Annotated in this window: 216 protein-coding genes, 5 tRNA genes, 3 pseudogenes and 1 CRISPR repeat array (2 of these 225 only partly in view); of the genes and pseudogenes, 79 read left to right on the top strand and 145 right to left on the bottom strand. The window is 61.1% G+C overall.

The features are described 5' to 3' along the window. The 11 genes from JLC71_RS06935 to JLC71_RS06985 form a co-directional block, all read right to left on the bottom strand. Positions 1-511: the start of a tyrosine-type recombinase/integrase gene (locus JLC71_RS06935; RefSeq protein WP_200918017.1), read on the bottom strand. It extends 803 nt beyond the left edge of the window; only the first 511 of its 1,314 coding nucleotides appear in the window; the start codon lies at positions 509-511; its stop codon lies beyond the left edge, outside the window. Positions 512-671: 160 nt separating this feature from the next. Further along, positions 672-746 (bottom strand) — tRNA-Arg (locus JLC71_RS06940). Between the two features lie 223 nt (positions 747-969). Beyond that, on the bottom strand, positions 970-1,887 hold the full coding sequence (gene gspK, locus JLC71_RS06945; protein ID WP_200918018.1) for a type II secretion system minor pseudopilin GspK: 918 nt from the start codon (positions 1,885-1,887) through the stop codon (positions 970-972). Next, complete coding sequence (gene gspJ / locus JLC71_RS06950; RefSeq protein ID WP_200918019.1) at positions 1,884-2,477, bottom strand: type II secretion system minor pseudopilin GspJ; 594 nt, start codon at positions 2,475-2,477, stop codon at positions 1,884-1,886. Before gspJ ends, gspK begins: the two co-directional genes overlap by 4 nt. Then, the gene (gene gspI / locus JLC71_RS06955; RefSeq protein ID WP_200918020.1) at positions 2,464-2,832 is read right to left on the bottom strand and encodes a type II secretion system minor pseudopilin GspI; all 369 of its coding nucleotides are present in this window, start codon (positions 2,830-2,832) and stop codon (positions 2,464-2,466) included. The genes gspJ and gspI overlap by 14 nt, the downstream gene beginning before the upstream one ends. After that, positions 2,825-3,310 carry a GspH/FimT family pseudopilin gene (locus tag JLC71_RS06960; protein WP_200918289.1) on the bottom strand — a complete coding sequence of 162 codons (486 nt, stop codon included), beginning with the start codon at positions 3,308-3,310 and terminating at the stop codon, positions 2,825-2,827. Before JLC71_RS06960 ends, gspI begins: the two co-directional genes overlap by 8 nt. Before the next feature lie 9 nt (positions 3,311-3,319). Next, on the bottom strand, positions 3,320-3,757 hold the full coding sequence (gene gspG, locus JLC71_RS06965) for a type II secretion system major pseudopilin GspG (protein ID WP_200918021.1): 438 nt from the start codon (positions 3,755-3,757) through the stop codon (positions 3,320-3,322). 25 nt (positions 3,758-3,782) lie between these two features. Next, entirely contained in the window at positions 3,783-4,982 is a 1,200-nt protein-coding gene (gspF, locus tag JLC71_RS06970; RefSeq protein WP_200918022.1) for a type II secretion system inner membrane protein GspF, read from the bottom strand. Beyond that, a complete protein-coding gene (locus tag JLC71_RS06975) occupies positions 4,979-5,509 on the bottom strand; it encodes a hypothetical protein (protein ID WP_200918023.1) in 531 nt (176 codons plus the stop codon). The genes gspF and JLC71_RS06975 overlap by 4 nt, the downstream gene beginning before the upstream one ends. Positions 5,510-5,534: 25 nt before the next feature. Then, a complete protein-coding gene (gene purU, locus JLC71_RS06980; RefSeq protein WP_200918024.1) occupies positions 5,535-6,386 on the bottom strand; it encodes a formyltetrahydrofolate deformylase in 852 nt (283 codons plus the stop codon). A gap of 115 nt (positions 6,387-6,501) precedes the next feature. After that, positions 6,502-6,855 carry a hypothetical protein gene (locus JLC71_RS06985; RefSeq protein ID WP_200918025.1) on the bottom strand — a complete coding sequence of 118 codons (354 nt, stop codon included), beginning with the start codon at positions 6,853-6,855 and terminating at the stop codon, positions 6,502-6,504. A 91-nt stretch (positions 6,856-6,946) separates the two neighbouring features. On the opposite strand from JLC71_RS06985, the gene trmL reads away from it, so the two are divergent. Further along, on the top strand, positions 6,947-7,411 hold the full coding sequence (trmL, locus tag JLC71_RS06990; RefSeq protein ID WP_200918026.1) for a tRNA (uridine(34)/cytosine(34)/5-carboxymethylaminomethyluridine(34)-2'-O)-methyltransferase TrmL: 465 nt from the start codon (positions 6,947-6,949) through the stop codon (positions 7,409-7,411). Positions 7,412-7,558: 147 nt separating this feature from the next. Here the strand turns inward: trmL and JLC71_RS06995 are convergent, their stop codons facing one another. The 4 genes from JLC71_RS06995 to JLC71_RS07010 all read right to left on the bottom strand — a co-directional run bounded on the left by JLC71_RS06995 (position 7,559) and on the right by JLC71_RS07010 (position 10,319). Then, positions 7,559-7,948, bottom strand: coding sequence for a group II truncated hemoglobin (locus JLC71_RS06995; RefSeq protein WP_200918027.1), 390 nt, complete (start codon positions 7,946-7,948; stop codon positions 7,559-7,561). Positions 7,949-7,959: 11 nt separating this feature from the next. Then, a complete protein-coding gene (gene purT, locus JLC71_RS07000; protein ID WP_200918028.1) occupies positions 7,960-9,156 on the bottom strand; it encodes a formate-dependent phosphoribosylglycinamide formyltransferase in 1,197 nt (398 codons plus the stop codon). Positions 9,157-9,297: 141 nt separating this feature from the next. After that, positions 9,298-9,495, bottom strand: coding sequence for a DUF3460 family protein (locus tag JLC71_RS07005; protein ID WP_200918029.1), 198 nt, complete (start codon positions 9,493-9,495; stop codon positions 9,298-9,300). 41 nt (positions 9,496-9,536) lie between these two features. After that, positions 9,537-10,319 (bottom strand): inositol monophosphatase family protein, encoded by a 783-nt coding sequence (locus tag JLC71_RS07010; protein WP_200918030.1) that lies wholly within the window; start codon positions 10,317-10,319, stop codon positions 9,537-9,539. Positions 10,320-10,563: 244 nt separating this feature from the next. On the opposite strand from JLC71_RS07010, the gene bfr (JLC71_RS07015) reads away from it, so the two are divergent. Then, on the top strand, positions 10,564-11,034 hold the full coding sequence (gene bfr / locus JLC71_RS07015; protein WP_200918031.1) for a bacterioferritin: 471 nt from the start codon (positions 10,564-10,566) through the stop codon (positions 11,032-11,034). A 21-nt stretch (positions 11,035-11,055) separates the two neighbouring features. Further along, complete coding sequence (gene bfr, locus JLC71_RS07020) at positions 11,056-11,526, top strand: bacterioferritin (RefSeq protein WP_200918032.1); 471 nt, start codon at positions 11,056-11,058, stop codon at positions 11,524-11,526. Positions 11,527-11,599: 73 nt separating this feature from the next. Here bfr (JLC71_RS07020) and JLC71_RS07025 read toward each other — a convergent pair whose 3' ends face one another. The 18 genes from JLC71_RS07025 to ndk all read right to left on the bottom strand — a co-directional run bounded on the left by JLC71_RS07025 (position 11,600) and on the right by ndk (position 27,684). Beyond that, the gene (locus tag JLC71_RS07025) at positions 11,600-11,818 is read right to left on the bottom strand and encodes a bacterioferritin-associated ferredoxin (protein WP_200918033.1); all 219 of its coding nucleotides are present in this window, start codon (positions 11,816-11,818) and stop codon (positions 11,600-11,602) included. Positions 11,819-11,938: 120 nt separating this feature from the next. Beyond that, positions 11,939-12,166, bottom strand: coding sequence for a DUF2061 domain-containing protein (locus JLC71_RS07030; RefSeq protein ID WP_200918034.1), 228 nt, complete (start codon positions 12,164-12,166; stop codon positions 11,939-11,941). A 159-nt stretch (positions 12,167-12,325) separates the two neighbouring features. Further along, on the bottom strand, positions 12,326-13,621 hold the full coding sequence (locus JLC71_RS07035) for an adenylosuccinate synthase (protein ID WP_200918035.1): 1,296 nt from the start codon (positions 13,619-13,621) through the stop codon (positions 12,326-12,328). A gap of 80 nt (positions 13,622-13,701) precedes the next feature. Further along, positions 13,702-14,856: an ATP phosphoribosyltransferase regulatory subunit gene (locus JLC71_RS07040; RefSeq protein ID WP_200918036.1), complete on the bottom strand. Its 1,155-nt coding sequence runs from the start codon at positions 14,854-14,856 to the stop codon at positions 13,702-13,704. A gap of 68 nt (positions 14,857-14,924) precedes the next feature. Further along, positions 14,925-15,110 carry a DUF2065 domain-containing protein gene (locus JLC71_RS07045; RefSeq protein WP_200918037.1) on the bottom strand — a complete coding sequence of 62 codons (186 nt, stop codon included), beginning with the start codon at positions 15,108-15,110 and terminating at the stop codon, positions 14,925-14,927. Then, positions 15,107-15,982: a protease modulator HflC gene (gene hflC / locus JLC71_RS07050; protein WP_200918038.1), complete on the bottom strand. Its 876-nt coding sequence runs from the start codon at positions 15,980-15,982 to the stop codon at positions 15,107-15,109. The genes JLC71_RS07045 and hflC overlap by 4 nt, the downstream gene beginning before the upstream one ends. Positions 15,983-15,994: 12 nt before the next feature. Continuing rightward, positions 15,995-17,176 (bottom strand): FtsH protease activity modulator HflK, encoded by a 1,182-nt coding sequence (gene hflK / locus JLC71_RS07055; protein WP_200918039.1) that lies wholly within the window; start codon positions 17,174-17,176, stop codon positions 15,995-15,997. Positions 17,177-17,181: 5 nt separating this feature from the next. Then, the gene (hflX, locus tag JLC71_RS07060) at positions 17,182-18,285 is read right to left on the bottom strand and encodes a GTPase HflX (RefSeq protein ID WP_200918040.1); all 1,104 of its coding nucleotides are present in this window, start codon (positions 18,283-18,285) and stop codon (positions 17,182-17,184) included. A 95-nt stretch (positions 18,286-18,380) separates the two neighbouring features. Beyond that, a complete protein-coding gene (gene hfq / locus JLC71_RS07065; protein ID WP_200918041.1) occupies positions 18,381-18,644 on the bottom strand; it encodes an RNA chaperone Hfq in 264 nt (87 codons plus the stop codon). Positions 18,645-18,741: 97 nt separating this feature from the next. Then, entirely contained in the window at positions 18,742-20,103 is a 1,362-nt protein-coding gene (gene der, locus JLC71_RS07070; protein WP_200918042.1) for a ribosome biogenesis GTPase Der, read from the bottom strand. 4 nt (positions 20,104-20,107) lie between these two features. Then, positions 20,108-21,238: an outer membrane protein assembly factor BamB gene (gene bamB / locus JLC71_RS07075; RefSeq protein WP_200918043.1), complete on the bottom strand. Its 1,131-nt coding sequence runs from the start codon at positions 21,236-21,238 to the stop codon at positions 20,108-20,110. A gap of 7 nt (positions 21,239-21,245) precedes the next feature. Next, on the bottom strand, positions 21,246-21,875 hold the full coding sequence (locus tag JLC71_RS07080) for a YfgM family protein (RefSeq protein ID WP_200918044.1): 630 nt from the start codon (positions 21,873-21,875) through the stop codon (positions 21,246-21,248). A 45-nt stretch (positions 21,876-21,920) separates the two neighbouring features. Beyond that, positions 21,921-23,192 (bottom strand): histidine--tRNA ligase, encoded by a 1,272-nt coding sequence (gene hisS / locus JLC71_RS07085; protein WP_200918045.1) that lies wholly within the window; start codon positions 23,190-23,192, stop codon positions 21,921-21,923. Positions 23,193-23,212: 20 nt separating this feature from the next. Then, positions 23,213-24,490, bottom strand: a complete 1,278-nt coding sequence (gene ispG / locus JLC71_RS07090) for a flavodoxin-dependent (E)-4-hydroxy-3-methylbut-2-enyl-diphosphate synthase (RefSeq protein ID WP_200918046.1) — start codon at positions 24,488-24,490, stop codon at positions 23,213-23,215. Positions 24,491-24,496: 6 nt separating this feature from the next. Beyond that, the gene (locus JLC71_RS07095) at positions 24,497-25,354 is read right to left on the bottom strand and encodes a RodZ domain-containing protein (RefSeq protein WP_374757622.1); all 858 of its coding nucleotides are present in this window, start codon (positions 25,352-25,354) and stop codon (positions 24,497-24,499) included. A 3-nt stretch (positions 25,355-25,357) separates the two neighbouring features. Next, positions 25,358-26,110: a type IV pilus biogenesis/stability protein PilW gene (pilW, locus tag JLC71_RS07100; protein ID WP_200918048.1), complete on the bottom strand. Its 753-nt coding sequence runs from the start codon at positions 26,108-26,110 to the stop codon at positions 25,358-25,360. A gap of 12 nt (positions 26,111-26,122) precedes the next feature. Then, positions 26,123-27,247: a dual-specificity RNA methyltransferase RlmN gene (gene rlmN, locus JLC71_RS07105; protein WP_200918049.1), complete on the bottom strand. Its 1,125-nt coding sequence runs from the start codon at positions 27,245-27,247 to the stop codon at positions 26,123-26,125. An 11-nt stretch (positions 27,248-27,258) separates the two neighbouring features. Next, the gene (gene ndk / locus JLC71_RS07110; protein ID WP_200918050.1) at positions 27,259-27,684 is read right to left on the bottom strand and encodes a nucleoside-diphosphate kinase; all 426 of its coding nucleotides are present in this window, start codon (positions 27,682-27,684) and stop codon (positions 27,259-27,261) included. 177 nt (positions 27,685-27,861) lie between these two features. Between ndk and JLC71_RS16625 the strand changes: the two genes are divergently transcribed. After that, on the top strand, positions 27,862-28,599 hold the full coding sequence (locus tag JLC71_RS16625; RefSeq protein WP_200918051.1) for an SPOR domain-containing protein: 738 nt from the start codon (positions 27,862-27,864) through the stop codon (positions 28,597-28,599). A 25-nt stretch (positions 28,600-28,624) separates the two neighbouring features. On the opposite strand, the gene JLC71_RS07120 is transcribed toward JLC71_RS16625, so the two are convergent. The 3 genes from JLC71_RS07120 to JLC71_RS07130 form a co-directional block, all read right to left on the bottom strand. Then, entirely contained in the window at positions 28,625-29,773 is a 1,149-nt protein-coding gene (locus JLC71_RS07120; RefSeq protein ID WP_200918052.1) for an NAD(P)/FAD-dependent oxidoreductase, read from the bottom strand. Positions 29,774-29,842: 69 nt separating this feature from the next. After that, positions 29,843-30,778, bottom strand: coding sequence for a hydrogen peroxide-inducible genes activator (locus JLC71_RS07125; RefSeq protein ID WP_200918053.1), 936 nt, complete (start codon positions 30,776-30,778; stop codon positions 29,843-29,845). Then, positions 30,775-31,524: a disulfide bond formation protein B gene (locus JLC71_RS07130; protein WP_200918054.1), complete on the bottom strand. Its 750-nt coding sequence runs from the start codon at positions 31,522-31,524 to the stop codon at positions 30,775-30,777. The genes JLC71_RS07125 and JLC71_RS07130 overlap by 4 nt, the downstream gene beginning before the upstream one ends. On the opposite strand from JLC71_RS07130, the gene guaB reads away from it, so the two are divergent. From guaB to JLC71_RS07145, 3 genes are all read left to right on the top strand, one after another. Beyond that, positions 31,468-32,937, top strand: a complete 1,470-nt coding sequence (guaB, locus tag JLC71_RS07135) for an IMP dehydrogenase (RefSeq protein ID WP_200918055.1) — start codon at positions 31,468-31,470, stop codon at positions 32,935-32,937. The genes JLC71_RS07130 and guaB overlap by 57 nt on opposite strands. A 187-nt stretch (positions 32,938-33,124) precedes the next feature. Then, positions 33,125-34,408, top strand: coding sequence for a tyrosine-type recombinase/integrase (locus JLC71_RS07140; protein WP_200918056.1), 1,284 nt, complete (start codon positions 33,125-33,127; stop codon positions 34,406-34,408). 539 nt (positions 34,409-34,947) lie between these two features. Further along, positions 34,948-35,193, top strand: a complete 246-nt coding sequence (locus JLC71_RS07145; RefSeq protein ID WP_200918057.1) for a hypothetical protein — start codon at positions 34,948-34,950, stop codon at positions 35,191-35,193. Between the two features lie 28 nt (positions 35,194-35,221). Here the strand turns inward: JLC71_RS07145 and JLC71_RS07150 are convergent, their stop codons facing one another. Continuing rightward, entirely contained in the window at positions 35,222-35,524 is a 303-nt protein-coding gene (locus JLC71_RS07150) for an addiction module antidote protein (RefSeq protein ID WP_236251013.1), read from the bottom strand. 8 nt (positions 35,525-35,532) lie between these two features. Further along, complete coding sequence (locus JLC71_RS07155; RefSeq protein WP_200918058.1) at positions 35,533-35,823, bottom strand: type II toxin-antitoxin system RelE/ParE family toxin; 291 nt, start codon at positions 35,821-35,823, stop codon at positions 35,533-35,535. A gap of 275 nt (positions 35,824-36,098) precedes the next feature. Here JLC71_RS07155 and JLC71_RS07160 point away from each other — a divergent pair, with 275 nt between their 5' ends. From JLC71_RS07160 to JLC71_RS07195, 9 genes are all read left to right on the top strand, one after another. Further along, a complete protein-coding gene (locus JLC71_RS07160; RefSeq protein ID WP_200918059.1) occupies positions 36,099-37,283 on the top strand; it encodes a hypothetical protein in 1,185 nt (394 codons plus the stop codon). A gap of 56 nt (positions 37,284-37,339) precedes the next feature. Beyond that, positions 37,340-37,546 (top strand): helix-turn-helix domain-containing protein, encoded by a 207-nt coding sequence (locus JLC71_RS07165; RefSeq protein ID WP_200918060.1) that lies wholly within the window; start codon positions 37,340-37,342, stop codon positions 37,544-37,546. Next, positions 37,543-37,770 carry a helix-turn-helix transcriptional regulator gene (locus JLC71_RS07170; RefSeq protein ID WP_200918061.1) on the top strand — a complete coding sequence of 76 codons (228 nt, stop codon included), beginning with the start codon at positions 37,543-37,545 and terminating at the stop codon, positions 37,768-37,770. The genes JLC71_RS07165 and JLC71_RS07170 overlap by 4 nt, the downstream gene beginning before the upstream one ends. Continuing rightward, positions 37,767-37,982 (top strand): hypothetical protein, encoded by a 216-nt coding sequence (locus JLC71_RS07175; protein WP_200918062.1) that lies wholly within the window; start codon positions 37,767-37,769, stop codon positions 37,980-37,982. Before JLC71_RS07170 ends, JLC71_RS07175 begins: the two co-directional genes overlap by 4 nt. Further along, positions 37,979-38,500, top strand: coding sequence for a hypothetical protein (locus JLC71_RS07180; RefSeq protein WP_200918063.1), 522 nt, complete (start codon positions 37,979-37,981; stop codon positions 38,498-38,500). Before JLC71_RS07175 ends, JLC71_RS07180 begins: the two co-directional genes overlap by 4 nt. Continuing rightward, complete coding sequence (locus JLC71_RS07185; protein WP_200918064.1) at positions 38,487-38,726, top strand: hypothetical protein; 240 nt, start codon at positions 38,487-38,489, stop codon at positions 38,724-38,726. The genes JLC71_RS07180 and JLC71_RS07185 overlap by 14 nt, the downstream gene beginning before the upstream one ends. Next, positions 38,719-38,853, top strand: coding sequence for a hypothetical protein (locus JLC71_RS16590; RefSeq protein WP_255517415.1), 135 nt, complete (start codon positions 38,719-38,721; stop codon positions 38,851-38,853). Before JLC71_RS07185 ends, JLC71_RS16590 begins: the two co-directional genes overlap by 8 nt. A gap of 86 nt (positions 38,854-38,939) precedes the next feature. After that, the gene (locus tag JLC71_RS07190; RefSeq protein ID WP_200918065.1) at positions 38,940-39,953 is read left to right on the top strand and encodes a DUF7146 domain-containing protein; all 1,014 of its coding nucleotides are present in this window, start codon (positions 38,940-38,942) and stop codon (positions 39,951-39,953) included. Beyond that, the gene (locus JLC71_RS07195) at positions 39,950-41,839 is read left to right on the top strand and encodes a DUF927 domain-containing protein (RefSeq protein WP_200918066.1); all 1,890 of its coding nucleotides are present in this window, start codon (positions 39,950-39,952) and stop codon (positions 41,837-41,839) included. Before JLC71_RS07190 ends, JLC71_RS07195 begins: the two co-directional genes overlap by 4 nt. A 277-nt stretch (positions 41,840-42,116) precedes the next feature. Here the strand turns inward: JLC71_RS07195 and JLC71_RS07200 are convergent, their stop codons facing one another. Both JLC71_RS07200 and JLC71_RS07205 read right to left on the bottom strand, forming a co-directional pair. Continuing rightward, positions 42,117-42,413 carry a hypothetical protein gene (locus JLC71_RS07200; protein WP_200918067.1) on the bottom strand — a complete coding sequence of 99 codons (297 nt, stop codon included), beginning with the start codon at positions 42,411-42,413 and terminating at the stop codon, positions 42,117-42,119. A 719-nt stretch (positions 42,414-43,132) separates the two neighbouring features. Further along, a complete protein-coding gene (locus tag JLC71_RS07205; RefSeq protein ID WP_491523249.1) occupies positions 43,133-44,077 on the bottom strand; it encodes an integron integrase in 945 nt (314 codons plus the stop codon). Between the two features lie 2,740 nt (positions 44,078-46,817). Here JLC71_RS07205 and JLC71_RS07210 point away from each other — a divergent pair. After that, complete coding sequence (locus JLC71_RS07210) at positions 46,818-47,360, top strand: hypothetical protein (RefSeq protein ID WP_200918068.1); 543 nt, start codon at positions 46,818-46,820, stop codon at positions 47,358-47,360. A gap of 411 nt (positions 47,361-47,771) precedes the next feature. On the opposite strand, the gene JLC71_RS07215 is transcribed toward JLC71_RS07210, so the two are convergent. From JLC71_RS07215 to JLC71_RS07235, 5 genes are all read right to left on the bottom strand, one after another. Further along, a complete protein-coding gene (locus JLC71_RS07215) occupies positions 47,772-48,089 on the bottom strand; it encodes a hypothetical protein (protein WP_200918069.1) in 318 nt (105 codons plus the stop codon). 489 nt (positions 48,090-48,578) lie between these two features. Continuing rightward, positions 48,579-50,423 carry a glycosyl hydrolase family 8 gene (locus JLC71_RS16630; protein ID WP_305066885.1) on the bottom strand — a complete coding sequence of 615 codons (1,845 nt, stop codon included), beginning with the start codon at positions 50,421-50,423 and terminating at the stop codon, positions 48,579-48,581. A 338-nt stretch (positions 50,424-50,761) separates the two neighbouring features. Beyond that, positions 50,762-51,190, bottom strand: a complete 429-nt coding sequence (arsC, locus tag JLC71_RS07225) for a glutaredoxin-dependent arsenate reductase (protein WP_200918070.1) — start codon at positions 51,188-51,190, stop codon at positions 50,762-50,764. Positions 51,191-51,212: 22 nt separating this feature from the next. Beyond that, a complete protein-coding gene (arsB, locus tag JLC71_RS07230) occupies positions 51,213-52,286 on the bottom strand; it encodes an ACR3 family arsenite efflux transporter (RefSeq protein WP_200918071.1) in 1,074 nt (357 codons plus the stop codon). A gap of 52 nt (positions 52,287-52,338) precedes the next feature. Further along, the gene (locus tag JLC71_RS07235) at positions 52,339-52,668 is read right to left on the bottom strand and encodes an ArsR/SmtB family transcription factor (protein ID WP_200918072.1); all 330 of its coding nucleotides are present in this window, start codon (positions 52,666-52,668) and stop codon (positions 52,339-52,341) included. Positions 52,669-52,906: 238 nt separating this feature from the next. Here JLC71_RS07235 and JLC71_RS07240 point away from each other — a divergent pair, with 238 nt between their 5' ends. Beyond that, positions 52,907-53,407, top strand: a complete 501-nt coding sequence (locus JLC71_RS07240) for a GNAT family N-acetyltransferase (RefSeq protein ID WP_200918073.1) — start codon at positions 52,907-52,909, stop codon at positions 53,405-53,407. A gap of 323 nt (positions 53,408-53,730) precedes the next feature. Here the strand turns inward: JLC71_RS07240 and mxcL are convergent, their stop codons facing one another. Further along, entirely contained in the window at positions 53,731-55,011 is a 1,281-nt protein-coding gene (gene mxcL / locus JLC71_RS07245) for a myxochelin B biosynthesis transaminase MxcL (protein ID WP_200918074.1), read from the bottom strand. A gap of 96 nt (positions 55,012-55,107) precedes the next feature. Further along, positions 55,108-56,319: a myxochelin export MFS transporter MxcK gene (gene mxcK, locus JLC71_RS07250; protein ID WP_200918075.1), complete on the bottom strand. Its 1,212-nt coding sequence runs from the start codon at positions 56,317-56,319 to the stop codon at positions 55,108-55,110. Between the two features lie 352 nt (positions 56,320-56,671). Between mxcK and dhbC the strand changes: the two genes are divergently transcribed. The 6 genes from dhbC (at position 56,672) to JLC71_RS07280 (ending at position 66,705) form a co-directional block, all read left to right on the top strand. After that, positions 56,672-57,898, top strand: a complete 1,227-nt coding sequence (gene dhbC, locus JLC71_RS07255; RefSeq protein ID WP_200918076.1) for an isochorismate synthase DhbC — start codon at positions 56,672-56,674, stop codon at positions 57,896-57,898. Continuing rightward, positions 57,895-59,547, top strand: a complete 1,653-nt coding sequence (locus JLC71_RS07260; protein WP_200918077.1) for a (2,3-dihydroxybenzoyl)adenylate synthase — start codon at positions 57,895-57,897, stop codon at positions 59,545-59,547. Before dhbC ends, JLC71_RS07260 begins: the two co-directional genes overlap by 4 nt. A gap of 34 nt (positions 59,548-59,581) precedes the next feature. Beyond that, a complete protein-coding gene (locus tag JLC71_RS07265) occupies positions 59,582-60,460 on the top strand; it encodes an isochorismatase family protein (RefSeq protein WP_200918078.1) in 879 nt (292 codons plus the stop codon). Next, entirely contained in the window at positions 60,453-64,733 is a 4,281-nt protein-coding gene (locus JLC71_RS07270) for a non-ribosomal peptide synthetase (protein WP_200918079.1), read from the top strand. The genes JLC71_RS07265 and JLC71_RS07270 overlap by 8 nt, the downstream gene beginning before the upstream one ends. Before the next feature lie 186 nt (positions 64,734-64,919). Then, positions 64,920-65,573 carry a hypothetical protein gene (locus JLC71_RS07275; protein ID WP_200918080.1) on the top strand — a complete coding sequence of 218 codons (654 nt, stop codon included), beginning with the start codon at positions 64,920-64,922 and terminating at the stop codon, positions 65,571-65,573. Positions 65,574-65,751: 178 nt separating this feature from the next. Further along, positions 65,752-66,705 (top strand): polysaccharide deacetylase family protein, encoded by a 954-nt coding sequence (locus tag JLC71_RS07280; RefSeq protein ID WP_200918081.1) that lies wholly within the window; start codon positions 65,752-65,754, stop codon positions 66,703-66,705. Between the two features lie 12 nt (positions 66,706-66,717). Here JLC71_RS07280 and JLC71_RS07285 read toward each other — a convergent pair whose 3' ends face one another. After that, positions 66,718-67,482, bottom strand: coding sequence for a 2,3-dihydro-2,3-dihydroxybenzoate dehydrogenase (locus JLC71_RS07285; RefSeq protein WP_200918082.1), 765 nt, complete (start codon positions 67,480-67,482; stop codon positions 66,718-66,720). Between the two features lie 138 nt (positions 67,483-67,620). Between JLC71_RS07285 and JLC71_RS07290 the strand changes: the two genes are divergently transcribed. From JLC71_RS07290 to JLC71_RS07310, 5 genes are read left to right on the top strand one after another with little or no spacing between them, the layout of a single operon-like run. After that, on the top strand, positions 67,621-68,256 hold the full coding sequence (locus JLC71_RS07290) for a 4'-phosphopantetheinyl transferase family protein (RefSeq protein WP_200918083.1): 636 nt from the start codon (positions 67,621-67,623) through the stop codon (positions 68,254-68,256). Between the two features lie 57 nt (positions 68,257-68,313). Then, the gene (locus tag JLC71_RS07295; RefSeq protein ID WP_200918084.1) at positions 68,314-70,104 is read left to right on the top strand and encodes a monovalent cation:proton antiporter-2 (CPA2) family protein; all 1,791 of its coding nucleotides are present in this window, start codon (positions 68,314-68,316) and stop codon (positions 70,102-70,104) included. Next, on the top strand, positions 70,101-71,510 hold the full coding sequence (gene mdtD, locus JLC71_RS07300; RefSeq protein ID WP_200918085.1) for a multidrug transporter subunit MdtD: 1,410 nt from the start codon (positions 70,101-70,103) through the stop codon (positions 71,508-71,510). Before JLC71_RS07295 ends, mdtD begins: the two co-directional genes overlap by 4 nt. Before the next feature lie 49 nt (positions 71,511-71,559). After that, positions 71,560-71,853 carry a hypothetical protein gene (locus JLC71_RS07305; protein ID WP_200918086.1) on the top strand — a complete coding sequence of 98 codons (294 nt, stop codon included), beginning with the start codon at positions 71,560-71,562 and terminating at the stop codon, positions 71,851-71,853. A 24-nt stretch (positions 71,854-71,877) separates the two neighbouring features. Next, positions 71,878-72,156 carry a hypothetical protein gene (locus JLC71_RS07310; protein WP_200918087.1) on the top strand — a complete coding sequence of 93 codons (279 nt, stop codon included), beginning with the start codon at positions 71,878-71,880 and terminating at the stop codon, positions 72,154-72,156. A 274-nt stretch (positions 72,157-72,430) separates the two neighbouring features. On the opposite strand, the gene JLC71_RS07315 is transcribed toward JLC71_RS07310, so the two are convergent. Together JLC71_RS07315 and JLC71_RS07320 are read right to left on the bottom strand one after the other, a co-directional pair. After that, a complete protein-coding gene (locus JLC71_RS07315) occupies positions 72,431-73,381 on the bottom strand; it encodes a D-2-hydroxyacid dehydrogenase (RefSeq protein ID WP_200918088.1) in 951 nt (316 codons plus the stop codon). Positions 73,382-73,394: 13 nt separating this feature from the next. Then, on the bottom strand, positions 73,395-74,273 hold the full coding sequence (locus tag JLC71_RS07320) for an ArgP/LysG family DNA-binding transcriptional regulator (RefSeq protein WP_200918089.1): 879 nt from the start codon (positions 74,271-74,273) through the stop codon (positions 73,395-73,397). Positions 74,274-74,388: 115 nt separating this feature from the next. Between JLC71_RS07320 and lysA the strand changes: the two genes are divergently transcribed. The 3 genes from lysA (at position 74,389) to JLC71_RS07335 (ending at position 77,493) form a co-directional block, all read left to right on the top strand. Then, entirely contained in the window at positions 74,389-75,624 is a 1,236-nt protein-coding gene (gene lysA / locus JLC71_RS07325) for a diaminopimelate decarboxylase (protein WP_200918090.1), read from the top strand. A gap of 106 nt (positions 75,625-75,730) precedes the next feature. Beyond that, complete coding sequence (gene gltS / locus JLC71_RS07330) at positions 75,731-76,933, top strand: sodium/glutamate symporter (RefSeq protein WP_200918091.1); 1,203 nt, start codon at positions 75,731-75,733, stop codon at positions 76,931-76,933. 5 nt (positions 76,934-76,938) lie between these two features. Next, a complete protein-coding gene (locus tag JLC71_RS07335; RefSeq protein WP_200918092.1) occupies positions 76,939-77,493 on the top strand; it encodes a DJ-1 family glyoxalase III in 555 nt (184 codons plus the stop codon). Between the two features lie 4 nt (positions 77,494-77,497). On the opposite strand, the gene JLC71_RS07340 is transcribed toward JLC71_RS07335, so the two are convergent. From JLC71_RS07340 to JLC71_RS07365, 6 genes are all read right to left on the bottom strand, one after another. Continuing rightward, entirely contained in the window at positions 77,498-78,376 is an 879-nt protein-coding gene (locus JLC71_RS07340; protein ID WP_200918093.1) for a hypothetical protein, read from the bottom strand. A 114-nt stretch (positions 78,377-78,490) separates the two neighbouring features. Then, a complete protein-coding gene (locus tag JLC71_RS07345) occupies positions 78,491-79,309 on the bottom strand; it encodes a CheR family methyltransferase (RefSeq protein WP_200918094.1) in 819 nt (272 codons plus the stop codon). 8 nt (positions 79,310-79,317) lie between these two features. Next, positions 79,318-79,683 carry a DnaJ family domain-containing protein gene (locus JLC71_RS07350; protein ID WP_200918095.1) on the bottom strand — a complete coding sequence of 122 codons (366 nt, stop codon included), beginning with the start codon at positions 79,681-79,683 and terminating at the stop codon, positions 79,318-79,320. A gap of 9 nt (positions 79,684-79,692) precedes the next feature. Next, complete coding sequence (ubiD, locus tag JLC71_RS07355) at positions 79,693-81,216, bottom strand: 4-hydroxy-3-polyprenylbenzoate decarboxylase (protein ID WP_200918096.1); 1,524 nt, start codon at positions 81,214-81,216, stop codon at positions 79,693-79,695. Between the two features lie 88 nt (positions 81,217-81,304). Then, the gene (locus tag JLC71_RS07360) at positions 81,305-82,207 is read right to left on the bottom strand and encodes a D-hexose-6-phosphate mutarotase (RefSeq protein WP_200918097.1); all 903 of its coding nucleotides are present in this window, start codon (positions 82,205-82,207) and stop codon (positions 81,305-81,307) included. 101 nt (positions 82,208-82,308) lie between these two features. Continuing rightward, on the bottom strand, positions 82,309-82,728 hold the full coding sequence (locus JLC71_RS07365) for a MaoC family dehydratase (protein WP_200918098.1): 420 nt from the start codon (positions 82,726-82,728) through the stop codon (positions 82,309-82,311). A 59-nt stretch (positions 82,729-82,787) separates the two neighbouring features. On the opposite strand from JLC71_RS07365, the pseudogene JLC71_RS16435 reads away from it, so the two are divergent. After that, positions 82,788-83,516 (top strand): annotated as a pseudogene (locus tag JLC71_RS16435) (electron transfer flavoprotein subunit beta/FixA family protein); the annotation flags it as partial. A 159-nt stretch (positions 83,517-83,675) separates the two neighbouring features. Continuing rightward, entirely contained in the window at positions 83,676-84,506 is an 831-nt protein-coding gene (locus tag JLC71_RS16440) for an electron transfer flavoprotein subunit alpha/FixB family protein (protein WP_374757625.1), read from the top strand. Here JLC71_RS16440 and JLC71_RS07375 read toward each other — a convergent pair. Continuing rightward, the gene (locus JLC71_RS07375; RefSeq protein ID WP_200918100.1) at positions 84,479-85,288 is read right to left on the bottom strand and encodes a dienelactone hydrolase family protein; all 810 of its coding nucleotides are present in this window, start codon (positions 85,286-85,288) and stop codon (positions 84,479-84,481) included. The genes JLC71_RS16440 and JLC71_RS07375 overlap by 28 nt on opposite strands. 241 nt (positions 85,289-85,529) lie before the next feature. On the opposite strand from JLC71_RS07375, the gene JLC71_RS07380 reads away from it, so the two are divergent. Then, positions 85,530-86,318 carry an enoyl-CoA hydratase-related protein gene (locus JLC71_RS07380; RefSeq protein WP_200918101.1) on the top strand — a complete coding sequence of 263 codons (789 nt, stop codon included), beginning with the start codon at positions 85,530-85,532 and terminating at the stop codon, positions 86,316-86,318. 96 nt (positions 86,319-86,414) lie between these two features. Here the strand turns inward: JLC71_RS07380 and JLC71_RS07385 are convergent, their stop codons facing one another. The 9 genes from JLC71_RS07385 to JLC71_RS07425 all read right to left on the bottom strand — a co-directional run bounded on the left by JLC71_RS07385 (position 86,415) and on the right by JLC71_RS07425 (position 95,270). Beyond that, positions 86,415-88,256, bottom strand: coding sequence for a peptidylprolyl isomerase (locus JLC71_RS07385; protein WP_200918102.1), 1,842 nt, complete (start codon positions 88,254-88,256; stop codon positions 86,415-86,417). A 149-nt stretch (positions 88,257-88,405) separates the two neighbouring features. Further along, positions 88,406-88,482 (bottom strand) — tRNA-Asp (locus JLC71_RS07390). A gap of 85 nt (positions 88,483-88,567) precedes the next feature. Beyond that, positions 88,568-88,644, bottom strand: a tRNA-Val gene (locus tag JLC71_RS07395). Positions 88,645-88,682: 38 nt separating this feature from the next. Then, positions 88,683-88,955 carry an HU family DNA-binding protein gene (locus tag JLC71_RS07400; RefSeq protein ID WP_200918292.1) on the bottom strand — a complete coding sequence of 91 codons (273 nt, stop codon included), beginning with the start codon at positions 88,953-88,955 and terminating at the stop codon, positions 88,683-88,685. Between the two features lie 86 nt (positions 88,956-89,041). Beyond that, positions 89,042-91,471, bottom strand: coding sequence for an endopeptidase La (lon, locus tag JLC71_RS07405; protein WP_200918103.1), 2,430 nt, complete (start codon positions 91,469-91,471; stop codon positions 89,042-89,044). 122 nt (positions 91,472-91,593) lie between these two features. Then, positions 91,594-92,877: an ATP-dependent protease ATP-binding subunit ClpX gene (gene clpX, locus JLC71_RS07410; RefSeq protein ID WP_200918104.1), complete on the bottom strand. Its 1,284-nt coding sequence runs from the start codon at positions 92,875-92,877 to the stop codon at positions 91,594-91,596. 105 nt (positions 92,878-92,982) lie between these two features. Beyond that, complete coding sequence (gene clpP, locus JLC71_RS07415; protein ID WP_203536981.1) at positions 92,983-93,609, bottom strand: ATP-dependent Clp endopeptidase proteolytic subunit ClpP; 627 nt, start codon at positions 93,607-93,609, stop codon at positions 92,983-92,985. Positions 93,610-93,741: 132 nt separating this feature from the next. Continuing rightward, positions 93,742-95,049: a trigger factor gene (tig, locus tag JLC71_RS07420; RefSeq protein ID WP_200918105.1), complete on the bottom strand. Its 1,308-nt coding sequence runs from the start codon at positions 95,047-95,049 to the stop codon at positions 93,742-93,744. 136 nt (positions 95,050-95,185) lie between these two features. Then, a tRNA-Leu gene (locus tag JLC71_RS07425) sits at positions 95,186-95,270 on the bottom strand. A gap of 173 nt (positions 95,271-95,443) precedes the next feature. Here JLC71_RS07425 and gspL point away from each other — a divergent pair. The 4 genes from gspL to JLC71_RS07445 all read left to right on the top strand — a co-directional run bounded on the left by gspL (position 95,444) and on the right by JLC71_RS07445 (position 98,116). Beyond that, positions 95,444-96,502, top strand: a complete 1,059-nt coding sequence (gspL, locus tag JLC71_RS07430; protein WP_200918106.1) for a type II secretion system protein GspL — start codon at positions 95,444-95,446, stop codon at positions 96,500-96,502. Positions 96,503-96,507: 5 nt separating this feature from the next. Next, on the top strand, positions 96,508-96,981 hold the full coding sequence (locus tag JLC71_RS07435; protein ID WP_200918107.1) for a type II secretion system protein M: 474 nt from the start codon (positions 96,508-96,510) through the stop codon (positions 96,979-96,981). Continuing rightward, on the top strand, positions 96,978-97,712 hold the full coding sequence (gene gspN / locus JLC71_RS07440) for a type II secretion system protein N (RefSeq protein ID WP_200918108.1): 735 nt from the start codon (positions 96,978-96,980) through the stop codon (positions 97,710-97,712). Before JLC71_RS07435 ends, gspN begins: the two co-directional genes overlap by 4 nt. A 65-nt stretch (positions 97,713-97,777) precedes the next feature. Beyond that, positions 97,778-98,116, top strand: a complete 339-nt coding sequence (locus tag JLC71_RS07445; RefSeq protein WP_200918109.1) for a P-II family nitrogen regulator — start codon at positions 97,778-97,780, stop codon at positions 98,114-98,116. Between the two features lie 91 nt (positions 98,117-98,207). On the opposite strand, the gene JLC71_RS07450 is transcribed toward JLC71_RS07445, so the two are convergent. The 5 genes from JLC71_RS07450 to JLC71_RS07470 all read right to left on the bottom strand — a co-directional run bounded on the left by JLC71_RS07450 (position 98,208) and on the right by JLC71_RS07470 (position 105,651). Then, positions 98,208-100,373, bottom strand: a complete 2,166-nt coding sequence (locus JLC71_RS07450; RefSeq protein ID WP_200918110.1) for a primosomal protein N' — start codon at positions 100,371-100,373, stop codon at positions 98,208-98,210. A gap of 318 nt (positions 100,374-100,691) precedes the next feature. Then, positions 100,692-101,756: a uroporphyrinogen decarboxylase gene (hemE, locus tag JLC71_RS07455; protein ID WP_200918111.1), complete on the bottom strand. Its 1,065-nt coding sequence runs from the start codon at positions 101,754-101,756 to the stop codon at positions 100,692-100,694. 18 nt (positions 101,757-101,774) lie between these two features. Further along, on the bottom strand, positions 101,775-103,496 hold the full coding sequence (locus tag JLC71_RS07460) for an ABC transporter ATP-binding protein/permease (RefSeq protein ID WP_200918112.1): 1,722 nt from the start codon (positions 103,494-103,496) through the stop codon (positions 101,775-101,777). A gap of 77 nt (positions 103,497-103,573) precedes the next feature. Beyond that, the gene (locus tag JLC71_RS07465) at positions 103,574-103,966 is read right to left on the bottom strand and encodes a hypothetical protein (RefSeq protein ID WP_200918113.1); all 393 of its coding nucleotides are present in this window, start codon (positions 103,964-103,966) and stop codon (positions 103,574-103,576) included. Continuing rightward, positions 103,966-105,651, bottom strand: a complete 1,686-nt coding sequence (locus JLC71_RS07470; protein WP_200918114.1) for a glutamine--tRNA ligase/YqeY domain fusion protein — start codon at positions 105,649-105,651, stop codon at positions 103,966-103,968. Before JLC71_RS07470 ends, JLC71_RS07465 begins: the two co-directional genes overlap by 1 nt. Positions 105,652-105,852: 201 nt before the next feature. Between JLC71_RS07470 and JLC71_RS07475 the strand changes: the two genes are divergently transcribed. Further along, on the top strand, positions 105,853-106,422 hold the full coding sequence (locus JLC71_RS07475; protein WP_200918115.1) for a Yip1 family protein: 570 nt from the start codon (positions 105,853-105,855) through the stop codon (positions 106,420-106,422). Positions 106,423-106,521: 99 nt separating this feature from the next. On the opposite strand, the gene JLC71_RS07480 is transcribed toward JLC71_RS07475, so the two are convergent. Together JLC71_RS07480 and upp are read right to left on the bottom strand one after the other, a co-directional pair. Beyond that, positions 106,522-107,763 (bottom strand): uracil-xanthine permease family protein, encoded by a 1,242-nt coding sequence (locus tag JLC71_RS07480; RefSeq protein ID WP_200918116.1) that lies wholly within the window; start codon positions 107,761-107,763, stop codon positions 106,522-106,524. Between the two features lie 99 nt (positions 107,764-107,862). Then, on the bottom strand, positions 107,863-108,489 hold the full coding sequence (gene upp / locus JLC71_RS07485) for a uracil phosphoribosyltransferase (RefSeq protein ID WP_200918117.1): 627 nt from the start codon (positions 108,487-108,489) through the stop codon (positions 107,863-107,865). Positions 108,490-109,005: 516 nt separating this feature from the next. On the opposite strand from upp, the gene JLC71_RS07490 reads away from it, so the two are divergent. Next, entirely contained in the window at positions 109,006-110,034 is a 1,029-nt protein-coding gene (locus JLC71_RS07490) for a tetratricopeptide repeat protein (protein WP_200918118.1), read from the top strand. Positions 110,035-110,048: 14 nt separating this feature from the next. Continuing rightward, positions 110,049-111,179, top strand: a complete 1,131-nt coding sequence (locus JLC71_RS07495; RefSeq protein WP_200918119.1) for a L,D-transpeptidase family protein — start codon at positions 110,049-110,051, stop codon at positions 111,177-111,179. A gap of 55 nt (positions 111,180-111,234) precedes the next feature. On the opposite strand, the gene fabG is transcribed toward JLC71_RS07495, so the two are convergent. Beyond that, on the bottom strand, positions 111,235-111,975 hold the full coding sequence (gene fabG, locus JLC71_RS07500) for a 3-oxoacyl-ACP reductase FabG (RefSeq protein ID WP_200918120.1): 741 nt from the start codon (positions 111,973-111,975) through the stop codon (positions 111,235-111,237). Positions 111,976-112,138: 163 nt separating this feature from the next. Next, positions 112,139-112,426 (bottom strand): annotated as a pseudogene (locus JLC71_RS07505) (DUF3579 domain-containing protein); the annotation flags it as partial. Positions 112,427-112,639: 213 nt separating this feature from the next. Between JLC71_RS07505 and argF the strand changes: the two are divergent. From argF to JLC71_RS07545, 8 genes are all read left to right on the top strand, one after another. Next, entirely contained in the window at positions 112,640-113,554 is a 915-nt protein-coding gene (argF, locus tag JLC71_RS07510) for an ornithine carbamoyltransferase (protein WP_200918121.1), read from the top strand. A 7-nt stretch (positions 113,555-113,561) separates the two neighbouring features. Beyond that, positions 113,562-114,188, top strand: a complete 627-nt coding sequence (gene leuE, locus JLC71_RS07515) for a leucine efflux protein LeuE (RefSeq protein WP_236251014.1) — start codon at positions 113,562-113,564, stop codon at positions 114,186-114,188. Positions 114,189-114,269: 81 nt separating this feature from the next. After that, complete coding sequence (locus JLC71_RS07520; RefSeq protein WP_200918122.1) at positions 114,270-115,487, top strand: argininosuccinate synthase; 1,218 nt, start codon at positions 114,270-114,272, stop codon at positions 115,485-115,487. Between the two features lie 123 nt (positions 115,488-115,610). Next, positions 115,611-115,811: a DUF2788 domain-containing protein gene (locus JLC71_RS07525; protein WP_200918296.1), complete on the top strand. Its 201-nt coding sequence runs from the start codon at positions 115,611-115,613 to the stop codon at positions 115,809-115,811. A gap of 28 nt (positions 115,812-115,839) precedes the next feature. After that, positions 115,840-116,151: a pyrimidine/purine nucleoside phosphorylase gene (gene ppnP, locus JLC71_RS07530; protein WP_200918123.1), complete on the top strand. Its 312-nt coding sequence runs from the start codon at positions 115,840-115,842 to the stop codon at positions 116,149-116,151. A gap of 73 nt (positions 116,152-116,224) precedes the next feature. Continuing rightward, on the top strand, positions 116,225-116,719 hold the full coding sequence (locus JLC71_RS07535) for a YajQ family cyclic di-GMP-binding protein (RefSeq protein ID WP_200918124.1): 495 nt from the start codon (positions 116,225-116,227) through the stop codon (positions 116,717-116,719). Between the two features lie 11 nt (positions 116,720-116,730). After that, on the top strand, positions 116,731-118,608 hold the full coding sequence (locus JLC71_RS07540) for a diguanylate cyclase (protein WP_200918125.1): 1,878 nt from the start codon (positions 116,731-116,733) through the stop codon (positions 118,606-118,608). A 64-nt stretch (positions 118,609-118,672) separates the two neighbouring features. Then, positions 118,673-118,834, top strand: a complete 162-nt coding sequence (locus tag JLC71_RS07545) for a DUF3149 domain-containing protein (protein ID WP_200918126.1) — start codon at positions 118,673-118,675, stop codon at positions 118,832-118,834. 130 nt (positions 118,835-118,964) lie between these two features. Here the strand turns inward: JLC71_RS07545 and JLC71_RS07550 are convergent, their stop codons facing one another. The 17 genes from JLC71_RS07550 to JLC71_RS07630 form a co-directional block, all read right to left on the bottom strand. Beyond that, positions 118,965-120,599: an ArnT family glycosyltransferase gene (locus JLC71_RS07550; RefSeq protein WP_200918127.1), complete on the bottom strand. Its 1,635-nt coding sequence runs from the start codon at positions 120,597-120,599 to the stop codon at positions 118,965-118,967. 94 nt (positions 120,600-120,693) lie between these two features. Next, positions 120,694-120,951, bottom strand: a complete 258-nt coding sequence (locus JLC71_RS07555; RefSeq protein WP_200918128.1) for a type B 50S ribosomal protein L31 — start codon at positions 120,949-120,951, stop codon at positions 120,694-120,696. Between the two features lie 87 nt (positions 120,952-121,038). After that, positions 121,039-122,295, bottom strand: a complete 1,257-nt coding sequence (rho, locus tag JLC71_RS07560; protein WP_200918129.1) for a transcription termination factor Rho — start codon at positions 122,293-122,295, stop codon at positions 121,039-121,041. Between the two features lie 189 nt (positions 122,296-122,484). Then, entirely contained in the window at positions 122,485-122,811 is a 327-nt protein-coding gene (trxA, locus tag JLC71_RS07565; protein ID WP_200918130.1) for a thioredoxin TrxA, read from the bottom strand. Positions 122,812-122,960: 149 nt separating this feature from the next. After that, positions 122,961-124,322 (bottom strand): DNA repair protein RadA, encoded by a 1,362-nt coding sequence (gene radA, locus JLC71_RS07570; RefSeq protein ID WP_200918131.1) that lies wholly within the window; start codon positions 124,320-124,322, stop codon positions 122,961-122,963. A gap of 97 nt (positions 124,323-124,419) precedes the next feature. Further along, a complete protein-coding gene (gene flgL, locus JLC71_RS07575; RefSeq protein WP_200918132.1) occupies positions 124,420-125,754 on the bottom strand; it encodes a flagellar hook-associated protein FlgL in 1,335 nt (444 codons plus the stop codon). Positions 125,755-125,769: 15 nt separating this feature from the next. Beyond that, positions 125,770-127,722, bottom strand: coding sequence for a flagellar hook-associated protein FlgK (flgK, locus tag JLC71_RS07580; RefSeq protein ID WP_200918133.1), 1,953 nt, complete (start codon positions 127,720-127,722; stop codon positions 125,770-125,772). Positions 127,723-127,758: 36 nt separating this feature from the next. Then, on the bottom strand, positions 127,759-128,652 hold the full coding sequence (gene flgJ / locus JLC71_RS07585; RefSeq protein ID WP_200918134.1) for a flagellar assembly peptidoglycan hydrolase FlgJ: 894 nt from the start codon (positions 128,650-128,652) through the stop codon (positions 127,759-127,761). A 112-nt stretch (positions 128,653-128,764) separates the two neighbouring features. Next, positions 128,765-129,865: a flagellar basal body P-ring protein FlgI gene (locus tag JLC71_RS07590; RefSeq protein ID WP_200918135.1), complete on the bottom strand. Its 1,101-nt coding sequence runs from the start codon at positions 129,863-129,865 to the stop codon at positions 128,765-128,767. Between the two features lie 10 nt (positions 129,866-129,875). Next, positions 129,876-130,547, bottom strand: coding sequence for a flagellar basal body L-ring protein FlgH (locus tag JLC71_RS07595; protein ID WP_236251015.1), 672 nt, complete (start codon positions 130,545-130,547; stop codon positions 129,876-129,878). Between the two features lie 13 nt (positions 130,548-130,560). After that, entirely contained in the window at positions 130,561-131,346 is a 786-nt protein-coding gene (flgG, locus tag JLC71_RS07600) for a flagellar basal-body rod protein FlgG (protein ID WP_200918136.1), read from the bottom strand. 31 nt (positions 131,347-131,377) lie between these two features. Beyond that, the gene (gene flgF, locus JLC71_RS07605) at positions 131,378-132,118 is read right to left on the bottom strand and encodes a flagellar basal-body rod protein FlgF (protein ID WP_200918137.1); all 741 of its coding nucleotides are present in this window, start codon (positions 132,116-132,118) and stop codon (positions 131,378-131,380) included. A gap of 63 nt (positions 132,119-132,181) precedes the next feature. Further along, positions 132,182-133,480, bottom strand: coding sequence for a flagellar hook protein FlgE (gene flgE, locus JLC71_RS07610; RefSeq protein ID WP_200918138.1), 1,299 nt, complete (start codon positions 133,478-133,480; stop codon positions 132,182-132,184). Between the two features lie 47 nt (positions 133,481-133,527). Next, positions 133,528-134,199, bottom strand: a complete 672-nt coding sequence (locus tag JLC71_RS07615) for a flagellar hook assembly protein FlgD (protein WP_200918139.1) — start codon at positions 134,197-134,199, stop codon at positions 133,528-133,530. A gap of 18 nt (positions 134,200-134,217) precedes the next feature. Continuing rightward, positions 134,218-134,631, bottom strand: coding sequence for a flagellar basal body rod protein FlgC (gene flgC / locus JLC71_RS07620; RefSeq protein ID WP_200918140.1), 414 nt, complete (start codon positions 134,629-134,631; stop codon positions 134,218-134,220). Between the two features lie 8 nt (positions 134,632-134,639). Next, entirely contained in the window at positions 134,640-135,044 is a 405-nt protein-coding gene (gene flgB / locus JLC71_RS07625; RefSeq protein WP_200918141.1) for a flagellar basal body rod protein FlgB, read from the bottom strand. A 155-nt stretch (positions 135,045-135,199) separates the two neighbouring features. Continuing rightward, entirely contained in the window at positions 135,200-135,529 is a 330-nt protein-coding gene (locus JLC71_RS07630; RefSeq protein WP_200918142.1) for a DUF2325 domain-containing protein, read from the bottom strand. 154 nt (positions 135,530-135,683) lie between these two features. On the opposite strand from JLC71_RS07630, the gene JLC71_RS07635 reads away from it, so the two are divergent. Together JLC71_RS07635 and JLC71_RS07640 are read left to right on the top strand one after the other, a co-directional pair. Further along, positions 135,684-137,276 (top strand): mechanosensitive ion channel family protein, encoded by a 1,593-nt coding sequence (locus JLC71_RS07635; protein WP_200918143.1) that lies wholly within the window; start codon positions 135,684-135,686, stop codon positions 137,274-137,276. A 10-nt stretch (positions 137,277-137,286) separates the two neighbouring features. Then, complete coding sequence (locus JLC71_RS07640) at positions 137,287-137,595, top strand: helix-hairpin-helix domain-containing protein (protein WP_200918144.1); 309 nt, start codon at positions 137,287-137,289, stop codon at positions 137,593-137,595. Positions 137,596-137,713: 118 nt separating this feature from the next. Here the strand turns inward: JLC71_RS07640 and JLC71_RS07645 are convergent, their stop codons facing one another. The 4 genes from JLC71_RS07645 to JLC71_RS07660 form a co-directional block, all read right to left on the bottom strand. Further along, positions 137,714-138,688, bottom strand: coding sequence for an NAD(P)H-quinone oxidoreductase (locus JLC71_RS07645; RefSeq protein ID WP_236251016.1), 975 nt, complete (start codon positions 138,686-138,688; stop codon positions 137,714-137,716). A 20-nt stretch (positions 138,689-138,708) separates the two neighbouring features. Continuing rightward, the gene (gene zapE / locus JLC71_RS07650) at positions 138,709-139,860 is read right to left on the bottom strand and encodes a cell division protein ZapE (RefSeq protein ID WP_200918145.1); all 1,152 of its coding nucleotides are present in this window, start codon (positions 139,858-139,860) and stop codon (positions 138,709-138,711) included. Positions 139,861-140,017: 157 nt separating this feature from the next. Beyond that, positions 140,018-140,623: a peroxiredoxin gene (locus JLC71_RS07655; RefSeq protein WP_200918146.1), complete on the bottom strand. Its 606-nt coding sequence runs from the start codon at positions 140,621-140,623 to the stop codon at positions 140,018-140,020. Between the two features lie 135 nt (positions 140,624-140,758). Beyond that, on the bottom strand, positions 140,759-141,733 hold the full coding sequence (locus tag JLC71_RS07660) for an HAD family hydrolase (RefSeq protein WP_200918147.1): 975 nt from the start codon (positions 141,731-141,733) through the stop codon (positions 140,759-140,761). Positions 141,734-141,925: 192 nt separating this feature from the next. Between JLC71_RS07660 and JLC71_RS07665 the strand changes: the two genes are divergently transcribed. Next, positions 141,926-143,938, top strand: coding sequence for an NADPH-dependent 2,4-dienoyl-CoA reductase (locus JLC71_RS07665; protein ID WP_200918148.1), 2,013 nt, complete (start codon positions 141,926-141,928; stop codon positions 143,936-143,938). Between the two features lie 88 nt (positions 143,939-144,026). On the opposite strand, the gene JLC71_RS07670 is transcribed toward JLC71_RS07665, so the two are convergent. The 7 genes from JLC71_RS07670 to JLC71_RS07700 all read right to left on the bottom strand — a co-directional run bounded on the left by JLC71_RS07670 (position 144,027) and on the right by JLC71_RS07700 (position 151,533). Then, on the bottom strand, positions 144,027-145,499 hold the full coding sequence (locus JLC71_RS07670; RefSeq protein ID WP_200918149.1) for a DegQ family serine endoprotease: 1,473 nt from the start codon (positions 145,497-145,499) through the stop codon (positions 144,027-144,029). Between the two features lie 108 nt (positions 145,500-145,607). After that, on the bottom strand, positions 145,608-146,198 hold the full coding sequence (locus tag JLC71_RS07675) for an SAM-dependent methyltransferase (RefSeq protein ID WP_200918150.1): 591 nt from the start codon (positions 146,196-146,198) through the stop codon (positions 145,608-145,610). Positions 146,199-146,502: 304 nt separating this feature from the next. Then, a complete protein-coding gene (locus JLC71_RS07680; protein WP_200918151.1) occupies positions 146,503-147,198 on the bottom strand; it encodes a hypothetical protein in 696 nt (231 codons plus the stop codon). A gap of 178 nt (positions 147,199-147,376) precedes the next feature. Further along, positions 147,377-148,681, bottom strand: a complete 1,305-nt coding sequence (locus JLC71_RS07685; RefSeq protein WP_200918152.1) for an ATP-binding protein — start codon at positions 148,679-148,681, stop codon at positions 147,377-147,379. After that, positions 148,678-149,352, bottom strand: coding sequence for a response regulator (locus JLC71_RS07690; RefSeq protein ID WP_200918153.1), 675 nt, complete (start codon positions 149,350-149,352; stop codon positions 148,678-148,680). Before JLC71_RS07690 ends, JLC71_RS07685 begins: the two co-directional genes overlap by 4 nt. Before the next feature lie 42 nt (positions 149,353-149,394). Next, entirely contained in the window at positions 149,395-150,492 is a 1,098-nt protein-coding gene (locus JLC71_RS07695; protein WP_200918154.1) for a TonB family protein, read from the bottom strand. A 36-nt stretch (positions 150,493-150,528) separates the two neighbouring features. After that, positions 150,529-151,533, bottom strand: coding sequence for a serine/threonine protein kinase (locus JLC71_RS07700; protein ID WP_200918155.1), 1,005 nt, complete (start codon positions 151,531-151,533; stop codon positions 150,529-150,531). A 129-nt stretch (positions 151,534-151,662) separates the two neighbouring features. Between JLC71_RS07700 and clcB the strand changes: the two genes are divergently transcribed. The 11 genes from clcB to JLC71_RS07755 all read left to right on the top strand — a co-directional run bounded on the left by clcB (position 151,663) and on the right by JLC71_RS07755 (position 159,646). Continuing rightward, entirely contained in the window at positions 151,663-152,958 is a 1,296-nt protein-coding gene (gene clcB / locus JLC71_RS07705) for a voltage-gated ClC-type chloride channel ClcB (RefSeq protein ID WP_200918156.1), read from the top strand. A gap of 85 nt (positions 152,959-153,043) precedes the next feature. Beyond that, positions 153,044-153,889 carry a 23S rRNA (adenine(2030)-N(6))-methyltransferase RlmJ gene (locus JLC71_RS07710; protein WP_200918157.1) on the top strand — a complete coding sequence of 282 codons (846 nt, stop codon included), beginning with the start codon at positions 153,044-153,046 and terminating at the stop codon, positions 153,887-153,889. An 87-nt stretch (positions 153,890-153,976) separates the two neighbouring features. After that, positions 153,977-154,732, top strand: a complete 756-nt coding sequence (gene modA / locus JLC71_RS07715; RefSeq protein ID WP_200918158.1) for a molybdate ABC transporter substrate-binding protein — start codon at positions 153,977-153,979, stop codon at positions 154,730-154,732. After that, positions 154,729-155,118 (top strand): TOBE domain-containing protein, encoded by a 390-nt coding sequence (locus JLC71_RS07720; protein ID WP_200918159.1) that lies wholly within the window; start codon positions 154,729-154,731, stop codon positions 155,116-155,118. Before modA ends, JLC71_RS07720 begins: the two co-directional genes overlap by 4 nt. Then, positions 155,115-155,801: a molybdate ABC transporter permease subunit gene (gene modB, locus JLC71_RS07725; protein ID WP_236251017.1), complete on the top strand. Its 687-nt coding sequence runs from the start codon at positions 155,115-155,117 to the stop codon at positions 155,799-155,801. Before JLC71_RS07720 ends, modB begins: the two co-directional genes overlap by 4 nt. Continuing rightward, entirely contained in the window at positions 155,795-156,658 is an 864-nt protein-coding gene (locus tag JLC71_RS07730) for a sulfate/molybdate ABC transporter ATP-binding protein (RefSeq protein WP_200918160.1), read from the top strand. Before modB ends, JLC71_RS07730 begins: the two co-directional genes overlap by 7 nt. Before the next feature lie 19 nt (positions 156,659-156,677). Beyond that, complete coding sequence (locus JLC71_RS07735) at positions 156,678-157,040, top strand: nucleotide pyrophosphohydrolase (RefSeq protein WP_200918161.1); 363 nt, start codon at positions 156,678-156,680, stop codon at positions 157,038-157,040. Beyond that, the gene (gene bioD, locus JLC71_RS07740; protein ID WP_200918162.1) at positions 157,037-157,711 is read left to right on the top strand and encodes a dethiobiotin synthase; all 675 of its coding nucleotides are present in this window, start codon (positions 157,037-157,039) and stop codon (positions 157,709-157,711) included. The genes JLC71_RS07735 and bioD overlap by 4 nt, the downstream gene beginning before the upstream one ends. Positions 157,712-157,784: 73 nt before the next feature. Beyond that, a complete protein-coding gene (locus JLC71_RS07745) occupies positions 157,785-158,360 on the top strand; it encodes an SCO family protein (protein WP_200918163.1) in 576 nt (191 codons plus the stop codon). 6 nt (positions 158,361-158,366) lie between these two features. Beyond that, positions 158,367-159,116 carry a flagellar brake protein gene (locus JLC71_RS07750; protein ID WP_200918164.1) on the top strand — a complete coding sequence of 250 codons (750 nt, stop codon included), beginning with the start codon at positions 158,367-158,369 and terminating at the stop codon, positions 159,114-159,116. A 110-nt stretch (positions 159,117-159,226) separates the two neighbouring features. Continuing rightward, positions 159,227-159,646: a DUF3597 domain-containing protein gene (locus tag JLC71_RS07755; RefSeq protein ID WP_200918165.1), complete on the top strand. Its 420-nt coding sequence runs from the start codon at positions 159,227-159,229 to the stop codon at positions 159,644-159,646. A 169-nt stretch (positions 159,647-159,815) separates the two neighbouring features. Here the strand turns inward: JLC71_RS07755 and JLC71_RS07760 are convergent, their stop codons facing one another. Continuing rightward, positions 159,816-160,751 (bottom strand): NAD-dependent epimerase/dehydratase family protein, encoded by a 936-nt coding sequence (locus tag JLC71_RS07760; protein WP_200918166.1) that lies wholly within the window; start codon positions 160,749-160,751, stop codon positions 159,816-159,818. 22 nt (positions 160,752-160,773) lie between these two features. Here JLC71_RS07760 and JLC71_RS07765 point away from each other — a divergent pair, with 22 nt between their 5' ends. Continuing rightward, complete coding sequence (locus tag JLC71_RS07765; protein ID WP_200918167.1) at positions 160,774-161,802, top strand: CDP-6-deoxy-delta-3,4-glucoseen reductase; 1,029 nt, start codon at positions 160,774-160,776, stop codon at positions 161,800-161,802. Positions 161,803-161,870: 68 nt separating this feature from the next. On the opposite strand, the gene JLC71_RS07770 is transcribed toward JLC71_RS07765, so the two are convergent. Genes JLC71_RS07770 through JLC71_RS07780 form a run of 3 tightly spaced genes read right to left on the bottom strand, consistent with a single transcriptional unit; the run spans position 161,871 to position 164,371 of the window. After that, positions 161,871-162,770, bottom strand: coding sequence for a metal ABC transporter substrate-binding protein (locus JLC71_RS07770; protein ID WP_200918168.1), 900 nt, complete (start codon positions 162,768-162,770; stop codon positions 161,871-161,873). 21 nt (positions 162,771-162,791) lie between these two features. Next, the gene (locus JLC71_RS07775; protein WP_200918169.1) at positions 162,792-163,658 is read right to left on the bottom strand and encodes a metal ABC transporter permease; all 867 of its coding nucleotides are present in this window, start codon (positions 163,656-163,658) and stop codon (positions 162,792-162,794) included. After that, a complete protein-coding gene (locus JLC71_RS07780) occupies positions 163,655-164,371 on the bottom strand; it encodes a metal ABC transporter ATP-binding protein (RefSeq protein WP_200918170.1) in 717 nt (238 codons plus the stop codon). The genes JLC71_RS07775 and JLC71_RS07780 overlap by 4 nt, the downstream gene beginning before the upstream one ends. A 307-nt stretch (positions 164,372-164,678) precedes the next feature. On the opposite strand from JLC71_RS07780, the gene JLC71_RS07785 reads away from it, so the two are divergent. Beyond that, positions 164,679-164,754, top strand: a tRNA-Thr gene (locus JLC71_RS07785). A 259-nt stretch (positions 164,755-165,013) separates the two neighbouring features. Here JLC71_RS07785 and JLC71_RS07790 read toward each other — a convergent pair. The 5 genes from JLC71_RS07790 to JLC71_RS07810 all read right to left on the bottom strand — a co-directional run bounded on the left by JLC71_RS07790 (position 165,014) and on the right by JLC71_RS07810 (position 169,162). After that, positions 165,014-166,483 (bottom strand): YfjI family protein, encoded by a 1,470-nt coding sequence (locus JLC71_RS07790; RefSeq protein WP_200918171.1) that lies wholly within the window; start codon positions 166,481-166,483, stop codon positions 165,014-165,016. Beyond that, a complete protein-coding gene (locus JLC71_RS07795) occupies positions 166,480-166,695 on the bottom strand; it encodes a helix-turn-helix transcriptional regulator (protein WP_236251018.1) in 216 nt (71 codons plus the stop codon). The genes JLC71_RS07790 and JLC71_RS07795 overlap by 4 nt, the downstream gene beginning before the upstream one ends. 32 nt (positions 166,696-166,727) lie before the next feature. After that, positions 166,728-167,387 carry a hypothetical protein gene (locus tag JLC71_RS07800; protein WP_200918173.1) on the bottom strand — a complete coding sequence of 220 codons (660 nt, stop codon included), beginning with the start codon at positions 167,385-167,387 and terminating at the stop codon, positions 166,728-166,730. A 618-nt stretch (positions 167,388-168,005) separates the two neighbouring features. Then, a complete protein-coding gene (locus JLC71_RS07805; protein WP_200914866.1) occupies positions 168,006-168,872 on the bottom strand; it encodes an IS3 family transposase in 867 nt (288 codons plus the stop codon). Beyond that, positions 168,869-169,162, bottom strand: coding sequence for a transposase (locus JLC71_RS07810; protein ID WP_200918174.1), 294 nt, complete (start codon positions 169,160-169,162; stop codon positions 168,869-168,871). Before JLC71_RS07810 ends, JLC71_RS07805 begins: the two co-directional genes overlap by 4 nt. 9 nt (positions 169,163-169,171) lie before the next feature. On the opposite strand from JLC71_RS07810, the gene JLC71_RS07815 reads away from it, so the two are divergent. Both JLC71_RS07815 and JLC71_RS07820 read left to right on the top strand, forming a co-directional pair. Next, positions 169,172-169,912: a toxin-antitoxin system YwqK family antitoxin gene (locus tag JLC71_RS07815; protein WP_200918175.1), complete on the top strand. Its 741-nt coding sequence runs from the start codon at positions 169,172-169,174 to the stop codon at positions 169,910-169,912. Between the two features lie 73 nt (positions 169,913-169,985). Beyond that, positions 169,986-170,153, top strand: coding sequence for a hypothetical protein (locus JLC71_RS07820; RefSeq protein ID WP_200918176.1), 168 nt, complete (start codon positions 169,986-169,988; stop codon positions 170,151-170,153). Between the two features lie 319 nt (positions 170,154-170,472). On the opposite strand, the gene mads4 is transcribed toward JLC71_RS07820, so the two are convergent. The 11 genes from mads4 to yjjJ form a co-directional block, all read right to left on the bottom strand. Further along, positions 170,473-171,096, bottom strand: a complete 624-nt coding sequence (gene mads4, locus JLC71_RS07825; RefSeq protein ID WP_200918177.1) for a methylation-associated defense system protein MAD4 — start codon at positions 171,094-171,096, stop codon at positions 170,473-170,475. Continuing rightward, positions 171,093-172,367, bottom strand: a complete 1,275-nt coding sequence (locus JLC71_RS07830) for an AAA family ATPase (protein WP_200918178.1) — start codon at positions 172,365-172,367, stop codon at positions 171,093-171,095. Before JLC71_RS07830 ends, mads4 begins: the two co-directional genes overlap by 4 nt. Next, the gene (locus tag JLC71_RS07835) at positions 172,364-177,376 is read right to left on the bottom strand and encodes a DEAD/DEAH box helicase (protein ID WP_200918179.1); all 5,013 of its coding nucleotides are present in this window, start codon (positions 177,374-177,376) and stop codon (positions 172,364-172,366) included. The genes JLC71_RS07830 and JLC71_RS07835 overlap by 4 nt, the downstream gene beginning before the upstream one ends. A gap of 426 nt (positions 177,377-177,802) precedes the next feature. Next, a complete protein-coding gene (locus tag JLC71_RS07840; RefSeq protein WP_200918180.1) occupies positions 177,803-178,705 on the bottom strand; it encodes a plasmid partitioning protein RepB C-terminal domain-containing protein in 903 nt (300 codons plus the stop codon). Then, positions 178,705-179,598, bottom strand: a complete 894-nt coding sequence (locus JLC71_RS07845; RefSeq protein WP_200918181.1) for a plasmid partitioning protein RepB C-terminal domain-containing protein — start codon at positions 179,596-179,598, stop codon at positions 178,705-178,707. Before JLC71_RS07845 ends, JLC71_RS07840 begins: the two co-directional genes overlap by 1 nt. Continuing rightward, positions 179,595-181,232: a recombinase family protein gene (locus tag JLC71_RS07850; RefSeq protein WP_374757623.1), complete on the bottom strand. Its 1,638-nt coding sequence runs from the start codon at positions 181,230-181,232 to the stop codon at positions 179,595-179,597. Before JLC71_RS07850 ends, JLC71_RS07845 begins: the two co-directional genes overlap by 4 nt. Positions 181,233-181,323: 91 nt before the next feature. Then, on the bottom strand, positions 181,324-183,153 hold the full coding sequence (locus JLC71_RS07855; protein WP_200918183.1) for a DEAD/DEAH box helicase: 1,830 nt from the start codon (positions 183,151-183,153) through the stop codon (positions 181,324-181,326). A gap of 135 nt (positions 183,154-183,288) precedes the next feature. After that, positions 183,289-183,468 (bottom strand): zinc-ribbon domain-containing protein, encoded by a 180-nt coding sequence (locus tag JLC71_RS16710; RefSeq protein WP_200918300.1) that lies wholly within the window; start codon positions 183,466-183,468, stop codon positions 183,289-183,291. A 12-nt stretch (positions 183,469-183,480) separates the two neighbouring features. Further along, the gene (locus JLC71_RS07865; RefSeq protein ID WP_200914866.1) at positions 183,481-184,347 is read right to left on the bottom strand and encodes an IS3 family transposase; all 867 of its coding nucleotides are present in this window, start codon (positions 184,345-184,347) and stop codon (positions 183,481-183,483) included. Next, a complete protein-coding gene (locus JLC71_RS07870; RefSeq protein ID WP_200914865.1) occupies positions 184,344-184,637 on the bottom strand; it encodes a transposase in 294 nt (97 codons plus the stop codon). The genes JLC71_RS07865 and JLC71_RS07870 overlap by 4 nt, the downstream gene beginning before the upstream one ends. A gap of 182 nt (positions 184,638-184,819) precedes the next feature. Next, entirely contained in the window at positions 184,820-186,124 is a 1,305-nt protein-coding gene (yjjJ, locus tag JLC71_RS07875) for a type II toxin-antitoxin system HipA family toxin YjjJ (protein ID WP_200918184.1), read from the bottom strand. A 926-nt stretch (positions 186,125-187,050) separates the two neighbouring features. On the opposite strand from yjjJ, the pseudogene JLC71_RS07880 reads away from it, so the two are divergent. After that, positions 187,051-187,835 (top strand): annotated as a pseudogene (locus JLC71_RS07880) (IS5 family transposase). A 17-nt stretch (positions 187,836-187,852) separates the two neighbouring features. Next, positions 187,853-194,729: direct repeats of the CRISPR family, unit length 29 nt; unit sequence CGGTTCATCCCCGCGGTCGCGGGGAACGG. A gap of 113 nt (positions 194,730-194,842) precedes the next feature. Here JLC71_RS07880 and cas2e read toward each other — a convergent pair. From cas2e to cas3, 8 genes are all read right to left on the bottom strand, one after another. Further along, positions 194,843-195,133 carry a type I-E CRISPR-associated endoribonuclease Cas2e gene (gene cas2e / locus JLC71_RS07885; protein ID WP_255517426.1) on the bottom strand — a complete coding sequence of 97 codons (291 nt, stop codon included), beginning with the start codon at positions 195,131-195,133 and terminating at the stop codon, positions 194,843-194,845. Beyond that, entirely contained in the window at positions 195,114-196,025 is a 912-nt protein-coding gene (cas1e, locus tag JLC71_RS07890; protein WP_236251019.1) for a type I-E CRISPR-associated endonuclease Cas1e, read from the bottom strand. The genes cas2e and cas1e overlap by 20 nt, the downstream gene beginning before the upstream one ends. Then, entirely contained in the window at positions 196,025-196,690 is a 666-nt protein-coding gene (gene cas6e / locus JLC71_RS07895; RefSeq protein WP_200918186.1) for a type I-E CRISPR-associated protein Cas6/Cse3/CasE, read from the bottom strand. Before cas6e ends, cas1e begins: the two co-directional genes overlap by 1 nt. Next, complete coding sequence (cas5e, locus tag JLC71_RS07900) at positions 196,687-197,433, bottom strand: type I-E CRISPR-associated protein Cas5/CasD (protein ID WP_200918187.1); 747 nt, start codon at positions 197,431-197,433, stop codon at positions 196,687-196,689. The genes cas6e and cas5e overlap by 4 nt, the downstream gene beginning before the upstream one ends. 4 nt (positions 197,434-197,437) lie before the next feature. Next, entirely contained in the window at positions 197,438-198,472 is a 1,035-nt protein-coding gene (cas7e, locus tag JLC71_RS07905) for a type I-E CRISPR-associated protein Cas7/Cse4/CasC (protein ID WP_200918188.1), read from the bottom strand. A gap of 69 nt (positions 198,473-198,541) precedes the next feature. Further along, positions 198,542-199,126, bottom strand: coding sequence for a type I-E CRISPR-associated protein Cse2/CasB (gene casB / locus JLC71_RS07910; protein ID WP_200918189.1), 585 nt, complete (start codon positions 199,124-199,126; stop codon positions 198,542-198,544). Further along, positions 199,123-200,724, bottom strand: a complete 1,602-nt coding sequence (casA, locus tag JLC71_RS07915; RefSeq protein ID WP_200918190.1) for a type I-E CRISPR-associated protein Cse1/CasA — start codon at positions 200,722-200,724, stop codon at positions 199,123-199,125. The genes casB and casA overlap by 4 nt, the downstream gene beginning before the upstream one ends. A 145-nt stretch (positions 200,725-200,869) precedes the next feature. Continuing rightward, positions 200,870-203,605: a CRISPR-associated helicase Cas3' gene (cas3, locus tag JLC71_RS07920; RefSeq protein ID WP_200918191.1), complete on the bottom strand. Its 2,736-nt coding sequence runs from the start codon at positions 203,603-203,605 to the stop codon at positions 200,870-200,872. Positions 203,606-203,869: 264 nt separating this feature from the next. Between cas3 and JLC71_RS07925 the strand changes: the two genes are divergently transcribed. From JLC71_RS07925 to tssE, 4 genes are read left to right on the top strand one after another with little or no spacing between them, the layout of a single operon-like run. Next, entirely contained in the window at positions 203,870-204,877 is a 1,008-nt protein-coding gene (locus tag JLC71_RS07925; protein WP_200918192.1) for an IS481 family transposase, read from the top strand. Continuing rightward, positions 204,870-205,985 (top strand): type VI secretion system baseplate subunit TssK, encoded by a 1,116-nt coding sequence (gene tssK / locus JLC71_RS07930; RefSeq protein WP_236251033.1) that lies wholly within the window; start codon positions 204,870-204,872, stop codon positions 205,983-205,985. The genes JLC71_RS07925 and tssK overlap by 8 nt, the downstream gene beginning before the upstream one ends. A 25-nt stretch (positions 205,986-206,010) precedes the next feature. Further along, positions 206,011-206,703 (top strand): type IVB secretion system protein IcmH/DotU, encoded by a 693-nt coding sequence (gene icmH, locus JLC71_RS07935; protein WP_200918193.1) that lies wholly within the window; start codon positions 206,011-206,013, stop codon positions 206,701-206,703. Positions 206,704-206,717: 14 nt separating this feature from the next. After that, positions 206,718-207,185, top strand: coding sequence for a type VI secretion system baseplate subunit TssE (gene tssE, locus JLC71_RS07940; protein WP_236251020.1), 468 nt, complete (start codon positions 206,718-206,720; stop codon positions 207,183-207,185). Here the strand turns inward: tssE and fliJ are convergent. The 11 genes from fliJ to JLC71_RS07995 all read right to left on the bottom strand — a co-directional run bounded on the left by fliJ (position 207,182) and on the right by JLC71_RS07995 (position 218,295). Next, positions 207,182-207,607, bottom strand: a complete 426-nt coding sequence (gene fliJ, locus JLC71_RS07945; RefSeq protein ID WP_200918195.1) for a flagellar export protein FliJ — start codon at positions 207,605-207,607, stop codon at positions 207,182-207,184. The genes tssE and fliJ overlap by 4 nt on opposite strands. A gap of 14 nt (positions 207,608-207,621) precedes the next feature. Next, a complete protein-coding gene (fliI, locus tag JLC71_RS07950; RefSeq protein ID WP_236251021.1) occupies positions 207,622-209,019 on the bottom strand; it encodes a flagellar protein export ATPase FliI in 1,398 nt (465 codons plus the stop codon). Next, the gene (locus tag JLC71_RS07955; RefSeq protein WP_200918197.1) at positions 209,012-209,788 is read right to left on the bottom strand and encodes a FliH/SctL family protein; all 777 of its coding nucleotides are present in this window, start codon (positions 209,786-209,788) and stop codon (positions 209,012-209,014) included. Before JLC71_RS07955 ends, fliI begins: the two co-directional genes overlap by 8 nt. Positions 209,789-209,791: 3 nt before the next feature. Continuing rightward, positions 209,792-210,748 carry a flagellar motor switch protein FliG gene (gene fliG, locus JLC71_RS07960; protein WP_374757626.1) on the bottom strand — a complete coding sequence of 319 codons (957 nt, stop codon included), beginning with the start codon at positions 210,746-210,748 and terminating at the stop codon, positions 209,792-209,794. Between the two features lie 39 nt (positions 210,749-210,787). Then, positions 210,788-212,497 carry a flagellar basal-body MS-ring/collar protein FliF gene (fliF, locus tag JLC71_RS07965; protein WP_200918199.1) on the bottom strand — a complete coding sequence of 570 codons (1,710 nt, stop codon included), beginning with the start codon at positions 212,495-212,497 and terminating at the stop codon, positions 210,788-210,790. Positions 212,498-212,584: 87 nt separating this feature from the next. Next, positions 212,585-212,905 carry a flagellar hook-basal body complex protein FliE gene (gene fliE / locus JLC71_RS07970; protein ID WP_200918200.1) on the bottom strand — a complete coding sequence of 107 codons (321 nt, stop codon included), beginning with the start codon at positions 212,903-212,905 and terminating at the stop codon, positions 212,585-212,587. A 74-nt stretch (positions 212,906-212,979) separates the two neighbouring features. Further along, complete coding sequence (locus tag JLC71_RS07975; protein ID WP_200918201.1) at positions 212,980-214,314, bottom strand: sigma-54-dependent transcriptional regulator; 1,335 nt, start codon at positions 214,312-214,314, stop codon at positions 212,980-212,982. A gap of 21 nt (positions 214,315-214,335) precedes the next feature. Beyond that, positions 214,336-214,956, bottom strand: coding sequence for a chemotaxis protein CheB (locus JLC71_RS07980; protein WP_200918202.1), 621 nt, complete (start codon positions 214,954-214,956; stop codon positions 214,336-214,338). 39 nt (positions 214,957-214,995) lie between these two features. Further along, the gene (locus JLC71_RS07985) at positions 214,996-216,690 is read right to left on the bottom strand and encodes a PP2C family protein-serine/threonine phosphatase (protein ID WP_200918203.1); all 1,695 of its coding nucleotides are present in this window, start codon (positions 216,688-216,690) and stop codon (positions 214,996-214,998) included. Positions 216,691-216,713: 23 nt separating this feature from the next. Then, complete coding sequence (locus JLC71_RS07990; protein ID WP_200918204.1) at positions 216,714-217,019, bottom strand: STAS domain-containing protein; 306 nt, start codon at positions 217,017-217,019, stop codon at positions 216,714-216,716. 88 nt (positions 217,020-217,107) lie between these two features. Then, positions 217,108-218,295: a sensor histidine kinase gene (locus JLC71_RS07995; protein WP_200918205.1), complete on the bottom strand. Its 1,188-nt coding sequence runs from the start codon at positions 218,293-218,295 to the stop codon at positions 217,108-217,110. 210 nt (positions 218,296-218,505) lie between these two features. Here JLC71_RS07995 and JLC71_RS08000 point away from each other — a divergent pair, with 210 nt between their 5' ends. The 6 genes from JLC71_RS08000 to JLC71_RS08025 all read left to right on the top strand — a co-directional run bounded on the left by JLC71_RS08000 (position 218,506) and on the right by JLC71_RS08025 (position 224,833). After that, positions 218,506-219,456, top strand: coding sequence for a chemotaxis protein (locus tag JLC71_RS08000; protein ID WP_200918206.1), 951 nt, complete (start codon positions 218,506-218,508; stop codon positions 219,454-219,456). A 41-nt stretch (positions 219,457-219,497) separates the two neighbouring features. Beyond that, on the top strand, positions 219,498-220,421 hold the full coding sequence (locus JLC71_RS08005; RefSeq protein ID WP_200918303.1) for a chemotaxis protein: 924 nt from the start codon (positions 219,498-219,500) through the stop codon (positions 220,419-220,421). Between the two features lie 42 nt (positions 220,422-220,463). After that, positions 220,464-220,853 carry a chemotaxis response regulator CheY gene (gene cheY / locus JLC71_RS08010; protein WP_200918207.1) on the top strand — a complete coding sequence of 130 codons (390 nt, stop codon included), beginning with the start codon at positions 220,464-220,466 and terminating at the stop codon, positions 220,851-220,853. 42 nt (positions 220,854-220,895) lie between these two features. After that, positions 220,896-221,666, top strand: coding sequence for a protein phosphatase CheZ (cheZ, locus tag JLC71_RS08015; protein ID WP_200918208.1), 771 nt, complete (start codon positions 220,896-220,898; stop codon positions 221,664-221,666). Between the two features lie 33 nt (positions 221,667-221,699). Further along, the gene (locus tag JLC71_RS08020) at positions 221,700-223,544 is read left to right on the top strand and encodes a chemotaxis protein CheA (RefSeq protein ID WP_200914858.1); all 1,845 of its coding nucleotides are present in this window, start codon (positions 221,700-221,702) and stop codon (positions 223,542-223,544) included. A gap of 68 nt (positions 223,545-223,612) precedes the next feature. Continuing rightward, on the top strand, positions 223,613-224,833 hold the full coding sequence (locus JLC71_RS08025) for an EAL and HDOD domain-containing protein (RefSeq protein WP_200914859.1): 1,221 nt from the start codon (positions 223,613-223,615) through the stop codon (positions 224,831-224,833). A gap of 78 nt (positions 224,834-224,911) precedes the next feature. Here the strand turns inward: JLC71_RS08025 and JLC71_RS08030 are convergent, their stop codons facing one another. The 3 genes from JLC71_RS08030 to JLC71_RS08040 all read right to left on the bottom strand — a co-directional run. After that, complete coding sequence (locus JLC71_RS08030; protein WP_200914860.1) at positions 224,912-225,529, bottom strand: hypothetical protein; 618 nt, start codon at positions 225,527-225,529, stop codon at positions 224,912-224,914. Between the two features lie 128 nt (positions 225,530-225,657). Further along, positions 225,658-226,053 (bottom strand): peptide-methionine (R)-S-oxide reductase MsrB, encoded by a 396-nt coding sequence (gene msrB / locus JLC71_RS08035; RefSeq protein WP_200914861.1) that lies wholly within the window; start codon positions 226,051-226,053, stop codon positions 225,658-225,660. Between the two features lie 25 nt (positions 226,054-226,078). Further along, positions 226,079-227,204, bottom strand: partial view of an HPP family protein gene (locus tag JLC71_RS08040; RefSeq protein WP_200914862.1) — the 3' portion only. Its footprint extends 32 nt past the window's final position; only the last 1,126 of its 1,158 coding nucleotides appear in the window; its start codon lies off the right edge, out of view; its stop codon occupies positions 226,079-226,081.

Consider the following 227,204-nt stretch of genomic DNA (forward strand, 5'->3'; position numbering starts at 1 on the left):
CCGCCACTTCCAGCGTGCCGTTCTCCTCGATCTTGCGTAGTGGAGCAAGTAGATCGCGGGTTTTCAAGTTGGTCACGGGCTGTCTGCCAATGGCGGGGAATACGTAGGCTTCCAGCCGAGCGAGAATGTTCCGCGCGTGAGCGGCGGACCATTTGGCGGCATTCTTGGCATGCCATTCCCTGCTGATGGCCTCGAAGCTGCTTGTGCGGTCGTACTCGGCATCCAATTTGGCTTGCCGTTTGTTCTCGATGGGGTCGACGCCAACAGCAAGCAGGCCCCGGGCCTCCTCGCGCTTGGCACGCGCTTCTGCCAACGATAGCGCCGGATAGTCCCCGAACGCAGTCAGCCCGGATTTGCCGTTGGGCTTGGTGAACTTGAAGCGCCACGACTTGGTACCGCTGGCCTTGATTAGCAGGAACAACCCACCACCATCAAACAGTGAATAGTCCTTGTCGCGAGACTTAGCGTTGCGGCAGTCGGTGTCGCTCAGGGGCTTGATTTTGCGCGCCATAGGTATACAACCTAAAATCGAATCAATGTATCCCTAAACGTATACCAAAAATCACTGGATGTACATGGACGCTCTTGGATGACCCAGGAAACAAAAAACCCCTGAAAGCTAGGTTCTATGGGGTTTTCTGGACGGCACTGGACGCTTCTGGAACTATAGTTGGTACCCCCGACAGGAATCGAACCTGTAACTGGCCCTTAGGAGGGGCCCGTTATATCCATTTAACTACAGGGGCAGAGTAGGCATCCCGGAATACGTGGCAGCAACGGGCGGCATGTTCCGGCAAGCCGAGCATTATAGCGGTAAGCGGGTCTTGGCGGAAACCGTGCACGTTAAAGAAGGCCTGCGCCCCAGCCAGAGTCGCCGACTGATACGCCAAGCGTGAGGGGCCGATCTGCGACGCGCTCACCATACGATCCAGCCCTGCTTTCAAGGCAGGCGCCGTTATCGCGCGGGAATCAACGCCGCCGCATCCACACGATCCGCGGCAGTTCGATACCGTTGCGTTCAAGCAAGGCCGCGTAGCGGACGGTGACGCGGCCGAACTGTGCATCGACGTCGTTGATGAAATAGCGGCTTTGTATCGTCAGCGTTTCACCGCGCACATTGCTGCGAATGCGCTCGGGCACCGCTTGGGCGAATTCGGCGACGGTAGAAAAGTATCGTCCCGAGCGCTTTGATACCACCGCTTGGGCATCGGACAAGGTCATATCCGGTATCAGCGCCGCGAGGACTTCGGGCGGTGCGAAGTTGACGTTGACCGACGTCGCCTGCGGCAAGACGGTCACAAAGGGCGTCAAGCGCGCAATGGTATCGGCATCCAAGCCCCGGATTCGCGTCAGCGAGCCAAGATCGACCAGCGGCTGATTGCCGGCGCGGTAAGGCTGCGGCAGGGCCAAGTAGTCGGCATCCTCGGCGCCATCGGGTGTGCGGACGGCACTATCGGCATCGATCCAGTCGACCAGGGCGTCGACCAGTTTCGGTGAGACCCCGGCAAATTCAAACAGGCGGCGGCAGGCGGCAATTTCGGTTTCGTTGGCAACGCCATTGGCCACCAGATTATTGAGGTTGAAACGCCCCTGCTGCTCAAGCAAGCGCCCCCCCACCTTGCCCTGCTCGACCGGGATCGCCGGGATGGGGATATTCCACGGCTCGAGCAAATGATCGATCTGGTTGTTGCGCGCATCGTCGCGCAGGGTGAACCGGGCCAGTTGCACCCCCGAATAGGCAATGGCGCGCGATTGCCCCTGGTCGAGCTGGTTTTCCAGCTGGTGGAACCACAGCTGCTGGCGCCAGGCGATCCATGCCGCCAGCGCAGCGACCAAGGCGGCGGTAATCACCGCGGTAATCAGGGCGATGCCGGCCTGCTTTCTCATGGCAGCGCGAACACCCGCTCGATCGGTGCACTACCGTTGCGCGCCAGCGTGATCTTTACCGCGCGCGGCAGTGTCGCGGCGGCCGGGGTGCTGGCGCCCGCCGGCCAGCGCGGCTGCCAGGCATTGCTGCCGTCGAGGAAGGTCGGCACAAACTGAGCAATATCGTTGAGCAGCGGTAAAACCATCGGCTGCTCGGTTGGTGCCGGGTCAAGCGAATCCCACAGCAACAGCTCCAGCTTGCCGTCCTGCAAGCGATACGCCACGCGCTGCGGGTCTCGATCGCGAGCAAAGCGGATGAATTCAAGCGCAGGTTTGGTTCGCGCCAGATCGTCACTGCGGCCAATGAACGCCGGCTGCGCCTGGCCGCTGCCATCGCGCCACGGCCGATTTACCGATTGACCAACGTCGTCGCCGAGACGGTCAAACACCAGTGACAGATCACGCCACGATTGCGCCTCGGCGTCGAGGCGCAATTTGGTCGTCGCCACCGCATCCAGCCCGCGCCACGCCACCAGCGCGATCACGCTGAAAATCGCCAGCGCCACCAGCAGCTCAAGCAGGGTAAAACCGGTACGGTCAGCGCGGCGCATTAGCTAAATAGCCCACCAACGTGGCGACCGCGTGCGTTTGATCGCCATCGGCATACACTTTGATCTCCACCCGGCGGAAGCTGCGATTGGGCGAGACGCCGTCTTCCTCTTGCCAGACGAACTCGCGGCCGACCATCGTCGAGCGACCCTCACGCCGGCCGGGCTCGGGAAACTCGGCGCGCGCGGTGATCTCGGCCAGGCGGTTTTGCGCCACCCAGCCGGCCAGGGTGCGCGTTGCCAGGTCGCCGGCGGTATCGGTGCTCGCCGAGACCGCGCGCAAGGCGGCGGCCATGGCGATCGCCAATACCGCCAGCGCCACCAGGACTTCGACCAGCGTAAAGCCCCGTTCACGCATCGCCCTGCTCCGGCATGCTCGCCCTGACTCGCCCCATTGCATCGCCATCGAGCTGCCAGCGCACGCTGCCAAGCTGCAAATCCAGATGAAACGGTGCGTTCACGCCCGACGGTTCAAACACGATGCGCTCGCCGATCCGCCGCTCGCGCAGATTGATCGTCTGCGCGACGAGCTTGGTGCCCTCGGGCAGTTCACGCGCGCGCAGCACTTCGTCGGCGGCGATCGCTTGCCAGGCATTCTGATCGTCGAGCAACCAGAACTGGTAACCGTGACCATCACTCGACCACGCCATCGTCCGCCCCGAATTGATCGCCGCATCGCGGGCATTTTCCAGTAGCAACGCCAGACGCGCCGATTCGCGCGACAGCGTGGTCGCGTCCGAATCACCCAAGCGCACCACCGCCAGACCGAGAATCAGGCCGACAATCGCCAGCGCGACGAGAATCTCAACAAGGGTAAAGCCGAGCCGGCGACGCATCGAAGCGGATTACAGCTGCCAGGAGCCGACATCGGCGTCGTAGCCTTCGCCGCCCTGGGTGCCGTCGGCACCGTAGCTCATCACGTCGATCTCGCCCTTCAGGCCCGGGTTCAGATAAAGATAATCACCGCCCCAAGGGTCTTTGGGCAGCTTCTCAAGATAACCGCCGGTTTTCCAGTTCATCGGTACCGGCGGCTGGCTCGGCTTCTCGGTCAGCGCCTTCAGCCCTTGCTCGGTCGTCGGGTAACGGCCGTTATCGAGTTTGTAGAGCTTGAGCGCCTGCACCACGCTGCGGATGTCCTGCTTGGCCGCGACCACGCGCGCCTCGTTCGGCCTATCCATGATTTTCGGCACGATCAGCGCGCCGAGAATCGCCAGAATGGTGATCACGACGAGGATTTCGATCAGGGTAAAACCGCGTTGGGCGCGGCCTTGGACGTGTTGCATCATCTGCTCCGTTATTGGAATGGCTTTATTTGATGAGTTGATTCATTTCGAACACCGGCATCAGGATCGCCAGCACGATCAGCAGCACCACGCCGCCCATGATCAGCACCATGATCGGCCCCAGTAGGCTGGTGAAGGTCGCAACGCGATTTTCCAGCTCCTGGCTTTGCTGCTGCGCCGCCTTGTCGAGCATGTGCTCAAGCCGGCCGGTGGCCTCGCCGCTGCCGATCAGATGGATCAGCACCGGCGGAAACAATCTGGATTCGGCCAGCGCCCGCGATAGCGTCATCCCTTCGCGCACCTGCGCCGCGGCGGTCAATACCGCGTCGCGCAGCGGCAGGTTGGCGAGCACGCCGGCGGCGGCGTTCATTGCCCGCAGCAGCGGCACGCCGCTGCTGACCAGAATCGCCAGCGTCGATGCCAGCCGCGCGGTATTGCCGGCCCGCTCGAATCGGCCGAACAGCGGCAGGCGCAACTTCCAGCGATGAAAAGCACGGCGGATGGCCGGCTGCTGCAGTGCACGCCACGCAGCAAAACCGGCGCCGGCCAAGGCGATCAGCAATACCAGCCCCCAGTCGCGTACCACCGCGCTGGTCCAGAGCAGCGCCCGGGTCAGAAACGGCAGCGTCTGCTTGGCGCTCTGGAACACCGTCACCATCTGCGGCACCACCCAGGTCAGCAGGCCGACGATGACCAGCACCGACACCACCATCACCACCAGCGGATAAATGAACGCCAGCATCACCTTCGACGCCAGCGCCGCGCGGCTTTCGAGGTAATCGGCCAGCCGCTGCATCACCGCCGCCGCCTTGCCCGACTCCTCGCCGGCCGCCACGATGGTGCGATACAGCTCCGGGAACGCGCCGGGATGGCTCGCCAAGGCTTGCGACAGCGATACCCCGGCGAGGATCTCGCTGCGTATCGCCGCAACCAGCTCCTTTTCGCGCTCGCCCTCGCTCTGCTCGCCCAGCACAACCAGCGCTTCATCCAGCGTCAGGCCGGCATCGAGCAAGGTCGAGAGCTGCCGCGTCAGCAGCGCCAGACGGGCGGTGCCGAGGCTGCGGTGTCGCCGCGCCTTGGCGCTGGTCGAGCCTTCGACCAGCTCGCTGACCCACAGGCCGCGCTCACGCAGAGACAGCCGCGCCTGCCGGGCGCCGTCTGCCTCGACCGCGCCACGAACTTCCTTGCCATCGGCACCGACTGCGCGGTAACGGAACGTGCTCATTCTGGCGTCCCTGTCGGTGCGGGCAACCATCCTAGCGAGGTCGCAATGTTGACCGCCAAGCCGTACAGCAGCAAGGCCACCGGTAGATAGGCAAGCAGGCCCGCAGCGATCAACGCCGGCCGGTGCACCGTCGCGACCGCCACCGCGCGCACCAGCACCACCAAGCCGTACAGGGTCAGCAGCACCGTCGCAACCAAGCCGGCATCGTCGGGCAGCATCGCCACCACGGGTTGCAGCAGCTGCGGCGTTGCCGCCAGCACGATCAAGGGAAACAGCGTGCCTTCAAACGGCCGGCGGTCCAGAATCCGCAACCAGCCCATCAGCCACAGCGTCGACAAGATGCAGCTGATGAGATCGAGGATGCCAAAGAACAGCAGCCTTTGTGGCAGCGATGCCTTGAACTTGCCGGCACCGAGCGCTGCGGCCAGCGACAGCAAGGCCAGCCACACCAGCGGCTGCCAGACCGGGTAGCGATAATGTGACAGCGGCCCGACTTTCAGCCGGGCCACGTCCAGGGCGTCACGCACCAGCTGTTGCATCGAAGCCGGGCGCTCAGGCAAAGATCACGGTCTTGTTCGAATACACCAGCACCCGGTGTTCGAGATGCCATTTCACCGCACGCGCCAGTACCATTTTTTCCAGATCGCGGCCCTTGCGGATCAATTCTTCGACATCGTCGCGGTGCGAGATGCGGATCACGTCCTGCTCGATGATCGGGCCGTCGTCGAGCACTTCGGTCACGTAATGGCTGGTCGCGCCGATCAGCTTCACGCCACGGGCAAAGGCGCGGTGATACGGCTTGGCACCGTCGAACGCCGGCAGGAAGCTGTGGTGAATATTAATCACCCGTTGCGGGTAGGCGCCGGTGAAGTCGTGGCTGAGCACTTGCATGTAACGCGCCAGCACGATCAGGTCGATGCCATGCGCTTCGAGCAAGGCCTTTTGCGCCGCCTCGGCCTCGGCCTTGTTGTCCTTGCTCACCGGAATCACGTGGTAGGCGATGCCGTAGAACTCGGCCAGCGCGCGGCAATCGTCGTGATTGGAAATGATCAATGGAATATCGCAGTGCAACTCGCCGCTCTTGTGCCGGTACAGCAGGTCGACCAGGCAGTGATCGTACTTGGAGACGAAGATCGCCATCTTCGGCCGCTCGGCCGACAGCGCCACGGTCCACTGCATCTGGAAACGGTCGGCGATCGGCTGGAACGCCGGGGTGAACGCGCCCATATCAAGGGTGAAATCGGTCAGATCCCACTCCACGCGCATCAGGAACAGGTTTTCCGAATTGTCCTGGTGCTGGTCGACGTGAACGATATTGGCGTTGTAGGTATAGAGAAAGTTGGCGATCGCGGCGGACAGACCTTTGCGGTCCGGGCAACTGATCAGCAATGTAGCGGTATTCATTGGTATTCCGGGCTAGATAAGCTGTTGCCGATTCTAGCAGCTCGCTACCCCGCTTGGCAGAATCGACAAGGGCGCAAGGCTAGCCGAATGACGTGTCAGCCCGGTTACAATGGCGCTAACCCGGCGCGGTTTGTCTACGCCGGCGGTGTGTATCCACCAGCAGCATCGCCTCAATGAAGAGTGATTGAAACGGCTGGCTATAGCCATGCGCCGGGATCTCGCTCTCCCAGCGATGGCCGCCACGTGCGGCAGGGTCGATGACAAAGCGCAGCGGATAACCAAACATCGCGGCATAGATCGCGGCGCCGACGCCGGCGGTGCGTGCCGGGTTGAAGCGGCGCCCGCCTGCGCCCGCGAACTCGTGATCGATGGCGCGAAAGACCACCGCCATCGTTTGCGCCGGAGACAAACCGTCAAGCATGGCCATTCTTGCTGCCGAAAGCAGAATTTCTTCGGGAATCAGTACCATACGGATTGCCCTCCAGACGCTGTGTGCAGCTGCAGCATAGGCAATCAAGCTTACAATCAGCGTCAAATCAATCACCACTTATCGGTTAACCATGTTCGACATTGTCCTGTTCCAGCCCGAAATTCCGCCCAACACCGGCAACGTCATCCGCCTCGCCGCCAATACCGGCAGTACCCTGCACCTCGTCAAGCCGCTCGGTTTTGCGCTTGATGACACCAAACTCAAACGTGCCGGGCTCGATTACCACGAGTACGCCGAGCTGCGCGTGCACGACGACTGGGATGCACTCGTCACCGCTCTGCCCGGTCGGCGCTTTTTTGCGATGACGACCAAGGGCAGCAGCCGCTTCGATACGCTCAGCTTCCAGCCGGGCGACGTGTTCGTATTCGGCCCGGAAACCCGCGGCCTGCCCGACGACGTATTGGCCCGCTTCGATGCCGACCACCGCATCCGCCTGCCGATGCTCACCGGCCAGCGCAGCCTGAATCTCTCCAACGCGGTCGCCGTGACCGTGTTCGAGGCGTGGCGGCAGAGCGGCTATCAGGGTGGCGCCTGATGCCCGAGCGTCGGTTTAGCGGATTGCGGTAACTGACCACGCAAGGTGCATTGGCCGCACCGCTCTCCCCGTAATCCCCGTCGATGCATTTTGCGAATCGCAATGAAAAACGGCCCCCAAAGGCCGTTTTGATCGGTTCGACTGCGTTCACTGATTCCGCATGAAATCGGCGGTCTTATAGAACGCCTCTTCCAGATGCTCGCGCAGCGCGGCGTCCATCGGCGTGTCGTTCATCGCCTGGAACATGCACATCAGCCACTGATCACGCTCGGATTCGCCAATCGCAAACGGCATGTGCCGGCCGCGCAAGCGCGGGTGACCGTATTTTTCGATGAAACGTTGCGGCCCGCCGAGCCAGCCGGAGAGAAAGTCGAAGAATTTCTCCCGGATCAAGGCGGTGTCGGGCGCGTGCATCGCGTGGATACCGGCCGCACGCGGATCGCTCGCCATGATGTCGTAAAAACGATCGACCAATTGCCGCAACACCGCATCGCCGCCGAGCAATTGATACGGCGTCATTTGCTGAACTTCGCTCATCCCTTCCCTCTTCAAACCTTGACCGGTTTGACCCGGCTCGCCGCCAGCTTGGCCAGCTCGCGCGCCTGATCGGTATCCGCCGCCGTCGCAACGGCCACGCCCATGCGGCGGCGCTCGAACGCTTCGGGCTTGCCGAAGAGCCGCACATCGGCGCCCGGTACCGCCAGCGCGTCGGCAACGCCGTCGAAAGCGATGCCAACCTCGTTCATGCCGCCATAGATCACCGCGCTCGCCGCCGGCTCGCGCAAGCTGGCGTCAAGCGGCAGCTTCAGAATCGCCCGTGCGTGCAGTTCGAACTCCGAGTAGCGCTGGCTCGCCAGGGTGACCAGGCCGGTATCGTGCGGACGCGGGCTGACTTCGGAAAACCACACCATATCGCCCTTGACGAACAGCTCGACGCCGAACAGCCCACGACCGCCGAGATCGTCGGTCACCGCCTTGGCGATCTCGCGCGCCCGCTGTAGCGCCAGCGGGCTCATCGCCTGCGGCTGCCAGCTCTCGACGTAATCGCCCTTGACCTGCACATGGCCGATTGGCGCGCAGAACTGCGTTTCAATCCCGCCCGACGCAGCTTGCGCGCGCACCGTCAGCAGGGTGATTTCGTAATCGAAATCGATAAACCCTTCGACGATGACCTTACCGGCGTCAACCCGACCTCCGCTGGCGGCGTAATCCCACGCCGCCTGCACATCCTCCGGCCCCTTCAGCGTCGACTGCCCCTTGCCCGACGACGACATCACCGGCTTCACCAGGCACGGATATCCAATCTCGGCGACGGCAGCGGCCATCTCCTCGAAGTTCGCGGCAAAACGGTATGGCGATGTAGCCAGCCCCAGCGTCTCGGCGGCAAGGCGACGAATGCCTTCCCGGTTCATGGTCAGATTGGTTGCGCGCGCGGTCGGGATCACTTCGGCAAGGCCGTCGGCCTCGATACGCAACAATTCTTCGGTCGCAATCGCCTCGATTTCCGGCACGATCAAATGCGGGCGCTCGGCTTCGACCAGCGCACGCAGCGCCTTGGCATCGGCCATATTGATCACATGGCTGCGATGCGCCACCTGCATACCCGGCGCATCGGCATAGCGATCGACACCGATCACTTCAACGCCGAATCGCTGCAAGGCGATGATGACTTCTTTGCCGAGTTCGCCGCAGCCGAGCAACATGATCTTGATGGCCGACGGGGATAAAGGGGTGCCAAGACGCATGAAAAAACTTCCTGGAAAATTGAACACGAGACCGTCGCGATGGTAGCACGCAGACCCATCGAGCCTGCCAGCACGACCTTGCCGAAAAGCAAACAGGCCGGAATATACCGGCCTGTTTGCTTGAGCTGATCTTGCCGAGGATTACTCGGTCAGATACGGATACGGCTTTTGCGGTACACCCGACTCGATGGCGCGCTCACGCTCATCAAGGTTGATCGGCGCCTTGTCCCACAGCAGCGCACGGCCTTCGACCTGGCCTTGGGCCACGTCCGGATTGTCCTGCAGGTAACCCTGCATGAACTGGGTGAACTCGGAAACGTACTGGGTGTTCTTGAACATGATCGGCTTATCCGCGCTGCGATATCGTGTATTTGTACCGATTATACCGGCAATGCCGCCAGCTCGGGGAGTACGGCGGCATGCAGCGTGGCATTGGCCGCAGCAAGTACGCAACCTTCGCTATGACGATGCAGCGGCCGGCCTTGCCAATCGGTCATTTTGCCGCCGGCAGCATTGATGACCGGTGCCAGCGCGGCAAAATCGTGCAGCTTCAAACCTTCCTCAATCACCAGCTGCAACCAGCCACTGGCCAGCTGCGCATACAGATAACCATCGCCACCGTAGATCTGATAGCGACTGCGCTTGGCCAGAGATTCGAACGTCGGCCGGGCACGCGGCAGATATTCGGGGCCAGTGGTTGCAATAATCGCCCCGGCCAGCACGCCAACATCACTGCTGCTGACGGCCACGCCGTTCAGCGTGGTCGGCACACCGACGCCACCGATCCAGCGGTCGCCGGAGATCGGCTGATTGATCACCCCCAGCACCGGCTCACCGCGATACATCAAGCCGATTAGGGTCACGAATAGCGGGCGGCCAACGGTGAATGATTTGGTGCCATCCACCGGATCAAGCACCCAGACCCAATCGGCGTCGGCGTTCTGCTCACCGAACTCCTCGCCGATGATGCCGTCCTGCGGGCGATGCACTTCGATCAGCGCACGCATGACCTGCTCGGCCTCACGGTCGGCCTGCGTCACCGGGCTATCGTCATCCTTGTCGATAATGGTGAAGTTGCTGCGGTAATAGCGGCGGATGACCTCGGCACTGGCGTCGGCAAGTTGTTGTGCCAAGGCAAGCTGATCGGCGGACGGCATGGGCATCGTTGGGCTCTCATCATCTGGACGTCCGGCAGACTACCACGCAGCCTGCCAGCGCTCTACCCTGACACTGTGACGGCAGGCTCCAGTCAATGCCGATCAATTTCACTAATGAGAATTATTATCTATCAAGCAATAAGATCGTAATGAGATTCAATATATTCAGATATACGTGCGAACAAATAATTAGGAATTGCATCAAACCCGGATAAAATAAACTCAATAAATTAGGACACGGAGAATCACGATGCAAGGCGATAAAAAAATCATCAAGGCACTCAACGGTGTGCTCGGCAACGAGCTAATCGCGATCAACCAGTTTTTCCTGCATGCGCGCATGTACCGCAACTGGGGCTACAAGCAGCTGAATGATCGGGTCTATCACGAGTCGATCCACGCGATGAAGCGCGCCGACACGCTGATCGAACGCATCCTGTTTCTCGAAGGTCTGCCCAATCTGCAGCAGCTCGGCAAGCTGCTGATCGGCGAAACCGTGCCGGAAATGCTCGACTGCGACCAAAAGCTCGTCACCGGTCATCTGAAAACGCTGCGCGACACCATCGCGCTCTGTGAAGAAGCCCAGGATTACGTCACCCGCGATCAGCTTGAAGAACTGCTCGAAGACGAAGAAGAATACCTCGACTGGCTGGAAACCCAAGCCGAACTGCGTACCTCGCTGGGATTGCAAAACTACCTGCAATCGCAGGTTGGCGAATAAGCACACGAACGGAGAATCACCATGCAAGGCAATACCAAGGTCATCGCGGCGCTGAACGAGCTGCTCGCCGCCGAACTCACCTCGATCGACCAGTACTTCGTTCACAGCCAGATGTACGACAACTGGGGCTACACCAAGCTGTTTACGCGGATCGACCACGAACGCGGCGATGAAATCGGCCACGCCACCAAATTGATCGCCCGCATTCTTTTCCTTGGCGGCACGCCCAATGTGGCCGCACGCACCGCGCTACGCATCGGCGCCGACGTGCCGGCGATGCTGAACAATGACCTGATCACCGAATTTGAAGTCGCAAATGCACTGAAACAAGTCATCGCGCTGTGCGAGTCGGTACAGGACTACGTCACCCGCGGCATGCTGGTGCAACTGCTTGACGACACCGAGCAGGATCATGCTCACTGGCTCGAACAGCAACTGGGCCTGATCGAAGCACTGGGTTTGCCCAACTATCTGCAGCTGCAAGCTTCCTGATTCTTGCCGCGTCAACGCAACGGGGCGCCCGATGGGCGCCCCGTTTGCATTCGTAATCTTGCCTGTGATCCGGTCAGGCGGCGGCCAAGCCGTCAAATGCGGGCACCGCATGCTCTTCGCGGGCATGCTGATGGATCGCCTCTTTCAATACATGCTTGGCACAGCTGGCACATTTGCCGCAACAGGTCGCCACTTGCGTTTCCTGCTTCAGTTCGACAAACGTTCGCACCCCTCGCGAGACTGCGCGATGGATGTCTTTATCGGTGACGCTATTACAAACGCAAACGTACATACGAGGCCGGGCTCAAACAATGATAAGCATTCTCATTATCTTATCAATCACCCGTACTTGCCAAGCCCTTCGCCCACATCCGATGGTGCACACCGACAAACGGCTTGATGGATGCCACGATCAGCAACGATGCCCGTGCAAACCGGCAAGGCCCGCCTCCTCCGCCAGCTGGTCGCGCTGACCGCGAATCCGCTCCCAGATTTTCTCATGGAAGTAATAAGCTACCGTGTTCACCATGGGCTCGACCAGCGCCAACAGGCTGGCGACCCCCAAGCTCCCCGTCAGCAGGTAAGCCACAGCAAAGGCAACCGTGAAGTGGGTCGCTGCAAAAGTTGCGGTCTTGATCATGGTCTTATTCCGGCATTAACCAATACGTTAATGATACTCATTATCATTTTTGCGTGGGCGAAAATATTCCTACCCTGCTGATAGGGCTTCGCTATCCCGCCACCCATTCAGCCATAAAAAAAGCCCTGCAACAGCAGGGCTTTTTTCTTCGGGCGGCAATCAACCGTTGAACGGATGACGCAACACGATGGTTTCTTCGCGGTCCGGACCGGTCGAAATCATGTCGACCGGTGCTTCGCAGATTACCTCGATGCGCTTGAGATAAGCCTGGGCATTTGCCGGCAGATCCTCGAAACGCTTGATGCCTACCGTCGAATCCGTCCAGCCCGGCATTTCTTCATAAACCGGCTCGCAGCGGGCAATATTCTCGGCGCCGATCGGCAGGATGTCGACCAGCTTGCCATCGAGTTTGTAACCGGTGCAGAGATTAATCGTCTCGATGCCGTCCATGACATCGAGCTTGGTCACGCACAAGCCCGAAACACCATTGATCTGGATCGAACGCTTCAGTGCTGCAGCATCGAACCAACCACAACGACGCGGACGACCGGTCACCGAGCCGAACTCGTTGCCACGCTGGGCCAGGCCGGCGCCGACCGCATCGAACAATTCGGTCGGGAACGGGCCGGAACCGACACGGGTAGTGTAGGCCTTCACGATGCCAAGCACGTATTGCAGCATTTGCGGCGCCACGCCGGCACCCGGCGATGCCGCGCCGGCAACACAGTTCGACGAGGTCACGAACGGATAGGTACCGTGGTCGATATCGAGCAAAGTACCTTGTGCGCCTTCGAACAACAGCGGTGCGCCCGACTTGTTCAAGTCGTACAGGTCGCGCGAGACATCGGCCATCATCGGCTTGATGCGTTCGGCATAGGCCAGCGTGTCGTCGTACACGCGCTGGAAGTCGACCGTTTCGGCCTTGTAGTAATGCTCGAGCGCAAAGTTGTACCAATCGAGGTTTTCCAGCAACTTGGCAGCAAAACGCTCCGGGTAGTACAGATCTTGCAAGCGGATCGAACGACGCGCGACCTTGTCTTCATAGGCCGGGCCGATACCGCGGCCGGTGGTACCGATCTTCTTGTCGCCCTTGGCCGCTTCACGCGCCTGGTCGATGGCAATGTGGTACGGCAGGATCAGCGGACACGCTTCGGAAATTTTCAGGCGCTTCAATACGTCGACGCCGGCGGCTTCGAGTTCGTCGATCTCCTTCAGCAGCGCTTCCGGCGAGATCACCACGCCGTTGCCGATGAAGCAGGCTTTGCCCGGATGCAGGATGCCCGACGGAATCAGCCGCAGCACGGTCTTCTTGCCGCCGACCCACAGCGTGTGGCCAGCGTTGTGACCGCCTTGGAAACGCACAACGCCTTGTGCCTGGTCCGTCAGCCAGTCAACGATCTTGCCTTTGCCCTCATCGCCCCACTGGGTGCCGATCACGACCACATTTCTGCTCATGCCTAACCTCGATCAAATCAAATGGAATTACAAACGGAGCGCGCAGCGGGCGGCCGCGCAGACCGGAAAGAGTTGTTTCTTTAAGCCTTGTTGCCAAGGGCAACGACTTGCCAGCCGCCGTTATCACTGACGAGCTGACGATCCACGCGAATTTCGTCGGGCACCACGCCCAGATCGACCACGACCGTTTCACCGGCAACTCGCAGCGCACGAATCGCAGCGATCAGCTGCGGGTCGTCACCAGCCGGCGCCAGAATACCGGGTGCGGCATCCGGAAAAGGCAGGCGCGTCAGTGCGCGCACATCAAGACTGAAGCCGGTCGCAGCACGCGCCCGGCCGAATTTTTCACCGACGCGGTCATAACGGCCACCGCGCGCCAGCGCATTGGCAAAGCCCTGGGTGTAGGCGGCAAAAACCAGACCGGTGTGATAGTCGCTGCTTTTGACCTCGGCAAGGTCAAAACGCACGGTAATCTGCCGTGCCGACAAGGCCGAGGCCAGCGCCTGCAGTGCATCCAGCGCCTCGGCAACGCCGGCAACGGCCGGCAACAGCGCGCGTGCGCGCTCCAGCGTTTCGGCTCCGCCATAGAGCGAGGGCAGTACGCACAGACCCTGTGCCAGAGCTTGCGGCAAATCGGCTGTGAGCGCCTTCAGCGTCGGCACATCCTTTTGCTGCAGCGCAATGAAAGCTTCATTGCGCGACGTGCCGTGCAGTTCGGCTGCATCCGCCAGCGCATGGAACAGCCCGATATGGCCGATATCCAGACGAATGTCGCTCAAGCCGGCCATACCCAGGCAGGCAAACAACAGCTCGATGATTTCCACATCGGCGGCCACGTCGGCGCTGCCATAGATTTCGGCACCAATCTGCCGAGGCTCGCGGGTCGACTGGATGCCGTCCGGGCGGGTATTGACCACAGAACCGGCGTAGCACAGCCGGGTCACGCCCTTGCGGTTCAGAATATGCGCATCGATCCGTGCCACTTGCGGCGTAATGTCCGCACGCAACCCCATTTGCCGACCGGTCAGCTCGTCGACAAGCTTGAAAGTCTTGAGGTTCAGCGCCGGATCATCAAGCAGGAACAGAGACTCTACATACTCGACCAAAGGCGGCATGACCAGTTCATAGCCATAACGGCCAAACAGATCGAGCATGCCGCGGCGCATGGTTTCAATCTGGCGCGCTTCGCGCGGCAAGACATCGGAAATGTATTCCGGAAGAATCCAGTTTCTCATGGTTCCAATCAAACCAAAGGCCCGCCGGCGAAGCCGGTCGGGCGCCTATTCATTCATCAACAGTCTCGTCAGCGCGCCGCCAATGCGAGCAGCGTGCCTCCAAGCAACGATACCAGACCAAACGCGCGAATGTGCCGGTCTGACAGACCGGCAATCCGCAACATATTACGTTTCCAGAGCGCTGGCATCGCAAACGGCAGCACACCTTCGATCACCATGACCAGGGCGAGCGCCAATGCCAGCGTTTCGATCACTTCGCGCCGCTCCGCGGATTCTTCATGTACTTGAAGAAATCCGAACTCGGATCAACCACCAGCACATCGCTCTTCTTGCTAAAGCTTTGCTTGTAGGCGTCGAGGCTCTTGTAGAACGAGTAGAACTCCGGATTTTTGCCATAAGCAGCCGAGTAGATCGCCGCAGCCTTGCCGTCACCGATACCCTTGAGCTGCTGGGCTTGGTTGTACGCATCGGCCATGATCACTTCGCGTTGTTTGTCGGCATCGGCCTTGATCTTTTCCGCATCAGCCGAACCTTCGGCGCGCAGCTGACTTGCCACCGCCTTGCGCTCGGACTGCATCCGTTCGTACACCGACGCCAGCGTGCTGTCCTCGAGCTCAACGCGTTTCACGCGCACATCAACCACACGCACACCAATCCGTGCGGCATCGGTATCGGCCACTTTTCGCACGTAAGCCATAACTTCTTCGCGCCGGCCGGAAATTACGTCCTGCACCGTGCGCTTACCGAACTCGTCGCGCAGCATATTGTTGACGGTATTGCGCAAACGCTCGACCGCCTTGCGCTCATCAAGGCCGACGGCTTTGTAGTAGCGCTCGACATCGACGATTTGCCACTTGATGTAACTGTCGACCTTGACGTTCATCTTCTCGATGGTTTGCACCCGCGCAGGCTGGCTTTCATCGATGGTCTGAATGCGCTTGTCGAAGTAGCGAACGTCTTGCAGCAGTGGAATCTTGAAATGGATGCCCGGCTCGCTGATGACCCGTTTGGCCTCGGAGAACTGGAAAACCACAGCAAACTGGCGCTGGTCAACGGTAAAGAAAGTCGTGCTCAGGATAAAGAGCGCGACCAGGATCAGCGCCAGGGTAGGCAATATACGGTTCATGTTCTTTCCTCCTTATCGACCGTAACGCTCGCCGCGATCATTCGCGCGCGGTGCAGTAACCGGGGCCTGTGCGGCTTCGGCAACCGGCTTGGCGGCCTCGGGCGATGCCGGATTGGCCGCGGAGGAGGAGGAGGAAGACATCTGCATCAGCTTGTCGAGTGGCAAGTAGAGCAAATTGCTGCCCGACTTTTGATCAACCAGAACCTTGGTGGTGTTCTGATATATCTGCTGCATTGCATCCAGATACATCCGTTCACGCGTGACTTGCGGCGCCTTGGCATATTCGCTGGCAACCTGACCAAAGCGCGCGGCATCACCCTCGGCACGCGCAACGACCTGTTGCTTGTAACCTTCGGCTTCCTGCACCAGACGCGAAGCCATACCGCTGGCCTTGGGCACGACATCATTGGAATAAGCCGTGCCTTCGTTGATCAGCCGGGCCCTGTCCTGGCGCGCCTTAACCGCATCGGAGAACGCGGCCTGCACCTGCTCGGGCGGCTGTACATCGGAAATGTTGACCCGCGCCACCGCGATACCGGTTCCGTAGCGGTCAAGCAGCTCCTGCATCAATTCCTTGGTGTCTTCGCCAATCTTGCCGCGCCCTTCGTTCAGCACGTAATCGACCTTGTTCTTGCCGACGACTTCGCGAATGGCCGTCTCGGCGATCTGTTTGACCAGATCCTTGCCGTCCTTGTCGGTGCGACGGTTGTTGAAGACAAAATCTTTGGCCGACTTGAGCGTGTACTGAACCTCAAGCTGCACATCGATAATATTCTGGTCGCCGGTCAGCATCACGGCTTCATCACCCGACTTGCCTTCCGCCCGGGCCCCGACATCAAGGCTGCGAATTTCGGTCACATTGACCTGTTCGCGGCTCTCGATCGGCCACGGCAGGCGCCAGTGCAAGCCCGATTTCTCCACCGTTTCGACGTAACGGCCAAAGCGCATGATGACGGCATTTTCCCGTTCATCCACAGTATAGAAACCAGACGCACCCCAAAGCACGAGTAGCACGGCAATGATTGCACCGATACCAGTCATGCCACCGCGGCCACTTAGCTGTGGTTGCGGCCCTTGACCGTTGCCCCCGCCGAAGAAGCGGGAAAGCTTGCTCGTCAGGTTACGGATCATTTCTTCGAGGTCAGGCGGGCCATCCTTGCGGCGGTCGCCCCATTGCGGGTCGTTTTGGCTCATTATCGTTAGTTATCCTCGGTGGGTTGGCTCATCAAATCGACCAAAGCAGAACGGAGTAGGTCCAAGCCATCCCCACGCCTGGCACTCAGGCGTACGGCTTGAATTTTACCATACTCGTCCAGCAGGACGGCTGGCTCGCCGTCCTTCAGATCGATCTTGTTCCAGACCATCAATTGCGGAATCTGTTCCGCACCAATTTCCTGCAAAACCACATTGACGGCTTCGATTTGTGCTTCGCGCAATGGATGATTGATATCCACGACGTGCAGCAACAGGTCGGCTTCGATCGTCTCTTCCAGAGTAGCTCGAAACGAGGCAACCAGCGTATGCGGCAGATTGCGAATGAAGCCCACCGTATCCGACAGGATCACCGAGTGCTCGGCATCCAGGAACAGTTTGCGGGAAGTCGTATCCAGCGTTGCAAACAACTGATCCGCCGCGTAGAGATTCGCCTTGGTCAGTGCATTGAAAAGCGTGGATTTTCCGGCATTGGTATAGCCGACGATAGACACCGTGAACTGGCCACGCCGCGTACGCGCGCGCCGCTGTGTGGCTCGCTGCTTTTGCACCGTGGCCAACTGCTCTTTCAAGCGTTTGACGCGGATACCGATCAAACGGCGGTCGGTTTCGAGCTGGGTTTCACCCGGGCCGCGTAGACCGATACCGCCTTTCTGCCGCTCAAGGTGTGTCCAGCCGCGGATCAGCCGCGTCTGGATATGCGCCAGCTGCGCCAGCTCGACCTGCAACTTGCCTTCAGCGGTACGAGCACGCTGGGCAAAAATATCCAGAATCAGCGTGGTGCGATCCAGTACCCGGCACTGCAAAACTCGCTCGAGATTGCGCTCTTGTGCCGGAGAAAGCTGATGATTGAAAATCACCAGCGGCGCTTCGAGCGCGCGCACGGCTTCGGCAATCTCCTCGGCCTTGCCCTTCCCTGCAAAAAACGCAGCATCGGGCCTGGAGCGCTTGCCTTCGATGATAACCAGCGGTGCAACACCGGCGCTTTCGACCAACTGGACGAATTCGTCGACGCCATCGCGATAGTCTGGCTCGCCAAAATCGAGGCAAACCAAGACGGCCGAGTCGCCGCCCTTGTGACGTTCAAACATGCCTATCTTTTTTCATGGCCGAACAACACCGGCCCAAACAAATGAAAACCCCGAAAGGCAGACGCCTGTCGGGGCTGAAGCTACCGGGAACGCGATCAGACTTCGCCAACAGGCGCAGCAACGGCGGCTTGCGGATTGTCATGCGGAATCGTCACCGGGCGCGACGGCACCACAGTGGAAATGGCGTGCTTGTAAACCATTTGAGTCACGTTATTGCGAAGCAATACAACGTACTGGTCAAACGACTCAATCTGGCCTTGCAGCTTGATGCCGTTAACGAGGTAGATATAAACGGGAACGTGCTCTTTGCGCAGGATATTCAGGAACGGGTCTTGCAGCATTTGCCCCTTGGCACTCATTGTTGTTCTCCGATGTGTTTGTTATTGGGCGAATAGATTTCGTCTTACGCTTATAGTACAGAACTTACCCAATCGCCACCATGTTGCTCCGCAACAATCAGAACTTGCTTCTGGGCTTTGGCTTCGCCCCTGGCTTCTTGGTTTTATCGTCGTAAGGATTGGCGCTGCGCTTGAATTGCACGCGTAGCGGCGTGCCTTGCAACTTGAATACCTTCATGAAGCTGCGCTCCAGATAACGCCAGTAAGAGTCTGGCACTTGCTCAAGCGCATTGCCATGCACAATCACCACCGGCGGATTGGAACCACCCTGGTGGGCGTAACGCATCTTCGGGCGGATTTTGCCGGAAAGAGGCGGCTGTTGGCGTTCAAGCATCAGCTGCAATGCATTGGTCAGCTTCGGCGTCGGGATCTTGATCATTGCCGCGGTGTAAGCTTGGTCGATCGACTTGAACAGCTCACCGATGCCCTGCCCGCCCAAGGCCGAGATGTAATGAAACTTGGCAAAATCAAGGAAGGCCAGCTTGCGGTCGATTTCACGCTTGATACGATCGCGCTGTTCCTGATTAGCCGCTTCCCATTTATTCACGGCCACCACCAGAGCCCGACCGGTTTCCAAGACGAAGCTGGCGACACGGGCATCCTGATCGGAGACCTCTTGCATCGCATCCAGCACCAACACCACGACGTTGGCATCTTCGATCGCCTGCATGGTCTTGATGACCGAGAATTTCTCGACCATCTCGGTGACCTTGCCGCGCTTGCGCACGCCAGCAGTATCGATGATCGTGTAAGGCGCGCCGTTACGCTCGAAATCGATGTACACCGAATCGCGCGTCGTACCCGGTTCGTCGAACGCAATCACCCGCTCTTCACCCAGCACCGCGTTGACCAGCGTGCTTTTCCCGACGTTCGGGCGGCCAACAACGGCAAATTTCGGATGCTTCGCTTCTTCCTCTTCAACCGGAACTTCGAAACCTTCGAGAATTTCGTTGATCAGGTCGCGTACGCCTTCACCGTGACTACCCGAAATGGCCACCGGATCACCAAGGCCAAGCTCGTAGAAGTCAGCGGTGACGACCGCACGCTGCATCCCTTCGACCTTGTTGACCGCGACCCAGACCGGACGATCGATCTGGCGCAGCCGCTGCGCAATGATCTTGTCCTGCGGGGTGATGCCGACACGGCCATCGACGATAAAGACAATGGCATCGGCTTCGTCGACAGCTTGCAACGTCTGCCGCGCCATTTCGAACATGATGCCCTCATCAACCACGGGTTCAAAACCACCGGTATCGACGACAAAATACGGTTTTTCACCGACGCGCCCATGGCCGTAATGACGGTCACGGGTCAAACCCGGCTGATCGGCGACGAGCGCATCGCGCGTCTTGGTCAGTCGGTTAAAAAGCGTGGACTTGCCAACATTTGGCCGGCCCACCAGGGCAATCGTCGGTTTCATTGGATTACTTCACACCAAGTGCAAATACGTCGCCATTTTGCGACTGCACAATCAATTTATTGTCAAAAACAACCGGCTCGGCCGCAATACGGTCGCCCGTGGTCGGCAGTTGGCCAACCAGGCTGCCGTCTTCAGGCTTGAGCAGGTGCACATAGCCCTGATAATCCGCCACGGCGACATAGTCGCCGAGGATGGCCGGCGAACCGACCTGACGTGCGACCAGCTTGTCCTGCTTCCACAAGCTGCGGCCCGTGCTGCGATCGTAAGCGAGCACATTGCCATCGGCATCGCTCACCGCCAGCACGCGATTGTTGCCCGCCACACCAGCGTAACTCGATACTTCGCGTGACCAGACCGGCGTACCGTTCAGAACGTTGAAGCACGACACCCGGCCCTGATAGGCAGCGGCGCAGACCATATTGCCGTTGATCTCAGGGGCGGAGACAACGTCGGCAATCCGTTCCAGCTCGGTTGCGCCCTTGGGCTGCGCGACCGGGGTATCCCACAGCACTCGACCATCCTGCGCACCCAGCGCCACCAGACGACCGCCGGCAAGGCCGGCCACGGCAATGCCGCCGCGCAAGGTGAGCGGCGCGTAGTTACGCAGGATCAGCGCCGGCAGTTGCCGCTGGAACTGCCATTTGAGCGCGCCATCGGCAGCAGACAGCCCGCTGATTTTTCCGTCGACAGTCCGCACCAGCACGATGCCATCGGCAATCGCCGGTGGCGAAATGATTTCGCTACTGACCTGCGCATGCCACTGCGCCTTGCCATCGTAGCTGTAGGTATAAACTTCACCCTTGAGCGTACCGACCGCGATCAGACCTTCGGCGGCACCGACACCGCCGGCAAGCGGTTTGTCGAGCTTGACCTGCCACTGCGTCGCGCCACTGGCCAGACTCAGTGCCGTCAGCCGATCGGGTTCACCAGCGACGACGACCTTGTCACCGGCCAGCGCAGGCAGGAAGCGAAACGTCGTTTTGCCACCGGCCGATGCACGCCACAACTGCGTCAGGCCAGCCTCGTTATTGACCACCGGCAGAGGCGACGGCGTCGGCGCATTGCTGATCGAACCGCAAGCGGCCAACAGCGCCAGCAACGGCAGCGACACGAGCAAACGGGTGGAGGACTTCATGTGCATCTCAAACCTTCCCGAGCGCTTCGAGTTTAATTTCGACGAACTTCAGATTCGGCGCGTCCTTAGGGAGCTTGGATTGCGCATCGCGGTAGGCATCACGCGCGCCGGCGGTGTCACCTTTTTCCACCAGCACATCACCCCGCGCTTCGGCGAACAATGCGGTAAACGCGTCATCTTCGCGTGCTTGCAGGGTTGCAAGGGCAACATCGTACTGGCCCGCATCCAGCTGCAATGCAGCCAGGCGCAGACGCGCGACATCGCGCAAGGATGCTTCCTTGGCATTCGCCACGGCCCACTTCAGCTGCGTTTCTGCGGCAGCCGGATTGCTGGCGTTGACCTCGGCCTTGGCAGCCAGCAAGGCAGCGCGCGGCGCTTGGGCGGACGAGCCGTACTGCTGCTCGATCGTCTTGGCGGTCGCTGCGACTTTGCCCGGCTCCGCCTGTAATTGCGTCTCGGCCAAGCCATACAACTCGCCGGCCTTGTGAGCTTGCGAGGTCTGATAGTGGCCCCAGGCGAACCAGGCCCCCCAAGCGACCAGCCCGGCAATCACCGCACCGGTCAGCCACTTGCCCCAGTCATTCCACCAGGCTTTGAATTCGGCAATCTGTTCTTGTTCTTGCAGGTCAAACGCCATTACGGTCCCCGTGCAGTATTCTGTTGTTCAGTTGAATGTGGGCGATTATGCCGCAGCGCTCAGGCGCGCGACCAGTTCGTTCTGTGCGACGACCTGTTGCTCGCCACCGCCGTCGCCGGTCAAACGCTTGAGATTAGCGGTCGCCGTCACCGCTTCTTCGTCCCCGATCACCACGGCAAAGTTCGCGCCGCTGGCATCGGCTTTCTTGAATTGCGATTTGAAACTGCCACCACCGGCATGCAGCACGACCTTGAGGCCCGCCGCGCGCAACTCGCTCGCCAGCGTAAAGGCAGAGCGGCCCGCAGCGTCACCCTGATGCACCAGATACACATCCGGCACCGCCCGTGGAATGGCAACGCCCTGCGTTTCCAGCAACAGGATCAGCCGCTCGATCCCCATGGCGAAACCCACACCCGGGCAAGGCTTACCGCCGAGCTGCTCCACCAGACCATCGTAACGGCCACCGGCCGCGACCGTGGCCTGCGAGCCCAGTTGATCCGTGGTCCACTCGAACACCGAGCGGTTGTAATAGTCCAGACCGCGAACCAGGCGATGGTTGAGCTTGTAGCCGATGCCGGCAGCGTCAAGCAGAGCACGCAAACCGGCGAAGTGGGCGCGCGACTCCTCGCCGAGGAATTCGGCCAGCTTCGGCGCGTTCTCGGCCATCTCCTGCAAGGCCGGATTCTTGGTGTCGAGCACGCGCAGCGGATTGGTATACAGGCGGCGCTTGCCATCTTCATCGAGGATATCGACGTGCTGTTCCAGATAGGCAATCAGCGCCTGGCGGTGCGCAGCGCGTTCAGCCGCGTCACCCAGCGTATTGATTTCCAGCTGCAAACCGGTGAGGCCAAGACGGCGCCACAGATCGGCCAGCATCACGATCAATTCGGCATCGACCTCGGGGCCATGAAAGCCGAAAGCCTCGACACCAACCTGATGGAACTGGCGATAACGTCCTTTTTGCGGACGTTCGTGGCGGAACATCGGCCCGGTGTACCAGAGCCGCTGGGTCTGGTTGTACAGCAGACCATGTTCGATGCAGGCGCGCACGCAGCCGGCGGTACCTTCCGGGCGCAACACCAGCTGCTCGCCGTTGAGACTGTCCTCGAAGGCGTACATTTCCTTTTCGACGATATCGGTATGCTCGCCGACACCACGAACAAACAGCGCGGTCGCCTCGACAATCGGCGTGCGAATGTATTGATAGCCGTAGGCAGCAAGCCAATCGCGCACGACCGCGTCAAAATACTGCCAACGGGCACTCTCTTGCGGCAAGAGGTCATTCATGCCGCGGATGCCCTGAATCGTTTGTGCCATAGGATTACTTATCAGATAGATCAGATCGGTTGAAGCGGAATGGTTTTGCTGGCGACGGTGCGACGCTTGTCGCCATCCTTGCCGTAATGGCTGACCACATAGTGTTCGACAATGGCCTGGAATTCTTCGGCCACCTGTTCGCCCTTGAGCGTGACGGTTTTTTCGCCATCGACATACACCGGGCAAACCGGTACTTCACCGGTACCCGGCAGGCTGATGCCGATGTCGGCAAGCTTGGATTCGCCGGGACCGTTGACCACACAGCCCATCACCGCGACCTTCATGTCTTCGACGCCCGGATAAGCCTCACGCCACACCGGCATCTGCTCACGCAGGAAAGACTGGATCTTTTGTGCCAGCTCCTGGAATACCGTCGAGGTGGTACGGCCGCAGCCCGGGCACGCGATCACCATGGGCGTAAACGAGCGCAAACCCATCGTTTGCAGCAATTCCTGCGCCACGACGACTTCCTTGGTGCGATCGCCCCCCGGCTCCGGCGTCAGCGAAATGCGAATGGTGTCGCCGATGCCTTCCTGCAGCAACACGGCCAGCGCGGCGCTTGACGCGACGATGCCCTTGCTGCCCATGCCCGCCTCGGTCAAACCAAGGTGCAACGGAAAATCGCAGCGCGCACCCAGATCGCGGTAAACCTTGATCAAGTCCTGCACGTGCGAGACCTTGCAAGACAGGATGATTTTGTCCGGACTCAAGCCCCAGGCCACGGCCTGTTCGGCCGATTCGAGCGCCGAACGGATCAGCGCCTCGCGCATGATCGCGTCGACCGGCAAGGGTTGCGCACGCTTGGCGTTTTCATCCATCAGTCGCGTCGCCATGCTCTGATCGAGCGAGCCCCAGTTCACGCCGATCCGCACCACCTTGTTGTACTCGATGGCCTTCTCGATCATGAAGGCATACTTCTCGTCGCGCTTGCTGCCCTTGCCGACGTTACCCGGATTGATGCGGTATTTGGCCAGCGCCTCGGCACAATCGGGGTAATCGCGCAGCAGGCGATCGCCATTGAAGTGAAAATCACCGACCAAGGGCACCTTGCAGCCCCAGTTCTCCAGCTTGGTCTTGATGTTACCGACCTGCGCCGCCGCTTCCGGACTGTTGACGGTGATGCGCACCATCTCCGAACCGGCGCGCCAAAGCTCGAAAACCTGCCGCGCCGTACCTTCGGCATCGGCGGTGTCGGTGTTGGTCATTGATTGCACGACAACCGGATGCTTGCTGCCGACCATGACATGGCCAACGCGAACCTCGCGACTGGTGCGACGCGGAATCTGAATATCGCTCATCGGGGCTTACTTGAGTTCCAGCGTTGCCACGTCGGATCGGCTGTATTGCGCCAGATCCACGCGTTGGCCACGCAGATAAAGTTGGGTTTTCGGTGAATTACCGATCTTGATCCGGTAAGGCGCCGTACCGCCGAACGTACGCTCGGTTCCGGCCTTGAGGACTTCGGAAATCAGTTTGTTGCCATTGGCGTCGGTCACCTGCACCCAGGAATCCTGCTCGGCCAGCAGGCGCAACTCACCACTACCAGCAACCGGGGCCGATGCGACCTCGCTCGCCGGCATCGCCTGCACCTGCGCCAGCGGCGCCGATGCAACATCACTGGCCATTTCGCTGGCGATCGTCAAAGGTACATCTTGCGCGACCGGCGCCGAGACTTCCGGCAGCGTCAGTATCGCGGTCGATACATTCAGTTCGGGTGCGGCGGGTTGCTGCAGATACCAGAAAACCCCACCCGCACCGAGAATCAAACCGGCGATCACCGTCATGGTCAGCTGCAAAGGCCGGCCGCGACTACCGCCACTGCTGACCTTGAAAGTGGCCTCTTCGGTCAGATGCGGCAGCGAGGCTTGCGCGCGCTCCACCGGCAATTGCGTCGCCAGTTGCGCCACCAGCGGCTCGGGATCGAGCTGCAGCAGCCGCGCATAATTGCGCACGAAACCACGGGCGAAGGTATTGCCAGGCAGATCGTCGAAGTGGTCGGCTTCAATCGCGCCGACCTGAGTACGGGTCAGCTTGAGCTGCGCCACCACGTCATCGATCGAAAGTCCCAAGGACTCACGCTGCAGACGCAATTGACTGCCGACACCGGTTTGCGGCGCGGCAGGCGGGGATTCTGGAGGGGTTTGGATCGGCTCGTCAGTCATCACTTAATTATCGTATTGGCCGGCGGCCAGTTTGGTCGTTTCCAGCGAATCGGGATATTTCTTGCGCAGTTCCTGCGCATAACGGCTTACGCCATCGCTATTGCCAAGACCGCGCTCGATGCGCAGGTTCAGCCAGGTCAGCGTGGCGCTAGCCGGCGTGGTTTTCTGCAGCGCCAGCGCATAACGCTTGGCCATCACGTAATCACGCGACTTCAAACCCAGCTCGGCCAACTGGTAGCTGGCTTGTGCATTGTTCGCACGGTACTGCAAGGCCCGCTCGAAATAGCGCTTGGCGCCCGCCATATCGTCGCCTTTCAAGGCGCACTGGCCGGCATTGATCAGCGTTTTGTCCGGCGTCGCGTACAGCGGATTGGTCAGCGCACGCTCGTAGTAAGCCAGCCCTTCCGGCATCTGGCCATGTTCACACAGGAACCAGCCGTAATTATGATTGGCATCCGAATCGTCCGGCGAAAGCCGCAACGCTTCGGCAAAATTCTGCTTGGCCTTGGCGTCGTCCTTGAGTGCCGAGTAGATCAGCCCAAGCATCGTGTACGCCGGTGAATATTTACTGTCGGCCGAAATAGCGTTGTTGGCCTCGTCGATCGCCACACCATAACGGCCAAGCCGGAAATATTCTGCGGCCAGCTGGGTGCGAATATTGGCCCGACGATCCGGCGAGTCATCCTGGCTTGCTGCCAAGCCCGCGCCACTCGTCACCAGGATCACACACAACAGTACGAACGAACGCAGACTCATCTCTTCCTCGAATTACGATCGAAACGTGATCGGACGAATCTCGGCTGCATGCTTCTCAATGCGGCGGGTCTTGTCCTTGACCTGACCGGCCAACTGGCCGCAGGCGGCGTCGATATCATCGCCACGGGTTTTTCTCACCGTCACGATATAACCGGCGTCGATCACGATATCCCGGAAGGCGAGGATAGCATCCCGGCTCGATCGCTTGTAGTCCGCACCCGGGAACGGATTCCAGGGAATCAGGTTGAGCTTGCACGGCACATCGCGCAGCAGCAGGGCAAGCTGACGGGCATGCTCAGGCTGATCGTTCACGCCCTCGAGCATGACGTATTCGAAAGTGATGAAATCGCGCGGCGCCTTTTCCAGATAACGGTTACAGGCGGCCAGCAGTTCTTTCAGCGGGTATTTCTTGTTGATCGGTACGATCTGATCGCGGATCGCATCGTTCGGCGCATGCAGACTCACCGCCAGCGCCACCGGACAGGCGTCGCGCAAACGATCCATCGCCGGCACCAGACCCGAAGTCGACAGCGTCACACGGCGACGGCTCAGGCCGTAAGCATTGTCGTCGAGCATCAAGCGCAACGCGGCCACGACATTGTCGAAGTTGGCCAGCGGCTCGCCCATGCCCATCATCACCACGTTCGAGACAATCCGGCCGCCCTCTTCCAGCGGCGCGCCAATGCGCGCCTGCTCGGGCGAAAGCCGGTTGTTGGCCCACCACAACTGGCCGATGATTTCGCCGGTGGTGAGGTTGCGGTTGAAACCCTGCTTGGCGGTCGAGCAAAAACCGCAATCGAGCGCACAGCCGACCTGGCTGGAGACGCACAATGTACCGCGGTCATCCTCGGGGATGAACACGGTTTCGATCCCGTTGCCGGTACCGACGTCCAGCAGCCATTTGGCGGTGCCGTCGCTGGCCAATTGCTCGGAGAGTAAGCCAGGAATCGTCACCGCCGCGTCGGCGGCCAGCCTGGTGCGGAAACTCTTGGCGATATCGGTCATCTGCTCGAAATCCGATACCCCGCGCTGGTGCACCCATTTGAGCAACTGTTTGGCGCGGAACGGCTTTTCGCCGTACTTCACCATCAGTTCGGCAAGCGCTTGCGCATCGTAATCGAGCAAATTGACCGACATCTCAGCTTTCCTTAGCGGCCGTACACTTCGCTGGAAGCGAAGAAGTAGGCGATTTCGATTGCGGCGTTTTCAGCCGAATCGGAGCCGTGAACGGCGTTGGCATCGATCGAATCGGCGAAATCGGCGCGGATGGTGCCTGCGTCGGCCTTCTTCGGATCGGTTGCGCCCATCAGGTCACGGTTCTTGAGGATGGCGCCTTCGCCTTCCAGCGCCTGGATCATCACCGGGCCGGAAATCATGAACGACACCAGATCATTGAAGAAAGGGCGTTCCTTGTGCACGGCGTAGAAGCCTTCGGCTTCGGCGCGCGACAGTTGTTTCATCTTGGCGGCAACAACCTTGAGGCCAGCCGATTCGAAGCGGTCGTAGATTTTGCCGATTACGTTCTTGGCAACAGCGTCCGGTTTCACAATCGACAGGGTGCGTTCAATAGCCATGGGGCAAACTCCGGTGGTTTCGTTTAAGAGACAAATTTATTTTGGTCTGGTTTACACTGCTGGCGGAAATCGGCTAGCCTCAAGCAGGACTTAAACCGCTTCCAGCCCAAATCTGTGGCAGGACAGCCAAGTATTATAACAAAATCAAGCCGTTTGGCTTGTACTGCCTTGCTGACCATGAGCGACACTCCGCAGCGGGACGCCAACAGCGCCCCAGATCCGATTGATGAGCAGCGCGCGCAGCAGAAGCTGCGTACCCAGCTTTATTGGCGCCTGGGCGTTGCGGTCGCGCTGATCGGCCTGGTTGTCGGTGCCCTGCAGCTGCTGGATCACCCCAAGCGTTCGATGCTGCCACCAACGCCGCAGATCGCCTTGCCCAGCCCGATCGCCAGCGCACCCGTCACCGCCAGCGCATCTGTTGCAGCATCTACCCCCGACGAAGCCATCATTAGCACGCCCGAAGCCAGCGCCGTTGCCAGCGTTCCGGCGCAACAAGCCATCGGCAACTTGCCCCGCAAGGAACCCAAACCCGCAGCCGCGCCGACAGAGACGCCCCAAGCGAAACCCACCCAGACCGCACCGATCGCGCCCGCAGCAACGCTTTCCCTTGCCGCTCCAGCCGTCGCGGCAACCAAGGCGCCGCCAAAGACGCCGCCGGCAGCGCCCGAGCCCCTCGCACCGGCCAGCATCGTCAAACGCGCCGACGGTTACAGCGTTCAGGCCGGGGTATTTTTGCATTCGGAGAATGCGGAAAAGCTGTTGCGCAAATTGCAAGCGGCCGGCGTGCCGGCCTACCTGGAAACTCGCGTGCAGATCGGCCCGTTCAAAACCCGTCATGAAGCGGATGCGGCGGCGAAAAAACTGCGCCAGCTCGGCATCAACCCGGTGATTGCCCCGGCCCTGAATCAGGACTGAGGCGAAGACCGGGCCTGCGAGCCGCTCAGGCCAGCCAGGGCGGCAATTGCGATACCAGCGCCTGACGCTCCTTGGTGGCCGTACCCAGCAGGGCAAAACCGATCAGCGCACCATCGGCACCGACATAACGCGCGATCAAACCGGCTTCAACCGGCTCTATCTGCCATTCGCCCTCACCCTGCAAGGGCGGCGCCACGATGGTCGGGCACGACGGGGTTTTCACCAGTACCGGCATCGCCGGATAGCGCACCGGCGTCACCGTGCCGGCCAGCGTCGCGGCCAGTGCACGCGCCTGCTGCATAATCGGCATGACAAAGGGCAGATTCAGCCCGGCGACTTCGGCGCAATCACCCATCGCATACACATGCGGCGCCGACGACTGCAAGTTCCGGTCCAGCACGATGCCACGCGCGACCTCAAGCCCGGCCGCCTGCGCCAGCGCCGTGCGCGGGCGCAGGCCGACCGCCGACAACACCAGATCCGCGGCAATGCGCTCGCCGGTATCCAGCACCACGGCGTAAGCATTGCCGCTACGCTCGATTTTTTGCGCCGCGGCGCCACAGCGGAACGTCACTCCCGCATCGGTCAGCCGCGCCGCGAGCATTTCGCCAGCCTGCCGCGGCAACAGCCGCGACAGCAGCGCGGCGGCCGGATCAATCAGGATGGGCGCAATACCGCGTGCGATCAGATCATTGGCGAACTCGCAACCGATCAAACCGGCACCGAGAATCGCCACGCGCTCAACGCCATCAAGCCGGCCGGCAAAGCGCGCGTAATCATCCAGATCGTTGACCGACATGACCTCATCCACCGCATCGCCCTCCAGCCGCAGACGAACCGGATCGGCCCCCAGTGCCAGCACCAGATCGCGATAAACCAGCGTGTCGCCATTGCCCAGACTCAGCGAGCGGGCCGCCGTATCGATCGACACCAGCTCGGTATGCGCAAGCAGGGTCGCCCTGAGTTCTTCGGCCATTTTCGCCATCGGCTTCATCACCAGCGTTTCTGGCGTTTTCTTGCTGGCTAGCGCATTGGAAAGCATGGGCTTGGAATAGTAATCGGCGGCATCGCGGGCGATGATCACCAGCGGTGTTTCGGCGTCGAGCTTGCGCCATTCACGCGCGAGGTTGTAGCCGGCAAGGCCGGCGCCAACGATAACAACAGGGGCAGACATGAGCACTCCAGACACAGGAAGGCCGAACGCGATGCGTTCGGCCTGTTCATTACAATCAATTCGGGCAGATCAGTGCTGCGCGGGATCGGCCAGCAAGGTCACCGCCGGCAGATCACTGGCCAGGATCGCCTGGCGCACGGCCTCAATCGCCGCCGCACGCGGAAAATTCTTGCGCCACGCCAGCACCACCCGGCGCGTCGGCACCGGCGCGCTGAACGGGCGGATACTCAACAGGCTATCGTCGGCGCGCGACACCGATGTCGCCGGTAGCACCGTGACACCGATGCCGCCAGCAACCATGTGCCGGATCGTCGTCAACGACGAGCCCTGCAAGGTTCGCTGCAAACTGCTCGCCGGCAGACTCTCGCGATTCAGATCGGGGCAGGTTTGCAGTACGTGATCGCGGAAGCAGTTTCCCGGTGACAACAGCAGCACGTTCTCTTCGGCCAGCTGGTCCGAATCGATCGATGTCAGCACCTCCCATGGGTGGCCCTTGGGCGTGGCCACCACGAAGGGCTCGTCATACACCGGCAAGGTAGCAATACCGGCCTCGTGAAACGGCTCGGCCACGATCGCCACGTCGATTTCGCCCTGCTTGAGCATTTCGGCCAGACGGCCGGTGTAGTTTTCTTCCAGCAGGATTTGCATCTGTGGCGCACGTTCGCGCAGATCCGGAATCAGATGCGGCAACAAATAGGGGCTGATTGTATAAATGATGCCAAGGCGCAACGGCCCGGCCAGCGGGTCCTTGCCCTGCTCGGCCAGCTGCCTGATGACCTGCACCTCTTCGAGCACGCGCTGCGCCTGTTCGACGATGCGCTCGCCATTGGGCGTCAGCGTGACTTCACCGGCGGCGCGCTCGAACAGCGTCACACCGAGCTCGTCTTCGAGTTTTTTCACCGCCACCGACAGCGTCGGCTGCGAGACAAAACAACTGGCGGCGGCGCGGCCGAAGTGGCGCTCGCGCGCGACCGCAACGATGTAGCGAAACTCGGTCAGTGTCATCGCCAGCGACCTCGCCCGATCTCGGCAAGACGCGCCGAGCACAGCGAAACCGTCACCGCGATCAAACCGAGGCAAGTGAGAAGCACCCAGACCGGCATGGAGACGCCGAACAGCTTGAAATCCACCGCCGAGCAATCGCCCACCGGCCGAATCAAGGCGCCCAGCCACGCGGGCCAACGATTCAGATCGATAGGAAAAGGCAAGGCCGCGGCGCAGCTGATGCCGGGATCAACCGGGCCGTATTGCAGCCGCAGATTCCAGATGGCCGCGACTGCACCGGCCGAGGCGGCCAGAATGATCAGGCCGCCGACAAGTTTCACGCTACTACGCCGTTCCGGCCGCCATACCGCAGCCAACAACGCCAGTACGCCTATGAAGAGAATCGCCAGCCGCTGATAGACACACATCAGGCAAGGCATCACCCAGTTGTAGATCTGGTGGTACATCGCAAAACCGATCATTGCCACGCAAGCAACGAAGATCAGCAGAAATCCGGTGCGCCAGTAGCGCATTGCCAAGCCCATAGTTTCAACCTCATCCCGATTGTTTTTTTCAATCGCCACCGATTGTAACCTGCGCAAGGCACGCTGCGTCAGCCCCTTGCGGCGAATGACGGTGAGGTAATCACACTCGCCGTAAACGGAACTTTCGGTATAATCTGCTTTTGCGTGCAAAGGATTTCGCCCACCATGCGCATCGTTCAGAAAGCCCTCACTTTCGACGACGTCCTCCTCGTTCCGGCTCACTCCACCGTGATGCCGCGCGATGTCAGTCTTACTACCCAGCTCACCCGCACCATTCGCCTGAATCTGCCACTACTGTCCGCCGCCATGGACACCGTGACCGAAGCGCGCCTCGCCATCGCCATGGCGCAGGAAGGGGGCATGGGCATCGTGCACAAGAACATGACGCCCAAAGCGCAGGCGTTCGAAGTGTCCAAGGTCAAGCGTTACGAATCGGGCATCGTCAAGGATCCGATCACCGTCCGCCCTGACATGCTGGTGCGCGACGTGCTTGCGCTGACGCAGCAGCACAAGATTTCCGGCCTGCCGGTGCTCGACGCACAAGGCTTTGTCGTCGGCATCGTCACCAACCGCGACATTCGGTTTGAATCGCGTCTGGACGTACCGGTCAGCTCGATCATGACCCCGAAAGAGCGACTGATCACCGTCAAGGAAGGCGCCAGCATCGACGAAGCCCGCCATCTGATGCACGAACACCGTCTTGAACGCGTGCTTGTGGTTGACGACAGCTTCAAGCTCAAGGGTCTGATCACCGTTAAGGACATCATCAAGACCAGCGAACATCCGCTCGCCGCCAAGGACGAGCAAGGTCGTCTGCGTGTTGGCGCTGCGGTTGGCGTCGGTGAAGGCACCGACGAGCGCGTGGCGCTGCTGGCGGAAGCCGGCGTTGATGTCATCGTGGTCGATACCGCGCACGGCCACAGTCAGGGCGTGATCGACCGGGTTCGCTGGGTCAAGCAGAACTACCCGCAAGTGCAGGTGATTGGCGGCAATATCGCCACCGCTGCCGCCGCGCTGGCACTGGTTGAAGCCGGCGCCGATGCGGTCAAGGTCGGTATCGGCCCGGGCTCGATCTGCACCACGCGGATTGTTGCCGGTGTTGGCGTGCCGCAAATCACCGCCGTTGCTAATGTGGCCGACGCACTGGCCAAACATGGCATCCCGCTGATCGCCGATGGCGGCATCCGCTTCTCGGGTGACATCTCCAAAGCCATCGCCGCCGGCGCCAGCTGCGTCATGCTCGGCGGTCTGTTCGCCGGTACCGAAGAAGCACCGGGTGAAGTCGAGTTGTACCAGGGTCGCAGCTACAAGAGCTATCGCGGCATGGGTTCGCTCGGCGCCATGGCCGGCAGCAACGGCTCGTCCGACCGTTATTTCCAGGACAACGTCAACAATGCCGACAAGCTGGTCCCGGAAGGCATCGAAGGCCGTGTGCCGTACAAGGGTCCGCTGACCGCGATCGTCCACCAGCTAATGGGTGGCCTGCGCTCATCGATGGGTTATCTCGGCTGCGCCACGATCAACGACGTTCACACCAAGGCTGAATTCGTCGAAATCACCTCGTCGGGCATCCGCGAATCGCACGTGCATGACGTGCAGATCACCAAGGAAGCACCGAACTACCGGATGGAGTAACCCCCACGTTCCAGCGCCGTCCTGACGGGGCCAGAAACACCAACAAACCCCGCACCGTTACTAGGTCGCGGGGTTTTTTATTGTCCTCACATGTCCGGGCAGCAACTACAGAAGCCGGGAAAAATTCCCACCGGTACTCCCACCGTTTTAGAATCCCACTGATGAACACAAAAAAACGGTGGGACTCATGGCACTGACCGATCTGCAATGCCGAAAGGCAAAACCCAAGATCAGCGATTACACCCTGTCCGATGGCGACGGGTTGTTTCTGATGATTCGGGCAACGGGCGGCAAGTCGTGGCTCTGTGATTTCGTCGCGGGCGGCAAGCGCTGCAAGCGCACGCTTGGCAAATACCCGGCTATCTCGCTCGCCGAAGCTCACAAGCTGCTGATGGCGGCGCGCCGGCTGGCAGAACTGGGACAGAAACCCGGCGATCTGCTGGCACACGACCATGCGCGCGCACTACTGATCACAGGTAAAAGCGTCGAGGATGTAGAAGCCGAGCTAGTAAAAGCGCAAGATGTCGCCGCCCAAGCGCAGCGAATGACCTTCGGGGAAGCTGCCGACCGATATAAATCCGAATGGGTAAACCGTAATTGGAAAAACCCGGGAAAAGGCTGGCTACCTGTCCGCCTGCACCTACTGCCCAAGCTGGCCGATCTGGCACTAGACGACATTGATACCCCGATGTTGCGCAACCTTCTCGCAAGCGTGCGCGAGGGTAGCGGCACGCCGACCGCCCTACATGCGCGGGGATGGGCGCAACGGGTATTTGATTACGCGATAGAGCACGACTGGTGCAAGGTCAACCCGGCACGCCAAATCAACGCGGCGCGCGTCGGCAAGCGGGGCCAGCGGTCGCGCTGGTTGTCCACCTTGGAGATTCGCCGCTATCTGATTGGGCTGCACCAGTCGGATTGTTATCGAGGCTACAAACTGGCGCTGCATCTATTGCTGATGCTTGGCCTACGGAAAAACGAGCTGTGCGGGGCCGGTTGGCGTGAGTTTGATTTTGATTCTAGCGAATGGCTCATTCCCGCTAACCGCATGAAAGGCAAGAAAGAGCACCGCGTATTTCTACCCCGGCAGGCCGTCGAAATGCTGTCGGAGCTGCAACGACTGGGCAACGGCAGCGAGTGGGTTTTGCCAGCGCGAACCAAGCCGACTCAGCCCATGAAAGGCGACAACCTGGACGGGCCACACGAGGCCGCGCTTATTGCCGGCAAGATTGATGATTACGTCATCCACGACCACCGACACACGGTCAGCACCCAGCTACGCGAACAAGGCCATCCATCCGAAGTAGTCGAAGCGGCATTGAGCCACGCCATCCCCGGCATTGCCGGCGTCTACGCTCATGCGCAGTACAAAACACAGCGGCTCGAAATGCTGCAAGCGTGGGCGGACTTTCTGGATAACACCGTGAACGAGCAGACCGTCATCGCGGCAACGTTCCGCAAGCTCGGCTGATCGGTCGGCAAAATGACACCCTTGACACCTCTACGGGATATAGGCGTATCAAAAAATAAAGTAAGACCATGCCAGCACGGAAACAGCCACGCGGCGACCAGGAAGCTTTAATACCAGTTCGGATTTTTCGCACTTTTGCCGCCATCGCCCCCGGCGTTTTTGTGGTGTCAGAAGTGTCAGAGGTGTCAGGACGTTGATTTACAAGGGGTTTTCTCTGACACCGAACGTGTCATCCGGTGTCATGGGTGTCAGGACGTGGCGACGCCGTTACCGCGCAAACCCGCGTTAATGCTTGATTCTTGGTTTTGGCGCTTGGCGATCACCCCCGCAAGGCAGCAAAAACCGGCCGCGAATGGCCTTTCCCCTGCCCGCCCGATCAGCGCGATTTTCGACAATAATTTAATACCAATCCAGATGAACGGTAGAAACTCACCGCCCACCATTTCGCCATGACCGATGTCGCCGGACGTTGCACCCGGTGCGGCCGTGTCGCACGATGAGACTCCCCCTGAAACCACGACGGCATGATGAGGCCCGGCATGAAAACACCATCCCGACCGACCCGAGCGCGCCCCGGCAATCATGTGCCGCCCCGCGAACTGCTGTGGATAGCGCCGCTGGTCGCGGCGATGCTTTGGCTACTGACCGACCCGCCGGCGTGGCTTGCGGCCTTGGGTGCCACGCTGGGCGGCTTGTTGTCGGCGCTCGCGCTGGTCGGTTTGTTCCTGCTGTGGGGCGCGCTCTTCAAGATCGCGGCGGCGCTGCTCTTTGGCGGTAGCCGCTGACCCGCCAGCCAGCAACGGCCGCCACGCCTTAGCCTGCCGGCCGTGCCTGCGCGTGCAACGAGATGCCCAGTGCCCGCGTTACCTTCAGGATGGTTGCAAAGCTAGGGTTTCCCTCGCCGGACAGCGCTTTATATAGGCTTTCTCGGCCGAGACCGGTGTCCTTGGCGAGCTGGGTCATGCCGCGCGCGCGGGCGATAGTGCCGAGCGCCTTGGCAATGAAAGCGGCATCATCGCCGGCTTCTTCCAAGCAGGCGTCGAGATACATCAGCATGTCTTCCTCAGTTTTGAGGTGCTCGGCGCTGTCCCACTTACGTAGTTTGATGGTTGCCATATGGCCTCCTACAGTTGCCGCGCCAGCTCAAGCGCGGTTTTGATGTCCTTGGGCTGGGTGGATTTATCCCCGCCCGCCAGCAGAATCACGATTTCCATGCCGCGCTGCGCGAAGTACACCCGATAACCCGGCCCGTAGTGAATACGCATTTCTGCCACGCCTTCACCGACCGGTTCGCAGTCGCCGAAGTTGCCGTCTTCGGCCCGGTCAATCCGCATATGGATTCTGCGCGCGGCCTGCTTATCCCGTAGTCCGGCCAGCCAAGCATCGAAAATGTCGGTAGTGAGGATGGTCTTCATGGAACGATCGTAGAATACAGGATACAAAAAGGCAAGCAGGGATGCCCCTTGCGTCCGGCCCGTCTGCCATCGCTACCCGGCTGCGGCTCACCCAGCCCGCCGCCAGCCCGACCGATCAAGCGCCCCCGGTGCTGGTGCCAGCTTCCCGCCTCTTCCCCCAGCCCCGGCGCGTACAATCAGCGCCAGCCCGGCCTAGATCGGCCAATCGAAAAGCGGAACCCTCGCCGCCTGACCGGGCTACTTCCAATCAGGGGGATGCGTCCGAGGGGCCGCGCATGTCGTCATTGAAGCGGCGGGATTCCGTCTACCGTCTTGTGTTGCCGGACCTGTTCGGCGATTTTCCGTTCGACCGGATTACGCCGGCGCAGCGCGTTGACCCCCGGTGGATTGCCAACGCCAACCGACGCGCCAGCCCGCTTGATGACTCTGCCCATTTCGACAGTCTCCGGGGCGCTGCGTTTGTCGTCGTGGCTGAGCTTGGCGCGCAGCTCGACGCCATGCTTGATACTGCCGAACAAGCACACGGCCTGCTTGCCCAATGGCTGCCGCGTTACTGCGACGACTTCTACGGCGACTTGCCGCCGCCGCCCCGCTGGCTGGGTCGGCTGGCTTTCGCCATTGCCTCTTGCGGCCATGCGATCGCGCAGCATTGCGACGAACAGGCGCGCAGCGGTGCCGAGCGCATCATCAAGATTGCCAGCGTTACCCGGCGCATCGGCAGCCGCCGGCGGATGGCCTTGGCGTCACTGACGGATAGCCAGTTTATCGCGCTGCGCGCGCTGGGCATGGCCTGGGGCTGGCTCAATACATTGGCGACGGCCTGCTACGAGTTCGACCACGACGGCGACCCATCCGATGCCAGTAACCCCGGCGGCTGGGTCATGCACGGCGGTTGGCTGGCGGCGGAATGGCTCGGCGAGTTTCGCCCGGCACTGGCGGAGCAACGCTTGCGCACTCACTACATGGATGGCGATGGCGGCCTGCCGAGGCTGCGACGCTACTACGCCGACTCCCTGAATGCATGGCGCAGAGAATCGGCCGACGCCTATTATCCCGCGCTCGCCGACTATTACCGCGCGCATCAATTTGACGCCACGGCGGCGGCGCTTCTGTCTGAGGCGGCCAGTCCGCAACGCTGGATCGCCATTGCTGCGGGCAGGTCTGCCACCGAAGAGGCCGACCGGCAAATGAAGCGCGCCGAACAGGCGAACGGCGTCATTGAGCGACGCCGCCAGCAAAACCAAACCAACGCCAAGCAAGAGCATGGGAACAAGCGCGGCCGCCATGCGAAGGTCAATCCTACCGACGTGATGGCGAAACGCGCCGCGCTGATCGCATCCGGGAAAGCCGCGCGTGAGACGACGTCGATACTTGCGCAGCAGTTCGGATGCACCGCCCGCTACATCCGTTCGATTGTCAGCATGAAAGAACAAAGAAGCGGAAGTAAACCGTCGGTTTAGTTCCGTTTCGATCCATAGCCTTGGTTCCGTTGCTAATCCCTTTGGAGCCATACGTAATGCAACGAGTCCACCCGCTTCCGGCTGACCTCACCCCCACCGCCGCCGCCGTCGAAATCGGCGTCACCACGTCCACCCTTGCGACCTGGCGTTGCCGTGGCAGCGGCCCGGCGTACATCAAGCGCAACGGCAAAGTGTTTTACCGTCGCGCCGACGTGGCGGCATTCATCGCCAGCCGCACCACTGAGCACGGGGGCGAGCAATGACCGCCCCCACCATAGCCCCCGGCGCATCCCTGCTTCGCCTGCCTGAGGTCAACAAACGCACTGCGCTGTCTCGTAGCTCGATCTACGCCGCCATCGCGGCCGGCACGTTTCCGGCACCGGTGCGGCTGGGCGGCAACAGCGTTGCTTGGGTGTCGTCCGAAATCGACGCTTGGATCGGCGAGCGCATCGCCGCCCGTGGCCCCGCAAAGGAGAGCCAGCAATGACCGTTACCGAATTGATGGCCAGCCTGCCGACTGGTGAAGCCATCCACTACGCGGATGCCGTAGCCGTTATCAATGGCGAACGCGCTTACAAAGCGGCCTTGATCGCTGCGCAAGGAGATAAAGACGTCGCGCTGGGGATTCTGCACTATGCCGCCAGCCAGCGACTGCATGCCTGGCTGAATCAAGCCAAACCCACCGGGACTGCACCATGACCGCCACGACCGCGCCACCGCACGGATTGGCCAGCCGAGCAGTCGATAATAATGAGACGTATTCGCATAAATTTGCCCGGTTCGCCATTCGGAACAATCGTTCACTTGCACTTGCGCTGACCATTGCATCGCGTGATACTCACTGCGTCGCGTTCAATAGCGCGACCGGGATTGGCGTCCCGATTGAATCGGCGGACAACCGCCAGCAAGGCGGCTTTTTTACGTCCGTGTACCACTATTGGTGCGTCCAGTTTATGGCGGGCCGTAGTGGGGGCGTGCTCGCACGCGCCGGTTTTCGATTCACCGGTACGCCAACCCTGCTACGTGCCTGCCACCCTCGATTGGCGTCGATTGGCGGGCCTTTACCCGAATCGGAGGCCACCATGCCAAACACCGCCCTTCGTGCGTTCACCACGCACGCGTTTACATCCTTTGCCGCTGTTCTCACCCACGCCGGCGAACCCGTCGCCGCGCTGACCTTGCCCGATGGCAGCGAGGTGCAACATGGCCAAGCCTGAATCGCGCGCCGTCGTGCTGACGGCGGAGTTTGTGGATATGGCGGCGCTGTCGATGGCGTCGATTGAGGATGTGCTTCCGCTGCTGGCGGCACTTGAGGCGCTGCCGGATGACGCCGGCAAACATATGCGCAGCATCGGCGTTGTGGTTCGGCAGGCGCTGGAAAACGCCCATAACGATATCGACTGCCTTCGGGAATCTGTCCTTACCGGAGATCGCCATGCGTAAACCCGCCCGCAATGCCGCATTGCTGACCCGCGCCACGCGTGACCGGATTACCGCTGCCATCGCCGGTTTGAGCCGCACGCGCTCGACCCGGCCGCAACGCGCCGCCGCCCGCCGCCCCCGCTACTAAACCGATCAGGAATCAACCCATGATAACGACCTCCATCGAGGCCGGTAGACCCGGCTACGCCCAAAAAACCACGAACGGTGGCCGCCATGGCTGAACGTCTCGACCTCAATACCCTGAAAGACCTGGCCCGCGACCGCTGGCCGGCGATCCTGCAAGCGGCCGGCATTGAGGCCCACCACTTGGGCAAACGGCATTGCCCCTGCCCGATCTGCGGCGGCAAGGATCGCTTCCGCTTCACCGACCGCGACGGGCGCGGCTGCTTCGTCTGCAACAAGCATCGCCCGGACGGGGGCGATGGTTTCCACCTTCTGGCCGATTGGCTGCGTTGCGACTTTATCGGCGCGGCGCGTTTCGTTTCTGATTACTTGGGCGGTGCGGCGGTGACGGCTATCGCCATCGACCCGGCCGAACTGGCCCGGCGCAAGGCCGCCGAGGATGCCGAACAGCAACGGCTATGGGGCAAGGCTCGTACCGACAATGCCGCGCTGTGGCGTGCTGCTGCCCCGGTCTGCGCTGATTCTGCGGTCGGGCGCTATCTGGCCGGGCGTGGCTTGACGCTGGATCGCTACCCCAAGGCGCTGCGCCATCACCCCGCCTTGCCGTACTGGCACGCAACAAACGGCCATCCGGTGCTGCTGGGCACGTTCCCGGCGATGCTGGCGGCGGTGCAAGCGCCATCGGGCGAACCAGTGGCACTGCATAAAACCTACCTGACCGACGATGGCCACAAGGCCGACGTGCCCAGCGTGAAGAAATGGGGCAGCCCCAGCGGCATCAGCAAGGGCGCGGCGGTGCGCTTGTTTCCGGCAGGGCCACGGCTGGCGATTGCCGAAGGCATCGAGACGGCGCTGGCGGTGCATTGCGCCAATGGCCTGCCGGTCTGGGCCGGGCTGTCGGCGCATGGCGTGGCGCATGCCATCTTGCCGGCCGAAGTCACGGATGTGTTTATCTTTGCCGACCGCGACGAAAACGGCGCAGGCGAACAGGCTGCCGAAACCCTCGCCGGTCGCTTGATTGCCGAGGGGCGAAGCGTTCGTGTACTGGTTCCCGGTGAAGTCGGGCAAGACTGGCTGGATGTGATGAACGGGGGCGAAGCATGAGTGCCGACCTCAATCATTTGAAAAACCCCGATGCAGTGCCGCCGATCAATACGCCGGCGACCGATGCGGCTGCGGCCCCTACAGCCCCTGCGGCGTCCGCCACGCCCAGCGGCAAGCCCAAGGCCAAGCCCGCCACCAAGGCCGTCCCAAGCGGCTTTGATCGCTTTATCACCAAGGCCGACGGCGTGTACTACCGCCCCGACGAGGATAGCGACCCACGCAAGCTGTGCGGCCCGCTGCGCATCGTTGCTCAGGTGCGCAATCAGGACGGGGCCGGCTGGTCGGTGCTGGTGCATCTGCAAGATTTGGACGGCACGCCCAAGGATCACCTCATCCCCCGCGCCAAGCTATTATCCGATCAGTCGTCACGGGTACTTGAAGAGCTGGCGGAACAAGGCTTGTGGTTCTCGTACGCGGCCGACCTGAAAAAACTGATGCTGCAATACCTGCAAACCGGCGTTGATGCCCCCCGCGCCCGGTTGGTGCCGCGTACCGGCTGGAACGGTTCGGCCTTTGTTCTGCCTGACCGGGTGATCGGCGACAGCAAGGAAATGCTGATCTATCACGGCGGCGCGGCGGCTGAAATGGCATTGGCGGGTACGCTGGATGGCTGGCGCGATGGCGTGGCCCGCTATGCGGTCGGCAATCCGATCATGCTGCTGACGCTGGGCGCGGCGCTGGCCGGGCCGCTGATGGCGTTCTTCGGCATGGATTCGGGCGGCTTCCATATCGCCGGGCCGTCGAAGAACGGCAAGAGCGTCGCTTGTCGGGTGGCGGCATCGGTATTCGGTTCACCCAGCCGTTATGAGAAATCGTGGCAAACCACCGCCACCGGGGCAGAAGCCCAGCTCGAAGCCCATAACGACCTGCCGCTGATTCTGGATGAGATCGGCCGCGCCAAGGCATCCGACGTGGCGGCCGTGGTCTACATGCTCAGTCAGGGCCAAGGCAAGAGCCGGGGGCGGGCTGATGGCGGTTTGCGGGCGATGACGCGCTGGCGCTGCTTCGTACTGTCGAACGGCGAGCATTCGGTAGCCGACTACCTGAGCACGCACGGCGTGCCGGTCAACGCCGGCCAGTTGGCCCGACTGCTGCATGTGAGCGCCGAACGCCGCCACGGTGCCTTTGATGAACTGCACGGCTTTGCCGATCATCCGGCCTTGTGCGGTGCCATCGCGCAAGCCGCCGATCAGCAACACGGCGTCATCGGGTTTGCGTGGCTCGAATCGCTGGCGGCAATGGATGGCGACACGCTGCGGCGTGAGATCGAGCAGGCGGCTGCATCGTTTGCTGAGGCGTTCATCCCGGCCAAGGCATCGGGACAGGCAACCCACGCCGCACGCTATTTCGCGCTGGTTGCGTACGCCGGGGAAGCGGCGACCACGGCGGGCCTGACCGGCTGGCCAGCGCGCGCCGCATGGGATGCGGCCGGGGCGCTGTACGGCGACTGGTTGCAACATCGTGGCGGCGGCGGCAATGAAGAGGACCGGCAGATATTGCGTCGCGTGCGGTTGTTTTTCGAGCAGCACGGCGAGGCCCGCTTTACCCGATGGGATCGCGACGATGCCGTGATTGATGAGCACGGCCCGAAAACGCTTGCCCGCTGCGGTTTCCGCAAGACGGAAATCATATGCAGCGACGGCACGGCCAGCGGCAGCCAGCGCAGCGAAACCACTTATTACGTGCTGGCCGGCTCATGGGGTAGCGAGGTGCTCAAGGGCTTGGACGTTCGCCGCGCCAACCGGCTTTTGCTCGATCTTGGCGTGTTGTTGCCTGACGCCAGCGGCAAGGCATCCCGTACGCAACACCTGCCCGGCATGGGGTCGCCAAGGGTCTATGTGGTCACGCCGGCGCTGTGGCAAACCGGGGGCGATGATGACGCCTGATGCAAAAGGGAAACCGGTGGGCCATGCTGATTTAACCAATGAATATGCGGCTTCCCGGCGGATAAGGGACGCGCCAGTCCTGCCGGCCGGGGTCGGAAAACCTGACACGTCTGACACGTTCAAGACTGCTCGCGTCATGGTAAAACCCTTTATAAATCAACGGTCTGACACATCTGACACATCTGACACCACAAAAACGCGGATACAGGGAAAAGGCGTGCTGCGGACGGTCGCGCAGGATCCCTTACGCGCGGTAGATTTGACGGCGGCCGAATGGTCATTCCGGCTTGAGCTTGTAAGGCAGATGGCCGACCGGCTGGGGTGCGATCAGGCGGGCCGGGTGGACATCGCACGGCAACTCCGGGAGCAGGGCGGCGACTTCCTCACGGTACTGGTTCACCTGGCCATCGCCCACGCCCTGCCCATCGTTGATCGGTTCGACTTCTGGCGGCTTGCTCATCCCGGTTGTCACGTCCTGCGAATCGAAACGCCCACGCACGCCGGCTTTGTCGCCATCCCTGCCGGCCGGGCTGGGGCTGATCTGTTCGAAGGGGCGGTGGCGACCATCGGTCAAGGGGTGGGGGTGTCGAAGTCTGGCGCTGCTGCGTTGGGCAAAAAGCCGGGGGACCCTGTGACATAGGACGAACTGGGGGGGCGCAGAACCCCAAGCCCGCGCCAGTTAGGGGCATTAATCCGGCTCGGTCACTTCATCGGTCGGTCGGCCAATCGGTCGGTCACGATGGGCAAAGCCTATCGCGGTCGGGTAACGGGTCGGGGCTTGGGTCCTTCCCGGTGGTCTGGTGCACGGGTAATTCGGACCCCGTTACCGCGCCAGCTACCCGCCGGCGGGGTTAGTGAACTGGTGCACCGGTGAACCGTTCACCTCATAGGCCTAGACAATCACAAAGGGCTTACCGGTGGGCGTTGCTGATGCGAGCGGCATGACGGCCGGTTTTGTAGTCGGGCAGGCAGAAACCGGGGGCAACTACATCTATCTATATTTTTCAAATCGCCTTTGTCCCGTAGAGGTGTCGGACGTGTCATCAGCGCACCGAGCAGATCGCCCGCAAGGGTGGGTGAAAACAGGCGATTTGCGATTTTCTCGCTCTGACTCCCACCGTTTTTCCCACCGTTTTTCCCTAGCAAACCGGAAACCCGCATAGATACTGGTGGCGCGAACTACCGGATGGAATAAGCGCACCCGCTTATCCCGGCCACAGCCGGCCACCCAATCAGGGTGCCGGCTTTTTTGTGCCCGGCTTCCTGCGGAACCGGCCCTCATTATTAGCGCGCCTAGTAATCCAGCGGGCTGATCACCCCACGCCCACCTCGATTCAATACGTGGGTGTAAATCATCGTGGTCTTGACGTTGGCATGACCGAGCAGCTCTTGCACGGTGCGAATATCCTGCCCTGCCTCCAGCAAATGCGTCGCAAAACTATGCCGTAGCGTATGTGGCGTAGCCAACTTGGTAAATCCCAAGCGCAATACCGCAGCCCGCATCGCCCGCTGCATGCCTTTTTCATCGGCATGATGCCGGCGAATTGCGCCGCTGCGTGGATCCACACCGCGCCGCGCCGATGGAAAAACGTACTGCCAGCCCCACTGCCGCCCGGCATTCGGATACTTGCGCGCCAAGGCATAAGGCAAATACACATCGCCAAACCCATCCCGCAAATCGGCCCGATGCAATAGCTCGACCCTGGCCAAATGCTGCTGCAATGCGCCCGCCAAAGACTGCGGCAACATGGTGACCCGATCCTTGAAACCCTTGCCCTCCCGGATCAGTAACTCACCGCGCGCGAAATCGATATCCTTCACCCGCAAACGCAATGATTCAAGCAAGCGCAAACCACTGCCATACAACAAACGCGCGACCAATCCCCAGGTGCCATCCATTTCGTTCAACAAGGCGCGCGTTTCGGCCACCGTGAGCACGACCGGCAAACGCGAAGGCGCTTTGGCCTGCGTCACTTCGCTTAACCATGGCAATTCAAGCACCAGTACCTCACGGTACAGAAACAATAAAGCAGCCTTTGCCTGATTCTGCGTTGACGCAGTGACATTGCGAACCACCGTCAGATGACTCAGAAACGCCTCGATCTCCGTCTTGCCCATGTCGCGTGGATGCCGCTTACCATGAAACAAAATGTATCGTTTGATCCAATCAAGATAAGCTTGCTCTGTGCGCAAGCTGTAATGCTTGACGCGAATGCGGTCACGCACCTGATCAAGCAAGCGTGGCGTAGCTGGCGAGGGCTCCGACATGGTGTGTTTCCTCCCCGCGTTAGGGTGTACTAAAGCCGTTATAGCCGAACAAACTACCTGCGCCAACGCCATCAAGGGTTCAGCACATCACTGATGGTGCTTTTAATCACACCACTTAGGTGAGCTTTTAATCTCACCTTTTAGGGTGTCTACTTATAGTTAGGTGCCGATGAGCTCCCGAATCCCTACTCCGCAAGAGTTTTTGGCATATACAGGCGCTCATACACACCGCCTCTGGGCAGAAGTTGGCCCGAATTGGGTTTGCCCAGCCTGCCGCCGAACCAAATTTCAGATTCTTCGATGGACAACGAGATTTCCCGGAAAGCCACAGGCGTTCAAAGATTGGATGGCTCCGCTTCACAAACATCATGATCACTCGATTGAGTTGCGCTCAAACCGACAGCCACGGTTTCCAGAAACTATCATCTGCGATCAGTGCAACTCATCTGACGGCGCAGCAAAGCGGAAGCTCAAACTTCCAAAAAACTTCTCTTTCTCACCAACTGAAATAGGGTTGTTTGTGATCGCGGAGCCACATAAAAAGCACACCATAAATAGTGACGTGGCTTATGCAATCTACTTAGCACTCTCACAGAGAGTGAACATTCAACCGAGTGGACAAGTCAGCACCTAACACTTCGTTCAACCGGGACCGGCTAAAGCCGGCCCGTTATCTCAAACGTTAGGGATCAGGCGCATTCCTGATCGGCTCTTTCAAGTCAGTTACTTTCAAAAAGTTTTTCCCTGCTTTGGCTTTGCAATCTCGTTGCCCATTTTGTTGTGGTTTAGCTGTCTCAGTATCGTGGTTCAGTTGCAATATCTTTTTACCGTCGTAAATCTTCTTTTCAGGTTTCAACCCTCGCTTCGACTTGGTGCGGCAGGTTGGCAACTGAATAGTAGTGGTCGTAATTAGCTAAAAAAGGCTCGGTGGTTTAGTTGAAGTTGGGTTCCCTGGCAGTACTTCGTTGTCGGGGTGGTTTTTTCCAACAATGCGGTGTGCGATGTTTCTCTTTTTGGCGTTGCTGTGGTTGTATTCAAGTTTCGGGGTTGCGTGCGGCGCAAGCAAATAAAAAGTCGCAACCCTAACATTTCAATCAAGCGGACGGCCTTCGGCCTCCGCTTATTTCAAACGTTAGGGATCAGGCGCATTCCTGATCGGCTCTTTCAAGTCAGTTGCTTTCAAAAAGTTTTGCCCTGCTTTGGCTTTGCAGTCTCGTTGCCCATTTTGTTGTGGTTTAGCTGTCTCAGTCTCGTGGTTCAGTTGCAATATCTTTTTGCCGTCGTAAATCTTCTTTTCAGGTTTCAACCCTCGCTTCGACTTCGTGCGGCAGGTTGGCAACTGAATAGTAGTGGTCGTAATTAGCTAAAAAAGGCTCGGTGGTTTAGTTGAAGTTGGGTTCGCTGGCAGTGCTTCGTTGTCGGGGTGGGTTTTTCCAACAATGCGGTATGCCATGTTGCTCTTTTTGGTGTTGCTGTGGTTGTATTCAAGTTTCGGGGTTGCGTGCGGCGCATGCAAATCAAAAATCGCAACCCTAACATTTCAATCAAGCGGACGGCCTTCGGCCTCCGCTTATTTCAAACGTTAGGGCTTTATGCAACTATTAGCACGGCTCATCAAGTCCGCACTTGTCGCATCGCTCATACCACCCATAGTGTTTATTGTTATTGATCTTATTGCCAGCTACGAAGTAACAATAAAATTGATACTGGCCACAGCTTTTATTGCTTGGCTTGGCGGACTCTCCATTATAATGTTCATCGGCCTGCCAGTATCTCTCTTACTTATAAAGACACAGCGCTTCCGGTGGCTATATGTCGCAATTGCTGGATTTATTACCGGCCTCATGTTGCCGGTAGTAGTAAACTATTTATCAAATCTTCTGCATAATCATTCATCTAAAGACTCAATTTTTATTCAATTGGTAGGCGGTTTCTTACCTGGGCTTCTTGGTCTTGTATGTTCACTTATATTCTGGTGTTCTTGGTCAAGCTCTTCATCGAAAAGGTGATTTGACTCCGCCCTAACACTTCAATCAAGCGGACGGCCTTCGGCCTCCGCTTATTTCAAACGTTAGCAACCTTGCTATATCTCCATCAATGCGCAATATGATCTTCATGTCCCCAAAAAAAACAGGCATCTCCTCTCTAGCTCTCGTTGCAATTTTATCTACGCTTGGATGCGCAACTCATAAATATGAGCAACCGCAACCAACAGATTCTCATTCAATAATTACGATTACTCATACTGGGCTAACCAGCCCATCCTCAACGACGGTCTTTGTATATGAAACACCCAATTGCACCGAAAGAAAGAAATTTGGTCAACTTGCGCAAGTTGGGTATATCAAACCGGTCGACGCCCGCTTAAGGGCTGACGAGCAGGTGTTCCTTGTTTCACGAATAACAACATCCGAGCTAAAGTCCGACTTTACAACTAGGGTTGTATTTGGCTGCTTCAACGAAATAAGCTTTACCCCTAAAGCAGGGGGTAAATATTCGATAAAGCAAGAAACACCATTTAGGCACACCTGCGAAATATCAATTCTAGATGACGCAACCGGTATGTCACCGCCTGATGTCGTTGTGATTACTCCACCTAAGGAATGCCTCAGCTTAAGTGAGCAATAAATAAGCTAACAATTCAGTCAACCGGGACCGGCTAATGCCGGCCCGTTACTTCAAACGTTAGCCACAACCGGAGGACGTTCTCTTGTCCAAATGGATTTTTGCCCTCGTACAATTTTTCCCGTTATCTCTTTTCGCAACGTATGCGTTCTGGGGTGGAGCACCAACTGATCAGCGGTGGCAGGAAGCATTTCAGCTTGCTGCTGTTGCGTCCCTCATCCAACTTGCAATCGTTCTGCCTCAGCACCGCCCAGTTAACCGGCTTGTCCTCGCTGCAAATATTTATCTTTTATTGGGCGGGGCTGCATTCCAATTCCATCAATGGTGGTTTCTGAAGCTTTATGATCAGCTCAGAGAGGCCGCCATCTTCACCACCATGATTGGAGTTGGCATCATTTCTATGCTTTTCACCAATTCTGGGTATGCCTCACTTATATCGGCGCCACGTCACGTGGCACTACGTGCATCACTTTGGCTTCTCGCAGCTACAGCACTTGCCCTTGTGGCATCAGTTATTTTCCGTGGCGATCGAACATATGCCGCTGTGCTTCCAATTATTGGCTTGGCGGTTTTACAGCGCATCCTTGTCAATAAAGCGCATCGTCACTCAGAAGCGAATGCGGGCTAACACTTCATTCAACCGGGACGGGCTAAAGCCCGCCCGTTAATTCAAACGTTAGGGTGAAGGCACTGCTCGGCATGCCCGCTCACATTGGTTTAGGTTTCATCGGCAATTTGAAATGGCGGTTCGCTGGCGAAAGCCAGCTTCCGTTTGCACCTCGCACCAACGGCTTATCCAAATAAAAAACTAACCAGGTTATTTTTCTTTACTGTGGTGCTTGTTGCTTTTCTTTAGGGTGGCTTGGTGCAAGCCGGTTTAGCTTTGCATCTCGTTGATGCAGTGCGGTATGCTTCAAAAACAAAGCGGGCGTTCGCGGATAACGAAACCAAAATCGCCCTAACACTTCACTCAAGCGGACGGCCTTCGGCCTCCGCTTAGTTTCAACGTTAGGGTGAAGGCACTGCTCGGCATGCCCGCTCACATTGATTTGGGCTTCATCGGCAATTTGAAATAGCGGTTCGCTGGCGAAATCCAGCTTCCGTTTGCACCTCGCATCAGCGGATTCTCCCAATAAAAAGCTAGCCAGGTTCTTTTACTTTGCTGCAGTGCTTGTTGCCTTTCTTTAGGGTGGCGTGGCGCAAGCCGGTTTAGCTTTGCATCTCGTTGATGCTGTGCGGTATGCTTCAAAAACAAAGCGGGCGTTCGCGGATAACGAAACCAAAATCGCCCTAACACTTCACTCAAGCGGACGGCCTTCGGCCTCCGCTTAGTTTCAACGTTAGGGATCAGGCGCATTCCTGATCGGCTCTTTCAAGTCAGTTACTTTCAAAGGGTCTCGCCCTGTTTTGACTTTGCAGTCTCGTTGCTCATTTTGTTGTGATTTACCTGCCTACGCATCGTGGTTCAGTTGCAATATCTTTTCACCGTCGTAAATCTTTTCTTTCACGTTTCAACCCTCGCTTCGATTTAGTGCGGCAGGTTGGTAACTAAATGGCAGTGGTCGTAATTAGCCCAAAAAGGCTCGGCGGTTTAGTTGAAGGTGGGTTCGCTGGCAGTGCTTCGTTGCCGGGGTGTTTTTTTCCAATAAGGCGACGACGACAGTACGCGTGAGATAGATCGGTTTGGGGTAAGGGAAAACTCAGCCCTCGGCTAATTTGTGCAACAAAGCCGGTGTTGTACCCAACGCCATCCGCCCGCGACCAAGGGAGAGCCGATTTGCAAAAGGCGGCAGCCGGCCAATGCCAGTAGCCGCCAGCCTTGTGCAATTGCCTCTCCCTTAGATCTTCATTTGCACACGCCCTTGCTGCTCCAGAGCGATGGCGTCGTCGCGGGTGTCCAGCCGGCACCGACATAGGCCACATGCGAAACGGTGGCTTGATAGCTGACGCCGGCGTACTCGACCAGCGTACCGACCTGATAGCTACGCCCTTCCTGCCATGCCACAGGACAACTTCCCCCTGCCGGAGTCGGAGTCGGAGTCGGAGTCGGAGTCGGAGTCGGAGTCGGAGTCGGAGTCGGCGATGGTACGGGCGTCGGCGTCGGGCTGACCGCTCCGCAGGCCCCCAGATCCTTCCAGGGTTTGCCGTCGCCGACGTTGTTTGCCGGGGCGTCACCCTGTGTCCACCACTTGGCCGAATAGCTGCGCCCGTTGTAACTCACCGTGGTGCCGCCGTTGTACGCCGTGCCGGCCACCCAGTTGGCAGCGGTGCAACTGCCGGATGGCGTTGGCGTTGGCGTTGGCGTTGGCGTTGGCGTCGGCGTCGGCGTCGGCGTCGGCGTCGGCGTCGGAGTCGGAGTCGGAGTCGGAGTCGGAGTCGGAGTCGGAGTCGGAGTCGGAGTCGGAGTCGGAGTCGGAGTCGGAGTCGGAGTCGGAGTCGGAGTCGGAGTCGGAGTCGGAGTCGGCGCAGTGTATTTCGGCTGTTGCCACAGCCCCGCCACCGCGATCATCGACAGCAGCCGGATCGAATCTGAATAGTATTCGTTGACCGGTGCGGCCGAGATCCGCGTCCACAGCGCGTTGAGCCAGCTCTGGTTGGCCCCGTCGATGGTCGCGCTGACCGCAAACGGCGCGGCGAAGGCCATCTGGAAGTACGGGCTCAGCGCGGTGCCATCCAGTGCATAGCCGCCGAAAATGCGATTCGGGTCGCCATCGGTTGCCGTGGTGCTCACCCAGCGATTGAGCGCCTGCAGCAGCGGCAATGCACGGGTATCGCCATTGATCAGGTAATCCAGACTCAGCCGCCACGGCACCCGGCAGTTATTCCAGGCGTAGTTGCCGTCGTTGGCGCCTTCCAGAAACCCGGCCGGCGCCGGTTTGTAATCGGCCCCCTGCTTGACCATGAAGTCAGGCAGCAGGCCCGTGCCCGGCGCGTAGGTGCGGAACACCGAATCGGCAATCGTATAGCTCTTGTCGAGCACGTACTGCCAGCGCACATCCCCGGTTGCCTCATGAAACGCGCGCAGGTGGTTGAACATGAAATCCGAACCACGCAGGCCCTTGCCATAGGTCGGATCGGCGTCGCTGACCCAGTCGCCGATTTTGAGCGTCCACTCCGATTGGTTGACCACCTTGTCCATCATCGCGTTGATGGTCTTGATCGCCTCGCCGCGGTAGTCGATCGCCCCGCTCGAGCCCCAGATCCGGTCGGCCAGAAGCAGCGCATACGCCGCGTCGAGGTCGCCATCGGTCGCGGAATTCTGGCCGTCGGTATCGATCAGCCGGTTGCCGGACAGCGATTGCGCCCAGGCCATCAGCCACGGGCTGTTGAGCGTCGGGTGGGCACGGTAGTAGCGGAACAGCGCATCAAACATGCTCCTGGCCTGCGGATCCCGCGCCGCCATCTGCGTCATCGCCAGCATGCCGAAGCCCTGCCCCTCGGAAACCACCTGCTTGCCGGTTTCAGCGCCAAACCACACGTAGTAGCGACTGCTGTCCTGCGGATCCGGCCGTAGATAGCGCGCCTTCCACGCCGCATAGGCCGCATCGACCTGGTTCAGCATCTGCGTGTTGTCGACCTGGGCCGGTGTGATCGTGCCCGGCACATAGGCAAACGCCGGGCTGACCGGAAACAGGCCGAACTGGCTGGCGACCAGCATCACGGCGATGGCTTTTCTGATGGGGAATGACAACGTGGTGCGCTCCTGGCTGTGGCCTCGTTCGGCATGGCGGGATCACCCAGCCTTGCATCGACGAAAGCAAATCCGTTTTATGGAAAGCGCATTGTCAGTTACATGGGACTCGGGATGTAGCCGAGCAGACCTCCGTCGCGTTTTGCAGGATGACCGGGAGACGCTGTCGCACCAGCGCCAAACCGCGATGACGAACCTAGGACGGCAGCCGCTCGACCAGGCCGGAGAGTCGAGACCGCGTCGCCACAAAGACGCTGCAGGCGCTGGCCGAAAGCGCGGACCGACGCGGCACATCTGTTTCACGCCCCGTTCGGGCTTTTCGGGGAGCCCCCACGGCGTTAGTAGCCGACCCGTTTGCCCTGTGCATCGATCACTGCCTCGCCGTCTTCCTTGCTGAACGCGCCCTGCTGCGGCTGCGGCAGCAGATCGAGCACCAGCTCGGACGGACGGCACAGCTTCGTGCCGAGTTCGGTGACGACGATGGGCCGGTTGATCAGGACCGGATGTTCGAGCATGAAGTCGATCAGCTGGTCGTCGCTCCATTTGGCGTCATCAAGACCCAACGCCTCGTACGGCGTGCCGCTCCTGCGCAGCAAGGCCCGAACGCCAGTACCCATCGCGGCGATCAGCGCGACCAGCTCATCGCGGCTCGGTGGCGTTTCCAGATAATGGATGACGGTCGGTTCGATGCCGGCGTTGCGGATCAGCGCCAGCGTATTGCGCGAAGTGCCGCAGGCGGGGTTGTGATAGATCGTGACCTTGCTCATGCTGTTCTCCTGTCGATTTCGTTTATTGAGCTGCGCCGCGCTCGTACCACGGCTTGCTGCCATTGACGATGCGCACCACCAGCAGCATCACCGGCACTTCGATCAGCACGCCGACCACCGTCGCCAGCGCCGCACCCGATTCAAAGCCGAACAGGCTGATCGCGGCGGCGACGGCCAGCTCGAAGAAGTTCGATGCGCCGATCAGCGCCGACGGGCCGGCGACCGAATGCTTCTCGCCGACCTTGCGATTCAGCCAGTACGCGAGACCCGAATTGAAGAACACCTGGATCAGGATAGGCACCGCCAGCAATGCGATCACCAGCGGCTGACGGATGATCGCGCCGCCCTGAAAGGCGAACAGCAGCACCAGCGTCGCCAGCAGCGCGGTAATCGACCACGGCTGGATCTTCTGCATGGCAGCGTCAAACGCGGCCTGGCCTTTGGCCAGCAGGGCCTTGCGGATCACTTGGGCGATCAGCACCGGGATGACGATATACAGCACCACCGAGGTCAGCAGCGTCGCCCACGGCACGATGATGCTCGAGACCCCGAGCAGCAAGGCCACCAGCGGCGCGAATGCGAACACCATGATCAGATCGTTCAGCGCCACCTGCGACAGCGTGAAGTAGGCATCGCCGTTGGTGAGCCGGCTCCAGACGAAGACCATCGCCGTGCATGGCGCCGCGGCGAGCAGGATCAGCCCGGCAACATAACTATCGAGCTGATCGGCCGGCAACCACTGTGCGAACAGCACGCGGATGAACAGCCAACCGAGCAGCGCCATCGAAAACGGCTTCACCAGCCAGTTGATGAACAAGGTGACGCCGATGCCCTTGATATGCGCCTTGACCTGATGCAGCGCACCGAAGTCGATCTTCAGCAGCATCGGGATGATCATCACCCAGATCAGCAGCCCGACCGGCAGGTTGACCTTGGCGACTTCCATCGCACCGATTGCCTTGAACAGCTGAGGCAGCCCCTGCCCCAGCGCGATGCCGACGACGATGCACGCCAGCACCCAGGCGCTCAGATAGCGTTCGAAAAAAGGCATCGGCGCGGCGGCGCGTTGGCCGATGACTTCACATTGCGCGGACATCAAATACCCCTGTTCCATTCACACGCTGCGTCGCAGCGATCGCTTTTCATCTTTAACAGCAGCTATCATCGCAGGCTTGCGGCGCGATACCGCACGGCGCGCCGCCACAGCAGTTGTCGGTGAGGAAAGCCAGCAAGGCGTTCATTGCCGCGTAGTTGGCCGAGTAATAAATGAAGCGGCTCTCCTGCTTTGCGGTGATCAGCCCGGCATGCGCCAGCTCCTTCAGGTGGAAGGACAGCGTCGCCGGGGCCACACCGAGCGACTCGCCGATCCGGCCGACGGCCAGGCCGTCGGGGCCGGCGGTGACGAGCAGCCGGTACACGGCCAGACGGGTTTCCTGCGCCAGCGCAGAGAGGCGGATGACTACGTCTTTGTTTTCCATATTTCTATTTTTATAGAAATATGGAATCAATGCAAGCGGCAAGCATGATGACCGGCTCGTGCCTCGGTCGCGCCGTGCATGACGGCAGGCGCCCCCGTTCACCGCGCGTAGCCATCGCCCTGGCACCGCCTGCGAAGACAGGCAGTCCCCGGTCAGAAACGAGCATATCGGGCTATATGGTCAGGCGGTGCCGAGCAAGATAAGCTTGCGGCAACGTTAAGAAACCGGAGCAGCAGCCATGACAGCACCTCAAGCAGGAATCGGCAGGGCAGACGAAGCCGACCTGGAGGGTATCCTCGAACTTCAGGCCGCCAATCAAATCGAGCGCGGCGGTGCGCTGTCAGCCTCCCTACCCCGCTCCCGTGTGGCTGCGATGATGGACGATATGCCGCTGATCGTCTCGCGCCGGGACGGCCGCGTCACCGGTTTCCTGATGACGACTTCGCGGGCGATGAATGCCGATCTTCCCATTGTTCAAGCGATGTTTGCCGCATACCAAGGTAGCGACGATGCGTACATCTACGGCCCGATCTGTGTCGGCGCCGATGAACGTGGTAAAGGTTTGGCGCAAGCGATGTTCAGGGAACTGCAGCGCCTGGAGTCGGGGCGGGAAGGTGTGCTTTTTATACGGCGCGACAACGAAGCCTCGCTTCGCGCACATGCCCGCATGGGCATGCGTGAGGTTGCCGGGTTCCGGTTCAACGGCTTTGATTTTGCGGTTTTTTCCTATATCGGCTAAGGCAAACATAATGCGGCCTCGATGATCCGCGTTCCGGCCATCGCTCAGCGCCTTCGCGCCTTGCTTCAGGCGCTATTGCCTGGATGACCATGCTGCTCTCGACGGTAACAGGTGCGCATCTTGAATTCAGCCAGCGCTCAGCGCGGGGCAATATGAACGGCAAGACGACTTGGCATTCGGGCCCGTTGTACGACACCAAGCTGCAGAATGAACGTGCCTTTGGTGATGAAGACCGAGCCAAGCCCCCTCTCCTTCAGAGGCAGCTGCGCAAAAAAAAGGGTGCCCGGCGGGCACCCATCAATGCGCTCAAACGTGCAAAGGTATCAAGCGGTCAGCACGCCCTGCTGCTGCAGTTCGCGCAGCGCGTCGGCGGCGGCGGCGATGACGAAGTCGATCTGCTCTTCGGTATGCACGCCGCAGATGAAGTTGACGTCGCGGCGCAGCAACACGCCACGGCGGGCCATCGCGGCCTGGAACGGCTGCATCAGCTTGACGTGCTCGGCCGGGTCCTTGGCCATCAGGAACAGCGGGATCGGGTCGTAGCCGTAAATACGCAGCGGCGCACCGATCGCCTCGGCGGCGGCGTTGACGCCGGCACGCAGCCGACGGCCGAGTTCGGCGATGCGGGCGACGTAATCGGTTTCGCGGTAGACGCCGATCACCGCTTCGCACACCGCCAGCGACAGCACTTCGCCGCCGAAGGTGGTCGACACCTGCAGCTCGTCGAGCCGGCGCAGATGGCGCTCCGGCCCGGCGATCGCCGACAGCGGCATGCCGGCGGCAATGCCCTTGGACAGGCAGACCATGTCGGCGGCTACGCCGAAGAATTCCTGCGCGCCGCCCAGCGCCAGACGGAAGCCGGTGACGACTTCGTCGAGCACCAGCAGCGTGCCGTTGGCGTCGCACGCGGCGCGAACCTGCTGGACGAACTCGCGGCTCAGCACGCGGTTGTACGGCACCGACAGCAGCACGCACGCGAGCTTGTCGCCCAGCTCGGCGATCTTCGCCAGCAGCGCCGGCTCGTCCGGCGGGGTGAACAGCGGCATGCGGGTGGTGTTGTCGGCTACGGCCTTGGGCACGCCCGGGGTGTCGAACATGAAGTGGTCGTGCCAGCCGTTGTAGCCGACGGTGATGATGTGCTCGCGCCCGGTAATGTGCCGCGACAGCCGCACCGCCGCCGAGGTCGCATCGGCGCCGGTCTTGAAGAAGCGCGCCATTTCGGCGTTCGGAATGATCTCGACCAGCGCCAGCGTCGCGCTGATTTCGACTTCGGTCGGCAGCGAATGCAGCACGCCCTTGCCCAGATGCGACTGGATCGCGCCGACCACGGCCGGGTGGTTGTGGCCGAGCGTGTTGGCGGCCAGCCCGCAGATCATGTCGAGGTACTGGTTGCCGTCGACGTCGTCGACCAGCGCGCCCTGCCCGCCGGCGAGGTAGACCGGAAATTCGCCGAGCGCGAACATTTCCGGGCGCTTCATCATCGACTGGGTGACGCCGGGGATGAGCTTGCGCGCGGCTTCGAGCATCTGCATCGAGCGTTCGATGTTCAGCGAGCCGGTGATGGCACGCGGCAGGGTCGAGGTCTTGCTGGTAACGATATCCATGATATTTCCTTGAGGTAAGAGTGGCAGGCGGCTGTATTCAATGGCCGTGCGACACGGGCGGCGTGGGGTTTCAACGGTCCGGCTGAAGCGCCGGCATCACGCGGCTACCGCGACGGCGCGGCGGACACGAACCAGCAGCCAGAGCAAACAGAGCGCCGCGGCACTGGTCGCCACGGCAAGCCAGCCGACGGTGCCGAAGCCTTGCAGCGCGCCGTTGGGTGCCACGACGATCATCTGCCCGGCGACCCAGGCGCCGAGGCCCGACGCACCGTCGCTGGCGGCGATGTTGACCGCGAGGTAGCGACCGCGCAGCGCTGGCGGCACCATGCCGGTCAGCAGCGCCATCGCCGGGATCGCCCGGCCCGATGTCAGCACCATGAAGGCGACGAACACCGGCAGCACCAGCCACAACGGCGACGGTTGCAGATGGCTGAAAATCAGGTGCGGCACCATGCTGGCGAGCAGCAGGCCGACCAAGACCTGCGCTTTGCCGAAGCGGTCCACGAGCTTGCCGATCCGCGGCATCGCGTACAGCGTCGCCGCGCCGGCCGCGCAATACAGCCACGGCAAGGTATCGAAGGCGATGCCGACATTGCCGACCAGATAGGCACCGAGGTAGGGAATCAGCAGGAAGCTGGCGAAGACGACGGTGAACGTCAGCAGCCAGCCCAGCGGCAGGCCCGGCATGCGCCAGATTTCGCCGAGGCCGCTGCGCGGCGTTTCGCCGTTCAGGTGTCCCTTGATCGCCGGCAAACGCCACGCCAGCAGCCCCCAGAACACCGCAGCCAGAAACGCGACACCCCAGAACGGCAGGCGCCAGCCACCCATCGCAGCCAGCGCCAGCCCGACCGGCACGCCGGCGACGGCGCAGATGCCGAACGCCGACATCACCGTGCCGATCGCCTGACCACGGCGCTGCGGCGGAATCACGTCGCCGACGATGGTCATCACCACCGCGCCCATCAGCCCGGCGCAACCGCCGGCGACGAAACGCGCCGCCATCAGCCAGCGGTAATCGGGCGCCAGCGCGCACACCACCGTGGCGGCAATGAAGCCCGCGTACAGCAGCAGCAGCGCCGGCTTGCGGTCGAAGCGGTCGAGCCAGAACGCGCCGAGCACGCCCATCAGCGCCGACGCGAAGGTATAGGCGGACACCAGCAGGCCGAACTGGCCGGCGGTTATGCCGAACGCCGGCATCAGCTCGGGCGCCAGCGGCATCAGGATCATGAAATCGAGGATATGGCTGAACTGCAGTGCGGCCAGCAGCCACAGCAGATGGCGTTCCTGCCGGGGGTCGAGCGAAGGCATCGGGGGTCCGTATCGGGCCGCAAAGCCGGCCCGGCTGATTGATCAATGCGCCCTGGTTCGCGATGCGGGAAAAGACATCCGCGCCGAACAACGCCCGGCTAGCTTGCAGCGATATGGCATCGAGAAAAAGACGCAAATGCGAATCAATTGCGTTTCGCAAAGGAAATATTCCGTACAGCAAAAGTCCCGGGCAAGTTTTTCGGGCATCGTATGCCGGTCGAGTAATTGATCGTAATGATAATCATTATTATCAATGAGCGCTGCAGCGTACTCCCTCCCTGTCTACCGATTGAGGCCGGCTCAAGGCCCTCCCACGCCCTGAGCGCAGACCCCGATGTTCTGCGAGGAAGTCATGAAGCCAACCCTGCTGGAACCCCAAACGCTCGGTACACCCGTTGCGGCAAACACGCTGCTGACGCGCTACACCGAAGACACCACGTTCTTTTTTGCCTCGCCCCGGCTCACCTTCCTCGGGCACGGTCTCTTTGCCCGGCTGCGGGCGCCGGGACGTGAAGCCCTGCTCTCGCGCCAGATCGCCGAGCTGCTGGCCAGCGCCCGCCAGGCCGGCATCGCCGCGCCCATCGTCGCCGGTGCGCTGCCCTTTGACGCCGACGATGCCGCCGTGCTGTTCGTGCCTGAAAAAACCGAGCGCGCCGGCCGTCTGGCGCACGCGCACATCCAGGCCGCCGCGCCAACACCGCTCGACGGCAGCATCCGCCAGGTGCCCGAGGCGATCATTTACCGCCATGCGGTCGAAGAGGCCTTGCGCCGCTTTGCCAGCACGCCGCTTGAAAAAGTCGTGCTGTCGCGGGCGCTGGAAGTGCACGCACCGGGCGGCATCAACGCCCGGGCCTTGCTGACCCAGCTGGCCGCGCACAACCCGAACGGCTACACCTTTGCGCTGGATCTGTTCGAGCGCGGCGGTCACAGCATCCACCGGCCACTAAGGCTGCTGGGCGCCAGCCCCGAACTGCTGGTCGCACGCCGCGGGCGCGAGGTGATCGCCAACCCGATCGCCGGCACGCTGCCGCGCAGCACCGATCCGGTGGAAGACGAAGCGCGCGGCCAGGCGCTGCTGGCGTCAGACAAGGATCTGCACGAGCACGCGCTGGTCGTCGACGCCGTCGCCAAGGCGCTGGCGCCGCTGTGCCGCACGCTGGTGGTGCCGCCCAAACCGTCGCTGATCAAGACCGCCACCTTGTGGCATTTGTCGACGCAGGTTCACGGCGAGGTCGCCGACCCGGCGACCAGCGCGCTCGATCTGGCACAGGCGCTGCATCCGACCCCGGCCGTCTGCGGCCACCCGCGCGAGCTGGCCCGTGCCGCGATCCGCGAACTCGAGCCGTTCGAGCGCGGCCTGTTCACCGGCATGGTCGGCTGGATGGACGAAACCGGCGACGGCGAATGGGCGGTGACGATCCGCTGCGCCGAGGTCGACGAGGACAAGGTGCGGCTGTTCGCCGGCGCCGGCATCGTTCCGGCATCGACGCCGGAGCAAGAACTGGTCGAAACCGCCGCCAAGTTCCGCACCATGCTCAACGCCATGGGGCTGGATGCGCCGCTGGAGGCACTGCTATGAGCGCCCCGCTCGACGGTTTCACCCCCTGGCCCGCCGACGTGGCCGCGCGTTACCGCGAACTGGGCTACTGGCGCGGCGAGGCACTCGGCGCCACCCTGGCGCGGGTGGCGCGGCAATACCCAAGCAACACCGCGCTCATCTGCGGCAACCGGCACATCTCCTACCGCTATCTGGACGAGCGCGCCGACCGTTTCGCCGCTGGATTGGCGCGGCTGGGCATCCGCTCGCAAGACCGCGTGATCGTGCAGCTGCCCAATATCGCCGAGTATTTCATCGCCTGCTTCGCGCTGTTCCGCTTGGGCGCGATTCCGGTGATGGCACTGCCGGCGCATCGCAGCGCCGAGATCGGCTTCTTTGCCGAGGCGACCGATGCCGTGGCCTACCTCATCGCCGACCGCAGCGGCGGCTTCGATTACCGCACACTGGCGCGCGACGTGCGAGCGCGCGCGGCGGCGCTGCAGCATGTGATCGTTGCCGGCGACGCGGCCGAATTCACCGAATTCGAATCGCTTTACACCGAGCCGCCCCCCGGTGAGACCAGCGCGCAAGCAGCAATTACGCGGCCCGCCGTCGACGCCTCGCAAGTGGCACTGATGCAATTGTCCGGCGGCAGCACCGGTACGCCGAAGCTGATCCCGCGCACCCACGACGACTATCTGTATAGCGTGATCGAAAGCGCGCGGATTTGCGGCTTCGATACCGATACGGTTTATCTGGCCGCGCTGCCGGTATCGCATAATTTTCCGCTCTCGTCCCCCGGATCACTCGGCACGCTGTTCAGCGGCGGCACCGTGGTGCTGGCGCGCGAGCCTGTGCCCGAAACCGCCTTCCCGCTGATTGCGCGCTATCAGGTCACCGTGACCGCGCTGGTCCCGGCGCTGGCGCTGCTGTGGCTGCAGGCGGCGCAAGCCGGCGCGGTGCAACTGAAATCGCTGCAACTCCTGCAGGTCGGCGGTGCGCGGCTGTCGGTCGAGGCCGCGAGGCGGGTCAAACCGGTGCTCGGCTGCGCCTTGCAGCAGGTGTTCGGCATGGCCGAAGGCCTGGTCAACTACACCCGGATTGGCGACCCCGAGGATCTGGTGATCCAGACCCAGGGCTGCCCGATCTCGCCGCACGACGAAATCCGCGTGGTCGACGACGACGACATCGACGTGAAGCACGGCGACACCGGCCATCTGCTCACGCGCGGCCCGTACACCATCCGCGGCTATTACAAGGCGAGCGAGCACAATGCCCGCGCCTTTACCGCCGACGGCTTTTACCGCACCGGCGACCGCGTGCGACTGACGCCCGAGGGCTATATCGTCGTCGAGGGTCGCAGCAAGGACCAGATCAACCGCGGTGGCGAAAAAATCGCCGCCGAGGAGGTCGAGAACCACCTGCTCGCGCACCCGCAGGTGCGCAACGCCGCGCTGGTGGCGATGCCCGACGCGTGGCTGGGCGAAAAGAGCTGCGCCTTCATCGAGCTGGCCGGCAGCAGCGATCTGCCGGCGTTGCGGCTGGCGCTGCAACTGAAGACCCACCTGCAGGCGCGCGGCCTCGCCGCCTACAAGATTCCCGATCACATCGAGTTCGTCGATGCGCTGCCGCTGACCGCGCTGGGCAAGGTCAGCAAGGAAGTGCTGCGTCGCCAGCTCGCGCAGAACTGATCCCCTACATCCGACACTTCATTCCGAGATTCTCATGGCCATTCCCCGTATCGCCTCTTACCCGCTGCCCACCGCCGCCGACATGCCGGCCAACAAGGTCGGCTGGACGCCCGACCCAGCGCGCGCGGTGCTGCTGGTGCACGACATGCAGCAGTACTTCGTCGATTTCTACGACAGCACCCAGGCACCGGTGCCCGAGCTGCTCGCCAACATCAAAAAGCTTATCGTCCGCTGCCGGGCGCTGGGCATTCCGGTCGCCTACACCGCGCAGCCGGGCAATCAGGACCCGAAAGACCGCGCGCTGCTGACCGACTTCTGGGGCACCGGCCTCGTCGCCGATCCGGCGATCACCGACATCGTGGCCGAGCTCGCGCCGGCACCGATCGACACCGTGTTCACCAAATGGCGTTACAGCGCGTTCAAGCGCAGCAACTTCGAGAGCTGGATTAAAGATGCCGGTCGTGACCAGCTGATCATTTGCGGCGTGTACGCGCACATCGGCTGCCTGAGCACCGCGCTGGAAGCGTTCATGCTCGATATCCAGCCCTTCCTCGTCGGTGATGCGCTCGGCGATTTCTCGCGCGACGAACACCTGATGGCGCTGAACTACGCCGCCGGCCGCTGCGCCCGCGTTGCTACGCTTGCCGATATGCTGGGTGCGCTACCGCTGCCCGCGCTCACCCCGGCGCTGGTGCGCCTGGACGTCGCGGCACAGATGCAGCTCTCGCCCGATGAACTGTTCGACGATGACAACCTGCTGCTGCTGGGCCTCGATTCGATCCGGCTGATGGCGCTGGTCGAGCGCTGGCGCGCGCTCGGTGCCGAGGCGAGCTTTGTCGACCTCGCCGAAACGCCGACGCTGGCCGCGTGGACGAGCCGGCTGTGCGGCCAGCGGGAGCCGGCGCATGCATGATTCCCTCCGCTTGAGCGAGGCGCAGCTCGGCATCTGGCTCGGCCAACAGCGCGCCGGCGACAGCAGCGTTTATCACGCCGCCGAGGCGATCATCCTCGATGGCCCGCTCGACGTTGCCGCCTTCACGCAGGCGCTGGCGACGACACTGGCCGAGGCCGATGCGCTGCACGTGCGCTTTGTCGAAATCGACGGTCAGCCGGCCCAGCAAGGTGGTGTTGCGCCGCGTGCGCTGCAACTGCGCGACTTTGCCGGCGACGCCAGTTCCGAAAATGGCGCGCTGACAGCCGAGTTCGATGCCGAGCTCGCCCGGCCGTTTTCGCTCGCCGACGGCCATGTCTACGACCACGTGCTGTACCGGCTCGGGCCGCAGCGGCATGCGTGGCTGCACCGCGCCCACCATATCGCGCTCGACGGTTTCGGCTTCAACCTGATCGCCGGCCGCGTCGCCGAACACTACCGGGCGCTGACCGGCGGCCCGGCCGTCGGCGCGGCGTTTGCCGGCATCGGGCCGGTACTCGCCGAAGAAACGGCCTACGTGCACGGGCCGGCGATCATCGCCGATCGCGATCACTGGCTGTCGACGCTCGCCGGCGCTGCCGAGCCGGTGTCGCTGTCCAGTCGCCCCGCTACCGACCTGGCGCGTGGCCGACGCGTCAGCGGTCGGCTGCCCGATGCGCTGACCGCCACGCTGAAACGCAGCGCCCGCGAGCTGGGCGTCGACTGGCCCGATCTGCTGCTCGCGGTGCTCGCCGCCAGCGTGCAGCGCCAGCGCGGCGGTTCCGAGGTCACGCTCGGCCTGCCGGTGATGCTGCGCCTTGGCAGCGCCACGCTGCGGGTGCCGTGCATGGCGATGAATATCGTCCCGCTGCGCGTGCAGACGCCGGCGAACGCGACGCTGGCCGAACTCGCCACCGGCGTCAAAGCCGCACTGAGCAAGGCACGCCGGCATCAGCGCTACCGCTACGAGCGGCTGCGCCACGATCTGGCCGCGCCGGGCTTGCCGGCCAAGCCGTTCGGCACCGTCGTCAACATCATGCCCTTCGATTACCCGCTGGCCTTCGGCAACTGCCGCGCCAGCGTGCACAATGTCTCGGCCGGGCCGGTCGAGGATCTGTCGCTGGCGATCTATGTGCGCGGCGATGCGCTCTTCGTCGATCTGGACGGCCACCCCGAACGCTACGATGCCGACACGCTGGCCGGGCATCACCGCGCGCTGCTGTCCCTCCTGGAAAACTGGCTGGTCGCGCCACAAACGCCACTTGGCGACTGGCCGTCGGCGCCGGCCCTGCTGCACGGCGATGCGCTGATCGGCAGCGCCGAAACCGCGCCGGCACGCATTGCCCGTCAGGCCGAAATCCGGCCGGCTGCGATCGCGCTGATCGACGGCCCGCTGACCTACAGCTACGCCGCGCTGCATCTGGCGGCCTTGCATCTGGCCGGCCAACTGGCGCAAGCCGGCGTGGTGCGCGGCGGGCTGGTTGCGACCTTGCTGCCGCGTGGCGCGCAGGCGGTGATTGCGCTGCTGGCGATCCATTACGCCGGCGCCGGCTATGTCGCGCTCGATCCGTCGCACCCGGCAGCACGCCGGCAGGCCGTGCTCGAACAAGCGCAGCCCCGCGTGCTGCTGGCCGACGGCGATACCGATCTGCTTCTGCCCGCCACGACCACACTGCTGATCCCCAGTTCAAAGGCCACGCCGCTGACCGAACCGGTGAGCATCGGCAGCGACGATCCGGCCTATCTGGTGTTCACCTCGGGATCGACCGGCGCGCCGAAGGGCGTCGAAATCCGCCACGGCGCGCTGGCGCACTTCGCCGCCGCCGCCGCGCAGCGTTACGGCGTCAGCGGCGCCGACCGCGTGCTGCAGTTCGCCCCGCTGACCTTCGACGCCAGCGTCGAGGAAATCTTCGTCACGCTGTCGGTCGGCGCCACGCTGGTGATCCGCGACGACGCGATGCTCGAATCGATGGGCGATTTTCTCGCCGCGTGCGAGCGCGAGCGCATCACCGTGCTCGACCTGCCGACGGCGTTCTGGCACGAACTCGCCTACAGTCTGGCGACTCAGTCGCTGGCGCTGCCGGCGAGCCTGCGCACGGTGATCATCGGCGGTGAGGCGGCGCAGGCCGAGCGACTGGCGCAGTGGCAAGCCGCCGCCGGCGAACGCGTGCAACTGTTCAATACCTACGGCCCGAGCGAATCGACCGTGGTCGCGACCAGCGCCGATGTCTCGGGCTGGCACGCAGCCGGCGGCGATACCGCCGTGCCGATCGGCACGCCGCTGCCGGGGCTCTCGGCGGTGCTGCTCGACGAAGCGGGCCGCCCGCTGCAGGGCTTCGATGTCGAGGGCGAGCTCTACCTGATCGGCCCGACGCTGGCTGCCGGCTATTACGGCCGCACCGACCTGAGCGACGAGCGCTTCGTCACGCTGGCCGCCCTGCCCGGCGCGCCGCGTGCCTACCGCAGCGGCGACCGGGTGCGCAGCCTGAACGGGGCGCTGTACTTCATCGGCCGCGTCGACGACGAATTCAAGATCAGCGGTTACCGGGTGTCGCCGGTCGAAATCGAAGCCGCGCTGCTGCGCCATCCGCGGCTGATCGCCGCGGCGGTGCTCGGCCAGACGCGGCCCGACGGCAACAAGCAACTGGTGGCGCATGTCGTGACCGATGGAGAGATCGACACCGCCAGCCTGCGCACCTTCCTCGCCGAAACCTTGCCGGCGGCGATGATCCCGACCGTGTTCCGCTTCGCCGACACACTGCCGAAAAACGCCAGCGGCAAGATCGACCGCAAGGCGCTGGCGGCGATCACGCTGGACGAAGTAGCCGCAGTGGTCGTCGACGATCCGCTGCTCGCGACCGTGCTGGCCGTGTGGTCGCAGATCCTCGGTATCTCGCCGATTTCGCCCGACGCCGACTTCTTCGCCCTCGGCGGCCAGAGCCTGCAGATGATTCAGGTCGCCAACCGGCTCAGCGGCGAACTGAAACGCCCGGTGCAGGTTGCCACGCTGTTCCGCCATCCGACACCGGCCGGGCTCGCCCGGGCGCTGGCGGACGGCGATACGACGGCGCAAACCGGCATCAGCGCGACGATGCTCGCCGATGCCGACGTACCGGGGAGCTGGTTTGAGTCCGCTTCGCCGGCAAGCGGGGCTGCCGGCAGCGACACGGAGGTGGCGGCACCGCCACGCCGCATCCTGCTGACCGGCTGCACCGGTTTCGTCGGCGCGCACCTGCTCGACCGCTTGCTGCGCGAAAGTAGCGCGACGCTCGTCTGCCTCGTCCGCGCCGGCAGCGACGGCGAAGCGCTCGAACGCGTCCACGTCGCGCTGGCCCGGCACGGTTTGTCGCGGCCGCTCGCACCGGGGCGGATCGAGGCCATCGCCTCCGATCTGGCTGCACCGCAGCTGGGGCTGGACGATGCGCGCTTTGCCTCGCTGGCGGCAAACATCGACGCGATCTGGCACAACGCCGCACAGGTCAGCGTCGTCCGCGACTACCGGAGCCTGCGCGCGGCGAATGTGCTGGCGACGCGCGAGCTGGTCCGTCTGGCCGCACCGCGCCGCGTGCCGCTGCACTACATCTCGACCCTGGCCGTCGCGCAACCGCTGGCGCTGGCGCCCGAGGCCGCCGAGCGCTTCGTCCCGGCGCATCGCGGCCTTGCCGACGGTTACCAGCAGAGCAAGTGGCTGTCCGAACACGTGCTCGAGAACGCGCAAGCCCGCGGCCTGCCGGTCGCCGTGTACCGGCTCGGCCGCGTCGTCGGCCCGCGTGGCCGGCCGTGGGTCAACCCGCAGGATCTGGTCTGGCGCATCGTGCGGGCATCGGTGCGCGCCGGCTGCGCACCGGACTTCGACGTCGACGAGGTCTGGACGCCGGTCGACGTCGTCGCCGATACCGTCGTCCGGCTGGCCACGGCCGGCTCGACGATGGGCGGCGGCGTCTACCAGCTGGCGTGCAACGGCATGGTCAGCCTGGCCGACGTGTTCGCGGCGCTGACGGTCTTCGGCTACGCGCTCGAGCGCTGCAGCATGGGCGAATGGCTGACCCGCGTTGCGCTGCACGCCGACGAGGACGACCGCGCCACGCTGTCGTTCTTCGAAACGCGCAGCGGCAACGACGTGCTGCGCATGGGGCCAATCCGCCACGACCGCATCCTTGCGCTGCTGCCCGATGCCGACGCGGCACCGGTCGACGCCGGCACGCTGTTCGCCTACTTCGGTCAGGCGGTCGCCAGCGGCCTGCTGCCGGCGCCACTCACATCACAAGTCGTCTAGCGAAAAAGGCCCGTTGAACGGGCCTTTTTTCTTGATGCCGCCTTCCCATCCGAACTGTTAAAATTCTTACAACCAGCCAACACGACGTCCAACTTTTGCGGCAACCGCTTCGCGCAAGAACGCGTGTCCGGTCATGTCGCGTCCGGATCTTCCTATGAACACAATTCGCCTGATCAACTCACAACCATGACCGCAACCTCGGCACTGGGCAAATGGAAACACGGTGTCCTTGTTCTCGTGCTACTGGCTGGCATGATTTTGACAATGTCATCGGTCACCTGGGCGCTCGTTTTTCCGGTACGAGCACTGGGTGATTTTCTGTTCGTTCCGGATACATACATCGTTTACCGACATTTGCAGCGCAACGGCTTACTCAACCAGCTCGCACTGGCCGGCCCGATACTTCTGCTTGTCGTCGCTACCGGCAGTGCCGTTTGGTCCTATGTCGACGACCGCAAGAAACTCCCCAAACGCGACAAAATACTGCGAAAGAACCGACAGCAAAAACTGAATGTCCGCTACGGCATCATGATGCTGAAATTGGCGCCATTCGGTTTGCTGTTGTTGCCCGGCATGCGCGACTACACGATCGTCACACCGAACATGATCATCCGACAGTCCTGGTACGCATCCGAGCCGCAGATTTACCCGCTGGATCAACTCGTCTGCATTCGTCAGAGCGTTGCCGGACGCGGCATCGTCTTTCAGGATTTCCAGTTTGCAGATGGCCGCACTTTCTTTGTCAGCGGACTCGACACGCAAGCCATCGATTTGATCCTTCATGGAGCGGGATTATCCGATCCATGGGCGGTGGACTGCGAACGTCCTCTCAACCTTTGATTGTCGCCTTCTGCCGGATTGTAAATTGAAGACCTGTTGTTGCTACGCATATCCGGCGTCCAGCCGGCGTGCCTTGTTTCGCAATCGTTGACCGCCCGCAATCCTCGGCCATCGTCGCGCAGAATCCAACGCCCCGTTCGATAAAATCGAGTTCGTAAAGAACCTTCGGAAGTCTTCAATGCGCCCATCACCGTTTCACATCCTGTTAGCCGCAACCGCGATTGCAGCGGCGCCATTTGCTTCGGCGACCACACTCAGTGAATGCCTCGGCTTCGCACCGGCCGACAAGGTATTGATCGTCAACGCCGACGATATCGGCATGCACCCGGACCTCGACAAGGCCGCGTTCGCGCTGCTCGACAAGCAGCAGATCCAGGATCTGTCGATCATGCCGCCGACGCCGAATTTTGCCGCCGCGGCGAAGATGGCGCGGGATCGCAAGCTCGCCGTCGGCGTGCACCTGACGCTGACCAACGAATGGCAGGACAAACAACCGTGGGGCGGCGTGCTGCCGAAGTCCGACGTGCCGTCGCTGTACAACCCGCAAGGCCGGCTGTGGGCAACCACGCAGGAAGTCGCCCAGCATGCCAAACCGGCCGAAGTGAAAAAGGAGCTGCTGGCGCAGATCGCCAAGGTGCGCGCCGCCGGGCTGACGATCACCCATCTCGACGCGCACATGGTGTTCTGGGCGGCCAGCCCGGCGCTGCTGGACATCTATGCCGGGCTGGCACGCGAAACCGGCATCCCTATCGTGATGCAGGGCTTTTTCATGCCGTCCGCCGAACAACTGAAGGCCACGCGCGAGATGCAGGCCAGCGGCGTCGTCACGCCCGATGCCTACTTCATGCATTACAACCCTGATCAGCGCACGGCCCAGCGCTACGCCGGCTACGATGGCTGGATAGCCACCTTACCGGCGGGCATCAACCATCTGGCGATCCACCCGGCCGAAGACAGCCCGTCGGCACGCGCGAGCATCGCCGATCTGGTGCTGCGGCTGTCGGATTTCGAGGTCTGGAGCGGCGCCGACATCCAGCGGCTGGGCAAGGATCTCAAGCGCACCGACTACAAGGCGATGCAGCAACTGCAGCAGAAGGTCAACGCCGGCGGCAAGACCTGTTTGTCGCGCTAGGCAGCACCTGCTTCAACGTCCCAGCGTCGCCCCGCCATCGACGACGATGTCCTGCAGCGTCACGTGGTTGGCGGCGGTCGAGAGCAGGAACAGCACCACGCCGGCGATATCTTCGGGCGTGGCGATTTTCTTCAGCGGAATCCCCAGCCGGTAGCCGTCGAGCGAGCCGGCAATCACCTTGGCCGGGCCGGTCTCGTCGGTCCACAGCTGGCGCTGCATCTCGGTGTCGGTCGATCCGGGCGAGACGATATTGCAACGGATGCCGTACTCGGCCAGCTCCAGCCCGAGGCAGCGGGTGAACTGCGCCGACGCGGCCTTGGATGCGCAGTACGCGCCCATCAAGGTACGCGGCGTCGCCGCTGCGTTCGAGCCGACGGTGACGATCGCACCACGCCGGCGCGCCTGCATCCGCCGGGCCACGGCCGTACTCAAATGAAAGACACCGTGGGTGTTCACCGCGAACGTCGCCATCCAGTCGTCGACCGGCAGCCCGGTCAGCGTGCCCATGCGCAGGATGCCGGCGACGTTGGCGAGCGAGCCGATAGCACCAATCTCGGCCTCGATCTGCGCCACCGCCCGCTCGACCGCGGCGGCGTCGCAAACGTCGAGCGCCAGTGGCGTCACCGCCGGCACGCCGGCATAGCGGCTAGCCAGCGCATCGGCATTGATATCCAGCGCCACCACGCGCACGCCGGCTTGCGCCAGCGCGTCGACCACCGCCGCACCTATGCCCTGCGCCGCGCCGCTGACCATGGCAATCCCCGCCTCGAAGTCCATGCCCACCCCATCAAATAGAAATGATTATCAATACTAACATTACCCGAACTGACATGGATGCCATGGGGAAGGATTACTATTAGGCCCATGCCTGCAAGCAAGTTTCCCCAATTCAACGATTTGCCCGCCGCCGTAATCATGGCGACGCACGAATTCGAGATCGACGACGCCGCGCTGCTGGCGCTCGGCGCAGACGCGCTGCCCGATTCGCTCGCCAACGCCGCGCTGAAGCGCCGGATCGAATTCCTCGCCGGTCGCCACTGCGCCCGCGCCGCGCTGCGCGATGCCGGCTTTTCCGGCCACGCCGGGCTTGCCATCGGCGCCGATCGCGCCCCGCAGTGGCCGGCCGGCTGGGTCGGCACGATCACGCACAGCCACGGTGTTGCACTCGCAGCCGCGGCGCCGGCGGCGCTTTACCGTGGTATCGGCCTGGACGTCGAGCGCTGGGTCGACGCCGAGCGCGCCGCCAAGCTCGCCGGCCACGTCGCTCTGGATGCCGAGTGGGCGCGTTGCCCGGTGGCGCTCTCATCGCCGGCCTGGTTCACGCTGGTGTTCTCGATGAAGGAAAGCCTGTTCAAGGCGCTTTACCCGCAAGTCGGCCGCTATTTCGGCTTTCACGATGCCGAGGTCGTCGAGGCCGATGCTGGCGAAGCCGTCCTGCAACTGGTGAATACGCTGTCGCCGCAGCACCCGGCCGGCAGCGCTTACCGGGTACAACTGGCGCACAGCGATGATTTCGCGCTGACGCTGTGCACGGTACCGACAGCTGGCTGAAAAATGCACTCACTACAATAAAACCGATAAAACGCTGACCAAAAACTGGAATACCCTATGACACTGACCGCCCAGATCGCCCTGTTCCTCGCCGCCGCGGTCGCGCTGGTGCCGCTGTTCCGGCTATCCGGCCTGGGCGCCGTGCTCGGCTATATGACCGCCGGCGTACTGATCGGCCCCTGGGGCTTGGGGCTGGTCACGCAGGTCGACAGCATCCTGCACTTTGCCGAACTCGGCGTCGTGCTGCTGCTGTTCATCATCGGCCTTGAGCTGCAACCGAGCCGGCTGTGGGTACTGCGCCGCTCGGTCTTCGGCCTCGGTGGTGCGCAGGTCATCGCCACCGGCCTGCTGCTGGCGCTGGCGGCGCTGGCGTTCGGGCTGACGCCGCAATCGGCGATCGTTGCCGGTTTCGGCCTGGCGCTGTCGTCGACGGCCTTCGTGCTGCAAATGCTGGCCGAGAAAAAAGAGCTGACCACGCGCTACGGCCGCGACGGTTTCGCCATCCTGCTATTTCAAGACCTGGCGGTGATTCCGTTTCTGGCGATCCTGCCGCTGCTCGGTGTCGCCGCGGTTCATAGCGCCGAACCCGGCTGGCTCGGCGCCTTGCGCGTCACCGGCGTGGTCGTCGGCGTCATCATCGGCGGCCGGCTGTTGCTGCGCCCGGCACTGCGGCTGATCGCCCGTCACGGCAGCCCCGAGGTTTTTACCGCCGCAACGCTGCTGGTCGCGCTGGGCACCGCCTTGCTGATGGAGCACGCCGGCTTGTCGATGTCGCTCGGTGCCTTTCTCGCCGGCGTGCTGCTCGCCGATTCGGAATACCGCCACGAGCTCGAAGCCAATATCGAGCCGTTCAAGGGGCTGCTGCTCGGGCTGTTTTTCATCGCCGTCGGCATGTCGACCAATCTGGGCCTGCTCGGTACCGATTTCCTCCTCATCGTCGGCCTGATCGCCGGTCTGGTCGCGGTCAAGTTCGCCGTGCTCTACCTGATCGGCCGGATCAGCAAGGCCGGCGACAATCAGGCGCGCCGGCTCGGTATCGCGCTGGCACAGGGCGGCGAATTCGCCTTCGTGCTGTTCAACCTTGCCGTGCAGCAAAAGGTGATGAACCAGCACCTCGCCGATCTGCTGGTCATCGTCGTCACGCTGTCGATGGTCGCCACGCCGCTGCTGGTGCTGGTGCACGAGCGCTGGCTGGCGCCGAAGCTCGATCGCAAACCCAAACGCGAATTCGACACCATCGCCCCCGAACACGCGACGCCGGTGATCATCGCCGGCTTCGGCCGCTTCGGCCAGATCGTCGGCCGGGTGCTGCGGCTGAAAAAGATCGGCTTCACCGCGCTCGAAGCCAGCGCCGATCAGGTCGACTTCGTCCGCCGCTTCGGCAACAAGGTGTTTTACGGCGACGCCTCCAGGCTCGATCTGCTGCGCGCCGCGCGCGCCGACGAGGCCAAGGTTTTCGTGCTGGCGATCGACAATATCGAGGCCTCGCTCAAGACCGCGCAGATGGTGCGCGAACACTTCCCTGACCTGAAAATCTACGCCCGCGCCCGCAACCGCTTTCACGCCTACCGCTTGATGGATCTGGGCGTCACCGCGCTGCAGCGCGAAACCTTCCTCGACAGCCTGGCGCTGGCCGGCGAAGTGCTTTCCGGCCTTGGCCTCAGTGACGCGCGCCGCGACCGCACGCTGGCGCTGTTCCGCGCCAACGACGAAGCGCTGCTCGAGCGCCAGCACGCGGTGTCGCACGACGAGCAGCAGATGATCCAGGCCACGCAGGACGCGATGCGCGAACTGGAAAGCCTGTTTGAATCGGACAGCAAGGCCGTCGATAAGGAGGATGAGACATGAGCGAAAGCCGCGAAAACCGCTGGTTGCTGTGGCTGGTGGCCATCGGCTTCTTCATGCAAACGCTGGATTCGACCATCGTCAACACCGCGCTGCCGTCGATGGCGATCAATATGGGCGAAAGCCCGCTGCGCATGCAGTCGGTGGTGATCAGCTACATGCTCACCGTGGCGCTCTTGATGCCGGCGTCGGGCTGGCTAGCCGACCGTTTCGGCACCCGGCGCGTGTATCTGGCGGCGATCATCCTGTTCACGCTGGGCTCGCTCGCCTGCGCGCAGTCGCAGAGCTTGTGGCAGCTTGTCGTCGCCCGCGTCATCCAGGGCATCGGTGGCGCGATGCTGCTGCCGATCGGCCGGCTCGCGGTGCTGCGCGCGTTTCCGCGCGCACAGTTCCTCGCGGCGATGAGCTTCGTCACCATCCCCGGTCTGGTCGGCCCGCTGATCGGCCCGACCTTGGGCGGCTGGCTGGTCGTCTACGCGTCGTGGCACTGGATCTTCCTGATTAATATCCCGATCGGCATTGTCGGCGCCATCGCCACCGCGCGCTTCATGCCGGCGTTCTTCGGTGCCGAGCGCCAGCGCTTCGACATCCACGGCTATTTGCTGCTGGCATTCGCGATGGTGACGATCTCGGTCTCGCTCGACGGGCTGGCCGAACTCGGTCTGAAAACGGTCGTCGTCACGTTGTTGCTGGTCGCCGGGCTGGCGGCGATCTGCGTCTACGTGCTGCACGCCGGCCGTAGCGAGCGGCCGCTGTTCAGCCTGAGCCTGTTCCACGTCCGCACCTACACGATCGGCGTCTGGGGCAATTTGTTCGCGCGGATCGGCGCCGGCGCCGTGCCCTTCCTGATTCCGCTGATGCTGCAGATCAGCCTCGGCTTCTCGCCGCTCGAGGCCGGGCTGATGATGCTGCCGACCGCGATTGCCGGGCTCGCCGCCAAAAGTTGGGTCTCGCCGCTGATCCGGCGCTTCGGCTACCGCCAGGTGCTGGTGGTCAATACCTTTCTGACCGGGCTGATGATCATGAGCTTCGCGCTGTTTTCGCCGCAGGAGCCGCTGTGGCTGCGCATCGTGCAGCTGGCGGTGTTCGGCGCGGTCAACTCGATCCAGTTCACCGCGATGAACACGCTGGCGTTGAAGGATCTGGAAACGTCGCAGGCGTCCGAAGGCAACGGCCTGCTGTCGATGATCATGCAGCTGTCGATGAGTCTCGGCGTCGCCGCCGCCGGCGCGATGCTCGGCGCCTTCAGCGACTACTTCGGCCGTGCCGAGGCCGGCACCGCGCTGCAGGCGTTTCAGGTGACGTTTGCTTGTGTCGGCGTCATCACCGCGATCAGCGCGTGGATTTTCTGGCAGCTCGATCCGAACGACCGCGAATGCAGCGAGGCCGGGCCTACCGAGCTGGAATGATGGCAAAGAAAATAGTAAGCTTGCAGAAATAAACCCGGAACGAAAAATCATGCGGATAGCACTGTGGGACTGGTCGGATGCTTATCCCAGAAACCGCTGGGTGCGCGCGGCAGCGCTCTGCCTGTACCTGCCGGTACCCGGCCTGCTGTTCAAGCTGCACTTTGCCGGTGGCAACCGCTGGGTCGTGGCCTGCGTCTACATGGCCGCCATCCTCCTGACCGGGATGGCACTGCGCTGGTGCGAGGCGCGCTGCAACAACGCCAGCCAGCCCGTCCGCGACGCCGCTTCCGCCGCGCTGCTGATGGCCTGCATGAGCAGCCTGATACTGATGTTCACGCTCTAACACCATCTCGATAAGGGAACCGGTTTGTCCACTTTCATCCTGCTGCTCGAACTCGCCGGCACCCTCGCGCTGATGGCCGCCGCCTATTACTACCTGATCTACAACCCCGGCGCGCAAAAGGCATGGGAACACCTGCCGACCGAGGCCGAATACCGCGCCCGTACCAGCCAGACCAACGCGCTGAGTTGCAGCCATTGCGGCAATGCCGAAACGCTCGACGTCGGCCTGCTGCGCATCACCGACTACCGCCGCCAGCATCTGTGTACCCAGTGCAAGAACACGCTTTGGCGGAGCCAGATCTAAGCGCGAAGCCCGCAACAAAGGCTGGCAAGCGCCTCCCCTTCAGTAGCGCCGAGCAGCACAGGTGGACGCGGGGTTTCGGGGCCTGGCTGTCTGAGCCCCGAAGGGGTGAGTTCAGGACCCCGCCGCGTTCAGCGAGCAGCGCAGGGAACCCCGCAGGGGCGCGGATGCAGGGTCGCCTTTCTTTGGATACATTTCTTTGGCGAAGCAAAGAAAGTATCCCGTCCGCCGGGCGGAACCGGCATCAATGCCTTTAAACACCGCGCCGCAAGCGCTATCACCCCACCACATTGCGCGGTTCGCCGCGCAGGAACGCGTCGACGTTATCGATCAACTGATCGGCCAGACGCTGCATGGTTTCAACGCCCGCCCACGCCACATGCGGGGTGATGATCAGATTGGGCAGCTTGGCATCGAGCAGCGGGTTGCCGCTGGTCGGCGGCTCTTCGATCAACACATCCAGCCCGGCGCCTCCGATACGCCCGGCCTTGAGTGCATCAAGCAGTGCCGCTTCGTCGATCAAGCCGCCGCGCGCGGTGTTGATCAGCACGGCGTCGGGCTTCATCAGCCCCAGTTCGCGCGCGGCGATCATATCGCGGGTGCGGTCGTTCAGCGGGCAATGCAGGCTGATCACGTCGGCCTGCGCAATCGCCGCATCGAACTGGGTATAACCCGGGCGCACCGTGTGGGCCTCTTTCTTTTCGGCAAACACCACCTGCATGCCGAGCGCGCGCGCGATCTTGCCCAAGGCCTGGCCAAGCGCGCCGCTACCGATGATCGTCAGCGTGCCACCGGCCAGATCGTGCAGCGGCGCACCGAAGTAACAGAAGCCGCTGGCGCGCTGCCAGGCGCCATCGGCCAGATCGGCCCGGTAGGCCAGTAATTGGCGTTTCAGCGCCAGCATCATCATCAGCGCATGTTCGGGTACGCCGGCGGTGGCGTAATCGCGGATATTGCACACGGTAATGCCGCGATCACGACAGGCGGCCAGATCGACGATGTTGTAACCGGTCGCGGCAACGGCGACGAGCTTGAGCTGCGGCGCGCTAGCGATCACCTCTGCCGTCATCGGCACCTTGTTGCTGATGGCCACGGTCGCCGTCTTCAGCCGCGCCCCGGCGTCCTCGATGCTCGACTGCGCGTATTCGACCCAGCGGTGCGGCGCCTCTGGCCGGCGCACCGTGGCGGGCAAGGTTTCACGATCGAGGAAGACGATTTCGGGGCTCATGGCGGCTCTCCGGTTAGGGGTTGAAGTGGCCTGCTGCAAATTCGACCAGCGCCGCGGCGATTTGCTCCGCAACCGGTGATTGTTTTGCCCAATGGTGCCAAAAAAGTGGCACGGCCAGCGTGGCATCGCCCAATCCGACCAGTTCACCGCTCGCCAAGGCCGCCGCTGCCTGCGCGCGCGGCACCACGGCGTAGGCCACGCCGGCCAGCGCAGCGGCAAACAGCGCGTTCGATTCGGGAATCACATGCGCCGGATAACTGCCCTCGGCCAGACCGTGCGCCTCGCGCAGCCAGCGCCGGTGCAGGCTGTCGCGATGTGCAAACACCGCGGCCGGTGCGGCGGCCAGCGCCTGTGCCGACAGGCCGGCGCCAAAGTACTGCGCGGCAAAACCGGACGTCGCCACCGGCAGATAATCGAGCACGCCGAGTGGGCGCACCGCGCAGCCGGAGACCGGCGCCGCCTCGCTGGCGATACAGCCGATCACCGCCCCCCGGCGCAGCGATTCGAGCGTATAGGCTTCGTCATCGATCACGCAGTCAAGCAGGATGCGGTGCTTTGCGAGCGCCGGCGCAATCGCCGCCACCAGGCCGACGGCGAGGCTGTCGGCATTGACGCCGATCGCCACGCTGCGCCAGGCATCGGGCGCGCTGGTTTCAAACGCCAGTTCGGCTTCGAGCAATTGCACCCGGCGCACATGCGCCAGCAAGCGTTCACCCTCGGAAGTCGGGCCGACCGGATCGCGTGACAGCAGCACGCAGCCGAGCTTTTCCTCCAGCTGGCGAATGCGCTGTGACACGGCGGACTGGGTCAGGTGCAGCCGGCGCGCGGCACCGTCGAAGCTGCCGGCGCGGGCGACCATATCGAGCGCTTCGAGAAGCTTGTAGTCGAGCATTAGCGGTGCTGATCTTCGATTAGAAAAGAATGTTTTACCACGACGCGCCGCACTGGTTGAATACGCGGCGACATTCAATCCCGTAATCAATCCCACCCCCGAAGAGAATCCCCCGATGAAACCGGTCAACGGCCCGCAGCTTGTTTCCCTCGCCCGCCAGTACGGCACCCCGCTCTGGAGCTACGATGCGGCGGTGATCCGCGAGCGCATCGGCCAGCTGCAGCAGTTCGACGTGATCCGTTTTGCGCAAAAAGCCTGCTCGAACACGCACATCCTCAAGCTGATGCATGCACAGGGCGTCAAGGTCGATTCGGTGTCGCTCGGTGAAATCGAGCGCGCGCTGGCGGCCGGTTTTGATGCCGATGGTGATCATCCGGGCATCGTGTTCACCGCCGACCTGCTCGACGAAGCGACGCTGGCCAAGGTGGTCGAGCACGGTATTCCGGTCAATGCCGGCAGCCCGCAGATGCTCGAACAGCTCGGCCGCGTCAGCCCCGGCCACCGCGTCTGGCTGCGCATCAACCCCGGCTTTGGCCACGGCCACAGCCAGAAAACCAATACCGGTGGCGAAACCAGCAAGCACGGCATCTGGTTCGAGCATCTGGCCGAGGCCTACGCGCTGATCGACCAGTACGGGCTCGATCTGGTCGGCCTGCACATGCATATCGGTTCGGGTGTCGATTACGAACATCTCGGCAATGTCTGCGGTGCCATGGTCAAGGAAGTCAAAGCGTCCGGGCGCGATCTGAAGGCGATCTCGGCCGGCGGCGGCCTGTCGATTCCCTATCACGCCGGCGGCGAGCAGATCGATACCGCGCATTACTTCAGCCTGTGGGACGCGGCGCGCAAGGAAGTCGAAGCGCACCTGGGTCATCCGGTCACATTGGAAATCGAGCCGGGCCGTTTCCTGGTCGCCGAATCGGGCAAGCTGATCGCCGAAGTCCGTGCGATGAAGGACGTCGGCAGCAATCATTTCGTGTTCTGCGACGCCGGCTTCAACGACCTGATGCGCCCGGCGATGTACGGCAGCTATCACGAGGTGTCCTTGCTCGACGCCGCCGGCGCGGCCAAACAAGGCGGCGAGCGCACCAGCGTGATCGCCGGACCGCTGTGCGAATCGGGCGACGTGTTCACGCAAGAGGAAGGCGGCACCGTCACACCGCGCCAGCTGCCCGCATCCAGCGTCGGCGATTTCCTCGTGTTTCACGATACCGGTGCTTATGGTTCGAGCATGTCGAGCAACTACAACACCCGGCCGCTGATTCCCGAGGTGCTGATCGACGGTGACAGCGCCCGGCTGATCCGCCGCCGCCAGACCGTGGCCGAGTTGCTAGCACTCGAGGCGGTATAAAGACAAGGTGACCTTGTACAAAGGGTCACTTGAAGTCCCGCTGCTAGAATGTTAGCGGCCACCCGCTGTTGGGGCCGCTAACATTCTAATAACTTCGGGAGAATCGATGCTCGCACTCGATACCTATGGCACGCTCGTTGCCGCCTCGCTTGTGCTGCTGTTCGGGCGCAAGATCGTCGCCGTTACCCCGCCACTGCGCGCCTACAGCATCCCAGAGCCGGTTGCCGGCGGGCTGCTGATCGCGCTGCTGCTGCTGCTGGCCCGCATCACCGCCGACGTACAAGTACAGTTCGATACCAGCCTGCAAACACCGTTGATGCTGGCCTTCTTCGCCAGCCTCGGCTTGGGCGCCGATCTGGCGAGCCTGAAAAGAGGCGGCAAGACCGTCGCGATTTTCCTCTTCGTCGTGCTCGGCCTGCTGCTGATGCAGAATGCCATCGGCATTGCCATGGCCAGCGCGCTCGGGCTGAATCCGCTGATGGGGCTATTGGCCGGATCGATCACGCTATCCGGCGGCCATGGCACCGGTGCGGCGTGGAGCAGCGTGTTCACCCAGACCTACGGGCTGGAATCGTCGACCGAGGTCGCCATCGCCTGCGCCACCTTCGGTCTCGTACTCGGCGGCCTGATCGGCGGCCCGGTGGCGCGGCATCTGGTCAAGAAAGTGGCACTGCCGACCGGCGAAGCTGCCGATACCTCGCACCCGATGGCGTTCGAGCAACCGAAGGCGGTGCGGCTGATCACCGCGCAGGCGTTCATCGAAACGCTGGCGCTGATCGTCGTCAGCCTCGCCGGTGGTCAAACCATTGCTTCATGGCTCAATGGCACCTGGCTGGAACTGCCGACCTTCGTCTGCGTGCTCTTCGTCGGCGTCGTGCTGCGCAATGGCCTGGGCATGCTCGGCTGGTATCAGGTGTTCGACCGCGCGGTATCGGTGCTCGGCAACGTCAGCCTGTCGCTGTTTCTGGCGATGGCGCTGATGAGCCTGAAGCTGTGGGAGCTGGCGTCGCTGGCGCTGCCGATGCTGGCCATCCTTAGCGTGCAGGCGATCGCGATGGCGCTGTACGCGATGTTCGTCACCTTCCGCGTCATGGGCAAAAACTACGATGCCGCGGTATTGGCGGCCGGCCATTGCGGCTTCGGCCTCGGTGCCACGCCAACGGCGATTGCCAATATGCAGGCGATCACCGACCGCTTCGGCCCGTCGCATGTCGCCTTCCTCGTCGTACCGATGGTCGGGGCGTTCTTCATCGACATCACCAATGCGATCGTGATTAAACTCTTTCTGCTGCTGCCCTTCTACGGATAAACACCATGGCCACCGCGCACGTCTACCTTGCCCCCGGTTTCGAGGAAGTCGAATTCGTCAGTATTGTCGACGTGCTGCGCCGCGGTGGCGTGTTCGTCACCAGCATCGCGCTCGACGACGAACTGGCGGTCGAAGGCGCGCACGGCATGGTCATCCAGGCCGATCTGCCCTTTGGCGCGGTTGACGGCGAACTGGCCGACGCGATCATCCTGCCCGGCGGCGGACCCGGCACGCAGGCGCTGGCGGCCAGCAACGAACTGGCCATCCGGCTGCAAGCGCACCAGGCTGCCGGCAAACGCGTCGCCGCGGTCTGCGCGGCGTCGACGGTACTCGCCAAGGCCGGCGTACTGCAGGGCAAGGCGGCAACGTGTTTTCCCGGTTGCGAACCGGTGCTGGCCGAACACGGTGCAACGGTGCGCAGCGATCAGGTCGTTACCGACGGCCTGATCACCACCTCGCGCGCAGCCGGCACCAGCGGGTTGTTTGCGCTGGAGTTACTGCGGCTGCTGGCGGGCGAAGCCAAGGCCACCAGCGTGGGCCGGGCCATGCTCTATCTCTGATTGCTTATACCCGGCCGCCATTGAAGATGATGCCCCGCTCCCGCGTGCCGTCCAGCCCGACCGTGTACAGCGTCGTTCCGGTCGCATCAAGGTAGGCCACCCCGTTCAGGTCAACCGAACCCCCACCGCCAATACAGGCGGTACCGGTCAGCGTGAGCGCCATGTCATACAGATTGGCGGTCGAACGGGTGGTGAACTTGCCGGCGAAGGTACAGCCATCGCTGGTGCCAACCACCGTGCCGTTCGGGTTGATGCTGAATGTCACGACATTGGACGTAGTACGGGTCGAGTAATTGCCCTTGAATACCCCCGCCAGCGTGGCCAGGTTTGGCACCCCCTCATACTGCCGCGAATAGCTGGTATTGAATGTCGTCTGCCCGGCATCGTTGAGTGCCAGCTTCAGGGTCTGCTTGGTCTGGTAGGTGCCGGTCACGCCCGGCCCGCTGCGCGAATTGCCCAGCGTATTCAGATCAACCGTATTGCTGGTGTTGAGCACGCCGTTGGCCGCTGCAAACGCGCCTTGCAGCACCCCCGCCAGCGTGGCCGAGGTTCCCGGTGCGGAATACAGGAACCAGTATGTGCCATCGTCGAGCACGAAGCCCGTGACAGCCCGGTTGTTGCTGGTGGTGCCGATCCACATCCCCTCGGCGGCATTGCGCGTACCGGTCGCAGCGCCAGCGCCGCCACCCGTACCGCCTCCGCCCGTGCCATCGGTGCCGCCGCCGGTGCCACCTGTACCGCCAGTGCCGCCTGTACCGCCAGCACTCGTTCCAGCGCCATCCGAGCCGGAGCCATCATCTCCGCCACCGCCACCGCAAGACACCAACAGCATGCTGAAGCACAAAACCGCAAAACCCGGCAATACTGGACGCGTTCTTTTCATGATCGGCACTCCCTGACGTTGAAAGCTGCCTTTCCAAACTACACAACGCGTCCCGCTCACTCCAAATTGAATGCTCTTCCTTCCGTCGGAAGGTAGGGAACTTCAGCCTGGCACTCAGGCCTTCTGATAAATCGTTTTACCGCGCAACTTGAACAGATCGGTCGCGTGATAGAGGTTTTCCGAGTGGCCAACGAAGAGCAGGCCGGTCGGTTTTAACAGCGGTGAAAATCGTTGCAGGATGCGGTTTTGCGTCGGCTTGTCAAAATAGATCATCACGTTGCGGCAGAAAATCGCGTCGAACGGCCCGCGGATGTTCCAGCTCTGGGCGATCAGGTTCAACTGGCGAAAACTGACCAGCGACTTCAATTCGGATCGAAGCTGATAACGACCGTCCGTCTGACGAACGAAGAAGCGGCGCACCCGGGCCGGATCGAGTTTTTCCACTTCGTCGGCACTGTAAATACCCGCTCTGGCCGTCTCCAGCACGTGGGTATCCAGATCGGTGGCGATGATCTGCACCGGCGGAGTCAGGCTGTCGAAGGCCTCACACGCGGTGATCGCCATGCTCCACGCCTCTTCGCCGGTGCTGCTGGCCGAACACCATAATTGCAAGACACCGCCGTGCTCGCGCTGCGCGCGCAAGAGTTCGGCCAGCGCCGGGAAATGATGTCCTTCGCGAAAGAAGGAGGTGAGATTCGTGGTCAGCGAATTGGTGAACAGCTCGAATTCTCCCTGATCGCCCTGCTCCAGCCGGTGCAGATAATCGCCGAAACTGTTGAGCCCCAGTGCACGCAAGCGCCGGGCCAGGCGGCCGTAGACCATGTCTTCCTTGCCCGGCGAGAGCGCAATGCCGGCATAGTCATAGATCAGCTTGCGGATCTTCTCGAAGTCTTGGGTCGTGAACGGAAATTCGCGGGATGGTGAAGCAAGCATGGTGTTCCTCAGTGGCGCGCCAGATGCCGGGCGAGCCGGGTCGCATAGTCGGTAGGCACGACCAGCTGGCGTGATCCGGTTTCGGCCAGCAGCAGGTTAAGCCGGCCCAGCCGGTCGGCCAATACGGCCTTTTGCGCATCGTCGGTGATGTCCGCCAGTTGCAATGCCAACTCGACGGCTTCCTTGTGCATTTCCAGCTCGGGTGGCAGGTAGCCGGCGTTTTTCAGCACCCGATAGGCGATGCGCTGGTGCTCGGGCACCAATGGATCAATGTCGTCGGGCAGCGGCTGGCCGGCGCCGGGCAGATTGTCGAATTCGCCCGCATCACGCGCCTGCGCAATGCGCCTTTCGGCCAGTTCGCTCAAAAACCACATCGCCCGCTCCTAGAGACCGAGGTCGGCCCAGATCGCGTCGACACGGGCGACGACGTCGGGCTGACGTGCTATCACCCTGCCCCATTCGCGACTGGTTTCGCCGGGCCATTTATTGGTCGCATCCAGCCCCATCTTGCCGCCGAGGCCGGAGACCGGCGAGGCGAAATCGAGATAGTCGATCGGGGTGTTCTCGACCAGTACCGTGTCGCGCACCGGGTCCATGCGCGTGGTGATCGCCCAGATCACTTCCTTCCAGTCGCGGGTGTCGACATCGTCATCGACGACGACGATGTACTTGGTGTACATGAACTGGCGCAGGAAGGACCAGACGCCGAACAGCACCCGCTTGGCATGGCCCGGGTACTGCTTCTTGATCGAGACGATCGCCATCCGGTAGCTGCAGCCTTCGGCCGGCAGGTAGAAGTCGACGATTTCGGGAAACTGCTTCTGCAGGATGGGCACGAACACTTCGTTCAGCGCCACGCCGAGCATCGCCGGCTCGTCCGGCGGCTTGCCGGTGTAGGTGCTGTGGTAGATCGGATTGTCGCGCAGCGTGATGCGGTCGATCGTAAACACCGGGAACCAGTCCTGCTCGTTGTAGTAGCCGGTGTGGTCGCCGTACGGGCCTTCGAGCGCGTGCAGATAGCCGCCGATTTCCTTCACCGGCACGCCATGCTCGGACACGCCTTCGAAACCCGACGCACACGGCTTGATCGCACCTTCCAAAACGATCTCGGCGCGCGCCGGCACTTGCAGATCACTGCCGATACAGCGGGTCAGCTCGGTCTTGCTGCCGCGCAACAGCCCGGCGAACTGGTACTCGGACAGCGTATCGGGCACCGGCGTCACCGCGCCGAGGATCGTCGCCGGATCGCAGCCGAGCACCACGGCAATCGGGAAATCCGTGCCGGGATGCTGCGTGGCGTGCTCGCGAAAATCCAGCGCGCCGCCGCGGTGCGCCAGCCAGCGCATGATCACCTGATTTTTGCCGATGACCTGCTGGCGGTAGATGCCGAGGTTCTGGCGGCGCTTGGCAGGCCCGCGCGTGACCACCAGTCCCCAGGTAATCAGCGGCGCGACGTCGCCGGGCCAGCAATGCTGCACCGGAATTAGGCCGAGATCGACATCCGGGCCTTCGATCACGTTCTGCTGGCAGGCACCCTTACGCACTTCCTTCGGCGCCATGCTCAATACTTGCTTGAGCAGCGGCAGCTTGTCCCACGCATCGCGGAAACCCTTAGGCGGCTCGGGCTCTTTCAAATAGGCCAACGTCTTGCCGATCTCGCGCAGCGCATCGACTTCCTGCGCGCCCATGCCGAGCGCCACGCGACGCGGTGTGCCGAACAGGTTACCGAGCACCGGCATGGTGTAACCGGGAACATTCTCGAACAGGATGGCCGGGCCTTGCGCGCGCAGGGTGCGATCGCAGACTTCGGTCATTTCCAGATGCGGCGAGACGGGAACGGCAACGCGGCGGGCCTCGCCGATGGCTTCAAGCTGGGACAGGAAATCCCGCAGGTCGTGATATTTCATTGCGGCACGGCCAGAAAACAAAGGGGTATTGAACCATAAAACGACAACGCCCGGCTTGGCCGGGCGCTGCTTGCGGGCGGGCTGCGGTTTACTGCACCGACAGGCTCATCGTCTTGCGATAGGTCGCGCCCGGCGCCAGTTCAATCGCGTTGTCGAACACGTCGCCGCGCTCGAGGCAGACGAAGGTCGACCAGGCATCGCCAACATCGGCCATATTGACGGCATGCTCGGCCCACGGATTCCAGACCACGGCACTTTGGGTGCTGCTGTCGATGCGTATCGTGCGCTGCGGGGTGGCGATCGTCTGCACGGCCGGCACGTTGACGTAAACGCGATCGGTTGGCTCGGCAAGCTGCAAGGTGCCGACCTGCGAGTTGCGGGTATTGGCGCCGCCGACGGTATTGATGAAGGTCGTGCCATCGAGGCCGTCGATCCTCGCGGTCGTTACATCGCTGACGGCAAAGTAGGTATGGAAAGCCTGACTGAAGCTCACCGGCTTGGCGCCACGGTGCTCGAAGCGCAAATCGAGCGTCAGCACATGCCCCACCGTCACGATCAGCGTGGCACGGAAATCATCACCCCACAGCGATTGCGAAAGCTCATTCGGTGTCAGCACCAGCGTGACGCTGCTGCTGTCGTCATCCAGCACCTCCGCACCGGCGATCTGCCAGTTACTGATCCGGGCGAAACCATGCGCCGGCTTGCCGCCGGGATGGCCGCCAAACCACGGCAGGCACAGCGGAATGCCGCCGCGAATCGCCTTGCCCTCGGTGAACACCGCTTTCGGCGACAGCCACAACACGTTCTCGCCGCCCGTCGGCACGAACGACACCAGATGCGCGCCCTGCAAAGCGATCAATGCCTTGCCTTGGGCGTTCTCGATCGCCAACAACGGTAAACCACCTTCGCCACCGTAAAGTGTTGAGGACTGAACGATGGACACCCCGGCCACATCGGCCAGACGCGAATCGAAAGCGGAAAGCGAAGTCATGGTGTCATCCTGAGCAAAATGCCGATTTTAGACCAAAGCGCAGCCTCCCGGCCGCTTTGCCCCCGCCTGCACAAAGCAGGCCAAATGTGCTGACGCGGCACTTAAGTTGAACGTCGTGGCACCCAGACCAGTGCCTCGCCGTCGAGCACCGTCTCGCCGCGTACCGAACACACCGTTGTCAGCCGCGCCCGCTGTTTGTCGGGAAACAGCTCGCTCACGCTCGCCGTTGCGGTCACGGTATCGCCAATTTTCACCGGCTTGAGAAAACGCAGGTTCTGCGACAGGTAAATCACGCCCGGCCCCGGCATACGGGTGCCGATCACCGTCGACACCAAAGCGGCGGTCAGCATGCCGTGAATGATGCGCCCGCCAAAGCGCGTCTCGCGGGCGAACTCGTCATCGATGTGCATCGGATTGTTATCGCCGGATAGACCGGCGAACAACACCACATCGGTTTCGGTCATCGTCTTGCGGTATTCGCCCGAGAGGCCGATTACCAGATCTTCATAGCCGTAATTCATGCGCAGCCCCGAGCGTTCGTTAGAATTGAGTCAACGTATGCATACTCTGTGACAACACGATGTTCAAGGTTCTGGTTCCGGTCAAGCGCGTAGTCGACTACGCCATCCGTGTTGCGCCACGTGACGATGGTCGTGATGCCGAGCTCGCCGGCGTGCGCATGGCGATGAACCCGTTCGACGCCATCGCGCTCGAGGAAGCCGTGCGGCTCCGGGAAACCGGCCGCGTCGGCGAGATCGTCGCGGTCAGCATCGGCCCGGTCGAGGTCGAAGAAACCCTCAGGCAGGCGCTCGCGCTCGGCGCCGACCGGGCCTTGCGGATCGACACGCCGACCGCGCCCGAGCCCTTGCAGGTGGCCCGGCTGCTGGCGACGCTGGCGCGCAGCGAACAGGTCGACCTGCTGCTGCTTGGCAAGCAGGCGATTGACGACGACGCCAATCAGGTCGCGCAAATGTGCGCTGGCCTGCTCGATTGGCCGCAGGCGTGCTTTGCCTCCAGGATCAGCATCGACGAGCCTTGTTGCCAGGTTGACCGTGAAGTCGACGGTGGCATCGAAACGGTCGCGTTCGCGCTACCGGCGGTGATCAGCGCCGACCTGCGGCTCAATACACCGCGTTACGTGAAGTTGCCGGCGCTGATGGCCGCCAAGCGCAAACCGGTCGAACAGCTGTCGCCGGCCGCGCTCGGCATCAGCGTGGCCACGCTGACGCGGCGCCTGTCAGTGGCACATCCACCGGCGCGCGCAGCCGGCGTGCCTGTCGGCTCGGCGCAGGAATGCCTCGCCGCGCTGATTGAGCGTGGCGGCCTTGGCAGCGGCAATGTGGCAAAGGCACTCCGCCCCGTGCCATTCGTCGCAAACGCACGCGCGCTGGTGATCGCGCTCGGCGCGCAGCCCGGTGAAATCCCCGGCCTGATCGCCGCCGCGGCACAGCTGGCCGGGCACATCGACGTGATCGATGACGGCAGTACGCCCGAGACAGCCTTCGCCGGCGCAACGCGCAGGCGGGTCTGCGCGACGCCGCCCGCCGATGTCATCACGCTGGCCGCGTGGCTGGCCACCGAAGCCAGCGGCTACGACGACGTGCTGGCCGCGGCCGATAGCAACGGCAAGGATTGGCTGCCGCGTGCTGCCGCGCTCGCCGGCGTGCAGGCCTTCAGCGACGTGATCGGCTTCAGTGCCGCCGACATCCTGCAAAGAGCCATTTACGCCGGTGACCTGATCGAAACCGTGCAAAGCCACCAGCCACGGCTGTGGGCTACGGTGCGTACAGCGGCATTTGCATCACTGGCGGGGGATCTGCCCGCTCGTGATCTCCTGCACGCACCCAGCACCGCCAGCGTGCCGGGAATACGCGTTCTGGGGCGCCAGGCGCAGGGAGGGCTGTCGCTCAAGGATGCCCGTGCGCTGGTGGCCGGCGGCCGGGCGCTGGCATCGGCCGACAACTTCATCGCCGTACTGCAACCGCTGGCCGAACGGCTCGGCGGTGTGCTGGCGGCCTCACGCGCCGCGGTCGATGCCGGCTACGCGCCCAACAGCTGGCAGGTCGGTCAAACCGGGCAAATTGTCGCACCCGAGGTGTATGTCGCGGTGGGCATTTCCGGCGCGGCACAGCATGTGGCCGGCATGCGCGACAGCAGCTTGATCATCGCCATCAATACCGATCCGGATGCGCCGATGATGCGGCTGGCCGATATCGCCTGGCAGGCGGATCTGTTCGACGCTGTACCGGCGCTGTGCGCGGCGCTGGACGGTTATTGCAGCCGCAATACCGGGTTGTAGTCGTTCCGGCTCGGCTTGAACCGGTCTGGATCCATCCAGCGACCGATCCACTTGAACGTGCGCCGGTAAGCATCGTCGGTTGCCGTCTGGTTCGGCGCAATGGTGACGCCGTACACCGGATCGACCGCGGCCGGAACGTCCTTGCGCACACGCACGCCGCTGCCGGGTATATCGAAATCGTGATAGGTGTCCGGATAGGTCACCAGATGAAAGGTATCGTTACCGGCCTTCTCGGCCAGCCTCTGGCACGCCTGGGCCGGCGTCCAGTCATCGGCCTCGCCGATCAGGATCAAGGTCGGAACCGCCGGCGTGTAACGGCTCCGGCGTGCCAGGCTTTCGCACCCCGGATAGAAAGCCACAGCGGCCTTGATCCCGGGTTTCTCGCGTCCCACCAGATTGAGCAAGACGGTCGCGCCGTTGGACCAACCCAGCGCACCGACACGGTTGGCGTCGATCTCGCGCCGCATCTTGAGCCAGTTGATGGCACGTTGCGCATCGTCGACCCGCTGCGCCACATTCACGCGCCGCTCGCTGGCCGGTACAGTACATTGCTCCCGCAGCCCCCTGCTACCGAAACTGTCGAGCAACAGCACGCCATAGCCCAGCTCCTGCAGCAGGCTCGCCATCCGCGCATGCCGGGCCGTGAGCACGCCGGGTCTGCTCCACAAGCCACCGCAGCCATGCAGCAACAGCATTGCCGGCGCGCGCTGGGCGCCGTTGGGCGGGGAAAAATACTCGCCGGAGAGCATCGCACCGTTCGTGCCGGAAAAAGAAACCGGCATCGCCGAAACCGGCTGCGCGGCGCAGAACAATAGGCCCCACAACAACAGGGATTTGAAAACGTCACACACTGAAATGAGTAATCCCGAATCTTGCTGATCGAAGCCCGCAACCGGCCCCGAAAATCGTGGAAATGTAGCACAGCACCGCCGCGCGCCCAAGCTGCTGGCATTCCTGACAGGCGTGAACTAAATCAGATGGGATGCTGGTAGCATGCCCGCTACAGTCAACCCTGAGCCGATCATGAGTGACACGCTGAGCTACCAACTTGCGGAAAATGGTGTTGCAACGGTGACGTTGCACGATGACGGAACGCAAACCGTTAACGAAATTCTCATTACCGAGTTAACCGCGTGTCTGACCGCGCTGTCACACAACCCGCAGCTCCGTGCCGTGGTGCTCCGGGCGAAAGGGGACGACTTCTGTACCGGCCAGGATCCGCACTGGCATGCACGCATGCTCGATCACGATCAGGATCGCCATTTCGACGAGGCGCTGGAGCTGGCGCGGCTACTGCAACTGGTCGACCGCATGCCGGTGCCCACCATCGCCAGCGTGCACGGCCAGGCCATCGGCATCGGCGTCGGCCTGATCGCTTGTTGTGACCTTGTCGTGGCCCACTGCGACAGCCAGTTTTCCGTCCCCGATGTGCGTACCGGACTGGTGCCGGCCATGATCGGCCCCTATCTGCTCACCCAGATCGGCGTCAGTGCCGCACGGCGCTATCTGCTGACCGGCGAGACGTTCAGCGCCGAAACCGCCCGCACCATCGGCCTCGTGCACGAAACCGGCGCGAACGGTGCAGAGATCGGCGAATGGATCGCCCATTGGCTCACCGCAATCCTGCAAAACGGCCCGCATGCGCTACTTACCGCCAAGCGTCTGATCGCCTCGGTGGCGCACCGTCCGGCTGATGACGCAATGATCTCGGATCTGGCGCACCGCATCGCCCATTTGCACCGCCATCCGGAAGCCAAGGAAGGCATCAATGCCCAGCTTGAATCCCGATCACCGCACTGGCAGCAGCGCTAAAGCTCATTAACTAGCCTGCTGGCGATATCGTTAAACAGCGCCTGTGTACAGACGTAAAAAAACGGCGGGAAATCCCGCCGTTTTCGTTGCCGCCATTTACTGCGCCGGCTTGGCCTGCATCGCCTTGCTGTACTCAACCTTGGCAGACTTGCGCAAGCTGTCGATATAGCTGGCGATCTCCACCTGTCCATAGGTCTGGGCGAGGCCGTCGCGCATGCGCTGCAGCATTTGCGCGTCAAGCTGCGGTGCGGGCGTGGATTTCTCGACCCGATACAGCACATAACCCTGTCCCGGCACCGCGCTGCCCACGTAGGCCGGCAGTTTGTCAGCCGGCGCACGGAACACGGCATTCAGCGTTTGCGCATCGATACCGCGCTGCTCGCCACGGTTAAGCTCGCCCGCCGGCTGCCATTCACCCGCTACAGCCTCACCTTTCTGCAGAGCGGCCAGCTTTTTGGCTCCGTCTTCCAACGCCAGCTTCAGCGCCTTCTCCTGCTTGAGCTTGGCGCTCAGGTCGGCGGCTACGGTCGCCAACGGCGGTACTTCAGCCGGCTTGTGCTCGATCACACGTGCCGACACCACAGTGCCCGGAGCAACTTCGATCGCCTCGGTATTGTGCTTGCCCTTGAGCACGTCGTCACTGAACACCGCTTCAGCCAGCTTGGGGTTATTCAGTTGCGCGTCTTTCGCGCCCTTGCGGGTCACCCAGTCGCTCTGCTGGACTTGCAACTTGAACTGGTCGGCAGCCGGTTGCAGGCTGCTGCCCTGCTGGTAAACGACCTCGTTGAATTTCTCCAGCTGGTTCTGGAACGCGGCCTGTGCCTTTTGCTGGCGCAGCTTTTGTTCGATTTCCGGCTTCAATTCCGCCAGTGTACGGCTGCGCACATCTTCAAGCTTGATCACATGAAAGCCGAAATCGCTCTGCACCAGATCGCTGAGCTGGCCCTTGTCGAGCTTGAACACGGCATCATCAAACGGCTTGACCATGGCGCCCCGGGCAAACCAGCCCAGCTCACCACCCTGTTGAGCCGAACCCGGATCCTGTGAATACTGTTTGGCCAACTCAGCAAAGCGCGCCGGGTTGGCGCGTACTTCCTTGAGTACTTCTGCAGCCTTGGCCTTGGCGGCCGCGCGCTGCTCGGCGCTCGCATCCTTGGCGACCGTAATCAGGATGTGTGCGGCCCGACGCTCTTCCTTGGCCAGATCTGCCTTATGTTCGTCGAAGTACTGCTGCACATCGCTGTCGCTGACGGTCTGCGCTTTGGCAATGTCATCCTGCGAGAACACCACATAGGCCAGACGCACCATTTCCGGAGTCTTGAACTCGTCCTGATGCTTGTCGTAGTACTGTTTGAGTTCGGCCTCGCTCACGCTGACCTGGCCCAGATAAGCATCCGGCTTGAGCAGCGACACCGAGACCGTGCGCTTCTCGCCAAGCAGCTTGGCCATGCGATCCATCGCGCGTTGCGATTGGAAATTGCCCGACACGAACGCCGACAACAACTGACGCAAGGCGATGTCATCGCGCACGCGCAGCTCGAACTGCGCCACGGTCATCTGCTGGGCAGCCAGCATTTCCTCATAGCGCTTGGGGCTGAACTGGCCGTTCTCCTGGAATGCCGGAATCGCCATGATCGCCTTCTGCATTTCTGCATCGGTCGCGACAAAGTTTTGCTTGGCGGCCGCTTGCAACAGCAGCTTCTGGCGAATCAACTGTTCAACGACCATCGGCTTCATGTCATTGGAGACTGCCTGGCCGTTGGTGGCTAGCGCCACGTCACGTTCAGTGATTTCACTGCCGCCGACCTTGGCGTAAAAATCGTTGCCGTCCTGCATCGCACTAAGACCGGTAACCCCGACGCTGACAACCAGCCCCAAGGCAACCAACCCAAGTACGACCTGAACAGCCGTTTTGTTCTTCTGGACAAGATCAAACATGAATACGCAACTCCGCGGAGAATTCGCGTCGTATGATGCCAGAACCGGCTAAAACTGTCTCGAATGGGAGCGCCGGCGTAGCTTCGACGCGGCAAAAGCAGAAAAGAAAAAAGCCAAGCTTTCGCTTGGCTTGGCTTTTCTCTCAAATCTGGCGGAGCGGACGGGACTCGAACCCGCGACCCCCGGCGTGACAGGCCGGTATTCTAACCAACTGAACTACCGCTCCAGAAGAGAAAGCTATTGTATAGTGTTTTAGAAATTTTGCAAGAAGTTTTTTGCTTTATTTTCTGACCACCAACTTTCGCTTTATTTGGTGGGTAGTAGTGGATTCGAACCACCGACCCCCTGCGTGTGAAGCAGGTGCTCTAACCAACTGAGCTAACCACCCAACCGATTCGTCACCGCTTCAGCGGCAACGAAAGAACATCATTGTACGGCATCTTTCAGCGACTTACCAGCCCTAAATTTCGGCTGTTTCGCTGCGGCGATTTCGATCGTTTCGCCGGTACGCGGATTGCGGCCGCTACGTGCTTCACGTTCTGCAACGTAGAAGGTGCCGAAGCCTACCAGCGTTACTTCGTCGCCAGCTTGCAGAGCCTTGGTAACGGCTTCGATAGCCGCGTCGAGCGATTTGCCGGCAGCAGCCTTGGACAGGCCTGCGGATTCAGCGATAGCGTCGATCAGTTCAGATTTATTCACTCTTACGTCCCCTTTCATTCTGGTTGGTTAGGTCCGGCAAGCCGATTGCTAGAGAGTTTATAGCAAGCGGCAAAAAAGCGTGTCAACTAGTGTTTCGTCTGATGCGGGGGGGGAGCCTCCCCCTCCGGGACGGTACCCTGATTGACAATTTTACTTGTACTTTCAGTAGTTTGCTCAATGGCAACAGGGTGTTTTTCCAGTGCAAAACCCAGTACTTGATCAAACCATTTCACAGGATGAATAACAAGGCCACGCTTTACATTGTCAGGAATTTCAGACAAGTCTTTCACGTTTCCTTCTGGAATCAATACCTGTTTGATACCCCCACGATGGGCGGCCAACAACTTTTCCTTAAGACCGCCGATCGGCAAAACTTCACCCCGCAGGGTAATTTCGCCAGTCATTGCCACATCGCAACGCACTGGAATATCAGTCAATACCGAGACCAGCGCGGTTGCAAGTGCAATGCCTGCGCTCGGACCATCTTTGGGTGTTGCGCCTTCGGGAAGATGGACGTGGATGTCCTTTTTCTCAAAGGCATCTGCAGCAATACCGAGCCGTTCGGCCCGGCTGCGAACAACCGAGCGGGCAGCCTCGATCGACTCTTTCATCACGTCGCCCAGTGTACCGGTGCGGGTGATATTACCCTTACCCGGCATGGTCACGGCTTCGATGGTAAGCAATTCACCGCCGACTTCGGTCCAAGCCAATCCGGTCACCTGACCGATCTGGTTCTTTTGCTCGGCCACACCATATTCGTAGCGCTGCACACCGAGATATTTTTCCAGCGTCTTTGGCGTCACCAGTATTTTCTTGGCCTGCGGCTTGAGCATCAGGTTCTTGACCACCTTGCGGCAGATCTTGGCGATCTCGCGATCAAGCGAGCGCACCCCGGCTTCGCGCGTGTAATAACGGACGATATCGCGTACGGCGGACTCGGAAATATCCAGCTCGCCTTCGACCACGCCGTTGTTCTTGGTCTGTTTTGGTACCAAGTATTTCAGTGCGATATTGACCTTTTCGTCCTCGGTGTAACCCGACAAGCGAATCACTTCCATCCGGTCAAGCAGCGCCGGCGGAATATTCAGTGTATTCGCAGTCGCAACGAACATCACATCGGACAGATCGTAATCGACCTCGAGATAATGATCACTGAAGGCATGATTTTGCTCAGGATCAAGCACTTCGAGCAAGGCCGACGATGGATCACCGCGGAAATCCTGCCCCAGCTTATCGACTTCATCGAGCAGGAACAGCGGATTTTTCACGCCAACCTTGGTCATGCTCTGGACGATTTTTCCCGGCATGGAGCCAATATAGGTACGACGATGCCCGCGGATCTCGGCTTCGTCATGCACGCCGCCCAGCGCCATGCGCACGAACTTGCGACCGGTTGCACGGGCGATGCTCTCGCCCAGCGACGTCTTGCCCACACCCGGCGGACCAACGAGGCACAGAATCGGCGCTTTCAGTTTGTCGACCCGGCTCTGCACCGCGAGATACTCGACGATCCGCTCCTTGACCTTCTCAAGGCCGAAGTGATCGATATCGAGCACTTCCTCGGCGCCAACCAGATCCTTGCTGATCTTGGTTTTTTTCTTCCAGGGCACGCCCAGCAGCGTATCGATGTAGTTGCGTACCACTGCCGCTTCAGCGCTCATGGGCGACATCATCTTGAGCTTTTTGAGTTCGGCCTCGGCCTTCTCGCGCCCTTCCTTGCTCATGCCCGCGAGCTTGATCTTCTTTTCCAACTCGTCCAGATCGGCGTTCTCGTCGAGTTCGCCCAGCTCCTTCTGGATAGCCTTGACCTGTTCGTTGAGATAATACTCGCGCTGGCTCTTCTCCATCTGCCGCTTCACACGGCCGCGGATGCGCTTTTCCACCTGCAGAATATCGAGCTCGTTTTCCAGTTGTTTGAGCAGATGCTCCATCCGCCGGCTGACGTCGGGCATTTCAAGAATGGCTTGCTTTTGTTCGAGCTTGAGCGGCAAGTGCGCGGCAACGGTATCGGCCAGACGACCAGCCGATTCGATACCCGACAATGAGGTCAGGATTTCCGGCGGAATTTTCTTGTTGAGTTTGACGTACTGATCAAACTGGCCAAGCAGCGCGCGGCGCATCGCCTCGACCTCGTGACCTTCGTGTTCATCGCCATCAAACGGTGTGGCTTCGGCATGAAAATAGCCGTCTTCATCGACCAGCGACGTGACCGTGGCGCGTTGTACGCCCTCAACCAGCACCTTTACGGTGCCGTCCGGCAGTTTCAGCAGCTGCAATACGGTCGCGACGGTACCCACCGGGTAGATGTCCGCCAGTACCGGCTCGTCTTTCTGGGCGTTCTTCTGGGCAACCAGCAGGATATGGCGCCCGGCCTCCATGGCCGCCTCAAGCGCCTTGATCGACTTCGGCCGACCGACGAAGAGCGGGATCACCATGTGCGGGAATACAACCACGTCCCTCAACGGCAACATCGGGTACGCAGCGGATTCAGTCTGCGGCACGTGCGACTCGGACATATTGTTTGCCTTGAATGAAATTGCTATGCGTTGTTCGAATAATGTAGTTTGCCCGGCATATTTTCAACGCCGAGCCACACGTCGCTGAAACTATACCGCCCGCACTGTGCGGGCGGCTTTGATCAGGCGACTTCCGGTTGCTCGGGCTCGTCCACGGCCCCGTAAACCAGCTCGGGTGCGGTGCCGCTATTGATCACCGACTCATCGACGACCACCTTGGCTACACCCTCCAGCGCCGGCAGCTCATACATGGTATCGAGCAGCGTGCCTTCCAGAATCGAGCGCAGGCCACGTGCGCCGGTACGGCGCTCCATCGCTTTCTTGGCGATTGCAGCCAGCGCGTCGGTCTCGATATCGAGCTCCACACCTTCCATTTCGAAAAGTGCCTGGTACTGTTTCAAGAGCGCGTTCTTCGGCTCGGTCAGGATGTTGACCAAGGCGGCTTCGTCGAGCTCGTCGAGTGTCGCGATCACCGGCAAACGACCGACAAATTCCGGGATCAAGCCAAAACGCACCAGATCATCGGGTTCGACATCATGCAATACCGTACCCAGCCCCGCCTTCTCGTCCTTGCTGACGACTTCGGCACCGAAGCCGATTCCGCCTTTGGCCGAGCGATTACGGATGATTTTGGCCAAACCTTCGAACGCCCCGCCACAAATGAACAGGATATTGGTGGTATCGACCTGCGGCATCTCGTGGTTCGGATGCTTGCGGCCACCGTGCGGCGGCACCGATGCAATCGTGCCTTCAACCAGCTTGAGCAAGGCCTGCTGCACGCCCTCGCCCGATACATCACGGGTGATAGACGGGTTTTCCGACTTGCGGGCGATCTTGTCGATCTCGTCGATGTAGACGATGCCGCGCTGCGCCTTTTCAACGTCAAAATCGCACTGCGCCAACAGCTTGGCGATGATGTGCTCGACGTCCTCACCCACATAACCGGCTTCGGTCAGCGTGGTCGCATCGGCGATCACGAACGGCACATCCAGCAACTTGGCCAGCGTTTGCGCCAGCAAGGTCTTGCCCGAACCGGTCGGGCCGATCAGCAGGATGTTCGACTTGGCGAGCTCGACACCATTGGCCGACTTGCTGCCCTTGGTCGAGAGTCGCTTGAAATGGTTGTAGACCGCGACGGCAAGAATCTTCTTGGCGCGTTCCTGGCCGATGACGTACTGATCCAGCGTGCCGCGGATTTCGGTTGGCACTGGCAGTTTTTTGCCATCGCCACTGACCGCTTCGACACCGGGCAGTTGCGATGCTTCATCCTTGAGGATGTCGGTGCACAGCTCGATGCATTCGTTGCAGATAAACACCTGCGGGCCGGCGATCAATTTCTTGACCTCGTGCTGGCTCTTGCCGCAGAACGAGCAGTACAGCAGTTTTTCGTTGGATTTGTCGGTCATTGTCCCCCCTCCTTGAGGTTACGCTTCGGGGTGGATACGCGCAGGTAATCGGGAGATAACCCGGCGCCAGGGCGCCGGGCGAGCATACATCGTTCAGACGAGCGTTTAGGCAAGCGCCTGGCGCGACACCAGCACATCGTCGATCAGGCCATAGGCCTTGGCTTCAACCGAACTCATGAAATTATCACGATCGGTATCACGTTCGATGGTTTCGATCGGCTGACCCGTGTGCTTGGCCAGCATTTCGTTCAAGGAACGCTTGGTTTTCAGCAACTCGCGCGCATGGATCTCGATATCCGATGCTTGCCCGGCCAGACCACCAATCAGTGGCTGGTGGATCATGATGCGTGCATTCGGCAATGCGAAGCGCTTGCCTTCAGCGCCGGCAGCCAGCAGGAACGCACCCATCGAGGCAGCCAGACCGTTGCACAAGGTCGAGACCTTGGGCTTGATGAACTGCATCGTATCGTAAATCGCCAGGCCGGCCGTCACCGAGCCACCGGGCGAATTGATATAGAAGTGGATGTCTTTGTCCGGATTTTCGCTTTCCAGGAACAGAAGCTGCGCCACGATCACATTGGCGGTGGCATCGTTCACCGGCCCCACCAGAAAGATCACCCGCTCGCGCAACAGCCGCGAGTAGATATCATAAGCGCGCTCACCACGACCGCTTTGTTCGATCACCATCGGCACGTAGCCGAGGCCTTGCGGGTCAAATTCCGATCGTTGCATGATCACCTCAAGTGAGTGGGATTGTTTTCATCGCTACAAGACGACAACGGCCGGCCGGTTGCGGCCGGCGTGCCCGATATCGGGTCATCGCCTGCGCCGCAGCCCGGACCGGCCGCTCAGCAAAGGAAAAGCTTAACCTTGCTGGCCCATCAGCTCTTCAAAGCTAACCGGCTTTTCAACAGTCTTGGCCTTGGACAGGACGAAGTCGACAACATTGTCTTCCAATGCCATCGATTCCGGGCCGGCCAGACGCTGGCGATCTTCGTAATACCAAGCCAGCACGTCAGCCGGATCTTCATAATTCTCGGCCAGATCTTCGATGATTGCCTTGGTCTGTTCCGGCTTGGCTTCCAGACCGTTGGCCTTCACGACTTCGGCCAGTACCAGACCGAGGTGCACGCGGCGTTGTGCTTGCGCTTCGAACATGGCTGGCGAGAACGGTACCAACTTGGGGTCGATACCGCGTTGTTTCAAGTCAGCTTGTGCCTGTTCTGCCAAACGACCGATTTCCAGACCAACCAGCGACTTTGGCAGCTCAACCGGCGCGGCTTCGATCAGCGTGCTCATGACGTTTTCCTTGGCACGGGCCTTCAGGCGGAAACGCACTTCACGCTCAAGGTTCTTTTTCACCTCGTCGCGCATTTTGGCCACATCGCCATCGGCAACGCCCATGGCTTTGGCGAAGTCTTCGTTGACTTCCGGCAGCAAGGCGGCGGCAACGTTCTTGACGGTGATGGTGAAGACGGCCGTCTTGCCGGCGACATCTTTGCCCTGATAATCCTCAGGAAAACTGACCTCAACATCCTTGGTTTCGTCTTCCTTCATGCCGCGGATGCCAGCTTCGAACTCGGGCAGCATCTGGGCCTTGCCCAGCAGGAAAGCATAGTTTTCTGCCGAACCACCGTCGAAGGCTTCGCCATCGATGGTGCCCTTGAAGTCGATGATGACACGGTCTTCATCGGCAGCAGCACGCTCAACGCGCTCGAAACGGGTGCGTTGCTTGCGCAGGATATCAATCGTCTTGTCGATTTCGGCATCGCTGATGGTCAGCGTCGGCTTTTCGACTTCCTTGTCGGCGAGCTCACCGACGACGACTTCCGGATACACTTCGAAGGTCGCGACGAACTGGAAGTCACCGTCGTCAGCGGCATCGGCCTTAGGCTCGAAACGCGGATAGCCGGCAACTTGCAGCTTTTGTTCTTGTACGGCCAGGCCGAACGAGCGCTCGACGGTTTCGCCAAGCACTTCTTCCTGAACGCGGAAACCGTGTTGCTGTGCAACGATCTTGAGCGGCGCCTTGCCCGGGCGGAAGCCGGCGATCCTGGCGGTCTTGGCGACACGCTTCAGACGGGCATCGACCTGCTTGCCGATTTCTTCACGCGGGACGGAGAAGCTGAGACGGCGCTCAAGCCCGTTCAGGGTTTCCAGTTGTGCTTGCATCGTAACCTTCCTTGGAATTTGAGTGTCGCTCGCGGCGGCAACAGAGGCCGCGATCAGGGTTCGGGGCTGGTCGTTCCGGCTGGGAACCGCCCCCGATGCCTGCGCGCAAACGCACGGCTACCGGGGAAATATTCTGTGGTGCGAGCGGAGAGACTCGAACTCTCACGTCTTACGACGCTGGAACCTAAATCCAGTGCGTCTACCAATTCCGCCACGCTCGCAATGCCGGGAGACTTTGAAACCACGCATTCGCGAGGCAGCCTGCAGACAAGCCTGCGATTATATGGGAAAGCACACGCAAAAAACAAACGCCGCCGCAGCCATTTGCCCACAACACTGCTGTGTCATACTCGCGACGACCTTTCTACTCCCTGCCCGAACCTCACATACGGTCATGAATTCCGTCGCCTCTTACCCTCTTTTGCGCGTGCTGATCGACAGCGACCCCGCCCTGAATCCCCCATTGCAGTGGTGGGCCGGGCAAGCCGGTACGGTACCGGTTCATGGCACAGCCACGCTGGGTATGCTGCCCGCCGCCGATCGACTCGAATGGCTGATCCACCCCGCCCGCGTCGGTTTGCATGCACTGAGCCTGCCGCGTCAGACGCCGGCCAAGCTACGCGCTTTACTGCCACACGCGCTTGAAGACGAGTTACTCATTCCGGTGGAAACACTGCATCTGGCAATGAAGCATGCCGCCGATGGCAAGCTGGCGGCGCGCAGCGTCGATCGGGCTTGGCTACAAAGCTGGCTGGACTACTTTGGCACCGTACAGCGCCCCCCGCAGGCGGCTTGGGCGCTGGCTGACTTATTACCACACGGCCCAGACTGGCTGGCCGTCGAGCTTAATCAAGGCGCCCTGCTGCGTAGCGCCGCAGGCGAAGCCAGCTGGCTCGACGATGCCGCGCTGATCCCGGCCATTGCCGCCGATGCACCGCTCTCGCATCTTGAGCTCAATGCCCTGGCGCTACAGGCCGGGGCCGACGTCAATCTGCTTCAAGGTGAATTCGCGCCGCGAACCTCGCCCAGGATCAACTGGTGGTCATGGCGCCGCGCAGGCGCGCTGGCCGGTGTTTCGCTGGCGCTTTGGCTCGCCAGCGACGCGGTGCACTGGTGGCAATTGCGCCAATCGGTCAACGAGCTGCGTCGCAGCATGCGCCAAAGCTATGCCGCGGCCTTTCCGGGTGAGCCAGTGGTTGATCCGGCCTTGCAACTGGCGAGCAAGTTGCGCCAAACCGGCGCCAAAGCCAGCACGCTGGTTGCGCGACTACAACAACTCGACGGCGCCGGTGTCGCCGCCGGCGCCATCAGCCAGATCAGTTATCAGAACGACAGGCTGACACTGGAGTTGACGCCGGCGGCGGCCGATGCCGTCACGGCGCGGCTGAATGCCGCCGGTGAAAAATTCACCCGCGAGCCGGTGAGCGGCGACCGAGTCAGACTGCAATGGTGATGCCCATGTCCAAATTACACGCCCTGCACACCTGGTGGCGGGGTCGCGAACCACGTGAACGGATCATCCTCGCCAGCGGTGGCGTCATCGTGCTGGCTGCGCTGCTCTACGGCGGCGTGTGGCAGCCGCTATCGAGTGCGTCGGCCAAGCTGACGAGGCAACTACCCAAGCTCCAGTCCGATCTGGCTGATTTGCAACGCGGCGTGACCGAGCTCAAACAATCCGGCGCGCGCCGGCCGGCACCAGCGCCGGGAGAAATCCGCCAGCATGTGCAAGCAACGCTGGATGCGCTGCAACTAAGCGCCGACCTGCAAGCGCTGCCCGGTGAACAAGTGCGCATCGTCATCAGCCGCCTTCCGTTCGAGCAGGTGCTGGCGTTGCTGGGCGCGCTGGAAAACGATCAGAACCTGCATATCGTGCGTGCGGACATCCGCGGTCAGGATGGCTCGGCGCAACTTGAACTGGTGGTACAGCCATGAAACGCCTGAAACCCTCACGGCTGCTGATCATCGGCGGTCTCTGCTTTGCCGCCGCAATCGTCATTCGATTACCGGCCAGCTTGTTGGCCGGGGCGGCACCGGCGCCGCTGCAACTGGCCGGTGTCAGCGGCACGCTGTGGAGCGGCCGTGCCGCGCAGATCGGCATTCATGGTCAGGAGCTGGTGCGCGGGCTTGTTTGGCGCTGGCAACCTGCCAGCCTGCTGCGCGGTGAACTCGGCTGGACACTGGCAAGCACCGATACGGTCACGCCGCTCTCGGGACAATTGCGCGCCGGCTTTGGCGGCATCCGCCTCGATGACCTCAGTGCCCGTCTGCCGGCCGCGCCGATTTTCAATCTGGCCAAGCCGCTGCTGCCGTTTCAACTGGGCGGTACGCTGCTGATCAGTGCCAAACGGCTGGATCGCCACACGCTCATCGATACCAGCGCCCAATGGCTCGATGCCAACTCGTTGGTCACGCCGCAAGCCAATCCCTTTGGTAGTTACAAGCTGGCGCTGCAACAACAGGGCAACACACTCGGCTGGCAAATGACGCCGCTAGGTGGACGGCTGGTGATTTCGGGTCATGGCAACCTCGGCCCGACCGGGCCGCGCGGCAGCCTGACGCTGGAAGCCGCCGAAGGCCAAGCAGCAGCGTTCGCGCCGCTGCTTGATCGGCTGCCGGGCAATGGCAAGGCGCATACGCTACAACTGGGGCCGGCGGCACCGTGAGCGGCCCAAGCCGCTTATAATCGCGGTCAACTCCTCCGCGAAACCGATACTCAAAGGTGCCCGACATGAAGAAAATCGAAGCGATCATCAAGCCGTTCAAACTCGACGAAGTCCGTGAGGCGCTGTCCGAGCTGGGCATCTCCGGCCTGACCGTCACCGAGGTCAAAGGGTTTGGCCGCCAGAAAGGCCATACCGAGCTGTACCGCGGCGCCGAGTACGTCGTCGATTTTCTGCCCAAGGCCAAGGTCGAGGTGGTACTGGCCGACGATATGGTCGATAGCGCCATCGAAGCCATCGTCAAGGCCGCCAATACCGGCAAGATCGGCGACGGCAAGATTTTCGTCTCGCCGATCGAACACGTGGTGCGCATCCGCACCGGTGAAATCAACGACGAAGCGCTTTAAACCTTCTGCCGCATCGCGATCAGCCCGGCCAATGCCGGGCTTTTTCATGCGCGGCATTCATGCAAGCGCCCATTCAACGCAAAAGATCGGTTCAAACCTCTTGCGGGTCGACATCGATCACCCAGCGCACGCCTTTGGGCGGTTTGGCGGCGAGTTGCTCGGACAAATGCGCTGCCGCTGCGGCGATCGGGCCACGCGTCGCCGCGGTCACGAGCATCTGCGCGCGCTCCCAGCCGGCCTTGCGGCTCATGCTTGCTGCAATCGGCGTCATCGCCTGCACCGGCTGGCCAGCCAATGCACCGCGTAGTGCATTCAGAAAGGCAATCGCGGTTTCGGTGCGCTTGGCCTCGGCGCGCACCATCAGCCATGCCGCGCACGGCGGCAGCAAAAGATCGCGCCGGGCGGCGAGCTGTTCGTCGGCAAATGCCGCGTAATCGCCGGCCAGCAGCGCTGCGTAGAACGGATGCTCTGGATAGCGCGTCTGGATCAGCACCTGCCCCGGCTGGCCGGCGCGACCGGCGCGACCGGCCACCTGCAGCAGCTGCGCGAACAACCGTTCTTCGGCGCGAAAATCGACACTGAAGAGGCCGGCATCGGCATTCAGCACCACCACCAGCTGCAAATTGGCGAAGTCGTGCCCCTTGGCGAGCATTTGCGTGCCGACAAGCAAGCGGGTTTCGCCCGAATGCACCGTCGCCAGCATCGCCTCCAGGCTGCCTTTGCGACGAGTGTTGTCGCGATCGATCCGTAGCGGCGGCGTAGCGGGAAAGTGCGTGGCCAGCACGTCCTCGATTCTTTGGGTTCCCTGCCCCAAGGGTTTGAGGTCGGCGTTGCCGCAGTCTGGGCAATGCACCGGGATCACGCATTCGAAACCGCAATGGTGGCAGCGTAAACGCCGGTCATTCAAATGCAGTACCAGCTTGGCTTCGCAGCGTTTGCAATTGCTGACCCAGCCGCATTCATTGCAGGTCAGCACCGGTGAATAGCCGCGCCGGTTGATGAACACCAGCGCCTGACCGCCGCGCGCCAGCGTTGCACGCATGCGCTCAAGCGCCAGGGGATGAATACCATCGGGCATGAATACCTTGCCGGTCGGCAGTACTTCCAGCGTCGGCGCTACCGCGCCCCCCACGGCCCGGTGCGGTAGATCGAGGCGCGTGTAACGGCCTTCCCGCGCGTTCTTCCAGGTTTCGATGCTCGGCGTCGCCGACCCCAGCACCACCGGCACAACACGATCGCGCGCGCGCCATACCGCCAGATCGCGCGCCGAATAGCGCACCCCTTCCTGTTGCCGGTACGAGCCGTCGTGCTCCTCGTCGACGACGATCAGCCCCAGTGAGGGCAGCGGCGTGAATACCGACAAACGGGTGCCGAGCACGATGCGCGCCTCGCCGCGCACCGCCCGCAGCCAGTTGCGCGTGCGCTCGCCATCGGCCAGACCGCTGTGCAGGCTGACGATGGCCTCCTGCGGGAAGCGGGCGCGAAACCGCGCCTCCAGTTGCGGTGTCAGATTGATTTCCGGCACCAGCACCAGCACCTGTTCGCCTCGCCCAAGCCGCTCGGCGATCGTGCGCAGATACACCTCGGTTTTGCCCGAGCCGGTCACGCCATAAAGCAGGAAGGCGGCAAAGCCCGCAGCCGCATTGATCGCCTCGACTGCGTGGGCTTGGGACGCGTGCAAGGCTGGCAAGCTGCCCTGCTGCGGCATCCCTTCGGGCCGCGCCGGCGCCACGGCGATGACCTCGCCGGACGCCTGCCATTCTGCCAGCCAGCGCAGCGCATCGCCGGCGACATCGCGAATTGCCTCGCGTGATTGCGGCGTACGCAATGAATCCGCGAGTTGTCGCTGTTTTTTGGCGCGCGGCGACAGTCTCGTCAGCAAGGCATCGGCATCCACTGCCAGCCACGATAGTCGCGCCTCGTCACCCGACCATGGTTTGGGCTGGCGCAGCGCCGCCGGCAAGGCCGCCGCCAGCACCATGCCCAGCGGCGCGGCGTAAAAGTCGGCGCAAAAACGGCACAGCGCCAGCACATCGCCCGGCAGCGCCGGCAAATCGCCCGGCGCGCTACCGATGTCCTTCAGGCCGGGGAAATCGGGTTGGCGATCGCTGACCGCGACCACCACACCGGAGAGGGTCTGGCGTCCGAACGGCACGATCACCCGCTCCCCCACGCCCGCAGCGGCTCGCGGCGCGCGATAGTCGAAACAGCGTGGCAGGGGCACATCAAGGGCGACCGAGAGGTAGACGTGGGACATTCTGGCCAGGTTCAAGACGGATTATTGCCGCTTCACAAAACTACCCACAAATACTGTGGATAACTTTGTGAACAGCTTGTACAGATGCGCCTCAAAGCCAGTCTCACTCTTGCTTCAGCTAGGTTGCACAAATTTTAAACCGCATTTATATGTCGTTATAAATCAACAACTTAGATGCATTAAACATTACTGAAATACCTGCAAATCAAGCTTGACAAGGATCTAGCTCTGCGGCTCGCCTTTGTTGACAACTTACGATCAACATCAGCAAAAAAGGCCGCACGATAATGCTAAATCCTTGTCATATTTGAGATTTTTCTAAGAAATATGACTTTGTCGTGAAAGCTTGTGTACCGCGTCAACCAGCGCAGCCACATGCTCCGGCGGCGTAAACTGATTGATGCCATGACCCAGATTGAAGACATGGCCAGCACCAGCGCCGTAAGACCTCAGCAGGCGCTCGACCTCGGCCTCGATCGCTGCCGGCTTGGCAAATAGCGCATACGGGTCGAAATTGCCCTGCAAGGCGACACGGTCGCCAACGCGACGGCGGGCATCGGCCAGATCGACGGTCCAGTCCAGCCCCAGCGCGTCACAACCGGTATCGGCCAGCTCCTCGAGCCACAGCCCGCCGCCCTTGGTAAACAGGATCACCGGCACGCGGCGGCCGTCGGCCTCGCGCTTCAAACCGCCGACAATCCGCTTCATATAGGCCAGCGAAAACTCCTGGTACTTGCCGTCGGCCAGCGCCCCGCCCCAGGTATCGAAAATCTGTACCGCCTGCGCGCCGGCGTCGATCTGCGCGTTGAGGTAATCGGTTACCGTCTGCGCATTCACCTCGAGGATGTGGTGCAGCAGTTCGGGGCGGTCGTACATCATGGTTTTGACGCGACGGAAGTCGCTCGAACCGCCGCCTTCGATCATGTAGCACGCCAGCGTGAACGGGCTGCCCGAGAAGCCGATCAGCGGCACCCGGCCATCCAGCGCCTTGCGGATCGAACTCACCGCGTCGAACACGTATTGCAGCTCGGCCAGATCGGGCACCACCAGCTTGCGGATATCGGCTTCGTCGCGCAGCGGCCGCTCGAACTTCGGGCCTTCGCCATCGGCGAAATACAGCCCCAGGCCCATCGCGTCGGGGACGGTGAGGATGTCCGAGAACAGGATCGCCGCGTCGAGCGGGAAACGCTCCAGCGGCTGCAGCGTCACCTCGGTCGCCAGTTCGGTGTTCTTGCACAGCTGCAGGAAGGAGCCCGCCTGCTTGCGCGTGGCGCAGTACTCCGGCAGATAGCGGCCGGCCTGGCGCATCAGCCAGACGGGCGTCATATCGACGGGTTGGCGCAGCAGTGCGCGCAGGAAACGATCGTTTTTCAATTCGGTCATGTTTTCTCTTCACTCAACTCAGGCCAGCCGCCAGCTGCCATCGCCAAGTGTTTCCAGATAATGGTTGTGGAAAATCCGCAGCGTCGAACGATGGCCGACACTGACGATAATGCTGTCTGCCAGCCGGTCTTCGATCAGCTGGTACAGAATGGCTTCGTTGGGTTCATCCAGCGCCGAACTGGCTTCGTCCATCATCAGCACGGCCGGGCGGATGAACAGCGCCCGCGCGAAGGCAATGCGCTGCTGCTCGCCGAGACTGAGGATGTGCGACCAGTTGTCGACGTCGTTGAGGCGGCCGACCAGATGATCGAGCCGCACCGCCGCCAACAGCGCATCGAGTTCGGCATCGTCGTTCGATGGTGGCGCCGGATAGCACAGTATTTCGCGCAGGGTGCCGAGAGGCAGATACGGTTTTTGCGCCAAAAACAGCACGCCACGCTCTTTGACATAAGCCATCTCGCCGACCGAATACGGCCAGATGCCGGCCAGCGTGCGCAGCAGCGTCGACTTACCGCTGCCCGAAGGCCCCTGCACCAGCAGCCGGTCGCCGGCCTTGAGTTCGAGATTCAGATCGGTAAACAGTGGCGTGCCATCTGGCTTTTTCACATTCAGCCCATCGATACGCAAACCTTCGCTCAGCGCGGTCGGGCGCGGCACCGGCAGCGCATCGGCCAGTATCAAACCATCTTCGAAAGTGATCAGCCGGTCGATGATCGCCTTCCAGCTCGCCAGCGATGAAAAGCTGCCGATGACGAAGTCCAGCGCACCGTATACCTGACCGAAGGCACTATTGATCTGCATCAGCCCGCCAAGCTGGATCTCTTTGGCGAAATAACGCGGCGCGGCCACGATGAGCGGGAAGATGATCGCCAACTGTCCCCAGAACGAGGTAAACCAGATGATGCGTTTTTGCCGGCGGATCACCGCCCAGAAGTTGGCCACAAAGGCATCGATCCGCACACCGAGGTTGTGCCCCTCGCGCGCCTCGCCGTGATACAGCGCCACCGATTCAGCGTTCTCGCGCACGCGCACCAGACCGAAACGGAAATCGGCTTCGCGGCGTTGCTGTTCGAAGTTGAGTTTGACCAGCGGCCGGCCGACCAGCACCGTCACCACCGAGCCGACCAGCGCATAAATCAGCGCCACCCAGACCATGTAGCCCTGCACATTGAATTCGTGCCCCCACAGGGTAAAGTGCAGCGGCCCCGATAGCGTCCACAGAATGGTGACGAAAGAGAAAAACGTCACCAGCGAGTTCATCAGCCCAAGCGCCAATCCAAGCGTGCTGCCGACAAATAGCTGTGTGTCTTCGGCGATCCGCTGATCCGGGTTGTCGGTATAGCGGTCGGTCAACTGCAGCCGGTAGTAACCCTGCTTTTCCAGCCAGCGTTGCGACAGATGCTTGGCGTACCAGCGCCGCCATTTGATTTCGAGCATCTGCTGCAAATAGAAGCGGTAGACGCTGATAACGATCCAGACAAAAGCAAGGTAGCCGAACTTGATCAGTGCCGCCTTGAATCCACCCGAGTCAAAATTCTGCAGCGTGTTGTAGAACGTGTTGTACCAGCTGTTGAACAGCACGTTCATATACACCGAGCCAAGGTTCAACCCGACCACGACGGCCAGCAGGCCGTAGGCCTTCCATTTTTCCTCGCTGGTCCAGAACGGCTTGGAAAGCCGCCAGAACTGCCGGAACAAATGCCTGACTGTGGGGATGTTTGCCGGTACGGATGCGTGCATCGCGTTTTGGTCCTCAAAGCGGACTATGCAAAAACGGGCGAGACCGGCTCGCCCGCGGAATCAACAGCTTGAACTCATTATGGGCAAGGACGTTGCGTCCAGCCCTTCTTGCCACCACGGCGGCACTGCCAATCCTGATGAGCCGTGTCGATTTTCCACACCCCGTCAAAACTCAGCGTGAACGTGTAGCGCTGCGCTGCAACCGCATCATCAAGCAGCCCCTTCATCTGGACACTGAGCGAAACATGATCGGGAATCTCGCCGCCCTTGCCTTGCTGGGTGATACTCAGCGTGCGGTACTCGGACAAACCGTGTTCGTCGGCAATGCGGTCCTTGAGGTAATCAAAGACCACCTCGACCGGCGCACGCCCCGGTTTGCCACTGTAGATCAGCGTCGCCGGCGCCGCATCATCGGCGGCAAAGCCGCTACCGGCGACGAACAGCAACAGCGCAAAAACCATACTGCGCATCAGCCGTTTTCCTTGGCCCACGAATCGCGGAGCGTTACGGTACGGTTGAAAACGATCTTGCCGCCGGCGACATGATCGTGACGGTCGGTGACGAAGTAGCCGAGGCGTTCGAACTGGTAACGCGTCTCAGGCACGGCATCCTTGACGCAGGCTTCGATATAGCCGGTGACGACCTTGAACGAGTCGGCATTGATGAACTGCTTGAAATCGACATACTGGCCGTCGGCGCCGCGCACCGCGTCCGGACGGGGCTCGGTAAACAGGCGCTCGTACAGCCTTACTTCGGCCTCGACCGCGTGCGCCGCGCTCACCCAGTGAATCACGCCCTTGACCTTGCGGCCGACCGGATTCTGACCCAGCGTATCCGGGTCGATCGAGCATTTCAGTTCGACCACCTTGCCATCGGCATCCTTGATCACTTCGTCGCACTTGATCACGTAGCTGTAGCGCAAGCGTACTTCGCCACCCAGCGTCAGACGCTGCCACTTCGGCGGCGGCACTTCGGCGAAGTCGTCGCGTTCGATATAGAGTTCCGGCGCAATCGGCACCACACGCTCGCCCCACGCTTCGTGATGCGGGTGAAACGGCGCGCTGCGCGAGGCGGTGGTCGCCGGATCGAAATTGCTCAAGGTCACCTTGATCGGATCAAGCACGGCCATCACACGCGGGCAGGCTTCCTCCAGCGTCTCGCGCACGGCGCCTTCAAGCGACGCAAAGTCGACGACATTCGGCGTCTTCGACACACCAGCGCGCTGCGCGAACAGCCGTACGCCTTCCGGGCTGTAGCCACGACGGCGCATGCCCGAAATCGTCGGCATGCGCGGATCGTCCCAGCCCGACACCAGTTTTTCGTCGACAAGTTGCTTGAGCTTGCGCTTCGAGGTGACGACGTACAGCGTCTCCAGGCGCGAAAACTCGATCTGTTGCGGGTGGTTGCCGATGCTGATGTTATCGAGCACCCAGTCGTACAGCGGCCGGTGATCTTCGAACTCCAGCGTGCACAGACTGTGGGTAATGCCTTCGATCGCATCCGAAATGCAATGCGTGTAGTCGTACATCGGATAGATGCACCAGTCGTTGCCGGTACGGTGATGCTCGGCACGCTTGATACGGTAGATCACCGGGTCGCGCAGATTCAGATTGGGCGCCGTCATATCGATCTTCAGCCGCAACGTTTTGCTGCCGTCGGCAAATTCGCCCGCCTTCATCCGGCGGAACAGATCAAGATTCTCGTCGACCGAGCGTGCCCGGAACGGGCTGTCGCGGCCCGGCACTTCGAAATTGCCACGGTATTCGCGCATCGCTTCGGGGGTCAGATCGCAGACAAAGGCCTTGCCCGACTGGATCAACTCTTCAGCGTAATCATAAAGCTGCTGGAAATAATTGGACGCATAGCGCGTCTCGCCATCCCACTCGAACCCCAGCCAGCGCACGTCATCCTGGATGGCGTGAACGTACTCGTCCTCTTCCTTCTCCGGATTGGTATCGTCCATGCGCAAATTGCACAGGCCCTGATAATCCCGGGCGATGCCGAAGTTCACGCAGATCGCCTTGGCATGACCAATATGCAAGTAGCCATTCGGCTCTGGCGGAAAGCGCGTCTGTACCGCGTCGCGTTTGCCGCTGGCGAGGTCGGTGTCGATGATTTGGCGGATGAAGTTGCTGACCGGAAGCTCGTTGCTCATGCTCGAATTGGGCTGTTGAATGACTCAGACCATCGATTGTAGCGGAAAGGTTGCGCGGCTTGGATGCGTGGTTTTTTACCTTGGCCGCGCACCGGCGACAGGGGAAGCGCCGAACGGCGCAAATCATCGCCGGCAAACCGGTCTAATCTCAATAGGATAGGAGCGCATCAGGCGCCCCGTTTGATGGCGAGGAGACCGACCATGAAAGCGAGTGACTATCCCCACATGCTGACGTCTTATCACAAGGGCTGGGACGAACTGAAGGCACGCCATCCGGCCAGCCTGAAAGTCCTGTTCTCGCTGGTGATTCCGCTGTCGCTGCTGCCTGCCGCGATGATTCTTTACGCCGGCGGCGTCAACGGCATGTATTACGCCGCGGATGCGCCGTTCTCACGCTGGATCGCCGTGGCGGTGATCTTCTTTTTCGCCGAAATCATCACCGTATCGATCATGGCCACGGTGATCCGCCAGATTGCCGCGATGCGCGATTTTTCGACCGACCGTGACAGCGCCTACCTGCTGGCTGCGCTTGGCGCGGTGCCGCTCTGGTTATCGGCGCTGACGCTGTTCGTCCCCAGCATCGCCTTCAACGCATTCTGTGGCGTGCTCGGCTTGGCCGCGTCGTTCTGCCTCCTCTACCACGGCGTACCCTCGCTACTCGGCACCCAGGAGGATATCGAAGCACAGGATGTGGCCTATCTGGTGATGTCGGTCGGCGCTGCGGCGTGGGCCTTGCTGTGTGCGCTGGTGTTGCTGCCGCTGTTCATGTGAGGCGCAATGCAAAGCGAGCCCCGCCTCCGGCCTCGAGCAAAACTGAAAAACGACCCCGCGAGGTCGTTTTTCAGTTTTCTGCTTCAACGTCTTGTTTGCTCAGACGTCCTGCCCCTCGACGATGCCATCGTGATGCTTGTCTTGCGGTAGCACGAAGTTGAGGATGATCGCCAGCACGCTCACCAGACCGACACCGGCAAGGTTGAGATCACCCAGCTTGAGCGTCAGCCCGCCCACGCCGCAGGTCAGCACCACAGCGACGATGACCAGATTGCGCGGCGCCATCAGGTCAACCTTGGCGTCGATCAGCGTTTTCAGGCCGATCGAGGCGATGGTGCCGAACAACAAGACCATGATGCCGCCCATCACCGGCAGCGGAATCGATTGCAGGATGGCGTTGAATTTGCCAAAAAACGCCAGAATCACCGCCAGCACCGCCGCCCAGGTCATGGTCACCGGATTGAAGTTCTTGGTAATCATCAAGGCACCGGTCACCTCGCCATAGGTGGTGATCGGCGGGCCGCCGACGAAGCCAGCGAAACACACGCCAAGACCATCACCGGCCAAGGTGCGGTGCAGGCCCGGTGAAGCGGTGTAGTCCTTGCCGGTTACCCCACCGATCGCCATCACGCCGCCAATGTGTTCGATCGCGGGTGCAATCGCCACCGGCATCATGAACAGCGCAGCCGCCCAGCTGATTTCCGGGTGCACGATATGCGGCAGCGCGAACCACGGTGCGGCGGCAATCGGTGCGAAATCAACCACGCCCAGCAAAGTCGCCGTGACATAACCGACGAAGACCCCGGACAAAATCGGCACCAGCCGCAGCATGCCGCCAGAAAACACCGCCACCACAATGGTCGTCGCCAGCGAGATCGCCGCAAGGAAAATCGAGGTCTGATAGGGAATAAGCTGCTTGCCGCCGCCCTGCCCCATGGCCATGCCCGAGGCCGCCACCGCGACCGACAAGCCAATGACCATGATCACCGGGCCAATCACCACCGGCGGCAAGAGCTTGTGGATGAACGCCATGCCGCGCCAGCGAATCAGCGCCGCGATAAGGAAATACATAAAGCCGGCGGCAAACAAACCAAACTGTGTCGCGGCCTGGCCCCAGGTCTGGATCGAGAAGATGATCGGCCCGATAAACGCGAACGACGAGCCAAGAAAGAGCGGCACTTCACGCTTGGTGACCAGTTGAAACATCAAGGTACCGACCCCGGCGCCGAGCAGCGCCAGTGCCGGGTTGAGGCCGGTCAGCAACGGCACCAGCACCAGCGCACCAAAGGCAACGAACAGGATCTGCGCGCCCGAAATTGCTTGTTTGAGAGTGGAAAACATCGTTATCCCTGAGTTGGTCTTATCTGGGGAAGCCATGCTGAACCATGGACACACAAAACGGGCGCCTCTCGGCGCCCGTTTTAACAATTAATAGCCGATTCAGCGGGTTCCGAAAATCTTGTCACCTGCATCGCCCAGACCCGGAATGATATAACCCTGCTCGTTCAGGTGCGAATCGAGCGAGGCGGTGTAAATTTGCACGTCCGGATGTGCTTCGTTGACGAGCTTGACGCCCTCGGGCGCGGCCACCATGACGATGGCTTTGATCTCTTTGCAGCCATTGCGTTTGAGCATGTCGATCGTCGCCACCAGCGAACCACCGGTCGCCAGCATCGGATCGATGATCAGCGCCAGACGATCACTCAGATTACCGACAAACTTCTCGAAATAAGGCTCCGGCTGCAGCGTTTCTTCATTACGCGCCAGACCGACAACACTGATTTTGGCCGACGGCACCAGATCAAGCACCCCATTGAGCATGCCGATACCGGCGCGCAGGATCGGCACCACGGTCATTTTCTTGCCCTTGATCTGTTGCACATCGACCGGGCCGCACCAGCCGGCTATCGTCACCGGCTCCAGCGGCAAATCGCGCGTGGCTTCATACGCCAGCAACCTGGCCAGCTCGTCGGTCAGCAAGCGAAACTTGTTAGTGCTGACATCGGCGGCACGCAACAGGGACAACTTATGTTGCACCAGCGGATGGTTGACGACGTGAATATGCATGGTGAGTCCCGACGAATATAGAGAAGTATGAATTGATTGTATCCGTCAACGACGCAAGCGCCATTGACGAAAGTCCGGGGTAGCGCGCGAGCTGGCTGCCGAGCGTCAAGCGCCTCGCGTCGATCAGGCAAGGCCCGGCCAAAACCCTGCCTGAACGGCTGGCTGGCGTAAAATAAAGCGAAAGGACTGGAACCGGCAACGTGATTACCACCGCCTGGCTGATCTTGAGCGCGCCCGTGGAAACCACGCCCAGCCGATGCAATGGGTCGGTGCTTGCAGCTTGTTGGCGCAATGCGCTACCCGGTTCGGAAGCGCTGCGGTCATCCGCAACCTGGATTCGGGTGAATTTGACGGGGCCATACGCTGAACATGTCATTAATACAGGCGATGCAAACGCCAAAAGGATGGCTTGCAAACCAACAGGCACAGGCATGATGCGCAACCGGTAGCCGGGTTTTGATAGAATCGCGGCTGTCTACATCGGCCGGATCGTGCCGAAAACAGGAATCAATGCTTATGCGCTTGCGCCGTCTCTCCCTTGCTCTGCTTCCCCTGCTGTTTGCCGGCACCGTTCATGCCGGCGACAAAGAGGATATCCAGCAGTTGCTGCAGACGCGCCAATACGCGCCAGCGCTTGATCGCGCCGACAAGGTACTCGCCAAAAACCCCAAGGATCCGCAGATTCGCTTCATGCGCGGCTTGGCGCTGACCGAACTCGGCCGTAACGACGATGCGATCAAATCCTTCGTCAGCCTGTCCGAGGATTACCCGCAACTGCCCGAGCCGTATAACAATCTCGCGGTGCTGTACGCGCAGCAAAATCAGTACGACAAAGCCCGTACCGCACTGCAAATGGCGATCCAGACCAATCCGAGCTACGCCACCGCGCACGAGAACCTGGGCGACCTGTACGCCCGTTTGGCATCCCAGGCTTATGACAAGGCGCTACAGCTCGATGGCAACAAGGGCACGGCACAGACCAAGCTGAAGCTGGTCAACAATCTTTTCAGCAGCAACGGCACACCAGCACGTCCGGCCGCACCGGCCAAAACTGCGCCAACACCGGTCGCCGTCGCCGCAGTGGTCAAACCGCTCGCCACGCCGGCGCCAACGCCCGCGCCGCCCCCAAAACCAACACCGCTGGCAACGCCAGCCCCCACGCCAGTACCGACGCCGACGCCAGCCCCCAAGCCTGTGGTCGACGAACGTCAGCAAGACGTTATCGCCGCCGTACAGCGCTGGGCACAGATGTGGGCCCGCCAGAACGTCAGCGGTTACCTCGGCGCCTATGCCAAAAACTATGCCCCCGCCGGCCAAAGCCATGCCGATTGGGCCAAGGAGCGACGCGACCGTGTCGCGGCGCCAAAATCGATCGAGGTCAAGTTGTCGGATATTCGCGTCGACTTCAGCGACGACAAGACCGCCAAGGTACGCCTGCGCCAGAGCTATCGTTCCGAACGCCTTTCCAGCACCACCGGCAAAACGCTGGTGCTGGAAAAGAGCGGCGGCGATTGGCTGATCCGCGAAGAGCGTTCGGGGCGCTGATAGGCTAAATCGTCATGTCGTCCACCTTATCCCGGGCACGGCGCCTGACCGCGGTACTGTTGTTGCTGGTACTCGCGCCGGCCGCCCAACCCAAATTTGCCAATCCGCAACAAGCAGTCAGTCCGCTGGCGCAGAGTCGCGCAGGCCGCGCTACGACCGGCTCGCCCGAGCAAATGATCGTTGCCGCGCTCGACGCCATCGGCGCCGGCCGCATGGCCGACGCGCGCGCGACCGTCGATGCGCTGCTGGTGCGCGAGCCCGACTATCGTCTGGCCCACCTGCTTTCCGCCGATTTGTACGCCATGCGGCATCGCCCGCTGCGAACCGTCGGCGATGCCGCCAGCGGCCCCGCCGAGCAACTGGAAGGATTGCGTCGTGAAGCCATGGCACGCATCCAGGCAAGCCGCGATGCGCCGCCCGATGATGCACTGCCGGCGAATCTGCTGGTCATGGCAGCCAAGCAACAATATGCCGTCCTGGTCGATGCCAAGGCGTCCCGCGTCTATCTGTTCAGCAACGACCGTGGCGTACCGCGCCGCATCACCGACTTCTACACCACGATCGGCAAACTGGGCGTCGGCAAGGAAAAGGAAGGCGATCAACGTACCCCGCTCGGGGTGTATTTCGTCACCGGCCAGATGCCGCGCGCGCAGCTTGATACCATGCTCGGCAAGAAAGCCGATCTCTACGGTATCGGCGCGTGGCCGATTTCCTACCCGAACGAACTCGATCGCCAGCAAGGACGCACCGGGCATGGCATCTGGCTACATGGCGTTCCCTACGATACCTATGCACGTTCGCCATGGTCGTCGAACGGTTGCGTAGCCCTGGGCAACGAAGATATGCGTGCGCTCTCGAGCAGCCTGCAGATCGGCGTTACGCCGGTGGTCATTGTGCGCAAGATCGACTGGCTGCCGCGCACGGTTTGGCAACAGAAGCGTCAAGCCGCGCTCAGCATGCTCAAGCACGATCCGGCGGCGACCACCCCAGCTGGGCTCAGCCTGTTCAGCGGCGATGCGACGGAAAACCAGCGCGTCGCGACCTTCGACGATATGCAGATACCGGGAGGCATCCGCCGGCAGTACTGGCAGCGCGTCGACAAGGAATGGCGGATCGTCTGGGACGGGCCGGCCAGGGCCGGTTGATCTTGCGAGCACGAAAAAGCCCGGAACGTACCCGGGCTTTTTTGATTGGCAACGATTACAGCGTCAAACCACCGGTGACTTCGATGGCGGCACCATTGATATAACTGGCTTCATCGCTGGCCAGAAAAGCGTAGACGTTGGCGATTTCTTCCGGCTGCGCCAGGCGACGCATCGGCACCCGCTCTTCCAGCGCCGCAATCACCTTTTCCGGCATGCTGTTCAGAATCGGCGTGGCGACAAAACCCGGGCACACCGCATTGGCGCGAATCCCTTTTCTGCCCAGCTCCTTGGCCCAGGTTTTGACGAAACCGATCACGCCAAACTTGCTGGCCGCATAATTGGTCTGGCCGAAGTTACCATACAGGCCAACCACCGAGGACGCATTGAGAATCACCCCGCCGCCCTGCTCCACCATGGTCTCGACCACGGCGCGGGTGCAGTTGTAGACGCCCTTGAGGTTGATATCGATGACCTTGTCGAACTGCTCGTCGGTCATCTTGGTCAGCTGCGCATCCAGCACGATACCTGCGTTGTTGACCAGCACGTCAATACGGCCAAAGTTCGCCTTGACGCCTTTGACCATGCTGGCAATCTGCTCGCGGTTGGTCACGTCGACGAAATAACCGTACGCATCCGCGCCGGAAGCAACCAGTTCGGAAACGACATCGTCGATTCCCTGCTGATTCACATCGCAAACGGCAACCTGTGCGCCTTCGGCGACAAATTTCTTGGCCGTTGCGTAGCCGATACCGCTGGCAGCACCGGTAATGATGGCTACCTTACCTTTCAGTCTCATCTCAAACACCCCATTTTTGCATCGCAAAATACACCTGTCTCCAGGTTCATGGGGTCAGAATAGTCAGTATTGTGCAATGCAACAACTACAAGCAGCGAACGAGGAAAGAGATGAACACCGCCGGTCAGGCGCTCGGCGTGCGGCCAGGCGGAACGGCGTTGTATTGATCGATCAGCGTGCGGCAATCGACGATGCGCAGGTCGTTGTCGCGGGCGAAGGTCATGATGAACTCGAACACGCGCGGATCGATTTTTTCCAGCTGTTTATCGACGGCAACGCAGCGCACGTTTTCGTGCACCATCGGCCGAACATAGGGCGCGTAAGAGAGCTTCTGATCGAAACCGAAGGTGGAGAGAATCCCCGACAGCCGCTCAGCCCAATCGCTGGGCCGGAACTCCCGACCGCTACTGGTGATGCCCTGGATGATTATTTCGTATGGATTACAGATCATGGCTATCAGCTGAATAGAAAAAGCAGAGGGATTCAAGCAAGCATCGTTCAGCGCGGATTGTACCACCGCGCGCCGGTGAACGAATGAATCCACCAGTCCAACCCGCCCCCGCTCTGAGAATCCGATCTTGCCAGCCATAGGCAAACCGCTGAATAATAGCCGTTTTATCAGAAAAAACGCGCGCGCGATTGCCGCGACGACAAAGGCCAGCCGATGCGTCACTACCTGCAATTCTCCGACTTTACCCGCGAAGAGTACGACTACCTGTTCCAGCGAACCAAGGTCATCAAGGATCGCCTGAAGGCGGGTGAACTCTATCAGCCCTTCATCGGCAAGGTGCTGGGGATGATCTTCGAAAAGTCGTCGACCCGCACCCGGGTATCGTTCGAAGCCGGCATGGCGCAATTCGGTGGCCACGCGATGTTCATGCAAAGCAAGGACACCCAGCTTGGTCGTGGCGAACCGATCGAGGATGTCGCCCAGGTCATCAGCCGCATGGTCAATATCGTCATGGTGCGTACCTACGAGCAAAGCATCATCGAGCGCTTTGCCGAGAACTCGAAGGTGCCGGTCATCAACGGCCTGACCAACGAATACCACCCCTGCCAGATCATGGCCGATATCTATACCTATATCGAACGCTTCGGCTCGATCGAAGGCAAGACCGTGGCTTGGGTCGGCGACAGCAACAATGTCAGCCGCACCTGGCTGCAGGCGGCAAAAATATTCAATTTCAAGCTCAATCTGGCCTGCCCGCGCGGTTATGAAATGACCGTACTCGATGGCCAGACCTACAGCCGTCAGAATTTCGAACAATTCTACGATCCGTACCAGGCCGCGCGCGATGCCGATATCGTCACCACCGACGTGAGCGTCTCGATGGGCTACGAGCGCGAGACGCTGCAGCGCAAAAAGGACTTCATCAATTACAGGGTCAACGAAAAACTGATGATGCAAGCCAAGGCCAATGCGCTGTTCATGCATTGCCTGCCCGCGCATCGCGGCGAGGAAGTCGATCCGGAAGTCATTGACGGCCCGCAATCGGTGGTCTGGGACGAAGCCGAAAACCGCATGCACACCCAAAAGGCAGTGATGGAATACCTGCTGCTGGGCAAGATCGAGGATTGATCTGACCGTGTCCATTCTTGGCATCACCGACGTCGTGACTTACCTGATCGGCACCCTGATCATCATCCTGATGCCAGGGCCGAACTCGCTGTTCGCCTTGTCGGTGGCCGCCAAACGTGGCCCGCGCGCCGGTTTTGCCGCCGCAGCCGGCATCGTCACCGGCGATTTCGTGCTGATGCTGGCTGCGGCGCTCGGCGTTGCTTCGCTGATGCACGCGTATCCGCTGGCGTTCGATGTAGTTCGCTATGCGGGTGCCGTTTACCTTGGCTGGCTGGGGCTCAAGCTGCTACTGAGTCGCCGCTCCCCAGCCAATGAACGCGATCTGGATGTGCCCGCGCGGCATATTTACAAGCAAGCGCTGTCGATCTCGCTCGTCAACGTCAAGGCCATCCTGTTTTTCATGGCGTTTTTCCCGCAATTCGTCGACCCCGCCTATCCACATGTCGCGGTGACGTTTGCCGCGCTGGGTCTGATCGTTCAGCTCACCAGCATCAGCTATCTGACGCTGCTGATCCTTGCCGGCTCGCGCATTGCCCTGAAGCTGGCACGACGACGATGGGTTGCACCCTTGCTGGGCAGGTTTACCGGCCTGTTGTTCGTCAGCTTCGGCGCCAGACTCGCCTTGGGGCGTTAAACCAAACCATTACCGTGACCGACTGCCTACAGCGCAGTCGGTTCATTGCTACACCTACCTGTTACTAGATCGGGGAATTCCATGTCTGATGTTAAGAAAGTTGTGCTCGCCTATTCGGGCGGCCTTGATACGTCCGTGATCCTGAAGTGGCTTCAGGACACTTACCAGTGCGAAGTCGTGACCTTCACCGCCGACCTGGGCCAAGGCGAAGAACTCGCCCCGGCACGTGAAAAAGCCATCAAGTTCGGCATCAAGCCGGAAAACATCTACATCGACGACGTCCGTGAAGAATTCGTTCGCGATTTCGTGTTTCCGATGTTCCGCGCCAATGCGCTGTACGAAGGTGAATACCTGCTTGGCACCTCGATCGCCCGCCCGCTGATCGCCAAGCGCCTGATCGAAATCGCCCGCGAAACCAAGGCCGACGCCATCAGCCACGGCGCCACCGGCAAGGGCAACGACCAGGTCCGTTTCGAGCTCGGCGCCTACGCGCTGATGCCGGAAGTCAAAGTAATTGCGCCGTGGCGCGAATGGGATCTGTTGTCGCGTGAAAAGCTGATGGCCTACGCCGAAGCCAACGGCATCGAAGTCGACATGAAGCACAAGAACGGCGGCGCGCCGTATTCGATGGACGCCAACTTGCTACATATCAGCTTTGAAGGCCGCCATCTTGAAGACCCGAAGTCCGAAGCCGAAGAATCGATGTGGCGCTGGACCGTGTCGCCGGAAGCCGCACCGGACGCCGCCGAATTTGTCGATCTCGAGTTCGAGAACGGCGATGTGGTCGCCATCAACGGCACCCGCCTGAAGGCGCACGAAGTGCTCGCCAAGCTGAACGAACTCGGCGGCAAGCACGGCATCGGCCGGCTCGATCTGGTCGAAAACCGTTACGTCGGCATGAAGAGCCGCGGCTGCTACGAAACCCCGGGCGGCACCATCCTGATGAAGGCGCACCGCGGCATCGAGTCGATCACCCTCGACCGTGAAGTGGCCCACCTGAAGGATGACCTGATGCCGCGTTACGCCAGCCTGGTATACAACGGCTACTGGTGGAGCCCGGAGCGCGAGGCACTGCAAGTGCTGATCGACCACACCCAGAAGAACGTCAACGGCTGGGTTCGCGTCAAGCTGTACAAGGGCAGTGTCTCGGTGGTCGCGCGCGACTCCAAGGACACGCTGTTCGATCAGACCATCGCGACGTTCGACGACGACGGCGGCGCCTACAATCAGGCCGATGCTGGCGGCTTCATCAAGTTGAATGCACTGCGCCTGCGCATCGCCGGCAAGAAAGGCCGCTAAGCGCCATCAAGACCGCTCTCGCCGACTCATCCCGATGACAAGGCCAGAGCGGTCATGACGCAGAAACACGCCTCACCCCCAATAGATAACGGTCAGACTGCAATGCTTGAAGCTTTTTTGAATATGGATGAAGAGGTTTTCACCACACTCTCGGTATCCATCCTGTGTACCGGCTTGATCATCTATATGTGCTTCATCATCTACAGATTGGCCAAGGATTCGAAGGCCGGTAAATATGGCACCATCGTGCTGGCTTTCGTACTCGGACTCGGCATGTTCGGCTTTATCGCCAAAACGGTGCTGACCGAAATCCTGCAAAAATAATCTTCCATTTCCGAGAAAGGAGCTGTTCATGTCCCAGTTCGATAACGTTGCAGTCATCAAGAAAGCCAACGTCTACTTTGATGGCAAATGTGTTTCCCACACCATCATTCTGGCTGACGGCAGCAAGAAAACCGTCGGCGTCATCCTGCCGGGCACCTATACCTTCAATACCGGCGCACCGGAACTGATGGAAGTCGAAGATGGCCATTGCGTGGTCAAGATTGCAGGCAGCGCGCATCCGGTTGAAGTGATCGGCGGCCAGGCCTTCAACGTGCCGGGCAATTCGAGCTTCGACATCGAAGTCACCGAGACGCTGCATTACGTCTGCCATTTCGACTAAGCAGTACGCCGTATTTTGGGCAGCGCTTGCTGCCCAGCATTACCTGTTTCCATAGTATTGCCAGAGAATTGCCATGCCCTCATTTGATATCACCTCCGAAGTCGATATGGTCTCGATGAAAAACGCGATCGATGTCGCCGAGCGCAGCATCGTCAACCGCTACGACTTCAAGGGCACCAGCGCCAAGGTCGAACTGAACGAGAAAGAGGAAACCATCACCTTGCACGGTGATTCGGATTTCCAGCTTGATCAGATCAAGGAATTGCTGTTCCCGGCGCTGGAAAAGAAAGAGCCCGACAGCAGCAAACGCCTCGAAATCGGCGACGTACAAAAAATCTCCGGCAACAAGGTCAAGCAAGTGCTGAAGATCAAGGCCGGTATCGATCAGGATCTGGCCAGGAAAATCATCAAGCTGATCAAGGATGCCAAGATCAAGGTGCAAACCGCCATTCAGGGTGACGCCGTGCGCGTGACCGGTACCAAGCGGGATACGCTGCAAGAGGTGATCGCTCTGGTTCGCAAGTCGGTGACCGACTTTCCGTTGCAGTACCAGAACTTCCGCGACTGATCACCCCGCCCATGCGCAAAATCGCCCTGCGCTGGTCCAGCCGCCAGTCCTTGCTGAGCGGTGCCGTGACCGTGCTGTTTGCGCTTGGGCTGCTGCTTATCCTCAGCCTGCAGGTCAACAGCTCGTATCGCGCCGAGGTTCAGCGCGCCCGCGATGAGGCGCAAAACCTCGCGGGTGTGCTGGAGGGGCAACTGGCATCGGCGCTGCGTGAAGTCGACCTAGTTACCAACGGCTTGATTCGGCAATTGTCGCCGGCCGATCTGGCTCAATCCGATCTGGGCGAGACCCGCAACAAGGAGCTGCAGAGCTTGTTGCTCGACCAGTTGGCACAAATCCGCCAGCTCGACAATCTCGCCCTGTTCAGCACCGATGTGGTGATCACGCATCGCGCGCTGGACGTGCCGGGCAGCAATATTCCGCTCAAAGCCGAGGATCTGGAGCGCCAGCGCAACAATCCGTTTATCGAACGCGATTACACCCGGCTCAATCGCAACGGCAACACCCAGAAACCGGGCTTGATCATCGTCCATCGCGTTGAAACACAGCCCGGCCGGCTCGACGGCTGGGTTGCCGCGTCGATCACGACGCAGTATTTTGATCGCGTGCTCGGAACCTTGTCGCTGGGCCATCAAGGCCTCACGATGCTGGTCGACGAGCGTCTTGGCATCATCGCCAGCTATCCGGAAGCGCCACCGGGCTTCGAGCCCGATGCCGCAACCCTGCGCGGACTGCGCGATGGCTCGCAACACGGCGTACAAGTACGCCAGACACGCATCGATGGCATCACCCGGCAGACCGCGTATCAGCAAATCGGCGATACGCCGTTTTTCATCGCGGTCAGCCTGTCGTCCAACGATTATCTGAGCCGCTGGTATGCCGAAATCCGCTACTACCTGATCGGCGGTGCGCTACTGCTGGCAATGGCCTTGTTGATGGCGTACTTTTTCTGGCAATCACGCCAGTTGTCCGAACATCTGCGCCACAAGGAAAAACGCCTGGACGCGAGCGAATCACGCTTCAGGCAAATGATTGAAACCACGCCGGTCGCGCTGGTTCTGAGCCGACCCAGCGACCATTTCATCACCTATATCAATCAGCAAGCGGCGCAGATGTTCGATCTGCCGCAAGCCACCGCGCTGTCGATGCGCGTCTTCCAGCTTTATCAGGATCGGCTGGATTTCCTCAACCAGCTTGAAGACGTGCACTCGGGTCAGCCGGTGCGCACGCTGGAAGTCCGGCTCCGGCGCAGCAATGGCGAGACCTTCTGGGGCCATTTGTCGATGTCGCAAGCATCAGGCAGCAGCGGTGCAACCTTGCTGATCGGCATCAGCGACATTACCCAACAAAAGCGCCTTGAAGTCGAACTGCAACATCGGGCGACCACCGACGGCCTGTCGGGCCTGGCCAACCGCAATCACTTCATGGAAATGTCCAACCATGAATTGGTACGGGCACAGCGTTATGGCCGACCGTTGACGCTGATGATGATCGACATTGACCATTTCAAGCTCATCAACGATGAGTACGGTCATGATGCCGGCGATGCGGCAATCCGCGCCATTGCCCTGCTCTGCCGCAACACGCTACGCGACGCAGATCTGATCGGCCGCATGGGCGGCGAAGAATTCGCCGCGCTGCTTCCGGAAACGCCGATGCCGATGGCCACCCTCGTCGCCGAGCGGCTGCGGGCCCGAATCGAGGCGTACCAGCTGCTGACACCGGATGGCGAATGCATCCGCTTCACCGCCAGCATCGGTATCACCACACTGGCATCGGGTGACAGCATCGTCGATCCGCTGCTCAAACGCGCCGATCTGGCGTTGTACGATGCCAAGCACGGTGGTCGTAATCGGGTTTGCCAACAGGAAGCCGACACGACGGTAACTTGATCACCGTCAAGGCATGCAAGACACCCGTTCGGCATATTGGGGCATCACGACAGGGAGCCCCATCATGGAAAATACCCCGCTGCAAACACTGTTTACGACGGATATCGGCTTGCTGAGCTTGTTCACCATCACCTTCATTTGCGGTATGGCCGGCTACCTGTTCTGGTTCATCCGTCGCAATGTGCTGAATGCCGTCGTGCCGGCGGAATCGTCACAGGAAGATTGAAGCATCCTATCGGGACCTGGCGCCGACAGGGCGTACAAACTGCATCCGGACTTCACCGGCAGAATTGCAGAAACAACAATGGCGGGCTGATAGCCCGCCATTGTTGTTTCTGCTCGCTCGATCTACCCGATCAATCCCTTGGCAATTCGATCAGATAGAAGCGCTCATGGTTTTCACCGGCGCGTTGCCCTTCCCAGCTCACCAGCGAGCCCACCGGCGGCGTCCCTTGGCGCAACACTAGCGGGCAGTCTTGCGCTAGCGGGCCGCTGGCCAGGCGAATACCCGCGAAATAATCCAGCGATGCAATCATCGACGTCGAGACCTCACCGGCAACGCAACCCGGCACCTGCTGTGCCAGCTCGTTTCGCAGCGACAGCACTACCTCACGGTAGCTCTTCGCCGCATCAAGCCACGGCTGCCACAAGCCGATCAATACCCCCCAGACCAGGGTAACGCCGCAAGCCCAGTTAGTGACCGCCTGACGGCCTAGCGGGCGCTTGCGCGACAGCACCCAGCACCATAGTGCCGTGAGTACCAAGCCAAACAGCAAGCCGCCCCAATGCAACGACAGCTGGTAGGCCGGGCTTGCCGCCTGCAAGGCCACAGTCCAGCTGATCGGTACGCCACCGTGCAATACCAGCCAGCCCAGCCACAACAGGCAGGCGCCGATACCCAGGGTCATCACGCCAAACCAGTTCAGCGCGGCAGCAGCACCGCGACGCAATGTATCAATGCCGGCACCGGCCAGCAGGGCCAGCGAGGGCAATAGCACCAGCAAATCGGATTCGCGGGTATCCCCGGCCAGCATCAGCCAAAGCAGCGCCAGAACGGCCATCAGCAACGGCAACAGCAACTTGGGCTGGGATCCAAGGTCGGTGCGGTTGACCCAAATACCCCAAGCCGCCAGCGGCAGCGCCGGCCAGGCAAACCATGGCAGCACCGCAAGCGTGTAGCCCGTACCGCTGAACCACGCAAGGTGGCCAAACCCGTCGTAAGGCCCCAGTGCGAACAAGCGGTACCAGTGCTGGAACGCCGCCGGATCATAACGGGACAAATCGATCAGCCAGATCGCCCCGATCGGCAGCGAAATCACTAGCGCGGTCACCAACGTCACCAGGTAGGCCGCGCGCCGCCACGGCCCCACGCTACCGATTGCCAAGGCGATCAGCACAGCCAGACCAAACTGGCCCAGATTGGTCCCGGCGATCAACACCAGCCACACCAGCCCCAACAGCAGGCCGGCGAAAAATGGCTGGCGCCGGGCATAAGCCAACGCATAGGCCAGCCAGGAAAACGCGGTCAGGGTCAGCACTGGTGGGGCCAGATGATGACCCCAGACAACCAGCCCGATCGAGCCGATCAGCACCATCACGCACACGCGCCCTTGCCGTCGGCCGAACAACTCGCGCCCGGCCAAACCGACGCCCCACATCGCCAGCGCCATCCACACGCCGGTGATGAGCCGGGCGGCGTCGTGAATCGACACCCCCAGCTTGCCAAGTGGCCACGCCAACAAGGCACCGCTCCAGTAGTACAGCGGGCCGGCGATCAGATAAGGCTGTTCGCCGAAGAAAGGCAGCGACCAATGTTGACCGGCGAGGAAACGACCGATAACCGCAGCGGTTTCCAGCTCGCTCGGCTTCCATGGATCATGCCCGATCAGGCCAGGGAAAACCCAGAAGACGCACAGCAGCAGCAATAGCCACGGCTTGTCGGATGGCGGCTGCGGTGTTTCCCGCTCGGAAGGAGGTAGATAGGTCAGCATGCGGGCGCGGATCGGAAGAAAAAAGAAAAGGATAGGCGCAGAAGACAAAAAAGGCAGCCATAAAGCTGCCTTTTCAGTTTGAGCGGAATGCCGCTTACTTGCTGTACATCGCGTACTTGTTGCGGAACTTCTCGATACGGCCGGCGGTATCGACGATCTTTTGCTTGCCGGTGTAGAACGGATGCGATTCCGACGAGATGTCCAGACGCACGACCGGGTATTCCTGGCCGTCGGTCCATTTCATGGTTTCCTTACCCTTGGCGGTCATCGTCGAACGGGTCAGGAATTTGAAGTCAACGCTTGCGTCGAAGAAGATGACTTCTTTGTATTCTGGGTGCAGATCGGCTTTCATTGTTTTTCCTAAAGTTTGCGCGCCGGGATTGTGCCGACGCAAGACGCAATATTATTCCAGATCATGCCGCCTGCGGCAAGCCGGCACTTAACGGCGCATCGAATCGAAGAAGTCGTTGTTGGTCTTCGTCGCCTTGAGCTTGTCGAGCAGGAACTCCATCGCCTCAAGATCGTCCATCGGGTACAACAATTTGCGCAGTACCCAGATCTTTTGCAGCTGCTCTTGCGGGATCAGCAACTCTTCGCGACGGGTACCGGAACGGTTGATGTTGATGGCCGGGAACTGGCGTTTCTCGGCCATGCGGCGATCAAGGTGCAACTCGTTGTTGCCGGTGCCCTTGAATTCTTCGTAAATCACTTCGTCCATGCGCGAACCGGTATCGATCAGCGCGGTGGCGATGATGGTCAGGCTACCGCCCTCTTCGATATTGCGTGCGGCACCGAAGAAACGCTTTGGTCGTTGCAGCGCATTGGCATCGACACCACCGGTCAGCACCTTGCCCGACGACGGCACCACGGTGTTGTAGGCCCGCGCCAGACGCGTGATCGAATCAAGCAAAATCACCACATCTTTCTTGTGCTCAACCAGACGCTTGGCCTTTTCGATGACCATTTCGGCCACCTGCACATGGCGGGTCGCCGGCTCATCAAAAGTAGAACTGATGACTTCACCGCGCACCGAACGCGTCATTTCGGTCACTTCTTCCGGCCGCTCGTCGATCAGCAGCACGATCAAGACCACATCAGGATGATTGGCGGCAATCGCATGCGCAATATTCTGCAGCATCACGGTCTTACCGGTCTTCGGCGGCGCAACCAGCAGCGCACGCTGGCCCTTGCCGATCGGCGCAACCAGATCGATCACCCGGCCGGTAATGTTTTCCTCGGCCTTGATTGCCCGTTCCAGATTCAGACGTTTGTTCGGGAACAGCGGCGTCAGGTTTTCGAAGAGGATCTTGTTCTTCGAGATTTCCGGCGGCTGATCGTTGATCTTGTCGACCTTCACCAGCGCCACATAGCGCTCGCCCTCTTTCGGCGTACGGATTTCGCCCTCGACGCTATCACCGGTATGCAGATTGAAGCGGCGAATCTGGCTCGGACTGACATAGATGTCATCGGGCCCGGCGAGGTAACTGGTGTCGGGACTGCGCAAAAAGCCAAAGCCATCCGGCAGGACTTCAAGCGTACCATCGCCAAAAATAGTCTCGCCCTTCTTGGCCTGGTTTTTAAGCAAGGCGAAGATCAGGTCTTGCTTGCGCAAGCGGTTGGCACCGTCGATCTCGAACTTGGCGGCCATTTCGACCAGTTCGGTGACGTGCAAGGGCTTCAGGTCGGACAAATGCATAGGGGGCGGCCGATGTAATAAGGGCGGTGGGTTGCTGCGACAGGCAGGTGCGGGAAACGACTGCGCGGGAGAACCCCGACGCATAAGAATTAGTTGTAAGCGTATACGCCTACAAAACAAAATGTCAAGGCGGGTGACCAGGAAGATCGCCCGCCTTGAATACCGCCGATGGTAATCGGCCGGTGGATATTACAGATTGCTGTCGAGGAAAGCGGTCAGTTGCGACTTGGACAGCGCGCCAACCTTGGTCGCCTTCGCTTCGCCGTCGACAAACAGCATCAGCGTCGGGATGCCACGAATGCCGAACTTCGGCGGCGTAGCCTGGTTTTCGTCGATGTTGAGCTTGGCGATCTTGAGCTTGCCCGCGTACTCACCGGCCACTTCGTCCAGGATCGGCGCAATCATCTTGCAAGGGCCGCACCATTCAGCCCAGTAATCCACGAGAACCGGGATCTGCGCTTGCAGCACTTCGGCATCGAAGCTGGCGTCGGTCACTTGCACGATATGTTCGCTCATCAAAAAATCTCCGCGTATGGGGTAGTCAGTCGAAATGCCGGGCCGGTTTACGGCAAGGCCTTGTTCAAATCAATGGGGGCATTTTATCGTCATTCAACCGCGAACCGGGAAAAACGATTCAATCGTTACGATAGTCGTAGTCATGCTGCTTACAAGGCCGCGCCGACCGCATCAGCGAGGCGATCGACCGCCGTCACGGTCATGCCTTCGATCGGTGATCGCGGCCGATTGGCCTTGGGCACGATGGCATGGGTGAATCCGAGCTTGGCCGCCTCACGCAGGCGCTCCTGGCCGCGCTGCACTGGCCGGACTTCGCCGGCCAGACCCACTTCGCCGAATACCACCAGCTTGTGTGGCAAGGGCCGGTCTTTCAGGCTGGAGACAATGGCCAGCAGCATCGCCAGATCGGCCGCCGGTTCGCTGATGCGCACGCCGCCGACCGCATTGATGAAGACATCCTGATCGAAGGCGGCAATCCCAGCGTGGCGATGCAGCACCGCCAGCAGCAGCGCCAGCCGGTTCTGCTCGACCCCGACCGCTAGACGTCGGGGTTGCGGTGAGTGCGCGTCGTCGACCAGCGCCTGCACCTCGACCAGCATCGGCCGCGAGCCCTCCTGCGTCACCAGCACGCACGAACCGGACACCGGCTCCTTGTGCTGGCTTAAAAACAGCGCCGACGGATTGGTGACCTCCTTGAGGCCTTTGTCGGTCATGGCGAACACACCCAGCTCGTTGACGGCGCCGAAGCGGTTCTTGATCGCGCGGATCAGCCGGAAGCTCGAGTGGGTATCGCCTTCGAAATACAGCACCGCGTCGACGATATGCTCGAGCACGCGCGGTCCGGCCAGTGCGCCTTCCTTGGTGACGTGGCCGACCAGCAGGATCGTCGTGCCGTGGCGTTTGGCAAAGCGGGTCAGTTGCGCCGCGCATTCGCGCACCTGAGCAACGCTGCCCGGCGCGCTGGTCAATTGCTCGGTATACATGGTCTGGATCGAATCGATGACCACAACCTGCGGCTTCTCGCGATCGAGCATGGTCAGGATCCGTTCGAGCCCGATTTCGGCGAACAGCGCCACCGGTGCATCGGCCAGATCAAGGCGCTTGGCGCGCAAGGCAATCTGCTGCGCCGATTCCTCGCCCGACACATAAAGCACCCTGTGCTGTTGCGCCATCCGCGCCAATGCCTGCAAGAGTAACGTCGACTTGCCGATGCCCGGATCGCCACCGATCAGCACCACGCCGCCGGGCACGAGGCCGCCGCCGAGCACGCGATCGAGTTCGGCAATACCGGTGGCGGTACGCGGCATTTCTTCGGCGTCCACATCGGCCAGCTGGCGCACCCGACCATCGGCAGCCAGTGCGGCAAAGCGGTTGCCGCTGGCGCTGGGCTTGGCCTCGGCAATCGTTTCGACCAAGGTGTTCCACTCGCCACAGCCGGGGCACTGGCCCTGCCATTTGGGCGAGAGGGCACCACAGGCATTGCAACTGAATACGGACTTGTCCTTGGCCATGGAAGATCGCTCGTTCATCACTCAGCCGGGCATTCTAACAGCCAGTATGAGAACGGCCCGCTTGCGCGGGCCGAAACAGGCGATCGATCAAACCGCGTTAGAGGTATTTGAACAAGCTCATTCCTTGCACTTTGGAGAACGACGCACGCGCCGCTTCGAGCAGGGTCTGCGTCAGCGTGAAATCGGTGATCGCCTTGGTGTAGTCCAGATCCTGCAAGCCCGACAGCGTTTGGGCGTATTGCAGATCCAGATCGCCGTTGGTGTTGCGCACCGAGTCGGTCTCGTTCATTCGGGCACCGATCTTCGCCTGTGTCGACAGCACGTTGTCGAGCGCGCTGGAGAGATTGCCGATCACCCGGGCGAGACCGTTCTGATAATTGGCCTTCGAATTTTCATCGAACTGCGCTGCGCCGAGCTGGGTCGAGAAGTCGGCCAGCATCGAGAACATGTCCTGATTCTGCGATGGCCTGATGCTGAAGCTGTCGCCATTCGCCGGCACGCCCTTGATGCTCAGCGACGCGCCGGCATCCCAACCAGGAACCGCGGTTTCGCCCGCCAGCTGCTTGAACTGGATTTCGCTACCGGCCGAGTAGCCGCGTGGCATCGCCCCGACACGCGGGACGGCGTAGTCATAGCCGTCGATCATCGACTTGTTGAAGTTGGCATTGGCGCTGCCATCGGCCAGCGTCGCTCGGCTATCGACGATGTCGTACGTCGTCGCCCCCGCCGCATCAACGCTGAACGAGACCTTGTAGTTCTGCACATTGGCCGGATCGCCCCATTTCAGCGGGTTACTGACGGTGCCAAGATCAACCATACCCGAGCCGGTATTGCCGGCCGCCGCGCCGGTCTGGAACGTGCCGTTGCCGTTTTTGATCTCGCCAAACACTGCACTGCCCGACTCTGAAATCGGCAAATTGCGCGATGCCGAAATCTGCACCAATCGCTGGCCTTCATCGCCCAGATAATCGACCTTACCGAAACTGGCTTCGGAAAACGGCTTGGTATCGCCACGGAAGCCGGAGAACAGATACTGGCCACCACCATCGGTGGTATTGGCAAGGCCCATCAGCTCCTCGTAACGCGACTTCAGCGCTTCGTTGAGCGAGCTGCGATCCGCCAACGACAAGGCAGGATTGCCGGCCTGGATCGCCAGCGATTGCACGTTCTGCACCAGCTCGACCACTTGCTGCAGCGTCGATTCGGTCAAGCCGAGCGCCGAATCCACCGCCTTGCTGTTGACGCTGTATTGGGCATTCACCGACTGCGCCTGCGTCACCGACAGCGCACGCGAGGCACCGATCGGATCATCCGACGGCGACAGAATGCGCCGGCCGGTGTTGAGCTGGTTCTGCAAACGCGCCTGGTTGGACTGCTGTGTTTGCAGACCGCGGCTGCCGATATCGTAAAACGTGGTCGTTGCGACGCGCATGCTGGTTTACCTTGATTACGCGATCTGCAGGATGCTTTGAAACGCTTCCTGCGCGATCTGGATCACTTTGCTGGCGGCCTGATAGGCCTGCTGATAACGCAGCAGATTGGCCGCCTCTTCGTCGAGATTGACACCTGCGACCGATGCCCGGGCGTCGGTCGCTTGCGACAGCACCGTGTCTTGCGCGGTAGCCATGATCTTGGCGTCATTGGTTTGCACGCCGATGGTCGAGACCAGCTGGCCGTAGGCATCCTGATAATTGACCGTGCCCTTGTTCATCAGCTTCTGCGATTGCAACCCGGCCATTGCCAAGGCATTGCGGCCGTCGGCATTGCCATTGCTGTTGGGGCCGATACTGACCTTGTCGCCGGCGGCCGGCGTGCCGTCGAGCTTCATCGACCAGCCGTTCGCCGACACGGTCATGCCTGCCGTATAGGTTTGCGCCGGCCCCGGTACGCCGGTCACCGGATCGGTGATCGTGAACGACGTTGGCGAGGTGAAATTGATCGTGACCGGATTCTGCAGCGTCGCCCCCGGCTTCCAGGTGGCATCGGTCACCGGCACCGTGGTTTCCGGCTGGGTGAAGGTCAGCGAACCGGTATTGCTGCTGCCCTTGGTCGCAAGCACGGCACCGGCGGCGGCAATCCGCGACGGATCGGTCATTTGTACCGACATTCCGCGCACGAAGCCGGCCGCGGGCTGAATGGTGAACCGGTCCCCCGCCGCCATGCCTGGCGTGACGGACAACTTCAGGCCATCGACGCCCACCGGGCCGGCGGCGACTTGCGCCGGGGTAAATACGGTTTTCTGCTTGTCCGACTGGCGGGTCAGCACGTAATTGCTGCCATCGAACGAGAATTCGTAATTGCTGGCGGTCAGCTGCCCCATATCGTCGATATAGCCGCTCAACTGCGCGGTGCCGGTATTGACGGTATTGGAAAACACCGCGCCCAGGCTAGGCGCACCGGTCGCAGCATCGGTGGCGAAGCCGAACAGCCTGGTGCCCATCGCCCCGGTCAGATCCACACCAGCGCTTTGCTGGGTATTCATCGTTTGCGCGGTCACCAGCGCGATCTGGTTCAGGGCCGCTTGCGCGGTATCGAGCGATTTGCTGCGAAAATCCAGCAGCCCCTGCAATTTGCCGCCGGTCAGTTGCGACTCGGGCAAAAAGATGCTGTTGTTGTTCTGCTTGTAGACCACGGCCATGCGCTGCGGATCGCTCGGCGATGCTTCGACGCCCAGCTCGAACGGCTGATTGCCGACAACCAGACTCTGGCCATTGCCGATAAAGACGTTGATCGAGCCATCCTGCTGCGTGGTCGCGGTGGCTTTCACATAGGTATTGAGCGAGCGCACCAGTTCGTCGCGCTGATCGAGCAAATCGTTGGGCGGATGGCCACTGCCGGCCTGTACGCCGATCTGGTTGTTGAGCTCGGCAATCTGCTTGGAAATCGCGTTGATGCTGCTGACGGTATTGGTGAGGTCGCCATTCACACCGTCACGCAGCTCGGTCAGGCGCTGCTCGAACACCTGGAAGCGGTTGACCAGCGTTTGCGCCGACGACAACAGCGCCTGCCGTGCCGGCGCATTGGCCGGATTGGTAGCGACGTTCTGCATCGCGCTGAAGAAGCTCTGCAGCGCCGGCGATACGCCTGCGGTCGGATCGGCAACGATATTGTCGATATCGCTCAGGTGCGACAGCAGCTCGTTGTAGTAACTCGCGCTCGCCTGTGCGGTCTGCACATTACGGGTGAGGAACTGATCGTAAGAACGGCGGATGTCGTCGACGCGCGTCCCCAGGCCGACAAAACCGTTACCGGTACCTTGCGGGTAGGGTGCGCTCTGGGTGACGTTCTGGCGCGAATAGCCCGGGGTGTTGGCGTTGACGATGTTATGCCCGGTCACCGTCAAACCGAGGTTGGCCGCATTGAGGCCCGAAACACCAATCCCGAAAACGCTGGAAGCCATCTTGTCTACTCCGTATTCATCTTGTTATCGGCAGGATCAGCCCAGACTTGAGGCCAGCCCGGCAACCTGACGGCTGACGCGGCGGGCGACCGCTGCGAATTTGTCGACGTACTGCGGATCGGTGGCGTAACCCTTGGCCTGCAGCGCGCGCGCAAAGCCCTGCGCGTCCTCGCCCTTGCCGATCGCCTCGCCAAAGCGACGACGAATCAGACCGGCGTAGTCCGACAGTGCCTCGGTGTACGAATCGTAGGCGCGGAAGGTTTCGATCCGCTTCTGCGCCACGCCATCGACGAACTCGGTCGTGGTGATATCCACCGTTTTGCCCTGCCAGCTGCTGCCGGCCTTGATGCCGAAAAGATTATGGCTATCGCCGCCGGCCGCATCGCGGATCGGCTTTTTGCCCCAGCCGGTTTCGAGCGCGGCATGCGCCAGCAGCAGATGCGGCGCAACGCCCAGCGATGGCGCAACGGCCTTGGCCGCCTCGAACACGTCGCCGATAAAGCTGCCCTTCGCCGCCGGAGCGGCAGAATTTGCCGCCGCGCTGCCGCCCGTCACCGGTGCGACCTCGGTCTGCTGGCGGGACTGATGTCGCTGCACCGTCTTCAACAAGGCCGGATTTTGCAGCACCTCGATCTGCCGCGCGATCGCATCGGTCAGGCCCAAGCCGCCCCGCTTGGCCAGGTTCAGCGACATCTGCTGATCGTGCAATCCACGGTACAGATCGGTTGCGGGCGACTGCAGCTCGTCGTAATGCGGCGATGCATCGCGCATCGACTTGACCAGCTGCTGCATCAGCATCGCCTCGAACTGCTGCGCCACCGCATGCGCCGCCGCTTTGGGCGAGCTCTTGGCGGTCTGGCGCAAGGCCGCGATACCGCGTACATCGGCGGCGAAATCCTGAATGCTTGAAACGGGCGTCTGAGTGAGCATGAAAAAACCGCGGTAAGGCTACCGGCGTATATAAGCAATTGCCGTGCCTGATAAAGCAGAGCCTGCCCGGCAGGCGAGCCGGAGCAGCTCGTCGCGGCCCAACAAGGCAGGTTTAAATCACCTCAAGCTCGGCCTTCAGGCTCCCCGCCGCCTTCATCGCCTGCAGAATCGCCAGCAGGTCTTGCGGGGTAGCGCCAACGGCATTGAGCGCCCGCACCACATCGCGCAGATTGGCGGCCTTCGGCAGCCGCACGATGCCGCCCGAATCGGCCTGAATCTGGATGTCGGCATTGGTCACCGTCTGGGTCCGCCCGCCGGCGAGCGGGTTGGGCTGGACGACCTGGTTGTCGGCAGCAATCGTCACCGTCAGGTTGCCGTGCGAGACCGCGCACGGATCGATCTCGACCGACTGGTTCATCACCACCGAGCCGGTACGCGCATTGATGATGACCTTGGCGATCGCCGGGGCGGCATTCACTTCGATGTTTTCCAGCCTGGAGAGGAAGGAAACCCGCTGGTTGGCATCCTGCGGTGCGCGCACCTGCACCACGCGGCCATCCAGCGCTGCGGCGACCGGGCCGAGGTTGCGGTTGATCGCCTCGACCACGCGGCTGGCGGTGGTGAAATCGGTGGTCCGCAACTCGATCTGGACGAACTCGTTATTGTTCATTGCATTGGGCACCGCGCGCTCGACCGTCGCACCGTTGGGGATGCGCCCGGCCGCGAGCGAGTTGATCTGCACGCTGCTGCCGGCGGCTGAAGCGCCGGCACCGGGAATGATCACATTGCCCTGCGCCATGCCGTACACCTGACCATCGGCCCCCTTGAGCGGCGTCAGCACCAGCGTACCGCCGCGCAGCGACTTGGCATTGCCGATCGACGAGACGGTGACATCCAGCGGCTGGCCGGGGCGCGCGAACGCCGGCAGCGTCGCGGTCACGGTGACAGCGGCGACGTTTTTCAGCTGCAGATTGCCGCCGGCCGGCACCTGAATGCCGAGGTTATTGAGCATATTGATCACCGACTGCACGGTGAACGGCGTTTGCGTGGTCTGGTCGCCGCTGCCGTCCAGGCCGACAACAAGACCATAACCGATCAACTGGTTGTCGCGCACCCCGGCCACCGACGCCAGCTCGCGCAGCTTTTGCGCCTGTGCCAGCGGCATGGCCAGCATGGCCAGCGTCACGAGCAGCGCCGTAGTGATTTTTTTCATGCTGCGCCCTTTAGAACGGCATCACGTTAAGGAACAGGCGCTGCAACCAGCCGACGGTATTGGCATCGGCAATCGCGCCCTGCCCGACCTGCTCGATACGTGCATCGGCGACGCGGGTCGACGAGACCACGTTGCCGGCCTTGATGTCGTAGGGATTGACCACGCCGGTAAAGCGCCAGGCGTTCTGATAGCCGTTGACCGCGATCTGCTTCTCGCCGCCGACGATCAGGTTGCCATTGGGCAGCACCTCGATCACCGTCACCGCCAGCGTGCCGCGCAGGGTATTGCTGTTGTTGGTCGCGCCCTTGCCGGCGAAGCTGTTGCCGGTGGACATGCTGACATTGGCGTCAAAAAACTTGCTCAAGGCGCCCGGGAAGTACGGCAGATCGCCCGAGCCGCCGACCTTGGCGCTGCCGTCGCGGTTGGCGCTGCTGGTCGAGGAATTGCTGGCGCTGAGATTTTCCTCGATCTGCACCGTGAGAATGTCGCCGACGTAGCGGCCGACACGCTCCTCGAACAGCATCCTCGACGACGTGGTCTGGAAGATCGCGCCAGGATTTTGCTGCGTCGCCACCGGCGGCAACGGTCTTGCCGTCGTCGGCGCCGACACCACCTGCGGATGCACGGCACAGGCCGACAACAAAGCCGCCGCGATAACACTCAACACACGCGCCAAATACATCACCATCATTTCCTTACAGATTCGAGAGTCGCGCCAGCATTTCGTCCGACGTCTTCACCGCGCGCGAATTGATCTCGTAGGCGCGCTGTGCTTCGATCAGGTTCACCAGCTCTTCGGTGACGTTGACGTTCGAGGTTTCGACATAACCCTGATTGATCGCGCCCAGACCATTGCTGCCCGGCTGGCCGATATTGGCCGTACCGGACGATGCGGTTTCGAGCATCAGGTTATCGCCGATCGACTGCAAGCCCCCCTGATTGATGAAGCTGGCGATCTGGATCGTCCCGAGCTGAATCGGCGCCGAGGTCTCGTTGTTGACCACCGCCGTCACCGTGCCGTCCTTGCCGATGGTCAGGCTGGTCGTCCCTTGCGGCACTTGCAGCGCTGGCTGCATCTGGTAGCCGCTGGCGGTGACGACATTGCCCTGGTTATCGACCTGAAACGAGCCGTCGCGGGTGTAGGCGGTGTTGCCATCCGGCAGCGAAATCTGAAAGAACCCCTGGCCATTGATCGCCATGTCCAGATTGCCATCGGTGAGCTGCAGATTGCCCTGGGTGAAGATGCGCGAGGTGCCGACCGGCTTCACACCGGTACCGAGCTGCAGCCCGGTCGGCAGTTGCGTCTGCTGGCTGGTCGAGGCGCCGGGCTGGCGCAGGTTCACGTACAGCAGGTCTTCGAACACCGCGCGCTGGCGTTTGAAACCGTTGGTGTTGACGTTCGCCAAGTTGTTGGAGATGACGTCGACGTTCATCTGCATGGCGTCCATGCCGGTCTTGGCAGTCCAGAGCGAGCGAATCATGGCGGTTCCGTATTCTTGTGCTTATGGGTAATCAGGCGTTGAACGCCATCACCTGCGCGGCGGCGCGGGCATTTTCATTGGCTTTTTGCAGCAATTGCACCTGAATGTCGTACTGGCGCTGCGCCGAAATCATGCTGACCAGCTCGGAGACCGGATTGACGTTGCTGCCTTCGAGCATGCCACCGGCGAGCTTGACCTCGGCCGCAGCCTGCGCGGTTTCACCCGAGCGCTGCCGGAACAGGCCATCGCTGCCGCGCTCCAGCCCGGCGACATCCGGGTTCACCAGCTTGAGCCGACCCAAGTCGTTGTTCTGGGTCGCATCGTCGAGCGACACACCGCTGACGGTGCCGTCCGGGCCGATGGTGATCCGGGTGTTTTCGGGAATCGTGATCGGGCCGTTCTCGCCGAGCACGATCGCGCCGCTGCGGGTTTTCAGCAGGCCGGCCGCGTCGATCTCGAAGCTGCCGTTACGGGTATAGGCCTCGCCGGTGCCGGTTTGCACTGCGAACCAGCCAGTACCGTCAATCGCCGCATCCAGCTCGCGCCCGGTCTGCATCATCGGCGCCGGCGTGAAATCGGCGCCGGTGGTTTGCTCGGTCACGAAAGCGCGGGTCGGCAAGGCAGCGCCACCGATAACCGGCAGGGCGCGAAACGCGGCCAATTCGGCACGGAAACCCGGCGTTTGCGTATTGGCCAGATTGTTGGAGATGGTGCTCTGCCGCAGCATCGTGTGCTTGGCGCCAGACATCGCGGTGTAAATCAGCCGATCCATGTTCTTTTCCCGTAAAACCCGTAACCTGCACCGCTCGAACAACGCTCGAACGGCGCGGCTTTATCAACCCAAGTTAACCAGGGTTTGCAGGATGGTGTCCTGCGCTGAAATGGTCTTGGCATTGGCCTGATAATTGCGCTGCGCGGTAATCAGGTTGACCAGCTCGCCGGTCAGATCGATGTTGGAGTCTTCCAGCGCCGACGATTGCAGCGAACCGAGGTTGCTGGTGCCCGGATCACCGACGTTCGGCGCGCCGGAGGCGAAAGTCTCGGCCCAGCGGTTGTCGCCGATCGGCTGCAGGCCTTGCGCGTTGGCAAAGTTGGCCAGCACCACCTGACCGATCACCTTGGTCTGGCTGTTCGAGTACGAACCGACGATCACGCCGGTCTTGTCGACGCTGATCCCGGTCAGCGTGCCGTCGGCGTAGCCGTCCTGCGTATAGGTCGCGCCGAACGCGCTGCCGAACTGCGTGCTCTTGGCGAAGGTCACCGGAAAGGTGAACGGGCTGGTTGCGCCGTTCGGTGCCGCCAGCGCGGTGGTATAGGTGAACGACGCGGCATTGGTGGTCGGGTTCGAGGTGGTATCGAGCTTGCCGTTACCGTCGAAGTACAGGTAAGCCTGCGTCCCCGCCGTGCCGGTCGCCGGCACCGGATTGGCGCCGTCGAACGAGGTTTGCACTTCCCACTGGTTGGTCGCCGTTTTGGTGAAGTAATACGTCAACGAATGACGCACACCCTGGGCGTCGTAAACGCTGGAAGTGGTCGCATCGGAATAGGTGGTCGGATCCTGTACGTTCAACGGGCCGGTACCGGCCGGCGGCGCGGCGCGGTCGATGATGGCCTTGGAACCGTCCAGATTGGTGATCATCGCCAGACCGGCGTTGGCCAGACCGGAAGCGCCGGTTGCGCTGGCGCCGACGTTGCCGACGGTCAGTTGCAACGGTTGCGGCACGCCGCCCTTGTTCAGCAGACCGCTGCGCGCATCAACCGGCCAGCCGGTGAGCCGCTGGCTGCCGTTGACGATGTAACCGCTGCGATCGAGCTGGAACTGGCCGTTGCGGCTATAGCTGACATTGCCGGCCTGATCGACGACGCGATAGAAACCGTTGCCGGTGATCGCCAGATCAAGCGGATTGCTGGTGGTGCTGATGTTGCCCTGACCGAACTGCTGCGCCACCGAATCCAGCCGTGCGCCGATACCGGCGAGCGTGCCGGAATTGGCAAAGGTGGCGGCGTAGATATCGGCAAACTCCGCGCGCGAGCCCTTGAAGCCGACGGTGCTGGCGTTGGCAATATTGTTGCCGATCACGTCGAGATTCTTCGACGACGCATTCAGACCGCTCAAACCATGCTGAAAACCCATTTCTGCCTCCGGGGCCGGACTGGCCGGCCGATATCTGTTTTATCGAATCAACGCAGTTGTTTGATCTTGGCGAAATCGACGATAGAGCCGTCGGCCAGCTGCACCTTGGCGCCGGCGGCGGCCAGCGTGACGCTGGCGGCCTTCTGCCAGCCGAACACATCAATCGCCTGCTCCTTGCCCGACGCATCGATGCTGGCGGCCAGCACGTGGTACTGCCCTTCGGGCGCTTGCGAACCGTCGGCCAGCTTGCCGTCCCATTTCACGTTGACGTAACCGGTTTGCGATGCCGGAATATCCACTTTCTCGATCACGTTACCGGTGGCATCGACGATCGCCAGCTGGGTGCCCCTGTGGCCGACCGGCAGTTCCATCCCCAGATCGATGCCGTCCTTGCCCGGGTAGCTCAGCGTCTTCACCGGGGCCATCACATCCTTGCCGATCACCGATGCCGCCTGCAGCCCTTGCGAGCCGGACATCGCCGCCATCATCGACGCCATCGTCGCATTCAGATTCTGAATGCCGGTGACGGTATTGATCTGCGCCAGCTGCGAGGTGGTCTGGGCATTGTCCATCGGGTTCATCGGATCCTGATTCTGCATCTGCGTAATCAGCAACTTCAGAAAGCTCTGCTGCATATCGGCAGCGGTATCCTTGGCCTTGTCAGCTTTGGCGTTCAAGGCGCTGTAGTCGAAACCGCTGGTGGCATTGACGGCGGACATGGTTCGCTCCCCGGGAAATTAGATTTGGCCCAGCTGCAGGGTGCGCTGCAGCAGGGTCTTGGCGGTATTCATCACATCGGCGCTGGTCTGGTACGAGCGCGATGCGGAAATCATATTGGTCATTTCTTCGACCACATTCACATTGGGCATCGCCACGTAGCCATTGGCATCGGCCAGCGGGTTGGCCGGCTCGTACACCAGCTTCGGCGGCGACGGATCTTCGATCACGCCGGCGACGCGCACGCCCGGCGTCGTGGCGCTGCCGCCGGGCAGCGGCGCCACCTGGAACACCACCTGACGGGCGCGATACGGCTGGCCGTTCGAGCTGGTGGCCGATTCGGCGTTGGCCAGATTGCTGGCAACGGCATTGAGTCGTTGCGACTGCGCCTTCATCGACGACGCGGCAATATCGAAAACCTGAAACAGCGACATGGCGAACCTTATTGGTTGCTAAGGACGGATTTCATCGACGAAATCCGGCTCTGCATGAATGTCAGCGCCGCCTGATAACGCAGGGTGTTGTCGGCGAACTGGCTCATTTCGTTGTCCATCTCGACGGTGTTGCCATCGATCGCGCCCTGCGCCGGCACGCGGTAGCCAAGTTGCGGTGCAAACGGATCAACCGTGGTGCTCGACTGCAGATGGCGCGCATCGGTCTGCTTCATCGCAGGCTGCGCGACGCCGCCCAGTGCCGCCTTGAACGCGGCGCCAAAATCGAAATCGCGCGCCTTGTAGTTCGGCGTATCGGCATTGGCGATATTGGCGGCAAGCACCTGCTGGCGTTCGCTGCGAAGCCTGAGCGCGGTTTCCTGCGGGCGGAAGTAATCGTCGATGCGTCCGAGCATGCGTTTTGCCGGGTGGTCAATCAGAGAACACTTAATAAGCAGGAAGCGTGCCACCCAGCGAAGCGAGCCCAAAGCAAATAAAAACAAGGCCCGGCAACAATGGCCGGGCCTGGTGGCAAGACGATGGCGGCAAGTTTTGCCGCCGTACTGCCGGATCAATGCAATTTGCGCTGCGGGCAGGTATCGCACGGCTGGGTAGCGCAGTGGCCGAGCTTGTCGAGTGTTTGCGAAAGCGAACAGACCGAACGACGGCACGCAACGAAACGGATGTTCTCTTCGTTCGCCATCTCGCGGTAATGGCGCATGACGTTATGACCAAGGAAATCGGTGAAAAGAATGATCAGATCCACCCCCTTGAGGCTGGCTGGCTTGCGTTGATGCGCGGCATGGCGGCCTGACACGTGCTTGTGGATCGTGATGCCGTAACGGGTAAGCAGATCGGGGATGTTGCCGAGCACGTCGGCGCCTACCAGGTAAGCGTTCATGAAGGGTTCTTCCTTGTATGATGATATTTGATCCGGCTTTTGCCGCCGGTGGATCTCATTCAAACATAAATGAGATTCATTATCAATAACAAGCTGTGATGCTTTCGGCTGCCTGCCCGATAAACGGTTCTCACCTCATTTAGCCCCGACTCCCATGCGCCTGCTCGCCCTCCTCTGCCTGCTCTGCCTATCCCTCGTCGCCCATGCCAACGATGCATCGGCACCCGCGGTCAGCAACGATGCCACCTTGATACTGAACAACCGTGTCATCGCCACGTTCCGCAGCAATCTGCTCGGATCGACGCCGCAGCAGCGGCAAGAGGCCGCCGAGAAGCGCATCCGCCGCCTGCTGGGCGACGCCACACCGCTGAAGCTCGAATCACGGACCAATGCCGAAGGCGGCGCGTTGCTGTACGACGGCAACCCGTTGTTCTTCGTCAGCAACGCCGATGTCGACACGCTGTCGGGCGAAACGCTGAGCGGCAATCTCGACCACTCGAAGGCGACGCTGACCGAGCTGTTCAACGACAGCCGCGGCTTCAACCAGCCGCAAGAGTGGCTGTTCGCGGTCGCCAAGGCCGCGGCGGCGACGCTGGTCTTCGCACTGGGACTGTGGCTGCTGAACCGGCTGTGGCTGCTCTGGAACAAGCTGTTGCGCTTCGTGCTCGCACGGCTGATCCACAAGCTGCGCGACGTGCGCAACGTCGTGCCGGTCCGGCTGATCAAGCTGAGCCTGCGCCTTCTCGGTTATCTGGTGTTCTGGCCCAGCGCGCTGGCGCTCGGCTATGTATGGCTGTCATTCGTGCTGCGCTGCTTCCCATACACGCGCATCTGGGGTGAACAGCTCGACGCCGCCGTGCTCAGTCTGCTGGCCAGGTTCGCGGTCGCCATCCTCTCGGCGCTGCCCAGCCTCGGGATCATCGTCTTTATCCTGCTGCTGACCCGCTGGTCCGTGCACGGCATCAACTATCTGTTCAAGCAGGTCGAATCGGGCCGGGTGCAGCTCGGCTTCTTCGATGCCGATACCGCCGCCACCACGCGCAAGCTGCTGTCGGTCGCCGCGTGGCTGTTCGCGGTGGCGATGATCTACCCGTATTTACCCGGCGCGAACACCGACGCGTTCAAGGGCTTGAGCGTGATCGTCGGCCTGATGGTGTCGCTGGGTGCATCCAGCGTCGTCGGCCAGTTCGCCTCGGGGCTGATCCTGATCTACTCGCGCTCGATCAAGGTCGGCGAGTACGTGCAGATCGGTGATGAGGAAGGCACGGTGATGGAAATCGGCATGTTCGCCACCAAGGTGCACACCAACCTGCGCGAAGAGGTCAGCATTCCGAATTCGGTGCTGGTGAGCCAGAGCGTGAAGAACTTCTCGCGGCTGGCGCGCGGCGGCGGCGTGATCTGCAAGATCGTCGTCACCATCGGCTACGACACGCCGTGGCGCCAGGTGCACGCGATGCTGCTTGAAGCCGCGCGCCGTACCCCGGGGCTACGGCAGGACCCGGCGTCGGTGGTCTACCAGACCGCGCTGTCGGATTTCTACGTCGAATACCATCTGCGCTTCGCCCTCGACGAACCACGGCTGCGGCTGCAGATCCTTTCCGAGCTCAACGGCAATGTGCAGGACGTGTTCAACGAGTACGGCGTGCAGATCATGTCGCCGAACTACGAGGCCGATTCGGAAACCCCCAAGCTGGTCAAACCGGAAGACTTTTATCTCGCGCCGGCGAAACGACCAGCTACGCTCTAGGCCCATCCGGATGAATCCGGCCAAAGTCGACCGCGCCCGCCTCCACCGGCTCGAAGACCTGCCGAACATCGGCAAGGCCTGCGCGGCCGACCTGCGGCTGATCGGCATCACCACGCCCGCGCAGCTGACCGGGCGCGACCCCTACGAACTCTACGATCTACTGTGCGTGGCAACGGCGACGCGGCAGGATCCGTGCATGATCGACGTGTTCGTCTCTATCGTCCGCTTCATGGACGGCGGGCCGTCGCAGCCGTGGTGGGCCTATACCGCCGAGCGCAAGGCCAGGCAGGCTGCACAGCGCCAGCCATCGGCACGGTAAAACCGCGGCGATACCCGTGCCGGGCGTGCTCAAGCTGTCGGGCGGCTTCGAGCGGCATAGGCCGGCCATCGTCGACTGGTTTGCCGCATACCCGCCCGCCGATACCTGCGACTGAGGTTCAGTCGAACGCGAGCACCACCTTGCCTTGATTGCGGTTCTGCACCACGTAGTCGTGCGCGGCTTGCGCGTCGCCGGCGGCGAACACGCGGTCGAGCGCGGGCTTGAGCGCGCCACGCACGATGTCCGGCAGGATGTGTTCGGCCACGGCCGCCGCCAGCCTGGCCTTGGCGTCGAGCGGCTGGCTGCGCAGCGCCGAGCCTTGCACGCGCTGACGCTTGACCAGCAGCAGGCCGACGTTGAGTTCGGCCTTCGTGCCGCGCAACAGACCGATGACGATGATGCTGCCATCGCGGTTCAAACACTGCTGGTCGCGGCCGAGGTAATCGCCGCCGACGGTTTCGAGGATCAGATCGGCGCCACCGGCGGCCTTCACTGCGGCAACGAAATCCTCGTCGTGATAATTGATCACCCGGTCGGCGCCCAGCGCCGTGCACCACGCGACCTTCTCGGCGCTGCCGGCCGTGGTCAGCACCTCGGCGCCAAAGCGCTTACCGAGCTGGATCGCCGCCGCGCCGATGCCGCTGGCGCCGGCGTGCACCAACAGACGCTGCCCCGCGCGCAGTTCGCCGAGTTCGACCAGATTGAGCCAGACGGTCATCCACACCTCGGGCAGGCTCGCCGCATCAAACCAGCTCAGCGCCGCGGGTTTGCGGATCGCCAGCGCAGCGTCGAGCACGCAGTACTCGGCGTAGCCACCACCGGGCACGAGGCCGAACACCGCATCGCCAATGGAAAAACCGGTGACATCGGTGCCCAGTGCGACCACCTCGCCGGCAATTTCCAGCCCGAGCACGGCCGACTCACCGGGCGCCGCCGGGTAGTTGCCGGCGGCTTGGACCAGATCGGCACGATTGATGCCGGCCGCACGCACGCGCACCAGCAACTGCCCCTCACCCGCCACCGGGCGCGGCTGCGTGCCCCAAACCAGCTTGGGATAGGCATCGGGCAATACGGCGTTCATGGTCTCGGCCATCTCGGCTCCTCGGGGCAGAATCAGGTTTCGGAGATCCCGGCCAACTGCTCTTCTACCGTTTGATGCGGCAGCGCGAGATATTCCTTCGATTGCATCTCGGTCAGCCGGCTGGCGGTACGGAAGAACTCGCTCGCCTGCACGCCTTCGGTATAGAGCGCGTCGACATCGACCGCAGCCGACAGGATCAGTTTGACGCGGTGATCGTAGAGCACGTCGACCAGCCAGGTCAGCCGTCGTGCCTGGTTCGACGTTTCCGCCCCCAGCTTGGGGATGTTGGCGACGATGACGGTGTGGTAGCGCCGCGCCAGCTCGAGGTAATCGGCCTGGGCGCGGCCGTCGCCGCACAGCACGGCGAAGTCGAACCAGACCACGCCCGGCGCATGCTGCACGGCGATCAGCCGCCGGCCTTCGATCGTCAGCGCTTTCGACAATGCCGCACCGGTGGCGACGGCATCGAAGATCGCCGCCAGCTCGGCCTCGGTATCGGCGTTGACCGGCGTCAGATAGGTGCGCGCCTTCGAGAGCGTGCGCATGCGGTAATCATTGCCCGAATCGATATTCACCACGTCGAGCTTCGCTTTCAGCAGCGCGATCGTCGGCAGGAAATTGGCGCGCTGCAAGCCATTGGGATAGAGGTTGTCCGGCGCGTAATTGCTGGTGGCAATCAGCACCACGCCGCGCGCGAACAACTGCTCCATCAAGCGGCCAAGAATCATCGCGTCGGCGATGTCCGAGACGTGGAATTCGTCAAAGCACAACACCCGCACCGACTTGGCCCATTTGGCCGCGACCCCGGCCATCGGGTCGTCACTGCCGGCCTGCTTTTTCAATTCGCTGTGGACGTTCTGCATGAACTGGTGAAAGTGCAGCCGCTTCTTGCGCTTGTACGGCAGGCTGGCGAAGAAGGCGTCCATCAGAAAGCTTTTGCCGCGGCCGACACCGCCCCAGAACCACAGCCCTTGTGGCAGCGCCGGCTGTGGCAGCAGTGATTTGCCAAGGAAGCGGCCGCGTTTGCGCTTGAACTCGACCAGCTCGTGCCAGAGCGCATCGAGCCTGCCGATCGCAGCGGCCTGTGCGCCATCGGCGATAAAGCTGGCTTCGTTTTTAAGGCTGTCGTACCAGGCTTGCGGACTTTGCCCTTCTTGAGGCGGGGCGATCACGTGTTGCGACATGCGAAAAACCGGTGAAACCAAAGCAGCGATTATGACCGATCAAAAAACAAAAAGCGCCACCCGAAGGCGGCGCTCTCTGCGCAAGCTGATGCTTCATGCACCTATTGTTGCTTTGAAATCATCCCAGCAGGCTGACATCGCCAGCCTGACGAACGACTTAGAGGCTAGCGGCTTCTTCAGCCAGGTACTTGGCGACGCCTTCTGCGTCGGCCTTCATACCCTTCTTGCCCTTGTTCCAGCCAGCCGGGCAGACTTCGCCGTGCTCTTCGGTGAATTGCAGGGCATCGACCACGCGCAGCATTTCGTCGATATCGCGACCCAGCGGCAGGTTGTTGACGACCTGGTGCTGAACAACGCCCGACTTGTCGATCAGGAAGGAGCCGCGCAGTGCAACGCCAGCGCCGGCCAGTTCCACGTCATACGCTTGGCAGATTTCGTGCTTGATGTCGGCCACCAGGGTGTAACCGACTTGGCCGATGCCGCCCTTTTCAACCGGGGTGTTGCGCCATGCGCTGTGGGTGAAGGCGCTGTCGATCGACACGCCGATCACTTCAACATTGCGCTGTTTGAACTCTGCCAGGCGATGGTCGAAGGCAATCAGTTCGGACGGGCAGACGAAGGTGAAGTCCAGCGGGTAGAAGAACACGACGGCGTACTTGCCTTCGACGGCCTTCTTGAAGTTGAAATTGTCGTCGATCTGGCCATTGCCGAGCACGGCAGAGGCGTTGAAGTCCGGAGCGTTTTTGCCAACGAGTACAGCCATGGAAGTTCTCCTGAATCTGTTTGAAAATAATCGCGTACAAGATAGTCGCGGCGCTGCCGGCGTGTCCAATCGGCAATGTTGATGCGATTGATAGATACACGCTATGACGGCTTGCGTTGTGATCAACCAGTATACCTAAGGCAACATGTCACGAGCATGAATCACCAGCGCGCTCGGCTCGGCGGCCGGGCTGCCGGCCGGTAGCGGCTGCGATGCATAGGCGCGCCGCCAGTCCTGCCCTGCATCGACGACCAGCCAGCCCAGATTCAGCGCCACCGCCTGTGCTTGTTCGGCACCCTCGCCCTGGCGCAGCAGGCCGACAAAGCGGGTTTTTCCAGCCGACACCCATTGCAGCAGCGGCAAATCGGCATCGCTGTCGCCAAAGGCTATCACCGGCCGTCGGCCCACCGCGCGCTCGACCGCGACCGGCTTGGCCGGGCCGTCGAGCAAGGTCTCGAACGCCGGTGCGCGCACGATCGTGGTCACCCCTCCCTGCACCGCCAGTTTGGCCTTCAACGCACTCGCGACAACCTGCTCGGGCGGCACGCCATAAACGCTTTCGGCCAGCACCCGCACGAAACCCGACTCGCCGCTCGACACCACCCAGGTCTTGAAGCCGTTGCCGCGCAGATAAGTCATCAGTTCGCGCATCGGCAAATAGCCCTGCGCGGCGGCGCGGCCGGTCGGCTCGGCCAGCCAGCGCTGCACCCGCGCGCTAAACGCATCGGCACTGCCTGCATGCGTTGCGGCAATCAGCGCCTGCGCTTCGGCGCTGGTGCGAACCGGTCTGGCTTCGCCAGCGAGGATGGCCGCAATGGTGTCGGCAAGCGGCGCGCTCTTGCGCCACTCCGGATGTTGCGGCGCCAGCCGCCTGGCTTCATCAATGGCAAACGCCAGTTCGACATTGCCGGCCTGCTGCAACGGCTCGTCCAGATCGAACACCGCAACGCGCGCATCCACCGGCAAATAGTCGGGCGAGCGCTCACGCGTCACGCGGGATACAAAGGAAGTGATCGCCTCCTTGCTGGCCCCGTCCTGCCACGATGGCAAAGGATCGGCAAAAGCGGCCAGGCTGGCGAGACTCACGACAACTGCGGTTACGCGGAACATGGCGAACTCCATCGATCGGCACGGGCTTGGCTCCAGCTTAGAACCGCGTGCCTGCACCTGCCGGGCAGAATCGGCCCGTTTGAAAACCCCGGCTATAGGCAAACCCCGACTATCGCTTGCCCTGCCCCAGACGCTAGGCTCAGAATTCAAACAGTCTTTTGAAACAGCTTGCACCGTACTACCGGAGCCACGATGACCGCCTATCCCCAACTGCTCGCCCCGCTTGACCTTGGCTTCACCACGCTGAAAAACCGCGTGCTGATGGGCTCGATGCATACCGGGCTCGAAGAAGCGCCCGATGGCCCCGAGCGGCTGGCGGCGTTCTATGCCGAACGTGCCCGCGGCGGCGTGGCGCTGATCGTCACCGGTGGTATTGCACCGAACCCGGCCGGGCGCATCTACCCGGATGCGGCAATGCTCGCCAGCGACGCCGACATCGCCCGCCACCTGCCGGTGACGCAGGCGGTGCACGAGGCCGGCGGCAAGATTGCGCTACAGATCCTCCACGCGGGCCGTTACGCCTACCACCCCGATGCGGTCAGCGCTTCGGCGATTGCCTCGCCAATCTCGCCATACACGCCGCGCGCACTGAGCCACGACGACATCCTGCAGACCATCGCCGATTTCGCCAACACCGCCAAACTGGCGCGCCAGGCCGGTTACGACGGCGTCGAAATCATGGGTAGCGAAGGCTATCTGATCAACCAGTTCCTCGTTGCGCGCACCAACCAGCGCGATGACGACTGGGGCGGTTCGTTCGCCAATCGCATGCGTCTGGCGGTCGAGACGATGAAGGCCGTCCGTGCCGCCGTCGGCGACGATTTCATCGTGATCTTCCGGCTGTCGCTGCTCGATCTGGTGCCGCAGGGCGGCACCTTCGACGAAGCGATCCAGCTTGCCAAGGCGCTCGAAGCCGCCGGCGTCACGCTGATCAACACCGGCATCGGCTGGCACGAAGCGCGCATCCCGACCATTGCGCAGGCCGTGCCGCGCGGCGGCTTCGGCTGGGTCACCGCCGCGCTGAAGCCACATGTGAACGTTCCGCTGATCGCGGTCAACCGCATCAACACGCCGGAAGTCGCCGAAGCGGTGCTGGGCAGCGGTGCCGACATGGTCTCGCTGGCGCGGCCGATGCTCGCCGACGCCGATTTCGTCGTCAAGGCCGCGCGCGATGCCGCCGACGAGATCAATACCTGTATCGCCTGTAACCAGGCTTGCCTCGACCATGCGTTCGAGGGCAAGCCGGCCAGTTGCCTCGTCAACCCGCGCGCCGGGCGCGAGACCGTGTTCGTGATCAAGCCAGCGGCGGCGAAAAAACGCGTTGCCGTCGTCGGCGCCGGCCCGGCCGGCCTGTCGGCGGCGCTGAGCGCAGCACAGTGCGGCCATGCGGTGACGCTGTTCGAGGCATCCGACGCCATCGGTGGTCAGTTCCGCCTCGCCAGCCATGTGCCGGGCAAGGAAGAATTCCACGAAACACTGCGCTACTTCGCCCGCCAGCTTGAGCTGAATCATGTGACGATCCGGCTGAATTCGCCGGTCACCGCCGCCGATTTGGCTGACCATTTCGACGCGGTGATCGTTGCCACCGGTGTCAAACCACGCGTGCCCGACATTGCCGGCATCGCCCATCCGAAGGCGGTCTCTTATCCAGACCTGCTGTCGGGCAAGGTCGCGCCGAAGGCCAGCGTCGCCATCGTCGGCGCCGGAGGTATCGGCGTCGATACTGCGGTCTTCCTGTCCGAAGCCGATCATCACGGCGACGAAATCGGCGACTACCGTCGCGACTGGGGCATCGACGACACGCTGACGCAAGCCGGTGGTCTGACTCCGCCGCAGGTGACGCCATCGCCACGTGAAATCTGGCTGCTGCAACGCCGCAAGGGCCGCCCGGGCTCGGGCCCGGGCAAGACCACTGGCTGGGTGCACCGGCTGGAACTGCAGCATCGCGGCGTCCATCTGCTCGGCGAGGTCGAGTACGTCCGCATCGACGACGAAGGTCTGACGATCCGCCACGGCGGCAAGGAGGAAACGCTGCCGGCCGAGCAGGTAGTGATCTGCGCCGGGCAGGAGTCGGTGAACGCGCTGTACGACGAGCTACTCGCCCGTGGCGTCACCGCCTACCGGATCGGCGGCGCCGAGAAGGCCGGCGAGCTCGATGCCAAGCGGGCGATCGAGGAAGGGATGACGGTCGCGCTAGCGCTGTAAACGGTAATACGGGCCGCAACGCGGCCCGTATTGAACGATGCAAGGCCAGACCGGTCCCTCAACCGGTCCAGCCTGTTACCCAAGTCAACTACCCCAGATCCAGCGGCACGAAAATCTGTGCATCATCACGCTGGATCAACAGTGCGATGCGCTTGCCGGCCTTGGCCGACAGGCTGCGCAGCTGCTCGACCGAATTCACCGGCGTGCCGTTCAGCGCAAGGATGACATCACCGGGCTGGATGCCGGCCTTGGCGGCCGGGCCGGTCGCCTGACCGACGACGAGGCCGCTGCCGATGCCGCTTTCGGTCTTTTCCTGCGCGGTCAGCGGCCGCACCGCCAGACCGAGCTTGGCCTGACCTTCGTCACTCGCCGGCTGCGCCACCTTGGCGTCCTTGGCCGTGTCGATCTTCACCGACAGCACCTGCTCCTTGCCGTCGCGCCAGATCGTCATCGGCACGCTGTCGCCCGGTTTCACGCTGGCCACCAGCGGTGGCAGATCGCCCGACGCGGTGATCGGCTTGTCGCCGAATTTGAGCACGATATCACCCGGCTTCAGCCCGGCCTTCGCGCCCGAACCGCCCGGATTCACACCACTGATCAGCGCACCTTTGGGCGACTTGAGCCCGAACGAATCGGCCAGCGACTGATCGACGTTCTGCACCATCACGCCGAGCTGGCCGCGCACGACCTTGCCGTGGGCCAGGATCTGCTCCTCGACCTGCTTGACCACATCGATCGGGATCGAGAACGATAGCCCCTGGAAACCACCCGAGCGGCTGTAGATCTGCGAGTTGATCGCGATCACCTCGCCGGCGGCGTTGAACAGCGGCCCGCCCGAGTTGCCTGGGTTGATCGCCACGTCGGTCTGGATGAACGGCACGTAGCTTTCATCCGGCAGGCTGCGCGATTTGGCCGAGACGATGCCGGCGGTCACCGAGTTCTCGAAACCGTAAGGCGAACCGATCGCCAGCACCCAGTCGCCGACGCGCGAGGCGGCCGGATCACCGAGCTTCACCGTCGGCAGATCCTTGGCATCGATACGCAGCACCGCGACATCGGTCGGCTTGTCGACGCCGATCACCTTGGCCTTGAACTCGCGCTTGTCGGTCAGCTTCACCGTGACTTCGCTGGCACCGTCGACGACGTGCGCATTGGTCAGGATCAGCCCGTCCGATGCAACGATAAAGCCCGAACCCAGCCCACGTGTCACCTGCGGACGCTGCGGCTGCATCGGCGCGCCGAAGCGGCGGAAGAACTCGTAGAACGGGTCGTTCGGATCGAGCTGCGGCCCTTGCTGCACGCCGGCGGTCTTGGTCATGCCGGTGGTGCTGATATTGACCACCGCCGGGCCGTAGCGGGCGACGATGTCGTTGAAACTGGGCAGGCCGGCGGCTGCCGGTGCCGGCAGCGACGCGGCCGGCTGAGCCACCGCGGGGGCCGACGGCGCGGCAGTAGCCAGCGGCAAGGCGCGGCTGCCAACGGCGCCGACCGCCCCGCCGAGCGCCGCAGCAACGACGAGCGCACTCAACTTGGGCCACCAGGTTTTTGCTTGGGTCTGCATTGCGCGAGCTCCGTATTGGTTGGGATAGGCTCAAGGTAACGCAGCGCGACTTAAAACAAACTTAAGGGACCGGCAGCTCGCGCTTCGGTCTGCCGGACAGCGGAAAAGTTACGCCGGCTTCACCGCGATCAACTGCACCACCGCGCCCAGCCCGGTGTGGTAAGTCCCTTCGATCACCTCGCGTTCCAGCTCGCGCAGGTGGCGGAAATCCAGCCCGGCCAGCTCATCGCGCAGCATCGCCGCCGTCACCATCGTATCGGCCGAACTGCCGCCGCCGGTGCGGTGCTGCAACTGCGCCGGTGTGTACGCCTCCAGCACGAACACGCCGCCCGGCTTCAGCGCCGCAACCACCTTGCGGTGCAGCGCCTTGCGCAGCCTGGAGGGCAGCGGGCAGAAAATCGACACGACGCCATCCCAGCACGCCTCGCCCGGATCGAATTCGGCCAGATCAGCGTGCAACCGCTCGATCTCCACGCCATGCGCCTCGGCCAGCCTGCCCGCCTTTTCCAGCCCCACCCGCGATGCATCAACCGCCGTCACCGCATAACCCTGTGTGGCCAGAAACACCGCATTGCGCCCTTCCCCCTCCGCCAGACTCAGCACCCGGCCCTTCGGCAGCGCAGCGACGTTGTCGGCCAGAAAGCCGTTCGGCGTGGTGCCGTAGGCATAATCATCGGTGCTGTAACGCTCATCCCACATGGTGTTTTCCGTTTGAATTTGAAAGGTATTAGAGCGACCCGGGCAGATCGTCGGCGCGACCTACTTTACCCGCGTCGCCTTTGCGCCGGACGCATTCAGCGCCGCCGCGACACGATGCAGACAGGTCTTCGAGTGAATCCAATTCACTCATAACACCTCTCGCAAATCCGAAAATAAAAAATGTAGATTATTACGAATTCTGGCCCGCACCACCCGTCGACACTAACGAATAGGTTAACCGGCGCCCATACGGAGTATGGGCGCCCGCGTTGAACCGCCAGTTAGAAATTTACTTCATGCGAATTCATTTCGGGGTATTGAAGTTGGCAAGAAGCCTATACCGAATAAACTCATTCGTTGCCTCAATGACTTCAATACGAGCACCTTTATAACCTACGATTTTCGATTCGTTCAAATCGTAGTCCACATCGTTATTGAATGCTGGGCGTGCTGTGTTGCCGGAGAACTCCCTGTAGCCGAATTTTATGCGATTTCCAACTTTCCCACTATAAATCAAGGACTGCTGAAAGGAATTCGGGGATGCGATTGGCCTCTTTGTGAAAATGTAATGTGCTTCCGTCGAGCATATGAAAGCGTTGAAGATTGAAATCCCACAAATTTTGTTCTCACCCTTGTAGGCTTGAATAGCCTTTGGCGGATCAGCTAGCGCGGCCTTTTGAATTGTTCCGCCACCCTCGAAGGGGTTGTTGAGGGCGTAATATGATATGTTGCCACTTTCGCCAAATTTGAGGAAGGTGCCTTTGGTGATGGTATATGGCTTGAGCAACCCAAGATCAATATCGGACTCGACGAGTATCGCATCATGCTCCATGAAGGAACCTTGGCTAACCAGTGTGTCGCCGACATACGCAGATGATTCGGCTCCAGTTTTCGGGAAGCTTATCTGCGTGACAGGGGGCGAGTAATTGTAGACCGGCGAAGCGCATCCAGCCAATGCAGCTGAAAGTGCAATAATTGACGTACCTGTAATACGGTTCATGTGAATTCTCATATGTTCATTTCTAACCTGGTATATGCACCACGGTGCATAAAAAATATTGCTACCCCGCCCGAGATGGTAGCGCAGGAAGCGACTAGCTTCGCCAATTCGTTCTAAGTCAGTCAGTGTTCTATGGGGCTTGAGACAGCAGACCAAGCCGATACCGGACACGCGTTGCTCAGCCTTGCGCCAGCGGCAACTCAACCATCACCAACAATCCCCCCAGCGGTGATTCGTCCAGCGAAACCGTTCCCCGATGCGCATCGGCAACGGCGCGAACGATGGCGAGGCCAAGGCCGCTGCCCGAACCCACGCTGCCGGGGCGGCGGTAGAAGCGCTGGAACACCTGTTCGCGCTCGGCCGGCGGAATGCCGGGGCCACTATCGGCGACGCTGAGTTGTGCCCTGTCCTCGCCGTCGATGCGGCGCAGCGCGACGTCGATTCGCCCGCCGCTCGGGGTGTAGCGGATGGCGTTGCCGACGAGGTTGGCGATCAGCGAGCGCAGTGCGTCGGCGTTGCCGGAGACCTGCACGTCGGCGTCGATGTCGGTCGCCCCCAGATCCAGCCCGGCGGCAAGCGCCAGCGGCGCCTGTTCGGCGAGCACGTCGGTGACGATGGGCGCCAGCGCCAGCACACTGTGTTCGGACGCGGCCTCGTTGCGCGCCAGCGTCAGCAACTGGTTCAGCATATGGCCGGCGCGAGCGAGGCCGGTCTTGAGTTCGGTGATCGCCGCAGCGCGGCTGGCGTCGTCCGGCGCGCGCTCCAGGCTGGCGAGCTGCAGTTGCAGCGCCGCCAGCGGCGTGCGCAGTTCGTGCGCGGCATTGGCGGTGAATGCGCGTTGCGATGCCAGCGCGTCGCCCAGCCGCAGCAGCAGCCGGTTGGTCTCGGCAATCAGCGGCTGAACCTCCTCCGGCGCAAGGCCGGACGGCAGCGGCGCCAGCGCATCGGGCGTGCGCGCGGCGACCTCGCGGCGCAGCGCCTCCAGCGGGCGCAGCGCCCGGCCGATCACCCACCACGCGCCAAGCAGCAGCAGCGGCAAGGCGAGCAGCAGCGGTACCGTGGTGCGCCACGCGGTATCCAGCGCCAGCCGGTTGCGCGTGCGCATCGGCTGGGCGATCTGGATCACCTTGCCCGGCACGGCGACGGCGTAGGTGCGCCAATCACCTTCGCTGGTCGCGGCGGTGGCGTAGCCGAGCTGCACCTGCGCCGGCAGCACGCGGTGCGGGTGCGAGTAGTAGAGCTGCACGCCATCCGGATCCCAGACCTGGATGACGAAATCGAAGCCGGCCGTGGAGCGCAGCGACGAACGACCGGGGATGAAGGTCTGGTTGACGACCGACAGCGCCATTTGGCGCAGCTGGTAGTCGAACAGCTCGTTGGCCTCGTTGCGGGTGCGGTGGAAGGCCAGCGCGGCGGCGACGGCGATGACCAGCGCCATGCCGCCGAGCAGCATCAGCATCAGTTGCCGGCGCAGCGAGCTCATGCGGCCTCCGGCGGCTGTTTGGGCACGTAGTAGCCGACGCCGCGCAGGTTGAGTATCCACGCCGCGCCGAGCTTGCGCCGCAGCGCATGGATGTGGACTTCGACCGCATTGCTGGCGACCTCTTCATCCCAGCCGTACAGCCGGTTTTCCAGCCGCGCCCGCGACAACGGCGTGCCCGGTTTCTGCAGCAACTCGAACAGCAGCGCGTATTCACGCGCCGACAGCGCCACCTCGCGCTCGCCGAGCCAGACCTGATGGCTGGCCGGATCGAGCCTGAGCGCACCGTGCTCGAACAGCGGGCTGGCGCGACCGGCGTGGCGGCGCTGCACCGCGCGGATGCGCGCCAGCAGTTCGTCGAAATCGAACGGTTTGACGAGGTAATCATCGGCGCCGGCGTCGAGCCCGGCAATCCGGTCGGCCACGGCATCGCGCGCGGTCAGGATCAGCACCGGCGTGGTGCCGCCGCGCTGGCGCAGCTGGCGCAGCACGGTCAGGCCATCCTGCCTTGGCAAGCCCAGATCAAGCAACACCAGCCCGTATTCCTGCTGTTGCAAGGCCAGATCGGCAGCGATGCCGTCGGTGGCGCGGTCGACGCTGAAGCCGGCGTCGCGCAGTCCGGCTTCGAGGTGACGGCCGATCATGTCGTCGTCTTCGGCCAGCAGCAGTCGCATGGTGGGCAGGCCGGCGGGCAGCCGGCAAAAGTAGGAATCCGGCTAGTCTTCGCCAGCGGCGGCCTTGGCGTCAATCACCGCATTGATGCCGGCGCGCTGCGGCGAAACGGGCGATGCATCGGCCGGCGCCCTCACCCACCGGCCGGCGGCCTGCGCCGTGACCGCTTCGACCACCGCAATGTCGGGCATGTCGTCGCCGATCTTCAAGTCGCGCCACGGCACGTCGGGAACGACGCCCCGGCCCGCGATAGACTCGCCGTCGGCGTCGAGCCACTCGAGCCTGCCAAGCGTGCCCAGCTGCGCCATCGCATCACCGGCGGTCTTGTTGCCGACGATGATCGCCCGCTGGTAATGCTGCAAGGCGGCGGCGACGAGTTCGGCAAGGCCTGCTGTTTTCTCGTTCACCAGCACCCACATCGGCACAGTCTTGAAATACGCCGGCAAGCCCGACAACGGGTCGGGGATTTTGGACATCTGTTGATAAGAGGCGCTACCGCTCCGGACGTCGATCTGGCTCGCAGACTTCTTGTCCTGATAGCTCGCCAACTTGAGTCCGTCCGGCAGGAACACCGATGCCAGCACCGTCGTGTTGAGCAGCGTACCACCCTGGTTGCCGCGCAGGTCGAGAACGATTTTCCGGGGTTCAGCAACCGTGTACCGCTGCAAGGCAGCACCCAGATCACGGCCCATCTCGGCGTAGATGTAACGCCCCCGGATCAGCAAGACATCCGGTTCGGGGAAATAAGCCGGCTTGAAGAAGGCGCTGTTATCGGGCCTGAAGTAAGCGGGTTCATTGAGCTTGAACTGGAACGGAATAGTGATTTTTCCCGCCGTTGGCTCGCCACTCGCCAGCCTGGCCGGTACGAACCGGAGTGTTGCGGCATATGTCTGCGCTGAAGCATCCAGCGCCGGGAATCCCGAGCTGAGTCGGATCGATGTGCTTTCAACGCCGCCATCCTTGCGCACATTGACCGAGATCTGCACCAAGCCTTCTTCGCCTTTTGCACGGGAAGTTTGCGGGTACGCCGGTCGAACGGGTACATGTGCTTGATTGGTGCTCAGCCTGGGCGGCGAGCTGATATCTGCCAAAACCAGCGCCGGGCTCATCGATAAAACAATCACAAACAGCATGCGAATCATGGCAACTCGTCGTTCAAAAGAGGGGGAAACCGTGCATCAAACCGGCCACAGCGGCGGCTCGGCCATCGCCTCGATCTGTTCGCGCAGGCCGCAAATGTGGTCCTGCCAGTAATTCATGGTGTTGAACCACGGGAACGCCGCCGGGAACGCCGGGTCGTCCCAGCGCTGCGCCAGCCAGCCGGCGTAGTGGATCTGCCGCAAGGTGCGCATGGCTTCGACCAGATGCAGCTCGCGGGCGTCGAAATCGCAGAAGTCCTCGTAGCCGGCGAGCAGGTCGGCGAGTTGCGAGATCCGCTCGTGGCGCTCGCCCGAGAGCAGCATCCACAAATCCTGCACCGCCGGGCCGCTGCGCGCATCGTCGAAGTCGACGAAATGCGGGCCGCCGACTGAGCCCGCGCCAGCGTCGGTCCACAGCACGTTGCCCAGATGGCAATCGCCGTGCAGCCGGATCGCCTTGACGTTGCCGGCACGTTCAAACGCGCGCACCACGCCGTCGAGTGCTTCGGCGATCACGCTCTGGTAGGCCGTTTTCAGCTCCATCGGCATAAAACCGCTGTCGATCAGCCAGCGGCTCGGCACCTGGCCGAACGATTCGATCGACAGCGCCGGCCGGTGCGCAAACGGCCGCGTACCGCCAACGGCATGGATACGGCCAAGAAATCGCCCCAGCCATTCCAGCGTGCCGGCACGATCCAGCTCGGGCGCCCTGCCGCCCTGGCGCGGAAACACCGCAAAGCGGAAACCGTCGCTACTGGTGTTGAGCGTACTGCCGTTGATCACCAGCGGCGGCACCGCCGGGATCTCCAGCGCGGCCAGCTCGGCGGTAAAGGTGTGCTCTTCGAGGATTTGCGCATCGCTCCAGCGTTCGGGGCGATAGAATTTGGCGATCAGCGGTGCGTCGTCGTCGATGCCGATCTGGAACACGCGGTTTTCGAAACTGTTCAGTGTCAGCAGGTGGCCCGAGGTGGCAAGGCCGACGGCGTCGAGCGCATCGAGCACGACATCGGGCGTGAGATTGGCGTAGGGCGTGGAAGCAGTCATCGCGAAAGTGTAAGCGATGCACCCAAGCCGCTTCGCGCTTTTTCGGCTCGCCCCCGCGCCGCATCAACCTTAAAGTACGCATTGCATCGCCTTGGCGCGGCGCTCAACCGGTATTCATTCGAGAACTTCATGCCTGCATCCGAGCGACTGGCGCGGCGCCGCCCCGGTTTCATCAACACGATAGATCCGCAATTCTTGCGCCTCGCCACCGCGATTGCCGCAGGCGTGATCGGTGCGCTGGCGGTCTGGGTGTTTCATCAGGCGCTCGATCTCGCCGAGGTGCTGCTCTATGGCCACACCGACGGCCTGGTCGCCGCCGCGCGCGGTCTGCCCGCGTGGCAGCGCATCATCACCCCGGCGCTCGGCGGACTGGCCGCCGGTACGCTGCTGTGGCTGTGGAACCGTGCGCGCGCCAGTTCGCCGCGGCATGCCGACGACTATATCGAAGCGGTGACCATTGGCGACGGCCGGCTCGATCAGCGCGGCGGCTTTGGCAAAATCATCGCCTCGTATCTGGTCGTCGTCGCCGGTGGCGCGGTCGGCCGTGAAGGCGCGATGGTGTTGCTGGCAGCGCTGACGTGCTCCTTCCTTGGCGCACGGCTGCGGCATCGGGTCGATCTGCGTCTGGTCGTGGCCTGCGGCGTGGCTGCCGGCTTTACCGCCGCTTACCACGCGCCGCTGGCCAGCTCGCTGTTTATCGCCGAGGTGCTGCTCGGCTCGCTGGCGCTGGCAGCGATCGGCCCGGTGATACTGGCAGCGGTGGCATCGGCCTTGGTCACCCATGCGCTTTCGGGCGATACCACGCTGTATCAGGTCGCCGCCGGTGCATCGCTGGACACCAGCGGCCTTGCGCTGGTGGCGCTGAGCGGCATCGTCGCCGGCGTGCTCGGGCCGCTGTTTCTGGCCTGGCTGGATGTCAGCCGCAAGGGCTTCCGCTGGCTGAACTGGCCACTGCCGGCACAACTGGCCGCCGGCGGCCTTGTGGTCGGATTGATCTCGGTACTGCGGCCCGAGGCCTGGGGCAACGGTTACAGCGCGGTACAGTCGTTTTTGCTGGCGCCGGCAGCGTGGCAGATCGTGTTGTTGATCCTCGTGTGCAAGCTGATCGCCATCGCCGGCAGCATCGGCTCGGGTGCGCCCGGCGGCGTTTTCACGCCCACCTTGCTGGTCGGCGCGGCCTTCGGCCAACTGGTTGCCCAGCTGATCACCCTCGTCGCCCCCAACGTCGGCAGCCCCCTGCTGTTTACCTTGGCGGGCATGGGCGTCTTTCTTGCCGCCACCACCCACGCGCCGGTGATGTCGGCGCTGATGGTGCTGGAAATGACCGGGCAAGTGCAGTTGCTGCTGGCACTGCTGCCGGCCTGCGTGATCGCCGCGGCCATTTCGCGACGACTGCGCGCGGCGTCGATTTACGCGAATCACTGAACGCGTCCGCCGGAGGTATCGCACCGCGCAACTAGGCAAGGCGGTGGCAAACGCGGAAAATCGGGGTTTTGCTTCGGCCCGCACCATGCTCAGCTACCGCCATGCCTTCCACGCCGGCAATCACGCCGACGTCCTCAAGCACTTTCTCCTCGTCGAGCTGCTGAGCTATCTGAACCAAAAAGACAAGCCGTACTGGTACGTCGACACCCACGCCGGCGCCGGGCTGTATCAGCTGACCGAGGGTTATGCGGCGAAGAATGCCGAGTTCGAGGGCGGCATTGCCCGGCTGTGGAAGCGCAAGGACCTGCCCGCAGCGCTCGCCCGCTATGTCGAGGTAATCCGCCGCTTCAATCCCGATGGCAAGCTCGGCTTCTACCCCGGCTCGCCGCTGGTCGCACAGGCGGTGATGCGCCGTGACGACAAGCTGCGGCTGTTCGAGCTGCATCCGAGCGACAGCAAGCTGCTTGAAGCCAATTGCGAAGCGCTCGGCCGCCAGGCGCAGGTGCAGGCTGGCAACGGCTTCAACGGGCTGAAATCGGTGCTGCCACCGCAGCCACGACGTGGGCTGACGCTGATCGATCCGCCGTATGAAGACAAGGGCGATTACCGCACCGTGATCAAGGCGATGGAAGAAGGCTTGCGCCGTTTCGCCACCGGCACCTTCGCGATCTGGTACCCGACCTTGCAGCGCGCCGAATCGCGCGAGCTGCCCGAGGCGCTGAAAAAACTGCCGGCCAAGGGCTGGCTGGATGTACGGTTATATGTGCAGTCGCCATCGAGCGACGGTTTCGGCATGCACGGCAGCGGCATGTTCATCGTCAACCCGCCGTACACGCTGGTGGCGACGCTGAACGAGGTCATGCCCGTGCTCGTCGATGCGCTGGCGCTCGACGGCGGCGCCCGTTATACCCTCGCCCATCACACGGCCTGAGCATCGGCTAGGCCCTTTGGCCTATCGTATGCGGACTTGAGCAATCGATATACTGCCGTCATCGCCTTGTCACCGAAAGGATAGTCCATGCGCAAGCTACACCTCCTCGCCGCCGGCCTGACTCTGGTCGCCGCAGCCCTGGCCCAGGCCGCGACCATCAATGTCGCGGTCGCCGCCAATCTGCAGTACACCTTCGACGATCTCGCCAAGGCGTACAAGGCCGAGACCGGCCAGGATGTGGTGCCCAGCTATGGCGCATCGGGCAAGTTCTTTGCGCAGATCCGCAATGGCGCGCCGTTTCATGTGTTCCTGTCGGCCGACGCCGATTACCCGAAAAAGCTCGACGCCGACAAACAAACGCTGGAACCGAGCAAGGTCTACGCCTATGGCGCGCTGGTGCTGTGGACGCTGAAAGACCTTGATCTCAACCAGTGGGAAAAGCTCGTCCGCGAACCGGGCATCGAACGGATCGCCGTCGCCAATCCCGAAACCGCGCCGTATGGCCGCGCCGCAGTGCAGGCGCTGCAGCATTTCAAACTGGCCGACGCGACGCGCCACAAGCTCGTGTTCGGTGAAAGCATCGGCCAGACCAACCAGTTCATCGCCACCCGCGCCGCCGATCTGGGCTTTACCGCCAAATCGGTCGTGATCTCGAACGAAATGCAGGGCAAGGGCACGTGGCTGGAAATCCCCGCCAGCGCCTACGAGCCGATCGCGCAGCGCGCGGCGCTGCTCAAGTACTCGAACGATCACGACACTGCCGATGCCAAGCGCTTCTACCAGTTCCTGTTCTCGCCCAAAGCCCAGGACATCTTCAAGCAGGCCGGGTACAAACTGCCATGAACCGCATCGCCGCGACGCTGAGCCGGATCGAGCACGGCGCCGGCATGACGCTGATCGAAGCTGACTCCGCTGGTGGCGTGCTGGTGGCGACCATCGTCGGCGAAGTGCCGCTGGCCGCTGGCGCGCCGGTGACGCTGCTGTGCAAGGAAACCGAAGTCGCGCTGGCCAAGGATTTAACCGGACTGATCAGCCTGCGCAACCGCCATCCGGCGCGCGTCGTCGGTATCGATGCCGGCGTGGTGCTGACGCGCGTGACGCTGGACTGGCACGGGCAGCGCATCGCCGCGGTGATCACCAGCGGTTCGGCCCGGCGCTTGTCGATTGTCATCGGCGATATGCTCGAATGGCTGGTCAAGGCCAATGAAATGGCGGTGGAAACCGCGTGATCGATGTTCAAGCCCTTGATGTTCAGCCGCTCTGGCTGACGCTCAAACTGGCGACGATCACCACCGTCGTGCTGGTCATCATCGGCATTCCGCTGGCGCGCTGGCTCGCCTTCGGCCGCTCGCGTATCCGGCCGGTGATCGAAACGCTGTGCACGCTACCGCTGGTGCTGCCGCCGACGGTGCTCGGCTTCTACCTGCTGATTTCGTTCAGCCCGGTGTCGTTCACCGGCCGCTGGCTGGAGGACGCACTCGGCCTGCGGCTGGTGTTCACCTTCAGCGGCCTGGTGATCGGTTCGGTGCTGTTCAGTCTGCCCTTCATGTTGCAGCCGCTGGTATCGGGGTTTCGGCAGCTGCCGGCCAACCTGATCGACGCCGCACGCACGCTTGGCAAGACCGAAACCACCATCCTCACCCGGGTGATCCTGCCCAATACCCGCGCCGGCCTGCTGTCGGGCATCGTGCTGGCGTTTGCGCATACGGTCGGCGAGTTCGGCGTGGTGCTGATGCTCGGTGGCGGCGTCACCGGCGACACCAAGGTCGCCTCGATCGCGCTGTATCAACGGGTCGAAGCACTCGACTACGCCGGCGCGCACAGCTACGCGCTAGTGCTGGTGTCGTTCGCCTTCGCGGTGCTGCTATTGCTGCGGCTGATCCAGTCGCGGCACGAGGCACGGCAATGCTGAATCTGGCACTCTCGCACACGATTCCCACCGCCGATGGCGCACGTGAACTGTCGCTTGAACTCGATCTGGCCCCGGGCGAGCGGCTGGCGCTGTATGGCCCGTCCGGCGTTGGCAAAACCACGCTGTTGCGGCTGATATCCGGCCTGGCGCGGCCCAAACACGGCCGCATCGCCTTTGGCGACACGGTCTGGTTCGATGCCGATCGCAAGGTCGACCTCCCTGCCCGGCAGCGCCGGGTCGGTTATGTGTTTCAGGATTACGCGCTGTTTCCGAACATGAACGTGCGGCAGAATCTGGCGTTCGCGCAGCCCGCAACCAATCCGGCCAAGCTCGATGAACTGCTGGCGCTGACCCAGCTGACCGGGCTGGCCAAACGCCTGCCGCAGCAGCTCTCCGGCGGCCAGCGCCAGCGCGTTGCCCTGGCGCGGGCGCTGGCGCAGGAACCGAGCCTGCTGTTGCTCGACGAACCGCTGTCGGCGCTCGACCCCGGCCTGCGCGTGGCGCTGCGCGAAGACATCGACGCCATGCTGAAGCAGGTAAAACTGACGACGATCATCGTCAGCCACGACCTCGGCGACGTATTCAGGCTGGCCGACCGCGTTGCCGTGCTCGAACCGGGCCGGCTGGCCGCGCTCGGCACGCCGCGCGACGTGATGCTGCCGGCGACACCCGCCGGCCGCCACGCGCTCAACGGCATCGTGCTGGCGATCGAACCGGCCGATGTGCTCTGGCGGGTCACCGTGGCGATCGGCAACGACACGCTGGCGACGCTGAGCGCCGATGTCGAGCAACTGCGCATTGGTGCGCCGGTGGCGGTGCTGCTAAACGGCAGCAGTGCGATGATTCAGCCCGCCTGATTTTTACCGAGATAGCCACATGAATACCGACGACCTGCAATCCCGGCTGCGCGCCTTCAGCCTTGAGCGCGACTGGGATCAGTTTCACACCCCGAAAAACCTCGCCTGCGCGCTATCGGTCGAAGCGTCCGAGTTGCTCGAACTGTTCCAGTGGCTGACGCCGGAGCAGTCGCAGTCGCTGTGCGCCGAATCCGAGTTCGCCACCCGGCTCGGCGAAGAAGTTGCCGACGTGCTGCTCTACCTGTTGCGGCTGGCCGACGTCGCCGGGCTCGACCTGAACGCGGTGGTCGAGCGCAAGCTCAAACTCAACGCCGAAAAGTACCCGGCCGATCTGGCCCGTGGTCACGCCCGCAAGCTCGACGCGCGCAAGGATTTGGCATGACGACCTACTTCATCACCGGCACCGACACCGACGTCGGCAAAACCGTCGCCACCTGCCAGTTGCTGCGCGGCTTTGCCGCCAGCGGGCTGCGGGCGGTGGCGATGAAGCCGGTCGCTTCGGGTTGCACAGTGCTTGATGGCGAGCTGATCAATAGCGACGTGGTCGCGCACCGCGCCGCCGGCAACGTCATGGTACCGGCCGAGCTCGCCAACCCCTACCGCTTCGCACCGGCGATTTCGCCACATCTGGCCGCGCGCGAAGCCGGGGTGTCGGTATCGCTTGATCATCTCATCGATTGCGCGGCGCGGCTGCAAGCACTCACCGACGTGCTGCTGATCGAAGGCGCCGGCGGCTGGCATGCGCCGCTGTCCGACGATGCCGACATGCAGACGCTGGCGCAACGCCTCGGGGCGCCGGTGATCCTCGTCGTCGGCATGCGCCTCGGCTGCCTCAACCATGCGCTGCTGTCGGCCAACGCCATCGTCGCCGCCGGCCTGCCGCTGGCGGGCTGGATCGCCAACCGCATAGCCCCGGCGATGGATCGCTACGACGACAATCTCGCATGGCTGCAAAGCCACCTGCCGGCACCACTGATTGCCGAAATCGGCCACTCGCCGGATGCGCTTTCCGGAGAAATCGCGCCACAGCAGTTGGTACAACTTGATGTGTAAGCCAACGTCTGCACTTGCCGTCACTCACATGGCATTGCACACTTGGCGGTTTGATTCCTGGTTCCGTCCGCTCATGCGCCCCATCCGCCTGCTGCTTGCCCTCGTCTTTGCCGTGCTTCTGGCCGCATGCTCGAAGCCCGATACCTTTCAGGGCAGCGATATCACCGGCGCCAGCTTCGGCGGCGATTTCACCTTGACGGCGCAGGACGGCAAGCCGCGCAAGCTGTCCGACTTCAAGGGCAAGGCCGTGGCGCTGTTCTTCGGCTACACCCAATGCCCGGACGTCTGCCCGACGACCATGGTCGAGCTCAAGGAAGTGATGAAGCAGCTCGGCCCCGATGCCGACAAGGTCCAGGTGCTGTTCGTCAGCGTCGACCCAAGCCGCGACACCACGGCGGTGCTGGCGCAATACGTACCGGCCTTCGATCCGCGCTTCATCGGCCTCACCGGCAGCAAGGACGCGGTCGACAAGGTCGCCGAACAGTACAAGGTGATCGTGCAGCAACAGGGTGATGGCGCGAACTACACCGTCGACCACAGCGCGGGTACTTACCTCATCGACAAGCAGGGCAAGTTGCGCGTGCTGGTCAACTACGGCGCCGGCGCCGCGGTGCTCGGCCACGATCTGCGCGAACTCGTCCAGGAATAACCGGTCATGCCAGAGATCGATCCCCACCCGCTCGCCGAGAATGACGACCTCGCGTCTTACACGCTATCCAATCCGCTCGAAGTCGGCGCCGTGCTGCGGAACCTGTCAACGCGCGGCGATTTCGTGACGATCTACTTCGATCACGGCAAATCGATGCTGACCACACGCATCCTCGAAGTCGACGTCAAAGCCCGGCGCTTTCGTTTTGACTGGGCGGGACAAGAGGCGCTGAACCGCGCACTGCAGGCATCGCCGCGTAATGTGTTTGTTGCGCTGCCCGATGGCGTGAAGGTGCAATTCGTCTGCGAGGCACCGGTGATCGTCCAGCACGAAGGCTCGCCTGCGTTCGAAGCTGCGCTGCCGACGCAACTGGTCAAACTGCAACGGCGCGAATTTTTCCGGCTGACCACGCCGATCGTCACCCCCTACCGCTGCCATACCCAGCTGCCCGACGGCAGCCCGGTCAGCTTCAATCTGCACGATCTTTCCTTGGGGGGGGTCGGCCTGTGGGCCGGCTCGGTCAACGTCGGCTTGCTGACCCGGGGCGACATACTGCGCCAGGCCACACTGGAATTGGGCGCTGGCGTCACCTTCCAGACCGATCTATCGGTACGCGGCGTGCGCACGGTGCTGTTGCCGCAGGGCGAACAACCGCTGTTGGGCTGCCAGTTCCTCTCCTTGCCTCGCAGCGCCGAAGCCGCGCTGCAACGGCAAATCGCCCTGCTCGAACGAGAACGCCGCGCCCTGACGGGCTAAACCCGGCAGGCTCAACCCCATATTTCCCGCAGATTACGTTTCGCTGTCATATGCTGATCATGGCTTCTTGCTATAAGGGAGCCTCCTGATCACTTTCTGAGGCGTACAACATGGGTATCTTCAGCAGCATTTTGTCTAAGCTCGGTTTTGGCGACGATAAGAAAGAGGCCGCAGAGGCAAGCGCAGCAGCAAGCGCCCCCGCAGCCGGGCCGGCGGCAGCGACCGCCGCAGCAGCGACTGGCGCGCCGGCGATTGTGGTCGCGGCGATCAGCCAGGTCGATGTGGTGGCCCAGCTCGAAGGCTTCGCGAGTTCAAACCCCGAAAAACTGAATTGGCAAACGTCGATTGTCGATCTGCTCAAGCTGCTCGGCCTCGACAGCAGCCTTGCAGCCCGAAAAGAACTCGCCAGCGAGCTGCATTGCCCGGCCGACAAGCTGGAAGACTCGGCGCAGATGAATATGTGGCTGCACAAGACCGTGCTGCAGAAGCTGGCCCAGAACGGCGGCAACATCCCGGCCGAACTGCTTTAAGCAGGCGCGGCGTCCGGCGATCCATCATGGTTTCTGGATAGTAGATGCAGTAACACTACGGGCCCGGTGAAAACACCGGGCCCGTTTTACCTCAGACCTCAGCCCGGTATCTCGTATTCACAATGGCCAGGGGTTCCCCGCCTTTGCGTTTACAAGGTATGCGCCTGGCCTAGTGCCGCTTCAGGAAACCCTCTACGCACGGCCAACGCAGCGTCAAGCGCAGCTCGCGCTTGATTCGCGCGTTATCCAGCCGCCGCGACTCGTTCAGATAACTCAACAAACCCGGCGCTAGCTGCGCCTGCGCCTCGGCCCGGCTCACCCTTGGCACGCGCGGCAGGCCAAGGTGATCGGCGACCAGATCGAACCAGTCGCCCATTTTCCCCGGCGCGTCGTCGCTGACGTTGTAGGCGCGCAGCGGCTGGGCGCGGAACAGCGCCCGGCAGACCGCGCGCGCCAGATCGTCGGCATGAATATGGTTCGAGTAACTGTCCTCGTCGGCGGCGATGACCGGCTCGCCACGGCGGATGCGTGCATCGGGCAGACGTCCGGCCGCATAGACCCCCGGTGCGCGCAGCAACCCCAAATGCATGCCTTGCCGGCGCGCCAGCGCCCGCAACACCGCCTCGGCATCGGCACGGCGCCGTGCCCGTGGTGTATCGGGTGTCAGTGGCCGGGTTTCATCCACCCACGCGCCGCCGACATTGCCGTAAACGCCGCTGGTGCCGATATACGCCGCCCGGCGCGGGGCGCGGCGGGCGTGTGATAAACTGGCTCGCATATCCGGGCGTGCCAATGCAGCGGCCAGGCGACGGGTTCGCAGATCAAGCAAACCGCTCGCCGACGGTGGCGCACTGTGAATCAGCCATTGCGCCAGACCGGCCAGACGGGTCGGAATACCGGCATCCAGATCCACCGGCACCGGTAACACGCCAAGTGCGCGCAACTGCACCGCCGACTCGCTCGAACGGGCGCTGGCGTAGACGCGAAACCGGCGCAACAGCCACGGCAGTGCCCGGGTGACGACATCACCACAACCGATGATCAGCAGCCGCGGTCGAGGCGACTTGGCCAGACGTTTATTCAGTATCCGTTTACGCAAGATCATCCCAATCAGAAGACCGTCAAGAATGTCGAAGCAACTTACCATTCTGCCCTCGGGCCAGCAAATCAGCCTCGAAGCCGATGAAACCCTCCTCGATGCCGCAATGCGCAGCGGCTTCAACATGCCCTACGGCTGCAAAAACGGCGCCTGTGGCGCCTGCAAAGGGCTGGTGGTCGAAGGTCAGGTCGAACATGGCCCGCATGCCGAATCGGCGCTGTCACAAACCGAGCGCGAGCGCGGCCTGGCGCTGTTCTGTTGCGCCACCGCCGTCACCGATACGGTGACGATCGAATGCCGCGAGGTCGCCGCAACCAAGGACATCCAGATCAAGACCCTGCCGTGCCGGGTGCAGAAAATCGACAAGGTGTCGCACGACGTGGCGGTGCTGTCGCTGAAACTGCCGGCGACCGAGCGGATGCAGTTCCTCGCTGGCCAGTACATCGATATTCATACCAAGACCGGCAAGAAGCGCAGTTTCTCGATCGGCAACGCCCCGCATGATTCCGAATACCTGCAACTGCATGTCCGCCATGTACCCGGCGGCGATTTCTCCGAGTACGTCTGGAACGAGCTGAAAGAGCGCGAAATCTTCCGCTTCACCGGCCCCTTGGGTTCGTTCTTCCTGCGCGAGGATAGCGACAAGCCGATCATCTTCCTCGCCACCGGTACCGGCTTCGCGCCGATCAAGGGCATTCTCGAGCACGCCTTCAACAAGGGCATCCAGCGCGAGATGATCCTTTACTGGGGTGCGCGCACGATCGACGACTACTACATGACCGAGCTGACCGATCAGTGGCAGCGCGAGCATCCGAACTTCACCTTTATCCCGGTGCTGTCCGAACCCAAGCCCGAAACCAACTGGCAAGGGCGCACCGGCTTCCTGCACGATGTGCTGCTCGATGATTTCGGCAATCTCTCCGGCTGGCAGGTTTACGCCTGCGGCGCACCGATGATGGTCGAGGCGGCGTTCCAGCATTGCATTGCGCGCGGTCTGCCCGAAGAAGAGTTCTTCTCCGATGCGTTCTTTTCATCGAAGGACACTGCCAAGAAGTAAGCGGCGCGTGCAATAAAAAACCCGGCCAAGCCGGGTTTTTTATTGCTGATCGAAGCATCATCACCCGATCATTGGTTCACTTTCATCCCCGCGACCAGGGTCTGGATATTGTGGCGATACATTGCCAGATAGCTGCTGGCTTGCGGGTTCTTTGACAGCGCATCCGAATACAGCGTGCCTTCAAGCGAAGCACCGGTCTCGCGGCTGATCTGCTCGATCAACTTGCGGTTGCTGATGTTCTCGACAAACACCGCCTTGATGCCGCTTTGCTTGATCTGGCGGATCAGCGCGCCAACCCCCTTGGCACTGGCCTCGGCCTCGGTCGACAAACCTTGCGGCGACAGCATCGTGATCTGATAGCGCGCGCCCAGATAGCCGAAGGCATCGTGACTGGTAATCACCTTGCGCTTGGCCAGCGGTATCGCCGCGACCTGCGCATCGGCCCAACGCGACAACTCCGCCAGTTGGCCATCGTACTTCGCGGCATTGGCCTTGTAGACGCTGGCGCCGGCCGGATCGATTTTCGCCAGCGCGACGGCGATGTTCTTCACCATCAGCCGGGCATTGTCCGGATTCTGCCAGGCATGCGGATCGGCACCGTGGTCGTGGCCATCATGGCCGTCACCCGCCATCGCCCGTGGCTTGATGCCGTCGGACACCGTCACCACCGTGCCCTTGTACTTGCTCGACGCGGTCAGCCGCTTCATCCAGCCCTCGAATCCCAGGCCGTTGACGAAGAACACCCGGCTCTTGCTCAACGTGCCGACGTCGGCCGGCGTCGGCTGATACACATGCGCATCGCCGTCGGCGCCGACCAGCGTCGTCACCTTGACGCGATCTCCGCCGACGTTCTGCACCATATCGCCCAGAATGCTGAAGCTGGCCACCACCGGCAGCGGCTCGGCCGCTTGCGCGGCGCCGATCACACCGAAGGACAAGGCCACACTGAGAATGCAACGACGAATCATGCCCGACTCCTTATAAAAAACTTAACGCGCCTCGGTCTGCTGGCCCTGCTGCCCGCGCCAACCATGCGGTGCAACCATCAGCGAAACCATGTAGAAGAGACTGGCAATCAGCACAATTGCCGGGCCGGACGGCAGGCCCGCGTGGTACGACACCAGCAAGCCGCCGATGGTCGAGACCAGCCCCACCAGCCATGCCACGCTCATCAACCCCGGCAAGGTATCGGCCCACAAGCGCGCCACCGTGGCTGGCAACATCATCAGGCCGATCGCCATCAAGGTGCCCATCGCCTGGAAACCGGCAACGAGGTTAAGCACCGTCAGTACGATCAGGCCCAGGTGATACGGGCTGCCGCCACGGCCGGCGCCGGCCAGAAAGCCCGGGTCGACGCATTCGAGCACCACACCGCGATAACACAGCGCCAGCCAGCCCAGGCTGATCGTCGCCACCGCCGCAACGATGTAGAGCGCGGCGTCATCGATCGCCAGCACCGAGCCGAACAGCAGATGAATCAGATCCACCTGACTGCCCCAGCGCGAAATCAGCACCACGCCCAGCGCCAGCGCCATCAGGTAGAAACCGGCGAAACTGGCGTCTTCATTCAGCACCGTATAGCGCCCCGCCACGCCGGCGAGCACCGCGACCAGCAGCGCGGCGACAATGCCGCCGCCGGCGAGCCAGGGCAGCGCAAAGCCGCCAATCAGATAACCGACCGCCGCGCCGGGCAGCACCGCGTGCGACAGCGCGTCGCCCATCAGGCTCATCCGTCGCAGCACCAGCAGCACCCCGACCGGCGCACAACTCAGCGCCAGCACCACACAGCCGACCAGCGCGCGGCGCATGAAGTCGAACTCGGCAAACGGTGAAATCAATAGTTCGTGCAGGTTCATGATCCCGCCTCCTCGGCCAGCGGGTTCACCCACAGGGAATGGCCGGTAAACCCGACCTCGGCGCGCGCGGCGGCGAGCACCGTCGGCGTCGCGCCCCAAGCCTGCACGGTGCCGGACAGCAGCAGCGTTTCATCGAAATGTTTCGAGACGAGATCGAGATCGTGCATCACCGCGATCACCGTGCGGCCGTCGATTTGCCAATCGGTCAGCTGCTTGAGCAAGAGATCACGGCTGGCTGGATCGAGGTTGTTGAGCGGCTCGTCGAGCAGCAACACCGGCGCATCCTGCACCATCAGCCGGGCAAACCGCGCCCGCTGCAACTGCCCGCCCGAGAGCGTACCGATCGGCCGGTTCGCCAGCTCGCTCAGCCCCATATGCTGCAGCGCATGCGCCGCCCTGTCCTGCTCGCCGCGCCCCAACCGGCGCCATGCGCCGCTGCGGCGCCAGCTGCCGGACAGCGCCAGCTCGGCCACCGTCATCGGAAACTGCCGATCCAGCTCGGTGCGCTGCGGCAGATAAGCCACCCGCTCCGGGCTATGAATTTGCCCCGACGCCAGCGGCAACAGCCCAGCCATCGCCTTGAGCAAGGTCGTCTTGCCGGCGCCATTCGGGCCAACGATCGCCGTCGAGCGCCCGGTCGCAAACGTGCCGCACAGCTCGGCCACGGCCAGCCGCTGGCGGTATTTCACGCAAACATGATCGAGCGTGATCATAGAAGCGACCACGCCACCAGCGCCCAGATCAGCATAATCATGGGCGAAACCAGAAGCAGCCGCTGCCAGGCCCCAAGGGCAAACAGCCAGCTCGCCAGGCGCCGCGGCGCGCTGGTCATATTGTTCGAAGTGGAATGAGTCATCTCGGAAACCCCCGCCACGGCCACGCCGGAACGGGAAAAATCGGGCTAGTTGCAACTGAATTGCATTTTAGCCGTGAAATCGGCCGCTGTGAATCGCGTTTACGCATCAAGATCGCCTCAGGGAGTTCCCAAGCGCGCGCCAAGCCGCTAGAATGTCGTTCTTCGCCGATGTAGCTCAGTTGGTAGAGCACCTGACTTGTAATCAGGGGGTCGCGAGTTCGAATCCTGCCGTCGGCACCAGTAAAACCAAGGGGTTACAGATGATAAGTCTGTAACCCCTTGTTGCATTTCTGCCGTGCACAAGAATTTCCCCCGACATTTCCCCCGACAAAAACGCCAGCTCATCTTGATGCAACGCATCTTGGTTTCGACCAGGTTGTGCCGGTGATTAGTCCAATCAAGCTCACAGCAGGCCGTTGCAACCATAACGTCAAGGTTCACCGCAAACGACAAAAGGGCCGCTATTGCGGCCCCCTGTCCAGGTCTAGGTTCCTGAAACCTACCGGACCAAGCGCTTCTCCCACCCCCCTTGGTCAAAAATCAGCAGTGGCCACAGATCCATGTACTTGCTCTTTTTCTCATCAAGCCAAAGCGTAATCCAGCCCAGCTGCACCATCCGATCCAGCACCGGGTCAAGCCGTTGCTTGTTTCGAAGCGCATTCGGCCCGTATTTGCGTACGTAGTTTTTTGCGACGTACCGACACCCCTGCCCCCGAAGGCGGCTTAAATAGTCGTTCAGCATATTTAAATCCAAATCGACCTGCGGAATCGGCGGCGGCGGGCAAAACAGCCGGATAAACTCGTTCGAATACCAACCTACTAATACGATCGAACGCTCGACGTTCTGCAGCGAGATAATCTCGCCGCCGTCCAGCAACTGAAGCAGCGCAGCCAGTCTGGCCACATTGTCCGCCAGCTTGGCAGCGTGATCCTTGCAGTTTGCGTAGCAGCCTCCCAAACCCGACTGCTGTTCGACCCTGTTGTAGTAAAGGATCCAGCACTGCGATGCCTCCTCTGACATGACCATGGTTTCTCGTTCCGGCAGGGGCTCTCCGTCCGTCGATACCGATTGCTCCAGCAGCCCGGCAAGCTGCCGCTGAAATTTCGGCAAATGCTCCCACGACGTAACGGGACGATCGATGAATCGCATGCCTTGCGTCGAAAAAGGCTGGCAGACCAATGCCCGTGCCAAAAAGCCGAGCGAACGGGCCTCGCCGTCGTTGCGCTGGACAAAATCCTGAAACGGCTTGGGTTGCGACATCAGCGACAGCGTCAATCGTGCATCCTTGACGGTGAAGCTCTCGCGGGTCATGCGATCGATGTCAACGTCATCGCCATCCCAAAGTTTGTTGAGCACAGGCAGATGTTGTGAAACATGACCTTTGAAGATGACTGCAGCCTCGTTGGAGGCAAGCGCAGCATTCGGCCATGCGCCGAACAATTGATGCTGCAGTGCCTCGATGGTGCAATCCTCGTACAACAGTTTTGGGGCTTTCGGCGCAATCGGCTCACGCGCCGCGTGCACCTTGATCTGGACTCGAAGATCATCACCACCGTTACCATGGCGAATACCCAGTCTGGTCAACTGCTTCAGAAGTGCAGCTTCCTCGGCCTTCCAGATCTTGTGTTCGACACGATAGTCGTTCCACGCCTTGGCCAACAGCGTGGCATGCCGTTGCTGGAACTCGATAATTGCAGCAGCGAACAAACGATCGATCGTGGATTTGCGTTCACCCGATTCGGCCAACGTAATCAGCCACAGCGAACATGGTCGCAGGCTATGTGTCGTTGGAACCTGGACGTTGATCAGCCCCTGACCGACGGTCGACAGGGCAGACAGCGCAGCAGAAACCACCAATGCACGTGGTGCCTTCGTGTTGCTCTCGACCTCGTTGATCGCATCCCTCAATGCCGGCGGAAGATCGCCACCAAGAATAGAGAAGGTGTTGAAATTGATGTTCATATTCATGCTACTTCCTCACTTGTTCCAAATTTGAATTCAATTCGTTGATCTGCACGCTGTGTAATCCAGCGCTGGACTTCCGACTCCAGGAAACCAATCGCGCGTGGTCCCAGCTTGATCGGGCGTGGAAATGAACCGTCGGCGTATTTCCCGCCAATCTTCAGGCGCTCGTAGATCATCGTCCGCTTCAAACCCACCAGCGCGACCAACTCGGGCATGCGAAGGATTCGATCGTTGTGTCGTAACGGGTTCATTGCACACCTCCGGCCAGCATGGTGCGGCTGACGAAACGCGCATGCGGCCCCCTCGGCAATGACGTCATCATCCGAGTCGAACAGCGGTTGTTTCGAGCGAATGTCGCAGACGAGCGAATGCACTGGATCGCGTAGTTGCAATCTAGCGAGGCGGTAGAATTGGAGAATTGAATATGCCGAACATCCAGGACGGATGGGGCGGGTACAAATGAGGAAGGAAGGACAATAAGCGGGCCGAAATGATCTGCCTCGCCGGGTTCTCCGTCGGATGAGTCAGAAGATGATGATTTTGTAGCTTTGCCCGAATGGCGGTTGCGTGCGTGACGTGATGATGCAGTGCGAGCAGTCGCGCATCGTTCAAATCCCCGATTTGCAACAACTGGTCGACAAGGCAGTAAAATTCGTCCGCCTTTCTTTTCATCTGCTTCACGAGCTACAGCTCTAACTCTCATGGCACGAAAAACCTTCATGGCATGAATCATAGCGGCGGACTTTTTCATCACCACCACTCGAACCGAATCATTTTCATTACAAGAACGCACTATAGTGCTGCCGATGAACAAAACTGCGGCATTACTGCGCGCCTGCTGCACGTTCTCACAGTCTTGATAATCACTCCGTCCAGCGTCGTGATCTGTAGCCATGCGTGACTGCATGGTGACACTCCTTTTTGTGGCCTACGGGTTGATGAAACCGGGGGAGCGCAGAACGCCCCCTCTCGCAAATAGCTAACGCTAGTCCAGCACATTCTTCAAATGTAAAAATTCACACTATCAATTCATCGGACTGAGCCGAACCCTTCTGCACGGTACCGAACATGACGAACCTACGGATGCTCACCCACGCAGATGTCGTTGTCCGTCGCATACCGAAGGCCCTTCCGGGAGTAACTGGGCCAGCACCTGCTCCACGCATCGCTCAAGGCGGCACCTCACGCCATTTTTACGCCACATGCCATAACAATTCGCCGATTGAGAGGTGAACAGACCGCGCTCAGCCATATCGTTCCACTCCAACTCCACGACCATACGCAACATTCTCCAAGAGCTCCGGGAGCCATCCACAGCGCCCCGTGTCGGCCCCGGTAACCGTCCCTAAACAACGTCTGCACCGCCGGAACCGATGTCGCGTAGTCATGCTAAAGTGGGGCAAATGAGCTACGAATGGATCATTTCGCGGTCCCGGGCACCATCCTCCAGATGCTATTCCTGCGGTTTCTGCTACTAATAGCCCAAACCGCAGTCTGGTCTGTCCCCATGCAGAAGGACAGAGGATTAAGCGCTAAGCGCTGAATGCTGCCGTTCAAACTCGACCGGTGCCAGGTAATCCAGCGTCGAATGGCGGCGGCGATGATTGTAAAATCGGATGTAGTCGAATATATCCGCGCGGGCCTCGTCGTGACTCCGGTAGCGGGTCAAGTAAACCCGCTCCGCCTTCAACGACCGGAAGAAGCTTTCCATCGCAGCGTTGTCCCAGCAATTGCCCGCTCGTGAATGGCTCGGCACCATGCCGTGCCGTTTCAGCAACATCTGGTAATCAAACGCACAATACTGGCTGCCTCGGTCCGAATGCAGTAGCACCTCCCGCACCGGTTTCCGTCTGGCAACGGCCATCGTCAACGCAGCATGCACCAGTTCTTGCTGCATTCGATGGTGCATTGCCCAGCCGACCACGGCGCGGGAATACAAGTCCAGCACCACAGCCAGATACAGCCAGCCCTCGTCAGTACGGATGTAAGTCATGTCCGACACCCAGCGTTGATTCATCCCGGATGCGTCGAATTGCCGTTCCAGCCGATTTGGTGCCACCGGAAGCAGGTGTTGGCTGACCGGGACAGGTCGCCACCGTTTACGGGAACGTACCTTCAGCCCGCCTTGGCGCATCAGGCGGCCAACACGGTGGCGGCCACAGGCGAAGCCTTGTGCGACCAGTTCCGCATGTATCCGACGATGCCCATAGATGCCGTTGACTTCGGCATGGACCAGACGGATTTCCCGTAACAGCACGCGATTAGCCATCTCTCGCATCGAAGGCGGCCGGTTGCGCCAAGCGTAGTAGCTGCTCCGTGAGACGCGGAACAACTGGCACATGACGGCAACAGGATAACGCTCAGCAAGCGCCTGAATGGCGCGGTACTTCACTTCGTGGGCTGCGAGAAGATGGCGAGCGCTTTTTTTAGGACGTCACGCTCCATGGTGACGCGTGCTAGATCATCGCGCAGACGCTTGAGTTCGGCTGCTTCGCCCAGTTGCTTGCCATGACCGGGAAAGGCATCCATGCCCTTGAGCAGAAACTGGCGTTTCCATTTGCCCAGCAGGCCTTCGGTGATGCCGAAGGCCTGCGCGACGTGACGTAGCGGCGTGCCAGCCAGGATTTGCTCAACAGCTTCCCGCTTGAGGGACTCGGGAAAGGTACGGCGGATTTGGGTCATGAACACTCCTTGGTGGCGATTATCCACCTTAAGTTAGTGTCCTTCCGTATAGGGACAGACCACCATGGATTCGGCGGTGGGTTACGTTGCGATGCGCCGATTCAGGACGGCACCCCGGACGGCGTCACCTCCTGTAGCGCACCTGACGGTGGCGGCGCGGTGTTCGAGATTCCGTTCAAGCAGGGAGTGGTCGACGGCGACTTCGTCGTGCTCAATCCCAAGAAGGCAGGCCAGACCATTGCTTCGGCCCGTTTCAGTGCAGGCCGGCTCAACGGCCCGTCGGAGATCTTCAGCCCGGCCACCGGCAAGCGGATGCATCAGTTGAGCTGGGAACAAGGGGTGCCGGTCGGCAGTATCGAGCGGTATGACGAGCACACCGGCAAGCTGCGCTTCAAGGCCGACTTTGTTGCGGGACGAATGGAAGGCGAAGTCTTTAGCTATGACAGCGAAGGCCGATTGCTGCAACGCCAGCAAGTGAAAAACGGCCTCGCCGAGGGCCTAGTCAAGCAGTTCGATCCGGAAACAGGCAAAGTCATCAAGCAAACTCAGTGGCATGAAGGCTATCCCCAGGCGCCCGAAGCCGCATCGACCACAAACAGCACCACGCCAGCCAACGACGCCAAGCTCGAACATTGCACCGACGCCAAGGTCGCCGCCTTCCACAAGGAGAAAGGAGACGAGGAACCGGTCACAGCCGACATGCTGGAAGAATGGAAAAGCCAGTGCTTGGCAAGCCTGATAGCTAGCTGATCAGGCGTTCTCGTTAATCCACCCCAGCGACATCCCCTCCGGCCCCTTGCGGGCCGGGGGCTGGCGCTCGACCTTGACCGAACTGCTCAAGGCTGGCGCAGCGCAGCTCGTCAATGTGCTGGCGGTCGCCAAGTGGGTGCTCAACGGCTGGCAGCAACAGCCATCGTCAATGGAGATTTCAAATGTTCAGATATATCGGCGCCGTAGTGGTGTACGGCTTCGCAGCATATGGGCTTGTTGAATGGATGAAAAAACATTATCAACATGATTCTTCTCATGAAGATAGCTTCAGTCGTGAGTCTTAACCACCATGCTCTTGTCCGTCGCGGCTTATCGGGAGAATGGAAAAATTAAGTGCCAAGCCGGCCAGCAGGCTGGCTGATCAGACCACGCCGCCAATTCAACCAAGCAACATCATCCTCCGGCCCTTCGCGGGCCGGGGGCTTCTTCTTTTTTACTTCACCGCTCTGCTTTCATCCCCAAGATCGGCAATCATCGGCTGGTGATCTAAAGTCGGGCTACACCAGCACAAAACCAGAATGCGTATAAGGACAACCTTTCTACAGCGGAAACCAGTTACGCAAACAGGCACAAATACTGGCAAAGGACGGGCAGGCTTCCAGACCTTTGATGCCCGCTCTCTTGCCAATTTCTTCAAAGTCGCGTGGGGAAATGGTTTTTCGGAGCTTTTGTTTGACGATATGCTCGAACAGTTCTTTGGGCTGGCTAGTTTTCAGCTCGGCAGGATTTTGTTTCTGATTGACTGCGTGCTCGTCAATCCACTGCTGCAACTGCTGCGGGCTGATCCGGCAATGCGCCACCAGCGCCGACTCGCAGTGCCATAACCATTCTTCCAGCTCTGGAACGAGGACGGTCACCGCGCTGTTGCCGCTCCAGGTGTAACTATCCAACTTGTTCTGAATTTCAGCTGCTACGCTTGCCGCGTCTTGCCGTTTGTCCCGTCCTGAGCCGTGGTGATCCCACAGCAGCAGCGCCTTGCCGAATTTGCCTTTCTGCATCCGCGCCAGCTCGGCGCCGGTATTGACCATGCCGGCATCCCGTTGCGGGTTGCGCATGATCTCGAAGCTGAATGGACGAACGCCCAAAGCCTGTGGCTTGGCCAACACGGAGCATAGAAACGCCTCGGCGTCTGCGTCCGCCACATACACCAGCAGGTCTTTCATTCCAGCACCCCGGCGGCGAAGACAATGCCCAGATCAGGCGCGCCATCCCAGTTTTCCAGCATGGGGTGTTGCTCGCCGGGAGTGATACGTGTGCCCTGCTCGTCCCGGCTGAAGCACAGCAGTGGCTTCGCACCGCAATGCTGAACCACAAACGGCGAATGCGTCGCCAGCAGCATTTGCGCACCTGGAATGCTCGTGAGCGATCGCAGGATGATTTCCAGCGCCTTGGGGTGAACGCCATTTTCCGGCTCTTCCACCATGTAAACGGCGGCCTCTGGTGGCAGGAAAGCAGGCAGCGTTAGCGCCAGCATTCTCAGCGTGCCATCGCTCAATACCCAGCTGGGCGCTTCCAGACCACTTTCGTAACGAAGCAAAAGGTACTCGGCGTTATCGGCTTCTCGCCGCGCCCAACCGATCTCGGTCAGGTCCGGCAAGGCATAGCGTAAGTGACTGACCCAATGTGCGACCGGGCTATCCGGTTCCGGCCAGCGCGGGCTGGCATTGCCAGTCTCTCCGGCCACCTTGCGGAAAACGTCTTTTGTCCAGGCACCGGGCGCATCCCGGTTTTCCAGCAAACGCCCCACCACACGCGCCAGATTCGAGCCATCCAGCTCCAGATCAGTGGAACGGGTCGCAGGACAAGGAAGCCGCATCGCCGGGCTATCGAGCTGGATGTAACGCACGCCTTGCATCAGGAAGCGACGGACTGCGTTGGCAGTAGGGTAACGTTCTTCATCCGGCGGCGTGAGCGCCAGCGCGAGCTTATCCAGGCCGAAATTGAACGAGTCCTGATACGTTCCCCTTTCACGCGCGTAGAAATCGGTGCCCTTGCTGGTCTTGCCGAGCAAACGGCGTGGCTTGCTGCGGCTGCTTCCCAGCGGCTCTCCGGCCCGTAGAACATGGAACGAATGGAGCGTCAGTAACTCGTCGTCAATGCACACCCCCAACCGTTCATCCAGCCGCAGTGCCAGTCGGTAATCGAGCAGCTTGTCGGTCAGCTCCGGATACTGGGCGGACAAATCCAGCTTCAGACCAATCTCGATCACGCCGCCCCGGCGCATCCAGGTCAAGTCGTTGAAGTCGGCGATATGGCGGGATTCCACCGCGCTGAGCGGCCCGTTGACCAGGCAATCCCGAACGAAATCCACCGCATCCAGAAAGGTCGTCTTGCCCACGCCATTGGGGCCGACCAGCACATGAAAATCCGCCAGCGGCAAATCGACCAGCTCGCGGATGCCTTTGAAGTTGCGGATGGTGATGCCGACGATCATGCGCCTGACTCCTGATGGGATGCGTCCTGATCGGTCAGGATATCCAGCTTCGGCAGCGCGTTGACGATTTTCATGGTTTCCAGGCTGACAGTGATGACGCGCAGGAACAGCTCCAGCGGGTAGCGCGGGTTGCCCATCGTTTCGGTCGCCCAGTCGTTGGCGTCGTTGACGATGTCGCTGTCCTTGTGCGTGGATACGCCCTGGCGATCGACGACCCAATCGAGCGCAGGCTTGCCGTTGACGACGTACTCATACGCAGCCACCGGGATACCCCGGACGGTGATCTGGTCGTTGTAGATCAGCGTGCTCAGGTCTTTGTCCTTGCCGTTCTTGGCATACTTCATTTTCTCGACGCGGTAGCAGCCAGACTCGCCGGTATCGCCGATGATGTCCGCCGGGTACATCGCCACGGTTTCGTAGTTCAGGTGCAATTCGGCCAGCGCGCGACCGGCGCCAGAAAAGGCACGGAAGTCGGCAAAGATCTTCACGCGCGGGATGCGCGGCAGCTCCTTGGCGAGGTTGTCGACGTAGCGTTCGCGGTAGTCCGGCGAGTGCAGCAGGCCGTAGACGTAATAGAACACATCCTCCTTGCCGATGGATTCGCCGGGATAGGCAGCAGCAAAGTGCGCCAGCCCTTCGTCGGTGATTGCATCGCGGCGGGTGTAGCGGGCATGGGCTTGCGAGCCTTCCTTGGCTGCAAACAAATCCCCATTAGGATTGGTGCCACCGCCGGCAAGCTGGTCTGCATCAGCGGACTCATACATATAGAAAGGAAAGCACAGCCCTGTATCCAGAGTGTGCAGGTTCGGCATGGTGTCTGTTATCAAAACAGAAAATCCACTTCTTGCACCAACCCCAGAAATACAAATTACAAAGTTAATATCAGATGGGGTTGGAAAAACTCGCGGCATTGAATAAAAACTATGATTGAATGTACTACCACCGTAATGCCAAATCTTTGCAAATGGTCGGTAAAGCGAGCGTGAAATGCAGCTTTCTTCAAACCTCTCTTTTATGCCTTTTGCAAACTTGGCTTGCCAATTACCCCCGCCCCAGCTTATCTGAGCGGTGTCTTTTTTGACAAAATCCTGTACATCAACAATTTCGTTATTGCTGCCTCGATATTCTTTATATCGATCTACTTCACAATTATAGAACGCAATCATTTCGCGACATTGCTTGGAAAGCTGCTCCTTTGAGTGGCAGTAAACCCACGCATCTCGATTACTTACTACTCCATTCGACAACATTTGAAATAAAACAGTCTCGTTAGAGGTTTTTTTTGTCCCAATTAGCAAAAATTGCGAAAGACTATCATCGCGCTGACTCAGCCAATCTCCGTACTGGTCAGGAGTGATGGGTGCCCAGCCATTAACAGTGTTGATGCCTGCAATGCTGGTTAAGGCGCTGATGCGCTCCAGCTTGTCCGCCGTGCTTAAATTATCGCCAATATTGTGATAGAAAATCTGACCGTATTGCTTTGCCTTCGGGTTCTTCACCAATAAAGAGATGGCAATACCCGTCATACTGGCGCTACCAAAAATGTTCTGCCCTTCCTTTGCCTTGCCCTTGCTCAACATGTTTTTACGAATGTCACCGCGTAGATTGAAGATGTAGAGGTTGGTAAATTCCTCGGCAAGGCACTTACGCATCCCATCCATAGCGGGCTTTTCCACAAATCCGGATCCAGAAACAAAACCGATTATCCCGCTATTGCCGAGTCGATCAGATGCCCATCTAATGGCACGGATATAGCTATCGTAGGACGAGCGTTTCCCGCCTTTACCTTGTGAGCGAGTAATATAGGTTTGCGAAATTCGCTGATCAAGATGCGGGTAATCAAGATTAGCCGCATCGTCATTCGCACTATCTTGCCCCGCAGAATACGGCGGGTTGCCAATAATTACGCGAATATCGAGCGCCTTCTGCTTTTTGCGGCGAGCGCTGTTTTGCACTAGCAGTTGATCGACCAGATCGTCCTTTTCGTACATCTGGAAGGTGTCGGTCAGGCAGATGCCTTCAAAAGGCCGGTACTCGCCACCGACCAGGCCGTGATAGACGGCCTCAATGTTGATGGCAGCGATGTAGTAAGCGAGCAGCACGATTTCGTTGGCGTGGATTTGTCCACGATATTTTCGCTGCAACTGTTCCGGGGTGAAGTAGCCTTTTTCCAGCCCCAGCTGCATCAGCCGGGTGATGAAGGTGCCGGTACCAGTGAACGGGTCGATGATGTGTACACCGTCGCTGCCGAGCGTCTGGCCGAACTCGGTGTGTAGCAGGTGGTTGACGCTCTCGATGATGAAATCGACAACTTCGACCGGGGTGTAGACGATGCCGAGGCGCTCGGTCATGCGTGGGAAGGCGTTGCGGAAGAATTTGTCGTACAGCTCGACGACAATTTTCTGCTTGCCATCCATGCTCTGGATATTCTCGGCGCGCGTTTTCACGCTGGCGTAGAAGCGCTCCAGCGTGTCGGCCTCCTTGGCCAGATGGTGTTCGTGCAGCACGTCAAGCACCGCCTGCATGGCCTGGCTCATCGGGTTGTTGCTGGCAAACGAGTAATCGGCGAACAGCGCGTCGAACACCGGCTTGGTGATCAGGTGCTGGGCAAGCATTTCGACGATTTCAGCGTCACTGATGCTGTCGTTGAGGTCGTCGCGCAATTCGGTAGCAAAAGCGTTAAAAGCCGCGCGTTCACTGACGTTGGCCGAATCGGCCAGAATGCCGTTGATGCGGGCGATGTGCGTCTGCGCGATCTTGGCGATGTCTTTCGCCCAGTCTTCCCAGTGGTGGCGGTTGCCGCACTTTTGCACCACCTTGGCGTAGATGGCGCGCTCGATCTCACCGATCTCGAATTGCAGATTACCGTCGCCGCTAAACTCGCCGCGCTTTTGCCGCTCTTCTGGCGTCTCGCCCAAGGTATGCGTGCCCTTGCCGGTCTTGCGGCGCGGGTCGGCGGTGTTGCCGTCTCCCGTCTTGCCGCCTTTGCGGCTGGGCTTGGCCACCTTGTCGGTGATGGCGATGACTTCCATTTTCGACGGATCGCGGCTGTCGAACTGCAGCTTGTTGATCATCGCGTCGAAACGGTCGTCGTGCGAGCGCAGCGCCTGCAACACTTGCCAGACGACGCGGTAGGTGTCGTTGTCGTTCAGCGCTTCATGCGCTTCCTTGCCCGGCGGAATCACCACCGGCAGGATGACGTAGCCACGCTTTTTGCCTTCGGCACGGCGCATGACGCGGCCAACCGATTGCACCACGTCCACCTGCGAGTTACGCGGCGTGAGGAAGAGCACGGCATCCAATGCCGGCACGTCGACGCCTTCGGACAGGCAGCGCACGTTACTGAGAATGCGGCAGGTGTTGTCCGGCGTCTCGTCCTTGAGCCAGGAGAGCTTTTCTTCCTTCTGGCTGGCGTTCATGCCACCGTCAACGTGTTCAGCCTCGCACCGGAGTGTGACCGACGGCAGATCGTCGTCGAACGTCTCAGCCTTGTAGGCTTCCACGACGTCGGCAAACAAGTTGGCGATGTTGGTGGAAGCGACTTGATGCTTCTTGGCCTTGGCGCTGGGTGCAATCACTTGGCAAAAAGCCACGGCGCGGCGCATCGGCTCCGCATCGCCCCCAAGATCGTCGGCGGTATCCTGTTTCGACAACGCCTTCCAGCAACCGACGATACGAGCTGCGTCGTCCACTTTCAGCTCGTTGGCTTTGCCGAGCAGATCACCGAGTTTGCCGATCACATGGTCGGCATCGATGGTCAGGACGATGACCTTGTAATCGACCAATAGCTCCCGCTGTACGGCTTCGGAGAAGTTGATGACAAACAACTCTTTGCCGTAGAGGCTTTCGTCATCCATCGAACACAGCGCCACATCGCCACTATCGGCCTTGGCCTTGGCGTTTTCGCCGTAGATGCGCGGGGTGGCGGTCATATACAGCCGCTTGCCGCCCCGGATGTCGCTGTTGTCATGCACACGCACGAAAGCCGACTCGTCGTCATCGCCAAAGGTGGCGCCGGTGGTGCGGTGCGCTTCATCACAGACGATCAGGTCAAAATCGGCCAGCCCATGTTCTTTTTGGGCGCGGCTGAGCACGTCGATCGAGTGGTAGGTGGAAAACACCACGCTTATGTGTTCGTCGTCGTGCCGCTTGGCCATTTCGGTGGCGAGGCGGTCGGCCTGGGTCGTGGCCGGGTAGCGCAGCTCGTGGGTGAAGGTCTGGACTTCGTCGTCATCCTTCTTGCGTTTCTTGCCGACGTCGCTGTCGGAGCAAACGGCAAAGCTGTGCAGCGGGGTATCGCTTTCCTGCGTCCATTCGGTCAGCGTTTGCGACAGCAGTGACAGCGATGGCACCAGGAACAGCACGCGCTGGCCTTTGCCGGCCAGCTTCTCGGCGATCTTCAAGCTGGTGAAGGTCTTGCCTGTGCCGCAGGCCATGATGAGCTTGCCACGCTCAGCGGTGGCAAGGCCGTTTTCAACGGCTTTGAGCGCGCTTTGCTGGTGTTCGCGCAATTGCTTTTTCGGCTTGAGCGTTGGTGCGGTCTTGGGCTGATACTGCGCCCAGTCGACCTGGCTGTTTTCCAGGTCGAACAGGTCGATCTTGCTAACCGGGGGCTGCTGATCACGCAGCGCATCCTCGGCGTGCACGCCCCAGTTGTTGGTCGTGGTGACGATGATGCGATGCGCAAACGGCTTCTTGCCAGAGGCGGTGAAAAAGCTGTCGATGTCGGCTTTCTGGACGCGATAGTCCTCGGCGTAGAACTTGCACTGGATCGCGTGATATTCGCCGGTCCCCTGCGTCTGCGCGACCAGATCAATGCCGGTATCGTTGCCATCCAGCCCCATTTCCTTCGCCCAGTCGGCGTACATCCAGACCTTCGCGTACAGATCAGCGTAGGTCGCCTCGTTGCGCAGGTAGGTGACGATCAGCTCTTCGAAATAGGTGCCTTTTTCGCGCTCGGTGACGGCGGCAGAACGGAAGGTGTGTAGCAGGGTTTGCAGTGGGGACATGGTCACTTGGATCTGGGTTTTGCGTCGACGGCAGACGATATGCCGGCATGAGCGCTTCGTGCTCGTGCCATGGTGTTTTCAGGGATACCGGGAGTCTGCCCGTCGTTTACCCGGTTTCGCAACCACATACGCACACGTGGTGCCGGCCTGCCGCCGTGAAACGCCTCTGTGTTGTGCTGAACAACGAGATCGGATGATGCTCAGTGCGTGGAGAACAACAGTATCGAACAGACGCTGACGCGCCAGTTGAGAGCACAGTGCAGCAAGAAACTGGCCCACCATCACGGGAGACGAACACACGCATGCCAGGTTGCCCCGTGAATCTGCCTTTAGATTTGCATTTCACGCTGTTGAAGCGAGCTTGCTCGTTGATTCCCCATAATTCTCCGAAGCACTCTCTTTGCCTCTCTTTACAGACACCCCGACCTACTGCATAGCAAGCGCTTTAATATCCGCAATACGCTGAAGCTGCTGCAAATATTCGGCTCGATTCTTAGCCAGCCATCGAACAATCGCTGCGTTTTCCAGTAACGAGCTCCCGATATACGTCTTGACGATAGCCAGTTGCAAGTTCGCCGGGCCATACCCTTCTTCCAGTAGACGGGTATCTGCCTGTACCGCCGCTAATTCACGCTCTAGGCGCTGCAAGGCTTCCGCTGGAACTGCGTTCTGCATCTTGGATGCTGCTTTCTCTATCAATTGATCAGGAGATGTAGCCTGTAGCATCGCCGTGGCCAGCTTGACGGAGTAGTTATCAAGATTAACCATTGCTTGGGCTACGTCGATTTGCCTAAATGGCTTCATCTGCTTAAGGATGCGAAACATGCCAGCTGTGGCCGGTTTATCGGCGAGCAGTGTCGCTGCTTCGTTGCAGATACCATCGAGCAATCTGAACTTCTCGCGAATAGAATTCGGCGATAAATCCAACGCCTCCGCCAACTGCTCCACCGAAACACCGCTTTCTGCCGCACGAACAATCATTCGATGTGTTTGAACAACGGATAGACGATTCACCCGCTTGTTATAGGTATACCCTTCATCATCCGTTGAAATCAGACACAGCACTTGTTTCGCGCCCAAATCTCGCAACGCTTCCAACCGCATCCGGCCATCCAGTACAATGAAAGTACCTAGCTTCTCCCGGTCAGGAGTGATGACGATTGGCTCGACCAAGCCGATCACTTGTATCGAGCTACGAATCTGAAGATATTTGACCGATGTCTTTATGCCGGTCGGCAGCGAAATGGGATAATGAAGCGCATCCAATGGCAATTGGACACAATCGCGTTCGAACCCCAAACGGACCTGCTTCAAAGTGACTCCAGCCATCACATCAATCCTCCGCGCGGAAGCAGGCTAGCCAGAGGCTGAGGAACGGTTACAAGTTTTTCCGTCTTCAACAGCGCGCAAAAGTCCTTGTCCGCAAACAATTCCTTGAAAATTTGCTGGGCCAGCAGCAGGGACTGCTGTGTGTACTCCGCTCTTTTCTGAATTCGACGGTGCATTTCGACATCGCGCTGATAGAGCTTGGCCAACTCATCAGGGGTCATTTGCTTGCGAGCCACACCCTTAGCAAAAATGTTATTTCCCTTCTTTCCACTCCGAGCTCGCTGCTCAAGGATTTGTCGAACAACGGATATCTTTTTGCCTTTAAGCTCCCCTTGCTCATAAGCATCCATCAATAATTGCTGCGCCTCGCTATCACTGGCCCTCGAAATGTTAGCAGCCAAGTGCAATGGAATAATCCCGGCCTCTGCAGCAGCCAATAACCGCTTCTCGCCGCGCTCCAGAAGGTTGGCCACATTGTTGACCCAAGACGCGGTGTAACCCAGTTTGGTTGCAATTTCTGTTTCGCTATAGCCGCGCTGTTTAAGCACTCGTACCTGATCCATGGTTTCTACTGCACGTGGCGTACGCCTGGCAACATTCTCCACAATGCTCATGACATGGCCAGTTTCCTCATCAACGTCCAACACCATGGCCGCGATATGCGTCTGTCCCAGCATCTTGCAGGATTCAAGCCGCCCTTGGCCGCAGATCAATGCATAGGGCAAAGCACCATCCCCCGGTTGAATACGTCTCACCGTAATCGGTCGCTTGAGCCCGACCTGTTCAATGCTTTCTGTGATGGTCTTGTGGATTTTTGGGTTACGTACGCGAGGATTGACAACAGCAATATCCGCAATCGAAATCATCTCAACGTGCGACGGTGGAGCGGTCATGCAACCTCCCGGAGGGGAATTCGTCCTGCCATTTGATAGAAGCCATCAAGAGAATCAGTACGATAGACATCCAGCGTGAAACCGTTTTCTTCTAAGACTGGTAAATTTTCTGCGGAAAAATCGATTGCAGGAAATACGTAATAGTCATACGCATACTGATTGGAAGGATCCATGCGTACTACCACCGTAATATCTGGACGAAGACTCGTGTCAAAACGAATCCGCCAGCGATGAGAGCCTGCAGCAGTAGATTTACAACGTGCAATGACCAATGACACGGTGAACTCACCGTTAACCGTGATCAAATCCGTGGAACTATCACGCGCGGCCCATCCGCCTGTACGCCCGATACCCTCAATGATTTCGTCGAGCAGCTCCGGATGGCGTCGGCGCAGTGCCCGGTTGATTTCCAGGTAGGCATAATCTCGTTTGGGCTTGTAGCCAACCAGACGATACGCCCGCAGCAAACTACCAAATCGAGTACGGTAAGCCGAACTGGAAGGCGTATTGTCCTCCTCGTCGATCAGAATGCCTGAGAGCGCCCCGTGCTGTTCCAAGATTCGCCGCAACATATCGAGCATCTGGCCATCATCCAGATGGAATGACCGGGCAGCGATGATTGCTTGGGCCTGCATGAACATCTGCACTGGCACGATCGCTTCGAATGCTGCTTCTTTGCGAATCCACTGCTCCGGTGGATTACGCACATGCCGAACTTTCAATTTGAAGGACGTGCGGTTGTAGACGTTGTTTCCGATGTATTTCTCGTTGGTCAGAATTTGGTGAATGGTTCCACGAGACCAAGGTACGCTGGCATCAGACAGAATCCCCTCACGATTCAAGATTGAAGCGATAACTCGCTCAGGAAGCCCTTCTTCCAAAAAGAGTCGGTAGATGCGGTGGACTACCGCAATCTCTTCCGGTGGTCCCGGCACCAGAATCACCCGATCCGTTTGAATGCTCTTCCGCTCGCCACGAGATAACACACCTTTGATGTTGTTTTTCTCATCGACGAGCTGGCGCCGCAGCCCGAAACCTGGCGCGCCACCTTGTCGAAAACCATGCTGGACGATATTGCACGCGCCTGCAAATACCTTTACACCCAACTCACGACTGAACTCCGCCGCCATGCTGCGCTTTATGCCGATGAAGACTGTTGAAGGCAGTGAGCCATCATTATTGAATGGCTCCGCGCAGTAAATCACCTGAACGCCACGGCTCTTGCAAGCATGCTGGTAGACCGCCGCTTCGTCCGGATCAGGGAAACGCCCCCAGCGAGTGACGTCGTAAACAAGAACCGCCTGGAACGGCACAGGCGATTGCTTCACGTCCCGCAACAACGCTTGCAAGCCACGACGCCCCTTCAGATTCAGGCCACTTTTTCCAGAGTCTTCGTACCTCTTGATGATCTGCATGCCGTGACGGAGTGCGTATTCCGCGATCGCCACTGCCTGATTCTCGGTAGAGTACTTTTGATGATCGGTGGACATGCGAACGTACTGGGCGACTGGTATGCCAGTCTCCCAAGAATGTTCAACGCCGGTTGTTCCGTTTTGCTCGGGCACCCGGCAACTCCACCCTTTGGGTATGCAATATGGTCGCACTTCAAAAGGTATGAGAGCGGCATGACACACGGGTTAAGTTTTTATGAAACTAGCATTCACACCATTCTGCTTGATGAGCCCGACAGCTAGGCCGTAGCGGCCCATTGTCTAGAGATTCAAATTAAGCAACGACGAGCTCACACGCTTGGCGCGCTTTGACCGCGAAATCGGATTCCGTACTGGCCGTCATCAGCAGGTTGTTCATCGCCCGCGTCATGCCGACATACAGCACACGCGCCTGCTGATTGGCGTCGTGATTGGCATAGGGCATTTCGCCCAGCCCGGGAATGGCTACCATGGCGAACTCCAGCCCCTTGCTGGCGTGCAGCGTCAGGACATTGACACGTTCGGTATCGGTATCTGTCGGGGCAGCCAGCCCTGCCCGAGCAGGGATGCCTTGCTGGTTCAGCATGGCCACGACTTTCTCAACTTGGGCGTTGCGATAGACCAGGACTGCAATGTCGCACAGTGGCGTGCCCGCCTCGTTATGTGCCCGCAGCTTGTCGGCGATACAGCCTACCTCGTCGTGGAAGGTCGGCAGCTGGATGAACTCTGGCTCGGGACCGTGACGACCGGCGCTTTGCGGAGCAATCAGCGGTGCGCCATCGTCTTCCGCCTCTTGCGCCGTCAACAGGTCGTTGGCGAATGCATAGGCGACACCCAGCACCTCGGCGGTATTGCGGTAGTTCAGCTTCAGGATCGTGGTGCGGCCTTGGGCCTGGATACCGACGCTGGCGAAGCTGAAGCGCCGTTTGCGGGCCTTTTGGTAGATGTCCTGTGCGCTGTCGTACATCACCAGCAATGCATTGGTGTTGGGATCGACCATCTGCACGATCAGGCGGAACCATTCCGGTTCGAAATCGTGTCCTTCGTCGATCAGGACGGCGCTGTATTGGCCTGCCGGCACTTCGCGACGGTTGACGCCATCGATGACGGTCTGGACCAGTTCAGCGAACTGGGTTGGCCCAGCTGCAGGCCGAGTGAGTAGATAGGTACGGATCATGTCGCTGCACCAGCTGTGCAGCGTACGGACGTTCACCTTCTGAGAAAGCCCTTTGTGGGCCATCCAGCCGGTCAGTTTCTGGGCCAGCGCACGATTGAAGCACAGCACCAGCACCGGTTTAGGCGATGCCTGCGCCAGAAACTCAGCTCGATAGCCAAGGATCATGGTCTTGCCGGAACCGGCAACGCCATGGATCACGCGGTGACCGTCGCCGAGGCTGCGGGCAAGTTGTTCCTGTTGCACATCCATCACCCGGATCAGGTCTGGCACCAAAGGCGCAGCCCCTTCGGGTGGATCAAACAAGCTGCCTTGTCGCGTCACGATCCGGACATCCGGGAACAGGTGCCAACGGATGCGATCGATTTGCGGCAAGGTGAGCGTGCATGGGAACGGGTGCAGGAACATGTGCCAGAGCCGCTCCTGAAACGCTTCGGCCTCCGCCGACTCGGTCATTTCATCCTGACAGATCACCAGATGCCCTGGCATCACCTCTTCCAAGCCCGAAGCTTCGAAATCCCGCCTGGAGATGTTGGTCAGCACCAGGCCGTGGCCGTAGGGCATACAGAGCTTGCCGGCATAGCGGCTGCTTGGGCCCTGCAGTAGCAGCGGGTCCTGCTTGAGCAAATCGATGGTGACGTTGATGAAATCACGCGCCTTCAGCAGCGGATTGACGTCCTTGACCATCCGCCCGTTGAACTCGGCTTGGATGATCGTTGGAGTAGCGGAGACGATGCTGCCGATCTTCCAGTCTTTGACTTCGAGCGCCAGCAAGCCGCGATGGGGATTGAGCACCAGGAAATCAGGGCGCCGCCGTTTGACGCCGACGGTGACGTCGTACCAGCACAAATAGTCATCTTCGAGCAGTGCTTCCAGCCGACGGGCAAAGCGCTTCTCACCAGACGTCATCCGGCTGAGGCAACTACCCAGATTTGGAATGAGTGTGGCCACTCGTACCTCTCCCCTATCATGACCAAACATTCACAGCACGTCAGTCATATTGCAATTTTTTGTCAGACGTAGATTAACGCATGCAGTGAATTTGGGCACGAGCACCAATGCAGCGGCATTGGGCATCGATCGCAATCACAACAGGATTGGCACGACACCGGCCTTGGACCTACGCCGTCGCCTGCCACCGGCTCGTGCACATTCCGGGCACCAAGATCCACGTTTGACCAAGGATGGCCTGGCTTGCCAGCTGTGACCGTAGGCACAAGCCCAAGTCAGTTTGGTATCGCTGTTGATTGGTCTGTCCCCATGCAGAAGGACAGAGGATTAAGCGCTAAGCGCTGAATGCTGCCGTTCAAACTCGACCGGTGCCAGGTAATCCAGCGTCGAATGGCGGCGGCGATGATTGTAAAATCGGATGTAGTCGAATATATCCGCGCGGGCCTCGTCGTGACTCCGGTAGCGGGTCAAGTAAACCCGCTCCGCCTTCAACGACCGGAAGAAGCTTTCCATCGCAGCGTTGTCCCAGCAATTGCCCGCTCGTGAATGGCTCGGCACCATGCCGTGCCGTTTCAGCAACATCTGGTAATCAAACGCACAATACTGGCTGCCTCGGTCCGAATGCAGTAGCACCTCCCGCACCGGTTTCCGTCTGGCAACGGCCATCGTCAACGCAGCATGCACCAGTTCTTGCTGCATTCGATGGTGCATTGCCCAGCCGACCACGGCGCGGGAATACAAGTCCAGCACCACAGCCAGATACAGCCAGCCCTCGTCAGTACGGATGTAAGTCATGTCCGACACCCAGCGTTGATTCATCCCGGATGCGTCGAATTGCCGTTCCAGCCGATTTGGTGCCACCGGAAGCAGGTGTTGGCTGACCGGGACAGGTCGCCACCGTTTACGGGAACGTACCTTCAGCCCGCCTTGGCGCATCAGGCGGCCAACACGGTGGCGGCCACAGGCGAAGCCTTGTGCGACCAGTTCCGCATGTATCCGACGATGCCCATAGATGCCGTTGACTTCGGCATGGACCAGACGGATTTCCCGTAACAGCACGCGATTAGCCATCTCTCGCATCGAAGGCGGCCGGTTGCGCCAAGCGTAGTAGCTGCTCCGTGAGACGCGGAACAACTGGCACATGACGGCAACAGGATAACGCTCAGCAAGCGCCTGAATGGCGCGGTACTTCACTTCGTGGGCTGCGAGAAGATGGCGAGCGCTTTTTTTAGGACGTCACGCTCCATGGTGACGCGTGCTAGATCATCGCGCAGACGCTTGAGTTCGGCTGCTTCGCCCAGTTGCTTGCCATGACCAGGAAAGGCATCCATGCCCTTGAGCAGAAACTGGCGTTTCCATTTGCCCAGCAGGCCTTCGGTGATGCCGAAGGCCTGCGCCACGTGACGTAGCGGCGTGCCAGCCAGGATTTGCTCAACAGCTTCCCGCTTGAAGGACTCGGGAAAGGTACGGCGGATTTGGGTCATGAACACTCCTTGGTGGCGATTATCCACCTTAAGTTAGTGTCCTTCCGTATAGGGACAGACCACCTGATGCGCGAACATGAATTCGCTGCACCCTTGACGTTGCTGATGCATACACCACAAACAGGGCATCCGAACGATGCTTGCGCTAATGAGCAATATCGACAATCTGCCGGAGGGGGGGGTTATCCCAACCGGGCGATGCGGGATGCCGCCTCTTCAATGTGCCGGCGTAGCGCTTCAATGCAAGGAGAGAAGCTGCCAGAGAAGCCATCGCATTCGCCGACTAGGCCTAGGAAGCGTTCAGCCAGATGCAGCGCCTCGCGCCAAGTCTCACCGTCGACCACAGCTGACAGTGAAGCCGGCGGAAGCGTATCGCCGATTGCGCCGCTACTTCTGGGGGCAAACCCCATCGGCAGCACATCGTAGGCTGGCGCGAGCTGATACGGGCGACCGTGGCTGCCGATAAACGACAGGTTTCCCGCGTGCATGTCCGTATTGCCGATGAGTGTTCCGAATGCCCAAAGCCTAGCGGCGCCATTGACGGCATCCGCACCGACATTGCCATCAACGGCAAGGCGGCTTACCAGTGACGGCCAGGCTGCCGACGCATCGCCGACGAACTCCGCGTCGAGTGCGCGTAGCGAAACCACGCCAATACGGCCGAGCGGCCCGACGCGGTCGAATCGCGGTACTTCAAGAAATCGCTGACCGCCGAAATCGAAAACCTCCGTTTCGACGCCAAGCACCGAGAGCGCCTGGTGCTCGGCAAGCAGGAGGTCACGCCATCGCTCGCTGACCGGGTTATCGTTCGGCGCCGAAAACTTCACCAATACATGACCGCGTGCGGTATAGGTGCAGAACTTCGGCTGTTCGCCACCGGCAGACGAACCCGCCACCTCACCGGCACCCGCAGCCAGAGCCAGCGCGGGGTAGTCAACCTCCCGGTCAGCCGGGGTTGGCGCCGGCATATCCATAAACCGGGCGCGCGCGACCTCGCCAACAAGCAGGTTGCCGATGGCGTCATGGCCCTGCGCAAGCAGCGCCCTGATGACGTCAGGGTCGCTCCAGTGTTCCGGGTTTGCAGGTAAGCCGAGTCCGGCGGCATGCGTCGATGCGTAAGCCCGGCCAAGATAACCCTGAGGCCGCATATCGAATAGCCACCAGGGCAGCCCGTCGCTATGACGGGCCACGCCGTCGGCCTGCACCATGACAAACCCGTCCGGGCGAACAGGAACGAGAACACCAAGCTCCCGAATCTGCCCTTCCTCGCTGACACGGAAAATAGGTGCCGACGCGAAGCCACGAGACGAGTCCCGCAGGGCGTATTGAATAGCGGAGCCGACCCCGATGCGAACCACCTCATGGCCCAGCGTAGCCAGTGCGCGCGACACCGTCGGCTGGCTAATACCCGCAGTGTCAACGAGTTGGCGCGAAGTCTGCGGTCCTTGACCGAGCAACTGGCGGACGGTTTCAGGGTGTTGAGCCATGGCGATGAATAGAATCTTGAATAGCAATATGAATAGCTAGTTTAGCGACCGGGAAGCAACCAGTCACTACCTTTTCTGCGGCTATGGACTGGGATTCAAGGGCTGACGCAGAGCGAAGGGGGGCGTTTGGCTGCCGGAAAACGGGCATCTCTGGAACAAAGATTTCCGCTTCGGGTTGCCGAACGTGCCGGTGTCAGCGTGCGCGCCCTGCGAAACCTCGAAAGCGGGAACGGTTCTTCACTGCGCACACTCCTCTTGGTGGTTCGAGCCCTTGGCCGCCAGAGTTGGCTGGATACCATCGCTCCCGTGGCAACCATCAATCCGCTCATGTTGACCCGGGAGGCCAAGCCACGACAACGCGCGAGCAAACCGAGGAGAAAATCGGACGAGTAACGGTGCTCAAGCCTCGGCTGACCGTGCCTGACCTGTCCGACTGGGGTCGACCGAATCCACATTTTCATATACGAAGTGGCTCTTTTGGCAAATCCTTCGTTTCTCCTAACGGGAATTCGAGTCCCCCTCCTCCCATACCAGGGCATAACCATTTCCTGCTGCAATTTTGCTGCACTAAATGCAGCAAAATCCAGTAAGCTTAAGTAGCTCAGGGTATGGCAACATATTGTTTTTATTGGCATCTTCATGTGCGGCAAGAGACTTGCAACCGACTTGTAATCAGGGGGTCGCGAGTTCGATCCCTGCCGTCGGCACCAGTAAAATCAAGGGCTTACAGATGATGAATCTGTAAGCCCTTGATGCATTTCCGGGCATCAAAGGCAAGTTGCCCCCACACATTGCAGCAAGGGGTTTCGCGCACTGCCCCCTGACCCTCGGCGTTAGCCACGCAGTAGCACCACAGAGGTTGGGTCGTTTTGCTGCGGCCTAGATGGTGTCGTCACGAGTGATTGGCGAGTGTGTATGCTGCCGCCATGACAAGCACACCGCCGACCAAGCGCCTGGTACACCGCCGCCACGACCTTCCTGATCAAACGTGGCTTTTGCTCGAACCGCTCCTGCCCGGTCGCCACGGCGCCTGGGGCGGCCGGGCCAGAGATAACCGCCTGTTCCTCAACGCCGTGTTCTGGATTTTGCGTACCGGCGCCCCATGGCGCGATTTGCCGCCCGATTATGGCGACTGGAAGAACACCCACCGCCGCTTTTGTCGCTGGCGTGACAAGGGCGTCTGGGCACACCTGCTTGAAGCGCTGATCACCAATCCGGATTTCGAATGGCTGATGATCGACGCCACGCATGCCAAGGTGCATCCGCATGCCGCCGGCGCACGCGGCGGCAATCAGGCAATGGGGGTGACCAAAGGGGGCTAAACAGTAAGCTGCACTTGGCGGTGGACGCGCACGGCATGCCGGTGCGGGTCTTGGTGACCTCGGGCACGACGGCGGACTGCACCCAGGGCGGCGCGTTGATTGACGGCTTGAGCGCGGAATACCTGCTGGCTGATCGTGGCTATGACAGCGACGCCATCGTTGCTCAGGCCTCGGCGCAAGGCATGAGAACGGTGATTCCGTCGCACCGCAACCGTAAGGCGCCGCGTGAACACGATGCGGCGCTGTATCGCCACCGGCATCTGGTTGAAAATGCGTTTTTGCAGCTCAAACGCTGGCGAGGCATCGCCACGCGCTATGCCAAGAATGCGGCGTCATTCCTGGCGGCAGTCCAGATTCGCTGCATTGCGATCTGGGCGCGCATCTTGTGACGACACCACCTAAGCTGCGGTTCATCCCCGCAGTCGCGGGGAACGGATGATTGCGCACCAGCCCAAATAGCGGATGACCGGTTCATCCCCGCAGTCGCGGGGAACGGAGCACGATGTACGCTCGACGGATCGGGACAATCGGTTCATCCCCGCAGTCGCGGGGAACGGCCGCCGATGCGCGCGCTGGGCACCTTGCTGATCGGTTCATCCCCGCAGTCGCGGGGAACGGGGCGGGGTGAGCGGGCCCGCGAAATCGAAGCCCGGTTCATCCCCGCAGTCGCGGGGAACGGCTGATCCGGCGCGATTCGATGCACGGCAAGGACGGTTCATCCCCGCAGTCGCGGGGAACGGCTGGTAGAGCCTGACGATCGGCTGATCGTCATCGGTTCATCCCCGCAGTCGCGGGGAACGGGCGGGTGAACGACAGCCGGCCGGTGATCTGCACGGTTCATCCCCGCAGTCGCGGGGAACGGGGGACGGTCTCGGTGGTCGTCAGTACGATCGCCGGTTCATCCCCGCAGTCGCGGGGAACGGTTATCCGGCACTGGTATCAAGACCGGCTATTACGGTTCATCCCCGCAGTCGCGGGGAACGGGCCAGTCGTATCGGGAGGTGAGATTGACCAAGCGGTTCATCCCCGCAGTCGCGGGGAACGGATGAAAACCATCGACGTGCTGTACGTGCCGACCGGTTCATCCCCGCAGTCGCGGGGAACGGGCTTCAACACCGCACTGCAGCGGATCGAACACCGGTTCATCCCCGCGGTCGCGGGGAACGGTTGTAGACGGCCTTGTTGGTACCATTGAACGGCGGTTCATCCCCGCGGTCGCGGGGAACGGCGCCAAACCCCAGCAGCAGCAAGCCGATACGGCGGTTCATCCCCGCGGTCGCGGGGAACGGCAGGTGTGGCAGCAGCTCGAGCGTGCGCCGCGCGGTTCATCCCCGCGGTCGCGGGGAACGGCAGTACTCGCCCGGCCACGCGTGGCTCCAGGACGGTTCATCCCCGCGGTCGCGGGGAACGGGCAGTACTCGCCCGGCTTCGCGTGGCTCCAGTACGGTTCATCCCCGCGGTCGCGGGGAACGGAGAACGCCTCGACGGCGTCTTCGTCCTGCTGACGGTTCATCCCCGCGGTCGCGGGGAACGGCAAAGGACTCGGCGCCGTCGATGATCGGGCGTGCGGTTCATCCCCGCGGTCGCGGGGAACGGTACGGCCAGCACGAGCATTCGCTCAACGATCTGCGGTTCATCCCCGCGGTCGCGGGGAACGGCGCCGTTGCCGTCGTCGACCAGCCGGTAGCGGCGGTTCATCCCCGCGGTCGCGGGGAACGGTTGACCGACAGTGAGGGTGACGATTTCAGGGTTCGGTTCATCCCCGCGGTCGCGGGGAACGGCGAGTGATTTCGGTGATCCGCCTGGCGATGGTCGGTTCATCCCCGCGGTCGCGGGGAACGGGCGTTGAGCTCGGCAAACGTGCCCTTGAGCGTCGGTTCATCCCCGCGGTCGCGGGGAACGGGGTCTTGGCGGTATTCAACAGCGACTCGAATGCGGTTCATCCCCGCGGTCGCGGGGAACGGTGTTTCGCGATAGACCGCCTGAAGCTGGGTGACGGTTCATCCCCGCGGTCGCGGGGAACGGGGGACGGCGGTGATGGCACGCCTCATCGGCGCCGGTTCATCCCCGCGGTCGCGGGGAACGGGGCACCGCGGGCGGTCTTGATGGCCAACTGACCGGTTCATCCCCGCGGTCGCGGGGAACGGTTCATCCGCTCGCGCGGCGTATCGGCTAGTGTCGGTTCATCCCCGCGGTCGCGGGGAACGGATCCGTTCGTAGGCCGACAGCCCGAGAAAATCCGGTTCATCCCCGCGGTCGCGGGGAACGGCCAGTACCAGCCGCTTTGGGTCAGATCCGCAGCGGTTCATCCCCGCGGTCGCGGGGAACGGTTCGCTGCGCTGTATGGCGAGCGGTGGCGAGCCGGTTCATCCCCGCGGTCGCGGGGAACGGGCATCCTCGGATTTGCGCTTGGCATCGGTGATCGGTTCATCCCCGCGGTCGCGGGGAACGGTGCAGACCGATATGGCAAGGACCAAGTAAATGGCGGTTCATCCCCGCGGTCGCGGGGAACGGGTGCGCGCCTCTTCGTCATCCATTCCGGCCGACGGTTCATCCCCGCGGTCGCGGGGAACGGGCGGTCAGCCAGGTTTCCGCGTCCAGCAGCGCCGGTTCATCCCCGCGGTCGCGGGGAACGGTCTCAATGCCGGCGAATGCGGCGTAACAAGAGCGGTTCATCCCCGCGGTCGCGGGGAACGGCCGATGGCCGCATGACCAAGGACAAAACGTGACGGTTCATCCCCGCGGTCGCGGGGAACGGAATACCTGGTCGACCGATGGGCCGTACAGGTGCGGTTCATCCCCGCGGTCGCGGGGAACGGATCACGTCCGGGCGAACCTGCGCCGCCCAGCGCGGTTCATCCCCGCGGTCGCGGGGAACGGTTGACGACACCGCGACTCAGCCCTGGGAAAGCCGGTTCATCCCCGCGGTCGCGGGGAACGGCGCAGCTGCGGCGTGATGTGCGGGTTCAACCGCGGTTCATCCCCGCGGTCGCGGGGAACGGGAACTCCGTCGGTGACTGAAATTCATTGATCTGCGGTTCATCCCCGCGGTCGCGGGGAACGGTCCAAAGCGGAATCGCGGAAGTTCGCCGACAACGGTTCATCCCCGCGGTCGCGGGGAACGGGGCAAGTTGCGACGCGGGTTTTAGCTGCGACACGGTTCATCCCCGCGGTCGCGGGGAACGGCGAAGTAATAAGCGACGCGCAATACGTCGAACCGGTTCATCCCCGCGGTCGCGGGGAACGGGCCCCGCAAGAAGGAACCGACGTAACGCTGTACCGGTTCATCCCCGCGGTCGCGGGGAACGGTACGGCGCGGTATCAAGCGTCAATGTGGGTTCACGGTTCATCCCCGCGGTCGCGGGGAACGGCGCGATTTCGTCAAAGAAGACAGGCCGCGCATCGGTTCATCCCCGCGGTCGCGGGGAACGGCGCAAGTTGGAATCGAAGAAGTTGCAAAAAGTCGGTTCATCCCCGCGGTCGCGGGGAACGGAGTACCGGAACGCTGCGGCACGGTGCCCGGCGCGGTTCATCCCCGCGGTCGCGGGGAACGGTCGCAGTTCGGCTCCATCCCGAATAACTACGTCGGTTCATCCCCGCGGTCGCGGGGAACGGAGGCTGCTGCCGCCGATGCGCGCGCTGGGTACCGGTTCATCCCCGCGGTCGCGGGGAACGGTATCGTCTGATCAGGTCGGCGACGGTCAGCCCCGGTTCATCCCCGCGGTCGCGGGGAACGGGAATTGAAACGCAGACTGCTGGATACCTTCTCCCGGTTCATCCCCGCGGTCGCGGGGAACGGTGCAGGATCTGGTACCGACCGGCCCCGGTGGACGGTTCATCCCCGCGGTCGCGGGGAACGGGACCAAGACCTATCGGAGACCAGCATGAACACCCGGTTCATCCCCGCGGTCGCGGGGAACGGACAGCCCGAACGCGCTGGCGTTCGAGCTCAACCGGTTCATCCCCGCGGTCGCGGGGAACGGTGGTCGCGGCCAGCGCATTACCTGAAATGCGACGGTTCATCCCCGCGGTCGCGGGGAACGGGTCAACACGTTCGCCATACTTGCCCCATTCGCCGGTTCATCCCCGCGGTCGCGGGGAACGGATTTGCACCTCCACCACCGGCAGCGCCGGCGCCGGTTCATCCCCGCGGTCGCGGGGAACGGGCACCACCGCCGGGCGCGGCCGGCGCGTGCGGTCGGTTCATCCCCGCGGTCGCGGGGAACGGCCCTCATAGGCGCGGAAGCGGAAGGGGCTGGCCGGTTCATCCCCGCGGTCGCGGGGAACGGTTGATTGGGCGTGCGTTCGCGGTACCTGCCTGCGGTTCATCCCCGCGGTCGCGGGGAACGGCTCCTCGAGGCGCAAGCGCAACGCCTCAACGGCGGTTCATCCCCGCGGTCGCGGGGAACGGCGACGTCGAGGCCAGCAATGCCCGGATCGACGCGGTTCATCCCCGCGGTCGCGGGGAACGGGAGACCAGCCCGGCGCAGACCCGCGCCGAAGCCGGTTCATCCCCGCGGTCGCGGGGAACGGGGTGCGCTCTTCGGCAAGGCCGACCGGGTCGCCGGTTCATCCCCGCGGTCGCGGGGAACGGCAGGTGTGGCAGCAGCTCGAACGTGCGCCGCGCGGTTCATCCCCGCGGTCGCGGGGAACGGTGTCGCTTCTGGTGTGCATTGCACGTTGATAACGGTTCATCCCCGCGGTCGCGGGGAACGGAACTTTGCTGGCGCTAACTTTGCTGGCGCTAACCGGTTCATCCCCGCGGTCGCGGGGAACGGTAACCGAAGCTGACCCGTACGCGTTCATTGACCGGTTCATCCCCGCGGTCGCGGGGAACGGGGCCAGTACGCAACGGCGATCCAGCTCACCGACGGTTCATCCCCGCGGTCGCGGGGAACGGAGCGCGGATTCGAGTAAACCGTATGCCTCAGCCGGTTCATCCCCGCGGTCGCGGGGAACGGGTGTCCTGTTTTCGGAATAGCAAACGATTTTCCGGTTCATCCCCGCGGTCGCGGGGAACGGGAAAACGGCATTCGTTACCAGTATGATCCTAACGGTTCATCCCCGCGGTCGCGGGGAACGGATTGACGGTTTGCGCAATAAATTGAATGAAGTGCGGTTCATCCCCGCGGTCGCGGGGAACGGTGGGGCCGATCAGAACGTACTAGGTTAGTTGCCGGTTCATCCCCGCGGTCGCGGGGAACGGCAAAGCCAACAGCGGAAGCTGCATGCCTCCCGCGGTTCATCCCCGCGGTCGCGGGGAACGGTTCAGGACACCTCAGCAGGTCGCGTGCGGTTTCGGTTCATCCCCGCGGTCGCGGGGAACGGTCATCAAACATCATGGCGGCGGCTTCCCATGACGGTTCATCCCCGCGGTCGCGGGGAACGGAGTCTCCCACTCTTCAAACTGCGGGAATCTAGCGGTTCATCCCCGCGGTCGCGGGGAACGGGATGCGGCCCTTCTAACAGCCCTATCCGGTGACGGTTCATCCCCGCGGTCGCGGGGAACGGCGCGACGCATCGGCAACGACGGTGTCGCGGATCGGTTCATCCCCGCGGTCGCGGGGAACGGGCCCCAGGCAGCGACGCCCAGCGCGAGCGGCACGGTTCATCCCCGCGGTCGCGGGGAACGGGTTGTAATCCGGTTTGTCGAGCCACTCGATAGCGGTTCATCCCCGCGGTCGCGGGGAACGGGCCATAGCAAAGGATGTGAGCATCTTCGTATCCGGTTCATCCCCGCGGTCGCGGGGAACGGATCCGAAAGAACTGCATATGCTCATGCGAAATCGGTTCATCCCCGCGGTCGCGGGGAACGGTGGCAAAGCCTGATGCAAAAGCCGATATTGATCGGTTCATCCCCGCGGTCGCGGGGAACGGTGGTCGCGGCCAGCGCATTACCTGAAATGCGACGGTTCATCCCCGCGGTCGCGGGGAACGGTGCTGCACGCCACGCGCAGTGAGCGTCAGCACCGGTTCATCCCCGCGGTCGCGGGGAACGGCTCACACATATCGGATGGTTGATATCAGTCAACGGTTCATCCCCGCGGTCGCGGGGAACGGTCTGCAAATGCCCTTTGCAGCGGCTATGCAAACCGGTTCATCCCCGCGGTCGCGGGGAACGGCTCGTCGCTGTTCATGTACAAATACTTGTTCACGGTTCATCCCCGCGGTCGCGGGGAACGGGTTATTGGTCTTCACAATGGTAAAGCCTGCAACGGTTCATCCCCGCGGTCGCGGGGAACGGGACTGCACATCGTCAGCGGACAGCACGCTGCCCGGTTCATCCCCGCGGTCGCGGGGAACGGCGACAGCCAGGCACCGACATGGGCGAGCAAGCCGGTTCATCCCCGCGGTCGCGGGGAACGGGACAATTTCGACCGATTTGTTCAAGTCGATTTCGGTTCATCCCCGCGGTCGCGGGGAACGGGATTTGCTTGTCGCCAAGGCGCACGACCTTTTCGGTTCATCCCCGCGGTCGCGGGGAACGGTGACCACCGCAGCCCTCGCAGAGCAGGTAGACCGGTTCATCCCCGCGGTCGCGGGGAACGGGCATTTGCATCGTCGGCAGGTGGTGCTTTTGTCGGTTCATCCCCGCGGTCGCGGGGAACGGGGCCAGCGTCTTGGGCGTGCCGCTGGTCGAGTCCGGTTCATCCCCGCGGTCGCGGGGAACGGGCAATGTCGCCATGACGAATATCGTCAAGCGCCGGTTCATCCCCGCGGTCGCGGGGAACGGGGCGTGCAGGCTCTCGAGCGAGAGCAGGCTGACGGTTCATCCCCGCGGTCGCGGGGAACGGTTGTACACGGCCTTATTGGTGCCGCTGTAGACCGGTTCATCCCCGCGGTCGCGGGGAACGGACTGGGCGGGGCTTGTTGACTTAGCGGCGGCTAAGGTTCATCCCCGCGGTCGCGGGGAACGGTCGATACCACCGAACGCCGGCAGGCTATTGGTCGGTTCATCCCCGCGGTCGCGGGGAACGGTCCTACCACAGCATTGGCCCCGCAGAGGAACGCGGTTCATCCCCGCGGTCGCGGGGAACGGAGGTTGATCTGTCCAATCAGCTCCGCAACAGCCGGTTCATCCCCGCGGTCGCGGGGAACGGGGGTTGCCGGTCGGCCAGGCGGTCAGCGCGAGCGGTTCATCCCCGCGGTCGCGGGGAACGGCCAAATTCGGCGTTGATGGTATCGGCCTGCGACGGTTCATCCCCGCGGTCGCGGGGAACGGGCGTGCGAATTGTCCGATGCGCTGCGCTACGACGGTTCATCCCCGCGGTCGCGGGGAACGGACTAAAAATAACTCTTTGAACCATATAGGCTATTTCACACCCAGAAATTCTACCAAACTTTCAGGATGCCTTACAGCTTCTTCTTTTGTTAAAGAACGCCACCATCAGCACGACTACTTCGCCACCTCCAGCGGCAAGAACGACACCAGTTTGGCACCGTCGAGTTCCAGTGGAATACGCCGGTTGGTACCCAAGGTGATGAAATCGAAGCCCGCCTCATTGCTGGTTCGCCAAGCCATCACGGCGTTGCCTTCTTCGATCCCCGCCTCAACTTGGCTCCAGATGTGTTCACGAACCTTTTTCGAGTAATTACCGACATAAACACCGGCGCGGATTTCCAACAACCACACCGCTAGCCGCCCACGCAGTCGTGGTGGCGCGCTTTCAAGCACGATGACCAACATCGCCAATGCCCTCCGCATTCGGGATCGCCGGCAGAACCGCTTCTTCGGCCGGCTCTGGGCGCGCCAGGCCACCAGCGGCGAGGATGACTTCAATATCAGGGATGATGCGTTCCAGCAATTTGGTCTGCCGGAAAATATCGCGACACCGCAGGCGTACTTCGCGCTCGGGCTGCGCTACCGGTCTGGCGGCGACGCTGAATGCCGCCGGCACCACGGTTTCAAACTTGTAGATGTCGGCGATGTCGTAAACGAAGCTCAACGGTTTGCCGGTATGGATGAAGCCGATCGCTGGCGCATAGCCGGCGGCCAGCACCGCGGCTTCGGTCACGCCATACAGGCAGGCGGTCGCGGCAGACAGACAGCGGTTGGGGATGTCGGCAGCGTCCCAGTCCTGCTGATCGTAGTTACGTGCTTGCCACTTCACACCGTATTGCTGCGCCAACAGCTTGTAGGTCGCACGGACCCGCGCACCTTCGATGCCGCGCAATTGTTCAACGCTGCGACGCTGTGGCGGCTCCTCTTGAAAGCGCAACCGGTACATTTCGCGCACCACCTTGAGCCGTGCCTCATCATCCAGCGCCAGGCTGGCCTGGTAGAGCAAGCGATCCGAGCGCGCACCACCGGGTTGGCCGGCCGAGTACAAGCGCACACCCGCTTCGCCAACCCACACCAGCAAGGTGCCGACCCGCGCCGCCAGCGCGCAGGCGGCATGTGAGACGCGCACGCCCGGTTCGAGCATCAGGCAAGCGACACCACCGACCGGAATATGCGTGCGCACGCCGGTGGCATCGACGGCAACAAACGCACCGTCGAGCACATCAAGCTGACAACGCTCGATGAACAGCACCGACAAACGCTCCTTGATCGAAATGGGCTTGAGCGGCGGCAGCATCAGGCGATCCGCTTGACCAGCAGCAAGCCGCAGCCAAAGGCCTTGGCATGGCCGACTCCGTGCAGCATCGCCTGCTGCAGTTTGCCGGCATCAATCACGCGCGCCATCCCTTGATAATCGACCGACGAAAAGCGGATGTTCCTCCCCTTACTGCCCAGACGATGCTGGGTGTAACTGCTGGCCAGCACTGACGCCGCCTCGATCTCCAGCCCCCAGCTAGCGGCGCGCGAGACCAGCCACTTTGCCGCCGCAGCATCCATCGCCGCTTGCGCGAGCGCGGCGTTCTGGGCGCCCTGCTTGGCGTGCATCAGCACATCATGGCGCTGGCTGCGCTTCGTGCCTTCCTTGTGGATCGCCACCGTCGGGTTGGCGCGCAAATCGAAACGCAACCACTCGCCCTCGACCAAGCGAGGATTGAAGGGTTTAGCGTCGACAGCCAGGCATCCCGGCAACGCTTGCGGCTCGCGCTGCGACACCACGTAATACACGATCTGACCATCGTCGCTACGCTCTGCGCGAAAAGCAAAATCACGCGGCGACGCATCGCCCGGGAATAACTGCCAAACCAGCGCATGATCGCGATACGCATCCCCCGCCTGTGCTGCGCTTAACTGTTGTCGATCCAACCCGCGTGGATTGACCCGAACTCGGGAAAAATAGCTCATAGCCCCTCCTCGGCCAGATGGACCAGTTCATTGCGCGGCGCAAACTGCCAGCGCCGCCGCGAGATCGGTTGATCGTGGCGCACTTGCGTCATGGTCACCGGCATGCCGGCCTCCATGCCTTGATCCCAAAAATAACGCGCGGCACGATCTATTTTCAGCCGCCGTGACGCCCTAGCCCCTTCGATACCGGGCAGCAACAGCGCAGCATCGACGCCATCCAGCGCGGCTTTCAGATCAGGCGAGGCCACCACGGTAGCCGCAAGCGGCGCAGCCAGCGGACATGATTTTCGGCCAAGATAGAGCGGAAAATGCGGTCGATCCAGCGCACCGGCCAACTCAGCCAGGCCATGCGGTGCATCGGGCAAGGCCTCGACCGCGATGATGGCGAGACTATCGACCCGATATTCACGCGCCGATAACAGCGGCGCCCTCAATTTAGCGGGATCGGCCAGCTCTTGGCGGCGAGTGCGGTACGTCACCTTTTTCTGCCGCCCCGGCGCTTGCACCGTGTGGTAATCACGCAGTGGCATGCCCGTTGCCGCCAGCTTCACACCAAAGCGATAAGCAGTCGCCAACGCGGCCTGCGCGGCATCGTCATCGCGGCGTATGCCCAGCGCCGCGGCTAACAAGCCAATCAGCGCCGAGCGCGAGGGCTGCGCGGCCGAATGCCGCGACTCGCCCACCGCGATTTCTCCCCAACTGGCCATCGGCCCGTAGAGGCGAAACACCAGATAGTCGCTCATCGCCTCACTCCGCCGCGACGAAATCAATCAGCTCGGCAACGCTACCCTTGCCAGCAAACACATCGACGTCGTAGCTCGCGTCGGCGCAGGCGCCATAGACCTTGTCCATATTTGTACGCACCGTTTCCAGCTCGGCCACGGCACTGCGGCCATAGTCGTTGCCCGACACCGGCTTCAAGAAGGCCAGCGACAGCGAGCGTGGCTGGCGGCTGCCTTTTTCGGCCAAGGCGTAATGCGCATAAGCGCGGCTGGCAAAGCTGTTTTGCTTGCCCGACGGGCCGACGGTCAGCGCGGCTTCGACCAGCGCTTTGAGCGCCTTTGCGGTCAAGGCCTTGTCGCCACCCAAGTTGCGTTCCAACTGATCGCGATCAATGCACACGTACTGATAGAACACCGCAGCGGCAAAACCAGACTCACCGATGTGCGCGGCACCGGCATCGTCCTGATTTAGATCATCAACAGCGGTGAAATAGTCATCCTCGATCACCGACGCATGCACGCCGAGGGCGTGCGCCACCTGCACCGCGGCCTCGCCGTTGAACTCGGTCTTGGCCGCCAACATCCGGCCAAACATGGCGATATCGACCGCGTGCTGGGTATGCAGCAAAGCATCGAGCTCTGCCTTGCTCGGCTCGCGTTTTTCAGCGGCCAGCGTCGCCACCAGCGCGTCCAGGGTTGCGCGCTCTTCCGGCGCCACGTGCACCAGTTGCTCGATTTCCAGCGGATTGTCTTTCTTCACTGCGCCGTAAACGCCGGCGACTTTCGATGCCCAATCCTTGGCATTTTTATCCGATACACCGGCCGCAAGCAGCGCGTCGAACACATCGCGCCCCAGCCGCTTGGTACGCGTGCCGATGGTGCCGGCCAGTTGCTGCTGAAACACTTCGGATATGCGCCATGCACGCTTCAAACTCTGCGACGACACGCGCAGCCGCTCGGCACCACCCATACGGGCAGTTTTGGGCCGGCCCAGATCATCACGGTTCAGGTTGGCCGGCGGGTAGGAAATCAGCAGGTGCAACTGGATATAGCGGGTCATTGTTTTGCCTTGTTTTCAGTCAGTCGATTTAAGCGGGTTGATTCGGATGGGTTGAGCCGGCGGCGCGATTTACTTCAGCGCCGCGCCGTAATAATCGGTCGCCCAGCGCACTTTCAAGCGTTTGGCCGGCGCCTGCTCATGGCCATCGCGGTATTCCCATATCCACGCGAGCAGGTCGTCGGCCAGCGCCACCACATCGACCGCCGCGTCAGCCAACTTCACCGCCCCGATCGCCTGACGGTAGAAATCGGCCTCGTTGTCGCAGGTCTGCAAGCGCTGAAAACGCAGCTCGCTCATCAACGGCTGGCCGCTCTCGCCCTTTGCCCCCAGGAAGGCGGCGAAGCTGGCGCCGGTTTTGATGTCGGTTTTCACATGCGCCAGCACGCCGGCCACCAGCGCCAATGCCGATGGATCTTCTGCAAGCAGCGGAAAACGGTGGTCCGGATCTGGCTTGCCGAGCAGTTGATACAGCCGCTGAAACGCCGATTGCAGCAACACCTCGCCGGACTCGGCGCAGCGGCGCAGCAAGGCGCGATCGGCGCGGGTAAACATCGCAAACGGCCCGCCTTTGGGAGCGTCTTCCTGCGGTTGCAGGCTGGTCCACCACTGCCGGATCAGCTCGGCCTGATAGTCATCAAGATACTGCCGTTTCATGCGCCCTCCTTCTGTAAGGCTTCGACGTCTTTGACGATCTGCCACATCGATTTCATCGGCTTGGCGGCGTTGAGCCACTTGCCAAGTTCAGTACGCGCCTGCACCACGCGTTTCATGTCCATGTCCTCAATCGGGGCACTCAAAACCCAGTCGTCGAACAAGGCGATGGTTTTGCCGCGCAGCTTGATCAGCCAAGCGCGGTAAATCGCTGCGACAGTGTTCTCGTCGAGCGCCTCGGCATTCGCCATGGTTTGCAAGGATTGGTAGAACAAGGCTTCGGTGCCCTGCCAAAAACTCTGCGGCACCGCCGGTTCGTTGCCGACGTCGGCCGGACGACTAAAACGGGCGGCTTTGACGTATTTGCCAAGTAATCTGGCGGACTCGCTGGCGACTTCTAGTAAAAGCCGAGTCGAACTATCCATTTTCTTTTTTATTTTTTCGGAATCGTGCACATAAAGTGGGAGCACGGTGTCATACCAGCAAAGTGCTTTTGCTTGACCAGGCTGCATGTCATATCCAAAACACCATACGACGACAGCTCTCTCTTTCGCAGGGAAATAGCGGAATTTTCGGCTATTAAAATCAGCGATCACCTGAGCCACACAAACCCCAGCATCTTCATCTCCGAGCGTAAAGCTAGCCCAATTTTTATATCCGCCATACGCACGTCCACCCTTAAACGACAGCACCTCCCTAGTTTTTGAATCGAGAACATAAGGGGAGAGTGGATGAGTCCACGGCCCCTTATAATCAGCCCCTCCACTCAAAAATCGATATTTTTCAATTAATTCATTCGAGTGAGCACTACATATTTCACACTCACCAGCACGTCTGTTTTTTAACTCCGCACTAACTCGTCGCGGGGTTCCCCAATATGGAAGTAATTTATTCTCTGGTGACGGCACAATGGGAATGCCCGCTTTACCCCCAACAATCGTGCTGCACAGCCAAGGAAAATTTAAAGATTCTTTGAAAACTACTGAATCACAGTCACTATCAAGAAAATGGTTACTCGGTAATACATTGAGCCACAGCTTTTCCCAAAGTGTCGCATCCTGCTTCGCGGGAAGAATAAGCGTAGTAAGTGGCCCGCCGCCCCTCACGGACGTTTGATACCCTCTGCCGCCAGCAGGTGCATTTATTTGCAATGTAAAAATCGCAGTTGCAAAGCACGCCGGACACATGCCATCCCAAGCCCGCAGTTTATTGAAATAAATATTTGACTCAGATCCAAGATCAATAAGCAATGAATCAGTAGAGTTTATATTTTTCTCAGGAAGCACCTCATAATCTTGCATAAACGCCGGGCCATCGCCATCAAGCTCAAACGCCGCAGCGAACGGAGAAAATGCCTTGGCCAACTCATCACGCGATGGCGGCGTCTTCCAGCGCGCAAACCATTCGTCGTGGTCTTTGGGCGCGTAGGCGGTTTGCAGCAGACCAATCAAGAACTGGTATAGCGCACCGCGAAAGTCGGCGCGCGGCGCAGTGACACCCACGAATTGATCACTAGAAACGTCGCACACAGCCGCAGATACCGGGCCTGCTTCAGCCCTATCCAACATCAGCCACAAATTGCCCTGATCAAGAAGATTCATACCTATCCTTCGTATGTCATTTCCTTCCCCGCGATCGCGGGGATGTCTTCATAGTGTCAATAAACAACCATATTTATACTCCTGTTCCCTGCAGTCGCGGGGATATTTAGAAAAGGCCGGGCCACCGCCCTTTTCATACTTGGGCTCATGCCGTCAGCACCCCAAGACCCGCGCAATAAACAAGACGCACCTCCCGCCCATGCCCATCGAGCGCCTCGGCATACCAACGCCCGGCCTCATTCTCGATGGGCAAGAGCGGCAGGACGAGGGCCGGTGCTTCCAGCAGCGGATAGCGTTCACGCAAGGCGGCAATCGCCGCGCCAAAACGGTCTTGCCATGCCGGTGACAAATCCCTGATCTTGTAGGTGCCGAGCCGTGCCGCAGACAACGGCCAGCCATGTCGATCCGCCTCGACAATCGGTTTCAGCGCCTCGCCGTCGGGCTGGGCGAGGTAAAGCGTTTGGGTTTCGTCGCTTAAGCGGGTCGGGATACGCGCTTCGTCGTCCCAATGGCGGTTACTGTCACGGCAATAGCCTTTACCCAAGTCGAGCGCATTGAAATTCGCCTGGCTTTGTTCGGCCAAGGCTTCGCCTTCGCACTTGCGGCTGGCCTCTTGCAGTGTGTCGGGAATGTCGATCTGCGCGTCGTCGCCGTACACGGCCTCGACCAGCTGCCGCACCGCGCCGGGCTGACCCGGTTCACCTGGCGAAACGATTTCACCGGCAGCGAGCAAGGCCCGCTGCGTTAGCCACAGCTGACCGATATCCGGATAAACGTACTGCGCTTTCGGAAAAACTGCACCGTACCAATTCGCTGGCGGCGTCTCGGTCGGTGCCGGGCCAAACACGTACAACACCGGCGCCGGGCGCTGCTCTATATCGGCCGGATTGCCCTGCGCATCGCGCACATGCCGCTGCAAACGGCCGGCGCGCTGGATCAACAGATCAATCGGCGCCAAATCGCTGATCAGTACATCAAGATCCAGATCGAGGGACTGTTCGATCACTTGCGAGCCAATCACGACTTTGCCACTGCGATCCGCCGTGATCGAATGCTTGCCAAAGGTGTCCAGCGTGCGGTTTTCAATATCGAGGCGATGTCCCATCGCGTAACGGCTGTGAAACAGGATGAGTGCGTCGTCATCTAGCTCGGCTTGCAACGCCAGATAGGCATTGCGGCAGTCTTCTACGGTATTGCGTATCCAGCCCACACAACGTCCGGCGGCAAGGTGTTCATGAATCAGGGCCAGCACGTCGGCTTCGTCGTGCACGTGTTGAATCTTGACCCGCCGTTTGACCTGTTCGCGGGTTGCACAGGCTTCGGTGCGCACTTGAGCAGCGGCTTGAGTGGCCAATGGATAGCGTTCATCGGCAGGCAAGTCCTGCCCGGTAACACCCAAGCCTTTTTGATATGCCGCGATCAAGCTGGCACGCGTTGATGCCGGCACCGTTGCCGACAGCAGCAGCGCAGAACCACCCTGCCGCGCGTGCCCTTCCAGCAAACGGCACAACAATCGGTTCATATAACTATCGTAGGCGTGGACCTCGTCAACGATCAGCACCTTGCGCGCCAAGCCGAGCATCCGCAGCGACTGGTGCCGCGCCGGCAAGACCGCCAGCAAGGCCTGATCAAGCGAACCGACACCAATATCGGCCAGTAACGCCTTCTTGCGATTGTCGGCCAGCCAGCCATTGCATTGCAAAGTCGCGCTGGCCTCGCCCCTGTCGTAGCCGCGATCCTTGGGCTGAATCGACATGCGGAATTCATCGATCAAGTCGCGCGCGCCGTGTGCCAGCATCAGCGATGGCGTCTGTCCGGGCCGGTAGAAACGCGCGTAAACGTCGCCGACACGCCGATACATCTGGTTCGCCGTCGCCATCGTCGGCAGGCCGAAATAGAAGCCGCTGGCCCGTCCAGCCGCCATCAGCCGGTGTGTCAGGATCAGCGCGGCTTCGGTTTTACCGGCGCCGGTCACGTCCTCGAGCAAAAACAACTGCGGGCCATCGGCTAGCACAACGGTCGCGGCATAGTGCTGTAGCGGCGTCGGCCGGCTGAGGTATCCAAATATTTCGTGAAGGTGGTCAACACCGGGAAACGGTGCAATGTCATTGGCCGCGAGCCCCGCGTCGGTCACGGCACGCTCGGCCGCCGGCAAAGCGACCTGCTCCCAGTAATCACGCAGCGAAAGCCGAGGCTGATCGTGATAGGGAAAATAATTCTGATTCGATCCCAGCCAATCGGCCAGCACAGCCAAACCCGCCAGTGACCAACTGGACTGACGCAGGGCATCGCATTGTGCAGCGGTCGGCGCCTGTAAATCGGCGGGCAGTAGCAACTCGGCTGCGTCGGCGACGAACGCGGCAGCTGCGTCCACATCGTCGTCGAGAAAAAAATCGTCGAGGTCAAGCAGCGTAGAACCGCCCTCATTGGGCGGCATACCATGATGACCGGTCACGATCTTGAGCCAATCGTTCCAGTATCCGTGTGCGGGCTCCGGCAGATGTTCTGCCGGGAAGTTGTTGGCCAGTTCGTCGCGCCACAGCAGCCAACCAAGGGTGTCATGCCGTTCGCTGTATTGCTTGGCGGTACGCGTCGAAACCAGGTCCGGAGACAGATCGGGCGCCAACTTCTGGAACACACGCGCGAATTTGCCGAGATCGTGCAACAAGAGCAGAAAGGTAAACAACGACTGGAACTGCGCGAGGCTCAGCCCGAGCTTGCGGACAAACGACTCCCCATCGAGGCCACCGCTCTGGCGCAACAAACAATGGCCGACCGCGGCAACATCGAGACAGTGGTATGGCAGCAAATGGTAACGCGCCACAGCGGGCAGATCATCCGGACTGGCTTTGCCCCAATAGCGCCAATATGCGGCAATCATTTCCCAGCGACGTCCTTACCAAAATCAAAAGCAACAACAATAAACAAGTCAGCGAAAACAGGCAAATGATCAGCGGCTGAAATCAACGGACTATTGGTCGAAAATGGCCGGACGCGTCTCATTAACGGCTATTTTCAGCAGCAAGCCACATCACGGCACTACTTGTCGCATCCCGGATGAGAATCTAAGCCCTCGCAGCTGGCGACTTCACTGTGCCCGCCATGCGCTTGCTAAGCTGCGAGCTTCCCTGTCGAGGTCAGCCCGATGATCGTCCAACTGCACCAGCGCGCCCGCACCACCCCGGCCATTCGTGCCGAAATCCAGGCGGCGCCGACCAGCATACCCAACACCGAACTGGCACGTCGCTACGGCGTCACCGTGGATACCATTCGCAAATGGCGCCAACGCCAGGACGTACAGGATCGTTCGCATACGGCGCATCGACTGCAAACCACGCTGACACCCGCGCAAGAAGCGGTCGCAGTACAACTGCGCCAAACCCTTAAGCTGGGGCTGGATGATTTGCTGGTGGTGATCCGCGAGTTCCTGCATCCGACGGTCTCCCGCTCTGGGCTGGATCGCTGCCTGCGCCGCCACGGCGTCGGCAGCCTGCATGCGCTCGAACCGACACAGCGGGCGCGCAACAGCAAACCCTTCAAGGACTACGAACCGGGCTTCATCCACGTCGATGTCAAATATCTGCCGCAAATGCCGGACGAAACCACCCGCCGCTATCTATTCGTCGCCATCGACCGCGCCACCCGCTGGGTGTTCGTGCAGATCAAGCCCAACAAGACCGCTGCAAGCGCGAAGGCATTCCTGGCCGCCTTGGCCAAAGCCATCCCGTTTAAATTGCAGATCCTGTTGACCGACAACGGCAGTGAGTTCACCGATCGCTTGTTCAATAAAACCAAGACCGCCAGCGGCGAGCATGAGTTTGATCGGCTGTGCACAGCGCTGAACATTGAGCACCGGCTGACCAAACCGCGCCATCCGCAAACCAACGGCATGGTTGAGCGTTTCAACGGTCGAATCAGCGAGGTGCTGGCGACGCATCGCTTCCAGTCTGGTGAGGACTTGGCGCAGACGTTGCAGCGCTATGTGTGGCTGTACAACCAGCACTTACCGCAACTGGCCTTGCAACACCGAACGCCGCTGCAGGCGATGAAAGATTGGCAGCAGCGACGGCCGGATTTATTTGTTAAGCGCGTGGTGAATCGTCCGGGACTGGACATTTCGCGATGGCACGGCGTTCAACGCGCCGCTGCATGAACCGCTCCCGCGCTCACGCGACCTTGCCGAAATCCCGCAGCTCGGCGTCGAAACCACCCTGTATGCCTGCCTCGCGCATCTGATGCCCTATGGCGGCAATACCGTGGCCGAAGCGCAGAGCGCCAACCGGCCGACACGTTTTCGCAGCCAGCAATACGCCACCGCCGATCTCTATACCCAGGCGCTTGAGGCTGATCTGAGTACGCTGGAGCTCGATGTTCGACTGATGGTCGAGGAAGAAAACCGCGACGGTTACGATTCGATTCCCGTCGCCCGCCTCGCCAAAAATGCCACCGGCCAATGGCAGCACATCGACGACTATCTGCCGCCGCTGCTCACCGTCAGCGCATCGGCCCCGGTGGCGCGCATCCTGCGCCGGCTGCTCGATATCCTGGTCGTCAAAAGCCAGGCGCTGGCCGGTGCTCACCGTGAGCGCGCCAAGAACGTCATGGAATACGGCACGACCGATATCGCCTCGTTCTGGCTGCTGCACACGGTCAACCGTAATTTCGCCCGCCTCAACCACCTTGCCCGCAGCGAACCACTCCACCCGGAGGAGCTGTATCTGGCACTGGCCGAGTTCTGTGGCGAATTGCAGACCTTCTCGACCATCTATTCGCTCGGCGATTTACCGCCCTACCGCCACGACGCGCTCTCCGAAGTGCTACCGGTGCTCGACATCCAGATCCGCGAATTGCTCGATACGGTCATTTCCGCGCGTTACATGGTGATCCCGCTGAACCAGCCCAAGGCATCGTTCCATATCGGCCGGCTGGAAAGCGATCGCCTGCTCGATAACGTCGATTTCTATCTGTCGGTGCAGAGCGATCTGCCGGCGGCGCAGGTCATCGAATCAGTGCCATTCAAGTTCAAGGTTGGCGCGCCCGACGACGTCGAAAAGATCCTCAACTCGGCTTTGCGCGGTGTCAGCCTCAGCCACGTCGGCCAGACACCCTCGGCGATCCCGGTTCGGGTCGGCAATCACTACTTCGCGCTCGAACCGCGCGGCGATATCTTCCAGCGCATGCTGCAATCGCGCTCGATCTGCATCTACGTACCGCAGACGCTGGCCGAACTGCGGCTCGAGTTGATCGCGGTCTTCCGCTGACCTCTACCCTTTCCAAGGACCCGGTATGAACGCCCCCACCGACATCGCCCATCCGCTCAGCGTCGAGCAGCCCACAGCACCGGCGCTGCGCGAGATGCTTGAGGACGGCACCTATCTGCTTTTCCTGCTGCGCGACGGCAATGCACCGAACAGCGCCACCGAATTCAACCGTCGTGTCGATCAGTTCCTCACCCAGTTCGAGCGGCACGCCCGCCAGTTCGGCAAATCAGGCGAAGCGGTCGAGCAGGCCAAGTACGCTTTTTGTGCGTTGATGGATGAAATCGTCCTGTCGTCGGATTTTCCGTTGCGCGAAGAGTGGGAGCGGATGCCGCTGCAGCTGCGGCTGTTCGGTGAGCACTTGGCCGGCGAAGGCTTTTTCGAGCGCCTGGACATGTTGCGGCTGGATCCGGCCAAGCACGTCGAGGCGCTTGAGGTCTACCAAACCTGCCTGCTGCTTGGGTTTCAGGGCAAGTACCTGCTGGAGGGCAGTGAAAAGCTCGGCTATCTGGCTCACCGGCTCGGCCAGGAAATCCAGCAGGTGCGCGGCGGCAAGGCCGAATTCGCGCCGAACTGGAAGCTGCCGCAGCGCTTTCAGGCTTTCGTGCGGCATGAATTGCCGCTGTGGCTGTACTTCGGCGTACTGGCCATCGTCGCGGTCGCGATCTTCGTGACCTACCGCGTGCTGCTCGGCCAGCAAATCACCCCCTTACTCGGTTGATGAGCCGCGCCGCCATGACGGTTCAGCCCTCGGTGCTGGACCGTCTGCTCGACGACGAGCCGGATCAGCCGCCAGGCAGTGGCTGGATGCTGTTCGATATGCCGGACTTCAAGCGCGCGCTGGCCCGCGATCTGGAAGCCCTGCTCAATACCCGAACGATCGACTACTCCGAACTTTTCGAGGCACACCCGCTCGCGGCCGAATCGATGGTCGGCTTCGGCATTCCCGATCTGTCGGGCATCAGCCTGCTGAATCCGCAAGACCGGGAGTTTCTGCGTGAAAAGATACGCAAATCGATCGAACGGCACGAACCGCGGCTGGGGCGGGTGCGGATTTCGCTTGAAGCGCCGCGCGAGCTCGAACGCGCCTTGCGTTTTCGCGTCGATGCCATCCTCAAGGTGCATCCACACAAGCCGCCGGTCTCCTTCGACGCCACGCTGCAGCTGTCGTCGAACGTCTACAAAATCCACCCGGGCGGTTAGCGCCGCCGACTGTTGAATTCGTCGAGCAGTTTTTGCTCGCGCACGAGTTCAAGCCGGTCTTGCTGTTTGCCGTGACGCACTTTGAGCGCTTCGTAGGCCTTGAGCTTTTTCTCGCATTCGACAAACCGTGCCAGCGCCGCATCACGCTCGGCAACCAAACGCACGACCTCGGCGCTCTGTTGTCGGGTGGCGTCGTCGAGTTTGCCCAGAAACAGCTGGTAATCGCGAAACTGCACGACCGAGATGCCGTTCTGACCGCTCTGGGTCAGCCTGCGGCGGTATTCGTCGCAGTAATGCTGGATCTGCGTCAGCCGGTCGCGCGCGCCCTGCTCGGCCGCCTGCGCAGCTTGCAGTAACTTGGCTTCGCGTTCGCGTGCATCCGTTGCGAGTTCAAGCAAAAATTCAAAGCGAAACGCCGCCATGCCTTAAGCCGCCCTCATGCAAACAAACCGGCCAGCTTGGCTCGAGCGCCAGCATAGCTTTCCTGCTCGTGAATCCGCTGCTGCAGAAAGCCTTCAAACGCTGGATGGCGCCGGATCGCTTCATCAAGCAAAGAATCCGAGCCCGGCACATAAGCACCGACACTGATCAGATCCCGCGAACGCTGGTAACGCGAATACAAATACTTGAAGCGGCGCACCAGCTCGAAATCCTCGGGCGCAACAATATCGTGCATCACGCGTGAAATCGATGCCTCGATGTCGATCGCCGGATAGTGGCCGGCTTCGGCCAGTTGCCGACTGAGTACAAAGTGGCCATCGAGAATCGCCCGGGCATTGTCAGCGATCGGATCCTGCTGATCGTCCCCTTCGGACAGCACGGTATAAAAAGCGGTGATCGAGCCACCGCCTTCGCGGCCATTGCCGGCGCGCTCGACCAGCTGCGGCAGGCGTGCGAATACCGATGGCGGATAACCTTTGGTCGCCGGCGGCTCGCCGACCGCCAATGCAATCTCGCGTTGCGCCATCGCGTAGCGGGTCAGCGAATCCATGATCAAGAGCACATGCTTGCCCTGATTGCGGAAATACTCGGCGATGCTGGTTGCGTAAGCCGCACCATAGAGACGCAACAGCGGCGGTGTATCGGCAGGCGCAGCGACGACGACCGAGCGCGCCAAACCTTCGTCGCCGAGAATGTTCTCGATGAAATCCTTGACCTCACGCCCCCGCTCGCCGATCAGGCCGACGACGACAACGTCGGCGGTGGTGAAGCGCGCCATCATCCCCAGGAGCACCGATTTGCCGACGCCGGAACCGGCGAACAAGCCCAGCCGCTGACCACGGCCAACGGTGAGCATCGCGTTGATGGCGCGCACGCCAACATCCATGACGTCGCGCACCGGCTCCCTGTCCATCGGGTTATAGGCGCGTGCAAACAGCGGCGCGTAGGCATCGACCTGCAACTTGCCGCGACCATCGAGCGGCCGGCCCAGGCCGTCGAGAATCCGTCCGAGCAGTCCCCAGCCTACCGGCACCTGCCGGCCATGGTCTTCGAGCCGTCTTGCCGGCGGCCGCGGATTGCCGAATTCGGGCACCCAGGCCGCAGTGTCTTCATGCGGCACGACCTCGGCGCCGGGTTCAACGCCGTAAACTTCGCTGAGCGGCATCAGGAACAGCCGGTCGTCGTTGAAACCGACGACAACCGCTTCAACCGGATGGCCACCCGGGGTCATCACTTCACAGGATGCGCCAAGCGGCAGTTTCAGCCCGGCGACTTCGAGCACCAGCCCGGAAACACGCACCAGCTTGCCCCGCGGCTTCCACGGCCGCACCCAGCGCACCGCATCGCCACAATCGGCGAGGTATTGATGACAGCGCTGCAGCGTGTCAGCCACCGTCCGGCTCACCCTTGGGCAAGGCCGCAGCCCAGCCCAGATCATCGCGCCCAGCGCGACCGAGCACGCCCAGAAGCGTTGCCCAGCGTGTCGGCAAGGCCAGATCGATCCGGGTCGATACCGTTTCAATACGCGCATCGCCCAAGGCCAGACGCGGATCGGCAACCAGATGCCATTGCTCGCCGGATAGTTCGATGGCGAGCATCGGCTCAAGCGCACTCAGATCATCGGGATGCAGATAAAGCCGCGATACGCCACCCGCAGCAGGCACCTGCGTCAGTGCCTCGGTGATCGCCGGCAACAGCAATTGGCGATCGGCAACCAGCTCCCTGCGAATCAGCTCGCGCGCCAGCACCAGCGCCAGATCCAGCACCGACTCCGCCAGCGCGCCCTCCGCACCGACAGCAAGGTGATCGAGCGCCTGCAACACCGATTTAAGCTTGCCAACCTCTTCATCGGCCGCAAGTCGGCCGGCTTCGAGCCCGGCATCAAATCCTTCGCGCATTGCCTGTTGCTCGATCGCCTCAATGTCCTCAGCGGTTGGCAAGCTCACTTCGGCAACCGGCACCAGCTCGGGCGGCGGCAGTTGCAATGCAGCTATGGCGGCCTCAGCCGGCGGCTCGGGCGGCGGAGCTGGTGCGGGCTCGGCGGCCGGAACGCTCAGTGCGGGCTGGCGCAAGCGGCGCTCTTCATCGATCGCCCCCAGCTCCCAGCGCTCCCAGGCGGTCAGTTCTTCGCGCGGGATCACGCGGCGGATCGGTCCGGCCATGGCTTACTCGACCAGCCCTTCGTCGCCCTTGCCGGACAGCACAACCTGCCCTTCGTCGGCGAGGCGACGAACGATCTTGAGGATTTCCTTCTGTTCGGCTTCGACCTCGGACAGTTTGACCGGCCCCTTGGCCTCCAGATCGTCGCGGAGCATCTCGGCCGCGCGCTGCGACATGTTCTTGAAAACCTTGTCCTTGAGTGCTTGGCTCGTACCCTTGAGCGCAACGATGAGCGAATCGGATTGGATTTCGCGCAACAACATCTGAATGCCCCGGTCGTCGATATCGAGCAGATTGTCGAAGGTGAACATCTTGTCCTGGATCTTTTGTGCCAGCTCCGGATCGTAGTCGCGAATACTGGAAATCACCGATGCTTCGGTCACGCCACCCATGAAATTGAGGATTTCTGCGGCCATGTGTACGCCGCCCATCGCGCTCTTCTTGATCTTGTCCGAGCCCGACAGCAACTGGGTAAGCACATCGTTGAGCTCACGCAACGCCGCCGGCTGCACACCTTCAAGCGTGGCAATACGCAGCAGCACGTCGTTGCGGACCCGCTCGACAAAATGCCCGAGGATTTCGGACGATTGATCCGGCTCCAGATGCACCAGAATCGTCGCGACAATCTGCGGATGCTCGTTGCGGATCAATTCGGCGACAGCCACCGAATCCATCCATTTGAGCGATTCGATCCCGTTGTTGTCGTTACCCTGCAGGATGCGGTCGAGCAGATTGGCAGCCTTGTCCGAGCCCAGCGCCTTGGTCAGCACCGAACGGATGTACTCGTCGGCGGCGCCCAGATTGGCACGGCTTTCGGTCGCGACGACGAAGTCCTCCAGCGCAGTGTTGACCTCGTTACGCTGAACGTTTTCCATATTCGCCATCGCGAAACCGAGCCGCTGCACTTCCTTGGGGCCAAGGTATCTAAAAACCTCGACCGCGGCTTCCTCGCCCAGCGTCATCAATAGAATCGCCGCCTTGCGCACGCCTTCTTCGTTCACTCAGCCCACCTTGTTCGGATTTGCAGCGTCTTCTTCCCGCGCCATCCACTCGCGCAGGATCGTCGCGACCATGCGCGGGTCGTTCTTGGCGAGCTCCTTGCCCTGTTGCAGACGATCGGCCAGTGCCGACAGCCGGACATTGTCTTCTTCAACCCGTTCCTGTCGCTGCGCCGCTTGCGTCTCATCGCCACTGAGCGGCTCACCCAACTCCAGATCGACCGGCTCAGGCACATCGCGCCCACGCGCCAGATCGCGCATCAGCGGACGCACCACGAACAGCAGCAGGTAGAGTACCGCCAGCGCAATCAAGCCCAGCTTCAGCAGATCGGTCAGATTGGCGCGCGCATAATCGAGCGCCTTGTCCTGTATCGGCTTTTCAGCCAGCGGCTGCGAGTCGGCAAAGGCTGCGTTGACGATATTGACCGAATCGCCACGATCCTTGTTGAAACCGATCGCCTCACGCACCAGATCGTTGAGCTGGGTCATTTCCTGCGCAGTGAAAGGCACATAAGTAGCTTGGCCACCCTTGTCGCGCCCTAGCTTGTAATTGACGACGACCGCGGCCGAGAGGCGTTTCACATTGCCGACCGGTTGCTTCACATGCTGAATGGTTTTGTCGACCTCGTAATTGGTCGTCGCATTCTTGCTGCTATTGCTGTTGCCAGAGCTCGACGCGGCTACATCGGAGGCCAGCGGCACCGTGATCGGCGCAACCGCGGCTCCCGGCGGCTGGTTCGACAGCGCACCCGGCACACCACCGACAGACTCGGTAACGTTGCGCCCCAGCTGCTCGGCGGTTTGCTGGCTACGGATCGCTGCCGCATTCGGCGGACTATTGGGCTTGAAGGTTTCGCTGGTCTGCTCGACCTCGGAAAAATCGACCTGAGCGGTCACTTCGGCGCGAACGTTGTCCTTGCCGACAATCGACGCAAGAATCGCCTGAATACGTCCGACGTAATTCTTCTCGATCTGCTGCACATAAACCAGTTGCCGCGCATCCAGATTGGGTTGGCTCATGTCCTGCGGACGCGACAACAGATCACCGTTCTGATCGACCACCGTGACATTTTTCGAAGGCAGATCGGGAATACTCGACGACACCAGATTGATCACGCCGGCTACCTGGCCCGAATCAAGCGAGCGCCCCGCCTGCAGCGTCAGCAGTACCGAAGCGCTTGGCTTTTGCTGGTCGCGCAGAAAAACCGTTTGCTTGGGCATGGCCAGATGCACGCGGGCCTTCTCGACCACCGAGATCGTTTCGATCGAGCGCGCCAGCTCGCCTTCGACAGCGCGCTGGTAATTCACCTGCTCGGCAAACTGCGACACGCCGAACTTCTGGTTATCCATGATCTCGAAACCAGCGTTACCGGCACGCGGCAGCCCTTGGCCGGCAAGCTTCAAGCGGGTGTCATAGATTTTGTCTGCAGGCACCGAAATCATGCCGCCAGCGTCGAGCCGATAGGGCACGTTCATCTGCTGCAGCGATTGAACGATGGCACCGCCATCCTTGTCGGGGATATTGGTGTAGAGAACACGGAAATTGGGCGTGCTGCTGAACAGCCACACGCCGACCGCCGCAGCGATGAGAACCGCTGCGCCGATCATCAGGCCGAGTTTGCGGCCGTTCGGGATGGCGGCAAAACGCTGACGCCACGCTGCGACGCCTTGCCCCGATCCGAGATTGCCGCTCGTCGCGCCCGCTTCAGCCATAGAGAATCAAACTAGGATGGATAGAATCATTAACGCGCCATTCTAACTGTTTTCAACCTGGCACAGTAAGCAGGCAGCGATGCCGCATCATACCTGCATGTTCATCACTTCCTGATAGGCCGACACCAGCTTGTTGCGGACCTGCACCATGGTCTGAAAGCTCAGGCTGGCTTTCTGCAGCGAGACCATCACATCCTGCAAATCCGCCTCGGGCGCACCGGACTGGAATGCGGCCTGTTGGGTCTGTGCGACCTGCTGCATCTGGCTGACCTGATCGAGCGAGGACTTGAGCAGACCCGCAAAATCGGCGCCACCCACCGCATCGGCGGCGGGCGTGCTTTGTCCGGCCGCCTTCGACGACATGGCCTGCAACTGACCAAGCAGCTGATCGATGCCCTGAACGCTCATATAAACAATGTCCTAATCGCGAATACGTTTGCTACTTCAATACGCCAACATAAAGCAAAAAACGCGCCATCCAGCTAGCCTGGCGTTATATCGCCAGCCTCACGATACTGCTGCAACTTGTAGCGCAGCGTTCGCTCGCTCATGCCAAGCCGCTCCGCTGCTAGCTTGCGCACGCCCGCAACGGCCTTGAGTGTATCCAGAATATGTTGTTTTTCCAGCTCGCGCAGATCGGCCGGCCGGCCGGCCGGTACTGGCTGGCTTGCCGGCATGGCGGCAAAGTTTGCCTGCGCAACCGGCAAGTACAGGTGTTCGGCGGCAATTTCATCGCCCGGCGCCAGAATCAGCGCACGTTGCACCACGTTATCCAGCTCGCGGATATTGCCATCCCAGCAGTGTGCTTGCAGCGCAGCAGCGGCATCACAGTTAATGACTGGTACCCGCCGCTGCTGCCGGGCAGCGTGCCGCGCGAACATTGCGCGCGCAAGCGGCAGAATATCGTCGGGCCGTTCGCGCAAGGCCGGCAAGTGCAGGGGGAATACGTTCAGCCGGTAGAAAAGATCCTCCCGAAAACGACTGTTTGCCACTTCTGTCAGCGGATCGCGGTTCGACGTCGCAAGTATCCGGATATCGACCGCAATCGGCCGTGCGCCGCCAACGCGCTCGACCTCACGCTCTTGCAACACCCGGAGCAGCTTGGCCTGCAAGGCCAGTGGCATTTCGGTAATTTCATCGAGCAGCAAAGTGCCGCCGTTGGCCTGCTCGAACTTGCCAATGTGCTGGTTCGCCGCGCCGGTAAAAGCACCCTTCTCATGGCCGAACAAAGTCGATTCGAGCAGCTGCTCAGGAATGGCGGCGCAGTTGATGGCCACAAAGGGCTTGGCAGTCCGGGCGCTGTGGCTATGCAGGAAGCGCGCCAACACCTCCTTGCCGGTTCCCGATTCACCGGTGATCAGCACCGAAGCATCGCTCCGGGCGACCCGTTCAGCCACATCAAAAATCCGCCGCATGGCCGGATCCTCGGCGATCACCTCTTCGTCGACCTCACCGGGCAACAGGTATTTGGCGACCTCCTGCAACAACAAATCGGGCTCGAAAGGCTTGGGTAGATAATGGCAAGCGCCCGCATGCAAGGCCGCGACGGCGCGATCGACCATCCCATAGGCCGTCATCAGGATGACCGGCAAGCCGGGGTAATGCCGCTTTACCTCGAGCAGTAACGTCTCTCCATCCATCGGTTGCATCTGTACATCCGACAACACCAAGCCAACACGCTGACCACCGGCCAGCACCGCCAAGGCCTCGCTGCCGTCACAGGCAGCCAAAACGGCATGCCCACCCAATTCAAGGGTATCGCACAACGCTTCGCGCAATGCTTCGTCGTCTTCAACGACCAAGACTGGTAAAGCCACGGCTCACTCTCCATCAACAACTCAACGCGAAATCGCCAATCTGGCCAGCAAACGTTCGGGGATACGCGCCAAAGGTAAAACCTCGTCGACCCCGCCTAGCGCGATGGCCTCCTTGGGCATACCGAACACGGTTGCGCTCGCCTCATCTTGGGCAAAATTGTACGCGCCAGCGTCGTGCATCGCGCGCATTCCGGTTCCGCCATCCTTGCCCATACCGGTGAGCATGATCCCCAGCCCCCGTGCCTCGACCAATTGGGCGACGGACTGAAACAGCACTTCGACCGAAGGCCGGTGACGATTGACCGGATCGGCCTGTGAGAGTGCGCAACTTAAACGCCCGCCAACACGCGCCAATTGCAGATGCGAATGCCCGGGAGCAAGGTAGACGCAGCCAGGCTCCAGCGTATCGCCGTGTTCGGCCTCCTTCACCCGCAAGGCGCACAAGCCATCGAGCCGACGCGCGAACGATCCGGTAAACATGGCGGGCATATGCTGAACGATAACGATCGGCGGCAAGGTTGCCGGCAGTGGTACCAGCAGCGCCTTGAGCGCCTCGGTTCCGCCGGTTGAAGCACCCACGGCAATCACACGGCCATCGGCACCGAATAAACGGCCAGGATTGCTTGATATGATGGTTTGCATCGGATGAGAACTACAGCAGCGACCGTTCGATCACTGCGGTTAGGGATTCAGCACAAGGGATGTATCGAGCAGATAATACGCGACCACTTCGTTCCCCGCGCCTTGGAACGCCAGATGCTCGCTCAATGCCTGCACCAGCGCCAACCCACACCCGGCGGATTCCGGCGCTTGCCAGGCAAACCCTGCACCGGTGCCCCGAACATGAATTCTCAAGACATCCTGCCCGTCACTGCGCAAGCCGGTGAGGACGATGTCGATGCGTCCCGATTCAAGCTGCGCCAGACTCGCCTTCCGTGCGGCCAGATAGCGCTCCTGTCCACCGGGCTGCTGCTTGATGGACGAATCCAGCTGCAGCAAGCCGTGATCGAGTGCATTGACGAACAACTCGGTCAACATCAGAAAGACATCTGATTTATGTGGTGCCAGCGCCTTGATCTCGTTCACGAACGACATCATGAACGGCACGGTATTGAAGTACTTGAGCTCGGCGGCGCCAAGCTGCAAACCGTACTGCCAAGCTTGCTCGGCACCGCCCAAAAAGCCGGCCAGCTCGAAAGCTCGGCGCCGCTCTGCGGCCGGACGAATTGCCTCGCGCAAGCGCGCGCCGAAATGCCCCAGCACCAGAGAAATATCGTCGTGATGCGCGGTATCGGCCAAATGGGCGCCAAGCTCGGCCTTCACCGACTCAAGGCGTACATCCGCCGGCCGCCGCAAGATGTCGAGCAAGCGTGAAACGCCGAAAGACTGGCCATCGGAGCATCGTGCCTCGGTCAAACCATCCGAATAGGCAACGACCGATCCGGGCGTATCGAAGTAGTAGCGTTCGGTTGTTGCATCCACCTCGTCGGTCGGGGTGATCCCCAACGGCAGGTGACTGGAGGCCCAGCGATGAAGCACATCGCCGCCATCGTCGATCGCCAGCACCGTTGGCATGCCACCGTTCCAGACCTCGATGCAGCCATTCGCCTCATCAATCGCGATCAATACCACGGCGACAAAACGCCCCACCGGCAAAACTTGGCGAACCTTCTTGCTCATCTCGACCAGGATGTCGGAGATCGCATAACCCTTCTCGGTCATACTGTAGAAAGGCTGAGTCAAGGGCAGCACATTCAATGCCGCAGTCAGCCCATGACCGATCCCGTCGGCCAGCATCAAATGCAACACCCGACCCGGCGTGCGTGCGGCGGCGATCATATCACCGGACAGACTCTCCGCCGGCGACAGCCAGTACTCAAGCTGGGAGTCGGATAATCGTTCGGCATTGACCATCTGTTCCATCAAATGCTGGACAACGCGCTTTTCTTCCTCGGCCCGAGCGTAGTAATCGGCCAATTTGGTCGATTGCTCCCGGACCTTGCGGTTGAGTTCCAGCGTACGCTGGAAAGCCTTGAGCTTGGCTTCGAGCACCCGCAGATTGACGGGTTTATTGATGTAGTCGTCGGCACCCTGCTCAATCGCTTCGGCAAGCCGACTTTCCTCGCCGATGCCGGTCACGAACACGATCGGCACCCAGGTTTCGCCGGATTCCGCCTTGATCGTTGCTGCCGCCTCGGGTCCGGAGACGATGGGCATCATCATGTCCATCAGCACCAGCTCCGGACGCTCCTCGCGCCAGATACGGATGGCCTCCGCACCGTCGCGCGCCGGGATCGCAACGTGACCCAAGGCCTCGACGAACCGTGAAATCAGCAGCAGTACGGCTTCGGTATCATCGACGACAAGAATGCGCATTGCAGACAGTGACAATCAGCGGGTTAGCGGATGGTAAAAATTTTGCCAAAACAGGCGATTTCCAACACCTGTTTGACCGTATCGCGGCAATTCACCAGGGCGAGGCCCTTGTTGACTGCACCTATCTTCTCTTTCAGTAGCAGCAACATACCCAGCGCAGAACTGTCGAGATAATTGACGTTCTGAAAATCGACCAAGACTTCCTTAACCACCGGGTCGGCAATCAGGGTTTCGCATACTTGGCGAAATTCGCGGTGTGCGCTGAAATCAAACTGGCCCGAGAGTACAACCCGGCCAATATCCCCTTCGATCTGAACGGTAGGCGACATATTTTCTATTTAACCTTTTCTAGCAATCAGAAATCGCAACAAACAACGCAAGCTACGGGCGGCGCTCGGCAAGGCCGACTCGCTGAACTCAAACATTAGAGACGTCGTCCAGAACTGGCAACCGGACGTGAAACTCAGTACCTTCGCCCAACACTGAGCGAACCGAGATATCACCACCGAAACGCTCGACCAGGCTGCGCACGATGGCCAGACCCAAGCCGGTTCCATCCTTGCGCGTCGTATAAAACGGTTCAAACAGTCGATCTACCGCTTCCGGCGCGATCCCGCGCCCCTCATCCTGAACCGTGACTGTAGCGAAACGCTGATCACAGAATACAGAAAGCCCTATGCAAGCACCATCTTCGCTTGCCTGCATCGCGTTCTCAAGCAAATTCAGCACGACACCGATCAATTCTTTTCGGTCAGCCCGCACCCGCACGGCGGAGCCCAAAGGCATGAAGGCGAGGCGCATACGCTTGGCATCAAGCTGCGGCTCGATGGTGTGCGCTGCCTCGGCCAGACAATCATCCAGCAATACCGGCATCAATTCGAGCGCATTACCACCCTGCGCATTCCCGCGGACAAAGTGCAACATGTCCTGAATCAATGACTCCAGATGACGCAAACGTAGCAGCGTCTTGTCTGCAAAGCGCAGCCGATCGGACTCGACAATGGCAGGTCGTGCCAGATGCCCCACGTACAAGAGCGCGGTCGCCAGCGGCGTACGCAACTGGTGCGCCAACCCCGCAGCCATTTCCCCCATCGCGGCCAGACGCTTGTGTTGCGCCAGCGACTGCTCCAGTGCCCATGTTTCGGTCAGGTCCTGCACCAACAGTATCCGGCACGCCTCCTCGGGCACATTGGTACCGACGATACGCAGGCGTGCGGAGACCCGCTCACCCGGATAAAGCCATATATCACCGCCCCTTTCTTCCAGTTTCGCCGAACTGAATGTCTGCCAATCCATGCCTTCGGTCAGCGGCGCCAGCATGGTACGGGCGGCGACGTTGAGCATAGTCACCCGGCCCGCAGCGTCCAGCTCAACGATACCACCCGGCAGGCGATCCATCAAAATGGCCAAACGCCGCGACAAAGCGCCTTTTTCATCCAGCTCCCGACGCAAATGGCCGTTGGCAATTTCAAGCTGGGCGGTCAGAGACACTGCTTGTTGTTGCAATTCCGCGTAAGTATTCGCAAGCTGTTGTGAAGCTTCGGTAAACAGCGAGAAGGCCGCCTCCAGCTCGCGCGGGTCGATGTTGTTTCCTGGTTCAGCCATGTCGCCCCTCCTTGTTACCTACGCACTTTTACATTATAAATGGGCTTGAAAGCCGCACCCTGCCTTGTTTATCAGCAAACCCTAAGGTTTTGGTATTTTCTGCCGATATACTGGCTCAACAGTTGCCGCAGACATATCAGCACCCGCCTGAGATACAGGTAAATACTTACACAAGACGGCAGAAAAATCAGATCACCAGGAGCCCCGCCCGTGTCCGACCTTCTGAAGAAAATCGATGCCAGGACCAAGCTCGCTGGCACGAACAAGCTGGAAATCCTGCTGTTCACCTTGGGCGTCGACTCACGCACTGGCCGGCGTGAAAACTTCGGCATCAATGTCTTCAAGGTGCGCGAGGTCATGCGCACCCCGGAGATCACCCAAGCCCCGGACATGCCCCCTTCGGTGGAGGGCATGGTCAGCCTGCGCGGTTCGCTGGTACCGGTGATCGACTTGGCAAAGTATGCCGGGATCAAAACCGGCAGCAAGCCCGAAATCATGATCGTTTCCGAATACAACGGTCAGACTCAAGGTTTCCTCGTTGAAGCAGTCGATACCATCCTGCGTCTGGACTGGTCACTGATGCGCGTCCCGCCGGATATGCTCACCATGCAAATGGGCGGCTTGGTCACCGCCGTGACCGAACTCGATAGCGGCAAGCTCGTGATGATGCTCGATGTCGAAAAGGTACTGGCCGAAACCACGCAAACCGATCAGGCCATCGACGTCGGCGCGGTGGTCAAGGATCAGAAATTCAGCGAAATGACGGTGTTTTTTGCCGACGACTCGGTCGTTGCTCGCCGGCAGATCGAGATGACCTTTAACGCCATGGGGATTGGTTATCAACAGTCAATCAACGGCAAACGTGCCTGGGATGAATTGCAGCGCATCGCCCATTCGGCCGAGCTTCGTGGCAAACAGGTTCGTGAACTGATCCAGCTCATCCTCACCGACGTCGAGATGCCCGAGATGGACGGCTATATGCTGACCCGGATGATCAAGAGCGATCCACGCTTTGCCGGCATCCCGGTCATCATGCATTCATCGCTATCCGGCAATTCGAACCAGAAGCTGGGGCAATCGGTCGGCGTCGATGGCTACGTTGCCAAATTCGAGCCGCACAAGCTGTCCGAACTGGTCGCCCAATACCTCCTTAGCGCCTGAGGCGTGCCACCCAAACGGAGCCCACCGTGAGCCTCACCCCCATGAATCTGCTCGACGACGTCGACGCCCGCACCAAACTTGCCGGCTCGAACAAAATGGAAATCCTGCTGTTTTCGCTCGGTACGCGCGAAACCTTCGGGATCAATGTGTTCAAGGTGCGTGAAGTCTCACAAACGCCCAAGATCACCAAAACGCCAAACATGCCCTTCGGCGTCGAAGGCGTGATCTCGCTGCGTGGCAACATCATCCCGGTGATCTCCCTGTCCAAATTCGTTTCTACACAGGGCGAACCTCCGACGGATGCCAATGCCACCATGATCGTCACCGAGTTTTCCAAGCATACCCAGGCGTTTCTGGTGCACGAAGTAGACCGGATCATTCGCGTCGACTGGGACAAAGTGCGCGCACCGGAGAACATGCTCGCCGGTAATCAGGCCTTGATCACCGCCATTACCGAGTTGCCCGATGGCAAGCTGGTCTCGGTACTCGACGTCGAACAGATTCTCGCCAGCGTCATTGGCGAACCCGTCATCCCAGAGCTGCAGCAAGTCGGTATGGAACAGGACAACTTTCTGTTCTTCGTCGACGATTCGGTCGTCGCCCGCCGGGAAATCGTCGGCGTACTCGACAAAATCCGTGTCAAATACCAACAAGCCAACAATGGCAAAGAAGCCTGGGACAAGCTCGGCGCGCTTGCCAACCGTGCCACGCACGACGGCGAACCACTGTCGCAGAAACTGCGCTTGATCCTGGTCGACGCCGAAATGCCCGAGATGGATGGCTATGTACTGACCAAGCACATCAAGTCCGACCGTCGTTTTGACGGCATCCCGGTCGTCATGCATTCCTCGCTCTCCTCCAACGCCAACCGTGCCATGGGCGCGAGCGTAGGTGTGGATGCGTATGTGGCAAAATTCGACCCTGTCGTGCTGGCCGATACGCTGGCACCGTTACTGAGCGCCTGAAAAAACGTCGCCACATAAGTCCTTTGAGTGAGTACACGCTATATGTCCGATAACAACCTGCGCATTCTTGTTGTGGATGACTTTTCCACCATGCGTCGTATTGTCCGCAATCTCCTGAAGGAACTGGGCTTTGCCAACGTTGAAGAAGCCGAAGACGGCCAAATCGCGCTGCAAAAGCTCAAGAACACGACTTACGACTTCATCGTCACCGACTGGAACATGCCGAACATGACGGGCATCGAGTTGCTCAGGGCCGTCCGTGCCGATCCGCAGCTCAAGCATTTACCGGTGCTGATGGTGACCGCCGAAGCCAAGAAAGAAAATATCATCGAAGCAGCTACGGCCGGTGCATCGGGCTATATCGTCAAGCCATTCACCGCAGCGACGCTTGATGAAAAGCTCAAGAAAATTTTCGCCAATATCAACAAGTAAGTCGCTCAAGCGCCTTGCGAAATACGCATTCAGGAGTCTGACGTGAGCGACTTTGCCAATACCAGTGCCGATAACGCCGAGCTGGAAGCCCTTTTTGACAGCATTGCCCAATCCAGCTGGGAAACGCCGGTCGCAGCGCCCGTCGCAGCGGCAGCAGTAACGGCCAGCCAGGCTGACGTGCACATCGCAGACGACGAGGCGCTGACCGAACCGGCCAAGGCGATGTTTTCGCATATTGGTCAGCTGACCCGCAAACTGCATGAGACGCTGCGCGAACTCGGCCTCGATAAGTCTTTGGAAAAAGCCGCGTCGCAGATTCCCAATGCACGCGATCGCCTCTCCTATATCGCAACGATGACCGAACAGGCCGCCGACCGGACCCTGAACGCACTCGACGCCGCCAAACCATTGCAAGACCGTATTGCCGGCGATGCCCGCAAACTCTCGGGCGAATGGGATCAGCTGCTGGCCAACAAGCTATCGGTCGACGAATTCAAGGCACTCGTCGGTCGTACCCGCCAACATCTCGGCCAAACCAGCGATGATTCCGAGCAGATCAGCACCCAAATGCTGGAAATCATGATGGCACAAGACTTCCAGGACTTGACCGGCCAGGTCATCAAGAAGGTGCTTGAGATGGCCAAGGACATGGAAGCGCAATTGCTCGACTTCCTGGTGATCTTCTCGCAGCAGCACGCCAAGCAAGAAGAAAGCTCCCTGCTGAACGGCCCGGCGATCAATACCGAAGGCCGGACCGACATTGTCACCAATCAACAGCAAGTCGACGATCTGCTTGAAAGCCTCGGCTTCTGACCGTCACCGCCATTTTTTCACAGGAGCGCCCTTATGAGCGATTTTGCCGGCATGGACGATTTGCTGCAGGATTTCATCACCGAATCATCCGAACTGATTTCCGACGTCGACAACAAGCTGGTCGAACTGGAAAAGCGCTCGGATGACCGCCATCTGCTGAACGATATTTTCCGCGGTTTCCACACCATCAAGGGTGGCGCCGGATTTCTTAATGTCGACGCAATGGTCAGCCTGTGTCATCGAACCGAAAATTTGTTCGACAAGCTGCGCAACGGCGAGATGGCGTTCTCGCCGGAATACCTCGATGTCATCCTCGCCGCAACGGGTGAAGTGCGCGAGATGTTCGGCGTGCTATCGCAAGGCCGCATGCCGCAGGCTGCGGCGCCCGAGCTGCTCGAAGCGCTCGACGCCGCGCTGCGCGGCGATGGCCCGACCGCGATCAATGCCAAGGTGCAGGCCCCTGCCGCCCCAGCCCAAGCCGTTGTAACCAACGGGACGGAGCCGGACTGGCAGCATCTGTACGACGCCCTGCTCGGCAACACACCGGTGGTGCAAACCGTGCCGCCGCAGCAGCAACTCAGCATCGCCGAACCCGAAGTCATGCTGAATGAGCAGGCACCGCGCCTGCCTGCAAAATCGGCCAATCTCAGCGCCGCAGCCGGCACGCAGGAAACCACGATCCGGATCGATACCCATCGACTCGATCAGGTGCTCAATCTTTCCGGCGAAATTGGTCTGACCAAGAACCGCTTGACGACGCTGCGCAGCGACGTGGTCTCGGGCAAGATCGACAGCACCACACTGAAGGCACTCGACGAAGCCATCAGCCAGCTCGATCTACTGGTTGGTGATCTGCAAAACGCAGTGATGAAAACGCGGATGCAGCCGATTGGCCGTCAGTTCCAAAAATATCCGCGCCTTGCACGCGATCTGGCACGCCAGCTTGGCAAGGAAGTCGAGCTCGTCATCAGTGGCGAGGAAACCGAACTCGACAAAACCATGCTTGAGGACCTGAACGATCCGCTGGTTCACCTGGTTCGCAATGCGGTCGATCACGGTGTCGAGACCATCGCCGAGCGGCTCGCGGCCGGCAAACCCGCCAAGGCGATCGTGCAATTGAGCGCGGTCCAGGTCGGCGACCATATCCTGATCGAGATCACCGACGACGGCCACGGCATGCGTCCCGATGTGATTCGTAAAAAGGCGGTCGACAAAGGACTTATCGATGCCGAAACGGCCAACAGCCTCGACGACAAACAAAGCCTGCAGCTGATCTTTCTGCCGGGCTTTTCAACCAAGGACCAAGTGTCCAGTGTGTCCGGTCGCGGCGTCGGCATGGATGTGGTCAAAACCAATATCCAGAAGCTCAATGGCCGCATCGATATCCAGTCGGTCGTCGGCGAAGGCTCGCGTTTCTCGATTTCGCTGCCGCTGACGCTGGCGATCCTGCCGGTGCTGGTGGTGCGGGTGTGTGACCAGGCCTTTGCGGTGCCGCTGGCGATGGTTCGGGAAATCATTCCAATCGACAATCGTTCGATCCAGGAAGTCTCCGGCCGCGCCACCATCGTCGTTCGCGACGAAATTTTGCCGGTCAAATCGCTTGCCGGCCTTCTTGGCTGGCCAGAAACGCAGGTGCCACGCTTTGGCGTACTGATGCAAAGCGCCGAGCATTCCTTCATCCTGGCCGTCGACAGTTTCATCGGCCGCGATGACGTGGTGATCAAGCCCTTGCAGAACATCCGCCCGCTTGGCGTTGCCGGCGCTACCCTTTCCGGCGATGGGTCGGTGGTGTTGGTGCTGGATATGGAAGACCTGCTTTCCACCCCGGCAGCAGAAACTGCGGCCCCCAGTGCAGCACGCTGGCTCGCAACCGCATGACAAGACGATAAACATCAGCATCGGCTGATACAATGGCAGCCAACTCGCCGTAGCACGTGGATATAACGATGACGCAAGATCACGCTTTCATTGGCCGCCAGCCCATTCTCAACCGGCAGCAGCAGATCATTGGATATGAGCTGCTGTTCCGCTTGGATCAGGACGCGCAGACCGCAGAATTCACCAGCGATATGCAGGCCAGCACCAATGTGCTGGTCAATACGCTCACCAATATGGGCACCGATTGGCTGGTGGGAGGCAAACTGGCCTTCATCAACGTCGCCGAATCGATGCTAGAGAGCAATTTCCTCGAGCTGTTGCAACCGCAGCGGGTCGTGCTTGAGGTCATCGAATCGACCCAGCCGTCCCCAGCCTTGCTGGAACGGCTGCAGAGCCTGCGCACCCAAGGATTCGGGATTGCACTGGACGATTTCGTGCTCACTCAGGAGAGCATGCATTTCATCGAGCATGCCAACTACATCAAGCTCGATATCCAGTTACTGGGTATGCCGCAAGTGCCTGCGCTATCGAAAGAGTTGCGCAAATATCCGGCATTGCAGGTCGCCGAGAAGGTCGAAACCAAGGCCGAGTTCAAACAATGTCTTGATATCGGCTTCGACTGCTTCCAGGGCTACTACTTCGCCCGTCCGGAAACGTTGTCGGCCAAGGTCATCCACCCGAGCTATGCCAACATCCTCAATCTATTGAATATGCTGCGCAACAATGCAGAAATTCGAGAAATCGAGAACGCACTAAAATGCGACGTTGCACTGTCGTTCAAGCTGCTGCGTTACATCAATTCGGCCGGTTTCGGTTTGTCATGCGAAATCCAGTCTTTCCGCCACGCAGTCACCATCCTCGGTTATCAAAAGCTCTATCGCTGGCTGACGCTCTTGCTGGTCACCGCAGCGGCCGAAAGCGGCTCGCCACCGGCGTTGCTAAAAACGGCGGTCACTCGCGGGCGCATGGTCGAACTGCTCGGTAGCCATTACCTCGATGGCCAGGAAAAAGACAATCTCTTCATCGTCGGCATGTTCTCGCTGCTGGATGTCTTGCTCGATATGCCGATGGACAAAGTGCTGGAAACACTGATCCTGCCAGAGAACATCTGCGATGCACTGATCAACCGCAGCGGCGTCTACGGCCCCTTCCTGGAGCTGGCCGAGGCCTGCGAAGATCCGGACATGTCCGAAGTGCCACGCTTGACCGAACAGCTGCAGATCACCGCCGATGTGCTCAACCGTTCGCATATGAGCGCGCTGGGCTGGGTCGAGGAACTGGATCTCTGATCGCCGCAGTTACCCGATAAAAAAAGCCCGTCATCTGACGGGCTTTTTTTATCGGGTACATCCAGGCTTGTTTCAGGCTTATTTGATATCGCTGAGCGACTCAACACGCCAGCCCTGACCACGGCTTTCGATCACGGCAGCGAATTCGGCCTTGCCTTCACCGGCGATCAATTTAGCGAATTCCGGATAGTTCGACTGGATATCGGCATCAGCCTGCCACGTTGCCGGCTCGACAATCTTGTAGGTGAAACGCACCGTATGGCGACGGAAATCACTGCGCTCCTCGTCGGTCTTGTCTTCGATGATTTTCTCGACTTCAAGCCCACCGCTGCAAAAGCCCGGGCCAGCCGGTTCGGCCAGCCCGGTATAGGCATCACGGCCGGCATCGGTCGGTTCAAACTCGATCTTGCCATCGTCCGCTGCCACGGCTTTGATCAAGCCGACCTTGACCAGCGCGCTGAGCTGCGCGCCATTTGGCTCGGTGGCCTTGGCATAGCCCTTGGTCACCGGTTCAGCAAAACGTACCGGCATCGGAATGCAGCTGCGTTCGGCCGTATGCAATTCGTTATTGAGCGCGCTGATGATTTCGCTCTGCTCCACCTGCACCGAGCCGCCTTCGGCATCACCGCCCTTACCGCAGGCGCTCAGCCCGGCCGCCATCAACAAAGCCACGCCGGTCAGCTTCAAGTATCTCATCGGATGCATCCCATGTCGGAGCCGGAACACCTGCGCGAGCAGGCCTGAACGGCATGTTACAAAATGTACATGGATGATACCGGCAAAAGACGGTGCATAAATTGCGCTGGCACAACTACCAAGCCAGTTCAGTCTTCGGGTGAGAATGCGATCGCCACCGAATTGATGCAATAGCGCTCGCCGGTCGGCTCGGGGCCATCGGGGAATACATGGCCCAAATGCGCATCACAGCGCGCACAGCGCACCTCGGTTCGCATCATGCCGTGACTATGATCGTCGATCCGCATAATCGCGCCCGGCTCGGCCTGCTCCCAGAAACTCGGCCAGCCACAGCCTGCATCAAACTTGCTGCCTGAGCGAAACAGCAGCGCATCGCAACAAATGCAATGATATTCGCCAGCCTCGTTCTGTTGGTAATGCTCGCCCGAGAACGGCCGCTCGGTACCCGCCTGACGCGTTACCCGGTATTGCTCCGGCGTCAGTTGTTCACGCCATTCGGCGTCGGTTTTGGTCATGCTGCTCATGGTTTGGCTCCGCAATAGTCTGCGTTCAGGATACGGCAGTCGTGCCGTTACGCGACAGTGCGGCGATCAGATCCGATTGCGTCACCATGCCGACCAGCCGCCCTTCCTCATCCACGACCGGCAAGCGGTGCACGCCCTGGTCGGCCATCAAGGGCACCAACTCGCGCACCGGCGTTGTCATGCTCACCGTCACCACTTGCCGGCTCATCAGGGCGTCCACCGTCAAACCGGGCTGCCGGTGCTGCGGCAGCGCCATGTCGGTATCGGCTTCAACATATTTCAGAAAATCGACCAATGCCAGGACACCGGCAACCCGCCCGTTGCCCGCATCAATCACCGGCAAGGCGCCGATGCGGTGCCGGCGCAGCAGCGCCCAGGCCTCGGCAGCCAGTGCACCGGTGGGCAGCGTAACCAGATCACGCGACATCAGTTGCGCGCAATCGAGCTCTCCCCACTGCCGCGTTGCGGCATGACGCTCGGCGCGCGCGACGATATCGCTCAGCTCCTCGGTACTGACGTCGACCATTTCACCGATCTCGTGCATCGCCGCGGTCAGGTCAGCCTCGCGAATGCCGACCCGTGCGGTCGGCAAGGGGTCGAGGGTGCGATGCGGGTTTTCCTGTTGCCGCATCAGCGGATAGCGGCGACCACGCACGCTGTTGTTGGCGATCAGGGCCACTGCCAGCAGGATCAGCGCATTCACCAGCACCGGCATCCAGACAAAACCGAAGCCCAGACGGCTCACCGCTTCGCCGCCGAGCACCGCGGTCAGCGCGGTCGCCCCGCCCGGCGGGTGCAGGCAGCGCGCATACAGCATGGCCGCAATCGACAGCGCCACCGCCAGCGCGGCAACAAACTCGAGCGGTAGCCATGGCCCGAGCCAACGCAGGCAGGCTACGCCGATCAGCGCCGAAACCATTTGCCCGCCAACCAGCGCCCAAGGCTGTCCTACCGGGCTGCTCGGCATGGCAAAAATGATGACTGCCGCAGCCCCCATCGACGCCACCAGCCAAGGCAGCAAGGCCGGGCCGATGAACAGATGGGTCGTCAGGCCGCAAATCAGTACCGCGAGTAGCGAAAAGCCGACCGCGCGCCAGCGTTCGACATGGCCGACTGTGGGTGCAGGCGGAATGAAACGGGACAGCCGGCGC

It is taken from the genome of Jeongeupia sp. HS-3, from assembly GCF_015140455.1.
GTDB lineage: Bacteria > Pseudomonadota > Gammaproteobacteria > Burkholderiales > Chitinibacteraceae > Jeongeupia.

What these genes read in the sequence shown, in the direction of transcription:
- hfq (WP_200918041.1), bottom strand. Translation starts at nt 18,644, where the DNA reads ATGAGTGCCAAGGGGCAAATGCTGCAAGACCCGTTCCTGAATATCCTG.
- JLC71_RS07540 (WP_200918125.1), top strand. Translation starts at nt 116,731, where the DNA reads ATGCGCAAAATCGCCCTGCGCTGGTCCAGCCGCCAGTCCTTGCTGAGC.
- JLC71_RS07350 (WP_200918095.1), bottom strand. Translation starts at nt 79,683, where the DNA reads ATGTGGTTTTTGAGCGAACTGGCCGAAAGGCGCATTGCGCAGGCGCGT.
- JLC71_RS07630 (WP_200918142.1), bottom strand. Translation starts at nt 135,529, where the DNA reads ATGAACGCTTACCTGGTAGGCGCCGACGTGCTCGGCAACATCCCCGAT.
- cas5e (WP_200918187.1), bottom strand. Translation starts at nt 197,433, where the DNA reads ATGAGCGACTATCTGGTGTTTCGCCTCTACGGGCCGATGGCCAGTTGG.
- flgE (WP_200918138.1), bottom strand. Translation starts at nt 133,480, where the DNA reads ATGGGTTTTCAGCATGGTTTGAGCGGTCTGAATGCGTCGTCGAAGAAT.
- JLC71_RS07690 (WP_200918153.1), bottom strand. Translation starts at nt 149,352, where the DNA reads ATGCGACTGCTGCTGGCCGAAGACGACGACATGATCGGCCGTCACCTC.
- JLC71_RS07840 (WP_200918180.1), bottom strand. Translation starts at nt 178,705, where the DNA reads ATGGCTGGAGTCACTTTGAAGCAGGTCCGTTTGGGGTTCGAACGCGAT.
- JLC71_RS07830 (WP_200918178.1), bottom strand. Translation starts at nt 172,367, where the DNA reads ATGATCGTCGGCATCACCATCCGCAACTTCAAAGGCATCCGCGAGCTG.
- JLC71_RS07755 (WP_200918165.1), top strand. Translation starts at nt 159,227, where the DNA reads ATGGGTATCTTCAGCAGCATTTTGTCTAAGCTCGGTTTTGGCGACGAT.
- JLC71_RS07980 (WP_200918202.1), bottom strand. Translation starts at nt 214,956, where the DNA reads ATGCAAACCATCATATCAAGCAATCCTGGCCGTTTATTCGGTGCCGAT.
- JLC71_RS06995 (WP_200918027.1), bottom strand. Translation starts at nt 7,948, where the DNA reads ATGAGCGAAGTTCAGCAAATGACGCCGTATCAATTGCTCGGCGGCGAT.
- JLC71_RS07545 (WP_200918126.1), top strand. Translation starts at nt 118,673, where the DNA reads ATGGAAAATACCCCGCTGCAAACACTGTTTACGACGGATATCGGCTTG.
- flgG (WP_200918136.1), bottom strand. Translation starts at nt 131,346, where the DNA reads ATGATTCGCTCGCTCTGGACTGCCAAGACCGGCATGGACGCCATGCAG.
- JLC71_RS07140 (WP_200918056.1), top strand. Translation starts at nt 33,125, where the DNA reads ATGGCACTGACCGATCTGCAATGCCGAAAGGCAAAACCCAAGATCAGC.
- JLC71_RS08005 (WP_200918303.1), top strand. Translation starts at nt 219,498, where the DNA reads ATGAATCTGCTCGACGACGTCGACGCCCGCACCAAACTTGCCGGCTCG.
- JLC71_RS07720 (WP_200918159.1), top strand. Translation starts at nt 154,729, where the DNA reads ATGAACCGCATCGCCGCGACGCTGAGCCGGATCGAGCACGGCGCCGGC.
- modA (WP_200918158.1), top strand. Translation starts at nt 153,977, where the DNA reads ATGCGCAAGCTACACCTCCTCGCCGCCGGCCTGACTCTGGTCGCCGCA.
- mxcK (WP_200918075.1), bottom strand. Translation starts at nt 56,319, where the DNA reads ATGCCTTCGCTCGACCCCCGGCAGGAACGCCATCTGCTGTGGCTGCTG.
- casB (WP_200918189.1), bottom strand. Translation starts at nt 199,126, where the DNA reads ATGAAACGGCAGTATCTTGATGACTATCAGGCCGAGCTGATCCGGCAG.
- ispG (WP_200918046.1), bottom strand. Translation starts at nt 24,490, where the DNA reads ATGAGCGATATTCAGATTCCGCGTCGCACCAGTCGCGAGGTTCGCGTT.
- JLC71_RS07275 (WP_200918080.1), top strand. Translation starts at nt 64,920, where the DNA reads ATGACCGCAACCTCGGCACTGGGCAAATGGAAACACGGTGTCCTTGTT.
- trxA (WP_200918130.1), bottom strand. Translation starts at nt 122,811, where the DNA reads ATGAGCGAACATATCGTGCAAGTGACCGACGCCAGCTTCGATGCCGAA.
- JLC71_RS06960 (WP_200918289.1), bottom strand. Translation starts at nt 3,310, where the DNA reads ATGCGTCGCCGGCTCGGCTTTACCCTTGTTGAGATTCTCGTCGCGCTG.
- flgJ (WP_200918134.1), bottom strand. Translation starts at nt 128,652, where the DNA reads ATGCTCACTCAGACGCCCGTTTCAAGCATTCAGGATTTCGCCGCCGAT.
- dhbC (WP_200918076.1), top strand. Translation starts at nt 56,672, where the DNA reads ATGAAGCCAACCCTGCTGGAACCCCAAACGCTCGGTACACCCGTTGCG.
- JLC71_RS07450 (WP_200918110.1), bottom strand. Translation starts at nt 100,373, where the DNA reads ATGTCCCACGTCTACCTCTCGGTCGCCCTTGATGTGCCCCTGCCACGC.
- fliG (WP_374757626.1), bottom strand. Translation starts at nt 210,748, where the DNA reads ATGACGCTGGGCGAGGAAGCCGCGGTCGAGGTTTTTAGATACCTTGGC.
- JLC71_RS07180 (WP_200918063.1), top strand. Translation starts at nt 37,979, where the DNA reads ATGACCGCCACGACCGCGCCACCGCACGGATTGGCCAGCCGAGCAGTC.
- JLC71_RS07955 (WP_200918197.1), bottom strand. Translation starts at nt 209,788, where the DNA reads ATGGCCGGACCGATCCGCCGCGTGATCCCGCGCGAAGAACTGACCGCC.
- rho (WP_200918129.1), bottom strand. Translation starts at nt 122,295, where the DNA reads ATGCATTTGTCCGACCTGAAGCCCTTGCACGTCACCGAACTGGTCGAA.
- hflX (WP_200918040.1), bottom strand. Translation starts at nt 18,285, where the DNA reads ATGTTTGAACGTCACAAGGGCGGCGACTCGGCCGTCTTGGTTTGCCTC.
- JLC71_RS07640 (WP_200918144.1), top strand. Translation starts at nt 137,287, where the DNA reads ATGAATCCGGCCAAAGTCGACCGCGCCCGCCTCCACCGGCTCGAAGAC.
- JLC71_RS07170 (WP_200918061.1), top strand. Translation starts at nt 37,543, where the DNA reads ATGACCGCCCCCACCATAGCCCCCGGCGCATCCCTGCTTCGCCTGCCT.
- JLC71_RS07665 (WP_200918148.1), top strand. Translation starts at nt 141,926, where the DNA reads ATGACCGCCTATCCCCAACTGCTCGCCCCGCTTGACCTTGGCTTCACC.
- JLC71_RS07040 (WP_200918036.1), bottom strand. Translation starts at nt 14,856, where the DNA reads ATGAGAAACTGGATTCTTCCGGAATACATTTCCGATGTCTTGCCGCGC.
- JLC71_RS07435 (WP_200918107.1), top strand. Translation starts at nt 96,508, where the DNA reads ATGTCCAAATTACACGCCCTGCACACCTGGTGGCGGGGTCGCGAACCA.
- JLC71_RS07360 (WP_200918097.1), bottom strand. Translation starts at nt 82,207, where the DNA reads ATGACTTCGCTTTCCGCTTTCGATTCGCGTCTGGCCGATGTGGCCGGG.
- JLC71_RS07655 (WP_200918146.1), bottom strand. Translation starts at nt 140,623, where the DNA reads ATGGCTGTACTCGTTGGCAAAAACGCTCCGGACTTCAACGCCTCTGCC.
- argF (WP_200918121.1), top strand. Translation starts at nt 112,640, where the DNA reads ATGCGTCACTACCTGCAATTCTCCGACTTTACCCGCGAAGAGTACGAC.
- bfr (WP_200918032.1), top strand. Translation starts at nt 11,056, where the DNA reads ATGCAAGGCAATACCAAGGTCATCGCGGCGCTGAACGAGCTGCTCGCC.
- JLC71_RS07320 (WP_200918089.1), bottom strand. Translation starts at nt 74,273, where the DNA reads ATGCTCGACTACAAGCTTCTCGAAGCGCTCGATATGGTCGCCCGCGCC.
- cas2e (WP_255517426.1), bottom strand. Translation starts at nt 195,133, where the DNA reads ATGTTGGTCATCGTGCTTGAAAGCGCGCCACCACGACTGCGTGGGCGG.
- JLC71_RS07995 (WP_200918205.1), bottom strand. Translation starts at nt 218,295, where the DNA reads ATGGCTGAACCAGGAAACAACATCGACCCGCGCGAGCTGGAGGCGGCC.
- JLC71_RS07315 (WP_200918088.1), bottom strand. Translation starts at nt 73,381, where the DNA reads ATGAGCCCCGAAATCGTCTTCCTCGATCGTGAAACCTTGCCCGCCACG.
- cheY (WP_200918207.1), top strand. Translation starts at nt 220,464, where the DNA reads ATGTCCGATAACAACCTGCGCATTCTTGTTGTGGATGACTTTTCCACC.
- fliJ (WP_200918195.1), bottom strand. Translation starts at nt 207,607, where the DNA reads ATGGCGGCGTTTCGCTTTGAATTTTTGCTTGAACTCGCAACGGATGCA.
- JLC71_RS07760 (WP_200918166.1), bottom strand. Translation starts at nt 160,751, where the DNA reads ATGATCTTGCGTAAACGGATACTGAATAAACGTCTGGCCAAGTCGCCT.
- JLC71_RS07810 (WP_200918174.1), bottom strand. Translation starts at nt 169,162, where the DNA reads ATGACCCAAATCCGCCGTACCTTTCCCGAGTCCCTCAAGCGGGAAGCT.
- JLC71_RS07750 (WP_200918164.1), top strand. Translation starts at nt 158,367, where the DNA reads ATGCCAGAGATCGATCCCCACCCGCTCGCCGAGAATGACGACCTCGCG.
- JLC71_RS07495 (WP_200918119.1), top strand. Translation starts at nt 110,049, where the DNA reads ATGTCGTCCACCTTATCCCGGGCACGGCGCCTGACCGCGGTACTGTTG.
- JLC71_RS07660 (WP_200918147.1), bottom strand. Translation starts at nt 141,733, where the DNA reads ATGTTCCGCGTAACCGCAGTTGTCGTGAGTCTCGCCAGCCTGGCCGCT.
- cas7e (WP_200918188.1), bottom strand. Translation starts at nt 198,472, where the DNA reads ATGACCCGCTATATCCAGTTGCACCTGCTGATTTCCTACCCGCCGGCC.
- JLC71_RS07235 (WP_200918072.1), bottom strand. Translation starts at nt 52,668, where the DNA reads ATGGAAAACAAAGACGTAGTCATCCGCCTCTCTGCGCTGGCGCAGGAA.
- JLC71_RS07335 (WP_200918092.1), top strand. Translation starts at nt 76,939, where the DNA reads ATGGCCACCGCGCACGTCTACCTTGCCCCCGGTTTCGAGGAAGTCGAA.
- JLC71_RS07175 (WP_200918062.1), top strand. Translation starts at nt 37,767, where the DNA reads ATGACCGTTACCGAATTGATGGCCAGCCTGCCGACTGGTGAAGCCATC.
- cas6e (WP_200918186.1), bottom strand. Translation starts at nt 196,690, where the DNA reads ATGAGCTATTTTTCCCGAGTTCGGGTCAATCCACGCGGGTTGGATCGA.
- bfr (WP_200918031.1), top strand. Translation starts at nt 10,564, where the DNA reads ATGCAAGGCGATAAAAAAATCATCAAGGCACTCAACGGTGTGCTCGGC.
- hflK (WP_200918039.1), bottom strand. Translation starts at nt 17,176, where the DNA reads ATGAGCCAAAACGACCCGCAATGGGGCGACCGCCGCAAGGATGGCCCG.
- flgB (WP_200918141.1), bottom strand. Translation starts at nt 135,044, where the DNA reads ATGCTCGGACGCATCGACGATTACTTCCGCCCGCAGGAAACCGCGCTC.
- mdtD (WP_200918085.1), top strand. Translation starts at nt 70,101, where the DNA reads ATGAGCGAAAGCCGCGAAAACCGCTGGTTGCTGTGGCTGGTGGCCATC.
- fliF (WP_200918199.1), bottom strand. Translation starts at nt 212,497, where the DNA reads ATGGCTGAAGCGGGCGCGACGAGCGGCAATCTCGGATCGGGGCAAGGC.
- JLC71_RS07155 (WP_200918058.1), bottom strand. Translation starts at nt 35,823, where the DNA reads ATGAAGACCATCCTCACTACCGACATTTTCGATGCTTGGCTGGCCGGA.
- mads4 (WP_200918177.1), bottom strand. Translation starts at nt 171,096, where the DNA reads ATGAAAGACCTGCTGGTGTATGTGGCGGACGCAGACGCCGAGGCGTTT.
- JLC71_RS07190 (WP_200918065.1), top strand. Translation starts at nt 38,940, where the DNA reads ATGGCTGAACGTCTCGACCTCAATACCCTGAAAGACCTGGCCCGCGAC.
- JLC71_RS07120 (WP_200918052.1), bottom strand. Translation starts at nt 29,773, where the DNA reads ATGTCTGCCCCTGTTGTTATCGTTGGCGCCGGCCTTGCCGGCTACAAC.
- JLC71_RS07165 (WP_200918060.1), top strand. Translation starts at nt 37,340, where the DNA reads ATGCAACGAGTCCACCCGCTTCCGGCTGACCTCACCCCCACCGCCGCC.
- JLC71_RS07010 (WP_200918030.1), bottom strand. Translation starts at nt 10,319, where the DNA reads ATGCCCATGCCGTCCGCCGATCAGCTTGCCTTGGCACAACAACTTGCC.
- JLC71_RS07795 (WP_236251018.1), bottom strand. Translation starts at nt 166,695, where the DNA reads ATGCCCGAGTTGGTCGCGCTGGTGGGTTTGAAGCGGACGATGATCTAC.
- JLC71_RS07535 (WP_200918124.1), top strand. Translation starts at nt 116,225, where the DNA reads ATGCCCTCATTTGATATCACCTCCGAAGTCGATATGGTCTCGATGAAA.
- JLC71_RS07925 (WP_200918192.1), top strand. Translation starts at nt 203,870, where the DNA reads ATGATCGTCCAACTGCACCAGCGCGCCCGCACCACCCCGGCCATTCGT.
- gspI (WP_200918020.1), bottom strand. Translation starts at nt 2,832, where the DNA reads ATGCGTGAACGGGGCTTTACGCTGGTCGAAGTCCTGGTGGCGCTGGCG.
- JLC71_RS07470 (WP_200918114.1), bottom strand. Translation starts at nt 105,651, where the DNA reads ATGAGCAACGAGCTTCCGGTCAGCAACTTCATCCGCCAAATCATCGAC.
- hisS (WP_200918045.1), bottom strand. Translation starts at nt 23,192, where the DNA reads ATGGCACAAACGATTCAGGGCATCCGCGGCATGAATGACCTCTTGCCG.
- arsB (WP_200918071.1), bottom strand. Translation starts at nt 52,286, where the DNA reads ATGTCCGCGCAATGTGAAGTCATCGGCCAACGCGCCGCCGCGCCGATG.
- JLC71_RS07280 (WP_200918081.1), top strand. Translation starts at nt 65,752, where the DNA reads ATGCGCCCATCACCGTTTCACATCCTGTTAGCCGCAACCGCGATTGCA.
- JLC71_RS07615 (WP_200918139.1), bottom strand. Translation starts at nt 134,199, where the DNA reads ATGTCCGCCGTCAATGCCACCAGCGGTTTCGACTACAGCGCCTTGAAC.
- tssE (WP_236251020.1), top strand. Translation starts at nt 206,718, where the DNA reads ATGACGGTTCAGCCCTCGGTGCTGGACCGTCTGCTCGACGACGAGCCG.
- JLC71_RS07215 (WP_200918069.1), bottom strand. Translation starts at nt 48,089, where the DNA reads ATGCGCCTGATCCCTAACGTTGAAACTAAGCGGAGGCCGAAGGCCGTC.
- JLC71_RS07460 (WP_200918112.1), bottom strand. Translation starts at nt 103,496, where the DNA reads ATGCACGCATCCGTACCGGCAAACATCCCCACAGTCAGGCATTTGTTC.
- JLC71_RS07765 (WP_200918167.1), top strand. Translation starts at nt 160,774, where the DNA reads ATGTCGAAGCAACTTACCATTCTGCCCTCGGGCCAGCAAATCAGCCTC.
- gspN (WP_200918108.1), top strand. Translation starts at nt 96,978, where the DNA reads ATGAAACGCCTGAAACCCTCACGGCTGCTGATCATCGGCGGTCTCTGC.
- icmH (WP_200918193.1), top strand. Translation starts at nt 206,011, where the DNA reads ATGAACGCCCCCACCGACATCGCCCATCCGCTCAGCGTCGAGCAGCCC.
- fliE (WP_200918200.1), bottom strand. Translation starts at nt 212,905, where the DNA reads ATGAGCGTTCAGGGCATCGATCAGCTGCTTGGTCAGTTGCAGGCCATG.
- gltS (WP_200918091.1), top strand. Translation starts at nt 75,731, where the DNA reads ATGCTCGCACTCGATACCTATGGCACGCTCGTTGCCGCCTCGCTTGTG.
- JLC71_RS07735 (WP_200918161.1), top strand. Translation starts at nt 156,678, where the DNA reads ATGAATACCGACGACCTGCAATCCCGGCTGCGCGCCTTCAGCCTTGAG.
- JLC71_RS07185 (WP_200918064.1), top strand. Translation starts at nt 38,487, where the DNA reads ATGGCCAAGCCTGAATCGCGCGCCGTCGTGCTGACGGCGGAGTTTGTG.
- JLC71_RS07700 (WP_200918155.1), bottom strand. Translation starts at nt 151,533, where the DNA reads ATGACTGCTTCCACGCCCTACGCCAATCTCACGCCCGATGTCGTGCTC.
- clpP (WP_203536981.1), bottom strand. Translation starts at nt 93,609, where the DNA reads ATGCAACGATCGGAATTTGACCCGCAAGGCCTCGGCTACGTGCCGATG.
- flgC (WP_200918140.1), bottom strand. Translation starts at nt 134,631, where the DNA reads ATGTCGCTGTTTCAGGTTTTCGATATTGCCGCGTCGTCGATGAAGGCG.
- mxcL (WP_200918074.1), bottom strand. Translation starts at nt 55,011, where the DNA reads ATGGATATCGTTACCAGCAAGACCTCGACCCTGCCGCGTGCCATCACC.
- JLC71_RS07145 (WP_200918057.1), top strand. Translation starts at nt 34,948, where the DNA reads ATGAAAACACCATCCCGACCGACCCGAGCGCGCCCCGGCAATCATGTG.
- upp (WP_200918117.1), bottom strand. Translation starts at nt 108,489, where the DNA reads ATGCATATTCACGTCGTCAACCATCCGCTGGTGCAACATAAGTTGTCC.
- JLC71_RS07465 (WP_200918113.1), bottom strand. Translation starts at nt 103,966, where the DNA reads ATGCGCAGTATGGTTTTTGCGCTGTTGCTGTTCGTCGCCGGTAGCGGC.
- JLC71_RS16590 (WP_255517415.1), top strand. Translation starts at nt 38,719, where the DNA reads ATGCGTAAACCCGCCCGCAATGCCGCATTGCTGACCCGCGCCACGCGT.
- JLC71_RS07160 (WP_200918059.1), top strand. Translation starts at nt 36,099, where the DNA reads ATGTCGTCATTGAAGCGGCGGGATTCCGTCTACCGTCTTGTGTTGCCG.
- tig (WP_200918105.1), bottom strand. Translation starts at nt 95,049, where the DNA reads ATGCAAGCACAACTGGAAACCCTGAACGGGCTTGAGCGCCGTCTCAGC.
- guaB (WP_200918055.1), top strand. Translation starts at nt 31,468, where the DNA reads ATGCGCATCGTTCAGAAAGCCCTCACTTTCGACGACGTCCTCCTCGTT.
- gspG (WP_200918021.1), bottom strand. Translation starts at nt 3,757, where the DNA reads ATGCAACACGTCCAAGGCCGCGCCCAACGCGGTTTTACCCTGATCGAA.
- JLC71_RS07520 (WP_200918122.1), top strand. Translation starts at nt 114,270, where the DNA reads ATGTCTGATGTTAAGAAAGTTGTGCTCGCCTATTCGGGCGGCCTTGAT.
- JLC71_RS07270 (WP_200918079.1), top strand. Translation starts at nt 60,453, where the DNA reads ATGCATGATTCCCTCCGCTTGAGCGAGGCGCAGCTCGGCATCTGGCTC.
- gspL (WP_200918106.1), top strand. Translation starts at nt 95,444, where the DNA reads ATGAATTCCGTCGCCTCTTACCCTCTTTTGCGCGTGCTGATCGACAGC.
- radA (WP_200918131.1), bottom strand. Translation starts at nt 124,322, where the DNA reads ATGGCCAAGGACAAGTCCGTATTCAGTTGCAATGCCTGTGGTGCCCTC.
- JLC71_RS07590 (WP_200918135.1), bottom strand. Translation starts at nt 129,865, where the DNA reads ATGAAAAAAATCACTACGGCGCTGCTCGTGACGCTGGCCATGCTGGCC.
- purU (WP_200918024.1), bottom strand. Translation starts at nt 6,386, where the DNA reads ATGAATACCGCTACATTGCTGATCAGTTGCCCGGACCGCAAAGGTCTG.
- JLC71_RS07240 (WP_200918073.1), top strand. Translation starts at nt 52,907, where the DNA reads ATGACAGCACCTCAAGCAGGAATCGGCAGGGCAGACGAAGCCGACCTG.
- JLC71_RS07445 (WP_200918109.1), top strand. Translation starts at nt 97,778, where the DNA reads ATGAAGAAAATCGAAGCGATCATCAAGCCGTTCAAACTCGACGAAGTC.
- JLC71_RS07265 (WP_200918078.1), top strand. Translation starts at nt 59,582, where the DNA reads ATGGCCATTCCCCGTATCGCCTCTTACCCGCTGCCCACCGCCGCCGAC.
- hflC (WP_200918038.1), bottom strand. Translation starts at nt 15,982, where the DNA reads ATGAACCGTATATTGCCTACCCTGGCGCTGATCCTGGTCGCGCTCTTT.
- JLC71_RS07030 (WP_200918034.1), bottom strand. Translation starts at nt 12,166, where the DNA reads ATGATCAAGACCGCAACTTTTGCAGCGACCCACTTCACGGTTGCCTTT.
- cas1e (WP_236251019.1), bottom strand. Translation starts at nt 196,025, where the DNA reads ATGCTGCCGCCGCTCAAGCCCATTTCGATCAAGGAGCGTTTGTCGGTG.
- JLC71_RS07005 (WP_200918029.1), bottom strand. Translation starts at nt 9,495, where the DNA reads ATGTTCAAGAACACCCAGTACGTTTCCGAGTTCACCCAGTTCATGCAG.
- JLC71_RS07595 (WP_236251015.1), bottom strand. Translation starts at nt 130,547, where the DNA reads ATGTATTTGGCGCGTGTGTTGAGTGTTATCGCGGCGGCTTTGTTGTCG.
- rlmN (WP_200918049.1), bottom strand. Translation starts at nt 27,247, where the DNA reads ATGTCGGTCAATTTGCTCGATTACGATGCGCAAGCGCTTGCCGAACTG.
- der (WP_200918042.1), bottom strand. Translation starts at nt 20,103, where the DNA reads ATGAAACCGACGATTGCCCTGGTGGGCCGGCCAAATGTTGGCAAGTCC.
- flgK (WP_200918133.1), bottom strand. Translation starts at nt 127,722, where the DNA reads ATGGCTTCCAGCGTTTTCGGGATTGGTGTTTCGGGCCTCAATGCGGCC.
- flgL (WP_200918132.1), bottom strand. Translation starts at nt 125,754, where the DNA reads ATGCGCGTCGCAACGACCACGTTTTACGATATCGGCAGCCGCGGTCTG.
- trmL (WP_200918026.1), top strand. Translation starts at nt 6,947, where the DNA reads ATGTTCGACATTGTCCTGTTCCAGCCCGAAATTCCGCCCAACACCGGC.
- JLC71_RS07305 (WP_200918086.1), top strand. Translation starts at nt 71,560, where the DNA reads ATGCGGATAGCACTGTGGGACTGGTCGGATGCTTATCCCAGAAACCGC.
- JLC71_RS07025 (WP_200918033.1), bottom strand. Translation starts at nt 11,818, where the DNA reads ATGTACGTTTGCGTTTGTAATAGCGTCACCGATAAAGACATCCATCGC.
- JLC71_RS07380 (WP_200918101.1), top strand. Translation starts at nt 85,530, where the DNA reads ATGAGTGACACGCTGAGCTACCAACTTGCGGAAAATGGTGTTGCAACG.
- lysA (WP_200918090.1), top strand. Translation starts at nt 74,389, where the DNA reads ATGAAACCGGTCAACGGCCCGCAGCTTGTTTCCCTCGCCCGCCAGTAC.
- JLC71_RS07775 (WP_200918169.1), bottom strand. Translation starts at nt 163,658, where the DNA reads ATGAACCTGCACGAACTATTGATTTCACCGTTTGCCGAGTTCGACTTC.
- JLC71_RS07670 (WP_200918149.1), bottom strand. Translation starts at nt 145,499, where the DNA reads ATGCAGACCCAAGCAAAAACCTGGTGGCCCAAGTTGAGTGCGCTCGTC.
- JLC71_RS07475 (WP_200918115.1), top strand. Translation starts at nt 105,853, where the DNA reads ATGAAAGCGAGTGACTATCCCCACATGCTGACGTCTTATCACAAGGGC.
- JLC71_RS07550 (WP_200918127.1), bottom strand. Translation starts at nt 120,599, where the DNA reads ATGCTGACCTATCTACCTCCTTCCGAGCGGGAAACACCGCAGCCGCCA.
- ubiD (WP_200918096.1), bottom strand. Translation starts at nt 81,216, where the DNA reads ATGAAATATCACGACCTGCGGGATTTCCTGTCCCAGCTTGAAGCCATC.
- JLC71_RS07490 (WP_200918118.1), top strand. Translation starts at nt 109,006, where the DNA reads ATGCGCTTGCGCCGTCTCTCCCTTGCTCTGCTTCCCCTGCTGTTTGCC.
- JLC71_RS07685 (WP_200918152.1), bottom strand. Translation starts at nt 148,681, where the DNA reads ATGAGCTCGCTGCGCCGGCAACTGATGCTGATGCTGCTCGGCGGCATG.
- bamB (WP_200918043.1), bottom strand. Translation starts at nt 21,238, where the DNA reads ATGAAGTCCTCCACCCGTTTGCTCGTGTCGCTGCCGTTGCTGGCGCTG.
- JLC71_RS16625 (WP_200918051.1), top strand. Translation starts at nt 27,862, where the DNA reads ATGAGCGACACTCCGCAGCGGGACGCCAACAGCGCCCCAGATCCGATT.
- JLC71_RS07260 (WP_200918077.1), top strand. Translation starts at nt 57,895, where the DNA reads ATGAGCGCCCCGCTCGACGGTTTCACCCCCTGGCCCGCCGACGTGGCC.
- JLC71_RS07730 (WP_200918160.1), top strand. Translation starts at nt 155,795, where the DNA reads ATGCTGAATCTGGCACTCTCGCACACGATTCCCACCGCCGATGGCGCA.
- JLC71_RS06985 (WP_200918025.1), bottom strand. Translation starts at nt 6,855, where the DNA reads ATGGTACTGATTCCCGAAGAAATTCTGCTTTCGGCAGCAAGAATGGCC.
- JLC71_RS07800 (WP_200918173.1), bottom strand. Translation starts at nt 167,387, where the DNA reads ATGCAGTCACGCATGGCTACAGATCACGACGCTGGACGGAGTGATTAT.
- JLC71_RS07095 (WP_374757622.1), bottom strand. Translation starts at nt 25,354, where the DNA reads ATGACTGACGAGCCGATCCAAACCCCTCCAGAATCCCCGCCTGCCGCG.
- gspJ (WP_200918019.1), bottom strand. Translation starts at nt 2,477, where the DNA reads ATGCGCCGCGCTGACCGTACCGGTTTTACCCTGCTTGAGCTGCTGGTG.
- fabG (WP_200918120.1), bottom strand. Translation starts at nt 111,975, where the DNA reads ATGAGACTGAAAGGTAAGGTAGCCATCATTACCGGTGCTGCCAGCGGT.
- JLC71_RS07710 (WP_200918157.1), top strand. Translation starts at nt 153,044, where the DNA reads ATGCTCAGCTACCGCCATGCCTTCCACGCCGGCAATCACGCCGACGTC.
- JLC71_RS07835 (WP_200918179.1), bottom strand. Translation starts at nt 177,376, where the DNA reads ATGTCCCCACTGCAAACCCTGCTACACACCTTCCGTTCTGCCGCCGTC.
- gspF (WP_200918022.1), bottom strand. Translation starts at nt 4,982, where the DNA reads ATGAGCACGTTCCGTTACCGCGCAGTCGGTGCCGATGGCAAGGAAGTT.
- JLC71_RS07345 (WP_200918094.1), bottom strand. Translation starts at nt 79,309, where the DNA reads ATGCTTGCTTCACCATCCCGCGAATTTCCGTTCACGACCCAAGACTTC.
- JLC71_RS07695 (WP_200918154.1), bottom strand. Translation starts at nt 150,492, where the DNA reads ATGATTCGCATGCTGTTTGTGATTGTTTTATCGATGAGCCCGGCGCTG.
- JLC71_RS07125 (WP_200918053.1), bottom strand. Translation starts at nt 30,778, where the DNA reads ATGACACTGACCGAGTTTCGCTACATCGTTGCGGTCGCGCGCGAGCGC.
- JLC71_RS07385 (WP_200918102.1), bottom strand. Translation starts at nt 88,256, where the DNA reads ATGTTTGATCTTGTCCAGAAGAACAAAACGGCTGTTCAGGTCGTACTT.
- lon (WP_200918103.1), bottom strand. Translation starts at nt 91,471, where the DNA reads ATGTCCGAGTCGCACGTGCCGCAGACTGAATCCGCTGCGTACCCGATG.
- JLC71_RS07990 (WP_200918204.1), bottom strand. Translation starts at nt 217,019, where the DNA reads ATGTCGCCTACCGTTCAGATCGAAGGGGATATTGGCCGGGTTGTACTC.
- hemE (WP_200918111.1), bottom strand. Translation starts at nt 101,756, where the DNA reads ATGACCGAATTGAAAAACGATCGTTTCCTGCGCGCACTGCTGCGCCAA.
- clcB (WP_200918156.1), top strand. Translation starts at nt 151,663, where the DNA reads ATGCCTGCATCCGAGCGACTGGCGCGGCGCCGCCCCGGTTTCATCAAC.
- purT (WP_200918028.1), bottom strand. Translation starts at nt 9,156, where the DNA reads ATGCGTCTTGGCACCCCTTTATCCCCGTCGGCCATCAAGATCATGTTG.
- JLC71_RS07745 (WP_200918163.1), top strand. Translation starts at nt 157,785, where the DNA reads ATGCGCCCCATCCGCCTGCTGCTTGCCCTCGTCTTTGCCGTGCTTCTG.
- ndk (WP_200918050.1), bottom strand. Translation starts at nt 27,684, where the DNA reads ATGGCTATTGAACGCACCCTGTCGATTGTGAAACCGGACGCTGTTGCC.
- JLC71_RS07790 (WP_200918171.1), bottom strand. Translation starts at nt 166,483, where the DNA reads ATGAATATGAACATCAATTTCAACACCTTCTCTATTCTTGGTGGCGAT.
- JLC71_RS07675 (WP_200918150.1), bottom strand. Translation starts at nt 146,198, where the DNA reads ATGTGGGATGAGCGTTACAGCACCGATGATTATGCCTACGGCACCACG.
- JLC71_RS08020 (WP_200914858.1), top strand. Translation starts at nt 221,700, where the DNA reads ATGAGCGATTTTGCCGGCATGGACGATTTGCTGCAGGATTTCATCACC.
- JLC71_RS07375 (WP_200918100.1), bottom strand. Translation starts at nt 85,288, where the DNA reads ATGCCGGTTTCTTTTTCCGGCACGAACGGTGCGATGCTCTCCGGCGAG.
- JLC71_RS07555 (WP_200918128.1), bottom strand. Translation starts at nt 120,951, where the DNA reads ATGAAAGCCGATCTGCACCCAGAATACAAAGAAGTCATCTTCTTCGAC.
- JLC71_RS08030 (WP_200914860.1), bottom strand. Translation starts at nt 225,529, where the DNA reads ATGAGATACTTGAAGCTGACCGGCGTGGCTTTGTTGATGGCGGCCGGG.
- JLC71_RS07035 (WP_200918035.1), bottom strand. Translation starts at nt 13,621, where the DNA reads ATGAGCAGAAATGTGGTCGTGATCGGCACCCAGTGGGGCGATGAGGGC.
- JLC71_RS07340 (WP_200918093.1), bottom strand. Translation starts at nt 78,376, where the DNA reads ATGAAAAGAACGCGTCCAGTATTGCCGGGTTTTGCGGTTTTGTGCTTC.
- bioD (WP_200918162.1), top strand. Translation starts at nt 157,037, where the DNA reads ATGACGACCTACTTCATCACCGGCACCGACACCGACGTCGGCAAAACC.
- JLC71_RS07985 (WP_200918203.1), bottom strand. Translation starts at nt 216,690, where the DNA reads ATGCGCATTCTTGTCGTCGATGATACCGAAGCCGTACTGCTGCTGATT.
- JLC71_RS07770 (WP_200918168.1), bottom strand. Translation starts at nt 162,770, where the DNA reads ATGATTCGTCGTTGCATTCTCAGTGTGGCCTTGTCCTTCGGTGTGATC.
- zapE (WP_200918145.1), bottom strand. Translation starts at nt 139,860, where the DNA reads ATGTCGCAACACGTGATCGCCCCGCCTCAAGAAGGGCAAAGTCCGCAA.
- JLC71_RS07845 (WP_200918181.1), bottom strand. Translation starts at nt 179,598, where the DNA reads ATGACCGCTCCACCGTCGCACGTTGAGATGATTTCGATTGCGGATATT.
- yjjJ (WP_200918184.1), bottom strand. Translation starts at nt 186,124, where the DNA reads ATGGCTCAACACCCTGAAACCGTCCGCCAGTTGCTCGGTCAAGGACCG.
- JLC71_RS07195 (WP_200918066.1), top strand. Translation starts at nt 39,950, where the DNA reads ATGAGTGCCGACCTCAATCATTTGAAAAACCCCGATGCAGTGCCGCCG.
- casA (WP_200918190.1), bottom strand. Translation starts at nt 200,724, where the DNA reads ATGAATCTTCTTGATCAGGGCAATTTGTGGCTGATGTTGGATAGGGCT.
- gspK (WP_200918018.1), bottom strand. Translation starts at nt 1,887, where the DNA reads ATGAGAAAGCAGGCCGGCATCGCCCTGATTACCGCGGTGATTACCGCC.
- JLC71_RS07645 (WP_236251016.1), bottom strand. Translation starts at nt 138,688, where the DNA reads ATGGCCGAGACCATGAACGCCGTATTGCCCGATGCCTATCCCAAGCTG.
- pilW (WP_200918048.1), bottom strand. Translation starts at nt 26,110, where the DNA reads ATGAGTCTGCGTTCGTTCGTACTGTTGTGTGTGATCCTGGTGACGAGT.
- JLC71_RS08025 (WP_200914859.1), top strand. Translation starts at nt 223,613, where the DNA reads ATGACGCAAGATCACGCTTTCATTGGCCGCCAGCCCATTCTCAACCGG.
- JLC71_RS07295 (WP_200918084.1), top strand. Translation starts at nt 68,314, where the DNA reads ATGACACTGACCGCCCAGATCGCCCTGTTCCTCGCCGCCGCGGTCGCG.
- JLC71_RS07680 (WP_200918151.1), bottom strand. Translation starts at nt 147,198, where the DNA reads ATGAACCGTATTACAGGTACGTCAATTATTGCACTTTCAGCTGCATTG.
- JLC71_RS07870 (WP_200914865.1), bottom strand. Translation starts at nt 184,637, where the DNA reads ATGACCCAAATCCGCCGTACCTTTCCCGAGTCCTTCAAGCGGGAAGCT.
- JLC71_RS07365 (WP_200918098.1), bottom strand. Translation starts at nt 82,728, where the DNA reads ATGAATTACGGCTATGAAGATCTGGTAATCGGCCTCTCGGGCGAATAC.
- JLC71_RS07480 (WP_200918116.1), bottom strand. Translation starts at nt 107,763, where the DNA reads ATGTTTTCCACTCTCAAACAAGCAATTTCGGGCGCGCAGATCCTGTTC.
- JLC71_RS07080 (WP_200918044.1), bottom strand. Translation starts at nt 21,875, where the DNA reads ATGGCGTTTGACCTGCAAGAACAAGAACAGATTGCCGAATTCAAAGCC.
- JLC71_RS07780 (WP_200918170.1), bottom strand. Translation starts at nt 164,371, where the DNA reads ATGATCACGCTCGATCATGTTTGCGTGAAATACCGCCAGCGGCTGGCC.
- msrB (WP_200914861.1), bottom strand. Translation starts at nt 226,053, where the DNA reads ATGAGCAGCATGACCAAAACCGACGCCGAATGGCGTGAACAACTGACG.
- JLC71_RS07525 (WP_200918296.1), top strand. Translation starts at nt 115,611, where the DNA reads ATGGATGAAGAGGTTTTCACCACACTCTCGGTATCCATCCTGTGTACC.
- arsC (WP_200918070.1), bottom strand. Translation starts at nt 51,190, where the DNA reads ATGAGCAAGGTCACGATCTATCACAACCCCGCCTGCGGCACTTCGCGC.
- clpX (WP_200918104.1), bottom strand. Translation starts at nt 92,877, where the DNA reads ATGACCGACAAATCCAACGAAAAACTGCTGTACTGCTCGTTCTGCGGC.
- JLC71_RS07150 (WP_236251013.1), bottom strand. Translation starts at nt 35,524, where the DNA reads ATGGCAACCATCAAACTACGTAAGTGGGACAGCGCCGAGCACCTCAAA.
- JLC71_RS07635 (WP_200918143.1), top strand. Translation starts at nt 135,684, where the DNA reads ATGCGCCTGCTCGCCCTCCTCTGCCTGCTCTGCCTATCCCTCGTCGCC.
- flgF (WP_200918137.1), bottom strand. Translation starts at nt 132,118, where the DNA reads ATGGATCGGCTGATTTACACCGCGATGTCTGGCGCCAAGCACACGATG.
- JLC71_RS07285 (WP_200918082.1), bottom strand. Translation starts at nt 67,482, where the DNA reads ATGGACTTCGAGGCGGGGATTGCCATGGTCAGCGGCGCGGCGCAGGGC.
- cas3 (WP_200918191.1), bottom strand. Translation starts at nt 203,605, where the DNA reads ATGATTGCCGCATATTGGCGCTATTGGGGCAAAGCCAGTCCGGATGAT.
- ppnP (WP_200918123.1), top strand. Translation starts at nt 115,840, where the DNA reads ATGTCCCAGTTCGATAACGTTGCAGTCATCAAGAAAGCCAACGTCTAC.
- JLC71_RS07290 (WP_200918083.1), top strand. Translation starts at nt 67,621, where the DNA reads ATGGCGACGCACGAATTCGAGATCGACGACGCCGCGCTGCTGGCGCTC.